Origin of the sequence: Streptomyces sp. NBC_00390 (assembly GCF_036057275.1) — a bacterium.
In the GTDB taxonomy this organism is placed as follows: Bacteria; Actinomycetota; Actinomycetes; order Streptomycetales; family Streptomycetaceae; genus Streptomyces.
In genome coordinates this window covers 1,894,345-2,125,030 of sequence record NZ_CP107945.1, presented here as the reverse complement: position 1 = coordinate 2,125,030, position 230,686 = coordinate 1,894,345, and the positions used below count along the sequence as shown (strand labels likewise).

Sequence of the window (230,686 nt, the reverse complement as noted above, 5' to 3'; positions counted from 1 at the left end):
GGTGATCCGCGAGGTCGTCTTCGGCAAGGTCGTTCCTTCGCGCTGGAACGAACTGATCGAAGAGATCATGGGTGTGGTGGAGCTCAACAACCACATGACGGCGGCATTCCCGCTGGAGCAGATGTCGCGCTTTTCGAACTGGGTGATCAAGTCGATACCGAGCACCGGCCTGGCCCCCTTCCTGAAGCACCGGCGCCGCGCGGACGAACTGCTCTTCGAGGCCTTCAACGAGCGTCGGGCGATCGGCCAGCTCGGCGACGACCTGCTGTCGATGATGCTCAACATCGAAGTCGACGGCCGCAAGCTGACCGATGTGGAACTGCGCGACGAAATCATGACGTTGTTCCTCGCGGGTACGGAGACGACTGTGTCGTCCGTCGCATGGGCGCTCGAGTACCTGAGCCGGTTCCCCGTCGAACTCGAGCGTCTGCGGGACGAGATCGACGCGGGCGAGACCGATGACTACCTCGAGGCGGTCTGCTACGAGGTGCTGCGCCTCCGCCCGCCGCTGCCACTGCTCATGCCCCGTGAGGTGATGGCCCCGATCCAGATCGGCGGCGTGTACTACGAGCCCGGCGACATCGTGTGGGCGAGTGCGCATCTGCTGAGCACTGATCCGCACAACTTCGAGGAGCCCAAGGCGTTTCGCCCCGAGCGGTATCTCAACGTCAAGCTGGATCTGAGCGCCTGGGCCCCGTTCGGAGGCAACATCACCCGTTGCCCCGGCGACAAGATCGCGATCGACGAGATGAAGAGCGTGCTGCGCGTCGTCCTCACTCACTTTGATCTGCACCGGCCCGACAAGACGCCGGAGCGGGTGCACCACCGGGGAATCCTCATCAAGCCTGAGCACGGTGCTCGCATGGCGCTCCGAGCCCGCACCAGGAAGGCTGTCGCTGTATGAGGATTCCGAACGACATGTATACCGCCCGGCCCTGGCGTATCCATGAGTTCACACAGGACTTCACACTCGAGGACGTGTGGGCACTGCCGACGCCGGGCGGGCCGGACGATCTGCCGCGACTGGTGAAGCAGTTCACTTCGGACGACGACTCAGAGATGTCCGCTGCCGTGCTTCGCGTCCTGTTCGCGATTCGCTGGAAGCTCGGTGCGCTGTTCCGCCTGGACCGATCCGAAGACGGCGTCGGCAAACGAGTGGCGTCGCTGCGTGACCGGTTGCCGGACGATCTGCGCGACGGGCCACGCGGACCCGACTTCGCGGTGGTCCCACTCCGTTCCATCTATCAGGCCGAGACGGAGTGGGCGGCCGAAATGGCCAACAAGACCGTGCACGTGGTGATGCACATCGGTTGGGTACCGGACGGGTCCGGCGGCTATCGCGGCGAGATGGCCGCGTTGGTGCGACCCAACGGATGGTTCGGGAAGGCCTATATGGCCGGAATCACGCCGTTCCGGCGCACATTGGTGGTTCCCTCTCTCGTTCGCGGGATCGGCCGCAACTGGTCGAAGTACGCCTGATGTCACCCGGATTCGACGGCTCGGCGACAGACAGACGTCGCCGAGTTCGTAGAGATGCTCCGGACCGTCGCCGACAGCCCGTCTTCGATGCGGCGCACACCAACGAGCAGGTGGACTCCGCGGTCTTCACCAGCCGCCGAGTCCATATGTGCTTCCGAAAGAAGGACAAGACATGCGCAACCTGGTGACCGGGGCCAGCGGATTCCTGGGAAGCCATCTCGTGGAGGGTCTTCTCGCCGCCGGCGAGAACGTGACGGCCCTGGTACGCAGGTCCAGCGACCGCAGCCACCTCGACCGCCTAGGGGTCGACGTCGTGGAGGCCGACCTCCTGGACCGCAGTTCGCTCACGCGCTGCCTCGAGGGTTTCGACCGCGTATTCCACTGTGCCGCACTGGTCAAGGACTGGGGCACCTGGGACGAGTTCCGAGCCGCCAACGTGACCAGCCTGCAGAATCTGCTGGAGGCCAGTAGTGCGGCGGGTGTGGGCCTGTTCGTGCACGTCAGCTCGACAGACGTCTACGGCCACCCCGATCGCCCCGTCGACGAGAGCGCGCCGCTGCGTCGGCGTGGATTCCTCTACGGCGACACCAAGATCGAGGCCGAGGAACTGCTGTGGCAGTTCGTCGACAAGCACGATCTGCCCACCGTCGTGGTGCGGCCGGCCAGCCTGTACGGACCGCGTTCGCGCACCTTCGTGGATGACGCGCTGGAGCTGCTGCGCCAAGGTGTCCCCATGCTCCCGGCAGACCGTTCGGCGGGGCTCACCGAGGTCACGAACGCCGTGGACGCGATTCTGCTCGTCGCGTCCGACGCGCGGAGCGTGGGCCGGGCATTCAACATCACCGATGATTCAACGGTCAGCTGGCAGACCTACTTCGAGCGCCTGGCCGAGATCGCAGGCCTGCCGCAGCCGCGCTTCGTCCGGATTCCCCGCCGTGTCGCGTACACGGCCGCATGGGCGATCGAGGCCACCTATCGCGGGCTCCGTCTTCGATCGAGTCCGCCGCTGACCAGGCTGGCGGTGGACATATTGACGACAGAGCAGGGCTTCTCCAGCGAAAGGCTCCGATCCGAGTTCGGGTACCGCCCGCGGATCGGCTTCGAAGAGGGAATGCGGAAGCTGGGCGAAGAGCTGCGAGGACGACGGACCCCGACCGGCACCGGGGGATAGCGGCGCGGCGGAACACCACCCCGACAGCGCCCGCGACCGGTTCCGTACGGCTCCGGCAGGCATTCGCTCCGGCCGCGGCCCAGCCGGGGCCGGAGGTCGCACAGTCGCTCCACGATTCCGGCGAGGCATGCCGGAATCGTGGAGCCGATGAGCAACCGGAAGCCGGTGAACCCCTACTCGGCCGCCGCACGTCGGGTGGTCGACCTCGTCATCGCACACATCGAGACCGTCATGGGAGGAACCGTCATCGACGCACCGCATGCGGCACGCGAGTCCGAGTCCGGGCTGCGCATGGAGCCGGTCCATGGACCGGACGCGCTCGCGGGGTGGGAGCCGACCGACAAGCCGGGCGAGCCCGGCACCAGCCTCTTCACGCGGGGTGCCCACCCGTCGACGCACACCGGGCGGCCGTGGACGATGCGCCAGTACGCCGGTCTCGGCACGGCCGTCGGGTCCGACGCCCGGTACAAGCAGCTGATCGCGAACGGTACGACGGGTCTGCCGGCGGCCTTCGACCTGCCGACCCGGATGGGCCACCACAGCGCCGCCCCTACTCGCAGAGCCTGCCGACCCGCGCAACTCGCACCAGACAGAGGACCAGTGAAGGACGTATGAGCCGGGGAAACCTGCTGGCCATCAGCGACCTCCATGTCAATCACGCGGAGAACCGCAAGATCGTGGAGGAGCTACGACCGATATCCGATGAGGACTGGCTGATCGTCGCAGGCGACGTGGGTGAGTTCTCCCACGACATCGCCTGGGCGCTCACTGCCTTGAGTGACAGGTTCGCCCAGGTCATCTGGGCCCCTGGCAATCACGAACTGTGGACACCCCCGGATGACCCCCTGCAACTGCGCGGGCGGCAACGGTACGAGCATCTCGTGGAACTGTGCAGAAGCCTCGGCATCCTCACTCCCGAGGACCCGTATGCCCTGTGGGACGGGCCGGGCGGGCCGGTCACAGTGGCGCCGCTGTTCGTTCTCTACGACTACACCTTCCGGGCTCCGGGCACCGACACCAAGGAAGAGTCCCTGGCCGTTGCCCACAGCCGGGGCGTCGTCTGCACCGACGAGTACCTCCTGCACCCCGACCCCTACCCCAGCCGAGAGGCCTGGTGCGATGCGAGAGTCGTGGAGACCGAGCAACGTCTGTCGGCATGCGACCCGGCGTTGCCGACCGTGCTCATCAACCACTATCCACTCGTCCGCGAGCCCACCCACGTTCTGAGACACCCCGAATTCGCGCAGTGGTGCGGCACCGTGCGCACTGCGGAATGGCACCGCCGCTTCCGGGCACACACCGTCGTCTACGGGCATCTGCACATCCCGCGCACGACCTGGCACGACGGGGTGAGGTTCGAGGAAGTCTCCGTCGGCTACCCACGTGAATGGCATCGTCCCGGCCACCCCGCCGTAGGGTTGCGCCGCATTCTCCCGCAAGAGCCCGCACCCGGGGGGCGGCACTCATGATCGAACGCATCCTCCCGAGCCATGTCGCCGTCTCGGAGGCCTTCCGCGACCCGCTGGGAACGGTCCTCTTCCCGGCGGAGCGCCGACTCATCGAGAAGTCGGTGGAATCCCGGAAGCGCGAGTTCACCACCGCCCGACGGTGCGCCCGCGAGGCCCTCGGCAAGCTCGGCCTGCCGCCCCGGCCCATCCTTCCCAACCACCACGGCGCCCCTCAGTGGCCCGAGGGAGTCGTCGGCAGCATCACCCACTGCGCCGGGTACCGCGCAGCGGCACTCGCCCGCACCACCGATGTGATGCTGCTGGGCATCGACGCCGAGCCGAACTTGCCGCTGCCGGAGGGAATCCTGGAGTCCATCGCACTGCCCGAAGAACAGCGGAGGATACGCAGAATGCGTCGTGCCGCGCCCGAAGTCCACTGGGATCGCCTGCTGTTCGGCATGAAGGAATGCGTCTACAAGAGCTGGTACCCGTACACGGGACAGCGCCTGGAGTTCGAAGACGCCGACATCTCCTTCGACGTCGGCGTCACCACGTTCACCGCGCAGCTCCGTCTGCCGCACCACCCCCCACGCAGGCCACCGACCGACCGCCTCGAAGGCAGGTGGCTGGCCCACAAGGGTCTGCTGATCACCGCTATTTCCCTCATGACAACGAGCTCGTGCAAGGTTGGCGACGGCGTGTCGAGTGCGGCGGCTCCGCCCGGTGTGCACATTCGCTGATCGGTCACGAGGCACGGTCCGTGCGTACCGCGGCGGGTCGGCGCAGCATCGAGCGGGTCACCGCGGCGAATGCGGGGTGGTCGTGCAGGCCGTCGAAGACGGTGCCGAGGAAGTCGTCGATCAGACGCTGTCGTTCGTCCTCGGAGAGCCTGGCCAGTTTGTGCATGAGATCCAACTCCTCGGGGTCGGAGCCACGTCGGGCCACCGCTGTCAGTACCGCGCGTCGCACACGCAGGGTGCGGATCTGCACCTCCAGGGCTTCGGCGTGCGCTGCGGCGAGCTGAGGGAGCGAGATCTCCCGGTCCACGACCTTCCGGATCGTGGGGAGGCCGAGACCCAGGTCGCGCAGGGTGCGCACGAGGTCCAGGCGTGCGACGGCGTCGATGCCGTAGCGGCGGTAGCCGGCCGGGCTGCGCTCGGTCGGCGGCACGATGCCGGAATCGGAGTAGAACCGGATGACCTTGACCGTCAGGCCGGTCCGCCGGGCCAGGTCACCGATCGAGTACAGCGCGTCGCCGTCGTTCATGCCCCCACCCTCGCGTCTCCTCCTACGGGAGACTCAAGCAGGTCCGCTGAGCCTGCGCGGCACGGTCGGGCACGGCGATGTGACCTTCGGGAACGCCGCCCTTGCCCGCCTCGTGCCCGCTTGCTCACAGTGTTACGCCGAGGGGACGGGGGGACCTGTCCCCAGCCGATCTGCCCGCCCGCAATGGCACGGGCACGGGCGCGGCCCTGCTGCTTCCAGTGCGGTGGAGATCGCAAACGGGCCCCGCCCCAAACGCACGGCATATGCGCAGCGTGCTGCGGCTCCACCTGACAGATGCCGAATCCTGCTGATCCTCACAGTGGCGGTCCGGCGGGTGTGTGACGAGCGTTACTGCCCATGATCGGCCGAGGTCACATCTCCGTAATGGGCGTTTCGTACTGTCGAGGGCACGTTCGATCAACAGAGAGGCCATCCGGTGCCCCCACAGGACTCGTCGACGGCCGCCTCCCAGGTGCGGACGGTCTGCTCGTACTGCGGTGTGGGCTGCGGCATGGTCCTCGACATCGCCTCCGGCCCCGACGGCCGTCGCAAGGTCCTCAAGGCATCGGGCGACAAGGCCCACCCCGCCAACTTCGGCAGGCTCTGCACCAAGGGTGCGACGACGGCCGACATGCTCGCCGCCCCGGGCCGCATGACCACCGCACTGACGCGTCCCGAGCGAGGGGCCGAGCCGGTGTCCGCCGGTGTGGACGAGGTGATCACGCGGACGGCCGGGCGGCTGCGGGCGATCATCGACGAGCACGGCCCGGACGCTGTCGCGTTCTACGTTTCCGGGCAGATGAGCCTGGAGGCCCAGTACCTGGCCAACAAGCTGGCCAAGGGCTTTGTCCGCACCAATCAGATCGAGTCCAACTCCCGTCTGTGCATGGCGAGCGCGGGCACCGGCTACAAGCTCTCCCTCGGCGCCGACGGCCCGCCCGGTTCCTACCAGGACTTCGAACACGCGGATGTCTTCTTCGTCATCGGCTCCAACATGGCGGACTGCCACCCGATCCTGTTCCTGCGGCTGATGGAACGGGTGAAGGCGGGGGCCAAGCTGATCGTCGTCGACCCGCGGCGCAGCGCCACCGCCGACAAGGCCGACCTCTTCCTGCAGATCAAGCCGGGGACCGACCTGGCTCTGCTCAACGGCCTGCTGCACCTGCTGGTGGAGAACGGCGACACGGACGCCGGCTTCATCGCGGAGCGCACCGAGGGCTGGGAGGCGATGCCGGAGTTCCTTGCGGACTACCCGCCCGCAAAGGTCGCCGAGATCACCGGCATCCCGGAGGCGGACATCCGCCGGGCGGCGCAGCTGATCGGCGCGGCGGGGGAGTGGATGAGCTGCTGGACCATGGGGCTCAACCAGTCCACCCACGGCACCTGGAACACCAATGCCCTGATCAATCTGCACCTGGCCACCGGCGCGATATGCCGCCCTGGCAGCGGTCCGTTCTCCCTCACCGGTCAGCCCAACGCCATGGGCGGCCGCGAGATGGGCTACATGGGCCCCGGACTGCCCGGTCAGCGGTCGGTGCTGGTGGACGAGGACCGCGCCTTCGTGGAGGAGTTGTGGGACCTCGAGCCCGGCACGGTGCGCAAGGACGGATCGGGCAAGGGCACCGTCGAGATGTTCCAGCGGATGGCGGACGGCGAGATCAAAGCCTGCTGGATCATCTGCACCAACCCGGTCGCCTCGGTCGCCAACCGCAGGACGGTCATCGAGGGTCTGGAAGCGGCCGAACTCGTCATCACGCAGGACGTTTTCACCGACACCGAGACCAACGCCTACGCCGACGTCATGCTGCCGGGCGCCCTGTGGACCGAGACCGAGGGCGTACTGATCAACAGCGAACGCAACCTCACCCTCGCCCAGCCGGCCGTGGACCCGCCGGGGGAGGCGCTCGCGGACTGGCGGATCATCGCGCGTATCGCCTGCGAGATGGGATACGCCGATGCCTTCTCCTACACCGGCGCCGAGGAGATCTTCGAGGAGATCAAGCGCGCCGCGAACCCGAAGACCGGCTACGACCTGCGGGGCGTGACGTACGAGCGGCTGCGCGCCACTCCCGTCCAGTGGCCCGCCGCGACCACCGATGGCCCGGACCGCAACCCGATCCGCTATCTGGGCGAGGACGGCAACGGCCCGGTGTTCCCGACGGCAGGCGGACGGGCCGTCTTCTTCGCCCGCCCGCACATCCCGGCCGCGGAAATGCCCGACGAGGACTACCCGTTCGTCCTCAACACCGGGCGGCTCCAGCACCAGTGGCACACCCTCACCAAGACCGGAAAGGTCGCCAGGCTCAACAAGCTCGACCCGGCGCCGTTCGTCGAACTGCATCCGCAGGACGCCGAAAAGCTGGGGATCGGGGAGGGCGATTCGGTCGAGATCGCATCCCGGCGCGGCCGCGCCGTGCTGCCGGCCGTTCTGACGGACCGGGTGCGGCAGGGCTGCTGCTTCGCACCGTTCCACTGGAACGACCTGTTCGGGGAGTACCTGAGCATCAACGCGGTGACCAGCGATGCAGTCGACCCGATCTCCTTCCAGCCTGAGTTGAAGGTGTGCGCGGTGACGCTGGCCAAGGTGGCCACTCCGGTGGTCGTGGCTCAGGCGCCCGTCGCCGCGTCCGGCGAGGTGCCGGCCGCGATGGTGCCGACCGCCGTCCAGCCCGGCGCGGCCTCGGTCCTCGGGCTGGAGGGCGCGCCACCGCCCGTGCTCTTTGAGCACGAGCGCCAGTACCTGGTCGGCTTCCTGGCCGGACTGGAATCAGGCGCGCCCGGCGTTCCCGTGCTGCCGGCCGGTGCGCCTTTCCGTGAGGAGCACGCGCGGTGGGTGAACGGCGTGCTCGCCGGCATGTACTCGCGTGCCCCGCAGAGCCCGGAGGAAGCGACGACGCAGGCCACTCCTCAGGGCCGTGAGGTGGTCGTCCTGTGGGCCTCGCAGACGGGCAATGCCGAGGAGTTCGCCGCGGCCACCGCCGACCGGCTCACCGCAACCGGCCACCGCGCCGAGCTCGTCGGCATGGACGACACCGACCCGCGCGCCCTCCCTCCCGCTGCCGACCTCCTGTTGATCACCAGCACGTTCGGTGACGGCGACGCACCCGACAACGGATCGGGGTTCTGGAACGCCCTGACCGCTGCGGACATCCCGCGCATGGACGGCAGGCGGTACGCGGTCCTGGCCTTCGGGGACTCCTCGTACGACGACTTCTGCGGCCATGGACGTCGCCTGGACCAGCGTCTGGACGAGCTGGGGGCCGTACGCCTGGCCCCCCGCACCGACTGCGAACCGGACTACGAGCTCCCTGCCCACGCGTGGCTCGACCACGTCCTCAGCAACCTCACCGCACTACCGACGACCGGGTCGGCCCCCGCACCGGCCGCCGCCCCTGTCCGCAGCGCCAGGCCGGCCCCCGCCGCCGCGCGGCTCACCGGCAACCGGCTCCTCAGCCTCCCCGGCGCGGGCAAGGAGGTCCGGCGGTTCACCTTCGACACCAGCGACAGCGGGACTCCGCTCGCCTACGAGGTCGGCGACGCCCTCGGCGTGCATCCCGTCAACTGCCCCGATCTCGTGACCGAATGGCTCGCCGTCACCGGTCTCGACCCGGCCGCCGCTGTCGACGTCGCCGGCGTCGGCGAGGTCCCCCTCACCGACGCCTTGCACCGGCACCTGGACATCACCAAGCTCACCCCGGCGCTGCTGGGCTTCATCACCGAGCGCACCGGCGACCGCGACCTGAAGAAGATGCTGCGCCCCGACAACAAGGGCGAACTCGCCCGGTGGTCCTGGGGCCGTCAGGCCGTGGACGTCGTCGCCGAGCACCCCGTCCGCGCCACCCCGAACGAGTGGGCCGGTGTCCTCAAGCGCCTGCAGCCCCGCCTGTACTCGATATCGTCCAGCCCGCTCACGGACCCGCACCAGGTGTCGCTGACGGTCTCCGTCGTCCGGTACGAGAATGTCCACGGCCGCCTCCGCAAGGGCGTGTGCTCGCCGTTCCTCGCCGATGCCGTCGACGGCGCCACGGTGCCGGTCCTCGTCCAGCGCTCCCCGCACTTCCGGCCCCCGGCGGACCCCGACACACCGATGGTGATGGTCGGCCCCGGGACCGGAGTGGCACCCTTCATCGGCTTCCTCGAGGAACGCCGAGCCCGTGGCCACCGAGCCCCCGGCTGGCTCTTCTTCGGCGAACAGCACCGCGCCACCGACTTCTACTACCAGGACGAGCTGACCGCCTTCCTCGCCGATGGCACCCTCACCCGCCTCGACACCGCCTTCTCCCGCGACCAGCGCGCCAAGATCTACGTTCAGGACCGGATGCGCGAACACGGTCCCCTGCTCTGGTCGTGGCTCCAGGACGGCGCACACTTCTACGTCTGCGGCGATGCCGCGCGGATGGCCAAGGACGTCGACCAGGCGCTGCGGGACATCGCAGTCGCACACGGCGGCCTCGACGAGGACGGAGCGGTTCTCTACGTCAAGCAGCTGGCCGCCGACAAGCGGTATGTCCGCGACGTCTATTGAGGCGCATCCGGTTCCAGGGCGCCCTGGTCATCGTCCGCCCGGTTCGTCCGCGGCGGCATCGGTTCAGAGGGCCACGACGGCTGCTTCGGTCGCTTTGACGCTGGTCCAGACGGGAGTTCCGTCGGCGAGGCCGAGTTCGGCGGCGGCCTGCGGGGTGATCTCGGCGACGAGGTCCGGCGCGTGCTCGGAGGTGATCAGGACACGTAGCCGGCTCCCGCTGGTGGTGATCTCCCGTACGGCGCCGGGCCACACATTGCGAGGGCTGCCGCTGGGCCTGTCGCGGTGAACGGCGACGGCTTCCGGAGCGATGATCGCGAGGGCGTCGGAGCCGACCGGGAGAGGGTCCGCGACGACGAGTGTGCCGCCGCCGGTGAGCTGGATGCCTTCGGCGGTGGCGGTGCCGGGCCAGGCGTTGCGGCCGAGCATGCGGGCGACCCACGGGGAGCGCGGGTGGCGGGTCACCTCGGTGGGCGGGGCGTCCTGAACGGCGCGTCCGTCGTCGAGTACGAGGACCCGGTCGGCGAGCGCGACGGCTTCGACGGGGTCGTGAGTGACGATCAGGCAGACGCCGCCGAAGCCGTCGAGATGACGGCGGAGGGTGTGGCGGACGTGGGCTCGGGTGGTCTGGTCGAGGGCGGCGAGCGGTTCGTCCAGGAGGAGGAGCCGGGGGCGGGCGGCCAGCGCCCGGGCGAGCGCAACACGCTGGGCCTGTCCGCCGGAGAGCTGAGCCGGTCTGCGATGGGCGAGATGGCCGACGCCGAGCCGGTCGAGCCATTCCTGGGCGCTGCGGCGGGCCTCGGCGCGGGGGACGCCGTGGGCGTGCAGTCCGTACGCGGTGTTGGCGAGGGCGCTCATGTGCGGGAAGAGGGCACCGTCCTGCGGGACCCAGGCCACGCCCCTGCGGTGCGGTGGAAGGCCGGTGACATCGTGATCGCTGAGCCGGAGTTCGGCGTGGGCGCGTGGGGTGAGGCCGAGCAGTGCGCGCAACAGGGTGGTCTTCCCTGCCCCGTTGGGGCCGACGACGGCGATGGTGGTGCGGGGTTCGGCGTCCAGGGTGAGCCGGTTGAAGCCGGTGACCTCGGCGTGCAGGGACCAGAGCTCTTGCGGTGCCGAGTGCTGGGTGGCGTCGGGCTCGGGAACGGGTGCCGGGACCGCCTCGTCCACCGGGGGCCCGGGTACATGCGCGCGGGCGGCGGGCGTGCCGGCCCAGCGGCCGCGCAGCGCGACGAGCACCAGCATCGCGATGGCGAGCAGCAGCAGAGAGACCGATGTCGCGGCCTCCGGCTCGTCCTGGAGCAGCAGATACACCTGCAGCGGCAGCGTCTGGGTGGTGCCGGGGAGGTTGCCCGCGAAGGTGATGGTGGCGCCGAACTCGCCCAGCGCCCGCGCCCAGGTCAGGGCCGCTCCCGCGATGAGGCCGGGGGCGACCATCGGCATCGTGACGGTGAAGAACACCCGCACCGGTGAGGCCCCGAGGGAGGCGGCGGTCTCCTCGTATCGTGGACGGAGCCCGCCCAGCGCGCCTTCGAGGCTGATGACGAGGAACGGCATGGCGACGAAGGCCGCAGCGAGGACCGCGCCCGAGGTGTGGAACGGCAGGGTGATGCCGAAGGTGTTCTCCAGCCAGGGCCCGAGCAGCCCGCGGCGGCCGAACGCGAGGAGCAGCGCGACACCGCCGACGGTCGGTGGCAGCACCATGGGCAGCAGGACGAGGGAGCGCACGAACGCCTTGCCGGGGAACGGGACTCGGGCCAGCAGCCACGCCAGCGGTACGCCCAGGACCAGGGACAGAGCGAGAGCCCAGAACGAGACCAGCAGCGAGAGCTTCAGCGCCTCGGTCGTTCCCGGGCCGGTCAGATGGCTGCCGAGTTCCGGCCACTGGGTCCGTACGAGGATCCCGACAAGGGGGAGCAGCAGGAAGGCGACGGCCAGCAGCGCGGGGATCGCCAGGGTGACCGGGGTGCGGGGGCCCGGTGCGCGACTGCGGATTCGTTTCATCGGGAATACCTGGGGGCTCGGGGTGACGGATGAGCGAGGGGGGCTGTCGGTTCCCCCGGAACGGACAACCCCCTCACGGCAGTCGCCGGGGCTACGGCTTCTGGAAGCCCGCGTCCTGGAGGATCTTCTGTGCCTCGGGCGTGGACAGCCACGCGACGAACGCGGCGGCGGCCTCGGCGTTCTCGGACTGCTTCAGTGTGGCGGCCGGGTATGCGGCGACGGCGTTCTGCGCGTCGGGGACCTCGACGGCGTCGACCTTGTCGGGGGCCGTTTCGGCGTCCGTCCTGTAGACGAGACCCGCGTCGGCCTCGCCGAGCTCGACCTTGCTGAGCACGGCCCGGACGTTCGGCTCCTGCGAGACGGGCTCCACCGTGATCTTCTGGGCGTCGAGGATCTTCTTGCTGTACTTGCCGGCCGGCACCTCGGGGGCGGCGAGGACGACCTTCAGCTTCGTGTCCGCGAGGTCCTTGAGTGCGTCGACCTTGTGCGGGTTGCCCTCGACGGTCGCGATGACGAGGCGGTTCTTCGCGATGACGGTCGGGGTGCCGGTGTCCGCCTTCACGCCGTCCATGCTCTTGGTGTCGGCGGTGACCAGGGCGTCGGCCGGGGCGCCCTGCTTCACCTGGGCGACCAGCTCCTGCGACCCCGCGAAGGAGAACGTGATCTTCGTCCCCGGGTTCTTCTTCTCGTACGCCGCGCCGGCGGTCTTGAACACGTCGGTCAGTGAAGAGGCTGCCAGCACAGTCAAGTTGGCCTTGGGAGTGCCTGTGGCGGACTCGGTGGCCTTCGCGCTGCCGGTGTCCTTCTCGGAGCCGTCGTTGCCGCATGCAGTGAGCGGAACGAGGAGTGCAGCGGCCAGTACAGCAGCGGCGGCGCGGTGTCTGGTGAAAGTGAGGGACATGAGCGTGGAACTCCCCGGGGGGCATGGTCGGCCGGTGCCGTCCGAGCGGATGGTGATGAGCCGCGCCGGTGACGGGCGACGCCGCTTGGTTGCGCGAGGGTCAGGTGCGATCGATGTGCACGCTGGTCGACTTCACGCGGGCGGTGGCCTGCATGCCGACCTCCAGACCCAGTTCCTCGACGGCCTCCCGGGTCAGGAGTGAGACGAGCCGGTGCGGACCTGCCTGGATCTCGACCTGCGCGGCGACGTCGCCGAGCTTCACGGCGGTGACGATGCCGGGGAAGGCGTTGCGGGCCGAGGTGCAGGAGGAGTCGTCCTCGCCACTGCCGCTCTGGGCGACCTCGATGGAGAAGGCGGCCAGATCGCGGCCGTCGATGAGACGGCGGCCGCTGTCGTCGCGATGGGTTGCGACCCGGCCGGCGTCCGCCCAGCGGCGCGCGGTGTCGGGACTGACGCCGAGCAGACGTGCCGCCTGTCCGATGGTGTAGGACTGCATGTGCGACACCGTATGGCGTTTCTCCTCACATTTGCAATTGATCAGTCGATTCTCCATGGCAGGTGCTATGGCGATTGGAGGAACGGGCAATTGCGCCGCGGAGGGCCCCCTGTCTTGCGATCGGGTACAAGCGCAGGTCTCCTCTGGTTCGCCGGCCGGGCACCGAGACGGCGTGTTGCTTGCGATGCGTCGCCGAACGGTTGCGAAGGGTGTGGGTAGAGTGCGGAAGGCGCTGCAGGATGTAACCGGCATTCCGTCCAGTAATCGAGGCGTTTCTTCATGGGCCTGAGTATTCGCAACCAGTTCCCCGGCACCGTCACATCGGTCACCTCGGGCGAGGCCATGGCGACCGTCAAGGTGCGCCTCGACGGGGGGCAGGACATCACGGCCGCCGTGACCGCCGAGGCCGTCAAGGAGCTGGGACTCGCCGAGGGGTCCGCCGTACGCGCCCTCGTCAAGGCCACCGAAGTGGCTCTGGCCACTGGCCACGTCGCAGGGCTGAGCATCCGCAATCAGATCCCCGGAACGGTGAGCGACGTGGCGGAGGGCCGCGCGATGGCGAGCGTCAAGGTCGACGTCGAGGGCGGCGGGCTCACCGCGGTGATCACCAAGGACGCCGTCGCCGACCTCGGTCTCGCCTCGGGGTCCTCGGTCGTCGCGCTGGTCAAGTCCACCGAGATCGCGCTCGCCAACGTCTGACCCCGCGGCGGAACCCCTCCGTCGCGATCATGGGATGACTCCGTGTGCGCCCTGAGCCGGGCCTTCGGCTCAGGCCGAGGACGCGGCGGTCAAGGCCACATCAACTGCCTGCCCCGGACGCCCTCGTGAAGCGTGTGGATGAGACGCAGGTCTGCCGGCTCGTGCGGAGTTCACGGGAGGTCGATGTGGACGTTCGTCGACTTGACCCGCGCCGTGACGGTGACTCCGACCTCGATGCCGAGTTCCTCGACGGACTCTCGTGTGACCAGTGAGACCAGCCGGTGAGGACCGGACTGGATCTCCACCTGGGCGGCCACATCGTCGACGCGTACGGCGGTCACGATCCCGGCGAACGAATTGCGTACGGAGGTGGCCACGCCCTCCGGTACCGGATGCATGCCCGCGGCCCGCTCCTGCGCGAACGCCGCCAGGCCCACCCCGTCGATCACGCGGTTCCCCGAGCCGTCCCGGTCCATACGCAGCCGACCGCTGTCCGCCCACCGGCGAACGGTCTCGGAACTCACACCCAGCAGCTCTGCTGCCTGCCCAATGCTGTACGACGGCACACCCGCACTCTAGGCCAGTGCCTGGCAGCGGCCGCCGAGGCGGCCTCACCCCCTACCGGCCGGCGACGGAGTGATCGGCCTGCCCAGAGCTGTGCGCGAGGCAGCTGACCCGCTTCGGTACCGCGCTGGAGCCGGGCGCCACCGGCGGCGTGGACATCGTGCGACGGCACGGCGAGGGACGGTGCTCGGGAACCTTCGGGTGCAGGCCACGCAAAGGGCCGCAGATGGCTGCGGTCACGTGCTGCCGCGGCGGACGCCGGGCCCGGACAACCCCGGGGCGAAGTGCGCCTGTTCAGTCGATGACGGCGGTGGCTTCGATCTCGACCAGGTGGTCGGGTACGTCCAGTGCCGCGACGCCCAGCAGCGTGGCGGGCGGGACCGGGGTGACCCCCAGTTTCGCGGCTGCCCGGGTGACGCCCTTCATGAGCAGGGGCATCTTGTCGGGGGTCCAGTCGACGACGTGGACGGTCAGTTTCGCCACGTCGTCGAAGGAAGCGCCGGCCGCGGCCAGGGCGGTGCCGATGTTGAGGTAGCACTGCTCGACCTGAGCGGCGAGGTCGCCTTCGCCGACCGTGACACCGTCGACGTCGCAGGCGACCTGCCCGGCGATGAAGACCAGCTTCGACCCGGTCGCGATCGACACCTGCCGGTAGGCGTCGATTTCCGGCAATCCGTTGGGGTTCACCAGGGTGATGGCCATTGCTGCCTGCCTCCATTGCTGTGAGAGTCGCTCTCTTGCAGTTACTCGGAAACCGTAGGAGAGTGACCGCTGACATGGAAGAACGCACTTTTCGGTGACTGGGGAACCTGATGGTGACCAAGCAGTTCAGCAGCTCGCCCGAGGGCGCGGACCTGAGGCGTGCGGACTCTCTGGGGCGGGAGATCTTCTCGGACATCGCCAACAAGTGGGCGCTCCTGATCATCGAGTCTCTCGGTGAACGCACCCTGCGCTTCAGCGAGTTGCGGAACGAGATCGACGGCGTCAGCCACAAGATGCTGACCCAGAACCTGCGCATGCTGGAGCGCAACGGTCTGGTCGAGCGGACGGTGCACCCCGTCGTGCCGCCGCGGGTCGAGTACACCCTCACCGAGCCGGGCCAGGCCCTGCGGGTGACGATCGACGGACTGTGCGACTGGACCCACCAGTACCTCGGTCACATCGAGGCCTCCCGCCACCGCTTCGACGCCTGACGGGCTGAGGGCTCGCTTGCCGTCCAGCCGCGAAGGAACGCACTCGCAGGGCCCCCAAGGCTCGCGGGGCGGCCCACACGCCGACCCCGAGGCCCGCGGTCGTGATGACGCCGATGGCGAGGCCCGCGGTCGTGATGACGCCGATGGCGAGGCCCGCGTCCCCCGCGATCCCGGCAGTCACGCACACGGCGACGACCACTCCGAGGCAGCCGAACACGAACCACTTGAGGCCGCGCATGAACTTCTCGCGCCGGGAAGGGATGAAGGTGCGCAGGATGACGAGGGCGGAGCCGTCGATCTCCTCGGTCCGCTCGGGCAACAGCGCGTTCACGGCGTCGGCGAAGACGGTGGCGTCGGCCTCGCTCACGTCCTCTATCCGGTGGACGGACGGCGTGGCGCCGGCCAGAGCCCTCACCTCGACGGACCGTCCCTCGGCACGGACCCGGGCGATGGCCGCGGTGGGGATCGGCAACCTGGCGAACACCCGGGACGGGCTCGACACCATCATCACCGCGCCTGCCACCACCCTGCAGACCGGCCGCCCCTGCCCCTGATGAGCGCGAGGGAACGGTGACGGACCGGCCCTCGGGACCGGCCAGGTACAGCGTCCGGACCTCGATCAGGTCCTCAGGCTCCCGCTCCTTCCGTCCCCGGCTCCATCCGGCCGTCATGACCGGACCGGCGTGACCGAGCACGGCCTCGCCTTCGATGCCCGCCGGCGTGACGACATCAGTTGCATTCCGACAGGCTCTTGTCGGCGCAGCAGCCTCGGCCACCGCCAAGGTTTGCGTACGTACCCGGGGACATGTCTCTGCGTCTCGACAATTGTGTCCATGGGTGGCCATGGCCGCCGTCGGCCATAAAGGGCCTACTCTCGATGGGCGTTATCTGACAAAGTCGTACCTGAACTGACGCGGGACCACGTCAAATGAACCGAACCGTACGACCTTGCGCAAGCGCGCTCAGAGCCAATGGATGGGGTCAAGGACAGCGCTTTCCCTGCAATTCCCATTGACTCTGCCGACCGGCGAGGCGACGTGTTTCATCGGCACCATGCCGGAACCGGTGCTGCGAGCAACGTCGAAGGGTACTTACGTCGCCCCTCTTTTTCCTGTTGAGCCTCCTTGATGCGACGGTCTCCACAGGAGGGCCCGGACCGCTCCTACACGACTTGAAAGCGAAACAGTGCCGGACATTGATATCACGCTGACAGAGCCGACTCCAGATGTGACCAAGCTGATTGATGACTGGCTGGGAAGCTACATAACCAAGCCCCATGCAGAACTGGGGCGCAGTGGTGCTGTGTGTCCGTTCGTCGAGCCATCCCGGAGAGCCGGCTGTCTCGTGCTGTACACGGCAGAATGGCGGCCGGAGTTCGGCCTCTCACACATGATGCGAATTGTCGAAAACGCAGTCGAGTCCTTCGCCACCCACGAGTGGGGATCGAAGAACCCCAACCTGCACTCCCTCGTGGTAGCGGTGCCGGATCTGCCGCGCGAGGCCTACTGGTTGATCGACAAGGCGCATGAGCTCACCAAGGACCGTGTCGTGGCCAGCGGTTGCATGCTGGGGCAGTTCCACCCGACCTGCGAAGAGCCGGCAGCACGCAACAGCGGGTTCCCCGTCAACAGGTCGCCCGTGCCGTTGTTCGCCGTACGGAACATGGCTCTGCACGACATCCTCTTCCTGCACGCCGACGATTTCTGGTTCGCAGAATACGAGCGTCGCCATGGACGGCATTACGAGAAGCCGGACCGCCTCGACCCTGATTTCGTCAAACTGTTCGAATCCGCCCGTGCCCGACTGGCGGGGGACCTCGAACCGGTGCACTGACCCGCTGAGCATCTGCCGAATCCGATGACTTCGCAAGCGTCCACCAGAGCCTGGCCTTTGGAGAAATGAAGACCAACATGGAGCAGCCGAGTTCCTGTCCAGTGCTGCAGCACGGCAGTGAGGGCGCACCCCCCTACGTCACTTACGCCCACATGGACAGACTGCACGAATTGCAGCAACCTCGATCCGATTCACCACGGGAATTGACGTTCCTGCTCATAAGCCATGTCAAGGAACTGCTGTTCCGCGCTGTGCTCGTGGAGGTTGACCAGGCTCGTGAACAGCTTCGCGAGAGCCAGGTCGACCAGGCGTGCGAGAGTCTCTCGCGTGCCGTGCGTGCCCAGCGGCTCCTGGTGAACGTATGGGACACGATGACGGCGCTGTCCCCGGATGAATTCCTTGCTTTCCGCGACATCCTCGGTGAGGCATCAGGCACTCAGTCCTTCATGTACCGGGCACTGGAATTCACGCTCGGCAACAAGGACCCTCGGACCGTGGCTCAGTGTTCCGGCTACATGGACCTCTATCCAGAACTCACGAAGGCGTTCCGCGCCCCGAGTCTCTACGACGAAGCGCTGAGCCTGCTGGTGCGCCTGGGAGCCACGATTCCGCGAGACGTCTACGAGCGTGCGCCCGGTGCGCCGTACACGCCCAGCACGGACGTGGAACAGGCATGGCTCGCCGTCTACAAGGAGCCGGGTCGCTGGCGACAGGCCCATCGGCTCGCGGAGATGCTGACCGAGGTGTCGTACCAGTTCTCCCACTGGCGCGCGACCCATCTCCTCGTGGTGGAACGCATGCTCGGCAGCAAGCCCGGAACGGGCGGCACAACGGGCCTGGACTGGCTTCGTTCGGTGAACGAGCACCGCTTCTTTCCCGAACTGTGGGCTGTCCGCACACTCCTGTGACTCCCCATCCCATCGACTCAGACTGGAGGGCTGGTCGTGACTGCCGCCCCTACCCTGACCATGCGCGGGCTGGTGCCCATCCTGTTCGGGCACGCCGCGTTTCAGCAACTCAATGCCGCATGCGAGCTCGGGCTCTTCGAATATCTGCACAGCGCGCCGGGGGCCCCGGCGGACTCCGTTGCGGCGGGTACCGGACTGAGCACGCGCTCCGCTCAGGTGCTGCTGCTGGGGACGACCTCGCTGGGCCTCACGACAAAGGGCCCTGACGGCTACCGGAACTGCGAGATCGTGGAGGAGGCGTTCCGTGAAGGCAGTTGGCAGGTGCTCAGGGACATCGTGGAGTTCCAGGCCCGGATCGCCTACCTGCCGGCCATGGACTATGCAGAGTCGCTGCGCACGGGCGAGAACATCGGTGTGCGCCACTTCCCGGGCGACACGCAGGACCTCTACACCCGTCTGGCCAACACCGAAGGTCTCGAGCAGCTGTTCTACCGGTGCATGAACTCCTGGTCCACTCTGTCGAATCCGGTGCTGCTCGACGGCGTGGACTACTCACAGGTCCGGCGGGTGCTCGATGTCGGTGGTGGGGACGCGGTCAACGCGATTGCCCTCGCATCGGCCCACGAGCATCTGCGCATCACCGTCCTCGACCGACCCGGTGCGCTTGAAGTCGCCAAGGACAAGATCGCCCGGAGCGGTCTGGCCGACCGCATCGACACCCATTCCGCGGACCTGTTCGACGATGCCTACCCGACCGGCTACGACTGCATTCTGTTCGCGCACCAGCTGGTGATCTGGACTCCGGAGCAGAACAAGGCCCTGCTCGGCAAGGCGTTCGACGCCATGGCCGACGGAGCCCGTGTGCTCATCTTCAACGCCTTCTCCGACGACGACGGCACCGGCCCGCTGTACGCCGGACTGGACAGCGTCTACTTCGCCACGCTGCCTTTCCGCGGCAGCACCCTCTACCCGTGGCAGCACTACGAGGAGTGGCTGCGGCACTGCGGGTTCTCCAAGATCAACAGGGTCACGATCAACTCCTGGACACCCCATGGAGTCATCGAGGCCTACAAGAGCTGAGGCAAGAGGCAGCGGTGCTGTGTTCGGACAAGGCCGGTCCGAGCACAGCACCGTCCGCCTCCCGTCAGGTGATCAGCGTAGGTGTCTGGAACCGGGAGTCGTGGTGTTCACCGGAGAGCACGACGTCGCGCAGCGTCGTCACCGCCTGATGGACGTCGGCATGGGAGATGTACAGCGCGTTGTAGCCGAAGCGCAGCATGTTCGGGGGCCGCACGTCCCCGATGACCCTTCTGGCGATCAGGGCCCTCATGAGTGCGTGGGCTTCCGGGTGAGCCAGTGTCACCTGGCTCCCCCGCAGGCCGGGTTCCCTCGGAGTCACCAGGTCGAAGCCCAAGGACACAAGGTGTTGGTCGACGCACTCGATGAAGAAGTCGCCGAGCGAGAGGCTCTTGGCGCGCACATCGGCCATCTCGACGCCGTCGAAAGCCTCCAAGGCCGCTTCGAGAGCGAGAAGAGACAGCACATGGGGCGTACCGATCCTGGTCCGCGAGATACCGGGCGCCGGCTCGAAGTCCCGCTCCATAAGGAAGGGACGGGCGTGGCCGTGCCAACCGGTGAGCGGCGGCTCGAAGGTTCCGTGATGAGTCCGCGCCACGTATATGAACGCGGGGGAGCCAGGGCCTCCGGACAGGTACTTGTACGTACAGCCCACGGCGATGTCGACACCCTGTTCGTCGAGCTCGACAGGCAGCGCGCCCGCGGCATGACACAGGTCCCACACCACCACCGCGCCCGCCGCGTGAGCGGCGGCGGTGACATCGGCTGCGTCCCACAACCGTCCGGTGCGGAAGTCCACCGCCCCGTAGGAGACGACGGCCACGCGCTCGCCGTGTTCCCGAAGGAAGTCGTGCACGTCCGGCACCGGTACAGCGATGACATCCAGCCCGCACAGGCCGGCCGCCGACTGCGCAAGGTAACGGTTGGTCGGAAAGTGGTCGGGATCCGTGACCAACAGCGTGCGCCCCGGTCGTAGCCGCGCAGCTCCCACCAAGGCGTTGAACGTCTGGACGGAGGTCGACTCACCCACCGTGATCTGCCCGGGCGCAGCACCGAGCAAGCGGCCGATGCGGTCGCCGATCCGCAGCGGTGCGCCCCACCAGTCGTCCTCGGTCCATGCCGCAATCAGGTGATTGCCCCACTGGTCGCGAACCGCCTTCTCCAACGTCGCCGGTACGCGGCTGGAGAGTGCACCCAGAGAGTTCCCGTCCAAATAGATGGTCCCATCCGGAAGCAGAAACTTTTCTCGCCGCGAATACAGAGGATCTGCCATGTCAAGATTCTTGGCATCCCTCATGGTGGGCATGGAGCACCTCTTTCGAGTCGAAGAATCGTCGGGAGTTTAACGCTGTAATAACGCCCTGCGGGAACGCGGGGTCTTTTTCGAAGTCTGGAGAACGAGATGCTTGTCTATGGTGAAATGACCCAGAAGGAACTCGACCGGGAGTACTCGCCGAGTTCTTGCGCACCAGAATTTACCGCACATCTTACGCGTTATGCGACGGACAGCGACCGGGCCAGGGAAATCCTGGACCACCAGCTTGACGTCCGCTACGGGCCAGGTGCGGCGGAGTTGCTGGACTTTTATCCTCCGCGACGTCCCCAGTCCCCGCTCTTCGTTTTCGTACATGGTGGTCACTGGCAAGAGATGAGCAAGGAGGACTCCGCGTTCCCTGCCAGGGACCTGGTGGAGCAGGGTGCGGGATTCATCGCCGTCGGCTACGGACTCGCACCGGAACACGGCATCGGTTCAATGGTCGCGTCGGTACGCCGGGCCCTGCGGTGGACAGGGTCCCATGCCGCAGACCTGGGGACCCGCCCCGACCTCATTTTCGCAGGCGGCAGTTCCGCGGGAGCGCACCTTGTGGCGATGGCGCTGTGTGCCGGCACGGAGGATCCGTGCGACGTCGCCGGGGCAGTGCTCCTCAGCGGCGTCTACGACCTCGAGCCGGTGCGGTTGAGCTACGTCAACGACAAGGTGCGCATGGATGGATCCGTGGCGACCGCCTACAGCCCCATCCGGCACCTCCCTCTCGCGACGCCGAAGGCCATCGTCGCGCGGGGGGCCGCTGAGACGGCCGAATACGCCAGGCAGCACGTCGACTTCGTGAACGAGTTGAGTCGCCACGGCCTGCAGCCCGTCGACCTGCGAGTGGCTGGACGTGACCACTTCGACCTGCCGTTCGACCTCGCGTGCCGCGGTACCGCGCTGGGCGATGCCGTGCTGACCCACATGGGTCTGTGAACACGTACACGGCCTCGTGACTGGCCCAAAGCGGCCATGGCCCCACCCAGTCATCCTTGCGACTTGTATCGGCTCCCCGTTTTCACCGCTCCTGCTAACGTGATTTCAGTTGATGAGCTGTTCAAAGGTGGGGTCGAACATTACCTCCTTGAGGCGCAGGGTAGTCGTGTCTTCGATTATCAAAGGATGAATGAGATGAACCTCGCCCGCGAGGTGTTCGGTATTCGCATTGCACCCTGGTCGGCAGATTCTTCAGGGAAATCGGCGACTCCGATGCCGGAGAATGTGGATATATCGTGGTACGGCGGATCGCGGATCCCTTCGGCAGATCCAGGAAGTGAAGCCGTGGTGCAGGCGCTTTCTGGGCTGATGTTCGTAAATGGCGCAGAAACCGGCCGGCCTCGCCGTTTCGGTCTGGATGTGGCGTCCGCTGCAAGCGGTCTGCTCGCGGGTCACGGTGCTTTGGCGGCCGAGATCGGCCGTTCTCGTGGAATAGGCATCGAGACGGTACGGACGTCCGTGCTTCAGGCGGCAACACTTCTCGCCGGCCAGTACATCGGTGAGGCAACGTCAGAAGAGAGCTGGGCGCCGTCGATACGCGGCAATGGTTCGCCGCCGCCGTTCGCCAGCGCGGACGGTCGGCCATTCGAAATCGATACGTTCGATCCCGAGCGGTGGGCCGGCTTCTGGCGGAGCCTGGGCGTGGACGACGCTCTTCTGGGCCGGTCGTGGACCATCTTTCAGTATCGATACGTCAAGGGGCACTGCGTACTTCCTGCCGGCCTGCACATCGCAGCGTCGTCCGCACGGTGGTCTCAAGTGCTCGCGGCAGCTGACGAGTTCCGAGTGAGTCTGTCGCCGTTGCGGACCTATGCGGAGATGTCTGCCGAACCTGGTTGGTCGGCCGGTCATCCCGTGCTGACGCCGTTGGCCGGACATGGCCGGGGCCCTTCTGCTCCGGAACATGCGAGCCGGGCAGGTGATTCAAAGCCCCTGCCACTGAGCGGTATTCGTGTCGTGGAGGCCACTACCCGCGTCCAGGGTCCGCTGGCCGGCCTCTTGCTCCGCATGCTCGGTGCCGAGGTCACCTGGATCGAACCGCCGCAGGGGGACATCGGCGGCATGGGCGCCTACTACCACCGCGGTAAGGCACGAGTGCCTGTCAACGTCGCGCGCCCGGAAGGCCGTGACCAACTACGCGACATGATCGCGGAATCCGATGTGTTCCTCCACAACTGGCGCCCCGGTAAGGCCGAGGAGTGGGGGCTCAGCGCGGAAGAACTGGCGGGCATCCGGCCGGGACTGGTTTTCGCCGAAGCGTCCGGGTGGGCCCCTCTGGCCGACCGGGACCATGTGCTCGGTACAGAGTTCATGGTCCAGGCCTACACGGGGTTGGCCGACACGAACACGCCCGTACTCGAACGGCCGCGAACGACCCGGGTGTTGCTCTGCGACATCTTCGGTGCCCTGGTGGCCTGTGAAGGAGTCCTGGCAGGCCTCCTTCAGCGAGAGCGCCGGGATCACGGTTGGAAGTCCGAGACCTCGCTGCTGTGCGGCTCGATGGCCCTGCAGTCCCAGGTCACATCCGATCACGGCTCGTCGCGGCGAACAGACGGGCGTCCGGAATGGCACCTCCTGGACGAGCCGCTGGAAACCGCCGACGGCTACCTGGCGATCACCGTCGCCGATGGTGCTGCCCGCCGGAGCCTGGGCGAAGCGCTGGGGATGCCGCTTCACGACGAGAGCGACAAGGCACTGGCGGAGCGGTTGCGTGAGGCTCCGGCAGCGCACTGGGAGAAGGCACTGGCCGAGGCCGGTGTTCCCGCTGCCGAGGTCCGCTGTGATGTGGATGCGCTGGTTCATGACGAACGTCTTGCCCCGCTGTTCGAGCCCTTCGAGGGCGGCGGGCAAGCACCGGTAGCGCCGTGGGTGTTCGAGTGACCGACGTCAGTCGGTGACTGAGTCACATCGATATCGAGGAACAACCTGTGAACGAACTGATTGCGACACTGCACGCCGCATGCAAGGAGCGGCCCGACCAGGCTGCCCTCACCTTCCGGGGACAGTCCCTGACCTACGGTGAGCTCTGGAATCGTGTCGAGCGGATGGCGGAGGCCTATCGGACGCTCGGGATCCAGGCCGAGGACCGTGTGGTCTGCCAGCTCCCCAATTCCCCGGAATACCTGATATCCATGATGGCCGCGTGGATATCGGGGATCGCGTTCGTCGGTGTCGACCACGATCTGACCGGACCCGAACTGGTGTCGCTGGTCGACCGCACCGACGCTGTCGCCCTGCTGTACCAGCCTCGGGCCGGGGCCGAGGACGCCATGGAGCCGTTGCACGCGGTGCGTGAGGCGTTTCCGAAGATTCACGCGATCGTGCACGGCACCGATGAGCCGGTGGGAACGCAATTCGACGACCTGCTGGACGGCACCGCCGCCCCGCGGGAGACGGACCGCGACTACACCCGCATCGACGATCTCGGGATCGCGCTGCTGCTGATGACTTCCGGCACGACCGGCCGGCCGAAGCTGGTGGTCGAGACCTACCGGGCACTCTGGTCCAAGACCGCGGCCTTCCTGGAGGCGATGCAGCCCGACAGCGACGACGTATGGCTGCTCTATCCGCCGATGGCCCACGGCTTCGGCTTGAAGATGACACTGATGGCACTGGCCAGTGGCGGCCGCCTGGTCGTCATGGACAGGTTCTCGCCGAGCGGCGCGTTGGATCTGGTGACGGCCGAAAAGGTCACGGTGCTTCCCGGGACCCCGGCCCATCTCCGGATGATGCTCGACCGACTGGACGGCGAGCGCCATGACGTGTCCTCGCTGGGGTGGGCGGTCTCGGCCGCATCGCCGCTGCCCGCGGCGCTGTTGGAGCAGGTGTACACCGTTCTCGGTGTCGAGATGCTGTTCATCTACGGCTGCTCGGAGGGCTTCTACACCTTCACCACCGACCGCGCGGACATCGAGGCCGGTTCGGTCGGCCGTCGGCCGATGGACGGGCCGGAGGGTACTCCGGCCGACGGACACGCTGAGATCGTCGCGCTCGACGGTACGGGAGCCGTGGCCGGCGGCGTGCTCGGCGAGATCGTGTACCGCGCGAAGGTCCCGGTGCGTTACTGGGGGCAGGAGAGTGTGGCTGTCGACGGGTGGTACCACACCGGTGACCTCGGGATCATCGATGACGAGGGCCGGCTGCACGTACGCGGCCGGACGAAGGAGCTCGTCAACCGGGGTGGTCTGAAGGTTTCGTGCGTCGAGGTCGAGACGGCGCTGGGGGCGTTGCCGGCCGTGGCCGACGCCGCGATCTTCCCGGTCCCCGACGAGGTGCTCGGTGAGGCGATCGGCGCCTGTGTGGTTCCGGCCGATCCCGACGACCCGATCGATCTGGAGGGACTGAAGTCCGGCCTGCGCCATTCACTTGCGCGGCACAAGATGCCGGACCGGCTGTGGATCGTGGACGCCGTCCCGCGGACGAAGATCGGCAAGATCGACCGGGCAGCCCTCTCCTCGGCAGTGGCGTCATGACTGTGCAAACCGATCTTTCCCCCGCACTGCGACGCGCGACCGAGCTGCTCGCCGTACGGGGGATCGACCCGGTCGTCCAGGACGGCTACCTCGACACCCTCCGGCCTCGACCCGACGGCATCGCCGGCGCGGACAGCAAAGGAATCCAGGCGCTCTGGGCCTCCAAGGCCGGCGCGGGTCTCTATCGATTCGCCCAGGCGCTGATTCGGGGGGTACTGAGGGGGTCCCGGACTCCGGCCGAGTGGCTGGTGCTGCCGTCCGAGGGCGTGATCCTCGATGTCGGGTCGGGGCTCGGGCATGTCACCCATGTCCTGGCGGAAAGAGCCGGACCGGACGTCGTCGTGCTGGGCGCGGACATCTCCGCGCCGATGCTGGCCCGTGCGGCCAAGGCATGCACCGATCCTCGGGTCGGATTCCTGCTGGCCGACGCCGGCCGGTTGCCCTTCGACGACGGCTGCGTCGACGGCGTGGCCTCGACCGCTGTGCTGCAGCTGGTCCCGGACCGCGCTGCCGCGCTCGCGGAGATGGTCCGCGTGCTGCGGCCCGGCGGCGTCCTCACCGTGATGATCCCCAGCACCAAGCACGGTCCGGCAAAGCTCATGTCGGCGCTGCCGGGCGGTGGAGCCCATTACTTCGACGACGACGAACTCCCCGGCATGTTTGCCGCGAACGGGCTCACGGACGTCGAAGTCCGTCAGAAGGGCTCGTTCCAGTGGGTTCGCGGCCGCAAGAACTGAGCGTCCGCAGGAGTACGAGCTCGCTGACGCCCTGACGGGACCCGCATCCGGTACCGGCGGCACGGCCGGCGCCGAATGGCTGGGCAGGATCACCGATCACCGTTCTCCCCGGAACTGTGGACTTCAAGAACAACGAAGCAACGGAGGCACAATGGCGCGCAATCACCGTCTGCTCTACGACGAGCTGATGGCAGCGCGGCGGGACGCGGAGCCGTGGATCGTCGATCATCAGCCGATCGCAGTGGCGGTGCAGGACGACGAGATCGCCCCGAGCGCCATTGCCGATGCGGCGGCACGGGCGGCGACGCTGCTCGAGTCCGAAGGTGTCGGCGTCGGCGACCGATGCGTGTTGTGGCTCGACTCCGTTGTGGACGTGCTGGTGCTGATCTCCGGTCTGTCCGCGGTGGGCGCGGTGCCGATCCTGATCAGCCCGACTCTGGACGCCGAGACCGTCGGGGAGATGCTGGCACCGACCACAGGCGTCGACCGGGTGATCACCACGACCGCCCGTGTCGCGCAGTATGCCGCTGTCGGGGACGGCCGGCGGGTCGACGACTGGTCGGTGCTGACCGAGCGGATGGCGACCGTGTCTCCCCGTACGACCCCTGCCGTGGAGCTGCCGGACACGGCACCGTACGTGGTCACGCACACGTCGGGAACGACCGGCGTGCCGAAGCTCGTCCAGTACACGAGAGCGGTGATCGACTACCACGGCCATCTGCGTGCGCTGGGGCACCGCGTGTTCCGTATGAAGGGCTACGCCGTCTTCGCCCTGTCGCCCTCTCACGGCGCCACGGTTGTCGCCCTGTTGTTCTCGCTGCGACGGAACTCTCCGCTGATTCTGCTGGCGGCCACGGACCCGGCGACGGTCAGCCGAATCGTCCAGCAGCGGCGCCCTACGTTTCTGGAGACGGTTCCGAACACGTACATGCTGTGGGAGGACCTGGCCGACGCGGGCGTGTTCCGATCTGTCAGATGGTTCTACGCCACGTTCGATGTGCTGCATCCGGCCACGGTCCAGCGCTTCCTGCGTGGCAGCGGCCGAAAGTTCGCTCTCTTCTTCGAGCTGTACGGCCAGTCGGAGTTGGGCGCCATATCGGCTCGCACACATCTCAAGGGGATCGGCGGGAGCAGCAAGCAGCACGAGCTCGGCCGCAGGATGAAGGGCCACCCCGTGGGCCGAGGAGTTCCCGGTGTCACGAAGATCCGGATCGTCGATGCCGACGGAGCCCAGGTACCCGCAGGTACGCCCGGGCGCATTCAGGTGCGCACCAAGGCGCTCTTCTCCACCTACATCAACCGACCTGAGGCCGCGCGTGCCGGCCGTAGCGAAGGCGGCTGGTGGGACACCGGTGACTGGGGTGAGAAGGACCGGTTCGGCCGGCTCACGCTGATCGATCGCCAAGTGGACCGTGTGAGTACGGTACCGAGCTCGATCGCCGTGGAAGACCTGTTGCTGGAACGGATGCCGTGGCTGCTCGAGGTCGTCGTGCTCGAGCAGCACGGCCGGATCGTGCCGGTAGCGGCGGTCCGGGAGGGTGGGTTCGACGCAGACGCGTGGCGGGAAGCGGTTGTGGATCTGCCGGGATTCGACTCGCCCGTAGTGGTTGATTTCGCGAGTCTGCCGAAGACAGCGACGGGGAAGATCCGTCGCTCGGTGCTTGCTGCCCGCATCGCCGAAGGTTCCGGATCTCCTGCAAGCCCGAAGTGAGTGGTGTAGTGACTGTCTCTGCCGAAACAGCGAACTCTGCCCGGCCGGCGCCGAAATGGACGGCCTATGTGCAGCTCGGAAAGCTGCGTGTCTACCATCGGTTGTACCACTGGATCGTTCTTCTGGCGCTGCTGTACTCCGATTCGGTGTCCCTGCACGGTGCGACGACTGCGCTGCTGCTGGTTCCGTTGCTGTTGCTGTCGATTCAGAGTTCGGCATGCGCCATGGACGACATCATGGGCTTCCGGGACGGTTGCGACATAGCGAACTACGGTGCGGCCGACTATCCGGACATGATTCGCAAGCCCTTGGTCGCGGGCGTGCTGTCGGTGCGGCAGGCGCTCGCGTTCGTCGTCACCGTCGTCACTGTCGCCACCATCGCCGTCGTCACCACGGCGCTGTCGTTGGGAGTCGATGTCCTGCCGGCGCTGGCGATATGGGCAGTCGTGATCGGCATTGCGCTGCAGTACTCCGGCGGGCTGAAGTTCAGTTACGTTCCCGGCGGGCTGGAGCTTTTCATCTCCGGCCTCACCGTCGTCGTCACGATCATCCCGTATCTGATGATCGCGCACACCGTGACCAGCACCGTGGTCCTGATCGGGCTGCTCACCGGCAGTTGGTTCCTGATGCCGGTCTCGTACGGCAACATGGCCGACCGCGTCGGAGACGGGGCTGCCAACCGCCGGACTCTCGCGGTGGTGTTGAGTCCGCGGAACTTCCAGGGTGCCATCTGGATCCTGTACGGCTACAGCATCGTGCTCACGGTGCTCCTGTTCACGGTGGGCGACCTGCACCCGTTGACCGCGCTGCTGCTGCTGCCGGTCGTCGTGATGCAGGCAGTGCAGCACTACCAGGGCATCGTCAAAGGCCACGTTCGGAAGGCCATGAAATTCGGTTTCCGGTGCATCGATGTCGGGATGCTCGGTTTGACCGCGGCGATTCTCCTGTCGTGAGGGGACGCGGCCGGCATCCGCAACCGGTGCCGGCCGCAGGCGCGGTAGCGGCGTGATCAGGTGCCCCTGGGATGGAGATCTGCACTGTGACGACAATCAACGAACGACAGGCCGCGCGCAGCGCTCCCACCGCGCCGGGCGGCCTGCCGTTGCTCGGCCACGCGCTGCGCCTCGCACGGCGCCCGCACCACTTCCTGTCGACGTTGTCGGCGCTCGGGCCCTTGGTGCGAATCAGGATCGGCGGGTACGTCGCGTACGTCGTGACCGAGCCCGCACTGATACGCAAGGCCTTCGTCACACACTCCGATCAGGGTGTCCTGGTCGAGCGCACCAGGGCGCTGACAGGTGACGGCGTGATCGTCCTGCAGGGACAGAAGCACCGGCAGGAACGCCGGCTGATCGCACCCGCATTCGCCAAGGCCCGCATCGCGCAGTACGCGTCGGTCATGGCACGGCACGGGGCGGAGTGCTCGCGCTCCTGGCGGGACGGCCGGCAGATCCTGCTCAACGAGGAGATGCACGAGCTGGCGGTGCGGACCATGGCGGGGACGCTGTTCCAGGGCACGCTCGGCACTGAGACCGCCCGGCACATTCACCGGTTGCTGCCGCCGGTGATGACGCTGCTCGTGCAGCGAGGCACCCGTCCTGCCTGGACCGACCGGCTGCCGCTGCCCGGCAATCGCCGGTTCGAGGTCCTGCTCGCCGAGTTGAAAGCCGTGACTCGCAAGATCATCACAAGTCGGCGAGCCGAGCTGGCCGCCGATCCCGAGCACGATCCGGGGGACCTGCTGGGTGCTCTGCTGCAGGCCCGTGACGACGAGTCAGGCGCCATGCTCAGCGACACTCAGGTCCACGACGAACTGCTGAACTTCCTCGTCGCCGGCACCCAGGCGGCGGCGGCCACTCTCGCCTGGATCTTCCATGAACTCGCCGCCAACCCGGATGTGGAGGCGGCGCTGCATGCCGAGCTCGACACGGTGCTCACCGAGGGACGACCGGCCGAGTTCGCTGATCTGGAGCGGCTCGATGTCACGAAGCGCGTGGTGTCGGAGTCCCTGCGGAAGTACTCGCCGTGGTTGACACTTCGGCAGATCACCGAGCCCACCACCATCGGTGACGTTCAGATCCCCGGTGGCGTGGTGCTTTTCGCCTGCCCCATCGCAGTGCACCGCGATCCGAAGTTCCACCCCGATCCGATGCGGTTCGACCCGGACCGGTGGCTGCCGGAGAACAGGGCACGCATGTCCAACGACACCTACATGCCCTTCGGCATGGGAGCGCGTCAGTGCCCGGGAAACGTCTTCGCGCTCACACAGGTCACGCTGCAGATCGCGACCATCGCCGCGCGCTGGCGATTCCGGGCGATGCCCGGCAGCAAGGTCGAGGAGGTTGCGATCGGCGCGTTCGTCCAGCCGACGCGCATGCCGATGCGGGTCGAGGCACGGCTCTGACGGCCGGGTGCCGTCTTCCTGAGCCGACCGATCTGCAGACAGCAGAGAATCGAAAGAGGAGACATGATTGACCGTCTGGCCGGATTCTCCATCCGTGCCCCGAAAGTCGTACTGGCGCTCGCCGGTCTGGCCTTCGTCCTGTGCGGTGTGCTCGGATCGAAGGTCTCCGACCGGCTGTTGGCCGGCGGGTTCCTGGATCCTGGTGCGGAATCCTCCCGAGCTGCGAACGTACTGGCCGACGAATTCGGTCTGTCCGGAGCACAGTTCATCCTCGCCGTCGAATCAGCGCAGGGCACGACGGATGCGCGGACCACGGCCCGGGCCAAGGCCATCGTCGCCGGGCTGCGGCAGGACGAGCGCGTGGAGACGGTCGCCTCGCCGTGGACCCCACCGCAGGGCGGTGCGCACCTGATCAGCAGCGACGGCCACGTCGGACTCGTCGTCGCCACGCTGAAGGGCGACGACAATGCCGCGCAGAAGACCGCCAAGGACCTGTCCGACCGGTACACCGGCGAAGCCGACGGGGCCACCGTCACCGCTGGCGGACAGGCCATGGCCTTCTCGGAGATAGGCACGATCTCGGCGCGTGACCTCGCCGTGGCCGAGTCGATCGCGATCGTGTTGACGTTCCTCCTGCTGGTCCGGTTCCTGCGAAGCTGGGTGGCGGCCGCGATCCCGCTCGTGGTCGGAATCACCGCCATCGTCGGTACCACCGCGGTGTTGTATCTGCTGACGCTGGTGACCGACCTGTCGGTGTTCGCGATGAACATCGCCACCGGGCTCGGCCTGGCGCTGGCGATCGACTACTCGTTGCTCGTCATCGGACGGTTCCGCGAGGAGATCGCCGAGGGCCGGGGACAGCACGAGGCGATCGCGGTCGCGCTGCGGCGCGGTGGGCGGGCGGTTGTGTACTCCGGTCTCGTCGTCGGTATCGCGTTGATCGGCATGACGTTCTTCCCCATCTACTTCCTGAAGTCGATCGGGTACGCCGGCGTGGCTGTGGTCGCCCTGTCGATCGTGCTGGCCTTGACCGTGGTTCCCGCGCTGCTGAGCCTTTTCGGCACCCGGATCAACCGGAAGCCGCTGCGTGAGGCGGGTACGGTCGAATCCTCGTGGCTCTACAGGGTGGCAGTGGCGGTGCAGCGCCGACCGGTGGTGTTCGCCCTGCCCGTGCTCGCCCTGCTGCTGGTGTCCGTGGCACCGGTCCTCGGTCTGCGGCTCGGCCTCCCCGACGACCGCGTTCTCCCGGTGAGCGCGCAGTCGCACCAGGTGGGCGACAAGATACGGAACGGATTCGACGAAAACGTCGCGGGCGCCGTACGCATCGTCGTGGAGGACATAGGCGATCCGGACGAGGTCGAGTCCTACGCCGAGGCCCTGTCGCGGGTCGAGTCCGTGAAATCCGTTGTTGCCCCGGCTGGTTCGTACATCGGCGGACAGCGGGTGGGTCCGGGCGAGCCTGCAGCGATGAAGGCGAGGGTGGCGTACCTGACGGTGCAGACTCCGCTGAACCCGTATTCCTCGGAGGCGGCACGGCAGTTGGACGCGTTGCGGACGGTTTCCGCCCCGGGGCACATCCTGTTGGACGGTCTGGGGCCGCAGACCCGCGACACCGCCGAGAGCATCGCCCGGGGTATACCCAAGGCGCTGGCCTGGATCGCCGCCACCACGTTCGTGCTCTTGCTGCTGCTCACCGGCAGTGTGGTGATGCCTTTGAAAGCCCTTGTTCTCAATACGCTTTCGCTGACCGCGAGCTTCGGGGCGATGGTCTGGATCTTCCAGGACGGTCATCTCGGCGCTCTCGGCACGACGAGTACCGGCTACACCGTCGCAACGGTTCCGGTGCTGTTGTTCTGCATCGCGTTCGGGCTCTCCATGGACTACGAGGTGTTCCTGCTCGCCCGGTTCAGCGAGGAGTGGGAGAAGTCCGGACGCACCAGAGCCGACAACGACACTGCGGTCGCAGTCGGTCTGGCACGGTCGGGCCGGGTGGTGACGGCAGCCGCGGTGATGATGGCCGTCGTATTCGCAGGCATCGCCACCAGCGGCGTCTCCCTCATGCGGATGCTCGGTCTCGGACTGACGCTGGCCGTTCTGGTGGACGCAACTCTGGTGCGTGTCGTCCTTGTGCCGGCGTTCATGCGCATCGCCGGAACGTGGAACTGGTGGTCTCCGCGTCCGGCACGTCCTGGACTCGAGCGAGTTCGTCTACGGGAGTGAAGCCGTCGGCCGGCTGTTCAGCCGCGTTGACCGGCGCGCGAACCGGTCAACTGAGGAGACCTAAACGGGTGGCGACCATGCCGGCTTCGAATCTGGTACTGACGCCGAGTCGTCGCATCAGCATCGCGGTCGTCCTTCGAAGCGTCCTGGGTGAGATCTGCAGCTCTCGTGCGATGGCGGTATCGGGTCGGCCACTCGCCCAGAGACGCAACACCGTCAGCTGGTCCTTCGGCAGCTCGGGTGTACGGGGCCGGCTCACATCGGCCTCGGGATGCCCAGAGCTGCAGATCTCCAACTGCGGTTGTGCGGTGCTGTCGCTCGCGGCGTTCCAGCAGAACTCGAAGACACGACGCAGACATCCGACAAGATTCGGATTCGTGACCAGGAGCATCTTTTCGGTCGTCCCGTCGACGTCTGTCGAGACGAATGACAGTGTGTTGTCAACTATGGTCGCCTGGAAAGGGATCAGGGGCGACGTGCGTACTTGGCAGCCCAGTGATTCGAGCTGTCGAAAGCGGGAACGGATCCGCAGACTGCTGTGCAGATGCTGCTGAATACATCGGACCGTTGTCCCGCGTTCCCGGGCGCGCTGAAGGCGTTCCATCTCGCGGTTTGTCTCGTCCGACGATCCAAATGCGGGCCTCAACAGCATGATCTCTTCTGCGGGCAGCTCGACGATGCTGTCCTGGATTTCTGCTATCCGATCGGCATCCTTCACGATCTCCAGTTCTGACGCCCGGTGCAGTGGAGGCCACATGCACGACGCCAGCGCAGCAACCTGCTTCTGGAGTGATTGTGCATGTTCCGCGCATGATGCTATAGACTGCTCCTGCAGCTCGATCAGCTGGAGCAGTTGTCTCATCGGCTCATTGATCTCAGTCGTTGCACGCAATTCGCGCTTTGCGTGAGTCATATCCCCCCCGGTATCTTCACGTGGAAGCGATTGGTTCAACAGCAATGCGGTTCAAGGCCAGTTCCGCGGCTGTTCGACTGCGGTGGCGGCCCGTCGACAGCGGATGGCTGTGATCGTCAGGCTGCCGGGTGTGGACTCCGGGACCGAGCCTCGTCATGAGAGCTGAGGCTCTTGCTCGCGGCGGAGGTGCCACGGTCGCTCTCATTGACCGCTCTGGTTGAGCAGGTGAGCTCCCGGTGCACGAAGTTGATGGCCCGCGCACCGAAGTTGCAACAGCAGCCGCCTGAGTGACAACCTGTCACACCGTCACCTCGGCTGTACATCAGGTTTCCCCGTGATCATGCTCACGCCACCGAAGCGGGCTCGGGCTCCGTCCGCTCGTTGCGTATGCAACGGAGGCTGAGGTGTAATCGGAGCCGCTGGTCGTGGATGAGGCAACCGGTTCCCAGGCGCCCGGGCAGGCGGCTTGACGGCCCGTCGATTCCGGGCGGGCTGCTCGGGCGTTCGGTGTGGTCGTGAGCATGATGCGGGCCCGGCTGTCGCGTCGGGTGGGCGCCGGGGTCCACGGCTCCGGTGGGATGGTGCTGGTCGAGCCGTCCGTGTCCGAGGGGCGTGTCCCTTGGTCAACACGTCCGTACCCATTGGCTGATTTCGACCAACTCTGGTCAAGTGCAACCAACCTGCTCGCTGCCACGCGATCGGCTCGTCACCACGCGTGGCAGCAGCGTGAGTTCGGCAGCCGTCACTTCTCGGCTGCCGTCACGCCTTTCGTTCCACGAGGAACCGCATCAGTGACAGCAGGTCATTGACTGCCCGGACATCCGCTCCCACTTGTTCGAGGCACTCCTGAGCTGCCTGGCACAGACGGGTTGACTCCGCCTCGGCCCATTCCCTCCCGCCGGCCTCCTCGATCCACTGCGTTGCATCAGTGACCTCTTCACTCGTGAGAGGTGCGGCACTGCTGTAGAGGGTGGACAAGCTGCGCGACGCATCGGTTCCTGCCTCCAGCGCGGCGACGACAGGGAGGCTCTTCTTTCGCGATGCGACATCGGCCCCGACAGGCTTACCGGTCACGCTGGGGTCTCCCCACACGCCGAGAATGTCATCGACCAACTGGAACAGCATTCCCAGATGACCACCGAATGCGCGCATGACAGCCGCGACGTCGGCACCGGCGCCGGCCGCGACCGCGCCGAGCTCACAAGCACCGGCGATCAGCGCGCCGGTCTTGCCCGTCACCATTGCCTTGGTCTCGGCGAGAGTCACCTCGGCGCGGTTCTCGAACGCGAGGTCCATCGCCTGCCCGACGCAAAGGTCAAGGACGGTCTGAGCCAGGATCCCGACCGATCGGCCTGAGGTGTCACGGCCCGAGGACGCGAGCAGCCGGTATGCGTTGGCGACGAGCAGATCGCCTGTCAGCACGGCCTTCGGGGTCCCGAACAAGGACCACGCTGTCGCCCGGTGACGGCGGACCAGGCCCTTGTCCATGACATCGTCGTGAAGGAGGGAGAAGTCATGGACCAACTCGACCGCCACAGCCGCAGGGATGGCGGACTCCACCGCGGTCTCGCCGCCTATCGCGCGAGCACAGGCGATGGCAAGGGTCGGCCTGACGTATTTTCCGGTTTCCTTGCACTGCCGGCCGTTCGCATCCCACCATCCGATGTGGTAGCCGGCTATGTGTCCGGTCTCTTGCGGCAAGGCGGCAATGGTGGATCGGTGCAGGGGAGAGATCAGCTCACGCGCCTCGGCCATCATCTCCAGCGCGTCGCGGTGTATGGAAATGCTGTTCACGTTGATCTCTCATCCCTACGTGGGTGTGAATTGCCTTGTTTGCCGAGGAGTTCAGGGGAGAATGAGGCGGTTCAGGGCTACCAGGGCGACATACTGTGCCGAACATGGCTTCCGCAGTGGGAAAATGACCCCACCTGCGAACGCGATATCCGGCCCGTCGATCCAGGGGAACCTGGACTTCGGTGCTCTCGTGATAGCCGTGCGACGGTAGGAAACGGTATCAGCGGCAATTTGCGGCGGCAAGACAACTGCTGTTCAGGCTATGGGGGATCGCTGCCGATGCGGGCCGTGGCCGCAAGAGGTCAGACATATTCCAATGCGCACTGGAAGTTGCATTGTCGTGCGGTTACTGACCTTCGAAGCGTGGTGTCGGCAGGGGCTGACTGAGACGGAGCGCTTCATCTGGCGGGTGAGCACGTCAGTTGGCGGGACTCAGTGGCTCAGCCGGTGGGCAGCCGATCCTTCTCCAACCACCGCGCAATGGCAATCGGTGTCGACATCGGGGCGGGGCTCACGGCGTCCGGTAGGTGCGATCGCACGGCGGAGGAGGCACCGGACGTGCAACCGTTCGGGATCGTCAAGAGTCTAGCGACCGAAGGGCTGTTCTCCTGGAAGACACCGTCCGTTTGCCCGCGTCCCGACAGAGGTTCTCTCCATGCCGATGCCCCCGCACAACCGTCGCGCCTCCCGTGCGGCTGTCGCCGCCCTCGGCGCTGCCGGCCTGATCGCGCTGGTCGCGGATCCCGCCGCCTTCGCCGATGAAACCGCACCCGAATTGGTCATTGGAGGCATCGAGCCGATCGACAGCGTGAAACCGGGGAGCAGCTTCGATCTGCCGGTCACTGTGGCGAACAAGGGCACCGGGGCCGCCGAGAAGGTGTGGGTCTCCTACTCCGTCACCCGGGGACTCGACTTCGCGGAGGTTCCCTCCAACTGCCTGGCACAGCAGGTCCCGTCCTACGACGAGATGCCCGAGAGGTGGATCGTGGTGTGCGCGTTCGACCAGGCGATGCAGCCGGGCGTCGTCTACACGCCCGAGAAGCCTCTCCGTGTCAAGGCACTGGACCGCGCGCTCAACGACGAGCTGCGCGTGCGGGTCGGGGACGTCGATCCTGGGGCGGACGAGAACGGCACTCCGCCGGTGGCGGGAACCGCACCGGCGGTGAAACTGGTCGAGGGACAGGCCGGGTCCGAGGGGTCCGCGCGATTTGTCGATGTGTCCGTCACCTCCGTCAACACGGCCGACTACCAGGTGACGGGTGCCGCGTTGAAGGGGAGCGTCGGTGACACGGTGACGATGAAGGTGAAGTTCACCAACGCCGGGCCCGCCTGGGTTCTGACCAAGGAGGGGGACCGGCTCGTCAGGGTCCTGATCACGCCTCCCGCCGGAACGTCGGTCGTCAAGCCCCACGGGTTCTGCGAGGCCAAGGGTGAGGCGTACGCCTGCGGCACCAGTCAGCGGTCGGTCAATGAGGGCGGCCGAGAGACCTACACCTTCGAGCTGAAGATCGACAAGCGGGTGGCGGGCGCCAAGGGCTCGGTCGCGCTGAGCACCGAAGCGCGGCCGTTCGACCCCAACAAGGCCAACGACAAGGCCGACATCACGCTGGACGTCACGGGTGGGGGGTCGACCGGCTCGACGGGCAGCTCGACCAATGGCTCGGACGGCTCGGCCGGCGGGTCGTCGTCGACCGGCGACGACGGGACGACGACGAACGGCGGCAACCTGGCAGAGACCGGCTCCTCGACGCTGCCGATCACGGGCGCGGCTGCCGCGGCGGTGGTCACGGGTGCGGGCACGCTCCTCATCGTGCGCCGCCGCCGGGCCCAGAGCCTGAGCTGACGACCGTCCGACGCGAGCTGTGGTACCCGCCCCGGGCCTCTGGTCCAGGACCTCCGCGCTGTCTTGATCGGTGGCGCCTCAGACGGTTCCGGGGTGCCGAGCCGGCTTGTTCAAGTCCGGGCACATCACCGCCAGGCGCGGTCATCGCGCACGACCTGCGGGTCGTTGTCCGGTCGGTGCAGCGCTGGCGCAAGGCCTGGTCCCAGGGCGGGCCGAGAACCTTGGTCTCCAAGGGACCGGCGTGCTTGCCGCTGCTCGGTGACGAGCTGTTCGCTGTGCTGGAGCAGGAACTGGTCAAGGGGGCCATGGCGCACGGCTGGCCGGACCAGACCCTGGACCCTGGCACGGATCAAGACCTGACGACATCACGCATTCAAGTTCAGTGGATTCCCTTGCCGATGGTCAGCGATGGTGTGGCTTGGCGCGTGGCCGACGCGCCGCATCGACGGGGCCACGGCGTCAACGATGTGCTGTCGTCTCTATAGTTCTCCATGCCACGGCAGGCAGGTCCGGTTGAGGGGCGGGTTGGTGCAGCGGGAGGTTCTCCGGGCGTTTCGGTTCGCCCTGGACCCGACCCAGGATCAGGCCGAGGCGTTCACGCGGCATGCGGGGTCGGCCCGTTGGGCGTTCAACCACGCGCTGGGGATGAAGGCGGCCGCGTATCGGCAGTGGCGGCGCGAAGTTCAAGAACTGGTCGGGCAGGGTGTGCCGGAGGCGGAAGCCCGCAAGAGGACACGGGTTCCTGTGCCGACGAAGCCGGAGATCCAGAAGCACCTGAACCGTATCAAGGGCGACTCCCGGCTCGGCGGTCTGCCCAAGGGCGTTCTGGGACCGGAGCGGCCGTGTCCGTGGTGGCACGAGGTCAGCACCTACGCGCTCCAGTCGGCGTTCGTCGATGCCGACCGGGCGTGGCAGAACTGGCTCGACTCGCTGCGCGGGGCGCGGGCCGGACGTCCGGTCGGCTTTCCGCGGTTCAAGAAGAAGGGCCGTTCGCGGGAGGCGTTCCGGCTGCATCACAACGTGAAGCAGCCGGTGATCCGGCTGGCCTCCTACAGAAGGCTGCGCATGCCGGTACTGGGGGAGGTGCGACTGCACGAGTCGGCCAAGCGCCTGGCCCGGCTGGTCGACCGGGGCCAGGCTGTGGTGCAGTCGGTGACCGTGACCCGGGGCGGGCACCGCTGGTACGCGTCGGTGCTGTGCAAGGTGACCACCGAGCTGCCCGAGCGGCCCACCCGGCGCCAGCGCGAGCAGGGCCGCGTCGGTGTCGACCTGGGCGTCGGCCACCTGGCCGTCCTCTCCCGGCCCCTCGAACCCCCCGACGCGGCTTCGGCGTTCGTGGCCAGGCCCTGTCACCTGCGGAAGGCTGAGCACCGCTTGGCCAAGGCCCAGCGGACTCTGTCGCGCACCCAGAGAGGATCGGCGCGCCGGGGGAGAGCCCGGCGCCGTGCGGCCCGGCTGCGCCACGATGTCGTGACCCGCCGCAGCACCGTGCTGCACACCATGACCAAGCAGCTCGCCACCCGCTTTGCCGAGATCGCCGTCGAGGACCTCGACATCGCCGGGAGGACCCACGCCGACCGCGAAGAGCCCGGCCACCGGATGAAGCGGAAAGCCGGCACAGTCCGGGCCGTCGTCGATGCGTCACCCGGTGAACTGCGCCGCCAACTCATGTACAAGACCACCTGGTACGGCTCCACCTTCGCGGTCCTCGATCGCGGGTGGCCTTCCAGGAGGACCTGCTCCGCCTGCGGATGGCAAGACCCACGCCTCACGCTCGCGGACAGGACGTTCCACTGCGACAACTGCACGCTGACGGTCGACCGGGACGTGAACGCCGCCCGGAACATCGCCCGGCATGCCGTCACCATCGCCGATCACCCTGTCGCTCCTGGTAGAGGAGAGACACAAAACGCCCGCAGAGCATCCCTAGGACCAACCGGCCCCCGGGCCGGACGGCAGGAGGCGACGAAGCGGGAAGACACCGGCCCCCCGGCGGGGACGGTGCCACCTCAGCGGAGTGATCCGTTGACGCTCTTCACTCCCATCCGACCCGATCACCAAGCGCCAGGCAGGTATGGACCTGCCGGTCAATAGGTGTTCGGGCGCGTGACGAGCGACCGTTACCGCTGATACGTCCCTGCGGCCCCTGGAGCACCTTCCGATCCCGCTCCAGCGCCCCCCGTCGGAACCTTCTGCGCCCTGCTCGGCCGTCGGCGACAGCGGGGCTGCTCTCTCGCCCGACGACGGGCGAGGGCGGCACGAACGCCGCAGCCACCCGCCGCACAGACCCCGCGTCCCTTCCGGCCTGTGCCCGCGCCAGGCGCCCGTACGGTGCGGCCGTAGGGGCCCTTGACTGCCGAGCAAGGACACCACCGGCGCAGTGGGCTCCGGTGCGGGCGGGAACGACGACAGCCGGTGCCCCCTGCCTTCGGGCACCGGCTGTCGTGCTTGCGGTCTACCGCTACTTCACCGGCTCGGCCTGCGGCTCCGCGACGGTCTCGCTGTCACTCTCCTCGACGGGGGTCTTGACGGAGTCGAGGAGGAGTTGGGCGACGTCGACGACCTGGACGGTTTCCTTGGCCTGGCCGTCGTTCTTCTTGCCGTTGACGGAGTCGGTGAGCATGACGAGGCAGAAGGGGCAGGCGGTGGAGACGATGTCGGGGTTGAGGGAGAGGGCTTCGTCGACGCGTTCGTTGTTGATGCGCTTGCCGATCCGCTCTTCCATCCACATGCGGGCGCCGCCGGCGCCGCAGCAGAAGCCGCGTTCCTTGTGGCGGTGCATCTCCTGCTGGCGCAGGCCCGGGACGGCGGACATGATCTCGCGCGGGGGTGTGTAGACCTTGTTGTGGCGGCCCAGGTAGCAGGGGTCGTGGTAGGTGATCAGGCCGTCGACGGGGGTGACGGGGACGAGTTTGCCCTCGTCGATGAGGTGCTGCAGCAGCTGGGTGTGGTGGATGACCTCGAACTCGCCGCCCAGCTGGGGGTACTCGTTCGCGATCGTGTTGAAGCAGTGCGGGCAGGTCGCGACGATCTTCTTGGCCGACTTCGGCTTCTTCGTCGCGGGGTCCTCGTCGTCCTCGCCGAAGGCCATGTTGAGCATGGCGACGTTCTCCTGGCCGAGCTGCTGGAACAGCGGTTCGTTGCCCAGGCGGCGCGGTGAGTCACCGGTGCACTTCTCCTCGCCGCCCATGATGGCGAACTTCACGCCCGCCATGTGCAGCAGTTCCGCGAAGGCCTTGGTGGTCTTCTTCGCGCGGTCCTCCAGGGCGCCGGCGCAGCCGACCCAGTAGAGGTAGTCGACCTCGGTGAGGTCCTCGACGTCCTTGCCGACGATCGGGACCTCGAAGTCGACCTCCTTGGTCCACTCCACGCGCTGCTTCTTGGCCAGGCCCCAGGGGTTGCCCTTCTTCTCCAGGTTCTTGAGCATCGTGCCCGCCTCCGACGGGAACGAGGACTCGATCATCACCTGGTAGCGGCGCATGTCGACGATGTGGTCGATGTGCTCGATGTCGACCGGGCACTGCTCCACGCAGGCACCGCAGGTGGTGCAGGACCACAGCACGTCCGGGTCGATGACGCCGTTCTCCTCGACGGTGCCGATCAGCGGGCGTTCGGCCTGGGCCAGCGCGGCGGCGGGGACGTCCTTCAGCTGCTCCGGGGAGGCCTTCTCCTCGCCCTCCATGGTCTTGCCGCCGCCGGCCAGCAGGTAGGGGGCCTTGGCATGGGCGTGGTCGCGCAGCGACATGATCAGGAGTTTGGGGGACAGCGGCTTGCCGGTGTTCCAGGCGGGGCACTGCGACTGGCAGCGGCCGCACTCGGTGCAGGTGGAGAAGTCGAGGATGCCCTTCCAGGAGAACTGCTCGACCTGGGAGACGCCGTAGACGTCGTCCTCGCCCGGGTCCTCGAAGTCGATCGGCTTGCCACCGGTCGTCATCGGCTGCAGCGCGCCGAGCGCGGTCGCGCCGTCCGCGTTGCGCTTGAACCAGATGTTCGGGAAGCCGAGGAAGCGGTGCCAGGCCACACCCATGTTCGTGTTCAGCGAGACCGTGATCATCCAGATGAAGGAGGCCGCGATCTTGATCAAGGCGGTGAGGTAGACCAGGTTCTGGAGCGTGGAGACGCTCAGTCCCTTGAAGGCCAGCACCAGCGGGTACGACGCGAAGTACGCGGCCTCGTAACCCTCGACGTGGTGGAGTGCGCCCTCGAGGCCTCGAAGGGTCATGATCGCGAGACCGATGGTGAGGATGACGTACTCGACGAAGTACGCCTGCCCGGCCTTCGAGCCGGCGAAGCGCGACTTGCGGCCCGCACGCGACGGCAGGTTCAGCAGCCGGATCGCGATCAGGGTGAGGATGCCCAGGGTCATCGTCGTGCCGAACCACTCGACCACCAGCTCCCACGGCAGCCAGCCGCCGATGACCGGGAGCATCCAGTCGGCCTGGAAGAGCTGCCCGAAGGCGTTGGCGAGGGTGAGGGTGAGGCTGAAGAAGGCGACGGCGACGAACCAGTGGGCGACGCCCACGATGCCCCAGCGGTTCATACGGGTGTGGCCGAGGAACTCCCTGACCACGGTGACCGTCCGCGCGACGGGATCGTTGGTCCGCCATCCGGCGGGGACCGGCTGGCCGAGCTTCACGAAGTGGTAGATCTGCGCGATGGCTCGGCCGAACAGTGCGACACCGACCACGGCCAGCACCAGCGACACAATGATCGCGGTGAGTTGCATGAGGGGCTCCTCGGGCCTGCGAGAGCGGGGATTGCGAGAGCGGGGATGGCGAGATTACCCGCGGGTAATTTAGTCACTCACATTACCTAGGATCGCAGGCTCGTTGAAGACACGTGGCCGGTGATCTGTGTCGCTGAGGCAACCCTGGCCTGGCCCCTGTCGGCCCGGCATCGCATCTTGCGGTCGCAGTACATCAGAACACGGCCCACCTTGGTGCGTGGCGGTCGTCGTACCCGCCCGCACGGGCCGCTGCCGGGTACCTGTTCGCCGTCAGAAGGGAACGCCACCCGCCGGGTTCGTCCCGTCCGCCCGGAAGGCGAAGGCGAAGGCACCGGCGTGCCTGTCCGGTACGGCCACATCGCCGAGAACCCGGCCCCGTGGTCCGGTCCGGGCAGTGGCCCCGTGCCGACATGGTCAAGACGGGGGTCACGCGAGAGGCAGGTACCGATCCCCTTGAGGTATGCCTCCTTGCGCGCCCATGCGCGGGCGAAGGCCTGCGACTTGGTGTGCTCCGACTCCAGAGACAGCTCCGCCGCTTCCGCCGGATGCAGGGAGGCCACGTGCCGTGCAACGGCCTCTGGCCGCGGCGTTCGCTCCGCAGCCCGCGAAGGCGACATTGCCGCACGGCTGTTGGGTCGCCGGGAGCTGACGCAGCAACGGGCCGGGGCGGCGCCGACCCCAGCCACCGCGGGCGTACTTGTCCCGGCCCACTCCAACGCCCGGCAGCCTGCCTGATCCGGTCGGTCGGCGACAGCTGGTCGATGCCGAGCAGCAGGTCCTCGCGGTGCAGCGGTTCCACATGGAGATTCCCCTGGTGGACCCGGTCGGATGTGGGCGAAGGACGGGAAGGACAGGCACAGGAAAGGAGGGGAGGACGTGGCCGAGGTGAGGAACGAGAGGAGGCGGGCGGCAGCGGGGGCAGGTCCGGCGGGTCGGTGACCGCCGTCGTACCGGCCCCCGCTGCCTCACCGGGAAGCGGACTGTGCCGCTCCGCTCACTCCGAGGGCTTGCGGTACGCCTTGACCACGGCGGCGTAGCTGTTCCTGGCGTGGCCCTGGTTGATGACCCGCTCCATCAATGCCTGGGAGTACTTGGGGAGTTCGGAGTCGACACCGAGCGCCTCGCTCTCGTGCACGAGGTGCTTGAGCGCCTCCAGGTGCGTCTCCAGCGTGGCGTCGTTGGCCGGGAACCTGCCGTCGCCGGCGTCGATCTGCGCCGCGTAGTCGGCCGTGAAGGTCTTGATGGCCTCCAGCCACATGTGCGCCCACGGCAGGAACTGCTGGGCGCCGACGTTGGCCGTCTCCACGATGGCGACACCGTGCAGGAAGCTGTTGAGCGTGCCCCACATCAGGCCGAGCAGCGACACGTCGTACAGCGCCGGCATGCCGTGGTCGGTGCCGAGGTACGTGGTGCCACCGCCCAGCAGCTTGAGCGTGGACTCGTACTTCTTGAAGACGCCCTCCGTGCCGGCGTAGAACACCACGGAGGTGTCGGAGCCGATGCCGGGCGGCGTGATCATGATCGCGCCGTCGAGGTACTCCGCGCCCTGTTGGTCCGCCCACACCGCGGTCTTGCGGCCCTGGTCGGACGAGCCGCTCGTCAGGTTCACGAGAACCTTGCCCCGCAGGCCCTCGCCCAGCGGGCCGATCACGTCGTGCACGGTGTCGTACGTCGACAGGCACACCACCACCAGCTCACCGGCGGCCACCGCCTCGGCGGGCGTCGCGGCGAGCACCGCCCCCTCCGAGACGAGCTGCTCGGCCTTCTGGGCCGAACGATTCCACACGGTCGTCGTGTGACCGGCCTTCAGGAACGCGGCGGCGAGCGCCCGTCCCATGAGACCGAGGCCGATGACCGTCACCGGGGTGCGGTTGTCGCCCATGAATGATCCTCCAGTGCATTTGTTCTGCGGGGGTGAAAGCGGCAAGGAGTGCCGCGGCTTCGGAGTGAGGATGGAAATGGCAGAGGAAAGGGGAATACGTGTTCAGCGGGTCGCGCATGCGGGCGCCGCGGCCTGGAGGGAGACGGTGCCCAGGGCTCCTCCTCGGTCGTGGGGCTGGTTCTGCCGAACGAGAGGACGCACTCGGCCAGCACTCTCAAGGCACCTGGAACAGTACTGAAAGCGAGGCGGAAAAGAGTAAGAGAGTGTCCACTGCGCGGTCATGGGAAATGTCGGATCCCGGGCGCCTCCAATTACCGTTCAATTACCGGAAAATGACTTTGGAGCGGGTCGTCTCCGTTGTGACAACGTCCATTCCATGACTCTTTCCTGGCCCGACCTCGTACGCGCCGCAGCCGAAGAAAGCACCGCAGTTCTCGAGAAGGGAGCCGATCAGAACTGGGCCCGCAGGGCCGGGGATCTCGACTGGAGCGGCCGCGAGACGCTGTCGTACATCGCCCTGGGTGTGGTGGGGTACGCGGGGCTGCTCATCGCCCGGCCGACCGACCGCTACATCACCCTGTTCTCCTCGATCGATTCCCACGCCCCGGTGCCCGCCGCCCTGGAGGGCATCCGGGGTCTTCCATGCGCCGTCGGCCAGGGCTCCCACTGTGTCCGAAGCCGCTTCGGGTTTGCTTCGGGCTCGCTTCGGAACCCTCTGTCACCGCTGATCGGAAGGGCTGTGACCTGCGCGAATCAGCCACTGCTCGGCGGTTGGCCCGGGTTACTGTGAGGCCATGCAATTCGGGGTGCTGGGACCGCTGGAGGTGTGGACGGCCGAGGGACGGCAGGTGCGGGTTCCCGAGCTGAAGGTCCGCACGCTCCTCGCGGACCTGCTCGTGCACCACGCGCACGTGGTCTCCACGGGGCGGCTCATCGAAGACCTGTGGGGCGGCTCCACCTTCACCGCCCGGCCGACCTCGTCGCTCCAGGCCAAGGTCTCCCAGCTGCGCCGGGCCCTGGAGAACGCAGAACCCGGTGCCCGCTCACTCGTCGTCCACCGCGCACCCGGCTACCTGCTCGACGTGCCCGCCGACGCCCTCGACGCGGGCCGGTTCCGGGCCCTGGTCGCCGAGGCGCGGTCCTGCGACATACCCCGCAGGCGCGCGTCCCTGTTCGCGGAGTCGCTGTCGCTGTGGCGCGGGCCCGCCTTCGCGGACTTCGCCGACCAGCCGTTCGCCCGCGCCGCCGCCGCGAGCCTCGAGGAGGAGCGGCTGTGCGTGGTGGAGGAGCACGCCGACGCCCGGCTCGCCCTCGGCGAGCACGGCGTACTCCTCGGTGAACTCGCCGCCCTCGTCGACCGGTTCCCGCTCCGCGAGGGGCTGCGCATCGCGCAGATGCGGGCCCTGTACCAGGCGGGCCGCCCTTCCGACGCCCTCGACAGCTACGCGGAACTGCGCCGGCGCCTCGACGAGGAACTGGGCCTGACACCGGGCCCGGCCCTTGTCGAGCTCCAGCGGGCCATCCTCCGCCACGACACCGGCCTCGCCCGGCTGGAGCCCCCCGCCCGCACCGCCACCGTCGCCCGAGCCCGCACCAACCTGTCGGCCCCGGCCGGCACCCTCGTCGGGCGCGGCGAAGCCGTGAGCCGGGTGCGTACGCTGCTGGCCCAGCGGCGCCTGGTCACGCTCACCGGCCCCGGCGGCGTCGGCAAGACCCGCATGGCGATGGCGACGGCCGACGGCCTGGAGAGCGAATTCCAGGGCGGGACCTGGCTGGTGGAGCTGGCCGGTGTCTACGACGCCGGGGGCCCGGTGGGGCCGGAGGTGCTCGCCGACCTGGTGCTCGCCGTGATCGGGGTCCGGGAGAGCGTGTACGACGACCGGGCGGACGACCCGGTCCGGCGGCTGGCCGGTGTACTCGCCCCCCAGCGCGTCCTCCTGGTCCTGGACAACTGCGAGCACGTACTCGACGCCGTGGTGCGGCTCGTGGGCCCCCTGCTCGACAGTGCACCCGGCCTGCACATACTGACGACCAGTCAGGAAACTTTACGGGTCGGCCGCGAAGCCGTCTGGCCGGTCCCGCCGCTGGCCCTGCCGCAGCCGGGCCGGGACGACCTCGAAACACTGCGCGGGTCCAGCGCCGTGCAGCTCTTCGTCGACCGGGCCGCGGCGACCGACCCGAAGTTCGTCCTCGACGCCACCACCGCACCGCTGATCGCCGAGATGTGCCGCCGCCTGGACGGCCTCCCGCTCGCACTGGAGCTCGCGGCCACCCGGGTCCGGGCCCTGGGAGTACGGGAGTTGTGCGACCGGCTCGACGACCGCTTCCGGGTACTGACCGGCGGCTACCGCGATGCGCCCCGGCGTCACCGCACCCTCCAGGCCACCATCGACTGGAGCTGGAGCCTCCTGGACGTCCGGGAACAGACCGTGCTGCGCCGGCTCACCGTGTTCGCCGAGGGGTGCGGCGTGGAGGCCGCCGAGGACGTGTGCGCGGGCGACGACGTGGCGGGGGACGACGTGCTCGACATACTCGCCGGGCTCGTGGACCGCTCGCTGGCGCTGCGGGTCGACAGCCCGGCCGGTGCCCGCTACCGCCTGCTCGAATCCGTCGCCGTGTACGGCCGGCAGAAGCTGCGAGAATCCGGCGAGGCAGGCGAGATCGCCGCCCGCCGGCTGCGCCACTTCACCGAACTGGTCGAGCGGGCCCGTCCCCATCTGTACGGGCGCGACCAGTGCCGGTGGCTGCGCCGGCTCGACGCGGAGTCCGCCAACTTCCAGCGCGTCCAGGAGGAGGCCCGCCGCACCGGAGCGGCGTACCCCGCCGTGCGGCTCGCCAACGCGCTCAGCTGGTACCGCTTCCTGCGCGGGCGGCTCGGCGAGGGGCGCAAGGCGCTGGCCGACGCGCTGAGCACCCCGGGCCAGGTCCCGCCCGCCGAACTGGCCGAGGCCCGGGCGTGGCACGCCGGCTTCGCGCTCCTGCTGGGCGAGCAGGGGCGGGACACCCACCACGCCGGGCACGACGTTCCCCGCGCGGGCCGGTACGGCGAATGCCCCGAGGAGCACCAGGGGGAGCGGACGGTGGGCAGGGCCCGCGCCGAGTGGTTCCTCGGGTTCGCCCAGTGGAGTGTGGGCGCGCTGTCCGCGGGCGAGACGAGCGTGCAGCGGGCGCTGCGCGACTTCCGTGTCCTGGGCGACGCCTGGGGCACCGCCGCCGCACTCAGCAGCCGCGCGGCGCTGGCACTGGGCCGGGGCGACCTGGAGGCGATGCATGGCAACGCGCTCGAGGCGCACGACCACTTCGTGGAACTCGGCGAGGACTGGGGGAAGCTGAAGGCGAACGAGACCCTCAGCGTCCTCGCCGAGATCAACGGCGACTACGGCCGGGCCGCCCAGCTCCATCGCGAGGGCCTTCGTATCGCCGAGAGCCTGGAGCTCTGGTCGGAGGTCTCCCGCAAGATGTCCGGACTTGGCAGGATCGCCCTCCTGACGGACCGGTACCGGGAGGCGGAGGACTTCCACACCCGCGCCCTGCGGTTCGCCGTCGAGCAGGGGAACCAGCCTGCCGAGCAGTTCGCGGCGGTCGGCCTCGCCCTCGGCAAGCGGCGCGAGGGGCGGTTCGAGGACGCGGAGAACCTGCTGCGCCCCTGGCTGGCCTGGAACCGCAGCCGCAACGACGCTCCCGGCCTTGCCCTGGTCCTGGCCGAGCTCGGCTTCATCGCCGAGCAGCGCGGCGACGGCCGACTGGCCCGGACCTTGCACCTGGACGGCCTCGCCGCGGCCCGCGCCTCCGGCGACCCGCGTTCGGTAGCCCTCGCGCTGGAGGGCCTCGCGGGGGCCTGCTCCCTCACCGGCGACCCCGCCACGGCGGCCCGCCTGCTGGGCACGGCCGTTGCCACCCGGGCCCGCTCGGGCGCTCCGCAGCCCCTCGCCGAGCGTGGTGACGTGGAGCGGATCTCCGCGCGGCTGCGGAGCTGTCTCGGAGCCGAGGCGTACGAAGAGGCGTTCGCGGACGGCGAGCGGCTGGACCACACCGACGCCGTCATCGAACCGCAGCCGCGCCCGGACGCCCCGTGAGCCTTGAGGGTCACGCGTTCCCGCCCGGCGGAGCCGTTGCCCCCGCGAGTGCAAGGGGTGTCGGTCGTGGTCGACGACATGGGCGGCTCCACGTGCACGCGCCGCGTCCCCGGCGCGTGGTGGAAGCGTCGAACCGGCCGGCAGGGCGAAGGCCCTGGCGGTCAGCCCCGTCATGATCTACGGGGTGCTCGGCCTGCTGGGCGTGTGGACCGCCCTGTACGGCAAGCGCTCGCAGGCCGAGGGCGAGCGCAGGGAGGCCGAGGCCATCGCCGCCGGGGCGGCAGCCGCCGACCCCGCGACTCGGCAGGATGAAAGCAGGTCACACGGGCCCAGGTGAGCCTCACAACTCACCCGACCCGTGCGGCCCTTCTCACGGCACAGGCCGATCACGGCCACCGCCACTCCCGAGGCCGCTACGGCAGTGCCGGCCAGACCAGCGCCTGGGCGACGATGACGTGCTCACCGTTGAAAGTGACGGCGGGGCCTTCGTGCAATTCGTAGCCGAGGTCGATCGCTTCGCTCACACGACGGCAGAACGCGGCGTCATCAGGCCCGGTCAGGACTCGGTAGACAGGCAAGCCGTCCGGTGGTGTGCTCATGAGGAAAAGAATCCCAGACCCGTCCGCCGACCGAGCCGCCGGGCCGCACGGCCGTCCCGCACTCTCTCGCTCCCGAGGCCGTCAGGACATGGCGGCCTCGAGAACTGCCGTGCGTGCAGCAGTACGTCGGCCTCGGTCGTCCAGCGGCGATCGCGCGAGCGCCCCGGCCGGCGCCTCACTGTCCGTCAGGAGAGCGATCAGCGCGAGGCGGGCGCGGGCCACGCGTGAGCGGACCGTGCCGACGGGACAGCCCATGGCCCTGGCCGCATCGGCATAGGGCAGCCCGAGGAGCTGGGTGAGGACGAACGCTTCCCGGCGTTCCGCCGGGATCGTCGCCAGGAGCTCGGCGAGGGCGATCCCGTCCTCGAAGCCCGGGACTCCGCGTGGCTGGGTCTCTTCGGCGGCTGTCTGCCAGTCGTCCCTCTCCGACAGCCTTGGCCGGGCGGCTGCGTGGCGGAGGCTGTCCACCACCGTGCGCCGTGCGATGGACAGCAGCCAGGTACGCGCGGAGGAGCGGCCCTCGAACCGGTGCAGGCTGCCGAGGGCCCGGAGAAACGTCTCCTGTGCGAGATCGTCGGCGGCTTGCGGGTCGGCGCTCAGATAGGCCACGTAACGCCAGATGTCGCGGTGCAGGGCGCGGACGAAGCGGTCCACGGCCTGCGGGTCACCGCCCCGCGCGGCGAGTGCCAGTCGGGTCACCGCTTCGTCGGCACCGTGCGTATGCCGCGACGTCTTGCGGGCAGCGGTGGAGTCGTGTGGGGGCAGGGCAGGTGTCATCGCCTGATGTCCTTCGGGGAATCGGGATCCGGCGCCGCACCGATGGGCGGGGGCCGGTGAGTCGTACGGCCTGGCGCGTGGCGCGGCCGATGCCCGAGGCGCGTGGCGGAAGTCGTCACGCGTTCGGGGAACCAGCTGTCAGACGACAGCGGTCCCCGCAGGCGGACCCCGCGAAGTGATGGCGTGAACGAGCAGGAACTGCCGCAACACGCGGGCCCGGTGGGCGCGGCGGTCGCGGATGCGTGGACGGTGGGCGGGCGCGGGCAGGCGGAGAAGCAACCGCACAGGGGCGAGAAGCCATCCCGCGAACGCGCGCAGCACCCGGAAAGCGGCCTGCTCCCCGTACGCGAGCCAGACGCCGCACAGCAATGCGGCCAGCAGGTGGGCGGCCAGCATCCCGACCGGGGACATGCCGGCCATACCGTGTCCGGCGAGCGTGGCCGTGCCGTCCGCCATCGCGGCCATGGAGTGGTGGGTGTGATCGCCCCCGCCCGGCATCAGCGTGCCCGCGCTGCCCGGCGATGCGTGGTGCAGGTGTCTGCCGAGGCCCGCGTCCGACGCGACGCGCAGGGCCTCGAAAGGTGGAAGGAGGGCGGACTTCGCTCCGCACAGCAGGTATTGGGCCCACTGCTGAGCGAAGGAGGAGCTCTCAGGCAGCGACGGGCGCACCGTCGCCTGGGCCAGCGAGAATCCGCAGTGCAGTACGGCCTGGACCGCGACCGAGGCCGATGTGACGACGAGGATTCCGCGTTCTTGGCCGGCGAGGGCCCAGGCCGTCGCGCCGGTACCGGCGAACGCCGCGGCCATCGCCCACCACGGCACAGTCGTTCCCGACATGAGGATGTGACCGAGGGCTGCGAGCAGCACGCAGGTGGCCGCGAACGTCGCAGCCCGTAACGCTCGACAACATCGGCCCGGGGTCATGGCGCTCTCATCCTCGCACCCCGCCCTCGTGGCCGGCACGGACCGGTACGGAATTTTCCGGCCGCGTCGTCGTCCGTCCCCGAGATGTGGCGCACGCCACAAGTGGCCTCCGGAACCCGGTAGTTGGCGGACCCGACTCCTGACATGGTTCTCAGGGTGCCGCGCCGCGGCGCGGAAGGGAGACACAGTGGGGGCGGTAGGCACATCGGCACCGGCAACCGGTCCGGAAAGGCAGGCAGAGCGACGGCTGACGGCTCTGCTCACCTGTGCCATGGCCTTCTCGATGCTGCAGTTGTTCCTGCTCGGCGCGCTCGGCCCGCGGCTGGTCGACGAACTGGGTATCTCTCCCACCGTGCTCGGCCTGACGACGACGATCGGCTTCGGGACCGCGGCGGTGCTCTCTCCCACCGGCGGGCGGCTGGTGGACCGGATCGGCCCGCGGCGCGCACTCGTCGTTCTGCTGATGGTCTCCGCCCTCGCACTGGCGCTGATCGGTGCCGCACCCGGTGCCCCACTGCTGCTGGCCGCGGTCGCGCTGGGCGGCCTGCCCCAGGCGCTCGCCAATCCCGCGACCAACAAGGCCATTCTGGCGTCGGTTCCGCCCGACCGGCGCGGCGCGGTGACCGGAATGAAACAGTCGGGGGTCCAGCTGGGCGCCTTCGCGGCCGGGCTGCCGCTCGCCGCGCTGGCGGGCGGGCTCGGCTGGCGCGGCGCCGTGTGGACCGCCGCCGCCTCGGCAGTGTTCACGGGGCTCTGGACGCTGCGCGCCCTTCCGTCCGACCCTCCGCCGCCCTCGGCAGGCCCGCGCACGTCGCTCGTACCGCGCGGCCTCGTGGCGTGGCTGGCGGTCTTCTCGCTGCTGCTGGGCAGCGGCATCGCCTCGGTCAACACCTATCTCGCCCTGTTCGGCGCACAGAAGCTCGGCATGGGACCCACCGCGGCCGCTGCCCTGGTGGCCGTGCTCGGCGTGGCGGGGATCGCCGGCCGGGTGGGCTGGTCGAAGGCGGCCGGACCCGGGCGCGCGGAGTGGCTGCCCGGATGGCTCGCGGCCGGATCGGTGATGGCGGCCGGTCTTCTTGCGGCCGCCCTGTACGCAGCCCCACTGGCGTGGGTCGCGGCTGTCGCCGTCGGAGTGTTCGCCGTCTCCGGCAACGCGGTTTCCATGGTGCTGGTCATGCAGCGCGCCGCACCCGGCCGCGCGGGACAGGACTCGGCACTGGTCGCCGCAGGGTTCTTCGCCGGATTCGCGGTCGGGCCGCCGCTGTTCGGGCTGCTCGCGGAGAGGGGCCGTTACGGAGCCGGCTGGCTGCTGGTGGCGGCCGAGTTCGCGGCCGCCTGCGCCGTCGCGGTGGCCTGGGCCGTACGCGACCGGCGGGAACGAACCGGAGCAGCGGCGTGACTCCGAAGGACTGGGCCGGCCGTGCCCTGGCGTCCGTACTCGACCGGGCTGCCGTGACCAGGACCGACGTCGGAACGCGCTTCCCCCTGTACGCGGACCCCGGCAGCGGCCGGTGGACCACGACCGGCCGCGGCTCGTGGACCGGGGGGTTCTGGGCCGGGCTGCTCTGGCTGCGGGCGCGGTACACCGGTGCCGAGGCCGACCGGGCGGCCGCGTCGGAGTGCACGGCGCGCCTCGCGCCGTGGGCGGATGCCGATACGGTCACGCGGGGCCTGATCCTCTGGTACGGCACCGCCCTGGCGTTCGGGGACGGTGAGGCCACCGCACTTCGCTCACGGGCGGCCCAGGCATGTCTGGGGGCCATGGATCCCGGACTCGGTCTGATTCCCTGGGGATCGGCGCTGGGTGGTCCACGGCTGCTGGCGCGTGCGGACGGCGTGCCCGGCATGGTCCCGCTGCTCGCTGCCGCAGGACCCGAAGGAGCCGCAGCGGCCGGGGCCCATCTGCAACGGCACCTCGATCTGTGCCTCGGTGACGACGGGCCCCGGCCCGCCTGGCGCTTCGACGCCGAGACGGGCTGGCACCCCTGCGAGGACCCGCCGCCGGGCTGGAGCCGGGGGAGGGCGTGGTTGCTCCTGGCCGTCGCCGACGCCTTGCACCGGACGCCCGGACCGCCGCCGCACGGGCTCGTCCGCGCGGCCGAACGGCTGCTGTCCGAGGCGACGTTGCCGTCCGACCCCCTCGTGCCGTTCGCCGACCGTTCCCGTCCCGAGGGGCCCCTCGACACCTCGGCCGCCGCGATCACGGCCGTTGCCCTGCTGAAACTCGCGCGCACACCGGGCTCCACGGCACGGGCGTGCTCCTGCCGGGCCGTTGCCGTCCTGAACCGTCTGGTCGAGGCGCATCTCTCGCCGCCCACAGCGGACGGGCCTGCCGCACACCGTCCCGCCGGCATGCTGCTCGACGGCTGTTACGACACCGCCAAGGCCACCGCGGTGCGCCACGAGCTGATCTGGGGCGACTTCTTCCTGGCCCTTGGTCTGGCCGCGCTCACCGGCCTGGTCGACATCACTCAGGTGTAGCGCTCCTCGCGTAGCCGCGCAGTACCCGTCGCGCGACGGACGTGATGTGCAGCTCGTCCGGTCCGTCGAGGATGCGGGCGGCCCGGCCGGTGCGGAACAGCGCGGGCAGCGCGGTGTCCGGCCCGAGGCCGGCGGCTCCGTGGACCTGGATCGCCGCGTCCGCGACCTGCTGCAGCATGCGGGCCGCCGCGACCTTGGCCAGGCCCACCTCGATGTGTGCGTCCCGCCCCGCGTCGATGAGCGCGACGGCTTCGTGGACGAGCGGACGGGTGGTGCGCAGGGCGAGCAGTGCGTCGAAGACATGCTGCTGGACGAGCTGGTGGGAGGCGAGCGGTCCTCGGGAGCCGCTCCGGGAGACGGCTCGCTCGCACATCAGGTCGAAGGCCCGCCGCCCTTGGCCGAGCCAGCGCAGGCAGCGCAGGGCACGGCCCCACTGCAGCCGTTCTCCGGCGATGGAGAGGGCCTGGCCGCGCTCGCCGACAAGGTGGCCGGCCGGCACGCTGACCTGGTCGAGTTCGACCTCCCACTGACCGGTCGCGCCCAGGACGGGCAGCTCGCGCACCACGCGGAAGCCGGGGGAGTCGGTGGGCACCAGGAGGAGGGACAGTCCCTCCCGGTCGCCGGCGCTCCCGTCGGTGCGGGCCAGGACGGTGATGAGGTCGGCGTTCGCGGCTCCGGAGGTGAACCACTTGCGCCCGGTGACGCTCCAGCTTCCGTCCCCCAGCTGCCTGGCATGTGTTCTTGTCAGGAACGGGTCGGTGCCGGGAACGTGGGGCTCGGTCATCGCGTAGCAGGACCGTATCTCCCCGGCCACCAGCCGCTTCAGATACCGCTCACGGACCCCCGCTCCGGCGTGCCGCGCCAGCATCGACACGTCCAGCAGGGGAGCGGAGCCCAGAGCCGCCGGCCCGTGGTCGCTTGCCCCCTCGGCCTCGGCCAGTCCGGCGTACTCGCTCAGGGTGAGCCCGTGGCCCCCCAGTTCCGCCGGCAGAGGCAGTGCCCACAGCCCCGCCGCCCTGGCCTGGCTCCGCAGTTCGTCCAATGCGGACATGGCGTCGGCCCCGCCGGCGTCCAGTACCGGTTCGCGCGGGATCACGCGGCCGCGGACGAACTCCTCGACCTGCTCCCGCAACTCCGGTCGGCTGCATCCGGGTCGGGGCTGGGACGACTCTTCGCCGACTCGACTTGTCACTGCTCTCCTTCGGTTGGCCGGGAACTCGTGGGAACGCCTGTCCGACTGACTTCTACGTGGAACTGGTCGGGTGCGAACGCTCCGGAGTTCCCACGTTCCGAACGACCCCGGGGCGACGGCCACCGCCGTGTCGCCAGGAGAGGAGAGGCATGGCGTCACCAGTCACCACGCAGACGGTTCAGCCACTCGACACACTGCGCTTCGACACATCCGGACCACCGGAGATCACGAGTGTGCTCTCCGGGCATCTGCGTCTTCTCGGGGCACAGGCGGCCGACACCGCCCCCGGCGCCAGGCCGGCCGGCCACACCGTGCTGAGCGGCGGAGACTTCGCGCCGGCCGAGGCCCGTACGACGTGGGCGAGCCGGGGGACGGGCATCGACGACGAAGCCACCGTGCAGGCGGCCACCGGCATCATGGCCGTACACGGGCGACGCGACGGTGAACCGCGTGGCCTGGCCGCCGACTTCACGGCCGCGGCCACCGCCGTCCTGACGGTGCAGGGGCTCCTCGCCGCCTTACTGGGCCAGGCGCGCGGCTGCTCCCCGGCCCAGGTCACCACCCGGGCCGACCGGGCCGGACTGCTGGCCGTGTCCCAGTACATGGCCGCTGCGGGAGCGGACGAGGGCGAGGCGGCCGAACTCGCGCCCGGCGGGCCGCCCTTCGTCTCGGCCGACGGGATTCTCTTCGAACTGGAGACCCTGGACGCGGGAGTGTGGGCCGCCTTCTGGCGTGCCCTTCAGGCACCGGCGGATGCGGTACGCGCCGGCTGGCGGCCGTTCCAGTTCCGCTACGCGACGGCCTGCGCCCCCTTCCCGCAGGCGCTCCACACCACGGCACAGGCGCACCCCCTGCACCGGATCCGGCAGGCCGCCTCCGTCTCGGGGGCCGAGGTCTGCGTCCTGCGCACGCTCGCCGAAAGAGCCGCGGAACACGACGGCGCGGCACCCTGGGCCCTGGACGTCATGGGACCCGGCCGTATGCCCCGCACGCCCGTCCCCGGCCCCGTCCTCGGACGGCCCCTTGCGGGCCTGACCGTGCTGGAGGCAGGGCGCCGTATCCAGGCCCCGCTGGCCGCGCACCTTCTGGGCCTGCTCGGCGCCGACGTGATCCGTATCGAACCGCCGGGCGGCGACCCTCTGCGCGGCATGCCGCCCGCCTGCTCGGGGATCTCCGCCCGCTGGCTCGCGCTCAACCGGGGCAAGCAGGCCGTCGAGGTCGACATCAAGGCCGAAGCGGACCGCCGCCGCCTGCGGGAGATGGCCGCGGAGGCCGATGTGTTCCTGCACAACTGGGCTCCGGGCAAAGCCGCGGAACTCGGCCTGGACGCCGACGACTTCGCCTGCGTCAACCCCGCGCTGGTGTACGCCTGCACCAGCGGCTGGGCAGGACGGCTCGCAGACGCTCCCATGGGGACCGACTTCGTGGTCCAGGCCCGCACCGGTGTCGGCGAGGCCGTGCGCCCCGAGGACGAGAAGCCGGCTCCCTCCCTGATGACCCTGCTCGATGTGTTCGGCGGCCTGCTCGGCGCAGAGGCGGTCCTGGCCGGGCTGCTCCTGCGGGAGCGCATCGGCCACGGCGTACGGGTGGACTCCTCCCTGCTCGGCGCGGCCGACGTGCTGACCGCACCCGCCCTGCGCCGGGCGGTCCGCGGTGACCACCCGAGACGCCCGGCCGGGTTCCGCCGTCCGCTGCCCACGGCGGACGGCTGGGTCGCCCCGCGCGACGACTGCGCCGCGGCCGCGGCCGCGCACGACCTGCGCGCTCTGCCCACGGACGACGCCCTGCACCTGCTGCACACCCACGGTCTGACCGCGACCCGCGTCACCACCGACCTGTCCGACCTGCATCACGACCCGCGTTTCACCGGCTCGATCAGCCGCGATGCGCACGGCGCCCCCGTCGTCCCCGACCCCTGGAGCTTCGCGTGACCGTCGAACTGCACGACCTGCTGCCCGCCGAACTCCGCCGATCCTGGGTGATCGACGGCACCTGTCCCGACCTCGACCTCTACAGCCTGTTCCGCGCCCGCCAGGTCGCGGACCTGCACCGTACGGCCGTTCTCGACGCCAAGGGCAAACTCTGTTACACGGCTCTGGACCGCAAGGTGCGAAGTCTCGCCTCCGGGCTCAGAGAGCTCGGCATACGACCGGGCGACGTGGTCGGCGTCCAGCTCCCCAACAACCGCAACGCCGTCATCGCCGATCTGGCGCTCGCCGCCCTCGGCGCGATCGCCCTGCCGTTTCCCGTCGGCCGGGGCAGCCTGGAGGCCGAGTGCCTGCTGCGCCGCGCCGAAGCCGTCGCCGCGATCGCCGCCGTCGAATACCGGGGTTCCCACCACGCCGCCGACCTGCACACCGTGTCCGCGACGCTGCCCGCCCTGCGGCACGTCATCGCGGCGGGACCGGGAACCGCTCCTGAAGGAACGGTTCCGCTCTCGCAGCTGCTGCGCTCCGACCCGAGCGGCTTCGTGCCCGCCCGGCCCGACCCCGACAGCGCCGCCCGCATCCTGGTGTCGTCGGGTTCGGAGGCCGAGCCGAAGATGGTCGCGTACTCCCACAACGCGCTCGCGGGCGGACGCGGCAACTTTCTCGCCTCCCTCCTCCCCGACAAGACCCCGCCGCGCTGTCTGTTCCTCGTACCGCTCGCCTCCGCCTTCGGTTCCAACGGCACATCGGTCACCCTCGCCCGGCACGGCGGGACACTCGTCCTGCTCGACCACTTCACGCCGGCCGCCGCCGTCGAGGCGATACGGCAGCACGAGCCCACGCACATCCTGGGCGTGCCCACCATGGTGCGGATGATGCTCGACCGGCTCGAGGACACCGGGGAGAAGCTGCCCGCCCCGACGGCGCTGGTCCTGGGCGGAGCCCCGCTCGACGAGACCACCGCGGCCGCCGCCGCGGAAGCGTTCGGCTGCCCGGTCGTCAACCTCTACGGCTCCGCCGACGGGGTCAACTGCCACACCGGACTGGACAGCACCACCCCGCCCACCGACGGCGTCGGCGTGGTCGCCGGCCGCCCCGACCCGCGGGTGGCCGAGATCCGCATCACCGGCCCGGAATCCCGGGCCGAGGTGACGGACGGCAGCATCGGCGAGATCATCGCGCGCGGACCGATGACACCCATGTGCTACGTGGGTGCCCCCGAACTCGACGGCCGCTACCGCACGTCCGACGGCTGGGTACGGACGGGCGACCTCGGCTTCCTCGACGAGGACGGCCTCCTGCACGTCGTCGGCCGGCTCAAGGACGTCGTCATCCGGGGCGGCGCCAATATCAGCCCCGCCGAGGTGGAGCGGGAGATCGGCGCACACCCGCTGGTCCGGGACGTCGTATGCGTCGGCGTACCCGACGAGCTGATGGGGGAGCGGCTGGCGGCCTGCGTGGTGCCACGCTCCGACGGCGCCCCCACCCTCGACTCGCTCCGCGAACACCTCACCCTGCGCGGACTGGAGCGCCGCAAGCACCCCGAACACCTGCTGGTCGTGGACGAACTCCCGCTGACCCCGGCGGGCAAGCCCGACCGGGCCGCTCTGTCTGAGCGCCTCACCGGGGGCGAGCCGCCACGGGACAGTGCGGCTGCACCGCTCGCCCAGGCCGACTGAGGGCCGGCGGCCCGGAGGCCCATCCTCCGGGCCGCCGGCGGTGCCTGGACGGACTGCGGGCGCGAACACTGCGTGATGCCTGAGCACCTCGGTGCAGCACGGGCTGCGGAAGAGCGGCCAGAACGGTTTTCCAGAGCGTCACACCTGCACAGCCGGCCCACGGATCCACGAATTGCAAAATTCTGCAATTCAATACATGCTGTGTTTGCTGTGTTCGCAGGTAGCCGCGGGCACAGCACCAGCCGATGCCCCGCCCGTGGGGCGATGAGGGGTCTGTGAGTCCGTGCCGGTTCCGCTGTATCAGGCCAAGGCCGAGTTCTTCCGGATGCTGGGGCATCCGGTGCGCATACGCGTCCTGGAGCTGCTGCAGAGCGGTCCGATGCCGGTACGGGATCTGCTGGCGGCGATCGAGATCGAGCCGTCGGCGCTGTCGCAGCAGCTGGCGGTCCTGCGCCGCTCCGGGATCGTGACCTCCACACGGGAAGGTTCGACCGTGGTGTACGCGCTCGCAGGCGGGGACGTGGCGGATCTGATGCGTGCCGCGCGACGGATCCTGACCGAGATGCTGGCTGGGCAGAACGAGCTGCTGGCCGAGCTGCGGGATGCCGAGGTCACAGCCAGGTGAGCATCATTCTTTCCCCGGCTTTGGGCCGGGTGCGTTCTCTGCTGCCCGCCCGCGCCGACCTGAGAGCCATGGGCCATCAGCCGCGCCGCAACCTGCTGGCGGGCCTGACCGTGGCGATCGTGGCGCTGCCGCTCGCGCTCGGTTTCGGGGTGTCCTCCGGGCTCGGAGCGGAGGCGGGGCTTGTGACCGCGGTGGTCGCCGGGGCGCTCGCTGCGCTGTTCGGCGGCTCGAACCTGCAGGTCTCCGGTCCCACCGGCGCCATGACCGTGGTGCTGGTACCCATCGTCGCCCAGTACGGACCGGGCGGGGTCCTGACCGTCGGGCTGCTGGCCGGGCTCATCCTGATCGGCCTCGCGCTGCTGAGGGCAGGCCGGTACATGCGCTATGTCCCGGCCCCGGTGGTGGAGGGCTTCACGCTCGGTATCGCCTGCGTGATCGCCCTGCAGCAGGTCCCGAACGCGCTCGGGGTCGCCAAGCCCGAGGGCGAGCGGGTCCTGGTGGTGGCCTGGCGGGCAGTCGAGGAGTTCGTCAAGGCGCCGAACTGGACCGCCGTCGCGCTCGCGGCCGCGGTCGCCGCGGTCATGCTGGCCGGTGCGCGATGGCGGCCAACGATCCCGTTCTCCATCGTCGCGGTGATCGCCGCCACGCTCGCCGCCCAGCTGTTCGCCTTCGACGACGCGGCTCCGATCGGAGACCTGCCCACCGGGCTGCCGGCCCCCTCCCTCGCCTTCCTGGACCTGGCCGCGCTCGGTTCGCTGCTCGCCCCGGCGATCGCGGTCGCGGCGCTCGCGGCGCTGGAATCGCTGTTGTCGGCCACGGTCGCGGACGGCATGACGGTCGGTCAGCAGCACGATCCGGACAAGGAGCTGTTCGGGCAGGGCATCGCGAACCTGGCCGCGCCGCTGTTCGGTGGCGTCCCGGCGACGGCCGCGATCGCCCGTACCGCGGTCAACGTCCGCACCGGTGCCTCCTCCCGCCTGGCGTCCCTGACCCATGCTGCCGTCCTGGCCGTCATCGTCTTCGCCGCCGCCCCGCTCGTGTCGAGGATTCCGCTCGCCGCGCTCGCCGGTGTCCTGCTGGCCACCGCGATCCGCATGGTCGAGGTCGGAGCCCTGCGCGCGATGGCCAGGGCCACCCGCTCGGATGCGCTCGTCCTCGTGCTCACCGCCGTGGCCACACTCGCCCTCAACCTCGTCTACGCGGTAATCATCGGCCTGGTGGTGGCCGGCGCCCTGGCCCTGCGCGCGGTGGCGCAGCAGGCCCGCATGGACCAGGTCGACTTCCGCGCCGACCTGCCCGGCGAACACAGCGACGAGGAACACGCCCTGCTGGCCGAGCACATCGTCGCCTACCGCATCGACGGCCCGCTGTTCTTCGCCGCTGCGCACCGCTTCCTGCTCGAACTGTCCGACGTCGCGGACGTCCGCGTGGTGATCCTGCGCATGTCCCGCATCACCACCGTGGATGCCACCGGCGCGCTCGTCCTCAAGGACGCGATCGACAAGCTCGGCCGGCGCGGGATCGCGGTGATGATGTCCGGCATACGGCCCGCCCAGCGCCAGGCCCTCACCTCCGTCGGCCTCCTGGAGCCGCTGCGCCGCCAGGGCCGCGAGTACGCCACCACCCCGGAGGCGATCGCCGCAGCCCGCGTCCACCTTCAGGGCAGCGGAGTCATCCCCGCCGTCCCGTCCCAGCCACGTCGTTCCGCGGTCCAGGAGGTTGCGAAATGACCGCCCCCACCTCCCACCGCCAGATGATCGAGGTCGCCGGCACCGAAGCCCTGTGGCTGCTGGAAGGCGCGCAACAGGGTCGCCTCATCCACGTCCAGCGCGGCAGCACGTTGGTGCGGCCGGCCGTCCACGTCTTCGAGTACGGCCGCCTCATCGTCCGCGCGCCCGTCCAGGCCACCGCACTGGAGGGCCGAATCGCTCTCACATACGAGACGGACGAGATCCGCACACCGAGCGGCACCGGATGGATGGTGACGGCCACCGGCCTGGCCGAGCACCTCACCGACCCCGATGAGGCCGCCCACTACCGCCGCACCCTGACCGGCTGGGGCCACGGCCCGCACGACAGCCTCATACGCATCCACCCCCAGACAGTGACCGGCTTCCGCCTCACCCACAGCACCGCCGCCCAGGCTCCCGGGCACACTCGGCAGAGGCAGGGCAAAGCGTGATGCAGCCTTCCGACCTGCCGCACCGTCACGTGCTGACCGCGCCCACCGTGCCGGCCTCCGTGCGCCCGGCCCGCCAGACCGCCGAGATGACGTTCGCCTCATGGGGCATCCACGCCGCCCACCCCACCATGGGGCCCGCGCTGCTGATCCTCAGTGAGCTGGTCACCGACAGCGTCCGGCACGCCGCCGCCCTCTCCCCGAGTCTGACCGTCACGTTGGCCGCCGGCGACGACACGCCGGCCTTCGCCGTGCACGACCGCCACCCCTACCACCCCGGCATCGTCACCGCAGCCGGCGGCAGCGGCGGACTGGCCACCATCGCCGAGGTCACGGCCGGCATCGGCGGCACCTGTGTCCTGCGGCAGGACGCCGACGGCGGCGGCAAGAGCGTGTGGACCACCCTCCCCCTGGGACGAACGAAAGAGCAGCGATGACCATCGAGTGGCGCTACACCACCCACGAGAACCTCGGCGTCCTCTCCCTCGCCGGGTTCCTCGGCGCCGACGCCGTGCACCGCTTCTCCGGCGCCGTCCACTGGGTCCTGGCGCGAGGCACCGGGCCGGTCATCCTCGACCTCACCGAACTTCGGGGCTGGTCCGTCGGCGGACAGCTCGCCGTCGCCCAGGCATCCCGTGAGCTCACCGCCGAAGGACGGAGCCTGGAACTGGCCGCCATCCCCGCCGACGGCTCCCTCGTCCCCGACACCACCCATCCGCCGATCCCCGTCCACACCGACCTGCCCACCGCACTCGCCGCCCACCGGCACGCAGGGGAACAGGTCAGGGAATGGTGCAGCGACGACTGGCCCGGCCCGCAGAACACCGCCGTTCACGGCTGCAGCTGAAAGCAACACCCGCACACAGACAGACAGGCAGGCAAGGACACAGCGATGAGCGACACCGTGGTGAAGGACAGCAACGGAACCCCGCTGCAGGACGGCGACTCCGTCACACTGACCAAGGACCTCAAGGTCAAGGGCACATCGGAAACCCTCAAGCGTGGAACGCTGGTGAAGAACATCCGGCTCACCAGCAACGCCGAAGAGGTCGAGTGCAACACGAAGAAGGTCAAGGGCCTGGTCCTCAAGACCCGGTTCCTCAAGAAAGCCTGACCTCGCGACCGGTGCTCCCGCCGGGCGGCGGCAGCACCCGGCCCGTTCAGTCGCCGAGCAGACGCAGGTCCGGGCGCATCCGCCGGCCCAGGGCCGAGGCACTGTGCTCGGGCGGGATGTTCCGCTCAGCGGCCAGTCGCAAGAGTTGCCGGGTCCGCTCGTCCAAGCGCTGCGTCAAACGCTCGTGCAGCAAGCGCGCGGGGTTCTCCTTCAGGGGCAGCCCCCGTACTGCCGCCCCGTCCAACACCCTGTCGCCCCTGTCGTCAAACCGCTGCAGCAGACGGCCGTGCAGCATCAATGCATCCAGCACGTCCTGATCGCTCAGCCGTTCCGGCGCTCCGGCACTGGACGCGACGACGGCGGTCACCAGGTCCGCCGTCCCGCATGGCACACTGTCCTCGACCCGGTCGGGGATCACGTCACCGAACCGCTCCACCAGCCGGCGCACGGCCGCCAACTGCGCTGACGCACGCGCTTCACCGCCCACGGGGCCCACAGCGTCACCTTCGCTCCCCTGCTCCCCTTCGCCCATCGCCACTCCCGCCGCGGGACGCTTCTGCTGATCAGCACACACCCTCGCGAGACGGACGTCAGGCGGATTCGCAAGGTCGGACTACCGCCGCCGATCGTCACATCCGACAGGCGACAAGAGCTGCATTGCCGTGACCAGCGGCGTGCCTCACGGACGGACCGGGCAGCTGGGCGCCGGCTGCCCGGCCCTCGGGGCTGTAGCCGACCGATGTGTCACTTCTGCGCGTGTTCGCCCACGTAGAACAGGAGCCAGACGAAACCGGCGAACAAGTGGGTGGCGAAGACGTACACGAAGACGCGCAGCATCACACCGCGCTCCTTCCACTTCTCCAGGTCCTGCTCTTCGCGCTTTGCTCTGCGCGCCACGTCATCCCTCACAGTCATCCCAGTCAAGCGGCTTCTGAAGAACACGAAGCCAGAGCATCACGAGCAGCAGCGCATGGCCTCGTCGGCCTGTGCCCCTGCTCCCTGCGGCACATGCCGGCCGGCCTTCATCAGGAGGCTTCCTTCTCCGCCAGACGCAGCTCGGCCAGAAGTTCCTGCTGGCCGGTCAGCAGCACGGACAGGATGCGGCGGGCGGCTGCGAGCAGCTCGGCAACATCCCCGCCCGCCAGTTCGTAGACGACCGTCGAACTCTCCCGGGTTGCCCGGACGATGCCCGAGCGGCGCAGCACTGCCAACTGCTGTGAAAGGCTCGAGGGCTCGATGTCGATCGCGGTCAGCAGGTCCCGTACCGGCATCGGCCCGTCCTGCAACAACTCGAGAACCCGGATGCGCACCGGGTGCCCCAGCATCCGGAAGAACTCGGCCTTCGCCTGATACAGCGGAACCGGAGCCGCAGTCATCCCTCACGCACCCCGTCCTCCAGTGCCACCCCATGCTTGCGAGCTACCCGCAACGCGTCCTCCAGCTCATCAGCCGCAAGCGACACCTCGTAGACGTCATCCGCCTCGGAAGCAGCCTGCAGCCGAGCCCGAGCCTGATGAACCCGCTCCCGAGCCGCCTCAGCGAAACCGCCCACCGCCACGCTCCATCACCTGTGGAATTGAAGAACTTTTCACATTGTAAACCCCGATCGGCCGACAGCGGCGTCCCTGACAAGAGCGGGAGAACGTCGCGTTTGAGGTCCCGCGCGGGTGCGCTCGCGCGGGCGTGGAGCATGCACGTACCAGCGCGGGGCCCGGCAGCATTCGGTGTCAGTGGCTCCGCGTACGGTCTGCGCATGGTTGATCAGAGCTCCCCCTTGCCGTCCATACACGCCTTCGCGACCTGGGCGCCCGTGCTGCGCCTCCTGCGGGCCGGCGACGCGGAGAGGCATGCCGCCCCGTCAGCCCGCGTGGCGGGGCGCATCGGCCGAGGCAGCTGGAGTCTGGCCCTGCAGCGACGGCTGCCGCCGCCCGGTCGAGCCGCCCGGACCGAGGACATGCAGGACGAGCTCGACGCGGTGAAGCGGGTACAGAGCGCGCTCACGGACGCCGGCGTCGACGACATCTCGTTCACAGCCGAGATCTCACCGACCGGGAAGACCACGCTCCACCTGCTCGGGCCCAGTCCCGCCGTGGAGCCCGGCATCGGCAACCCGCACCCTGGGGCGATCATCCTGGTCCAGGGCTCCCTTCCTGAGCCCTGGCACCGCCTCCCCGATCCGGTCCCCGGCGCGGTGCAGGCCCCTTCGTCGGATCCGGAGTTGCTGGAGCGGACGCTCCGCGCGCGGTTGCCCGGCGCCATCGGCGCGACGGAGGACGAGATCGCCGCCGCCGAAGCGCGCCTCGGCATCACGCTGCCCGACGAGCTCAAGGTTCTTTACCGGGTGACGCGGGCACGGTGGGAGGACTGGGGCGACGACTACGAGGCAGCGCAAAGTGCCTCCGCGGCGGTCGGCTGCGAGCTGTTCGCGTTGGACGGCCTGTACGTCGCCGACGCGTCGTCCCGCCACTGTCGCTGGGAGTTCGCGGCGATGGAGGCGGTCGTCACCCCGCCCGACGCCGCGGTGCAGGGCCTGGTCGGCTCCCCCGGCTGGATCGTCTTCGGGGACAACGGCGGTGGCGACCGGATCGCGGTCGACCTGACACCGGGCCCGCGCGGTCACACCGGGCAGATCATCATGCTCGACCACGAACAGAACATCGGCGCCGAACTCCTGGCCGACTCCCTCACCGACCTGGTCCTGAACCGGGTAAGGGAAGAACGTCACCGTCGCAGGGATCAGCCACCGGTCGTGGCCAGGGTGAACATCGCAAGCCTGAAGAGCGTCCAGGCCGCCGCCCACCCCGGCCTGGAAGTCCTGTCCATCGGTGTGTGGGACGGTGCGCCGCTCAGCCTGGCCCCCGTCACCGGACTGCCCCGCCTGCGCACCCTTACCGCCTACCCCGGCACGCTCGCCGATCCTCTGGAGATCGCCGGGCTCACCGGACTGGAGTTCCTGGAGCTCGGCCCGGAGGAATGGCGCGTCCTCCTCGATGCCGGAGCCGTCCCGCGCAGCCTGTCGGCCGCCGCCATCGAGGTGCACGGCAACCAGGACCCCCTGCCCATCGTCGCCATCGCCAACGAACTCCTGGCCCTCTGGGACCGTCCCCGGATCATCCAGACCGTCGTTGAAGGCAACCTCGGTCCCGTGGCGTAGCCGGCGGGGCAAACGACGGGTGCAGTTGACGGTACCGCGCCTCCTGTTTCACGAGACTTCGAACGATGGCCAAACTCGCAGCAGCGCGCTACACCCCAGCCGCCGCGACCTGACCACCGCAGACTTGTGTTCGCCCCTGGGCCGGCTCCGGCGGGGAGCGGCCCAGGGGCGCCGCGGCGCCCGCCGTGGCGTCGCACGGTCAGGAGGCGTTCATGGCCTTCTTCAGTTCGGCGGCCGCGTTGCGGTAGACCGGCAGGAGGTCGAGGTCGTCGCCCGGATAGTTGACGATCTTCACCTGCTTCGCGCCGGTGTCGGGCAGGACCGTTCCGGTCGACATGTGGGCGTTGTCCAGGACCAGGGCGGGCTTCTTCTCGGAGAGCTCCGCGAGCTGGGCGGGGGTGACCGGCTCGGGGCCGTAGGTGCCGACCGTGGTGGCGCCCGCGAGCTTCGCCGACCAGGCGGTGAAGACCTGCGCGACGACGTTCGGGCTCCTGCCGCCGGGCCATGAGGCCTTCAGCTCCTTGGACAGCGTCGCGTACTCGGCGTCGAAAGTGGTCTTCCATTTCGCCGCGGCGTCCTCGGTGCCGAACAGCTTGGCGAGCTTGGCGACCTCCGCGTTCACCTTGTCGGCGTCGTTGTCGAGGTTCACCTCGACCAGTTCGGCCTTGGAGCCGGCCGCCTCCTTGATCTTCGCGGCGTACGGCTCGAAGGGCGCGTACAGCACGAAGTCGGCCTCGGCGACGGCCGCCAGGTCGGAGGGCTTCGGGTCGTAGTCGGGGGCGTGGTGCACGGACTGGGGCACGATGACCTTGACGTCCTCGGCGCCGGCGGCCTTGGCGAAGGCGCCTTCCCAGGTGGTGGTCACGACCACCACGGGCTTCTCCTTCTTCGCATCGGAGCCGGTCTTGGCCGATGTGCCGCTGTCGTCGCCGCAGCCTGCGGTCAGCAGGAGCACCCCGCTCAGTGCGAGGAGGGAGGTGATACGGACGCGGGTGCGCGCCATGAGCTGTTTCTCCGTTCGGGTATGAGATGGACGGCGAGGACGACCGCCCCCGCCGTCAGGACGAGGACCGGGCCCGGCGGCCAGTCCAGCCAGAGCGCCATGAGGAACCCCGTCAGATTGACGACGACGCCGATGCCGACCGCCCACACGGCGATCGATTTCAGTGAAGTGCCCAGCCGGCGCGCCGCGAGTGCGGGCAGCAGGGTGAGGGCATCGACCAGCAGCGCGCCGGTCAGTTTGATCGCTCCCGCCACCGCCACCGCGACCAGGACCAGGAGGACAACGGTCAGACCGCGGACCGGTACGCCTGAGCAGTGCGCCAGCTCACGGTCGTAGAGCAGCAGCCCGACCTCCCGGCGGCGCCACCAGAACAGGCCGGGTACGACGACGGCAAGCGTCCCGAGGACGATCAGGTCCGCGGTGCCCACGGCCAGGATCGAGCCCCACAACAGGGCGAACGCGCCCGAGGCGTTGACGCCCGAGACCGCGAGGACGAGCAGGGCGGCGGCTATGGCCAGGCTCATCAGCAGGCCCATCGCGCCGGACAGCCCGTCCGGGGTGCGGGCCAGCGGGGCCACGCCCGCTCCGGACAGGGCGCAGGCCACGAGTGCGCAGAGCATGGGGTCCAGGCCGGTCAGCAGGCCGACGGCGATCCCCAGCAGAGCGACATGCATCATCGCGAAGCGCACCGGCATGATGTCGAGACCGACGATCACGACGCCGATCACCGGCAGCCCGATCGCCGCGAGCAGCAGGGCGAACCCCGCCCGCTGGACGGGCACCAGCTGCAGGAGCGCGCCCACGTCGGCGGCGGCCAGGGTCACCTGACCTCCCGCAGCCGCCCGGCGGCCATCTCCAGTACCCGGTCGCAGCGCTCGGCGAGCGTCCGGTCGTGCGTCACCACGACGAGGGTGACGGGCAGCGAGGTGAGGACATCTGCCGCTTCCTCCTGGCCGGAGAAGTCGAGTGCGGCGGTGGGCTCGTCGGCGAGCAGTACTCCGGCTCCTGCGGCGACGCAGCCGATCGCCCTTGCGAGATACATCCGCTGCAACTGCCCTCCGGACAGGGTGTGCAGCGCCCGCCGGGTCAGGTTGCCCACTCCCAGTCGTTCCGCCGCCTCGCCGGCCTCGGCCGACGCGGCGCTGCTGGCCAGCAACTCGTCGCCCAGGAGCGGGAACCTGCCCACCGCCGGTTTCTGCGGAATCCAGGCGCAGGCCCGCCGTCGCCACGCCCGGTCGCCCGCCGTGCGGGTGTCACGGCCGCCGACCAGGATGGAGCCCGTCACCTGCCGGTGCAGACCGAGGACGGCACGGAGCAGGGTGGTCTTTCCGGAGCCGTTCGTGCCGGTGAGGGCCACACGCTCACCGGCCGCGATCTCCAGATCCACGTCGGCCACGGCGTCGACCCGGCCGTGACGGCAGGCGACCCCCCGCATGCGCACATCCAGCCCACCCATCACACGCCTCTCTGCGGTCTGACCTGGTGCGGGCGCAGTGGATCACTGCCCTCCCACACGGCAGTAGTCGGGTGGCGGGCGTGCGGAGTTCCCGCGTGGCCGGCGGGATTTTCCGTACGCGCCCGTACGGCCTGTCACCTCATGCGAACGGCGTGCCGGACCGAGCTGTGCCGCGCCGTGTTCGCCGGCGTTCACCAGCGCTCACCGGCGTCCGTCACGCCGCCGCGACGACGTCGTACCCGGCCTCCACGATGGCCTCGCGAATGCGGGCGTCGTCGAGCGAAGGACCGCTGACTGTCACCGCGTTCGCGGCCACATCGACGTCGATCCTGCTCACACCGGCGACTTGACCGACCTCCTTCCTGATGTGGTCGGCGCAGTGACCGCAGGTCATGCCCGTGACGTGGTAGCGCTGTTCCGTCATGCTCTCGTCTCCTCGGTAGTGCCGTCTCTTTCATGTAGTCGTATGCGAAGCCCGTCCGGTGCCCGTGCAGACGGGTGAATCGGAGGCATCGGAAGGACACGGGCCCATGGCGTGCTTCACGGAGCGGCGCTCCCGGCGCATGCGGGCGATCTCGAACGGGCATTCCCAGGGCGTCCGGACCGTGGCAGACCGCTCCACGGGCGGACGTGCACGGAAAGGTGAGTGTGATGACCGACGTCAATTCCCTCGAACCTGTGGCGACCTTCTGCGGAAACTGCAGTTGCGGCTGCCCTCAACTGTTCGTCGACGAGAGCGCGCCGGCCGAGCGCAGGATCGTGATCACCGATGACTTCGGCCAGCAGGTGCGCATGAGCGCCGACCAGTTCGGCTCCCTTGTGGCGGAGGCAAAGGCCGGCACGCTGGACGCCATCGCCCTCGCCTGAGAACGGCCGAACGGTCTGCCCGGCCCGGCAGCGTGCTCAGCTGCCGGGCCGGACCACCACGACCGCCGTGTCGACGGCGCCGCTGTGCCGGAAACGGAGAGTGAAGGGCACGCTCTCGCCCAGCCGGCGGTGGAGCCCGCTCCTCAGCGTCACCGCCACCTCCAGGCTGTTCGAGGACATCACGAGTGTGCCGCCCGCAGGAATGCCGGCCGAGGTCACCACATTCGCCGAATCGCCACCGCCCGAGCTGACATGCCGGGTCAGCACGGCCTTGTCGGCGAGCGGGGACGTGACCGAGAGCAACTGGTCGGCAGAGCGGGCCGTTCCTCCGACCACCTGTGAACGGGGCGAGGTGGCCGCTGCCGCGCTGATCTGCTCCTGGGCAGGGATCAGCAGCAGGCGGTCACCTCTCCAGGACGAGCGCGAGGCCCTGCCCGACGCCGATGCACAGTGTGGCGAGGCCGGTGCCGGAACCGGCGGCGGCGAGCTGGTGGGCGACGGCGCCCGTGAGGCGGGCGCCGGACGCGCCGAGCGGGTGGCCGATGGCGATGGCCCCGCCGCGCGGGTTGACGACGGCCGGGTCGAGACCGGGCCACTGGCTCAGGCAGGCCAGCGCCTGCGCGGCGAAGGCCTCGTTCAGCTCGACGGTCCGCAGATCGCCGAACTCGCGGCCCGCCTTCTTCAGGGCGCGGCGGGCGGCCTCGACCGGGCCGGCCCCGAAGTACTGAGGCTCGATGCCGGTGACGGCCGAGGCGCCGATACGGGCGAGCGGTTCGCGGCCGGTGGCGCGCAGGCCGTCCTCGTCCACGAGCAGGAGCGCTGCCGCGCCGTCGTTGAGCGGGGAGGAGTTGCCCGCCGTGACGGTGCCGTCTTTGCGGAACACGGGCTTCAGCTTGGCCAGTGCCTCCACCGACGTGCTGTCGCGGATGCACTCGTCGCGGGCCAGGTCCACCCCGTCGACCGGGACGACCTCCCCGTCGTACAGGCCCTGGGCCCAGGCGCGGGCGGCGTTGTGGTGGCTGGCGAGGGCGAAGGCGTCCTGGGCCTCACGGCCGATGCCGTGACGGTCGGCGAGCAGTTCGGCACCCTCGCCGAGACCGACGGTCCACTCCTCGGGCATGCGCGGATTGACCATGCGCCAGCCGAGGGTCGTGGAGTACATCTGCTGGTGGCCCGCGGGGAAGCCGCGTTCGGGCTTCTGCACCACCCAGGGCGCCCGGCTCATCGACTCGACCCCGCCCGCGACGGCGATCGACGCGTCGCCGACGGCGACGGCGCGGGCGGCCTGGATGACGGCCTCCATGCCCGATCCGCAGAGCCGGTTCACCGTGGTGCCGGGGACGGTCACGGGCAGGCCCGCGAGCAGCACGGCCATGCGGGCCACATCGCGGTTGTCCTCGCCCGCGCCGTTGGCGTTGCCGAAGAAGACGTCGTCGATACGGGCCGGGTCGAGGTCCGGCGTACGGGAGACAAGGGCGCCCACAACTGCCGCGGCGAGATCGTCGGGCCGCACGCCGGACAGCGCGCCGCCGAACTTGCCGATGGGGGTGCGCACGGCGTCCACCACGTACACATCGCGCAGACGGTCGGTCATGGCAGCTCAGCTCCTCGTTCTCGCGTACGTCGTCGGGCGGGACGCCGGGCGCGCAGACCTGCATGGTTCCAGGATGCCGAAGCCGCCCACGGCGCGGGCCGCGTGATCCGGGGTCGAACCGGGTTCATGGACGGATCGCCCCGAGTTTGCGTGCGCCCGGCATGCATGTCAACGGCTCGCCTGCCCCCGAGGCCCGACGCCAGGGTGCTTGGGCTGTCCTTCTCCTTGCGTAGGCCGTGGAGCCGGCATCCGTCCATGAGGCAGGGGAAGGGTGAGCCCGGTTCGCTTCAGCTCGCGGAAGGGATGACATTAGTGTGTGCCGCACAGTATCGTGTCACCTGTGTCCCTAGAAGAACTGACCCTTAACCAGGCTCAGGAGCTGCGTCGCGGGACGGTCGTTCTGGCCTGCCTGGCGCTGCTCGAAAAGCCGCAGTACGGGTATGCGCTGCTTGAGACTCTCAACGACGCCGGGGTCACGGTCGACGGCAACACGCTCTATCCGTTGCTGCGCCGGCTGGAGAAGCAGGGCCTGCTCACGAGCGAATGGAACACCGACGAGTCCCGGCCACGGAAGTTCTACCGGGTCAGTCCCGACGGCTCCCGGGTGCGCACCGGCCTGGTGCGCGAGTGGCAGGACCTCGTCGCCTCGATCTCACGACTCACCAAGGAGAACGGATGAGCACGAGCACGCTCACCGAGCGCTACGTGCACGAGGTTGTCCGGCGGCTCCCGGCCGACCAGCGCGACGACATCGCCGAGGAGCTGCGCGCCACGATCGCCGACACCGTCGAAGGGCGAAACCCCGCCGACCCGAAGGCGGTGGAGCGCGAGGTGCTCAGCGAGATGGGTGACCCGGTCCGGTACGCCGCTCGCTATGCGGACCGGCCGCTCGTCCTGATCGGGCCCGACCTGTATCCGTCCTACATCCGCCTGCTGGTGACCCTGCTGGCCACCGTGCTGCCGGCGATCACCATCGGTCTGATGCTGCTGGAGGTCATGGACACCGATGACCTCGGTGCGGCCATCGGCACCGGCATCGGCACCCTGCTGACGGTCGGCTCCCAGATGATCGCCGTGGTCACCGTGCTGTTCGCCGTGGCCGAGCGGCGGCTGCGCCACAACAAGGGCTCGGCCGCCGGCCCGGCCGCCTGGACCCCCGACGACCTGCCCGAGGTCCGGCAGGCGGACAGGGGCGGCGCCACGGCGGCCGTCGCCGCGGCGGTGTGGGACGCACTGCTGATCGGGCTGATCGTCTGGCAGCACACCGCGAAGCCCTACCGGGCGGACGGCGCCCGCGGGAACGGCGGGCCGATCGAGGTGCTCGACCCGGGCCTGTGGTCGGGATGGATCTGGCCGGTCCTCGCCGGGCTCGCCGGTCTTGTGGCGGTCGAACTGGGCCGGGTGGCCGCGCGAGGCTGGACCGTACGGCTGGCCGCTTGGTACGCCCTCGCCCAGGCGACGTTCACGCTGTCGCTGGCGTGGGTCCTTCACCAGCAGATGTTCTTCAACCCGGCCTTCCTGGCGGATGTCAAGACGCTCTGGACCACACCGGGGCCGGTCTACAACGGCGCGGCGCTGATCGTGCTCGTCATGGGTGCCAGTGCGGTGGTCAAGACCTTCCGCGCGGCGCGTGGCTGAGGGCGATTCAGACAGAGGGGGCTGTCCGGCTCACCGCCGGACAGCCCCCTTCGAGTCGGTCTCCGTGGTGGTTCTCAGGCGAGCAGGGAATCCCTGATCCGGTTCCGGTCGACCTTGCCGGTGGACGTCCTGGGCAGTGGGACGTCCACCGTCTCGATCACGCCGGGAACGGCCGCGCGCACCGTGCGCTCCGCGCAGTACTGCCGCAGGGCAAGTACCCCCACGGAGCCGGCCTCGGCCAGGCGTATCCGGGCGTGCAGACGATGCCCGGCCGGCGGGTCGGGGAGCGCGACGACAGCGGCCTCGACGACTGCCGGGTGCTCCAGCAGGATGCTCTCCACGCTCTGCGTGCTGACCTGGAAGCCCCGCACCTTCACCAGGAAATCGGTGCGTCCGAGCACGCTCAGCGAACCGTCGTCGTGCCTGGTCGCGATGTCGCCGCTGCGGTAGTAGACCAGACCGGGGATGCCGTCCGGGTGCGTGCCGAACTTCTCGCCGCTCGGTACGTTCGCGTAACCCGGGGTCTGGAAAGGGGTGTTGACGAGCAGCTCGCCCTGACCGGGACCGGGCAGCGCACGCCCGTCCTCGCCGGTGATCAGCCAGCTCACGCCGGGCAGCGGCCTGCCGATCGGCAGCGGGGCGCTCACCGGCCGGGTGCGATCCACCTCGTGCAGAAAGCTGTTGTTGGTCTCCGTGCAACCGTAGTTGTTGTACCAGCGGGCCTGCGGGAAGACCGTGGACAGCCCGGCCAGCACCCGTGCGGGCATGCTGTCGCCGGCGAAGATGATGCGCTCGGGTGCCTCCAGAGGCTGACCTGCGGCGGTCGCCTCCACGAGGAGCTGGAACAGCAGCGGCACGCCCTGGATCACGGACACGCGGTGGTCGGCGACCAGGTCGTGCAGATAGCCCGGCACGGCACCCCGGTCGGGGTCGGCCAGGACGACGGTGCCGCCGTACGCCAGGGTGGTCCACACGTCCAGCAGGCACAGATCGAAGTTGAGGGGCGCGTAGTTGAGAACAGTGGTGCCCGCCGTGATCGCGAAGGTCTGCGACGCCCACCGGGCGAACCGGGTGACCGCGCCGGACGTCAGCGGAACGATCTTGGGGAGGCCGGTCGAGCCCGATGTGGTGAGCATGAAGCCGACGTCGTCGTCGTCGACGGGAACCGGCGGCGGGGGCTCCTCGCATCCCCCGGGAGCCGCGGCCGGGTCCACCGCCCGGTCGACGAGCGGGCCGTCGGTGAGACCGAGGACGACCGCACAACCCGCCTGCTGGTACAGCTCCTTCAAAGGCGTGTCGGGCAGTTCGTGGGACGGCAGCAGGAAACGGCGGCCGGCCATCAGGGTGCCCAGCACCAAGGCCACCGCCTCCGGTGACTTCCGCACGCGCAGGCCCACCGGGCGGCAGGGGTCCGCAGCGGCGGCCTCCACCTGGGCGCGGGCCCGGCAGGCCATGGCGTGGAGCTCGCCGTAGCTGACCGCCCGGTCCTCCCAGACGAGCGCGGGCGCGGACGGCCGGGCGGCCGCACACCCCGCGAACGCCGTCGCGAGCGAGCGGCTCATACGTGTCCCTCCCCGGCCGCCGCACGCGCGGCGGTGGTCGCGATGGTGCGCACCGAGCGGAAGTTCCTGCTGGTCAGCTCCCGGTCGGGCAGAGCGATGCGGTACCGCTCCTCCAGCCATGCCGCGATGTGCAGGACGGCGAGGCTGTCGATCACGGCGGTGGCCAGCAGGTCGTACTCCGCGTCGAGTTCGGCGGCGTCGACACCGGGCAGGAACCGCTCGACGACGAAGCGGGCGATGTCATCCTCACCAACGGCCGGCGCCGTCGCCGGCGCGGCGTGGGGCTCGACGGGCATGCTGCTTCCCTTCCACGGGTCCGTTCCAAAGGGTTCGTTCCACAGGTTCATGACGTGCTCACACTTCGATGAGCGTGCAGAACCAGTGCATGCCCGGTGCCGCCACACCCACGAGTGCCACGAGATCCCCCAGCGCCAGCTCGCCGCGCTCTATGTGCCGCCACAGACACACCAGCTGGTCGGCGGCGCCCATGTGCCCGAGCGTGCGGGCCAGTTCGGCGTTGGTGCGCCCGAGGGGTATGCCCATCGCGTCGGCGGCCTCGTGGATGGCCTGCCGGCTGTCGTTGAGATGGATGATGCGGGTGAGCTGGCTCCGGTTTCTTCCGGCACGTGCGAGAGCCTCGTCGACCACGTCCGCGAGCCGCCCGTTGACCTCCTTCATGAACCCCTCGAAGCGTTCGGGGTCCCGGCCGAAATGGCGGTAGACCGCGACCATCGGGTCCGTGTCCAGGTTGCTCCGGCCCGCGGGCGGTACGGGGGCGGCACGGCCGCCGAACTCGATGCGGAACAGGTCCGCGTACTCCGGGTTGGTGAAGCGTGCGGAGGAGAGCCGGCGCAGGCGTGGGTGGCCGCGCCGGAGGACGACCGCGACCGCGCCGTCACTGGCCACGGAACCGTTGAAGACCATCCGGTTGGTGTGCGTCTCGCTGAGCACATTGACCAGGGCCACCAGCACGGTGCCGGTGCCGGCCGAGAGCGCCATCGCGCCGGCCGCATGGTCGAGCGCCACCGACCAGGCGGCGCACGACTGGGTGACGAGCACCGTGGGAGTGCCGTGCGCGCCCAGTGCCCTGGCCACGGCCGCCGATGAATCCCAGCCCAGGTACTCCGGGACGTCGGAATGACCGACGATGATCAGATCCACGTCGGCGATGTCGAGGTCCGCGTTCTCCAGGGCTTCGCGGGCCGCTTCGGCAGCGAGGCCGGTCGCGGTGACGCCGTGGGCCGCACGGTGGTACGTGTCGTACCCCAGTCCGCTGACGACCTCGGGATCGGGTACGTACTCGCCGGCCGTTGCGGCCACGCCCCGTCGTTCACCGAAGGCCATGCCGGTCGTGACGATGCCCATCTCCGCCGAGGGGGCCGCGTGTTGCTGCACGGCCGGGGCGAAAGAGGCGGAGGAGGAGGGCGGAACGAGATCTTTCATGGGCTTCCTCATGTGGGCCGCGGTGTGGCCGCGGTCAGCTCACGTGGCCTTCGACGGGTGGGTGAGGAGGTCGTCGTCCGGCCGGACCGTGTCCGGCGGGCTCGCGTCCTCCGTACGGGCGGGTCCGGGAAGCTGCTGGGCGGCCGACGGCGGGGTCGGCAGTTCCTGCACCTCGGCCAGGGGGGTGTCCAGGATGCGGAGTTGCCGCCGGGCCAGGTGAAGTGCGAGGGCCAGCAGGGCCATGGCGCCGGCCAGGATCAGGACGGCCCGCTCCACCCCTGCGGCGTCCGCGAGAATGCCCGCCGCCAGCGGACCGACCCACTGCACACCCTGGAAGAGGAACTGGCCCGTTGCGGCGACCCGGCCCAGATACGCGTCCGGGACCAGCCGGACCTCGTACGACTCGGTGACGACGTTCATCGGCACCATGCTGGTCATGCCGACCATCATGACCAGACCGATCTGCCACGGCCGGGGGACCAGCGCCACGACGGCGAAGGACGCCACGAACATCCATGCGGAGAGCAGAAGAACGCGCCGTGCACCGAGCTTCTGCATCAGCCATGGTCCGGCGACGGCTCCGACGACGCCGCCGGCGACCGCGAGCGAGGACGCGACACCGACCGCTGTGGGCCCGCCGCCGCGGTGGGCCACCAGCACGATGAAGAGCAGGGTGAAACCCTGCGCCACGGTGTTGAGCAGAGCTCCCCAGACGATCGTGAACCTGAGGTAGTCGCTGCGCCTGATGATGCGCAGGCCGTCGCCCATGTCCGCGATCAGGCTGGGCCGGTGTTCGGCGTCGGTGTGCCGGTCCGGCCCGAGCGGCCGCCGGATCAGCAGCGAGCTCAGGCTGATGAAGAGGAAGGAGACCGCGTCGAAGAGGAACGGGACCCAGCGGGCCATGGAGTACAGCAGACCGCCGAGAGGGGCGCCGACCAGCTGGGCGACCATGTCGCGGCCCATGATCTGTGCCGTCGCGTTGGGGACCTGCTCCTTGGGGACGATCCGGCGCAGCACCGTCATCGACACACTGGAGCTCAGCCCGGCCGCGAGCCCGCCGGCCAGGGCCAGCGCGTCGAGTACGAGGACCGACGGATCGCCGCGGAACACCAGCAGGGCGACGACGCCCATCGACAGCGCCTCGACCAGCGGAGCGAGAAACAGGATGGCGCGGCGCGACACACGGTCCGCCAGCGCTCCACCCACCGCGAGTGTCCCGAGTTTGCCGAGCATGTGCAGGACGGTGATGGTGCCCGCCTGCGCCGCCGACCCGGTCTCGTGGAGCATCAGCAGCGGAAAGGCCAGCAGCGACACGGTGGTGCCGAGCGTGGACAGACCGTTCCCGGACCACCAGTACAGGTAGTCGCGATCGCGCCAGAGCGACGGGTGTTCCGCCGGAGCGTTCTCCGTCTCGTCGGGACGTGACTGCGCCATCGCCATCCGCCCCCTGTCCGTTCGGGATCCGCTCGTCCGGGCATGTGCCGCGGACCTGGCAAGCATGCTGGTCGATGCCTCACAGGCCGGGCCAGGCAGCGCACCGGCAACTCATGGGGGGAAAGTTGCCGCTCGCTCCGGAGCCCGGATGCGGGTGGACGGTGTTGCCACGGGGTGGGCGTCCTCGCTGCCCGGCCGTCAGATCCAGCCGCGCTTGGCGGCCTGGTATCCCGCCTCGAAGCGGCTGGTGGCCCCGAGCCTGACGCAGAGGTCCGCGACGATCCTGCGCACCGTGCGCAGCGAGACGCCGAGGCGCCTGCGGATGACGTCGTCGTTCAGGCCCCGGGCGAGGAGCCGCAGCAGTTCCTTCTCCCGCGGGCTGAGTCCGCTCTCGTCGGGCTGGGTGGCCGTGCCGAGCGGGACGGCGCTCTCCCACACGCCCTCGAAGAGGGCCGTCAGCGCTTCGAGCGCGCCGGGCGTCGAGACCTGCATGACGCTGCGCCAGGGGTCGGCCGGGTCCGCGGGCAGGAGCGCCCTCGACCGGTCGACGACGAGCATGTGGACGGGCAGTGACGGCACCGTCCGCACCGGGCTGCCCAGAGCGCCGCTCCAGGCGGCCCCGAGCGATACTCCGGCGTCGCAGCGGATGCTGTCCGTGGAGATCGTGCGGGTCGAGACGCCGCGGCTGCGGATCTTCCACTCCAGCGCCTGAACGGTCTCCAGCCAGCTGCCGGACGGGGCGCCGCCCGGGACGAAGGCGAGCCACTCGGTGTCGACCGTGTCGGCGAGTTCCCGGAGCCGACCGGCCACGGCCTCATGACCGGCCACGTACTCGCTTGTGGGCTCCCCGCCGCCGGGATGGACGTCGGCGTACCGGTCGATCAGAGCCATGACCGCGACCCGGTCCTCCTCGAACGCCCTCAGCCGGGCCTCGATCCCGCACATCTGCTGGAGCAGGAGGGCCTTGAGCCCGAGGCGCGGATCCACCAGCTCCCCGAGTCCGCTGCCGAACGGGCGGAGCAGGTCCAGCTTCTCCAGCCGCTCGAGGGCCGTGCGCACCTCGTCCTCGGACAGTCCGAGTTGTCGCGCCAGGTCGGCTTTGCTCTGGTGTGGGCCGACAACGAGCCGCTCGTACACTGCGTCAGTAAGGCTGTCGAATCCTAGCCTTTCCAACATTGAGTCACGCCCCCGGATTTCCCATTGCTCCCTTGCAACGTGTGCACCATCTTCACATGAGGCACGCTGTCGGCACAGGTGCTCTCTCACGGAGCGCACACCCACAACGGGCAGTCCACGGCGAGGAGTTCACGAGTGATCGCCGATCTGGTGCCCGACGGGGTCCATGCCTGTGAGGCGTTCGGCGACGCCGGGCCGGAGTCGGTGGTTGAGCTGTTTCCCGCCGAAGAAGCCGTGGTGGCCGGGGGGTTCGACGAGAGGCGGAGGGAGTTCACGACGGTTCGGGGCTGTGCCCGCACGGCGCTGGCCCGGTTGGGGGAGATCCCTGAGCCGCTCGTGCCCGGCCCCATGGGTGCCCCGGGGTGGCCGGCCGGGGTCGTGGGCAGCATGACCCACTGCCGGGGTTACCGCGCGGCCGCCGTCGCGCACGCCGCCGACTTCGCCGCCATCGGTATCGACGCGGAGCCCCAGGAACCGCTTCCCGGCGTCGTGGCGGCGCGTGCCGTTACGGACGCCGAACGCCGCCTGCTCCGGCAGGACTTCCCAGCGGCTGCGGAGCTGCCGCTCGACCGCCTGGTCTTCTGTGCCAAGGAAGCTTCCTACAAGGCGTTCTCCGCCTGGCTGGGAACCCGTTTCGGCTTCCGGGACTTCACGGTACGGCTGCGCGCCGACGGCACGTTCCGGTGCGTTCCCCCGAGCGTCGCGATGCCGCGTGCTCCCCGGTGCGCGGAAGGCTTCCCGGGCCGCTGGGCCGCCCGTTCCGGATTGGTGCTGACCGTGGTGGTCCTCGCGGCGCACGGTGATGCGGAATTCTGAAATGTCCTTCTACGTGAGTATCAGGTGAGTTGGCAGCAAGCGGTCATACGGCTCTTACCTGCCAAGTTCACGGCTCCCACTCGCACGTGTAGTCGAGTAGGGTCCGGTTCTGGCCACGAAGACACACTCCGGGGGAATTTCTCGTGTCGAACGAGGTGATCTGATGCCATGCGGACCTGTGTTCGTGTTTCGTCCGTGTGGGTGACTACTTCAGATCCTTGATCACATGTGAGCGGGGGGAGCCGGATGCCGTCGTGTCGGCGGTGGAGGCGGGCGGCGAGCGGGCGGGCGGCTCGGTCCGCAGTACTGACTCCTCGTCATATACCCGCAGTCGTACGGCTTTCACGCGTACGGGGCGACTCACTCGCCTGTGACCTGTGGTGGCGTGCCACGCCAAGGCGTCTTTGTCGGCTGCCCCGCAGCGGACCGGCTCGTCAAAGGGACGGTGGACGCCGATGTGCGCGCACCGTACGGGATGTGCCGGGACCGCACACGTCTCATGTCATAAAGGGGGATTCTTTCAATGGTGATGCCCAGTGAGTTTATTTCCTTCGACAGAACTGACATTCATCAGCTGCGCGACTTCCTGCTCAACCAGCGCAGAGTCTCCGGCTGGACGCAGGAGGAGCTTTCCGAGCGCTCCGGCGTCAGCGTACGGACGATCCGCAATCTGGAGACCGGCTCCAACACCAATCCCCGGCGGGCTTCCGTGGCGCTGCTGCTGACGGCCCTGGGAGCCGCGCCCGCCTCGCTCTCCGAGCCGGCGCCCTGGGAGAGCAGCGGCTGGACGGTGCTGCCCGAGCAGCGACCGGAAGCGCAGCGCAGTCGCACGGCGACCCTTTCACCCTGGCACGGTCCCCGGCCGCTCCGTGATCCACTGGTGGGCCGGCAGGCCGACATGCGCCACATCCTCAGCTCCGCGCAGCGCAGCCGGCTGATCATCCTGACCGGCCCCGGCGGTGTGGGCAAGACCCGGCTGGCCCTGGCGGCGGCCTCTCGGCTGCGGCCGTTGTTCCGGGACGGCGTCGCCGTGGTCGAGCTGCGTGACTGCCCGCCCGAACATCTCGACACCGCCCGCACGCGCGCCGAGTTGACGCGCGTCACACAGGATCTGATCGGCGAGGCGGCTCCCTCTCGCGGCGGCGCGCAGAGCGGCCGGCGACTGCTCGTCCTGGACGGCGCCGAACATGTCGCGCAGCAGACCGCCCGTATCGCGCGGCAACTGCTCGACGAGCATCCAGGGCTTCATCTGATGGTCACCTCCCGCCGCGCCCTGGCCGCCGGCGCATCCGAGACGTGGGAGGTCGAGCCGTTGTGGGTGGACGGCCAGGAAGGCCGTGACATGACGGTTCCCAGTGCGGTGGAACTCCTGCTGCGCAGGGTGCAGGCCAGTCTGCCGACCCTGGACCTCGCCCACCACCTGCCGCAGGTCACCACGTTGTGCCGGCTCCTCGACGGCGTACCGCTGGCCATCGAGATCGCCGCACAGCGGCTCAGATCGCTGCCGCTGACCTCGCTGCTCCATGAGGAGACTCTCTTCCACCTGCTCGACCAGGCCGACACGGGAGGTCTGAGCGCACACCGCACGCTGTCGGACAGCGTGCGGTGGAGCTACGACCTTCTGCCGGTGCCGCATCGCGAACTGCTGTGCGATCTCGTCGCGTTGCCGAACGGCTTCTCGCTGGACGACGTGCTGACCGCGCAGCCGAGCCGCCGCTCGGGGATGGTGCGGGTCGCCCATCTGCTGGCGGAGCTTGTGGACGCCTCGCTCGTGCAGACCAACCGGGAACGGCAGTACACGTACCGCATCCACGAGCTGGTTCGGCATGTCGTGACGCACGCCGAACGGTCCACGGACACCGGGTCCGTGCGGTCCCCGGAGTCCGACTGCCAGGGGCTCGTGGCCGCGGGCCGTGCCGGGTAGCCCGCCGCCCGTCCGGGGGCGGCGGGCTGTCCGGCTCAGCCTTCCGCCACCCCGGCGGCTGCCTTGACGGCCTGGAGCGAGAAGTACTCCGGGCCGTCAAGGCTCGACAGCATCAGCTCCTCCAGCCACGGGAACAGGCTCTCGTCCAGCTCGGCCGTGGTCTCGAGCCGCCCCAGCAGCCTCTGCAGGACGAGCACCAGCCATCCGGTGCCCCCGGCCGATGCCCGCTCCTGTTCGAAGGAGTACAGCCAGGTGTAGAGGCACGAGGCCGCCGCGTGGTGGACGCAGTGCTCGGTGGCCCGGTCCTGTCCCTCGGCCGTCGCGGCATCGAGCGAACCGGCGGCGATCGGCAGGTAGAACGCCGTACGGCGGGCGGAGAGTTCGCCGAGGACCTTGAGGAGGGCGCCGGCCACGGGGGCGGGAAGCTCACGCTCCGCGATCATGCGGGCCTGGGCCACGGCCGGTTCCCAGCCGCGGGTGATCTCGTCCTCACTGGCGTTGGTCAGCCGCAGTGCCCTGCCCGAGGGCTGCCAGACCGGGGCCTCCTCGGACCAGTCGAAGAGCTGGCGCAGAACAGCGTCCCCGCCGGGGGCCGGCCGGTCGGCCACCCGGGCCACGGCGGGCAGCTGCGAGGCGATGCTGTGGAGGTTGACGTGCGTGGTCCCCTCGAAGATGCTCGCGATCGCATGGTCGCGCTGGAGCTTCTGGAAGGCACCCGAGGCCACACCCTCGCGAAGATAGCTGCGCGCGCCCAGGACCCGTGCGGCCTCCTGGGTGACCTCCTCACCGAGCGTCGGCACGAGGTACTTGACCACGGAGGACCACAGGCTGAGCCGGGACGGGGCGACCGAGAGCGAGCGTGCCACCGGCATTGCCGTGCACTCGGCGATCAGCAGGTCGAGGTACGACCGCACCAAGTGCCGCCGGATGACGGGGATGCGGTAGATCTCCTGCCCGTACAGCACTCGCTCCTGCGCGTGGCGCAGGGCGATGCGCAGCACCGAGTCCATGGTGCCGATCGACAGTGCGCCGATCGCCGTGCGCGTGATCTGGAGCACCTGCAGGATCCCGGCCAGACCCGTGCCGGGGCGGCCGACCAGCGCACCGGCGGGCACCCTGGTTCCCCGGAAGGTGAGGCCGCTGAGGTCGTGACCGCGCAGACCCACCGTCCTGACGAAGGGATGGTTGTCCCAACTCCCCTCCTTCAGAGCTTGCTTGTCGAGCAGCAGCAGCGACGACCCGATGCCCTCGACGGCCGCGTAGACGGTCACGAAACGGCCCCGGGTGGCATTGCCGACAGGCCACTTCTCCCCGGTGAGGACGAATCCGTCCCCGTCCGGCACCGCTCTCGTCTCGTTGGTCCCCAGGTCGCTGCCGTGGTCCGGCTCGGACACCGCGAAGCACGCGAGGTCACCGTCGAGCATGCCCCGTGCGACGCGCGCCCGCTGCTCCTCGTCGCCCCACAGCCACACCGGGTTGACGCCGAGGAGCGCCGATCCGAACATCACGGAGACCGTCAGATTGCGGCGCGCGAGCGAACGGGTCAGCAGGACGAGCTGTTCCAGGTTCCGCAGCCCGCCGCCGAACGCCTCGGGCACCAGATACTGCGCGAACCCCCACGACCGGATGAGGTCGACCGCCCCCGGAGGCAGGGCGCCGCTCTCCTCGTGCTCGACCGTCTCGGACCAGCTGAACGGACCGCTGGGTGCGTCCGGGTCGCCGAGCGTCCGCTCGAGGTCGGCGGCCAGTGCGTACGAAGGGCGGTCGAATGCCTGGCGGGTCATGCCGCGGGGTCGTCGACGCCGTAGCGGGCGAAGAGCGCGGCGACGTCCTCGTCGGCGGGGAGCTGCGCCCGGCCCTCCGCCACCTCGGTGTTGACGAACCCGATCACGTCGCTGACGCGCTCCAGCTTCATGGCCTCCTCGGGGGTCAGCGACCGCAGGCCGTACAGATCCTCGAGGTTGTAACCGAGTTCGGCGAGGACGAGGGAGTGGAAGCCGAGATCGCCGACGAGGCGGTGGTCCGGATCGGCCTGGTCGACCTTGCGCGGCGAGATCAGCCGGACCATACCGCACACCACACGGGAGACGGCCTCGGCGCCGATGGCGGCAGGAGTGTGAGTCATGCCGCCGAAGCTAGGCCGGAGCCGCACACCGGTCCCAGGCAATGAGCCCGGCAAACACACGGCAACTCGGCCGCCCCAGGGTGCGCTTCCGCCCAAGCTGCCGCCGGGCTGCCTGGCAGGGGAGGGAGGCAGCGGTGAGGCTGGTGGACATGAGCGCCATCGATGCCGTCACACCGGACAGAGGCTGGATCAGCGCCCGGTTCACCGTCGGGCAGCCTCGGCTCAGGCTCCTGTGCCTGTCGCACTCCGGGGGAAGCGCGGCGGCCTTCAACGCCTGGCGGCCGTACGTGCCCGAGGGCAGAGCAGCGGCAGGGCGCTGTTGCCTCCGAGGTCCGCGGCCATGATCGTGGGTGCGCCGATCAATGCGGTGGCCGCGAGGCCCATCAGAGCTGTGGTGAGGCAGAAGGAGACGACGACGCCGATCGTATGGCGCACCGTTCGGCGCGCGGTTGCCGCGTCGGGTGCGGTGCTCAGTTGCATGGCAACGTGCGGCAGGCACGCCGCTCCCAGCACGATGGTGATCATCAGGCCGATGAAGTCGAGCGTGCCCTCCAATTCGCCGCTGTTTGCGTAGCGGAGGCCGGGACTCGTATAGCCGGTGGGCCGGCCGCTGCCTGTGCGGCGGCGTCGATCAGTACAGCGGCGTTCCAGTGGAGACGAGGGAGCAGCACCGCTGCCCGTCAGGGCCGCGCCGGCGGCGTCCGGTGCGCATGTGGGCAGCCGGCCATGCCCTGGGTCTTCCTCGCGATGTGGAAGGCGCCGGTGTCCGGCACCATGTGGATCTGCCGGCGCGGGGCGACGGCACGGTCGAGCATCGCGAGGAAGCGGACGGACGTCGCCGCGTCGATGCGGATGCGACGGCCGCACACCCGGTGGGCCTCAGGTCGCAGTCCGTCCTACGCCAACGGCCTCAACCGTTCCTAAAGACTGAGCATGAGTTGCACAGGCTCAGCCGGACGCTCCGAACGGTGTTGAGCGTCCTGGTCCCCCGCGTTCGCGCCGCATCCGGTGCCAGCAGATCGTGTACGTGGTCCGGGGAACCAACGCTGTGCGGTACTAGGCCCGTTCCGGGGTGAGGGTGACCGGCAGAGCCGACATGCCGCTCAGGAAGTTCGAGTACACGTACTGCGGTGGGCCCGCGCGCCCGGCCACGGCGACCAGGTCCCGCAGGCTCTCCAGCAAGGCCGACAGCTCGGCCCGCGCCAGGAACGCGCCGAGGCAGAAGTGCGGGCCGTGCGCGAACGACAGGTGCCGGTTGGGCGTGCGGGACAGGTCGAAGTCGTCCGGCCGGTCGAAGACCCGCTCGTCGCGGTTGCCGGACGCCAGCCAGGTGACGACGATGTCGCCGGCCTCGATGAACTGGTCACCGAAGAACACGTCCTCGGTCGCGGTCCTGCCGCTGTGCAGGGCCGGGGTGGTCCAGCGCAGAACCTCCTCGACCGCCGAAGCCGTGCTCACCCGGCCCGACTTGAGCGCCTGCCACTGGTCCTCGTGCCGCATCAGCGCGTGCAGACCGCCGACCATGGCGAAGCGGGTCGTCTCATGACCGCCCATGATGATGCTGTAGCAGTTGAAGACGATCTCCTCGTGGGTCAGCGGCCGGCCGTCGATCTCCTTGGTCACCAGGAGGCTGACCACGTCGTCGTACGGCTTGGCGCGCCGTTGCTCGGCCAGTTCCGAGAAGTAGAGCAGCAGGCCGTTCCGTGACGACCAGGTCGCCTCCTCGTCGGGGACGCCGTCCACCGAGCCCAGCGCCGACGAGGTGAGGTCGATGATGTGCTTCCGGTCCGAGGCCGGTACGCCGAGCAGGTCGCAGATCGCGGCGAGCGGGATGTGCGCGGCCACGTCGGCGGCGAAATCCACCTCTCCCCGCTCCACCGCCTCCTCGACCAGCCGGCGGGTGCCGCGCCGCACGCTCTCGACCACGACGTCGAGGGAGCGCGGCGAGAACGGCTTCAGCAGGGCGCTGCGCAGCGCCTTGTGCGGTCGGCCGTCCGTGACGGCCAGCATCTGCCCAGCCGCCGAGTCGCCACCCGTCAGCAGGGTGTCGAGCACATTGCCGCGCTCCGAGGTGAAGGTCTCGCCGTCGCCCAGCACCGAGACGATGTCGGCATGGCCGCTCACCACCCAGAACCCGGGGCCGCGCCCGGTCCCGGGCTGCCAGTGCACCGGTGCCTGGGCGCGCAGCCGGTGCCACAGCGGCCCCAGGTCGTGGCGGGCGTGCAACAGCGGATCGGCGAGATCCAGGGTGTCGAGCGGGCCCGGGGCGAGAGGTGGGCGGGTCTCCATGGTCGTTCCTCGAGCTCGGTGACGGGATACGGGGCCGGCGCGCTCAGCTCAGCGGTTCGACGGGGCCGGGGAAGAACGCGGTGGTGGCCCCTGCGGTCTCGGCCCCGTCCACCACGAACTGCTGGCCCGAGACGAACGATGCCTGCGGGGACGCCAGGAAGTGGAAGACGTCCGCGATCTCCTCGGGAAGGGCGTGCCGGCGGGCCGGGATGCGCTCGTTGACCTCGTCGAGCATCGCGTCGGTGTACTCCGCGCGCTGCATGGGTGTCAGGACGGCGCCGGGCGCGACGCAGGCGGTCCTGATCAGCGGGCTCAGCTCGACGGCGAAGGTCTGGCAGAGCGAGGCCACGCCCGCCTTGCTGGCGTTGTAGTCCGCGTAGAGCGGGTAACCGCGCGAGCCGTTGACGGACGCCGTCGCCAGCAGGACGCCCTCGCCCTGGCGCAGCATGTGCGGCGTGGCGTGGCGCCACAGGGCAAGAACGCCCATCAGGTTGACGTCCAGGGTGCGCCGCGCATCGGCCTCGGTGAGGTCGAGGATGCCGTGCCGGACGCTGATGCCGGCGTTCGCGATGACGACGTCGATACGGCCGCGCTCGGCGTGCACCCGGTCGACCGCGTCGCGGACACCGGACCAGTCGGCGACGTCCAGCCCGATCCACCGGACCTCACCCCCGCCGTCGCGCGGGCCGTCCACCGTGCCCGGCGCCGGCGGCTGGATGTCGAGGTTGACCACATGGTCGCCGCAGCGGGCGAACCGTTCGGCGGTGGCGTGGCCGATACCGCTGGACGCGCCGGACACGATGACTGTGCGCATGGGGTGGTGCTGCCTTTCTGCCGGGATGCCGCGGACGGTTCAGACGATGACGCGGTGGTGGCCGAGGGCGTAGCCGCTGATGTTGCGCCGCAGGTTGCGGCTGACGGTGAGCTTCTTGAGCCAGCGGTCGGTCCCGTCGTACCGCGGGACGAAGGGACGGCGGCCGTGCACGGCGCGGTAGTTGTCCACGACCAGCATCGAGCCGGGGCCCACCGCGATGTCCCGCTGCACGCGCTGCAGCTCGTCCATGAGCCGGTCGAGCGCCGTCTCGGCCTCGGTGTCACCGGGGCGCACATGCATGAAGGGACGGTCGATGCGCAGATACGGGTTGAACCGGTCGCCGAACAGGACGGCGGTCGGCACGGGCCGGTCCACCATGCCGTACAGCTTCGCCAGCGCGGGATGGCCGGGGGCGTGCGCCTCCAGCTGCCGGATGTGCTCGGTGTCCGGCAGGATGTGGAACCGGTCCTCGGCGAGCACCGCACGGTCCTGGTCGCTGAGGCGCACATCGCGTACGGAGGCGACGATGGTCGGCACCCGGTCGGGGTTGCGCAGGCCGAACAGCAGCAGATAGTCGCAGCGGTTGGGGTGGAAGCCGTCCTCGGTGTGGAACTCCAGCAGACTCGTGCTGCCGTAGCCGCTCTGGCGTGTCTCGTCGCCGGGGATCGGCAGGACGTTCTGGATGATGCGGCCCTCCTGGAGGGTCGCCCAGCCGAACGGGTCGCCCAGCACCGTCCCGCACATCGCAAGCCACAGCTCCTGCTCCGTGGCCGCCGTGCTGCCGATGGCATCGCGCCAGTGCTCCGGCGTGGGACCGAGCCGCTCGTCGTCCACCGGGAAGCCGTGCACCAGGCAGGCGGCTCGGCCCTCGGTCCTGCGGTAGGAGAGGAGGAAGCCGCGCAGGCCCGCGGGCAGCAGTTCGTCGGCCGCGTGGTCCCGGTCGTAGAACTCCGGCAGGCCGGGCGCCCCGTGGGTGTCGGCGAGCTTCGACGCGGCGGCCCGCAGCCCGGCGACCTCATCGGCGTCGAGGTGGTACTCGAAGGGGGTCTCGCGGCTGTCGGGCCCCCGGTCGGCCGCGCCCGGGCGGGCGGCGTCAACAGCGGGGTAGGTGCTTGTCATGTCGGGTCGTCCTCACCAGGTCGTGACCGCTCGGGTCGTCCGTCGTTCGGTCCTGTGCGGCCCGCGCACTGCTGCCGGGCCGCGTGGCGGTGCCTCACCGGACCGGCCGAGCAGGGTCCCGGCCGTACTGGTCCAGCGGTCGTGCGTTCGGTGCCAGGGGGCACCTGCCGGCGGAAGCCGGGCGCTCAGTCCCGCTCCTGCCAGTCCTCGGCGAACTCGTCGAGTTCGTGCTGAGACAGGGTGATCAGCGGCTCCTCCGGTCCGGCCGCATCGGCGTCCGGCCCCGGGGCAAGGTCCTTCACCGCGGCGGCGAGCGCCGCGACGGTCTTGTGGGTGAACACGTCACGCGGGGCCATGTCCAGGCCCTCCGCATGGGCGAGCGTGACGAGCTTGATCGAGCCGATCGAGTCGCCGCCGAGGTCGAAGAAGCTGTCGTCGATACCGACCCGCTCCGCGCCGAGGGCCTTCGCGAACAGCGCGCACAGCCGCTCCTCGCGCGGGGTGCGCGGTGCCCGGCTGTCGTGGGTGCCGGAGAAGTCCGGTGCGGGCAGGGCACCTCGGTCGAGCTTGCCGCTCGGCGTGACCGGCAGCCGGTCGAGGACGACCACGGCCGCGGGCACCATGTACTCCGGCAGGGCGTCGGCGACCCGCCGGCGCAGGATCTCCGGCTCGGGCCGGGGGCCGGCGGCCACCGCTGCGTACGCCACCAGCTGCCGCACGCCCGGCCGGCCCTCGCGGACGACCACGACCGCCTGGGCGACCGAGGGGTCGTCGGCCAGCACCGCCTCGATCTCGCCCGGCTCGATCCGGAAGCCGCGCACCTTGACCTGCTCGTCCGCGCGGCCCAGGTACTCCAGGGTGCCCTGCGGTGTGCGCCGCGCGACGTCGCCGGTGCGGTACATGCGCGCTCCGGCCGGACCGAACGGGTCCGCCACGAAGCGCTCCGCGGTGAGTCCCGCCCGGTGCAGATAGCCGCGCGCGAGGCCGTCCCCCGCCAGGTACAGCTCGCCGGACGCTCCTGCCGGTACCGGCTGCAGGGCGCCGTCCAGCAGGTACACACGGGCCCCCACGACCGGGTCACCGAGCTCAGGCACGGTCCGGCCCGACAGCGGGCGGCTCATCGTCGCCATGACGGTCGCCTCGGTCGGACCGTAGGCGTTGACCATGCGGCGTCCCGCCGACCAGCGTTCGACCAGGTCGGGCGGGCAGGCCTCGCCGCCCACGACGAGGGTGACGCCGGCGGGCAGTCCGTCCTCGGGCATCACGGCGAGCGAGGACGGCGGGAGCAACAGGGTGGTCACGCCGTGCCGTGCCACAGTGGCTGCCAGGGCCGGCCCCGGCAGCAGCTGGTCGGCGGCAGCGGTGACCGCGCTCGCCCCGGTCAGCAGAGCGGTCGCCAGCTCCCACACCGAGGCGTCGAAGCTCGGCGAGGCGAACAGCAGCACCCGCTCGTCCGTGCGCAGGGCGAGCCCGGCCCGCTGCTGGGCGATCAGGGCCGCGATGCCGAGGTGCGGCACCAGTACGCCCTTGGGACGGCCGGTCGATCCGGACGTGTAGATCACGTACGCGGTGTTCCCGGGCCTGAGCGGCGCCACCCGGTCGGCGTCGGTCAGATCCTCGCCGGACAGGGAGGCGGTCAACTCGGCTGCCTCGCGCAGCAGATGTGATGGACCGGCGCCGGCCGGGCCGGGGCCGTCCAGGCACAGGGTCCGCCCGGCGCCTGCCTCGGCCATCGGCTTCGCCGCCTCGCGGGTCGTGAGGACGAGGGCGGGCTTCGCATCGTCCATGACATGACGGAGCCGTTCCGGCGGATACCCGAGGTCCAGCGGCAGATAGGCGGCACCGGACTTGAGGACGGCCAGGACCGCGAGGACGGACCGGGCCGACCTGGGGAGCGCGACCGCGACGATGTCCTCGGCGCCGACGCCTTGCGCCGCCAATGCCCGGGCCAGCTTGTTGGCCTGGGTGTTGAGGTCGCCGTAGGTCAGGGCCAGCGTGCCGTCGTACACCGCGACGGCATCGGGCCGAGCCCGTACCTGCTCCTCGAAGAGCGCGGGGAAGGTGGTGGGTGCAACGGCGGGCGACAGGCCGCCGGCGGCGTCGAGCAGCTGCCCGCGCTCCTCGGCCGTCAGCAGGTCGATCCGGCCCAGCGGCACGGCCGGGTCCGCCACGAAGCCGTCGAGCACCTTGCGCACCCGGGTGAGCAGGGCCGCACAGGCCTCGGCGGTGAAGAGGTCGCCGCGGTAGCTGAGTTCCAGACTCAGCCGCTCGCCCGGCGCCACGACCAGGCTGAGCGGATAGTGGGAGGCACCGGGCACGGGCTCGTCGTCGACGGAGATCCGCAGGCCCGGGACCTGCTCCTGAATCGCCTCCCCGTCGACCGGCGTGTTCTCGAACCCGATGACGGTGTCGAACAGTTCGCCCAGTCCCAGGACCCGCTGCACCTCGGTGAGACCCAGATGCTGGGACGGGACCAGCTCGGCCTGCTGGACCTGGAGGCCGGCCAGAACACGGTCCAGCGGCCGCGCCGGGTCGAGCCGCACCCGCACCGGCACGGTGTTCATGAGCAGGCCGACGATCTCCTCGGAGCCCGCCAGCTCCGGCGGACGCCCGGCGGTGGTCGCGCCGAACACGATGTCGTCGCGGCCCAGCAACTGGCCCAGCGCCACCGCCCAGGCACCCTGCAGCAGGGTGTTGAGCGTCAGGCCCGCGCGGCGTGCCGCGGCGGTCAGCGCGGTGGTCTCCTCGGCGCCGAGGACCGCGGTCACCAGATGGGGCACGGTCGCCGTGGCGGCCTCGGCATCCGGAGCGACGAGGGTCGGCTCGTCGAATCCGGCCAGCGCCTCGCGCCAGACCTGCGCCGCGCGCTCGTCGTCCTGGCTGCCGAGCCAGCGCAGGAAGTCGGCGAACTGCGCCGGTTCAGGGCCCCCGTCGCTGCCGCCGCGGGCGTAGAGGGCGAACACGTCACGGAAGAACAGCGGCAGCGACCAGCCGTCCAGCAGCCCATGATGGTGCGACACGAGCAGCAGGTGGTCGTCGTCCGCGAGCCGGACCAGAGTGACCCGCAGCAGCGGCGGCTTCTCGAGGTCGAAGCGCCGCAGGCGCTCGTCGCCCGTCAGTTCCGCGAGCCGCAGCCGGCGGTCCTCATCGCCCAGTTCCGAGAGGTCGACCTCCCGCCACGGCACCCTCACTTCCTCGTGCACCACCTGGATCGGACGGCCCGAGCCCAGGAGCGTGAAGGAGACACGCAGCGCGGCATGACGGGCCACGGCACCGTCGACGGCCTTGCGCAGCACGGCAGGTGAGAGCGCGCCCTCGAGCCGCAGCGGCGCCTGGGCCGTGTAGACGTCGACGCCGTCGGCGGCCAGCATCGCGTGGAAGTGCATGCCCTGCTGCAGTGGCGTCAGTGGCAGCACATCGGCGATCCGGTGCCCGAGCGCGGCGAGTTCCGCCTGCTCGGCGTCGCTGAGGGTGATCAGCGGCCCCGCGATCACGGCCGTACCGTCCGGACCCTGCGTGTCGCCCTGCGCTGTCCTGTCCTTGGCGACGGGGGCGAGTTCGGCGATGGTCTTGTGGACGAAGATGTCTTTGGCGGTGATGGCGAGTCCGGCGCGGTGGGCGCGGGCTGCGAGTTGCATGGCGATGATGGAGTCGCCGCCGAGGTCGAAGAAGCTGTCGTCGGTGCCGATGCGTGGGTGGCCGAGTACGTCGGTGAACACCTCGTGCAGGGTTCGTTCGCGTTCGGTTGCGGGGGCGCGGTACCGGGTGGTGGTGTGGAACTGGGGGGCGGGCAGGGCGCGTCGGTCGATCTTGCCGTTGGGGGTGAGGGGGAAGGCGTCGATCACGGTGACGACGGCAGGGACCATGTACGCGGGCAGACGCCGTGCCACGAACTCGCGCAGCGCGCCGGGCTGCACCTGGGCGCCGGGTGCGGGAAGGACGTATCCGGCGATCCGCTGCACACCCGCGCTGTCGGCGGACACCGCCGCCACCGCCTGGCCCACCGAGGGATCCGCCGCAAGGGCCGCTTCGATCTCGCCGAGTTCGATGCGGTGGCCCCGTATCTTGACCTGGAAGTCCGATCGTCCGCAGTACTCCACGACACCGTCCGGCCGGCGGCGCCCCAGGTCGCCCGTGCGGTACATGCGGGCGCCCGCGGGGCCGAACACGTCGGCCACGAACCGCTCCGCCGTCAGGCCAGGGCGATCCAGATAGCCGCGGGCGACGCCGTCACCGGCGATGTACAGCTCGCCGACCGTCCCGGCCGGCACGGGCCGCAGGAACCCGTCGAGCACATACACCCGGGAGTTGTCGGCGGGGACGCCGATGGCGGGCCGGGTGGAGCCGTCGCCGTGCCAGAGCATCGCGTCCACCGTGCACTCGGCCGGGCCGTACAGGTTGTACACCGACAGGCCCGGCACGGCGTGCAGTTCGCTCCACAGGTCCTCTGCGACCTCCTCGCCGCCGAGTGCGAGAACCGTCACCCGGTGCCGCTGCCCCGACGCCTCGAACATGCCTGCCAGCAGCATCTGGCGTGCGACGGACGGCGTGGTGTCGATGACGTCGATCGCCGCGCCCACCGCGTGCTCGACGAGTGCCAGGGAGTCCTTGCGGACGGTGTCGTCGACGATGTGCAGTTCGTGCCCTGCCACCATCCACAGCAGCTGGCTCCAGGAGGCGTCGAAGCCGAGCGAGTTGGTCAGCGCCGCACGCAGCGGCCGGCCGCCCGCCCTCGCCCGCTCCGGTTCGAAGAAGTTCGCCCGGTGGCTGTGGAACATGTTGACCAGGTTCCGGTGCTCGACGGCGACCCCCTTGGGGCGGCCGGTGGAGCCGGAGGTGTAGATCACATAGGCCAGATGGGAGGGGAGCAGCGGGCCGGTGCGGTCGTCGTCGTCGAGGTCCGTCATGTCCTTGGGAAGTGAGGTCCCGGGCTCTGCGGCGTCGTCGACCAGCAGCGTCCGCACGGACCCGGGTACGGCGTGCGCGGTCGCGCCGGCGGTCAGGACGACGGCCGGCCGAGCCTCCGCGCAGACCGCCGCGATCCGCTCCACAGGGTGGTCGGTGTCGATCGGAAGGTACCCGGCACCCGACTTGAGGACCGCCAGGATCGCCACCACGGCGTCGGTGGTACGGGGCAGGGCGACGCCGACGAGACGGCCCGGGCCCGCCCCGTCGGCGACGAGCAGCCGGGCGAGCCGGTTGGCGCGGGCGTTCAGCTGCTCGAAGGTCAGACGGGTCGTGCCGTCGGTGACGGCGATCGCGTCGGGTGTCGCGCGGACCTGCGCCTCGAACACCTTGGGCAGGGCCTGGGCGGTGTGCCGCACCGCCTTGCCGCTCGACGCCCGCAGGATCTCCACGCGTTCCTCCTGTGAGCACAGCGGCAGCTGCCCCGCAGGCAGTTCGGGCCGGCCGGCGATGTCCCGGAGCAGGCCGCACAGGTGGTCCAGCACGTCGGCCGCCGCCTCGGCGGTGCAGACGTCCTCGCGGTAGTTGAGTTCGAAGCGGAGCCGGTCGCCGGGGTGGACGGCCAGGCTCAGCGGATAGTGGGTGCCTTCGAACGCCTCCTCGACGGCGTCCCGCAGGATGCCGACGGTGAGGCCGGGGACCGCCGAGCCCCGGACGGCCTGCTCGACGGGGACGTTCTCGAAGGCGACGGTGGTGTCGAAGAGTTCGCTGACACCGACGGCGCGATGGATGTCGGCGAGACCGAGATAGTCGTGCCGGGTCAGAGCCGACTGCTCGTGCTGGATGCGTGCCAGCAGCTCGGCCACCGGCTCGGCAGGGTCGACCCGGACCCGGGCGGGCACCGTGTTCATCATCAGGCCCACCATGCGGTCGCTCTCAGGGAGCTCCGGCGGGCGTCCCGCGACGGTGTTGCCGTAGACGACGTCCTGCCGTCCGGTCAGCACCGTCAGCAGCAGCGCCCACGCGCCCTGGACCATGGTGTTGGTGGTGAGTTCGCGTGAGCGGGCCGCGGCGGTCAGCTGTGCCGTGTCGGTCTCGGACAGTTCCGCGACGACCCGCTGCTGGCCGCGGTCGGACGAGCCGGTGCCCGCCGCGTCCGCCACCAGTGTCGCGCCGTCGACACCGGACAGTGCGGCCCGCCAGGCCCGCTCGGCCTCGCCGCGGTCCTGGGCCGAGAGCCAGCCGAGGTATTCCTGGAACGACGCGGCCGGTTCCAGCTGATCCGCCGTGCCGCCGTCCCGGTAGATACGGAACAGGTCGGCGAGGACCAGGGGCAGCGACCAGCCGTCCAGGAGGATGTGGTGGTTGGTGAGCACGAGCACGTGCCGGTCGGGTGCGAGCCGCACCAGCATGAACCTCAGCAGCGGCGGCCTGGCCATGTCGAAGCGCCGGGAGCGGTCCTCGGCCAGCAGCCGGGCGAGTCGCACCCGGCGTTCGTCGGCGCCGAAGCCGGAGAGGTCGATCTCCTCCCACCGCGGCTCGACCGCCCGGGCGACGGCCTGGACGGCCTCACCGGAACGGCGCCGCAGGAACCCGGCTCGCAGGCTCGCATGCCGGGCGGGCAGCGCGACGCACGAGCGGCGCAGCAGATCGGTGTCGAGCGCCCCCACAAGCTCCAGGGGCGTCTGCACGGTGTAGAAGTCGACATGCTCGCCATCGACATCTCCCTCGTCGAAGAGGGCGTGGAAGAGGATGCCCTGCTGCAACGGCGAGAGCGGCAGAACCGCTTCCAGGGATGTCTGTCTCACAGTGATGTCTCCCACTGGGCTTCCAGCTCGTCGAGTTCGTCGGCGTCGATCCGCACCAGGTCCTCAGCGCGGGGCGTTCCGGCTTCCGGGTCGATGTCTTCGGCGACGGGGGCGAGTTCGGCGATGGTCTTGTGGACGAAGATGTCTTTGGCGGTGATGGCGAGTCCGGCGCGGTGGGCGCGGGCTGCGAGTTGCATGGCGATGATGGAGTCGCCGCCGAGGTCGAAGAAGCTGTCGTCGGTGCCGATGCGTGGGTGGCCGAGTACGTCGGTGAACACCTCGTGCAGGGTTCGTTCGCGTTCGGTTGCGGGGGCGCGGTACCGGGTGGTGGTGTGGAACTGGGGGGCGGGCAGGGCGCGTCGGTCGATCTTGCCGTTGGGGGTGAGGGGGAAGGCGTCGATCACGGTGACGACGGCAGGGACCATGTACGCGGGCAGACGCCGTGCCACGAACTCGCGCAGCGCGGCCGCGTCGGGCCGGTGGGCCGGTGCCTCGCCGGTGTGCGCAGGGACGGGGACGACGTACCCGGCCAACTGCCTGTTCCCCGGCCGGTCCTCACGGACCGTCACGACGCCCGCGCCGACGCCGGGAGCCTGCGCGAGGACGTCCTCGACCTCGCCCAGCTCGATCCGGAAGCCCCGCACCTTGACCTGGCCGTCGGCACGCCCCAGGTAGACCAGCTCACCGCCCGCCGTCCACCGGGCCACGTCACCCGTCCGGTACATCCGCGCACCGGGCGCGCCGAAGGGGTCGGCGACGAACCGCTCGGCGGTGACCCCGGGGCGGCCGAGGTAGCCGCGGGCGAGCCCGTCGCCGCTCAGGTACACCTCGCCCGCCACCCCGGGCGCCACGGGCCGCAGTGCCGTGTCGAGCAGCCGGAGCCGGCTGCCGGGGACCGCGTACCCCATGGGCGGTACGGTCCGGCCGGACAGCGGTCCGGTCTGCGTGGCGACGACCGTCGCCTCGGTGGGACCGTAGGCGTTGACCATGTGCCGCCCCGGGGACCAGCGCGCGACCAGCTCCGGCGAGCAGGCCTCGGCACCGACGACCAGATTGATGCCCTCCGGCAGGCCGTCCGGCGGCATGGCCGCCAGCGCCGAGGGCGCCAGCAGCAGGCAGCTGACGCCGAGTTCGGACACCAACTCCGCGAGCGGCGGTCCGGGCATGAGCCGTTCGGCCGGGGCGACGACCGCGGCGGCGCCGGTGAGCAGCGCCGTGCACAGCTCCCACACCGATGCGTCGAAGCTCGGTGACGCGAACTGCAGCACGCGGGTGTCCGGCGTCAGGCGGAGCAGGTCCGTCTGATGCCGCAGCAGCGCGGCAAGGCCGGTGTGCGTGACGACGACCCCCTTGGGGCGGCCGGTCGAACCGGAGGTGTAGATGACGTACGCCGGATGTCCGTGCCGCAGTGGGGCGAGGCGATCGCTGTCGTCGAGGTCGGTGCCGGGCAGCCCCGGCAGGGGAGAGGCGGTGTGGCTGTCCGCGTCGTCCAGGTACAGCCGCGGGACGTCCGGTGCGGACGCCGGGTCGTCGGCCCCGCGGGTCGTGAGCAGGAGCAGGGGGCGGGTGTCGTCGAGCATGCCGGTGACCCGGGCCCGTGGGTAGTCGAGATCGACCGGCAGGTAGGCCGCGCCCGACTTCATCACCGCGATCACGGCCGTCAGCGCGGCGATGCCTCGGGGCAGGGCGACGGCCACCAGCCGTTCGGGCGCTGCGCCCCGTTCGACCAGCACCCTGGCCAGGCGGTTGGCCCGGGCGTTGAGCTCGGCGTAGTCGAGGCGCCCGGCGGGGGAGAGCACCGCGCAGGCGTGCGGCGTCCGCCGGACCTGCTCCTCGAACAGGTCGGGGAAGGTCCGCGCGGCAAGAGGCTGCCCCGGCTCCGGCATCCGGCCGGCGGCGAGCACCTGCGCACGTTCGGCCTGCGTCACCACATCCACGCGGGCGAGCGGGAGCTCCGGCGGGGCGGCGAGGAAGCGGGTGAGGAAGTCGGTGAACCTGCGCTGGTGCGTGGCCAGTTCCTCGGCGCTGTAGCGGTCGGGATTGGCTTCGAAGTCGACGCGCGCGTCCCGGCCGTCCGGGCCGGGGTGGCAGGTGATGTTGAGATCGGTCACCGGTCCGCCGGACAGGGTGGTCAGCACCGCCTGGCGTCCGGTGAACGCGGTCTCGGAGCCCGTCGGCATGATGTTCACGAGCACGCCGAACATCTGCTCGTCCGTACCGAGGAGCCGCAGGTCCCGCCGGAGCTCGTCGTACGGGTAGCGCTGGTGCGTGAGGAGTTCGCCGAGCCGGCGCGCCACCTGCCGGACCAGCTCCGTGCGGCCCGCCGCCGCGGTGACGGTCAGCCGTAGCGGGAGCGTGTTGGACAGCATGCCGGGCACGTTCCGGGACCGTGCGCCGAGGCGTGCGGTGACCGGGACGCCGATGGTCAGGTCCTCGGCCCCGGTCATCCCGTGCAGATATGCGGCGACCGCCGCCAGCATCGCCACCGTCCACGGGACGCGGGCGTCCCGTCCCGCGGTGTGCAGTGCCTGAAGTTCGCTCCGTGACAGCGTCGTTGTGGCGCGGAGCGCCGGGCCCGTGGAGCTCGTCGGCACCCCCGGAGCCAGGCTGGCGGCGTCGGGCCGGTCCGCGAAGGTCCGGGTCCAGTACGCCTGGTCCGCGGTGTAGTCCTGCGACGCGCGGTAGTCCGCCTCGTCCGCCTGGAGACCCTGGAGGGGGCCCAGCGGCTCGCCCCCCGGCTCCGTCCCCGCGGCCAGGGCCTCGTAGACCGTGGCGATCCTGCGGGAGTGCAGCACCGAGCCGAAGCCGTCGGAGAGGATGTGGTGGCTGCGCTGGTACCAGAGCCAGTGGCCGGCACCCACGCGCATCAGCACATGCGCGGACAGTTCGTCCTTCAGCAGGTCGAGCGGGGTGGCGCGGTCCTGGTCCACGAGCGCCCAGGCCGCGGCGAAGGGATCCGGCTCGCCGCTGAGGTCGATCTCCCGCCAGGTCGAGCAGCCCGGGGCGACCGGGCGCTGGAAGACGCCGTCCGGCAGCTCCACCAGCTCGACGTCGAAGCTTCCGCTCTCCCCCTCGGCCCGGCGGATCGCGCGCTGCAACAGCTCCCCGTCCACCGGACCCCGGATCTCCATGACGGCCACGGTGTTGTAGGCCGGGTTGTCGGGAGCGAGCCGCTGGGCGTGGAAGACCCCCCGCTGTGCGGCCGTCAGCGGAAGCAGGCCGTTCTCGGCGTAGCGTGATGTCGTCAAGTTCGTAACCGCTCTCGTGCACTACGACGGATCGGGAGCTGGAACCCGGTCGATGCTGCAACGCCCGCGCGACAGGTGACCAGGCAACCGACCGGCAATCGGTGTTGCTGGTCGAAATGCCGCCTGACAGGCCCGAGTTACCGGCGAGCTGCCTGGCGCCGGGCACATGCCGCCCAGAGGCTGGCACCGGGCCGGGCACTCCGGCCGCCCGTGCGCGCACCGGCCGTGCCGTGACATGCCGGAGAGGACGAGGACGTTGGCAATCCCGGACCGGGGCCTGCTCGACTGGCTGGACGAGGCGTCCGCCGAGCGTGGCCTGTACTACGCGAACCGCGACGACGGCTGGGACTTCTGGTCCTATCGTGACCTGGCCGACCTGGTGCTGAGGACGGCCGCAGCGCTGCGGACGGGCGGTGTCGGGCAGGGCGATGTGGTGGCGCTGGTGCAGCGCTCGAGCCCGGGCTTCGCCGCGGGGTTCTTCGGCGCGCTGGCCGCCGGCGCGACACCGTGCTCCATCGCCCCGCCGTTCGCCTTCCAGCGGGCCGACGAGTACGGGAAGCACGCCGGCCATCTGCTCGGGACCGTCCGCCCCCGGGCCGTCGTCTGCGACGACGAGTCCCTGGAACGGATCCGCAAGATCGCCGCCGAGGCCGGGCTCGACGAGCCGGTGACCTTCGACGAACTCATCGCAGGTGCCCGGCCGTTGGAGCGGCCGATGCCGCTGCCCGAGACCGCGCTGCTGCAGTTCACCTCGGGATCGAGCGGCTTCTCGCGCGGGGTGGAGATATCGGCCGACGCTCTGCGGACCAACCTCACCGGGATGCGCCGCTGGCTGGGCTGCAAACCCGAGCTGCCCGCCATCAGCTGGCTGCCGGTCCACCACGACATGGGTCTGGTCGGCTTCCTCCTGAACGTCGTCGTCACCGGCTTCGACGGATGGATGATGCAGCCGGACGACTTCATCCGCTCGCCGCTGAGGTATCTGCGCTGCATCAACGACCAGGGCGTCGCCATGACGGCCATGCCCAACTTCGGCCTGTCGTACATCCTGCGCCGGGTCAGGCCCGCCGACCTGGAGGGCCTGCGCTTCGACTCGGTCCGGTGCGTGATCATCGGCGCCGAGCGGGTCGACCCGCAGGTGCTGCGTGACTTCCACGCGCTGCTCGGACCGCACGGCCTCGACCGTGGTGCCCTGCTCCCCGCGTACGGCAGTGCGGAGGCGACCCTCGCGGTGACCGGGCTGCCGCCCGGCGAAGGCTGGGCGACGCGGGAGCCGGACGACGGCGACGCCGCGTCCCTCGCGGGAACGGCGGTGGTCGGCTGCGGCCGTCCGCTGGAGGGCAGGACGGTGACGATCGTGTCCGAGGACGGCGAGGTGCTGCCGGACGGTCAGGTCGGCGAGATCGTCGTCAGCGGGGTGTCGATAGCGAGCGGATACGTCGGCGACACCGGCTCCGCCTCCGGGACCAGCCTCGGCGGTCAGGGGCTGCGGACCGGTGACGCGGGGTTCCGGTGCGACGGACAGCTGTTCGTGATCGGCCGGCTCGGTGACGGACTCAAGGTGAGCGGGAAGATGGTGTTCGCCGAGAGCCTGGAGACCCTGATGCACCAACGGGGGGTTCCCGAACGCCGCGTCGCGGTGCTCCTCGGGGTCCGCGACGGCGTGCCGACGGGGGTGGCCGTCTTCGCGGGAGTCCAGCCCGGCTGGCGGGAGATCGCCCACGAGGTGCTGTCCGAGTGGCTGGGCGACGCCGAACTGCTGGCCGTCGAGGTGCCCAGGGGCGGCATCGCGGTGACCTCGAGCGGAAAGCCCAGGCGCCGGGTCATCTGGAAGGCGGTGTGCGCCGGCTGGTTCTCCGAGGCGACACGGCCGCTGACCGCGGACTGACCATCACTGAGCTGTACGACCCCTGCCCGGCGCGGACGGCGCGCCGGGCAGCGGCGCGAGCGGCGGCGTCATCCGCGGGCGGCGCACCCGTGCCGGCGGCAGCGGGTGGTGGCGTTGCGCGCGGAATCGGCCTGCGCCGGGTGGCGTGTACGTGCAGTGGCACGTCCCCCACCCACGCTGCTCGCTTCGGGCGGCATGTGCGCCGGGGAGTCGCTCGAGAGCTCATGGATGTCAGCCATGGCAACAACGCTAAGGTGAGGAGGAGTTGACCATGAACGGGGAGAGATTTCTGTGCGAGTCGGGTACCGAACTGTCATGTGCCTGACCCTCGCGGTCGTTCTGAGCGGCCTCGGAGGGTGTTCCGGCGGCTCTTCCGGGGCGGGCGGCAAGGGTCCGGTGGCAGGCCCGGAGGTCGGTGCGAAGGCGTACGATCCTCCACTGAAGTTCGGCAAAGGCGTGAAGCTGGCGCACGACGAGGACGTCAAGACCTGGGGGTTCTCACTGCTGGGTGTCAAGGCCTACGTGCGGACCGACAAGGGCCTCGATGCCTACGACACCAGGACCGGACGCAAGCTCTGGTCGTCCGCCCTCAACCGGAAGAACCGCTACACCGGTACCGCGGGAGTCCCGGAGGACAACCGGCACATCCCCCCGGTGTTCGTGCAGCAGGGCAAGCGTACGGAAGCTCTCTTCGCGTTCTCCGATTACACGGAGGGCTCGGGCACAAGCGTCGGCCGGACCGATGTCCATCTGCGCGCTGTGGACACGGACAGCGGCAAGGTGTCCTGGACGACCCGGTTGCCGGCGCCGACCGGCATGGGCATCAGCGACATGGAGCCGACCGTCGTCGGTGCGGAGAACGGAACCGCGGTCGTCGCAGTCTTTGCCTACCCGGACGACTCAAAGGACAGCGACAGCGCTGTCACCTACGCCGTTGACCTGGGCACTCATCAGGTGACGTGGAAGCAGGAGGGCTTCGCGGCCCACGCGGTCGACAGCGGCACCGTTGTCGGTGCACAGGTTCGCGACAGGGTGACGTTCGGGACCCTGGGCGGCTGGCACGCAGAGGAGGGCGACCTCGCACTCACAGGCCGATCAATCGCCGACGGGACTGTGCGCTGGAAGAATGAGGGCCACTCGTCCTTGGAGGTCAATCGCGTCGGAGGCGGCTTGTTCGCTTCGGAATCCGCGTTGCACGACGCCCGCACGGGCGAGGCCGTGGCCGGGGTCAACGGCGCCTATCTGACGTGCTACTACGACCAGCAGTCGGTGGTCGTGTGCGCCGGCGACGAGACAGTGCAGGGGGTGGACACCAGCAGCCGCAAGGTGCTGTGGACCATCTCCGAGGACGACACTTCTCGTAAGATGCCGACAATTCAGGCCGCTTGGCACGGTGCCATCTATGCCAATGCCGCCCCCGACTACGTCGTCCTCGATGCCAAGACGGGGAAGGACCGCACGACCTTCGACGGCCCGCATCTGTTTCTGGTCGACGAGTACGCCGGAATGGACCGTGACATGGTCGCCTATCCGGCCACTGGCTGAGTACCAGGGTCACGTGCGCTCACCTACGGGGCCGACCCATGCATCGTCGACACCCGGGCCTCGCTGAAGCGCAGGGTGCGTTCACCGAGGCCTCGGCAGTCAGGGCTGCGGACCGGTGACGCGGGTTCCAGCGCGGCGGCCGGCTGTTCGTGATCGGTCGGCACTCACGCGCCCTGCGTGCCGTACCAGCGCCACTCGGTGAGTTGTGGGCGATCGGGCAGGGCGGTGCGTCCGGTCGCCCACAGCAGGGTCTCCCAGACGTCACCGTCAATGGCGACATGGGGAAAGTGCCTCAGCTGGAGCATCCGCCGTTCCACGGCTGCCCGCACGGCTACGGGGCGCGGACACCACCCTCATCCCACGGACATGGTCCCCGGGCGCACCAGATTCTCCGCGAGCAGCAGTTCCTTCACCTTGTCCGACAACATGTCCAACTGCCGCAGCACATGGATCACCTGCTGGAAAAGCATCTGCCGGTAAGTGGCCATCATCGGGTTCGTGCGGGCGAAGTGCAGCCCCGTGGCCACGTCCAGTTCCATCCGCTCCCAGACCTCGCGGAGCATGAAGCGGCGTGACATCAGCCGGATCGACTCCAGCAGGAAGTCCTCGCGCTCCCGCCGCTCGGCCGAGGTCACCTGCTGGTACATGCCGGTGAGCGAGGTGACGCCGAAGGCGATGTGCCGGGCCTCGTCGCTCGCGACCATCCTGGTGATCTGCCGGATCACGGGGTCGCCGAAGCCGCTGCTCGCCAGCCTCAGCCCGGTGATCGCCAAACCCTCGACGACCACCTGCATGCCCAGGTACACGATGTCCCATCTGGACTCCGACAGCAGATCGTGCAGAAGCGTCCGGAGCCCGGGATTGATCGGGTAGACGGTGCCCAGCTTCTCGTCGACGTAGCGCGCGAAGGCCTCCACATGGCGCGCCTCGTCCGCGACCTGGGAGGCGGCGTAGGTCTTGGCCTCCATGTCGGGGACGGTCTCGACCAGTCGGGCCGTGGTCACCAGCGCGCCCTGCTCACCGTGCAGGAACTGGCTGCACATCCAGGCCTGGTACTCCCAGCGGAACTGGGTGAGCAGTTCGCGCGGCACCGGGCTGCCCTCGCCCACGACGAAGGACGCGAGCCGCGCGCCGTTCTCCTCCGACAGTTCGGCCCCGAACTGGACGTCGTGGTCCCAGTCGATGTCGGTGGTGGCGTTCCACTGCGAAGCTTTGTTCTTCTCGTAGAGGCTCCACACCCGGCTGTCACGTTTCCCGTAGTTCCAGTTCAGGCAGGCCCGGAAGATCGCGTCGACCTCCATCAGGTCGGCCGTGACGGCATCCAGGGTGAAGAACGTCGCATCGACTGCCTCGTCAGGAACAGCGGTCATCGGAAGGCGATCCCCTCGGGCGCAGAAGCAGGCATGACTTTCGGTCACCATCCTTGGCGCGCGAGGAGACCACGCTCCAGGCAGGTGCGGGGCAACTCGGCGGCAGCCCGGTTGCCGGTCCCCGTGCCTGGTCCCCTCGCCGCCTCCGATCCACGATGAGCCGCGCGGGCCACCGCCCCGGACGAACGCCGGCCGACGAAAGGAGCGGGATGCGAACCCATGCCGCCGCACGACCCTCCCCCCTCGCGAACACTCCGACGCGTGGTGTGGACAGTCCGTGGATCGTCGGCCGGGTGACCGCGCCCAGCCCTCGCCTGCGGTTGATCTGCCTGCCGCAGGCGGGCGGCAGCGCGCGGTCGTTCGCCCCCTGGCGGCTCACTCCGCCGGAGGGCATCGAACTCGCGACGGTGGAGCTGCCCGGCCGTGGTGTGCGTGGTGCGGAGCCCCTGCCGGACACCCTCGAAGAACTGGCCGATGCCGTGATCGACGGCATCGCGGACGAGTTCGACCTGCCGTACGCACTCTTCGGCCACAGCTTCGGCGCTCTCCTCGGCTACGAGATCGCTCTGCGCATCGGCCGGCGTGGCATGGCCCCGCCCCGCGCCCTGCTCGTCTCCGCCTGCCGGGCGCCGCACACCCCGGTGCGCAAGCGGATCACGGACCGGGACGACCAGGGGCTGCTCGACTGGCTGGAGGGGTTCGGCGGATTTCCCCCCGAACTGCGGCAGTATCCCGCCTACTTGCGGTACGCCGTGCGTACGGTCCGCTACGACCTCTCGCTCGCCGAGCAGTACCGCAGCCCCGGACCGGCCCCGGTCGACTGCCCTCTGCACGTCCTCGGCGGCGCCGAGGATCCGCTGGTGGACGGGGCGCAGTTGGAGTGCTGGCGCGAGTGCGCCTCGGCCGGGTTCACCCTGCAGGTCCTTCCCGGCGGGCACGACTACCTCTTCACCGGTGCTCCGGCCGCGCTCGGCGCCGTCACGGCGGCGCTTCGATGACCGGCCGGGCGGTCGCCGGAGGCGGGGCAGCGATGCCACCGGGCAGGGGCCGGAGCTGATCCGCGCACCGGCAACACGGCCCGGCCACAGCACCGCCTGAGGGCAGGGAAACTGCCGGTCGGCTGCCTGGCCCGCGTGGGCGGCCGGACGAAATCATCACTGAAGTGGCCGAAACCGGTCACCACACCTCCCAATGACCAGCCGCCGCTCCCGCGCGCCGCTGACTGCTCCCGGGGATGACCTGACAGTGAACGAAGTGACACAGTCGCCCATCGAGTCCGCGCTGCCCCTCACGCCGTTGCAGGAGGGCATGTTCTTCCACGCGCTGTACGACTCCGAGGCCGCGGACGTCTACACCATCCAGGCCGCCTTCGAGCTGTTCGGCGACGTCTCGGCACCGGCACTGCGGGCGGCCTGCGTTGCCACGCTCGCGCGTCACAGTGTCCTTCGGGCCGGCTTCCGCCAGCGCGCGAACGGACAGTCGGTGCAACTGGTCCGGCGCACCGTGAAGATGCCGTGGACGGAGCTCGACCTCTCCGCGGATCCCGAGAGCGTACGCCGGAAGAAGCTGCTGGCCTTCCTCGAGGAGGAGCGGCTGCGCCGCTTCGACATGGCGGCACCCCCGCTCATGCGCTTCGCACTGATCCGGCTTGCGGAGAGCCAGTACGCGTTCGTCCTGACCTACCATCACATCCTGCTGGACGGCTGGTCCTTGCCCCTGGTGCTGGAGGATCTGTTCACGCTGTACGGCCGCGAGGTGGGCGGGGACATCCCCGGTGCGGGCAGCGGTGTCGAACTCGCCCCGGCCGCGCACTTCTCCGACTTCCTTCGGTGGCTCTCCCGGCAGGACCGCCCCGCCGCCGAACAGGCCTGGCGGGAGGCGCTCCAGGGCTTGGAGGAGCCGACGCTCGTCGCTCCCGGAGCCCCCGCCGGCGGCGCCGGGACGATGCCCGGCATGACGTATGTGACACTCCCGCCGGACACGACCGAGGCCCTGACGGCGACCGCCCGGAAATACGGTCTCACCCTCAACACGGTGGTGCAGGGCATCTGGTCGCTGCTGCTCTCGGTGCTGACCGGACGGGAGGACGTGGTGTTCGGCCAGACGGTGCACGGCCGCCCGCCGCAGCTGCCCGGCGCCGGCTCCGTGGTCGGCCTGCTGATGAACACGGTCCCGGTGCGGGTACGGCTCGACCCTGCGGAGTCGATGGCCGCCCTGTTCGCCCGGATCCAGGACGAGCAGCTGGCGCTCAGTCCGCACCAGCACCTCGGGCTGACCGAGGTGCGTCGCCTGACCGGGCTGGACACGCTCTTCGACACCTCGACCAACTTCGGGGACGCGCCCTTCGGCTGGGAATCCGTACAGGACTGCGTGCCAGGTCTGCGGATCGCTCCGCTCACCGAGGACCCGCTGGTCATGGACACGGTCACGGACATGGACCCGGACACGGCCGGCCGGCAGGAGGCCACCGGCTCCACCCACTATCCGCTGAGCGTCGTCGCCGTTCCCGGATCCCGGCTGCGTCTCCAGCTCAGCTACCACAAGGACCTGTTCGACACCACGCGCCTGGAACTGGTCCGCATCCGCCTGCGGTTGCTGCTCGACACCTTCGTCGAGGCCCCCGCGACCCCCGTCGCGCACATCCCTCTGCTGACCGGCGAGGAGCGGGACCAGGTGCTGGAGCGGTGGGGCCGCCATCCCGGGGCGCAGGCGGACCCCGTCTCCGAACGCCCGTCGGCGACGCCGGCCCAGCGGTTCGAGTCCCAGGCACGCGAGACCCCCGACGCGCCGGCCGTGACCGATGCCGAGCGCACCCTCAGCTACCGCCGGCTCGACGAGGCCGCCAACCGGACGGCACGCCTTCTGCTGAAGCGAGGTGTGCGGCCGGGTGACTTCGTCGCCGTGGCGCTGCCGCGCAGTACCGACCTGATCGTGGCCTTGCTGGGAACTCTGAAGGCAGGGGCCGCGTATCTGCCGGTCGACCTCGGGTACCCGCCGGAACGCATCTCGTTCATGATGGCCGACGCCGCCCCGGCCGCCGTCATCTGCTCCGACACCGGCCATCCGGCGCTCGCCGGACACCCGTCGGTGGTCGCGATCGGCGATCCGGCCGTCCAGGCCGAGCTGGCAGCGCTGCCGGAGCACGCGGTGGACGACGCCGAGCGCGGTGCGCCGGTACGGCTCGCCGACGCTGCCTATGTCATCTACACCTCGGGCTCGACCGGCCGCCCCAAGGGCGTCGCGGTGGAGCACCGCACGGTCGACAACTACCTCGCCTTCGCCCGCGCGGCCTACCCGGGCCTCGCCGAACAGGCCCTGGTGCACTCCCCGCTCTCCTTCGACCTCACCGTCACCGGGATTTTCGGGCCGCTGACGTCGGGCGGTCTGGTACGCCTCGTCGACCTGGACGACTTCGACGCCCCGGCCGGGGCGGGACGCGCGCCCGCGTTCGTCAAGGCCACGCCCAGCCACCTGCCCGTACTGGTCGCGTCCGACGCGTGGTACTCGCCCACGAGCGAACTCGTCCTGGGTGGCGAGCAGTTGACCGGAGAGGCGCTGGCCGAGTGGCGGGCTCGCCATCCGGGCGTGACGGTCGTGAACGAGTACGGCCCCACAGAGGCGACCGTGGGCTGCATGGAGTACCGCCTGGAGCCCGGGCACCCCTCGCCGCAGGGCGCGGTGCCGATCGGCCGGCCCGTCCCCGGCGCCCGGGTCTATGTCCTGGACGGCTGCCTGCGCCCGGTCCCCGCAGGCGTCCCGGGCGAGCTGTACGTCGGCGGTGACGTACTCGCCCGTGGCTATGTCGGGCGGCCGGGACTCTCGGCGACCCGCTTCGTCGCCGACCCCTTCGGCACGCCGGGTGCCCGGATGTACCGCACCGGCGACATCGCCTGGTGGCAGCCCGACGGCACCATGGTCTACGGGGGCCGGGCCGACGACCAGGTCAAGGTCCGTGGGTTCCGGATCGAGCTGGGCGAGATCGAGACCGTGGTCGGGGCCGACCCCGCGGTCGCGCAGGCCGCCGCGGCGGTGCGGGCGGACCGGCGAGGAGTGCCGCGTCTGGTGGCGTACATCGTGGCGGCGGCCGGCAAGGAGGCCGAACTCGCCACCCTGGGGGAGCGCGTGGCGTCCGTGCTGCCCCCGTACATGGTCCCCTCCGGGTTCGTCACGCTGCCCACCCTGCCGCTGACCCCCAACGGCAAGGTCGACCGTGCCGCGCTCCCCGCCCTGCCCGCCACGGACCCGGCGGACCCGGCGGGCTCGGCGGAAGCGGCAGCGCGGTGGCAGGAGGAGCGCGCCGTGGACGCCGCCCGGCAGAGCGCCGGCGCGGCGGGGGGCGTGGAGGCTGTTCTCGCCGGGCTGTTCGGGCAGGTGCTGGGTGTCGAGGGTGTCGGGGCGGGAGATGACTTCTTCGCGCTGGGTGGTGATTCGATCACGGTGATCCAGTTGGTGGCGCGGGCGCGTGAGGCGGGTCTGCGGCTCACTCCGAAGCTGGTCTTCACGCATCGCACGGCCACCGCTCTCGCCTCGTCCCTCGAGCAGCGGAGCACGCCGGAAACGGCCCAGCAGCAGCGGCCGGCTCCCCCCACCGCCCGCGAGCAGGCGGTCACCTCCGGCGCGGCGGGGGGCGTGGAGGCTGTTCTCGCCGGGCTGTTCGGGCAGGTGCTGGGTGTCGAGGGTGTCGGGGCGGGAGATGACTTCTTCGCGCTGGGTGGTGATTCGATCACGGTGATCCAGTTGGTGGCGCGGGCGCGTGAGGCGGGTCTGCGGCTCACTCCGAAGCTGGTCTTCACGCATCGCACGGCCACCGCTCTCGCCTCGTCCCTCGAGCAGCGGAGCACGCCGGAAACGGCCCGGGCCGACGACTCCCGCGCCCGGGAACAGGCCTCCGTCGTCGTCCCCGCCACGCCGATCATGCAGTGGCTCCGGGAGCGCGGCGGCACGGCCGACGCGTTCCACCAGTCGACCCTGCTCCGCGTGCCGCCCGGCCTCGGCACCGATCGGCTGGCCGTCGCCGTACGGGCCGTCGTGGAGCGTCACCAGTCGCTGCACGCACGCCTCCAGGACAACGGCTCCCTCGCCGTGGACCCGGTGGACCCGGGCGCGCCGCAGGACGCGGTTCGGCGCGTCGACGTGTCCGGCCTCCCCTCCGGCTCCGTCCGCCGCACGATCTCCGCATGCGCCGGCGAGGACGCCGACGCGCTCGCGCCGCGCGACGGCGTGATGCTGCGGGTCACCTGGTTCGACGCGGGCGAGGGCGGGCAGGGGCGGCTGCTCGTCACCGTTCACCACCTGGCCGTCGACGCCGTCTCCTGGCACATCCTGCTGACCGATCTGTACTCGGCCTGGCACAGCGCCGCGCCCGGTGCCGCCCCGCTGCTGCCGGCCCCCGTACCGCTCCCGCTGCGGGAGTGGAGCGAGAGGCTGCACGCCGAGGCGAGAACCCCCGCCGTGCTGGGGGAACTCCCCTTCTGGCACCGGGTCCTGGACACGGGCGGTGTCACCGTCACCGAAGCCCGGCTCTCGCCGTCGAACGACATCTTCGCGACGGCCGGTGAACTGCGCCTCACGCTCCCCGCGGACCTGACCGCCGCGCTGCTCACCACGGTGCCGGCCACCTTCGGCACCCGCACCGACGAAGTACTGCTCACCGGCCTGGCGCTCGCCGTCGCCGCCTGGCGGCGCGCCGAGGCCGGCCGCGGCACCGCCGTGCTGATCGACGTCGAGGGGCACGGCCGCGAGCAGATCGCCGAGGACGTCGACCTGTCGGGCACCGTCGGCTGGCTCACCACGCTGTATCCGGTGCGGATCGACCCCGGGCCCGTGGACTGGGCCGCGGACGGCGATCCGGCGGACCCGCGCCTCGGCGACGCCCTGCGCCGGGTCACCGCCCAGGTCCGGAGGATCCCCCGGCGCGGTATCGGCTTCGGCCTGCTGCGCCATCTGAACCCGGACACCGCCGCAGAGCTGTCGGCCTACCCGGACCCGCAGATCGGCTTCAACTACCTCGGCAGGAACGCCGATGCGGAAGAAGGCGACTGGAGCGTGGCACCCGAGTCCGACGCGCTGCCCGTCGGGGCCGACCCGCGGATGCCGATGGCGCACGTCATCGAGCTGAACGCCGCGGTCGACGAGGGCCCGGCAGGCCCGCAGCTGGTCGCCCACTGGCATTGGGCCCGCCGCCTGTTGTCCGAGGAGGAGATCGGCGACCTGGCCGAGCTCTGGTTCGCGGCACTGCGCACACTCGTGGCCCACGGGACGAGCGCGGCGGCGCTCGTCCGGCGGCAGGCCCCCGGCCTCCAGCAGGAGGCCGGGGAGGTCGACGAGGACGAGCTCACCCGCCTCGGCGAGCGGGCAGGCACACCGGTCGCACAGGTCCTGCCGCTGACGCCGATGCAGGAGGGGCTGCTCTTCCACGCCCGGTACGACAGCCGTGACCTCGACGTCTACAACGTGCAGATCGCCCTCGAGGTGCAGGGTCAGCTCGACGCCGAGCGCTTCCGTGAGGCCTGCGACGCCCTGCTGCGGCGCCATCCGATGCTGCGCGCGGGATTTGTGCAGCGGCGGTCGGGGGAGCCCGTGCAGGTCATCCCGGAGCAGGTCCGGATGGGCTGGCACGCCCACGACCTGACCGGTCTCGACCCGCAGGAACAAGCCGCGCGGCTGGAGACACTGCTCGACGCCGACCGGCGTCGGCGCTTCGACCCGGCACGGCCGCCGCTGATGCGCTGCACCCTCATCACGCTGGCCGAGGACCGCCAGAAACTGGTGCTGAGCATGCACCACCTCATCGTGGACGGCTGGACCACCTCGCTGCTCCTGCGCGACCTGCTCGCGCTCTTCGACCAGGGCGGCGACGAGAGCGGTCTGCCGGATCCCGGTCACTACCCCGACCATCTGCGGTGGCTTGCCGCACAGGACCGCGACGAGGCGCGCCTGGCCTGGAGCGACGCTCTGGCCGGCCTGAAGGAGCCCACCCTGGTCTGCCCGGACCAGGACATCGCGCGGATACGTGCCCTTCCCGAACGCATCGTCGTCGAGCTCTCCGAACCGGACACCTCCGCGCTGCTCGATGTCTCCCGCCGGCACGGTGTCACGCTCAACACGCTGCTCCGGGTGGCATGGGCGCTGTGCCTGCACCGTCGCAGCGGGCAGCGGGACATCACCTTCGGCGCCACGGTCTCCGGCAGAGAGGCCGAACTCCCGGGCGTCGAGGAAATGGTGGGGCTGTTCATCAACACCGTGCCGGTGCGGGTGCGCTTCGAGGCGGCCGAGCCGGTGGCCGCCCTGCTCCAACGGGTGCAGGGCGAGCATGCCGCACTCCTCCCGTACCACTACCTCGCCCTGGCCGACGTCCAGCGGGCGGCGGGAGTGGGCACGCTGTTCGACAGCTGCGTCGTCGTCGAGAACTATCCGACCGCCGAGGAACTCCCGGGCGCTCCCGACGACGGCCTGCACCTGGTGGGAGTCGCCGGACACGACGCGTACCACTACCCGCTGAAGCTGATGGCCGCGCCCGGCCGGCAGCTGCACCTCGAAGTCAGCCACCGCCCCGACCTCTTCGACGCCGAGTCCGCGCAGCAGATCGCCGCGCACCTGCGGGAGTTCCTGGTGGAGCTTCCGGGGGCCCTGACGGTCCCGACCGAGCGCTTCCTGACCCGCGTACCGACACCGGCCGTGGGGGCCGCGCAGCACCGGCTGAGCGAACTGATGGCCGAGGTGCTGGGACTCGACCGTGTCGGGGCGGACGAGGACGTGTTCGGCCTCGGCTGCGACTCGCTGACGGCCCTGCGTCTGGCGGGCCGGATCGAGGCGGAACTGGGGCGGACCGTCGATGTCGCGACCGTCTTCCGCTGCCGTACCGCACGGGCCCTCGACGCCGCACTCGGCTGAACGACACCGGCCCGTGCACCGAAGCCGCACCGAACCTGCTCCGACCCGACAGCCGGCGGACACCCGGTCCCTAGACAGGAAGAGATGGAGCCATGACCAACCCCTTCGAGAACGAGGACGGCACATTCCACGTGCTCGTCAACGAGGAGCGTCAGCACTGCCTGTGGCCGGCGTTCGTCCTGGTGCCGCGCGGCTGGGACGTCATCGTGGCCGAGACCGACCGGCAGAGCTGCCTCGACTACATCGAGACGAACTGGACCGACATGCGTCCCGCAAGCCTGGCCGACTCGACCGACGCCGCATAACCCCTCATCCTCACAGACAGGTGACCCCGCACATGCAGACCAGCCCTGTGGTCGTCAATTCCTGGAACGAGTGGGACCCGCTCCAAGAGATGGTGGTCGGCTCCGCCGACAACGCCTGCTTCGAGCCGACCGAGCCGGGCAGCCGGCCCTCGATACGCAACGCCCCCGGCACGTCGTTCCCGACCGGTCCGAAGTCCAAGAAGGTCATCGATCTGGCCAACGAGGAACTCGCGGGCCTCGCGGCCCTGCTGGAGTCCCAGGGGGTCACGGTGCGCCGCCCCGAACCGCACGACTTCTCCACCCCGGTCCAAACCCCCGGCTTCGAGGTCGAGAACCAGTACTGCGCCGTCTGCCCGCGCGACGTGATGATCACCATGGGCAACGAGATCATCGAGGCCACCATGTCGCGCCGGGCCCGGTACTTCGAGTACCAGCCCTACCGCAAGCTGGTGTACGAGTACTGGAACGCCGACCCCCGCGTCGGGTGGACGACCGCGCCCAAGCCGTCGATGACCGACGGCATGTACCGCGAGGAGTTCTGGGAGTGGCCGCTGGAGCAGCGGCACGCGCAGATGCATTCCTTCGAGTTCTGCATCAACCAGGACGAAGTGATCTTCGACGCCGCCGACATGAGCCGGCTGGGCCGCGACATCCTGGTCCAGGAGTCGATGACCACCAACCGTGCGGGCATCCAGTGGCTGAAGCGGCATCTGGAACCGCGCGGATTCCGTGTCCACACGGTGCACTTCCCGCTGGACTTCTTCCCCTCGCACATCGACTGCACCTTCGTGCCGGTGCGTCCCGGCCTGATCCTCACCAACCCGGACCGCCCGCTGCGCGAAGGTGAGGAGAAGATGTTCCTCGCCAACGACTGGGAGCTGATCGACGTCCCGCAGCCCGTCCTGGGCAATGACGAGATGCCGCTGTACTGCCAGTCCTCCAAGTGGCTCTCGATGAACGTGCTGAGCATCTCGCCGACCAAGGTCATCTGCGAGGAGCAGGAGAAGCCCCTCCAGGACCTGCTCACCAAGCTCGACTTCGAGGTCTTCACCGTCCCGTTCCGCAACGTGTTCGAGTACGGGGGCTCTCTCCACTGCGCCACCTGGGACGTGCGACGCGAGGGCACGCGGGAGGACTACTTCCCGACCCTCACGTACCAGCCCGTGTTCTGACACACCTCAGCGATGCGCGCGAGGAGCGCCCCGGAGCCAGGCTCGAACCGGCACGGGGCGCTCCTGTGACGTCGGAGGTCAGACCTGGGCGGCGTACGAGACGAAGTTCGTCCAAGAAGTGGGGGAGAGTGCGAGCTGAGGGCCCCGCTCGACCTTGGAGTCCCGGACGTGGATCGTCTCGGGGGTCGTCGCCACCTCGATGCAGTCATCGCCAGAGCTGCCGCTGTAGCTGCTCTTGAACCAGGCCAGTTCTGTGGTGCTCATGCTGCTCCTCGCATCCGCCGCAACAGGCTCAGGGAGTCTTCCAAGGAGAGAGCCTGTGACCGCATCCTGGCATACCGCATTTGGAGCATGCTGACCACTTTCGGGTCGGAGATGAACTGGCCGCTCTCCTGACCTTCGCAGTAGCCGTACCACTTGTTGTCGGGCGTCTCCAACAGCCTCATGGGGCCGTCGATGCCCGCGTGGCTGCCGCGCGCATGCGGCATGACCTGCACTTCGATGTTCCTCAGTTCCGCAAGTCCGAGGAGGTGGTCCAAGAGCTCTGCCTGGGCAGCCTTCCCACCTGTCTCACGCGTGAGCACGTGCTCCTCGACGATGAAGCTGTACGCCGTGTTGGGCCGGTCCCGCAAAAGCCGCTGCCGGTCCGTCCGTGCCGCCAGCCGGGCCTCGATCTGATCGTCCCCCAGTGGCGGGAGGCGCTCGGAGAACAGCGTCCGCGCGTACGCCTCCGTCTGCAACAGCCCCGGCACCAACCGGCACTCGTACGTGTAGAGGTTGACCGCTTCCGCCTCCAGCTGTGCCCACTGCCGGAACCAGCTCGCCAGCCCCGGCCGGCGTGACAGATGCCGTGCCGCACCCCGCAGTGTGCCGAACGCGTCCAGTACCTCCTCCGCCCGGTCCACGAAGTCCGCCGGAGGAAACCTGCGCCCCTGTTCGATCGATGCGACCGTCGGCACCGAGTACCGAACCCGGGGCGCGAACTGCTCCTGCGTCAGCCGCGCCCGCTTTCTGAACGCCTTGACGACCTCCCCGAACGCCTTCAAGCTGTCCGAGCTTTCCGGTTCCGCCCCGCCGCCGCCCGTACCCTCCGCCGCGCCCATCTCGCCCGCCATCATGCCGGCCACCTCCACGTACGGTACGTAACCCACCCATCGTCACGCTTCGTTACGCGTACCGTCCACCCTTCGCACCCGTACGCTGACGCAGCGTACGGGTTTCGGTGCTGGTGAACTGGCATATTTCCAGGCCAGATTGGCCGTCATGACGACCCCCGCCACACCGACAACCTCCGACGTCGGCCAATCGCCCGTCACCGTATGTGTGTTCACCCAGCGCTTCAGCTCCACCCCGCGCGGCGCCCGCCTCGCCCGCCACCTCGCCGTCCATCAGCTCGACCGCTGGGGCGTCCCGCAGGGCAGCGACCTCTCCGGCACTGCGGCTCTGCTGGTCGCGGAGTTGGCTGCCAACGCCGTGACGCACGGCCGCGTGCCCGGCCGGGACTTCGAGCTCACGCTGACCCGCGTTCCCGGCGCGGTCCTCAGGATCGAGGTCTCCGACACCCGTGGCGAGAAGCAACCCCCCGCTCCGGGCCGTCTGTCCCCGCCCGCTCCCGGGGAGACCTCCGGTCGAGGTCTGCTCCTGGTGGAGGCACTGGCCGACCGGTGGTGTGTGCTCGACCGCGTACCCGTCGGCAAGACCGTCCGAGCCGAACTCGATCTGCCACGGCGCCCGTAGCGGGGACAACGTCGGGCTATGCGCCCGCGCCTCAAGCAATGGCGCGGCATGCAGGCCCACAGGAGACGGCCCCGTTTCGTTGCTCAAGGCCGCCAACGGGGGGCCTGGTCGTCAGGGGTGTCCGGGCCGGCGAAGTGGAAGGGGACCGAGAGATGGGTGGCCAGGGCTCTGCCCGCCCTGTCGGCGGCTGCCGCAGACGGGTGCAGCGTGCCGCGATCCTCGTCTCCGAGGTGCCGCACGGCCGCGTCCCGGTAGATGGTGGCCAGCCGGTGCTCGTCGGCGGGGTCGGCGGTGACGGCCAGCAGGTCCACGAACCAGTCGTGGACCGTGTCGCCGTCCCAGACTGCCTCGATCGCCACGACGCGGCCGGGGGCGCCGGCAGCACGGGCGGCCAAGGACTCCAGGTCGAGTGGGCAGTCGGGGGTGCGGGCGATCCTGTCGCCGTGGTGGAGGTAACGGTCGTAGACGACAAGTTGGGCGTCGATGAGCCCCAGACCGTGGGCGCGGCCGGTCTCGTAGACGATGCGGATGGCCTGCATGCGGGCGTCCTGGAGGACGTACCCGTCGACCTGTTCGCGGATACCGGCAGGCAGCAGCTCCCACCAGTCGGCCGTGGCGACGTCGGTCATCCAGAGTCTCCCCGTCTCCCGTGCGGCCCTGACGACAGAGACCGCCGAGCGCCACTGTACGCACGGCGTCCCAGCCGTCCGCAGCGCGCCTTCGCACCCGAGGGCCGGCGCGACGAGTCCTTTCCGCACGAGCGATCGCGCCGCCCGCTCCTATCCTGGTAAGGGGTCGGTGCTGATCAGGAGTGCGTGAAGGAAGTCGCGATGGCTGATCGGAGCAGCGGCGACGAACGGGCGATCGACCAGGCCCGGGCAGCCGCCGGCCGGGAGGCGTGGGCGGAGGCGTACGCACTCCTGCGCGACGTGGACGCCGATCACCTCGGCCCCGACGATCTCGCCGTGCTGGCGGACGCGGCCTGGTGGAACAGCAAGGTCGAGGAATCGGTCGAGGCGCGGACCAGGGCCTACTCCGGCTATGCGGCGGCGGGCGCCGACCGGCAGGCCGGATTCACCGCGTGGATGCTCCACTACGAGTACCAGCTGGCCGGGCGGACGGCGGCAGCCGCCGGGTGGCTCGGGCGGGCTCGGCGGCACCTCGCGGACGAGCCCGAATGCGTGGAGCAGTGCTATCTCGCCTGGGTCGAGGCGGAGGAGGCACAGCGGCGCGGTGCGTTCGGCGAGGCCATGAGCTGTGCCGGCCGGATGGCCGGCATCGCACGGCGCTGCGGCAGCGCGGATCTCGCCGCGATGAGCACCGAGGCACAGGCGAGCGTGCTGCTGGCCGAGGGCCGGGTGGCCGCCGGGCTCGCCCTGCTCGACGACGCCATGTGCTCGGCCATGGCGGGGGAGCTCAGCCCGCTCTTCACCGGCTGGCTCTACTGCCTCGGCCTCCAGCAGTGCATGGCCTGCGCAGACCTGGAACGGGCCGTCGAGTGGACCGACGCCGCCATGGCCTGGTGCGCCTCGATGCCGGCGGAGAACAACTACCGGGGTCTGTGCCGAGTCCACCAGGTCGAGGTGCTCGAGCTCTGCGGTGACTGGCCCCGGGCCGAGACCGCAGCCGCGCTGAGCGTCCCCGAGCTGCTGCCCTACGAGGCCCGGGTCGCCGCGGAGGCGATCTATCTGACCGCCGGCATCCAGCGGCGGCGCGGCGACCTGGCCGCGGCCGAGGCCTCGTACGCGCGGGCCCACGAGCTCGGCCGCGACCCGCAGCCCGGCCTTGCCCTGCTGCGCCTGGCTCAGGGCAAGGCGGAGTCCGCCGCCGCCGCGCTCCGGCTCGCGGTGGCGGGCCGGGACGGCGGCACACGGGTCGGCCGCTGCCGGCTGCTCGCCGCGCAGGTCGAGGTCTCGCTCGCGCTCGGAGAGCTCGACCAGGCCCGCACGGCCGCTGAGGAGCTGGAGTCGATCGCACGCGAGTGGCAGCAGCGGTGCGAGTCCGGGACCACGGTGCTGCACGCGACGGCCGCCGCGGCCCGTGGGGCGGTCGCCTTCGCGGAGAAGGAGCCGGAACGCGCCCTGCCTCTGCTGCACCGGGCGCTGGCGCTCTGGCTGGAGCTGGGGGTGCCGTACGAGGCCGCGCAGGTACGGATGACACTCGCCGCCGCGGACCGGGCCGCCGGGGACGCCGAAGGGGCGCGGCTGGAGCTTCAGGCGGCACGGGCGGTCTTCGAACGCCTCGGCGCGGCCCCGGACGCGCGAAGGGCCGCCGCCCTGCTCAGTGACGTGCGTCACCGTCTGCCGGGCGAGCTCACCCAGCGTGAGGCCGAGGTGCTGCGTCTTGTGGCAGCCGGCCGGACCAACCGGTCCATCGCCTCCGAGCTGGTGATCAGCGAGCACACCGTCGCCCGCCATCTGAACAACATCTTCGCGAAGCTCGACGTGCCCTCCAGGGCGGCCGCCACCGCCTACGCGTACACCCACGGCCTGGCGTGAGCGCATAGGCGGTTCTGCCCATGCGTGCCGCGGCGCAATGGGCGGTTACGGCGATGAGCGCCACCCGGCCCCGGGATTACAACGGTGCTGAGGGAAAGGCGGTGGCGGCCATGACCACCTTCACACCGGCACTCGACGACACACAGGCGCAGCAGCTCCGGGAAGCTGTACACGGCGACGTGCTCCGGCCCGGCGACGCGGGCTACGAGCAGGCCCGCAAGGTCTACAACGCGGTGCACGACAGGCGGCCGGCGATCATCGTCCGGGCCGCTGACACGGCCGACATCGTCGCCGCCGTCGACTTCGCCCGCGAGCGGGATCTGCGGCTGGCGGTGCGCGGCGGCAGCCACAGTGTCGCCGGGTACGGCACCTGCGACGACGGCCTGGTGCTCGACCTCGGGGGCATGCGCGGCATCCGGGTCGATCCCGGGGCGCGCACCGCTCGGGCCGAGGGCGGCTGCACCTGGGCGGATCTCAACCACGCCACGCACGCCTTCGGCCTGGCGACCACGGGTGGTGTCGTCTCCACCACCGGAATCGGCGGTCTGACCACCGGGGGCGGCATGGGTCATCTGGCCCGGAGATGCGGTCTGGCCTGCGACAATGTGCTCTCGGCGGATGTGGTCACGGCCGATGGATCATTCCGGACCTGTACGCCGGAGCACGAGGCGGACCTGCTGTGGGCGCTGCGGGGCGGAGGCGGCAACTTCGGGGTCGTCGCATCGTTCGAGTACCGGCTGCATCCTGTGGCCGACATCCTCGGCGGGCCGACGTTCTATCCCCTGGACGCCGACGTGATGCGGGGGTACCGCGAGCTGATCGCTGACTCCGGGGACGAGCTCGGCGCGCTGCTCGTCGTGGGACTCGGGCCGGCGCTGCCCTTCCTGCCCGAGCGGTGGCACGGGCGGCCCCTGTGCGCAGTCGTGACCTGCTGGAGCGGCCCCCGGGACCAGGACGACCGCATCCGTGCACGGCTCGCCGGTCTCGGACCGGTCGTGGGGCGGCACCTCGATCGGATGCCTTATCCGGTGATCAACACTCTCTTCGACGAGCTGCTGCCGGCGGGCCTCTTCCACTACTGGAAGGGCACCTTCAGCCACGGTCTGCCCGACGGGGCGCTCGACGCGCATGTCGAGTACGGCGCCACCACCCCCACGATCCAGAGCACGACGGTGATCTTCCCCATCGACGGTGCCTGCCACCGGGTGGGGCCCGAGGAGACCGCCTTCGCCTACCGGGACGCCGGCTTCTCGACGGCTCTCAGCCCGACCCTGCTGACGCGCGCCGACTGCGACGCCGCCACCGGCTGGGCCCGCGACTACGCCGCCGCCCTCCGGCCGTACTCCATGGCCGGCGGCTATGTGAACTTCATGGACCAGGACGACCAGGACCGGGTGCGGACCAACTACCGGCAGAACTACGACCGCCTGGTGGCACTCAAGCGGCGCTACGACCCCGGCAACCTCTTCCGCCTGAACCACAACATCGCACCCTGAGCAGCCCTCCGACGCCGCCCCTGAGGCTCTGAACTGCACCGTTCCCGATCATGAGGGAGAACGCGGCATGTGGGGTGATTAGTCCGAATTTCTATAGAGGTGTCTCTATAGCGACAAGTTACCCCGCTTGTCGCTTTCTGATGCGCCGTCACGGCGACGACTGTTCCTGTTGTTGTGAGTGATATGGGTCACGAGTGCAGAGATGTGCAGTTTTGTCCCTCGGTTCATTTCCCTTCCAGGGGTGGCAAGTTGAGCAGTACTGCCAGGAATTGATCACGCATTTCCCATGATCGGATTCATTGGGCGGATTGTGGTGTGAATTTCGGGCTTGTTCCATCCGATGGGCCTCGCCTACGGTCACCTCAATCCGGACGGACCGCCGAATCCTGCCGCTGTCCGGAACCGCACCCACTCACGGACGTAGGCAGGAGCGGGGGACCCAGGTAAGCGCCGATCCGGCATCCGGAACGGCTCGGGGTGAAGTCGCACTCCCCGTGCGACCGGGCATCTCCAGCCCGAACCCGACAGCTCACCTCGCAGGCGACGGAGAGGAATTCGTCATGCCTGCAAAGGGTAAGCACCGCCGTCCCAAGTCCAGCCCCCTCACTCGCAGTTTCGTCGCCGCGGGTACCGGCGGTGCCGCACTCGCCCTCCCGATGCTGGGAGCGACCTCCGCCGGCGCGGCGCAGCCGACGACGGCCGTGGCCGCCGAACAGGCCGTGGCACCGACCGTCGCCGTCGCCACGAAGGTGGCCGCTGAGAAGATCAGGCCCGTCACCTATTCCGTGGTGCCCGGCGACTCCCTTTACAAGATCGCGGGCCAGCATTCGCTGAGCGGCGGCTGGAAGCAGCTGTACAAGGACAACCGCGAGGCCGTCGGCGACAACCCCTCGCTCATTCACCCGGGCCTCAAGCTGACGGTCGGCGCGAAGGCAAAGACCAAGGCAAAGGCAGAGGCAAAGGCGGAGACGCCGGCCCCCGCCGAGAAGCGGCCTTCCTCGTCCGACCGTGCCGACCGTTCCGAGCGCTCCAGCGCACCGGCCGCCGAGAGCGGCGCTGCCACGCAGTCCGCGCCGGAGTCGGCCCCGCAGGCCGCCCCGGTGTACACCAACGACCTCGACGGCTGGATCAGGGAGTCGCTGGACATCATGGGCCGGGAGGGCATTCCGGGCACCTACGAGGGCATCCACCGCAACGTCATGCGCGAGTCCTCCGGCAACCCGCAGGCCATGAACAACTGGGACTCCAACGCCGCGGCCGGAACGCCCTCCAAGGGACTCCTCCAGGTCATCGACCCGACCTTCGCCGCCTACCACGTCCCGGGCACCGCGATGGACCCCTTCGACCCCGTCGCCAACATCACGGCCGCGTGCAACTACGCCGCCGACAAGTACGGTTCGATCGACAACGTGAACGGTCCCTACTGACCCGACAGCTCTGCGATGCCCGGGGTTCGGCGGAGCCCCGGGCATTGTGCTGCCCTGACAGCCGGAGTGCGGCGGGCCGACATCGGGCCGGAGCCCGACGGTGGCCGAGTCCTCCGGCCTCCCGGCGCCTTTCGGACCGACACCCTGCCACGACCTTGACGACCCGGTCCTGGCCGCCAACCACCAAGGTCGCCCGCTCTGGCCGGCCCCGGGGCCGTCAGTCATCGCCCCCATGGAAACCCCCCACTCCCAGGAACCGCCAACGGCCCCTGCCGTGACCAGCCCGGGGACCGTCGGGCCGCCAACGGCCCGGCCCTGGCCGGCCCCAGGGCCGTCAGTCATTGCCCCCATGGAAACCCCCCACTCGGAGCAACCGTCAACGGCCCCTGCCGTGACCAGCCCCGGGGCCGTGAGGGCCCGTTCTGTCCAAGTCCACTTCTGGCCTGTCCCTTTGCGGACACCGCATTACCCCGAACTGCCCCTCCGCAGCTGGCAGTATCGAGTCAATAGCAATTCACCGCGCTGCCCGGCGCGGTGTGATTGAGGGGGAGAAACACATGCCACGTCGTATTCACCGTGCCGTGGTCGCGGCATTCACGAGTGCGCTGATCGCAGGCGGTGCCGGAACGGTCTTAGCCGCCAAGTCCGCAGGTCATGACGGTAAATGGGATGCGTCTCATCCGGTTTCCGGGGGCGTTCTCAGTGACACCGGATGGGACGCCTCCGTTCCGGTTGGCGGCGCAAAGGGCGAGGACACGGGCTGGGACTGAAACACCCCACGTTTCGGCGTAATTGAGCCATCGGCCCGGGCAGGTTCCGGCCCGGGCCGTGCGACGGAAACTGTGAGAGGGGCGGGATGGCGGCGGAGTCGCTGCGGCCGGCGGGAAGTGATCAGAACCATCACGGAATGGATCCCCGGGAAACGATGCGCGTCCTCCCGGGATTCCTGCAGCATCGGCTGACATTGTTCACCGGAAAACCGATCGAGGGCCAGAACTCGCCGGGCTGGACGGCCGGTTACCACCTGATCGCCGCCACGACCGCCATGGTGACGGGCAGCGCGCTGTCCACCATCGCCTGGATTCTCGGCAGTTGGTGGCTGCTCGTCCTGCCGGCCGGATGGGCCGTCACCCTGCACGGCATGCGCAATCTGCGCATGATGATCTTTCACCAGTGTTCGCACCGCAACATGTACCGCCGCCGCACGACGGACATCGCCATCGGCCGCGCGGTCTCCTCGATCCTGGTGATCCAGAATTTCGAGCGCTACAGCCGTGAGCATGTGGCCGATCACCATGCCGCGCACCACATGACGCTCCGCGACCCCACCGTGCAGGCCTTCCTGATCAGCCTCGGCCTGCGACCGGGCATGACGCGGGAGGCGATGTGGTGGCGGGTGCTGGGCAAGCTGTTCTCGCCGCTGTTCCACCTCCAGTTCGCGCTCGCGCGGGTACGGTCGTTCTGGAGCGCCTCGGCGGTGGCCGAAAAGGCCACCGCCACCGTGCTGTACGGCGGATCGGCCGCCCTCACCCTGGTGACCGGCACCTGGCCGGTGTTCCTCGTGGTGTGGTGCGTACCGCTGATCCCGCTCTTCCAGATGAGCAACACCCTGCGGCTCTGCGTGAAGCACACCTTCCCGCCCGCCGGGACCGAAGTGCGCCGTGGCCGTGCGTACTTCGCGAGCCTGACCAATGCCATCTTCATCGGCGAGGCCGCCCCGACGGGGCAAGGTGCCGGGGCCTGGTGCCGCTGGGTCGCGCGGATGCTGTTCGTGCACGCGCCCGCCCGCTATCTGGTGCTCACCGGTGACACCGTCGTGCACGACTACCACCACCGCTATCCCTCCAGCCGGGAGTGGTACGACTACCTCTTCGCCCGGCAGCGTGATCTCGACTCGGGGCACCGCGGCTGGCCCGGCTACGAGCACGTCTGGGGCCTCGTCCCCGCCATCAACCGGGTCTTCGACTCGATCGCCGCCGCGGACCCCGAGGAGTACGACGCCGGGCGCATCGCCTCGGTGAGCAAGCGGGAACTCTTCGCCGCGTTCGACGACTGACGGGCCCGGCAGCCGCCCGCCCGGCACCAGCCATCAGGACGGATCACATGACGGAGCAGCCGTTGCGCCAGCACGACCTCGATCAGTACGGGCCGGACCACCGCCCACGGTCCGTCATCCTCGGTGTCGCGGCCAGCGACGCACATGCCGTGGCCAACCATCTCATCGCCCATGCCCTGCGCAGTCTCGGCTTCGAGGTGATCAACCTGGGGACGTGCACCCCGGTGAGCGAGTTCGCCGCCGCCTGCGCGCAGCACCCCGAGGCCGAGGCGGTGATCATCGGAAGCCTCAACGGCCATGCCCTGGAGGACCTGCGGGACCTGCCCGCGGCCAGGGAGTCCGGCGCCATCGTGTGCCCCGTCGTACTCGGCGGCAATCTGTCGGTCGGCAGCCACAAGGAGGCTGCCGCACTCGACCGGCTCTACGCCCTCGGAGTGGACCGGATCCTCGAGGACCCCTCCGAACTCCCCGCAGTCCTGGACCAGTTGCGTGACGAGCGCGCCGCCGGGGCCGCTGCCCGGTCGCGCGCCGCCGCATCATGACGGAGGGGGCCCCGCTGCCGTCGCTCGCGGATTCGGTCGGCTACATCCGTTCGCTGGGCAAACCGACGGCTGCCGATGTGCTGGCCCGGGCCCGGGCGTCGGGCCGGGTGGCCGTGCAGCCGCGCTGCGGGGTCGGCGCCCACGACGCGATGCGCGAGCTGCTCCTGGAGCTGGCCGCACAGGGCGCCCCCGATCTGCTCACGGTCACCATCGACTCGCACACCCGGCTCGGACGGTTCGAGCGGGCCCTCAGGCTCGCCCATCTCAGCCCGCGCGAACTCAACGGCTACCCGCTGGTGGCGCACGGCTGGCAGCGCGGCCGGGAGCTCAACGAGGCCGTTGCCGCCCCGCTGCAGATCCGGCACGGCTCCCCGGACGCCCGGCTGATGTTCGAGGTCGCCGTGGCGTCCGGCATCACGTCCTTCGAAGGCGGCGGGATCTCGTACAACCTGCCCTACTCCAAGGACGTGCCGCTCGCCGATTCGCTGGCCGCGTGGGATGCGGTGGACCGGCGCTGCGGCGAGCTGGCGGAGCTCGGGGTCACCGTGGACCGGGAGCTGTTCGGCACGCTCACCGCGGTGCTGGTGCCGCCCTCGGTCAGTCTCGCCGTCAGCGTGCTGGAGGCGCATTTCGCGGCCCGCGCCGGGGTGCGGTGCATCTCGGTGGCGTATCCCCAGGGCGGGCATCTCGCCCAGGACGTCGCCGCGCTGCGGGCGATCCCCCTGCTGGCGCGCCGCTATCTGCCGTCCGGGACCGAAGTGCACGCCGTGCTGCACGAGTTCATGGGCGTCTTCCCCAAGGAGAGGGGCAACGCCGAGGACCTGATCCTGTACGGGGCGCTGGCCGCCCGGCTCGGCGGCGCCTCCAAGCTGCTCACCAAGACGTATCAGGAGGCGTACGGGATCCCGGACGCGGCCGCGAACGCCGCGGGCATCCGGCTCGCGCAGCGCGCCAACTCCCCGCTGCTGGGCTTCGTCGCACCCGACGAGGAGGCGGCCGCCGAGGAACTGGACGGGATCCTCACCGAGGTGGCGGAGATCGTGGAGCCCGTACTCGAACGGCCCGACACGCGCACCGCGGTGGTCGACGCCTTCGCCGACGGCCGTCTCGACATCCCGTTCAGCGCCAGCAGGCACGCCCGGTCCGAGGTGATCCCGCGGCGGGACGCCACCGGAGCGATCCGCTATCTGTCGGCCGGCCGGCTGCCGTTGTCCGCCCGGAGCCTGCGACGCCATGGTGAGCTGCTGCGCGCCGTGCCGGGCGCGGAGCCCCGGATCGGTTCGCTGCTCGCCGAACTCACCGCGGACATCAACTACTTTCCGCTGCTGTTCGGGGAGACTGTGGGCAAGACGAGCGACAAGCCTGAGGGAGGACCCCGTGAAAGCCGTCCGAGTACACCGGCCGGGAGGACCCGAACAGCTCGCGACCGAGGAGTCGGCGCAGCCAGTGCCTGAGCCCGGTCAGGTCCTGGTGCGCAACGAGGCGGTGGGCGTCAATTTCATCGACGTGTACTACCGAGACGGCACGTACCCCAGCGAACTTCCCTTCATCCCCGGTCAGGAGGCGGCCGGCACGGTCGTGGCCGCCGGCGGCAACGTCACCGGCTTCGCGCCCGGAGACACGGTGGCGTACGCGACCCATCGCGGCGCCTACACGCAGTTGGCGACGGTGCCCGAGGCCGGGCTGGTCCCGGTGCCCCAGGGGGTGACGGCGCGGGACGCCGCCGCCGTACTGCTGCAGGGGCTGGCCGCCCACTATCTGACCCATGACACGTACCCCGTGGCCGCGGGGGACACGGTCGTGGTGCTGGCCGCGGCGGGCGGACTGGGCACGCTGCTCGTGCAGTTGGCCGCACACCGCGGGGCGACGGTCATCGCGGTGGTGTCCAGTGCGGAGAAGGAGAAGGTGGCGCTGGAGGCGGGCGCCCGGCACACGCTGCGTTACGAGGGGTTCGGCCCCCGGGTGCGCGAACTCACCGGCGGTGCGGGGGCGAACGTCGTCTACGACTCGGTGGGCGCGGTCACCTTCGGGGACAGCCTGACCGCTCTCGGCCGGCGCGGGATGCTGGTGCTCTGCGGCGCGTCCAGCGGTCCGGTGCCGCCGCTCGACACGGGGCTGCTGCGTTCCGGCGGTTCGCTGTACGTGACGCGGCCGACGCTCGGCGACCATGTGGCGGGCAGCCAGGAGCTGCGCGCCCGGTCGGCGGAGGTCTTCGCGCTGCTTGCCGCAGGTGCGATCCGGCCGCTCGTCTCGTGCGAACTGCCGCTGGAGCAGGCGGCCGAGGCGCACCGGATGCTGGCGGACCGGGCCACCACCGGGAAGCTGTTGCTGCTCCCCTGAGGGTGGCGGGCGCCCGGAGCGCCGCGTACGAGGGTGGCCGCCGGCACCGCCGGCGGCCACCGGTGTGTCCGGGCCGCGCCCGGTTCAGCCGTGGCGCCGGCTGTGGCGCTGCTCAGCGTCACGGGTTGGGGTCCGGTTTGACCATGCCGAGCGAGGTGGCTCGCACTCCGGCCTGGAACCGGCTGGTGGCGCCGAGTTCGTCCATGATGCCCGCCATGTAGCGGCGGCAGGTCCGGGTGGCCATACCCAGCTTGCGGGCAATGACGTCGTCCTTCAGACCGGTGGCCATCAGACGCAGGATGGAGGCCTTGATCTCCTCCGAGGTGCTGGCGTAGTCGACGTCACGCGGGTCGTACGGGCTGGCGGACTGCCACATCTTGTCGTGCATGCGCCACAGATGACCGACGATGGTCTCGTCGGTCACGATCGCGGCGCCCGGCGGCCGGCCGCCCACCCGTTCCTGCGGGACAAAGGCCAGCGACCGGTCGAATATGATCAGCCGCTCGTAAATCTCCTCGGCCGTGCGCACCTCGGCGCCGAGTTCGGTGACCTTGCGGGTGTAGGTGCGGGTGGCGAGGTTCGCCCGCACGGTGTGCTGGTAGAGGATGCGCATGGTCACACCGCGCTTGAGCATCGTCGTGTCCCGCGCGATCGCCTCGTTGAGCGCCTCGGGGCTGCGCCCGCCGCCCGGCTGGACCGTGAACGCCTCGGAGGTGCAGGCGCGGGTGGCCGCGGCCAGTTCGCGCCGTACCACCGCCGGGTCCTCGACCAGCCGCACACTCTGGGACGCCTGCGGCAGATGCCGGTGGGCACGGTAGACCGGAGCGAGGGCCCGCATCTGGCGGTGGATGCGGGCCAGTTGCTCCCGTCGCTCGATGATGCCGGCCTCCAGATGGGCGGAGAGCTCGGCCTCCGCGATCTCGGGGCTGGCGGGGACCGTCGCACTGCCGTCCTCGCCGCAGATGAGCAGGCGCAGGTCGGTGAGCACGGTCCGGATGCGCAGCACCTCGGCCTCGCCTAAAGCGAGTTGCTCGGCGACATCGCTGTCATCGAAGACACCCTGGCGTACGGCGTGGTCGTACGCCGCCACGCAGGTGCTGTCCAGTTCGGGGGCGTTTGGTCTGTTTGATGTCGCCATACGTCCGTTCCGTCCGAGTCCACTAGTGGACTGGCCATCTTAGGACAGCGCTATGACACAAGGATTTCTTTTGTTGCCGTCCCGGCGGTGGCAGGATTGCTTGTGGGCCCGCGAAATGTCGTCGAGTAATCCGGAATTGGAAGGAAGACGGCACAGGTATGCGCGAACTTGAGATATCCGGCCGGCGAATCGCAGATGACACCGAGGCTTATGTCATCGCGGAGATCGGTCACAACCACGAAGGCAGCCTGGAAAAAGCGGAAGAGCTGTTCCGGCAGGCTGCGGCCGCCGGTGCGGCGGCCGCGAAGCTGCAGAAGCGTGACAACAAGACGTTGTTCACACGGGAGATGTACAACCAGCCGTACACCGGCCGTAACAGCTACGGCGCCACCTACGGTGAACATCGCGAATTCCTGGAGTTCGGGCGCGACGAGTACCGGCACCTGGCCGAACTGGCCAAGGGGTTGGGCATCGATTTCCTCTCCACCGCCTTCGACATGCCGTCGGTGGATTTCCTGATGGACATTGATCTGCCGGCGATCAAGATCGCCTCGGCGGATCTCACCAACACCCCTCTCCTCGCCTACGCGGCCAAGACCGGCAAGACGCTGGTCGTCAGCACCGGCGGCGCGACGATGGACGAGGTCCGGCGGGCGGTGGACACCGTCCTGCCGATCAACGACCGGCTGGCGCTGCTCCAGTGCACCGCCGTCTACCCGGCCGGTCCCGACGACCTGAACCTGTCGGTGATCGAGACCTACCGGCAGGAGTTCCCGGACGTGGTGATCGGATTCTCCGGCCACGACCTGGGCAACGAAGCGAGCTGTCTGGCGTACACGGTGGGCGCCCGGGTGATCGAGAAGCACTTCACGCTCGACCAGACCCGCCCGGGCAGCGACCACCACTTCTCGCTCGATCCGCAGCTGCTGGCCGACCTGACCGAGTCGCTGGACCGCACGCGCCGGACGCTGGGCTCGCCGCAGAAGGTGTGCAGCGAGCGTGAGGCACCGGCCGTGCGCAAGATGGGCAAGAAACTGGTCGCGGTACGCGATCTGCCGGCCGGTCACACGGTCACCGTCGAGGACGTCATCGCCCGCTCCCCGGGCGACGGCATGAAGCCGTACCGGCTCGACGAGGTGCTGGGCCGCGCGCTGCGCGAGCCGCTCCCGGCAGACGGCGCCTTCGCCCCGGAACTGCTCGATCCCGTCCCTGCCGCCGCCGGCGCGGGACAGGCGGGCTGACCCTGTGGTGTCCGACCTGACCGGCAGAGTCGCCGTGGTCACCGGAGTGGGCGGAAAGCTCGGCCGGGTGTGGACCAGGGCTCTGCTCCAGGCGGGTGCCGACGTCTTCGGGCTCGACCGGGTCGAGCCCGAGGACGGGGCGCTCAAGCAGTACGCCGAGGATGCCCAGGGCGGGGGTGCCGGCCGGTTCGCCTTCCAGTACGGCGACGTCACCGACCGCAGCAGCCTGCAGCACGCCCTGGACGACTGCCTCACCCGGCTGGGCCCGCCCGCCGTCCTCGTCAACAACGCCGGCATCGACCAGCCGCCGTCCGCGCAGTCGGGCAGCTGGCTCTTCGAGGACATCCCCGAGGAGCTCTCCAGCGCCGTCCTCGACGTGAACGCGGCCGGGGTGCTGCGTACCTGCCAGGTGTTCGGCACCGAGATGGCCCGGCGCCGGCGGGGCTCGGTGATCAACGTCGGTTCGCTGTACGGGACCGTCGCACCGGACCCGCGCTTCTACGACCACATCGAGCTGGACCCGCCGTTCCTCAAACCGCCCGCCTACGGCATGTCCAAGGCCGGGGTCGCCGCACTGACGCGCTATCTGGCCACCCTCTGGGGACCGTCCGGTGTCCGCGTCAACACCCTCTCGCCCGGCGGGGTGCTGGGCGGACAGGACCCGCAGTTCCGGGAGAAGTTCACCGCCCGGGTTCCCCTGCGGCGCATGGCGACCGAGGACGACCTCGTCGGACCGCTGCTGTTCCTCGCCTCCGACATGAGCCGCTATGTCACCGGGACCGAACTCGTCGTCGACGGCGGATTCGTGTGCTGGTGACCACCCACGACCTACGGAGTCAGCCATGACCACCACCCTGCACTGGGTGCCGGCGGCCGAGTTCGCCCGGGTACGCGAGCAGATCCCCGACCCGTACGACCGGGCGCGAGCCGTGAGCACGCTCAGCCGGATCAACACCCTCTACATGATCATGCGGGCCGGATCCGGCCATCTGGGCTCCAGCTTCAGCGCAGCCGACATCGTCACCCATCTTCATCTGAGCGAGATGCGACGGCCGTTCGATGACGACGGCGACGTCTACTTCTCCTCCAAGGGGCACGACGCGCCCGGCCTGTACGCCGCGCTCATCGGCCTCGGTGCGCTCGACGAGGAGCTGGTGCACGCACTGCGCCGGATCGACGGGCTGCCGGGCCACCCCGATGTGCACACCCCGCACATGCCGTTCAACACCGGCTCGCTCGGCATGGGCATCTCCAAGGCCAAGGGCCTGATCCTCGCCGACCGGCTGCACGGCCGCGCCCGACGGGTCTACGTGCTGACCGGCGACGGCGAGTTGCAGGAGGGGCAGAACTGGGAGGCGCTCGCCGGGGCCGTGCGGCACGGCATGCGCGAGCTCACCGTCATCGTCGACCACAACAAGATCCAGTCCGACACCTGGGTCGCCGATGTCAGCGATCTCGGCGACCTGGAGGCCAAGTTCCGCGCCTTCGGCTGGGGAGCGCTGCGCTGCGACGGCAACGACCCGATGGAGCTGGAGGCCGTCTTCCGTAAACGCGCCGAGAGCTTCCCCGACGGACCGGCCGTGATCATCGCCGACACCGTCAAGGGCGCCGGCTGCGACACCTTCGCGGCCACCACCTCCCTCCGCGAGGGCGAGTGGATGTACCGCTTCCACAGCGGCGCCCCCTCCGCCGACGACCACCGCTCCGCCTACGCCGAACTCGCGGCGGCTGCGGCAGAGTTGCTGGAGAGGCACGGCCTGGGCGAGCTGCGCACCGAGGAAGTGGCCCCGGCCCCCGCACCGGCCGTCGACGTGGCACCGAAGCGACTGCCGCAGGTCTACGGCGAGGCCTTGGTGGAGCTCGCCCGCCGCGACGCGCGGGTGGTCGCACTCGACGCCGACCTGGTCCTGGACACCGGGCTCATTCCGTTCTCCGAGCAGTTCCCGGACCGGTTCTTCGAATTCGGGATCGCGGAGCAGGACATGGTGTCCGCGGCCGGCGGCCTCGCCGCGGGCGGCCGGCTGCCCTTCGTCCACTCCTTCTCCTGCTTCCTGCACTCCCGACCCAACGAGCAGATCTACAACAACGCCACCGAGGGACGCCGGATCGTCTACACGGGCTCGCTCGCGGGACTGCTGCCCGCCGCCCCCGGCCACTCCCACCAAGCGGTGCGGGACATCAGCGCGCTGGGCGCCGTACCAGGTCTGCTGGTCCTGGAACCCGCCAACGCGGCCGGGGTCCGCGCCGCCGTGGAGTTCTGCGCCGCTGCCGCCGAGAGCGTGTATCTGCGGCTGGTCTCCGCGCCCGTGCGCAGCGAGGTGGACGCCCTGCCCGCGGCGCCGCTGCGCGTCGGACACGGCCGGGTGGTGCGCGAGGGAGGAGGTGCCGTCGCCATCGGCTCGGGCCCCGTCGTCCTCGCGCAGCTGCTCTACGCGGCCGAGTCGCTGGCCGCCGAAGGTATCGAGCTGACGGTGGTGGAACTGCCCTGGCTGAACCGGGCGGACCCCCAGTGGCTGGCCCAACTGGTCGCGCGCGCCACAACACTGACCGTGGTCGAGAACCACTACACGCAGGGCGGGCAGGCCGACACCGTCGCCCGGGCCCTGCTGGAACTGGGTCTCGACACCGCACCCCGCTTCCACGGGATCGGTCTCACCGAGGTGCCCCGGTGCGGCACCGAGCCGGAGGCCCTGGCCGCACACGGCCTGGACGCTGCCGCGCTCGCCGACGCCCTGCGCGCTGCCGTCACCCGCTGAGCTCTGCCGAGCCCGAATCCCGCCGAGCCCTGCTGAACAGGAGTACGTACTGATGGAAACGGTCTACAACGACCTCACGCGACCGCCCCAGGAGATCGTGGACGCGTTCCGCGAGGTCCTCAAGGAGTACAGCCCCAGCTGTCTGGTGACCGACGCCCGCCGCCGCGTCGGCGCGATCGGCGGCTTCTCGACCGTGCGCCACACGCACAAGGTCGTCGGCCCCGCCCTCACCGTGAACCTGTCCATCGACGACCTCGTCGACTGCATGCCGGTGCTCGCCCGCGCCGAGCCCGGCGACGTCATCGTCGTGGCCTGTCACGGCACCCCGCTGACCGCCATGTGGGGCGGGCTGATGTCCACCCTCTCCCTCAAGGCGGGGATCGCCGCGGGCATCGTCGACGGCGCCGTGCGGGACGTCGACGAGATCCGCGACCTGGACTTCCCGCTCTGGTACAGGTCCACGGTGCCGCGGCCCTCGCCGACCGCCGTGCACGACCGCACCGAGCCCGTCCAGGTCAACGTGCCCGTCGTGGTGGGCGGTCAGGTCATCAACCCCGGCGACATCCTCGTCGCGGACGAGAACGGCATCGCCGTCGTCCCGCCCGTCCTCGCCCAGGACGTGCTGGAAGGCACCCGGCTCAACATCGGCAAGGAACGCACCATCCGGGAGAAGATCTCCTCCGGAGCGACCGTGCTGGAGCTGCTCGAAGAGTTCGGTCACCTGTGATGAGCGGACCGACCCGGCTGTATCTCACCGGGGCGGACGGCATGCTCGGCACCGCCCTCACCGCCGCACTGGCCGCCGACGACGCGGCCGGCGGCTGGCAGGTCCGGGGCGTCTCGCTCAAGGACCACGACATCGCGGACGCGGCGGCGGTCGCCCGCTCGATCGACGCCTTCCGGCCCGATGTCGTCGTCCACACCGCGGCCCACGCCGTCGTCGACGACTGCGAGCGGGACCCGGCGATGGCGCTGCGCGTCAACGTCGCGGGCGTACGCAATGTCGTCGACGCCTGCCGCCGCACCGGCGCCCGGCTGGTCCACATCTCCAGCGACTACGTCTTCGACGGGGCCACCCCGCCCGAGGGCGGCTACCGGGAGACCGATCTGCCCAGCCCGCTGAGCGTGTACGGGCTGACCAAGCTGGCCGGCGAGCGCATCTGCGCTCTGCTGGACGACCGGGCCCTGTCCGTCCGCACCTCATGGCTGTTCGGCGGGGCGGACGAGCGGGTCGACGTGGTGCTGGCCGCGCTGCGCCAGGGCGTCACCGGAGAACCGGCCGCCCTGGTCGCGGACCAGTACAGCCTGCCCACGTACACCGTGGACCTGGCCCGGGCCCTGGTCTTCCTGCTCACCCGCCCCGAGCCGGTCAGCGGCACGATCCACGTCGCCAACGCGGGCAGGGCGAGCTGGTACGACGTCGGCCTCGCCCTGCGTGAACTCCGTCCCGACCTGCCCGAACCCAAGCCGCTGACCATGGCGGAGTGCGGTTTCGTCGGCGGCCGGCCGCGCGACTCGTCGCTGTCCACCGCCCGGTCGGCAGCCCTGGGCCTGACCCTGCCGCACTGGCGGGACGCGTTGGAACGGTTCTGCGCGCAGCAGTGAGTACGTGTCCCTGCCTGCATGGCCCGTCGCCGGGCCGGACCCTGCCGCAGGGGCGGCACGTCCGGGAGCGCCACTGCGCGCGCCCGAGCAGGAGCATCCACGCCATGGGCGAGTGAGCCGAAGGGGCGCGGCGGCGTCGAGAGGGAGGACGCGCGCAGGTCCCGAGGAACGAGGGACCGAGCACGATCGACCGTCGACGCCGTCTTGGGCGCCCCGGAGGCGAGCCGAGCCACAAGGAATAGGAGTACACGTGCAGCGATCCACCTGGCGCACCTGGTCGGGCACGGTCGGCTGCGCTCCCGCGCAGCTCCTCCGCCCCACCGGCGAGGACGAGATCGTCCAGGCGGTGCGCGCCGCCGCCGGCAGCGGACTGACCGTGCGGGCGGCCGGCACCGGCCATTCGTTCAACCGTCTGGCGACCACACCGGGCGTGCTGCTCGACCTGACCTCGTACACCGGGGTCGTCGCCGTCGACCGCGCGGCCGGTGAGGTCACCGTCCGCGCCGGCACGCGGATCGGCACCCTGTGCGAGACGCTCGACCGGCAGGGACTCGCCCTGGAGAACATCGGCACCCTCGCCGACCAGACGGTTGCGGGTGCCCTGTCCACCGGCAACCACGGCACCGGCCTGGCGCATCAGCCGCTGTCCGGGCAGGTCACCCGGGTCCGCCTCGCGACCGCCGACGGCGAGGTGCGCGACATCGGCCCGGGCGACGACCCGGACCTGTGGGCGAGCGTACGCACCGCGCTGGGCACGCTCGGCGTGCTCACCACCGTCACCCTGCGCTGCGTACCCCAGTTCAACCTCCGGCACCAGCTGCGCTCCGAGCCCCTGGACGCGCTGCTGGAGCGCTTCACCGACTGGGCGGGACAGAGCGAGCACCCTAGCCTCAACTGGCTGCCCTGGACCGACCAGGTCAGCCTCCGCTCCGTCGACCGCACCGACGAACCGCCCACGCCGCGCGCCCCGTTGCGTCGCTACGCCACCACCCTGGACGAGGTGCGGTGCGGGCTGACCGGTCAGGCCGGCCGGGCCGGCGGCGCGTCCACCGTGCCCTGGCTGACCCGCCATCTCGGCGGCCTGTGGCCCGACGCGCCGTACACCGACGCCAGTCACCGGGTCTTCACCTTCCCGCAGCCGGTGAAGTTCCTGGCGATGGAGCACGCGCTGCCGCTCGGCCGCACGGCCGAGGCGCTGCGGGCCCTGCGGCCCGTGCTGCGCAGGCTCGGCGCCTACTCGCCGTACTCGGTCCTCGTACGGGTCGGCGCGGGCGACGATCTGCCGCTCAGCCCGGCCTACGGACGCGCCACGGGCTATCTCAACCTCACCGTTCCGCGCACCGCCGGCCAGATCGAGATCCTGCGCGCGGCCGAACATGTGCTGCGCGAGTTCGAGGCACGTCCGCACTGGGGCAAGGCGCACACGGCCACCGCCGAAGTGCTCGCTCCGCGCTACCCGCGCTGGAAGGACTTCCAGCGCATCCGCGCCCTGCTCGACCCGGCCGGGGTGTTCTCCAACGAGTACGCGGACAACGTCCTCGGGCCGGTGACGGCCGTGGCACCCGCCGGGGCCGCCCGATGACGGCAACGGCCGCACCGGACGCCCTCCTGTTCGACTTCGACGGGCTCATCTGCGACACCGAACGCTGCGGACACCTCGCCTGGCAGGAGATCTACGCCGAGTGCGGACTCCGGTTCCCGGACCAGCTGTGGCGCTCCATGGTGGGCCGCGCCGACGGCGAGGCACTGGCCGCCGGCCGTCTCGCGGAGCTGATCGGCGGCGCGGACGTGCCCGCCCTGGTGGCGCGGCGAAAGGAGCGCAAGGGGCGGCTGTGCCGCAGCGAGCCGCTACGGCCCGGCGTGCGTGAACTGCTCGACACCGCCGGGGGCATGGGAGTGCCGGCCGCCGTCGTCTCCAGCGCACCGCACGCATGGGTGGCACCGCATCTGGACCGGCTCGGTGTGCGCAACCGCTTCGCGTTCCTGGTGACCGGAGACCTCGCCGAGCGCCACAAGCCGCACCCGGACCTGTACGAGCTGGCCCTGCGCCGTCTCGGCCACCCCGGCGCCGCCGTGGTCGCCTTCGAGGACTCGGCGATCGGCGTGCGCGCGGCCAAGGCCGCCGGACTGCGCTGCGTCGCCGTGCCCAACGGCGCCGGAAACCCGGGCGAGCTGGCACACGCCGATGTCGTACTGCCCTCCCTGACCCACTACGACCTCCTGGCGGACGGAGTCCGCACCGAAGGGACCCCCGCCCTATGACCACCGCAGCCGCACTCGAGACCCTGGCCAGCCCCGGCACCGCGAACCCCGAGTGGATCTGGCGCTCGGGCGCGCTCGTGCCCTGGGACGAGGCCGCCGTCCACGTCAACGCCGTCGGCCATGCCTCCGTCGCCGCCGTCTTCGAGGGCATCAAGGCCTATCTCGCCGCCGACGGACAGCGGCTGCTGGTCTTCCGGCTCGACGACCACCTGCGCCGGCTCACCGACTCCGCACGGCTGTGCCGGCTCACCCTGCCCCACACGGCGCAGGAACTCCACCGGGCCGTGATGGAGCTGCTCACCGCCAACGACTACCGGCAGGACGCCTATCTGCGGCCCTGGGCCTTCCCGGGCGGCATCATCCGGGAGCAGATGGTCCCGGCCGACGCGCTGTGCGAAGTGATCGTCGACTCCTGGCCGTTCCGCAGCGCACTCGACACGGAGCGCGGCTGCCGGGCCGCCGTCAGCTCCTGGCTGCGGGTCGGGGAGTCCTCGATGCCGCCGCGCGCCAAGGCGTTCTCGAACTACCACAACGGCCGGCTCGCCATGATGGAGGCCCGCGAGAACGGCCATGACTGGCCGGTCATGCTGAACGAACGGCACAAGGTCAGCGAGGGCGCGGGCGCCTGCCTCGCGCTCGTACGCGACGGCGTCGTCGCCACCCCCTCGCTCAGCAGCGGCGTCCTGCCCGGCATCACCCGGGACACCGCGCTCGCCCTGCTGCGTACCCAAGGCGTACCGGTCGAGGAACGCGAGGTGGACCGCAGCGAGCTCTGCCTCGCCGACGAGATCTTCTTCATGGGCACGGCCTGGGAGATCCTTCCCGTCACGACCATCGACGGGCTGCGGGTCGCCGACGGGACCCCCGGACCGGTGACCCGCCGGCTCTCCGAGGCCTACGGCCGGCTGATGCGCGGCGAGGACGACCGCTTCCCTCAGTGGATCACGGAGGTCCCGCTCTCATGAAGGCGGTCCTGGTACGGGAGTTCGGCGCCCCGGACGTCCTGCGCGCCGAAGAGGCGGCGGACCCACGCCCGGGCCCCGGGGACGTTCTCGTCGCGGTCGAGGCGGCGGGCGTCAACTTCATCGACGTCTACCGGCGTTCGGGGGTCTATCCCGGGCCACTGCCCTTCGTCCCGGGCGCCGAGGCCGCGGGAGTCGTCGTCGCCGTCGGGCCCGCGACGGACACCGGCCCCGGCCCGCACCGGATCGGCGACCGGGTCGCCTGGGCCAACCAGCCCGGCGGCTACGCCGAACTCGCGGTGATCCCCGCCCACCGGGCCGTCGCCGTGCCGGACACGATGCCCTGCACCACGGCGGCCGCCGTGATCCTGCAGGGGATGACCGCGCACTACCTCACCCACGACACCTACCAGGTGCGGCCGGGTGACACGGTGCTCGTGCACGCCGCCGCCGGGGGCATGGGGCTGCTGCTCAGCCAGCTCGTACGGCTGCGGGGCGGCCGGGTCATCGGCACGGTGTCGACCGCCGAGAAGGAGAAGGCCGCCCGCGCGGCGGGAGCGTGGCAGGTCCTGCGGCACGGTCAGGACGACATCGCCGCCGCCGTAAGGGAGTTGACCGACGGCGAAGGAGTGGCTGCGGTCTACGACGGGGTCGGCGCTCCCACCTTCGACGCGAGCCTGGACTCGCTGCGCCCCCGTGGCACCCTCGCGGTCTTCGGGCAGTCAGGGGGACGGGTACCGCCGGTGGATCTGCAGCGGCTCAACGCCGCCGGGTCGGTGTTCGTCACCCGGCCGAATCTCGACCACCACATCGCCACAGCTGGTGAACTGACCCATCGAGCCGCCGCCGTGTTCGGCCTCGTCGCGGGCGGCCGGCTCGACGTCCACATCGGCGGCAGTTTCCCCCTGGAGCGGGCTGCACAGGCCCACCAGGCCCTGGAGGGCCGCGTGTCCACCGGGAAGCTGTTGCTCACCACCGGCACCACGAACGGAGACACCTCATGAGCGACAATCCCGCCACTTTCAGCATCGGCGGCGACCTGACAGTCAGCCGCCTGGGCTTCGGGGCGATGCGGCTCACCGGCGAGCTCAACTGGGGCCTGCCCGCGGACCCGCAGGGCGCCCTCGAGGTCGCCCGCCGCGCGGTCGAGCTGGGTGTCGACTTCATCGACACCGCCGACGCGTACGGTCCGGGCACCAACGAGAAGCAGCTCGCCGAGGCGCTCCACCCCTACCGGGACGGCCTGGTCATCGCCACCAAGGCGGGCCAGAGCCGGCCCTCGCCGCAGGAGTGGAAGCCGCTCGGCCGCCCCGAGTACCTGCGCCAGCAGTGCGAACTGAGCCTGCGGCGGCTGCGGGTCGAATGCATCGACCTCTACCAGCTGCACCGCATCGACCCGCAGGTACCGGCCGCCGACCAGTTCGGCGCGCTCGCCCAGCTGCAGAAGGAGGGCAAGGTCCGCCACCTCGGACTCTCCGAGGTCACCGTCGCGCAGATCGAAGAGGCACAGGCCTACTTCGACGTGGTCAGCGTGCAGAACCTGTTCAACCTCACCAACCGTTCGCACGAGGCCGTCCTCGACCACTGCACGCGGGAGAACATCGCCTTCATCCCGTGGCTGCCCATCGCGCGCGGCGAGCACGCCGGTCCCGGCAGTCCCGTCGCCGGCGTCGCCGAGGAGCTCGGCGCCACGCCCGCCCAGGTGGCACTCGCCTGGCTGCTGCGCCGCTCTCCCGTGGTGATCCCGATCCCGGGCACCTCCTCCGTCGCCCATCTGGAGGAGAACGTGCGCGCCAGGGACATCGAGCTCACCGACGACCAGTTCGCGCGTCTGTCCATGCTGGCCTGACCGGAAGGCAGAAGACCACCGCCATGAGCATCCTCGTACTCCACAAGAAGAACCTCAGCCGCCGGCGCCATCTGGCCCGTGCCCAGGAATACGCCCGTGAGCACGGGCAGCGGCTGCTGCTCGTGATGAAGGACCCCGAGTGGGAGGCGGAGTACGTCGACCGGGTCGTCATCGCGGACACCAGCAGCATCGAAGAGACGCTGGCGGCGGTGAAGGCCCTCGCGGCCGAGGAGAGCGAGCCGTTCTCGGCGGTGGTCACCTTCGCCGAGGCCCCCGTGCCCTCGGCCGCCCGCGTCGCGGCGGAGTTCGGCCTGCCGTCGGTGAGCGAGCGCACCGCGCGGCTGGCCCGCGACAAGTGGGTGATGCGCGAGGCGTTCGCCGCGGGCGGGGTGCCGCAGCCTCGCTACGGAATCGCGCACTCCCTCGACGAGGCCCGCGAGATCGCCCGGCACACCGGCTTCCCGCTGGTGATGAAGCCGGTCCTGGGCACCGGCAGCATGTTCGTGCGCAGCGTCGACGACGAGGACGAGCTCGCCGAGCACTTCGACTTCTTCCTCAAGGGCGCCTGGGACGGCTTCACCTACGACCCCCTGCACAGCTCCGCGCACGCCGAGTACGAAGGCGGGCTGCTGCTGGAGGAGTTCGTGCCCGGCGCCGAGATCTGTGTCGAGTCCCTCGTCCACGACGGCACCACCCGCACGCTCGCCATCCACGACAAGCCGCTGCCCACCGGCCCCACCTTCGAAGAGGTCTACGCGTGCACGCCGACGCGGCTCCCCGAGGCGACCGTGCGCGCGGTCGAGGAGGCCACCGTCGCCGTCCATGCCGCCCTCGGCATCACCACCGGCGCCACCCATGTGGAGTTCCGGCTGCGCGGCGACGCCGAACCAGTGGTGCTGGAGGCCGCGGCCCGGATGGGCGGCGGGCCCATATACCGCTCCGTACTGCTCTCCACCGGCGTCGACATGGTCGAGGCGATCCTGGACCTCGCGAGCGGCCGGGCACCCCGCATCGAACCCAAGGAGCGGGCCACCCCGGTCGGCTTCTGGAACATCTTCCCCGACAAGGCGGGCACCTTCACCGGCACCGTCGGCCTCGACGAGGTCCGCGCCGACCCGCGCGTCGACGAGGTGCAGATCTACAAGACCCCCGGCGACCATCTGCTCGTACCTCCGCAGACCTTCCAGGGCCACGGCCATCTGATCTTCACGGTGGACACCGCGGGCGAACTCGACCCGGCCTTCCGGGAGATGACCGCCACTCTTCGACTGGAGACCTCGTGACCAGCACCAGGCGCCGTGTAGCCGTCGTCGGCGGACACTCCCACTCGGTGATGTCCGCGAAGGAGCTCGGCCTCGACGTCGTGCTGGTCCATGTGCCCGGCATGTACGAGGAGATGCTGCACTCCTACTGCGAGCGCATCGTCCACGCCGACCTGTCCGACGCGGACTCCCTGCTGGACGTGCTGCGCCCGCTGCACGCCGAACGCCCCTTCGAGCGGGTCCTCACCACCAGCGAGGCCGGGGCCGTGCCCACCGCCGTCGTCGTCGAGGAGCTCGGCCTGCCGGGCAACAGCGTCGCCGCCGTGCGGTCCCTGTACGACAAGGTCCTCACCCGCGAGGCACTGGGGCGGGCGGGGGTCAGCCCGGTCCGGTACCAGGTCGTCGACAGCGCCGACTCCCTCATCGCCTTCCTGGACGCCATCGGCGGGCGGATCGTCGTCAAACCCGTCGACGGCACGGCCAGCGCCGATGTGCACATCCTCGACGACAAGGAGGCGGCCACGGCCGCCTGGGAGGCGCTGAGTGCCGCCGGCTACCGGCGGGCGCTCGCCGAGGAGTTCCTCGACGGCCCGGTCATCAGCGTCGAGACGTTCTCCTCCGGCGGCCGGCACCTTCCCGTCGCCCTGATGACCTCGGTGCTGGACGAGTTCCTCGTGGAGATGGAGCACTCCATCCCCGGCGCGTACGGCGCGGAGTGGACGGCGGAGCTGCACGCCCAGACCGTCGCCCTGCTGGACGAGGTCGGGCTGCAGGAAGGCCCCACCCACACCGAGTTCATCCTCACCGAGGACGGCCCGCGCATGCTCGAGTCGCACAGCCGCATGGGCGGTGGCGGCACACCCTCCATACTGCGCCGCGCCTACGGACTGGACTTCTCCCGCCTGTTCCTGTCCGTCCCGCTCGGGATCGAGGAACTGCCCGAGCGGGCACCCCAGGCCACCGGCGCCGGACACATCCGCTTCTTCGCCCCCGAGCCGGGAGTGATCACCGGCTTCGACGGCATCGAGCGGCTGAAAGCGGACGGTGTCGAGGTGCGGCAGGGACCCGTCGGTGCCAAGCTGCCCGGAGTGCCGGGGCTGGTGGAGCTCTCCGGCGCCGCCACGGGGGTGATGCTGCAGATGAACGTCGGCGACACCGTGCCCGCGATCCGGGCCGGCTGGGACCGGGCCATGGGGTACGTCATCGCCACCGGCGAGGACACCCCGGCCGCCGCGCGCCGCTGCGCCGAGGTCGACGCCGTCCTGCGGTTCCACACCACTGCGGCCGCGGAAGGGGCGCGGGAGACCCGATGACGACACCGAGGAAGACCGGCGGCACGGACGCGGCGGCTGCCGGTGACGAGACCACCGTCCCGATCCTGCGCGACCACGACTTCCGGATGCTGTTCGCGGCAGCCGTGGTCAGCAAGGTCGGCACCCACATCGGCTACATCGCCCTGCCCCTGGTGGCCATCGAGGCCCTCGACGCCTCCCCGGGACAGGTCGGTCTGCTGGGCATGCTGTCCACTGTCGCCTTCCTCCTCATCGGGCTGCCGGCCGGCGCCTGGGTGGACCGGATGCGATACCGCCGGGTCATGATCGTCACCGATCTGGTGCGGACCGCGCTGCTGGCCTCCGTACCCGTCGCGGCCTGGCTGGACATGCTGAGCATCGGACAGCTCTACGCGGTGGTGCTGCTCTCGGGCTGCGCCACCGTGTTCTTCGACGTGGGCGCCCAGAGCTATCTGCCCCACCTCGTCGGCCGCGACCGGCTGATCCAGGCCAATGCCCAGCTCAACGGCTGGGACGCGGCGCTCCAGGTCGGCGGCAGGGGCGGCGGCGGCTTCCTGGTGGGGGCACTCACCGCGCCGGTCGCGGTGCTCGCCAACGCGTTCGGCTTCCTGTGGTCCGCGTTCTGCCTCACCCGGATCCGCAGGCCCGAGGAGAAGCCCCGGCAGGTGCGGGGGAACCTGGCCGCGGAGGTCGGCGAGGGCGTCCGGTTCGTATTCGGCCATGTCGTGCTGCGGCCGGTCGCGCTGGCCGGGGCCTGCACCAACCTCTCCGTCTTCGCCATCACCACGATGATCCCCGTGCTGTTCCGCGACGAGTTGAAGCTGTCGGTATGGACCATCGGCCTCTTCCTGTCCGTCGGCGGCGTCGGCGTCTTCCTCGGCGCGTTCGCCGCCCGCCAGGTGGGCGAGCGGCTGGGCGCCGGCCGGGCCCCCTGGGTGCTCGGCCTGTCCACCGCGCCGTTCGCCCTGGCCGTTCCGCTCGTCGTGGACCGCGGCGCCTGGCTCTGGGTGACGGCCGTCTGCTGGCTGCTGGTCACCGTCCGCATGGGCGTGGACAACGTCCTGATGGTCAGCTTCCGTCAGCGCGTCACCCCGGACGAACTGCTCGGCCGGATGAACGCCACCATGCGCTTCCTGTTCACCGGTGCCCTGGCGGTCGGCGCCGCGCTCGCCGCGGTCATCGGTGAGTACGTATCCGTCCGGGCGGCCCTGTGGACCGGAGCCGTCGGCCTGGCGATCGCCTGGCTGCCGGTGTTCCTCTCCCCGCTGCGCACGATGCGCGAACTGCCCTCCGCCTAGGCCCTGTCCGGGCGATCTTGTCGGGCCTGCGACGCTCCCCCAGAGCTTCTCCCCAGGACTCCGTCCGGGGGACCCCCAGGAGGTACCCCCAGCTACGGCACCTCGCTGTGTTGTCGGAGTCACCCAAGTACGTCCAGTACGAGGGCGACCCTCCGCCTTGCGATGTGTCCCCTCGGCCCTGGCGGGCCTGGGGAGGCCCCATGCCTCGGCCCTGGTGGGCCTGGGGAGGCCCCATGCCTCGGCCCTGGCGGGCCTGGGGAGGCCCCATGCATTTGACGCCGCAGGCTGATCCTCGAAGATCGCCCGGACAGGGCCTAGTGCCCTGACCGGGCGGACGGGCCCGGGCCCATCGCTTCCTGCCCGGCCGTCCGCCCCTCACACCTGCCGAACCGGCCACCGTGCCGGCACCGTACGCGCCCGAATCGGGGGACCCATGTCAGACCATGTCACCGAGGCCTACAACCAGCAGTGCCTCGACGGGAACACCGGGCTGCTCAACGCCATGGCCCGAGCCGAATTCCCGCCGTTGTTCCACGTGTCCTGCGGTCACCGGCTGCTTCCCCGACCGTTCTTCATAGACGAGGGCCCGATGCGTGCCTTCGCCGACGACATACGGTCGGTCTTCGACCTGCTCACCCAGCTGCCGGACCGCCTCTTCGACGGCGACCTGGGCGCCTACTGCACGGCACTCGGCATACCCGGCCGGCAGGCCGCCCTCATGCGCCGGTTCGCGGGCGGCGATCCCGTCCCGTACGGCCGTGCCGACATCTACCACGACGGCACCTCCTTCAAGCTGCTGGAGTTCAACGTCGGCAGCGAACTCGGGGGTGCCGACCGGGCCGAGATCCAGCGGGCCCTGCTCGGCGTCCCGGAGTTCCGGTCGTTCGCCGAGGCGCACCGGCTCAGCTATGTGCACACCGGCGAGCGGATCGCCGCCGCCCTGCGCGCCGCCGCCGCGCCGCTGACCGGCGGCGCCGACCCGGTCGTGGCACTCGTCGAGGGGGACGGGGGCCTTGCCCCGTACCTCCATCTGGTGCACTCCTTCCAGGAGATGATGCAGCGCCTCGGGATCGATCTGCGGATCGGCGAGGTGGGCGGGATCCGGGAGAAGGACGGCCGACTGCTGCTCGACGGCACCCCCGTCGATGTGGTGCTGCGGTACTTCTCCGCCGCGCAGACCGTCCGCACACCCGGCGGTGAGGAGGCCGTCGAGCCGATCCTGCGCGCCCACGAGGAGGGCCGGGTGGTGCTGTTCACCACCTTCCAGTCCTCACTCTTCGCCAACAAGGGCTGCCTCGCGCTGCTCTCCGACGAACGCGGCCGCGGTGCCTTCACCGCGGCGGAGGTGGAGCTGATCGACCGGGTGCTGCCCTGGACCCGGGAGCTGACGCCCGCACTCGTCGAGCACTGCCGTCAGAACCGCGAGCGGCTGATCGTCAAACCCCGTGCGGACTTCGCCGGTTCGGGCATCCACGTCGGCTGGGAGCTGTCCGACCGCGACTGGGCGACGGTTCTCCAGGAGAGCGCCGGCGGCGGCTTCATCGCCCAGGAACGCGTTGTACCGCGGCGCGAGCCCGTGGTCTCGCCCGACACCGGTCGCACCGAGGACTGGATGGCGGCCTGGGACGTGTTCCTGACGCCGGACGGATACGCGGGCTCGCACATCCGCGCCCTGCCGTACGGAGCGGGCGCGGTGGTCGGTATGGGCGCCAACCCCGCCTGCCGGACCACCGGTCCGTTCCTCGTGCCGGCCTGAACGCCCGCTCGCCGGGCTGCACATAGCGCCCGGCACCCGCAAGGCGGGGACACGGGCAGACCGGTCACGTCCCCGTCTCGGCCGGCCCGTCCGGGTCGAGCAGACCCGAAGTCGCCAGCAGATATCCGAGTTGGGCCCGGCTGCTGCTCCCGAGCCGCTGGGACACCTTGCGGATGTGCTCGGCCACACTGCGCCTGCTCATCCCCAGCCGGCGGGCGATGGAGTCGTCCGTCTCGCCGGAGACCACGGCCAGCAGGATCGCCCGCTGGACGTCGGAGGTGACGGTGGGCGACGAGCGCATCGACGGGCTGTCGGCGTGCACCGGGATGGAACGCGCCCAGGCGTTGTCGAAGAACTGGGCCAGCAGCCGGACCAGCGCCGGGTGCCTCACCTGGAGCGCGGCGACGCTGCGTTCCTCGGACACCGGGATGAAGGCGACCCTGCGGTCACAGATGATCATCCGCTCGAACACCTCGCTCAGCGTCCGCACTTCGGCGCCCGCGTCGGTGATCTGCTCGATGTAGGACATCGTCGCCTGGTGCGAGCGCACGGTGTGCTGGTAGATGGTCTGCTGGCGCACCCCGCGCCCCAGCAGCCGCAGGTCCCTCTCCAGCGCCTCGCCGAGCGCATGCGGCGGGCGTCCACCGCCCGGCTGCGCGGTCAGCAGCTCCGTCCGGCAGGCGGCCACGGCCGCGGCGAGGGACCTGTTGATGAGTTCCCCGCCGGTGAGCAGGGTGAGCGGAGGCTCTTCCTGCCGGCGGGTCTCGGTGTAGATCTCCGTGAACGCCGACAGCGCCGCTCTGGCGGCATGCAGCTCTTTCTGCCGCCCGGCGATCGCTTCCTCCAGCGGGCCGAGCACGGCGAAGGCCGCCGCGTCGGGCGGGACCACCATGGCCAGTTCCGGCGAGCCCGGGCAATCGGTGACAAGTCTCAGTCTCCACAGGCAGGCAGGCACCTCTGACCGCGGCAGGGTCTTGGTGGAGAGAGCCGCGCGATAACGGTGGAGCGCGGTGGCGCACGGTCCGTCCGGCCGCGAACTGTCGCAATTGCACGTCATGTTGGTGGATTGCTCGGGGTTCACAACTGTGCAGATTACATTTGTGCATTCTTCGGCTCTGGGGTGTGGCGGTTCCGGCGGCAAACATGAGGTGAGCGGGAAGACCTCGCCGGGCAAGCGTCGAGAAGGGGAACCATGCGTCAGCCGAACCGAGTCACAGCCACGGCGCGGGGCACCTGCGTTCCGGCCGAATCGCGATCGTGACACAGCTCTGGCGCTACCGCCTGCTGATCTCCGGGTACGCGGTTTCCTCGTACGGCACCTTCCTGAACCTGGTGGCGCTGAACCTGTTCGTGTACGAGACCACGGGCAGCGCACTGGCCATGGGAATCTTCATGGCGGTCCGGCTCGCCGCCGGATTCGTGGCCGGACTCGCCGCTGGTTCGCTGCTGGCAAGGGTCGCGGTGAAACCACTGATGTTCTGGACCAATATCGCCCAGGCCGCGGTCATGCTGTTGCTGGTGCTTGCCCCCGAAAAGCTGGGCACGGCGGTCCTGTTCACCGTCTCCGCCGTGGTGGGCGCCTGCAGCACCCTGTTCATGGTCGCCCTGCGCAGCTCCATTCCGGACCTGGTGGGGACCGAGCGGCGCAGCTGGGCCAACTCGCTGATGGTCGGCGCGCGTTCGCTCGCGATGGTCGCCGGATTCGCCTCGGCCGGCGTCGTGGTGCCGCTGCTCGGTTTCACCGAGGCCTTCCTGACGGACGCGGCCAGCTTCCTGCTGTGCGCCGTGACGGTCCTGTGGCTGCCCGCGGCGATGGCCCGGCGCACGCAGCAGGCACCTGCCGCGGCACGGCAGACGGCCGGCACCACGGACGCGGCACCCGGCCGCCAGCGGCTGCCGGTCGCGCTGATGTCACTGACGGCGGCGCCGATGCTGGGACTGATGGTGGGTCTGCGTGGCATCGACGCCCTGGGGTCCTCGTCCCACAACGCGGCGCTGCCGGTGTACTCCAGCGCGCTCGATCCCGGTGACCCGGCCGCGTTCGTCAGCCGGTTCTGGCTGTTCTGGGCCATCGGGAACGTGCTGGCGCAGCAGGTGATCCAGCGGTACGTCACACGCAGCGGGCGCTCGGTCGGCGCGTTCGGCTTCGGCCTGGGCACGGTCGCCATGTCCTCGGCCTTCATCCTCGGCTTCGCCGGACTCCCTATGGCGGCCACGATCGTGATCGCGGTGGCGGCCGGTGCGGCCGACGGACTCACCGAGGTCTCCTACACCTCACACCTGCAGACCCTGCCGGAGGCCCTGCGCGGGCATGCGTTCGGCATCTCGGCGACCGTCGAGAACCTCGGATTCGGAGTCGGTACGCTCCTCGTCGCCGCCGCGCTCACCATGGCATCGCCGTTCGCCGTCGTCGCCTGGTCGCACGGCCTCGCCATCGCCGTCGCGGTCGTGTACCTGTTCAGGCTGGCGGGCCGCCGACGTACGGAGACGGAACGGGACGGGAAGGAAGCTGATGCCGGACAACCGCATGGCGGTCATCGGGATGGCGCTGAGGTTTCCGGGGGCTGACACACCCGAGGAGTACTGGGCGGACATCCGGGCCGGCGTCTCGCACGTACGGTCGTTCACGGAGGCGGAACTGGCCGCTTCCGGTCTCCCGCCCGAGGTGCACCGCTCCCCGGACTTCGTCGGCGCGTCCGCGAGGCTTCCAGGCATCGACGGCTTCGACGCCGCGTTCTTCGGCATGAGCGGCCGTGAGGCCACGGTGACCGACCCGCAGCAGCGGCTCCTCCTCGAGTGCACCCACCATGCACTGGAGGACGCCGGGTACGCGCAGCCCGACCCCACGGTCCGGATCGGTGTCCACGCCAGCACCGGCTACCGCCTGTACTCGCTGCACAGCTATCTGACCGCCCAGCTCTCCGGCGAGAGCACGGACGACTGGGTGGCGGCCAAACAGCTGCAAGTAGGGAACTACGCCGACTTCACCGCCGGCCGGGCCGCGTTCGCACTCGGTCTGACCGGACCCGCCGTCAACGTGGCGACCGCCTGCTCCAGTGCGCTTGTCTCCGTGCATCTCGCCTGCCAGGCACTGCGGTACGGGGACGCAGACCTGATGGTGGTCGGGTCCTCCGCGCTCCATCTGCCGCAGGTCACCGGGCACCGCCACGTCAAGGGGTCGACGATCTCGCGGACCGGCGCGGTCCGGGCCTTCGACGCGGCGGCCGACGGCACCGTCGGCGGCAACGGAGTGGCGGCGCTCGTACTCAAGCCGCTGGAGCGGGCCCGAGCCGACGGCGACACGGTGCACGCCGTGATCCTCGGCTCGGCGGTCACCCATGACGGCGCGGGCAAAGGCGGGTTCGCGGCGCCGGGCCTCGGCGGACAGCGGGACGCGGTGCTCGGCGCGCTGCGCGCGGCCGGTGTGCCCGCGGACTCGATCGGCTATCTGGAGGCGCACGGCACGGGGACGCCGAAGGGGGACCCCATCGAGTTCGCCGCACTGACGCAGGCATTCCGCCGCTCCACGGCCCGGACCGGCTTCTGCGCCGTCGGCTCCACCAAACCGGCCATCGGCCATCTCGACAGCTGTGCCGGCCTCGCCGGTCTCATCAAGGCCGTCCTCGTCCTGCGCCACGGCGAGATACCGCCCCTGGTCAACCTGTCCCGGCCCCATCCCGCGCTCAATGTCGACAGCAGTCCCTTCGTCCTCCCGGACCGGCTGTTCCCCTGGCCGGCCGCCCGGACGGGACCCCGCAGGGCCGGTGTGCACTCCATCGGCATGGGAGGCACCAATGCGCATGTGATCGTGGAGGAGGCGCCGACCCCCGCACCGCGCCCCGCCGCGCCCGCGCGGACGCTTCCCGCACTGCTTCCGCTGTCCGCCCAGAGCCCGAAGGCCCTTGCGGAGTACGCCCGTTCGTACCGCGACCATCTGCTCCGCCACCCCGGCACCGCCCCCGCCGATCTGCTTGCCACCACGGCGCTCGGCCGGCGCCGGCTGAGCCACCGGCTCGTCGTCACCGCCGCTCCCGCCGACCTGGCCGCCGCGCTCGGCACCTACCTGGAGGAGGCTGCCCGGTGCCGTGCCGACACCGTCCCGCCGGGTGCGCCGTACGCCGTAGGCACGGTGCCGGAAGGCCGTAACGCGGGCCCGCGCACGGCCTTCGTCTTCAGCGGGCAGGGCAGCGGCGTGCCCGGTACGGCCGCGGAGCTCGCCGCGCGCTTCCCCGTCGTGGCCGGGACCCTGGAGGAGTGCGCCGAGATCCACCGCGACGAGACCGGCGCCCGGACCTTCCTCGAACGGCTGCGGACGGCCGAGGAACCCGGCCCGTGGGACACGGAGTTCGCGCAACCCGCGATCTTCGCCCTCCAGGTGGCCCAGGTACGGCTGTGGCGGCACCTCGGCGTGGAGCCGTCGATGGTCGCCGGTCACAGTGTCGGCGAGTACGCGGCCCTGTACGCGGCGGGCGCCCTCACCCTCGAGGACGGACTGCGGCTGCTGTGCAGGCGGGGCCGGCTGATGCAGGAGCACACCGCACCCGGCGGCATGATCGCCGTCTTCGCGTCCGAGGAACGGGTGCGGCGGCTGCTGCGGGACGTACCGGGGCTCGAAGTGGCCGTCGTGAACGGCCCCGATCACCACGTCGTGGCGGGTGCTCCCGAGCCGGTGGCGGCGGCCCGGGCCTGGCTGGCCGACCACGGCGAGACGGCTCAACTCCTGCCGGTCGAACGGGCCTTTCACACCGCGCTGCTCGATCCCGTCCTCGGCGACCTGCGCGACGCCGTCGGCAAGGCCGGCCTGCGGCCCACGCACACGGCCTTCGTGAGCGCACTGGACGGTGCGGTCCGGCCCGCCGGCTGGCTGCCCGACCCGGACTACCTCGTCCGGCAGGCCCGGCGGACGGCGGACTTCCACGCGGTGCTGCGGACCCTCGACCCGGCGTCGGCGGCCGGCGCCGGGATTCTGCTGGAGATCGGTCCGGACGCGCAGCTGACCGGGCTGGCGCGCCGGGTGCTTCCCGCCTCCGTGGCCGTGCCCACCCAGCGGCCCGCCGCCGTGCTCGACACCTGCTGGGCGGCCGTGGCCCGCCTCTGGTGCGCGGGTGCCGACATCGAGTGGGCCGCCCTGCTGGACGGCTGCGGCGGCCGCCGGATCCCGTTGCCCACCTATCCGTTCCAGCACCAGTCGTACTGGACCGGTCCACGACCCGACGTGTTCAACCGCACCACGGAGGACGGCATGACCGAACAGGACGGCATGACCGAACAGGCCGGCGGGACCGAGCAGGCCGGCGGGACCGAGCGGGCCCGTGTGCCCGAACAGCCGGTCCTGCACGAACAGGCGTTGCTGGAGCGGGTGCTCGAACTGACTGCAGATCAACTCGGCTGGACACCGGACGAGATCGGGGCCGAGCAGTCGTTCGTCGCCCTCGGTGCGGACTCCCTCCAGCTGATCGGTCTGCTGCGCAGGCTGGAGCGGGAGTTCGGGGTGGAGCTCGCCCTGCGGGAAGTGCTGGAGGAGGCGGCCACACCCCTGCTGACAGCACGCCTGATCGGGTCACGGAAGGCGGCTGCCCCTGCGCCCGAGCCGCCGGGGCACTGTGCGGCGGCCGGATCTTCGGGCAGTGCCGACGAGCCGGCGGCCGTCTCCGGTTCCGGGGGCTGGGCCACCCGGGCCGAGGTCGAGGAACTCGCCGGTCAGATACGCCGGTTGGCCGAGGTACAGACGCAGATGCTGGCCCAGCTCTCCGAAGCGGTCACTCTGCTGACCGACGGCCGCGGACCGGCCGGCCGATGAGCGCGTCCGACATCGCCGCCGAGGCGACGGCCAGGGCGGCCGAGGCGTCCTCACGGCTGACCGAGCAACTGGCCGAGGCAAGGCGGCTCCGCGCCGCCACACCCGTGTCCGGCGCCGCCGAGGTGCACGGTCCACATGTCACCCTCCCCGCGGAGTCCGGCATGGCAGGCGACGGCGCCGACGCCGCGCAGCGCGCCCACACCGAGGATCTGATCCGCCGCTACACCGCACGCACCCGCACCTCCAAGGAGCTCGTCCAACGGCACCGTCCGGTGCTCGCCGACAGCCGTGCCGTGGTGGGCTTCCGCCGAGGCACCAAGGAAATGCTGTATCCGCTCGCCGCCCGCTCAGCGCGCGGAGCCCGGCTCACCGACGTGGACGGCAACGACTACACCGACATCACCATGGGGTTCGGCGCCCTGCTCTTCGGCCATGAACCCGAGTTCGTGACGGAGGCGGTCCGCCGCCACCTCGCCGGCGGCCTGCGCCTCGGCCCGCGCTCCACCGAGACCGGCGAGGCGGCGGAGCTGCTGGCCGGCCTGACCGGCCTGGAACGCGTCGCCTTCGCGGGTTCCGGAACCGAGGCGAACTCCGCGGCGGTCCGGCTGGCCCGCGCCGCCACCGGCCGCGACCGCATCGTCATGTTCCGCGGCTCCTACCACGGCCATGCCGACTCCGTGCTGGGCCGCCCGGGACCGGACGGCGCACCGGCGATCCCGGTCTCCCGTGGCATTCCCGACAGCGCCGTCGCCGAGCTGATCGTCCTCGAGTACGGCAGCCAGGAGAGCCTGGAGACCATCGACGCACTCGCCGACCGTGTCGCCGCCGTGCTCGTCGAACCGGTCCAGTGCCGCAACCCGGGTCTGCGACCGGTCGCGTTCCTGCGGGCGCTGCGCGACCTCACCACCCGGCGCGGCATCGTGCTCCTCTTCGACGAGATGCTCACCGGACTGCGCCCGCACCCGCGGGGCGCCCAGCACCACTACGGAGTGGTGCCCGATCTCGCCACCTACGGCAAGGCACTGGGCAGCGGCTTCCCGATCGGCGCCATCGCCGGGCGGGCGGACATCCTCGACGGGATCGACGGCGGAAGCTGGCAGTACGGCGACGACAGCCGGCCGCTGCACGAGACCACGTTCTTCGGCGGTACGTACATCCAGCACCCCGTGTCGATGGCCGCGGCCAGAGCGGTGCTGACCCATCTCACGGAGCAGGGACCGGGCCTCCAGGAGGGGCTGAACGCGCGCACCGGCGCGCTCGCGGACGAGCTGAACCGCTTCTTCCAGGACGAGGAATTCCCGCTGGAAGCCGCCCACTTCGGCTCGATGTTCCGCTTCACCCACCGTGCGGACATGGAGCTGCTCTACTACCACCTGCTCCTGCGGGGCATCTATGTGTGGGAGTGGCGCAGCTTCTACCTCTCCACCGCGCACACCGACTCCGACATCGAGCGGATCGGCGATGCCGTCAAGGACTCACTGCGCGAGCTGCGCGGCGCCGGCTTCTTCCCCGCCACGCGCAGGAGCGGGCAGGCGGCCGGACCCGGGCGGCGCGGGCCCGACGCCCCCGACTTCGGTGTCTACTTCTTCGGCGACTACCCCGAAACGGCGCAGGGCGGCGCCGCGGGGGAGCGGCCGGAGGACGACAAGTACGGCCCACTCGTCGAAACCGCGCGCTTCGCCGACTCCCGGGGCTTCAGCACGCTCTGGCTGCCCGAACGCCACTTCCACACCTTCGGCGGCCTGTTCCCCAACCCTGCCGTCCTCGCTTCCGCGCTCGCCCGGGAGACCAGCCGCATCCGGCTGAACGCCGGCTCCGTGGTCCTCCCGCTGCACGATCCGGTCCGGGTCGCCGAGGAGTGGTCGATGGCGGACAACCTCTCCGGCGGCCGGGTCGGGCTGGGCTGCGCCACGGGCTGGCACGAGGGTGACTTCGTGTTCCACCCGGACCGCTTCGAGCGACGCAAGGAGATCGCCTTCGACCACCTGGACGAGGTGCGGCGGCTGTGGCGCGGCGAATCGGTACGCCGGCGCACCGGGGAAGGCCGGGAGAGCGATGTACGTATCCAGCCCCGGCCGGTGCAGGACATGCCACCGATGTTCCTCGCCACGTCCGGGCGGCGCGCCTCGTACACCGAGGCCGCCACGCGCGATCTCGGCATCGTCACCAACCTCATGAACCAGAGCGTGGACGAACTCGCCGAGAACATCAGGCATTACCGCCGGGTGCGGGCCGAGCACGGACTCGACCCCGAGACCGGCCGGGTCACGGTGCTGCTCCACACCTACCTCGCCGAGGAGCATGCGGCGGCGCGGGCCGACGCGCTGGAGCCGATGAGCCGCTATCTGCGGTCCTCGCTGCAGATGCGCTCCGCCGCCACGGCCTTCGGCAGCAGCCCGCAGGACGTGGCGACGGCGAGCGAGGACGACCTGGACTATCTGTTCCGGCGGGCGTACGACCGCTACTGCGACCAGCGGGCACTGATCGGCACGCCCGACAGCTGTGCCGGGCTGGTCGACGCGCTGCACGCGGCGGGCGTCGACGAGATCGCGGCCCTGGTCGACTTCGGCATGTCGCCGCAGCAACTGCGGGCCGGCCTGGAACAACTGGACATCCTGCGCCGCCGCTACCACGGGCCCACAGCAAACCCGCCCACCGGCACCGCCTCCGCCCCCGGCCGTCCGGAGCCGGCGGACGGCTTCCGTGGGGCAGGAGCCGCCGGGACTGTGACGACACCCGGTGCGGGAGGCGTCCCGCTCACCGCCGCGCCCCCGGCTGCGCCGGGCCTGCCCGACACGGCGGGCGCCGCCGGTCCCGAGCGCGCGGTGCGCGCCACCGCCGCGCAGCGGCGGCTCTGGCTGGCCGCGCGGCTCATCGGGAACCCGGCCGCGTACAACGAGATCCAGTCCGTCCGGCTGCGCGGTCCGCTCGACATCCCCGCCCTGCGGGCCGCCGTCGACGGGCTCGTGGCCCGGCATCCCGTGCTCCACACGGTGTTCCGCACCGGGGACGGCGCCGAACCGCTGCTCCAGGTCGTACGACCAGGTCTGCGCAGCCCGCTGCGCGTCACCGACGCCCGGGGGCGGGACGCCGAGGACGTCCTTGCCGCAGCACACCGCGAAGAGACCGAGCGGCCCTACGACCTCGCCGAGGGGCCGCTGTTCACGCCCCGGCTGATCCGGCTCGCCGACGACGACCAGGTGCTGCTCCTCGGCATGCACCACATCGTGACCGACGCGCACTCCGCCGGGATCGTCGCCGACGATCTGCAGGAGCTCTACCGGGCCGCGGCCGAACAGCGCGAGCCCGTGTTCACCCGCCCGGCAGGTGAGCCGGGCGGGGATCCCGGACCGGGCGGGACCGGCAGTGATCTCGCCTGGTGGCGTGAGCACATCGGTGACAAGCCGCCGGTGCTGGCCCTGCCCACCGACCGGCCCCGCCGGCGTACGGTCGCGGGCCGGGGCGGTGCGGTCGCCGTACGGCTCGGACGGGAGCGCACCGCACGGCTGCAGGAGTGGAGCGGCCGCCAAGGCGTCACCCTTTTCGCGACCCTGCTCACCGCATGGCAGATCGTGCTGCGCAAACGGTCGGGGCAGGACGAGTTCATCGTCGGCACCACCTTCGGCCGCCGGACCGAACGCACCCGCGACTGCGTGGGCTTTGAGGTCGCCCTGCTGCCCCTGCGCACCTCGCTGGCGGACTCCACCCCTCTGACCGAGGCGGTACGGGCCACCAGGAACACCCTGCTCGACGCCGCCGAGCGCCAGTACGTCGACCTCGACGCCCTGCTGACCGGCATCCACCCGGACCCGGGCAACCCGCGCCCGCTGATCACCGTGTCGGCGGACCTCGACACCGAGCCCCTGACCCGGCTCGACCTGCCGGGGCTCGCGGCCGGACCGGTCGGCGTCGGCACGGCGTCGGCCCCGCTGGAACTGGCGCTCATGGCCACCCGGACCGCCGACGGACTCGCCCTGCGCGTGCGGTACGACGCGGATCTCTTCGACGCCGGGACCGTACGCGGACTGCTCGACCAGCTGGAGCAGGTGCTGGCCGCCCTGGGCGGCGCAGCCACCGGGCGGGTCGGCGAACTCTTGGCCGGGCCGGCCGGCGGCGGCAGCCCGCCGGTGGCCCAGGCCCTGCGGGAGGCCTGGGAGTCCGTGCTCGGCGTCGCGTGTTTCCCCGAGGACGCCAACTTCTTCGATCTCGGCGGCAATTCGATCAGCGCCATCCGCCTCGTCAACCGCGTGCGCGACACGCTGGACGTCGACTTCCCGCTCGCGGACTTCTTCGCCGATGCGACGCTGCGCGCCATGGCCGCCCGGCTGGGCGCCGACGAGCCCGCCGCGAGCCCGAGCCCGAGCCCGAGGGTTCAGGGGGAGCTGTGACGGGGACCAGCGACATCGACGCGCTCCTGACCAGGCTGGCCGCCTGCGACGTGAAGCTCAGCGCCGCTCCGGGCGGCATCCTGCGTTATGACGCGCCCCGGTCCGTGCTCACCGAAGAACTGCTCGATGAACTACGCCTGCGCAAGGACGAGTTGCTCGCCAGACTCGGCGGCGGCGACGGCGGACGTGACAGCGGCCCCAGCAGCCACGGACCGTACCGGGTGACCGACCGCACCCTGGTCAGCGATCAGCAGGCCAGGCTCATCGCCGGCCATCACTCCGTACCCCACCCCGAGGTGTGGAACATCCCGACCAGGGTCGGCTTCACCGGCACGCTGGACGTGGACGCGCTCCGGGCGGCGCTCGGCGACCTGATCGGGAGGCACCACGCCCTGCACACCCGCTTCGCGCAGGACGCCGACGGCGCATGGTGGCAGGAAGTGGTCGCCCCGCCCCCGCTCCGGCTGCCCCTCGACGACCTCACCGTTCTCGCCGCACCCGAACGCGGCCCGCGGTCCGACGCGTTGTGCCGTCAGGCGGCCCGGCACCGTTTCGAGCTGTCCGAGCCGGTCCTGCCGCACCTGCGGCTGATCCGGGTCGAACAGGACCAGTGGGTCCTGATGTTCGTCCTGCACCACATCTGTGCCGACGGCTGGTCCCTGTCGGTGCTCCTCGCGGAGCTCGCCGCGCTCTACACCGCGGCGGCCGCCGGCACCCCCCGTCCGCCGGCCGCTCCCACCGCCCAGGCGACGGACTTCGCCCGTGCTGCCCGGGCCCGGCACGACCCGGCGACCGAGGCCCGCCGGGCCGCGTACTTCGCCGACTATCTGGACGGCGTACCGCCGCGTACCGACATCCCCACCGACCGTCCCCGCCCCGGCAGGCTCAGCGGCCGAGGCGGCACGATCCGCGGCTCCCTGTCCGGCGAACAGCGGGCCGAGGTCGAGAAGTTCGCCGCCGGGCTGCACACGACACCGTTCGCCGTCGCCGCCTCCGCCCTCGGCGTCTTCCTGACGCGGCTGTCCGGGGAGGGCGACCACCTCATCGGTGTGCCCTACGCCAACCGCGAGGGCGCCGCCTTCGAGACGCTCGTCGCGATGACGTCCACGACCATCATGGTGCGGCTCCGGTTGGACCCGGACGAGACCTGCGCCGCCCTGGCCGTCCGTACCGGGGCCGGAGCACTGGAGGCCATGGCCCATGTGCTGCCGACCGCACGCATCATGCAGGCGATGCGCGACGCCGGGGCACGCGACGTGCCCGACCGGGTCCCCCACATCCTCGCCTTCCAGAACTCGGTCGACACCGACATCGACATACCCGGTCTCCGCGTGGACGTCGAGGACCTCGCACCGCCGCTGGCCCGGGCCGAACTGTGCTTCGGACTGGCGCCGCGCCGCGAACGCGCACTGGGGTACCGGACCTTCCTCGAGTACTCGGCCGACCTGTGGGACCAGGAGACGGCAGCGCGGCTCCTCGCCTCCTACACCGCCCTGCTGGGCGAGTTCTGTTCCCGCCCCGACGCCCGGGTCGGTTCCCTGTTGCAGTCCTCTGGAAAGGCGGACACCCCATGATCCCGAGCCCTCACCGGACGCACGGCGACGACCTCATCTCGTTCATCCGGGCCGGCACCTCGCCATACCACGCCGTGGCCGAGGCGGCGCGGCGACTGGAGAAGGCCGGATTCCGGGCGCTGAGCGAAACCGACACATGGGCCGATGAGACGGGCGGGTGTTACGTCACCCGCGGCGGAACCCTGATCGCCTGGTACGTCCCACCGGGCGCGGCGGCCCACACGCCGTTCCGGATCGTCGGCGCCCACACCGACTCCCCGAACCTGCGGGTCAAGCCCGCGCCCGACACCAGCTCCGTCGGATGGCGGCAGATCGGCGTGGAGATCTACGGGGGCGTGCCGCTCAACAGCTGGCTCGACCGCGACCTCGGGATCTCGGGCCGTCTCGCCCTGCGCGACGGGACCAGCCGTCTGGTGTGTGTCGACGAGCCGCTGCTGCGCGTGCCGCAGCTGGCCATCCACCTCGACCGGACGCTCAACGAGGGGCTCTCGCTGGACCGGCAGCGGCACACGTCTCCCATCTGGGGGCTGGGCGGCACCGAGCAGGGCGCCCTGCTGAGCCGGGTGGCCGACGAGGCCGACGTGGACTTCTACGAGGTGCTCGGCTGGGACCTGATGCTGCACGACGTACAGCCGCCCGGCTATCTCGGGGCCCGCCAGGAGTTCCTGGTCTCCGCCCGCCTGGACAACCTCGTCTCGGTCCACGCCGGCGTGACCGCGCTGGCCAGTGCCGTGGACCGCGATCCCGCTCCCATTCCGGTTCTCGCCGCCTTCGACCACGAGGAGGTCGGCAGCGGGTCGGAGACCGGCGCACAGAGCGCGCTGCTGGAGCGGGTCCTGTGGCGCTCGGTGGCCTCCCGCGGCGGCACGCAGGAGGAGTGGCACCGGGCCGTGGCGGGTTCCTTCGTGGTCTCCTCCGACATGACGCACGCGGTCCACCCGAACTATCCGGAGCGACACGACCCGGACCACCGGCCGCTGCCCAACGGAGGACCCGTGGTCAAGGTCAACGTCAACCAGCGCTACGCCACCGACGGCCGGGGCCTCGCCGTGTTCGCCGCCGCGTGCGAACAGGCAGGCACCCCCTGGCAGTCGTTCGTCTCCAACAACGCGATGCCCTGCGGCACGTCCATCGGCCCCCTGATGGCCACGCGGATGGGCATCCCGACCGTCGACGTCGGCGTACCAGGGCTGTCGATGCACTCCACACGAGAGCTGTGCGGCACGGAGGACCCCTGGCTGCTGGCCCGCACACTTGTCGAGTTCGTCACCGCCGACCCGGTGGTCTGATGTCATGAACAAGGGCCGGGCCGGCGTGCCGGCACGGCCCGTCCGGGGCCGCCGCGGCAACCGGCCCCGGCCTTGGGACCTTTCGAGCGAAGCGAGAAACGATGCCCGATCAGCCATGGACCGTCGTGGTGCGGCCCGCGCGCGGCGCGGCCCGGCGCCGGGTCGTCGCCGTGCCCCACGCAGGCGCCGGGCCGAACGCTCTGCTCCCGGTGCTGCGACGGCTGCCCGACACCGTCGAGGTCGTCGGAGTGATCCTGCCGGGCCGGGAACGCCGGTTCGGTGAGAGCTTCGCCGCACTCCCCGACGACCCCGAGGGCGTGGTCGACGCCGTGGTCGGGGAACTGCGCGAGCTGCCACCGCTGCCCACGGTCCACTTCGGGCACAGCATGGGCGCCGTACTCGCGACGGCGATTGCCCTGGCCGCGCCGGAGCTGTGCCAGGGGCTCGTGCTGAGCGCCCGGCCTACCGCCGGGCCGCCCGCCGGGGTGGCCGGTGACTGGTCCGAGACCGATCTGCTCGACATCGTCAGGCGGGGCGGCGGCACGCCCGTGGAACTGCTCGACGACCCGTTCGTCCGGGAACACCTTCTGGGCGTGCTGCGGTGCGATCTGACGCTGGGGCGGCGGCTCGCCGATCGCAACGCCGGGCGCAGCGTGCCCGTGGCCGTGACCACGCTGGCGGGCCGGGACGACGTGCTCGTGCCTGCGGCCGAACGCGCCCACGGCGCCGGGCCCTACGCCGCCGGTGTACGGGAACGGCTGTTTCCGGGCGGCCACTTCTATCTGCTGGACGAGACCAACCGGGACGCCGTGGCCGCCGAGATCACCGCGGCCTTCCCGCCCCCGGACCGGGACAGCGCCCTTGCCGCGGACCGGACCCGGACCGTCCTGGTCCTCGTGCCCTTCGCGGGCGCCGGAGCGTCGTTCTTCAAACCCTGGCAGGCGCACGCACCCCAGGGCATCCAGGTGCTGCCGGTGCAGCTGCCGGGGCGCGAGGAGCGCTTCACCGAGCCCGCGTACACCGACGCGGCCGCTGCCGCCGACGAGGTGTACGCCCGGCTGTCCGGCGAACTGCGCGGGGGTGCCCGGGTCGCCGTGTTCGGCCACAGCATGGGCGCCGTACTCGGTTTCGAACTCGCTCACCGGCTGGAGGCGGACGCCGGCGTGCGCTTCGAGCGCCTGGTCGTCAGCGGTGCGCCGGGGCCCTGGACCGGCCGCACCGAGCACGCGCACGCGCTGTCGGACGACGACTTCCTGGCCCGGGTACGCGTGTTCGCCGGTTATGCGCACCCGGCCCTCGAGAACGCGGAGATGCGCGAACTGCTGCTGCCCACACTGCGGGCCGACGTCCGGCTGCACGAGACGTACGCGCCTTCCACCGACCGCCTCCTGTCGGTTCCGGTGACCTCCCTCCGCGGGCGCGACGACGAACTCGTCAGCGCTTTCCAGGCCGCGCAGTGGTCGGTTGCGACGACCGGCAAGCTGACGACGCCCGAGCTCCCCGGCGGTCACATGTACCTCACGGAGAACGCGGCGACGGTGCTCGAACTGATCGCGGCGGAACTCGGCACCGGCCGGGAAGCGGAACCGCGGTGACCGTGACCGGAAGACTGTCCGGCAAGACAGCGCTGATCACCGGGGCGGCGCGGGGCCTGGGACGCGCCTGCGCGGTCGCCTTCGCCCGCGAGGGCGCGGACCTGATGCTCCTGGACGTGGCGGCGGACCTGCCCGGCGTGCCCTATCCGCTGGGTTCCGCGAGCCAGCTCGCGTACACCGCCGCACTCTGCCGCGACGAGGGCGCGTCCGTGCAGACACGTCAGGTCGACGTGCGCGACCTGGCCCAGGTCGAGGCGGCGACGGACGACTGCGTGGCCCGCTTCGGCCGGCTCGACGTACTCGTCAACAACGCGGGAATCGCCGCCCCGTCGGGCAAGGCCGCGCACGAGATCGAGGAGCACGAGTGGCAGCTCATGCTCGACGTGGACCTCTCCGGCGCCTGGCGCACCATCCGCGCCGCGGGCGGCCGGATGGCCGCACAGGGATCCGGCAGCATCGTCAACGTCGCCTCCACCGCAGGGCTCGTCGGCTACCGCCACTTCGCCGGCTATGTCGCCGCCAAACACGGCCTGATCGGCCTGACCAAGGCCGTCGCGCTCGACTACGCACCGCGCAAGGTACGGGTCAACGCCCTGTGCCCGGGATCGGTCCGGGACGATCCGCAGGTGGAGGGCCGGATGCTCGCCGAGATCGCCCGTTCCCTGGACGTTCCCGTTGCCGAGCACGAGGAGACCTTTGTGCAGGCCCAGCCGATGAACGCCCTGATCGAGGCGGAGGATGTCGCCGCAGCGGCCCTCTGGCTGGCCTCGGACGAGTCCCGGCAGGTGACCGGAAGCGTACTGACCATCGACGGCGGCTTCACCGTCCGCTGACTCCGGAGACCGATCAGTGCCACTTTCCGCCGCCCCCGTTGCCCCGGCCGCCCTTTCCCGGCTCCTTCCGGCGGACACCCCGCAGGCCGCCCTGTGCCACGCGCTGGCGGTGCGCCTGACGGACGAGGCCGACGAGGTGGCCCGGCGTGTGCGTGACTTCGGGGACGCGCCGCACCGTTGGTGGCCGGACCGGGCCACGGGGCGCATCGTCCTGTGGAGCGAGAGGGTGCCCGCGGCCGCCGGCAGCGTGTTGGCGGGCCGCAGGCTGCGGGCCGAGATGCGCCGCCCGGCGAGCGGCCCCGGCCCGCTGCTCCGGGCCGTCCTGCTGCGCTACGCCGACGGGCCCGCCGATCTGGTCCTGGTCGCCCACCGCGCCGTCGCGGACGTCCCCTCGCTGCGGCTGATCGCCGAGGTCCTGCTGGGACGGATCGACGCCGACGATGTCACCGTCGCCCCGCCGGCCGGCCCGGCTCCCATTCCGCCGGCCGGCTTGTGTCCCGGCCCGCGTGCGGGCGGCAGCGCCCGGATCGCGTGGACGACCGGGGAGCGGAAGGCCCGGGGGCACACCGGGGTGGTGAGCGTGGCGCTCTCGGTGGCGCCCCCAGCCGTGCTCGTCGCGGCCGCCGCCCTGGTCCTCGGACGCCACGAGAACCGGGAGACCGTGGGGATCGGCGTGCTGGCGTCACCTTCCGACCGCCCGGAGCACCTGCTCGGCGCGCTGGACACGGCCCGCCTCCGCACGGTGGATCTCGCTCACGCAGGCACCGCAGGGGACCTTGTGGCGTCGGTACAAGCCGGGGCTACGGGCACCCCCGATGCCCCGGCGGACGCTCCGGTGGTCGGCGTGCTCGAGTCCGGGGCCGCCGACGGCCACGGCACACACCAACTCCCGTGCCAGCAAGCGCCGTTCCCGCTGACGCTCACGGTGCGCGATGCCCCGGACGGCTCCCGGACCCTGGAGGTGCATCATCAGCTGCACCACATCGAGGCCTCTGCGGCGCGGTCGTTCGCCCGCCATGTCGCGCGGGTCCACCGCCGGTTGGCGAACGACCAGGACCTCCCGCTGACCGACATCGAGCTGCTGGACGCCGACGAGGCGGCGCGCCGGCTCGGACTCGACGCGCCGGAGCGGGACGCTCCCCACCGGCCACGGCGGATCGACACCGCTTTCGACGAGCAGGCCGCGCGCAGTCCCGACTCCGTGGCGATCAGCCACGAAGCGAGCTCGCTGACCTACGCGGAGCTGAAGGAGCGGGCGGAACGGATCGCCGCCGGACTGCGCGCCGCCGGCGTACGGCCGGGGGAGCGTGTCGGCATCTGCCTGGAGAGGTCCGCCGATCTGGTGGCCACCATGCTCGGGGTGCTGAAGGCCGACGCCGTGTACGTGCCGATGGATCCGGCGTATCCGGCCGAGCGTCTCGTGCGGACGGCGCACGACGCGGGGCTGCGGGTGACGGTGACGGACGCCGGTTTCCCCGCCGGTGCTCACATCCGCACGCCGAGCCCCGGCGAACTTGTCGCCCTGGCCGCTCGGTCGGTGGAATCCGGGCAGGCCCCGCCGCCTGAGCGGAGCCCGCAGGAGGCCGCGTACATCATCTACACCTCCGGCTCCACCGGCCGCCCCAAGGGCTGTGTGGTGCCGCACGCCAATGTCGCGGCCCTGCTGGACGCCACCCGGGACGACTTCGGGCTGGGCCCCGGTGACACCTGGACGCTCTTCCACTCCAGTGCCTTCGACTTCTCCGTCTGGGAGATCTGGGGTGCGCTGCTGACCGGGGCGCGGCTCGTCGTCGTCCCCTACTGGGTCTCCCGCTCGCCCGACGAGTTCCATGACCTGCTGGTGCGCGAGCGCGTGAGTGTGCTCAACCAGACCCCCTCGGCGTTCGGCCAGCTGATGGAGGCCGACCGGCGACGGCCCGGGCCCGACCTTGTCCTGCGCCTGGTGGTGTTCGGCGGAGAGCCGCTCGACACGCGGGCTCTGCTCGGGTGGTTCGACCGCTACCCGGAGGACCGGTGCCGGCTGGTGAACATGTTCGGTATCACCGAGACGACCGTCCATGTGACGGCGCAGACGGTCACCCGCCGCGAGGCGATGACCGGGTCACGCTCGGTGGGACGCCCGCTGCCCGGCTGGTACGTGTATGTGCTCGACGGACGGCGCCGTCCGGTGCCGGCAGGCGTGGCGGGGGAGATCTGGGTCGGCGGGGCGGGCGTGGCCCTGGAGTACCTGGGCCGTCCCGACCTGACCGCCGAGCGGTTCGTCGCCGATCCCCACCGGGGCGGCCGGCTGTACCGCAGCGGCGACCTCGGCAGACTCCTGCCCGACGGGACGCTGGAGCATCTGGGCCGGCTGGACCGGCAGGTCAAGGTGCGCGGCTTCCGGATCGAGCTCGACGAGATCCGCGCCGTACTGCTGGACGACCCTGCCGTCCTGGCGGCCGCGGTGGTGCTGGGCGGTGGTCCGCGCGGCGACGCGGCAGCGGTCCGTATCGACGCCTATGCCGTACTCGACGGCGGAGCGGACACCGAGGCGGTACGGCGACGGGCCGCGCGACTGCTCCCCGACCACATGATGCCCACCACGCTGACCGCGATCCCCGAACTCCCGCTCACCGCCAACGGCAAGCTCGACCCGGCGCGACTCCCCGAGCCCGCCGTACCGGCCGCGACCCGCGTCGCCACCCCGGCGGACCCCGCCCCCGCCCGCCGGCCCGGACCGGAAGCGGCCGACGCGGACCGGCTGACCGCCGCCCTGATCGAGGTCTGGGAGACGGTGCTGGGCGTTCCCGTCGGCCCCGACGACAACTTCTTCGACCTGGGCGGGAATTCGCTCCACGCGGTCCGGGTCGGCGCGACCATGCGTGAACGCGGACTCCCGGCGCTCACCCTGCGCCGGCTGTATCTGACGCCGACCGTCCGGGCCCTGAGCGAAATCCTCCGGGCGCCGGACGGCTGAGCCCCCGTCCTCACTCACCCGTCCGCGGCACGCGTCCGGGTGATGACGGGCACATCAGGACGGCAGGACCGGCAGCAGCCCCAGCTGTTCGAGGAAGTCCAGCTGGTTGAAATAGACGCGGTAGTTGACGATCAGCCCGTCCTGGACCGTGGCGAAGTCGCAGCCGCGGATCCTGATGACGTTGCCGGTCGGCGGCAGCAGCTCTCCGGAGGACAGCTGGAGCGGCCCGGTGTTCCTGCCGCCGAAGATCCCTTCGTCGATCGCCGTGTTGCCCGACTCGTAGGCGGCCACCCGCTCGTAGGTGGTCTCCGACACCGCGTCCGTCATCTGGCGCCAGTACTCGACGATGTTGTCGCGTCCGGTGATCTCCCCGGCGTCCGGTGTGACGGCGACGGCGTCCTGCGCGAACAGTGCGGCGATGGCCTTGAGGTCCGGTGTCGGGGCCAGGGCCTCGGTGAGCCGGTCCATGACCTCACGTGCCTGTCCCATGATCCACCTCCTGGCCCAGGAACAGGGTGGTCCTCCCTGATTTTCCCACAGGGGTGAAGGTGTCAGCCGAGCGCCTTGAGGAGCTCGGCCGCCACGGGAGCGGACGATGCCGGGTTCTGGCCGGTCACCAGATTGCGGTCGACGACCACGTGCGCCGTCCACGGCTCGGCCTCCTGGAAGTCGGCGCCGAGCTCCACGAGGCGGTCCTGGAGCAGCCACTTCGCCTTGTCGGCGAAGCCGGCCTGGCTCTCCTCGGCGTTCGTGAAGCCGGTGAGCCGATAGCCCGCGAAGGGCGAGCCGCCGTCGGCGTTCCGTGCGGCCAGCAGCGCGGCCGGTCCGTGGCAGACCACGGCGAGCGGCTTGCCGGACGCGAGGACGGCCGTCAGCAGCTCACCCGAGCCGGCGTGGACCGCCAGATCCTGCATCGGGCCGTGTCCGCCGGGGTAGAAGACGGCGTCGTACTCCGCCGGATCGACGTCCTCCAGCCTGATCGGCCGCTTCAGTTCGGTGATCGCCTCAAGCGCGTTCCTGGCCTTCTCGGCGCCGTCGTGGCCGCCGTGGACCGCCGGGTCCAGGCTCGCCTCGTCCACCGTCGGTACGACGCCGCCCGGGGTGGCGACCACGATCGTGTGGCCGGCCGCTTTCAGCGCCTCGGCGGGCGTGACGGCCTCCTCGGCCCAGAATCCGGTGGGGTGCTCGGTGCCGTCCGCCAGCGTCCAGGAGTCGGCGCCGGTCAGGACGAAAAGGATGTTTGCCATGTGCTCGACGGTAGACCGCCCGTCGGCGGACATCCAATAGGAAGCCCGCTGTCTGCCATAGAAGATCCAATGGGTTGCCTACACTGCTCGTATGGAACAAAAGGATTCCGATGGGTCGGCCGTAGCGCCCCGCCCGGGCGCGGCAGCGCCCGTGGACCTGAATCTGCTGCGCACCTTCCTCGCCGTGTACCGCTCCGGATCCTTCACGGCCGCCGCACATCTGGTGGGTCTGTCCCAGCCGACGGTGACCACCCAGATGCGTGCCCTGGAGCGAGCGCTGGGCCGTGAGCTGTTCGAGCGGCTGCCCCGGGGAGTCGCCCCCGCGCCGTTCGCCGACGAGCTCGCCGCCCGGATCGGCACACCGCTCGACGACCTGGCCGCCGTCACCGGACAGGGAGGCTTCCACGAGGAGGGGCCCGCCGAACCCGTGCATCTCGCCGGGCCGGCCGAGCTGCTGTGCGTACGCGCCCTTCCCGCGCTCGCCCCCCTGGTCGCGGACGGCGTACGACTGCGCGTGACCACCGGGCTGACCGACCCGCTCCTCGACGAGCTGCGCTCCGGCCGCCACGACCTGCTCATCTCCACCCACCGGCCGCGCGGGCGGGCGCTGACGGCCGTACCGATGACCGACGAGGAGTTCGTGCTCGTGGCCGCGCCGGTGTGGGCGGAGCGGATCGGGGGAGCGGACGGACCCGCCGCCGACATGCCGGCGGCCCTCCACGGCGTTCCCCTGATCAGCTACGCCGAGGATCTGCCCATCGCCCGCCGCTACTGGCGGCACGTCTTCGGCAAACGCCTCGGCAGCCACGCCGCCGTCACCGTCCCCGACCTCCGCGGTGTGCTCACCGCGGCCGTCGCGGGCGCCGGCTGGACCGTGCTGCCGCGCTATCTGTGCCTGGACGAACTCGCCTCCGGCGCGCTGGTCCTGCTCCATGACCCCGAGGACCCGCCGATCAACACCGGCTACCTCGTCCAGCGCCCCGGCTCCGCCGGCAACCCGCATGTCGCCCGCGTCCGCGACCACCTCCTCCAGGCCGCGCGCACCTGGTAGCGCGGGGGCGTGAGGACTGATGCGCTGCCGCGCGTGTGCGCCGGGAGTCCCGGATGTCCGTCATGCCACCGACGCTCCGGATGCCACCATGGTCCGACGCGGCCTCAGAGGCAGACGACAAGATGGCCGCGATGCGGCGACTGGACACGGCCTTCGGACTGAACGGCACCGGCGGCCCGGCCGTACTGATCGCCGGCACCGACACCGGGACCGCCGTCCGTGCGGCCCGGCCGTCACCCGCCGTCTGGGCAGGAAGGGACAATCTGTGACACTGTCATCCTCGACCGACCGACTGGCTTCGCTGCGCGCGGATCTCGAGCGGCGCAACCCCGCGGAGCCGGAATTCCATCAGGCAGCACGGGAAGTGCTGGAGAGCCTGGCACCGGTGTTCGCGGCGCGTCCCGAGTACGCGCAGCCAGGGCTCATCGAGCGGATCTGCGAACCAGAGCGGCAGATCATCTTCCGGGTGCCCTGGCAGGACGATCGCGGTGACGTGCACGTCAACCGGGGATTCAGGGTCGAGTTCAACAGCGCGCTCGGCCCGTACAAGGGCGGCCTGCGCTTCCACCCATCGGTGAATCTGGGGGTCGTGAAGTTTCTCGGCTTCGAGCAGATCTTCAAGAACGCCCTCACCGGACTGGGTATCGGAGGCGGCAAGGGCGGCAGCGACTTCGATCCCCGCGGCCGGTCGGACGCCGAAGTCATGCGCTTCTGCCAGTCGTTCATGACCGAGCTGCACCGGCACATCGGCGAGCACACCGATGTCCCCGCCGGTGACATCGGCGTCGGCGGCCGCGAGATCGGCTATCTCTTCGGCCAGTACCGTCGCATCACCAACCGCTGGGAGGCGGGTGTCCTCACCGGCAAGGGCCAGGCATGGGGCGGCTCGGCGATCCGCACCCAGGCCACCGGCTACGGCAGTGTGCTGTTCGCCGCCGAGATGCTCCGAGGCCGCGGCGAGGACCTCCAGGGCCAGACGGCCGTGGTCTCCGGCTCCGGCAATGTCGCCATCTACACCATCGAGATGCTCGGCCGCCGCGGCGCCCACCCGCTGACGTGCTCCGACTCCGAGGGCTATGTCGTGGACGAGAAGGGCATCGACCTCGAACTGCTCAAGCAGGTCAAGGAAGTCGAGCGCGCACGCATCAGCGAGTACGCGCAACGCCGTGGCGCCTCCGCCCAGTACGTGCGCGGCGGCCGTGTATGGGACGTGGCCGCGGACCTCGCGTTCCCGTCGGCGACCCAGAACGAACTCCACGAGCGGGACGCGCTCGCCCTTGTGCGCAACGGGGTCAAAGCCGTCGCCGAGGGCGCGAACATGCCGACGACCCCGGAAGCGGTGCGCACGCTGCAGGACGCGGGGGTGGCGTTCGGCCCGGGCAAGGCCGCCAACGCCGGCGGCGTCGCCGTCAGCGCTCTGGAGATGCGCCAGAACGCCGCCAGGGACTCCTGGACCCCCGAGCGCGTCGAGGCCGAACTGACCGGGATCATGGGCGACATCCACCGCATCTGCCACGAGACGGCGGAGCACTACGGGGTGCCCGGGGACTATGTGACCGGGGCCAATATCGCGGGGTTCGAGCGGGTCGCCGACGCGATGCTCGCGCAAGGGCTGATCTGACCGGCTGATCCGGCGGGCTGTTCGGCCAAGGGGATCAGGGCCTCGTCGGACAAGGCGGGCCCCGTGCCGCGCGGGCGTCCGCGCGGCACGGGGAGATCACCCAGCGGCCGCGATCACACGGCGGACCGTGAGCGGCAGCACGCTCGCGGCCCGCGCGTGCCGGACCCTACGCCGAGGCGCTGTTACGGCGCTTGAACCACAGCGCGCCGCCCGCGCCCAGGACGGCCACGGCAGCGATCACGCCGAGGATGACACCCGTGGTGCCGCTGTCGCTCTCCTTGCCGGCCTTCGCCGGCTGCGACGCGGATGACGCAGGAGACTTCGCGGGCGCGCTCCCGTCCGAGGACGGCTTGCCGTCCGTGGCCGGGCTTGTGCTCGGGCTCGGCGCGATCGGCTTCGCGCCGCGCGCGGCCGGCTCCAGCTTCAGCAGCGGTGCCGGATTCTCCACCTGCTCACCGTCGCCCGGCACCTCGATCCACCGCGCGACCTCCCCGTCGCCGTATGTCTCGACGGTCTTGAACGCCAGGGACGTCGCATCCGGCAACTGCCGTACGACGACGCTGTACTCGGCGTCCGTACCGGTCCGGAGCGTGGTGCCGCCCACCGTGTAACCCTCCGAAGTGGGTGTCAGCTTCCATCCCTTCGGGGCGTCCTTGAGTGTGACCGCGTCCGGTGCGATGCCTTCGGGCAGGACGATCCGCAGCTCCTTGATGCCGGCGGTGTCCGACTCGGCCTCGGAGGTGAAGGTCAGGGTGACGTTCTCGGCGAGCGCACGGGCGTCGGAGGCGGTCACTTCGGCGTGCGCGGCCGCGGTCGTCGCCCCGGCGACGACGGTGACCATCGCGGCGGCGGTGACCAGCCCGAGGCGGCGGACGGAACGGGAGATGCGTGATGTGTTCATGTGTGCGGGCTCTTTCGGATGCGGCGCTGATCGGCGCGTGACGAGGGGGACGGCGATGGAACACCCCGCCCCCGGTGGCCCCCTGCGCACCACGACATGAACAAGCCGCGCCCGGAGCGGGACAGGGCGACGGGCGGCGGGCATCGGCACGGCAGGCCGGCCCGTCCGGTCGGCAGGCCACAGCGACAGCCGCCCCGCCGCGGCGGCCAGTGCGGCGGCGGCGGCCTCGACCCATCGCCCCGCGGCATGCGGCAGTTCGGACAGCCGCCGGTCGGCGCGCTGCATCAGCACGGCGACGGACACGGCCGCCACGACATGCGCCACGAGCATCAGCGAGACGCTGTGGTGGGTCGCGTACTCCTGGCCCGCAGCACCATGGGCCCGGTGCTCCGGCGCTGCACTCGCCCCGGAACTCACGGACAGACCGCGGTGCAGCACCAGTTGTGCGGCGAGCGTCGCCGCCAGCACCGGGGCCGGCCGACGGGCACGCCCTGCACCCGGCAGGGCGGCGAGGAACACCAGGACACCCGCCCCCAGCAGCCGCGGCCACAGCACGGGGTCCTTCGATCCCAGATGATGGCCCACCGCGGCCAGCACCGTACTGATCACCGCGAAGAGCCCAGCCCGCAGCCACCGCTCGGCCTGTCCGCCGTCGGCGGGGCAGCGGCTCACGGAGGGTGCACAGGAGTGGGTGGTCGCGGTCATGCCGCGCCCATCATCCACGTCCTCGCCGCCCCGCACCGCCACATCCCGGCAATACGTATCCGCAGGCCCGGGGACTCAAGGCGTCCCCGAGCGGGGTCACGCCGTTTCGCGTCGGCCCTCGTCGCGGGTTCACCCCCGCCGCTGAGGGACCTGGTCGTTGCCGCGGCCGCTGTGGAGCGGGTGCCGAGCAGGAGACGGGCCGCTCCGCCCACGCGGTGCGTCCCCCTGGCGTAGGCTTGCCGCGCAGCTGGTTCGCCCCTGTCCTCCAGGCAGGAGCGTCGCAAGAGGGAACCCGGTGGGAATCCGGGACTGCCCCGCAGCGGTATGTGGGAACGAACGCCGTCATACGCACTGGATCCGTCGTACGGGTCCGGGAAGCGACGGCCAGTAGGTGCCTCGCCCGACATGAGGCGCGCCCATGAGTCCGAAGACCTGCCACTGCCCGTGTGCGACGACGTGCACGGAGATCTCGGTGACCTCGTGGGCGGGTCGGCGGTACGGGTGGCACGGCTGCCCCGTTCCTTCGCGCGCCCTTATGGGGCCCGGGGTCGTCCCACGACTCGCGAAGGAGAGTTCCGTGACCAGTTCCGTGATCAGTTCCGTGACATCCACCGTGTACGGCCACCCCCGGCAGGGCCCGAACCGGGAGCTCAAGAAGGCCGTCGAAGGCTATTGGAAGGGCCGGGTCTCGGCGCAGGACCTGCACCGCACCGCCGCCCGGCTGCGCGGCGCCAACTTGCAGCAGCTCGCCGACGCCGGCCTCCACGAGGTCCCGACCGGCGACTTCTCGTACTACGACCATGTCCTGGACACCAGTGTGATGGTCGGCGCGATCCCGGTCCGCCATCGCGCTGCCGTCCAACAGGACGCGCTGGACGGGTACTTCGCCATGGCCCGCGGCGCCCAGGACGTGCTGCCGCTCGAGATGACCAAGTGGTTCGACACCAACTACCACTACCTCGTTCCCGAACTCGGGCCGTACACCGTCTTCCGCGCCGACGCCGGCAAGCAGGTCGGCGAGTTCACCGAGGCACGCGCCCTGGGCCTGATCGCCCGGCCCGTGCTCCTCGGGCCCGTGACGTATCTGCTGCTGGCCAAGCCCGCGCCGGGAGTCGCTCCCGACTTCGAACCTCTCACGCTGCTTGACCGGCTGCTGCCCGTGTACGCACAGGTGCTCGCCGAACTGTGCGCAGCCGGCGCGGAGTGGGTGCAGCTCGACGAGCCCGCTCTCGTGCAGGACCGCACCCCGGCCGAGCTGAACGCGGCCGCCCGCGCCTACCGCGATCTGGGCGCGCTCATGGAGCGGCCGAAGCTGCTCGTCGCCTCGTACTTCGACCGGCTGGGCGAGGCCCTTCCCGTCCTCGCGAAGGCACCCGTCGACGGGCTGGCCATGGACTTCACGGGGCCCGCCGCGGGCAACCTCGAAGACCTCGCGGCGGTCGGCGGGCTGCCCGGCAAGCGGCTGGTCGCGGGCGTCGTCGACGGACGCAACATCTGGATCAACGACTTCGAGAAGTCACTGGCCACACTCGGCACCCTGCTCGCTCTCGCCGACCGGGTCGACGTCTCCGCCTCCTGCTCTCTGCTGCACGTGCCGCTCGACGTCACCACGGAACGGGACATCGACCCGCAAATCGCCCGCTGGCTCGCCTTCGCCCGCCAGAAGACCACCGAGACCGTCATCCTTGCCCGCGGGCTCGCTCGGGGCACGGACGCCATTGCCGCGGAACTCGCCGCCAACCGTGCCGCCTTGGCTTCCCGCGCCGCCTCGGCACTCACCCACGACCCCGCCGTACGGGCCCGAACGGCCGCGGTCACCGGCACGGACGCCCGCCGCCCGCAGCCGTACCCGGAGCGGGCCGTGGCGCAGCGCACCCACCTCGGTCTGCCGCTGTTGCCGACGACCACCATCGGCTCCTTCCCGCAGACCGGCGAGCTGCGCGCCGCACGGGCGGAGTTGCGGGCCGGCCGGATCGGGCAGGATGCGTACGAGGGGCGCATCGAGGCGGAGGTCCGCGAGGTGATCGCCTTCCAGGAGAAGGCCGGCATCGACGTCCTGGTGCACGGCGAGCCCGAACGCAACGACATGGTCCAGTACTTCGCCGAGCAGCTCACCGGCTACCTCGCCACCCGGCACGGCTGGGTCCAGTCGTACGGCACCCGCTACGTCCGCCCGCCGATCCTCGCCGGTGACATCTCCCGCCCCGAGCCGATGACCCTGCGCTGGACGCGCTACGCCCAGTCGCTCACCGACCGCCCGGTCAAGGGCATGCTCACCGGCCCGGTCACGATGCTCGCCTGGTCCTTCGTCCGCGACGACCAGCCGCTCGGTGAGACCGCCCGCCAGGTCGCGCTGGCTCTGAGGGACGAGGTGAACGATCTCGAGGAGGCCGGTACATCGGTGATCCAGGTGGACGAGCCCGCCCTGCGCGAGACCCTGCCGCTGCGCAGCTCCGGCCGCGCCGCGTACCTGGCGTGGGCGACGGAGGCGTTCCGCCTGACCACCAGTGGCGTGCGTCCTGGGACCCAGATCCACACCCACATGTGCTACGCCGAGTTCGGCGACATCCTCCGGGCCATCGACGACCTCGACGCCGACGTCATCAGCCTGGAGGCAGCCCGTTCCCATATGCAGGTCGCCGGCGAACTGGCCACGGCGGGATACCCCCGCGAGGTCGGCCCCGGCGTGTACGACATCCACTCCCCGCGCGTCCCCGGTGTGGACGAGGCAGCCGACCTCCTGCACAAGGGCCTCCTGGCGATCCCGGCCGAGCGGTTGTGGGTGAACCCGGACTGCGGCCTGAAGACCCGCGGCTGGCCGGAGACCAGGCAGTCGCTGGAGAACCTGGTCGCGGCGGCACGCAGGGTGCGCACGGAGGTGGACGCGGCGGGGGCATGACCCGCTCGTCGGCTGCCGGCCGGAGCGGGTGCGCGCGTCACGGGCCCAGGTCATTGCGACCCGGGGCCCTGAACTGCGGCGCGAGCAGGCGGAGTCGGAGAGTCCGTGGCGCGCGTGGGCGTCGGCCTGCGGGGACGGCGACGACCAGGCCGCAGGCGTGACCGGCGGGCCGACGGAGCACTCGCCGGCTGCGGCGTACGGGAGCCGCGTGGGGACCGCGTGCGGCGCTCCGGGTCCTGGCCTGTGGGCCCGTGGTCCCCCGGTCCAGGGGACCACGGACGCGGGTCGGCATCATCGCGGAGGCGCCCGCCGTGAGCACTCGCCCCGGGGCAGTCGCAGGCGCCGGCACCCGCGGGAGGGGAGGGCCCGGCGCCCGCGCGCCCCCGGCGCGTCACTCGCCCCGGGGCAGAGGCACCCCCTGCCCAGCGCCCCGCGAGGCTGGGAGCGCTCCCGGTCCCAGCGGATTCAACGGGGCGTCAACTGCCCTCGATCACTCCATGGTTCACGCCGTACCGCGCCGGATCAGTTCCGTCCGCAGCACCACATTGCGCCACGCCGCCCCCGGGTCGGCCATCTGCTCGATCAGGACACCCGCCATCGTCCGGCCCATCTCCTCGACCGGCTGACGGACCGTCGTGAGCTGGGGATCGGTGTGCTGGGCGAGTGGTGAGTCGTCGAACCCGATGACCGCCACATCGTCCGGCACCCGGCGTCCCGCCGCGCGCAGCGCGTGCAGCGCGCCCGCGGCCATCACGTCGGAGGCCGCGAAGACCGCGTCCAGGTCACCGTGGCGGCGCAGGAGTTCCGTCATGGCGTGGCGGCCGCTCTCCTCGGTGAAGTCGCCGCCGGCGGCCCACGAGGGGTCGAAGTCCGGGCAGGAGGTGCGCACCTCCTCCTCGTAGCCGCGCAGCCGGCACCGGGCCACGTACATGTCGCCGGGGCCGGTGATCGTGACGATCTTGCGGCGCCCGATCGCGGACAGGTGCCGCACCGCGAGCCGCGCGCCGCCCGCGTTGTCGGAGTCGACGTAGGAGACCGTCTCGTCGCCGCGGCGGCGGCCGTTGAGGACGGTCGGCATGTCCATCTCGGAGAGCAGGTCGGGCAGCGGGTCGCTGCGGTGCACCGAGACCAGCAGTACGCCGTCGATGCGCCTTGCCCTGGCGTACTGCAGGAACCGGGTGCGCTCCCGCTCCGACCGCACCAAGGTCAGCAGGAGCTGTAGTTCGGTGTCGGCGAGCCCGATGCCGACACCATGGATGATCTCGGAGAAGTACGGCTCGGTGAAGAAGCGCTTCTCGGTCTCGGGGACCACCAGCGCCACCGCGTCGGTACGGCTGCCGGCAAGCGCGCGGGCGGCATGGTTGGGTACGTAGCCCAGCTCGGCGATGGCCTGCTCGACGGCGTGGCGCGTGGAGTCCCGCACCCCCGGCGACTTGTTGATCACCCGTGACACGGTGCCTCGCCCGACGCCGGCCAGTGCGGCCACCTGCTCGAGCGTGGGCTGGCTCGGGCGCCCCCGTGCTGCCATGCGTGACCTCCGTTGAGGGATGGTGCCGTCCTGCCGATTCTCTCCGCAACGACGCGCTCGGGGGAGTCGGGAGCGCTCCCATTATCAGGTGGCGCGCTCCGGCTTGTCGAGGAGCGGCCGCAGGGACGCCGCGCGTCGTCAACTGCCCTTGCGTACTGGAAAGTAGGGTTGCGGGCATGGGGGTAACCAAGGCAATGATCACCGTCAGGTCGTTCGACCGCCCGGCGGAGTGGGCCCTGTTCGACCCGAAGACCGGCGAACTCGGCCCGCGGCAGCGCGGCGACACGGCGGACGGGGCCGGTGTCTACGGTGAGCCGGCCGGGGTGCTGGTGGTGCTCTACCGGGAGCGGGGAGTCCTGCGGCTGCGCCTGGGAAAGCAGGACTTCGTCGCCGACGGCGAACTCGAGGTCCACTACATGCGGGAGGGCGGCCGCCGCGTGCTGACCGTCGGCGGCACGACCCTCGGGTACGCGGCACCCGACTCCGCCGCCGACGCGGCCGAGGACCCCATGCTGCCCTTCCTGGAGGGCGAGCGCTCCGACCTGGGGCTGTTCGTGGTCGATGTGCTCGGCGACCCGGCCCGTATGCACACCATCTACCGCCCGGACAGGACCTAGTGTCCCGAGTCTTAGGAAAGCTGTAGAAGTATGCTTGGCTCATGGCGCGCATGGGTCGGCCGACGGTCGAAGTGGTCCTGACGGATGACGAGCGTGAGACGTTGCTACGCTGGTCACGGCGGGCGACGTCAGCGCAGGCTCTGGCCTTGCGCTGCCGGATCGTCCTCGCGTGCGCTGACGGGTTGTCGAACACTGCGGTGGGCGCGGACCTCGGGATCCACCCGACCACGGTGGCCGCATGGCGGAAGCGGTTCGCGGCCAACCGACTGGAGGGCCTGGCCGACGAGAAGCGGCCGGGCCCGGCGCGCACGGTGACCGACGAGCAGGTCGAGGACGTGATCGTGCGGACCCTGGAGGCGACGCCGAAGGGCGCCACGCACTGGTCCACGCGCGAGATGGCGAAGCAGAGCGGGCTGAGCCAGTCGACGGTCTCACGGATCTGGCGCACCTTCGGCCTCAAGCCGCACCAGGTCGACACTTTCAAGCTGAGCAAGGACCCACAGTTCGTCGAGAAGGTCCGCGATGTTGTGGGCCTATACCTCGATCCGCCCGAGCGCGCCATCGTGCTCTGCGTCGACGAGAAATCGCAAATCCAGGCGCTGGACCGCTCGGCCCCGGTGCTGCCGATGATGCCCGGCATGCCCGAACGCCGCACCCACGACTACCTGCGCGGAGGCGTCACCACCTTGTTCGCGGCGCTCAACACCGCCACCGGCGAGGTCATCGGCTCCCCGCACCGCCGCCACCGCGCCGCCGAGTTCAAGAAGTTCCTCGCCAAGCTCGACAAGGAGGTCCCCGCCGAGCTCGACGTCCACCTGATCTGCGACAACTACGCCACCCACAAGACCCCCGCCATCCAGAAATGGCTGCTCGCGCACCCGCGCTTCCACATGCACTTCACGCCCACCAGTTCGTCCTGGCAAGCAATCAAGTAGAGCGCTGGTTCGGGCTGTTGACGGACAAGCAGATACGGCGCGGCGTCCACAAGAACGTACAAGCGCTGGAGAAGGACATCCGCGACTGGATCGCCCACTGGAACGAAGACCCCAAGCCGTTCACCTGGACCAAATCCGCCGACGAGATCTTCGAACGCCTCGCCGCCTACCTGAACCGCCTGCCGAACCCCAAAGCCTAGATATGTGGTGCTCCTAAGACTCGGGACACTAGGCCGTCTCTTCCTGCGGGAGCGCCACGAGCAGCTCCCGCAGGTCCATCGGCATGACGGCGATCTCCATGCTCCCGCCGCCCTCGTACGCGCACGCGACGATCCGCGACCCGGGGTTGATGGAGATCCCCTCCTTCACGGACGGGGCCCGCACGCCGGTGGCGCGGCCGCCCGGCAGCGGCAGGGGCTCGCCCCGCGCCGGGACCCAGCGGGCCGCGCCCTCGCCCTGGTCCGCGTACAGCCGGCCCGCCCGCCAGCGCCCCTCACCTGCGGGCCGGCGCGCCATGCCGGGGATCCCGGCCACGGGCCCGGCGGCCACCCGCGCGAGGTGCTTGCGCCGCAGGAGCCACCCGGCTCCCGCGGCGCCGAGGACGACCACCACGATCTCGATCACGTTCACCGGACCCATTCAAACAGGCCGGTCCGCCGGCCGGTGACGCGGCCAGGCGGACGTTCCGATGATCCGAAAAACACCCGGGCCTTTCCCTGGTGCATTGGAGCGAACTCCTCCTCAAAGCCCGAGCCGCGATATTCGACCCGACATTCCCTGTGCTGATCCTTGTCCGTCACATCCGCCTTGATCGTGAAAGGTGCATGTTCGTGATTCGTCGAGGAACGAACGGGCCGAACCACGGAAAGCGGCGACTGCGCGCCCTTTCCGCACTGAGTGCGGTGGGAATCGTCGCAGGACTCGCTGCCGGCCTGCTGGCGTCACCAGCCGGTGCCGCCCCGGCCCCCGCGCCGGCTGTCGCGCAGCAGCCGCACAAGGAGAAGGGCGTTGACTGCGACGGGAAGGTCTACGCCTCGTTCGGCAACCTCGCGGACCAGCTCTACACCGCCGACAGAGGGGCCGGAACGTACCAGTTCACGGCGCTGGGCAGCCCGCCGCCGTTCCTCTACAACGCCATCGGCGTGAACCCGCGCGACCGCTTCCTCTACGGGACCACGTTCGGCAACGCGAACAACGACCTGGTCCGCTTCGACCGCAATGGCGACTTCACCAACCTCGGTCCCATTTCCGGCCTGCCGGAAGCCCTCTACATCTCGGGCACGTTCGACGACAAGGGCAACTACTACATCCTGGCGGACGATACGCCGACGATCTACAAGGTAGACGTAAAGTCCCGCTCGGTCACGGGCTCCATCGACGTTCCGGAGCTGTCGGACCCGGAACTCGACATCTTCGACATCGCGTTCCGCGACGGATTCCTGTGGGGCTCGACCGACGACGGCGCCATCGCGCGCATCCGCGTCTCCAACGGGGACATCGACTTCTTCCCCGGTGTCCTTCCGGGCGGTTCGGACTTCGGCGGCGTCTTCGTCTACGGCAACGGCGATCTCGGATTCTTCCGGAATTCAAACGGAGAGCTCTTCCGGGTGCACGTGAAGAACGCGACCTCCGCCGACCCCGAGTTCACCATCCTGTCGACGCAGGACCAGGTCCCTGACCAGGAGCTGGTGAACCTCGACGCCACCTCCTGCTTCCTCGACTCCAAGGCCGACCTCGCGGTGCACAAGCGAGCCCCCAGGGAAGTCACGTCGGGCGGCGGGATCACCTACCGCATCACGGTGAAGAACGTGAGCAAGGACGAGAGGGAGAAGGGCAAGGACAAGGACAAGGACAAGCACAGGGGTAAGGGCACGGGCGACTCCTCCGGCTGGTCCCTGACCGACGACCTCCCGGCGGAGCTCCAGTCGCCCTCCACCTCGACCGAAGGGTGCGAGATCGCCGACGGCCTCCTCTCCTGCACGGGTGGTCCGCTGGAGAAGGGCGACAAGGTCGAGATCGAGGTGACCGGCACCGCGGCCTCCGTCCTGGAGCCCACCACCGTGGAGAACACCGCCACGGTCTACGGCGACGACAAGGACCCGCACAAGCAGAACGACAAGGACACCGCGTCCACCCTCATCACGCCGGGGGACAGCGCCCGGTAGTGCGGTGACATGCGGCTCGCCACGGTCCTGAGTCCTTGATCCGTCGTTTTTCAGTGCATGGGACGTCCTGGGCCGAAGCTGGCCGAGTTGGTGTTGTCGGATCACGAGCGGCAGGTGCTCGGCTCGTGGGTGCGGGGTCAATCGACTCCACAGGCTCTGGCGTTGAGAGCGCGGATTGTGTTGGCGTGCGCGGAGGTGGAGCCGGATGGGCTGCCCCGGTCGGCAAGCGCGGTGGCCGGTGCGGTGGGGGTCACGACCGAGACGGTCTCCAAGTGGCGGGCCCGGTTTGTCAAGGACCGACTGGACGGGCTCGGAGACGCGCCCCGGCCGGGCCGGGTCCGCACGGTCACCGACGAACAGGTCGCCGAGCTGGTGAGAGCCACCTTGGAGACCAAGCCGAAGAACGCCACGCACTGGTCGACCCGGTCGATGGCCGAGCGGGTCGGCTTGTCGCAGTCGACGGTCTCCCGGGTCTGGCGGGCATTCGGCCTGCAGCCGCACCGGGCTGAGACGTTCAAGCTGTCCACCGACCCGTTCTTCGTGGACAAGGTCCACGACGTGGTCGGCCTCTACCTCGACCCACCCGAGCGGGCCCTGGTGTTATGCGTGGATGAGAAGTCGCAGATTCAGGGCCCTGGACCGGTCCCAGCCGGTGCTGCCGATGATGCCCGGAGTGCCCGAGCGCGCCAGCCATGACTACCTGCGCTCGGGCACCACCACCCTCTTCGCGGCCCTGGACATGGCCAGCGGGAGGGTCATCGGCTCGCTCCACCGCCGCCACCGCGCCGCCGAGTTCAAGAAGTTCCTCGCCAAACTCGACCGCGAGGTCCCCGCCGGCCTGGACGTACATCTGATCTGCGACAACTACGCCACCCACAAGACCGAGGCGATCAAGAAGTGGCTGCTGGCCCACCCCCGCTTCCAGCTGCACTTCACACCAACCGGCTCGTCCTGGCTGAACATGGTGGAGCGGTGGTTCGCCGAACTGACGGCCAAGAAGCTCCGCCGGGGCGTCCACCGCTCTGTCCAGGCACTGGAACGCGACATCCGCGCCTGGGTCGCAGACTGGAACAACAACCCCCGTCCCTACGTCTGGACCAAGACTGCTGACCAGATCCTCGAAGCCCTCGCCGCATACTGCCGACGGATCAAGGACTCAGGACACTAGTGCTGGATTCTTCAAGGGGTGTACACGTATCGGCCGTTGTGTACGGGTTGGTGGTGCTGGTCGTCCCCATGTCCCAGACCGAGCTAGGGAGTTGAACCGGGATATTGCGAGGCGGGCGCCACCTGGCGCTCCACCACGGTGCTGCGGAAAGCCGGCTGACACCAGCGGCTGTGTCACCCTCCGGCCGAGGCCCGGGACCGCCGCGGGCAACCGCACCGTCCAGACCGTCACCCGGGCCTACGCCCCGCACTCCGGGCGGGTGTGGTTGTCGCGTGCCGTCCCGGACGACGACTCCCGGCTCGCCCCACCCAGCTGTCGGCCGCCGACCGGGCCGGATTCCTGAAGGGGCTCCAGGCCCTGTCCGCGCTGCCGGAACTGATGTCGCGGAAGCCTGGAGGGGACTCACCGCGATCCTCGTCCAAACCCGACGCCGACCGAAGGGCCTAGACCCGCTCGCAGGCGGCGCGCAGGCCCGGCCGGTCGATGAACTCGGTGTGCGTGCCCACCGAGCCGCAGGCGAAAGCCCCGGAGACGGAACCGGCCAGCACGCACTCCTCGATCTCACGCCCCTGGAACAGCGTGTGCAGGAAGGCGGTGACGAAGGCGTCCCCCGCGCCGTTGGTGTCGACCACGGGGCGCTCGGGGCGCACCGCGGGGAAGTGGCGCACCTGCCGCTCGCCGCGCACCAGCACATGGCAGCCGTCGGCTCCGTCGGTGGCCACCACCAGCCGTGCCCGGCCCTCGTCGAGGATCGCGTGCAGCACCTCGTCGAGCCGGTCGTGGATCGCGGCGGCGCTCAGGAAGACGTAGTCGGACGCCAGGGCGTAGGTGCGGTGGTGCGGATTGCGGCCGTCCCAGTCGTGCAGATCGGTGGAGCTGGTCACGCCGAGCCGGTGGATGTCCTCATACATGTCCCGGTTGTGGCCGACGATCGAGAGATGGACGTGGCGGGCGCGTTCCAGGTACGGGAGGTAGAAGTCGCGCGGCAGCCGTAGATCGGCCGGGTGGCGGCCGTCGTAGAACGAGAAACGGCGGCCTTCGCGGTCGACGAGATTGACTCCGCGCGGGGTGCCGTGCGGCGAGACGACATGGCTGAAGTCGAGGCCGCCGGCGGCGTACGCGGCCAGCACCGTCCGGCCCTGCGGATCGTCGCCGAGGAAGTCGATGAACTTGGTGGTCAGGCCCAGCGCATGGCAGCCCAGCGCGACACCGTTCCCGGTGTGGCCCACGTAGTCGTGCACCGGCGGTACGAACACCGAGTCGCCCGGCGGCAGGTGAAGCGCCTCGACCCGGACGATCGTGTCCACTCCGGCGCCGCCGACCACCAGCATGTCGTAGCCCGGATCGCTCACGTCAGACGCCTCGCTCCGCGACGGCTGCGCGCCTGGCGCCGGAGGCGGTCGATCCGCGCACCACGAGCTCCGGCATGAAGACGAACTCGCTGTGCGGGGCCGGCGTACCGCCGATCTCCTCGAGCAGCGCACGCACCGCCGCCTGTCCCATCGCCTGCACCGGCTGGCGGATGGTGGTCAGCGGGGGATCGGTGAACGCTATGAGGGGCGAGTCGTCGAAGCCGACCACCGAGATGTCCTTGGGGACGTTCAGCCCCTGCTGCCGGGCGGCCCGGATCGCGCCCAGCGCCATCATGTCGCTGGCGCACACGATCGCCGTGCAACCCCGGGCGATCAGCGCGGTCGCGGCGGCCTGACCGCCCTCCAGGGAGTACAGCGAGTGCTGGATCAGCGCCACGGACTCCTCCGGAGCGAGTCCCAGCTTCTCCTTCATGGCGAGCTGGAAGCCCTCGATCTTGCGGAGCACCGGCACGAACCGCCGGGGGCCGAGTGCCAGACCGATCCGGGTGTGGCCGAGCGAGACCAGATGCGTGACGGCCAGCTGCATCGCCGCCCGGTCGTCGGGCGAGACGAAAGGAGCCTGGACGTGCTCGGAGAATCCGTTGACAAGAACAAAGGGGACGCCCTGGCCGCGCAGCTGGTCGTAGCGCTGCATGTCCGCGGTGGTGTCGGCGTGCAGACCGGAGACGAAGAGGATCCCGGAGACACCGCGGTCCACCAGCATCTCGGTGAGCTCGTCCTCGGTCGATCCGCCGGGCGTCTGGGTGGCGAGCACCGGCGTGTAGCCCTGGCGTGTCAGTGCCTGACCGATCACCTGGGCGAAGGCGGGGAAGATCGGGTTGTCCAGCTCCGGCGTTATCAGGCCGATCAGACCGGCGCTGCGGCGGCGCAGGCGGACGGGCCGCTCGTAACCGAGGACGTCGAGCGCGGCAAGGACGGATTCGCGGGTGCCCGCGGCCACCCCGGGCTTGCCGTTGAGTACGCGGCTCACCGTGGCTTCACTGACCCCCGCCTGGGCTGCGATGTCGGAGAGCCGCGCGGTCATGGGAGTGGACTGTACCTGTCGCATGTCAGCTTGCCCACCGAGTGCGGAAATCTGCCCCTTGCCGCGGCATCGGCGGCCTCAGCAGCGTGGATGGTGTGCGCGGCATGAATCGACCCCTTTCGGACGGCCAGGACACGAACGTAACAGGCTTGCAAACTCTTGCGGAAGGCTTGCGGGGGGTGCGGAGGGCGACGCAGTCTGGGGAAGGCGCAGGTGTCAAGCGATTCATCGGCAACTCTCCGGACACACGGATGTAACGATCAATCGACCTTGCAGAAAATTGCCGCAAGGTCTTTCGGATAGTTTTCAGCCCTGTTACGTTCCTCGACGACTCGGCGCCGCGATGGAGCGGTCCCCTCGTTGAAGGAGTACACATGCGACGTGGCATAGCGGCCACCGCGCTGACCGCGACCCTCGCGCTTGCGGTCACGGCTTGCGGCGGCGACGGCGACAGCGGTTCCAAGGGCACAGCCGGCCCCGTCACCATCACTTGGTGGGACACCTCCAATGCCACGAACGAGGCACCCAACTACAAGGCCCTGATCTCCGAGTTCGAGAAGGCGAACAAGGACATCAAGGTCACGTACGTCAACGTCCCGTTCGACCAGGCCCAGAACAAGTTCCAGACCGCGGCCGGCAGCAAGGGCGCGCCCGACGTGATCCGCGCCGACGTCGGCTGGACGGCCAACTGGGCGAAGTCGCAGTTCCTGGCGCCGCTGGACGGCACCGACGCGCTGAAGAACTCCGAGGACATCACCCCGGCCCTGCTCAAGCAGGCCCAGTACGAGGGCAAGACCTACGGTGCGCCGATCGTCACCGACTCGCTCGCGCTGATGTGGAACAAGGAGCTCCTGAAGAAGGCCGGCTTCGACAAGGCCCCCACCACCTGGGACGAGCTGAAGAAGGTCTCCAAGGCCGTCGCCGCGAAGACCGACGCGGACGGCTTCTGGATGAACAAGGCCGGCTACTACCAGATGCCGTTCCTGTACGGCGAGGGCACCGACCTGATCGACTCCGAGGGCAAGAAGATCACGGTCAACTCGCCCGAGGCCGTCAAGGCCATCGAGACCAGCAAGAGCCTGCTGAAGGCCCCGGGTGTCGCCAAGCTCGACGTCTCCGCCGACTCCTACGCCCACATGCAGGACGCCTTCACGACCGGCAAGGTCGCGATGATCGTCCAGGGTCCCTGGGAGCTCACCAACATCTACAAGGGCGCTGCGTTCAAGGACGCCGCGAACCTGGGCCTCGCCACCGTCCCGGGCGGCTCCGCCGGCAAGGGCGCCCCGATCGGCGGCCACAACCTGTCCGTCTACGCCGGCTCCGACGCCGCGCACCAGAAGGCCGCGCAGAAGTTCGTCGGCTTCATGACCTCCGGTGAGACCCAGGCGAAGATCGCGCTGAAGAACAGCACGCTGCCGACCCGCACCTCCGCGTACACCGCCGAGGTCAAGGCGCTGCCCGGCTTCGCCGACATGCAGACGGTCCTCGCCGAGGGTGGCAAGGCCCGTGGCTCGGACCCGAGCTACAGCTCCCTGTACACCGACTTCGAGACCCACGTGACCAAGGTCCTCCAGGGCAAGGTCGGCGTGCAGAAGGGTCTTGACGACGCTGCGGCGGCCTACAAGAAGCTGCTGAAGGACTACTCCTGACCTCACGGCCGGCCCGCCCCGCCTGACCCGGGGCGGGCCGGCCGTGCAGCCGTATCCCCACCGACCACCGACCACCGACGAGATCTGCCGAGAAGGTGCCGAAGATGACCGTCGCCGTAGAGGGTGCTGCCCCCAAGGGCGGGCGTGGTGACGCCCCGCGCCCCGGGCTCTTCGCCCGTATGAAGCTCTCCTACGAGAAGCACTGGTACGCCTGGGCCATGGTGGCGCCGGTCGTCATCGTCCTGGGCATCCTGGTGCTGTATCCGCTCATCCGCGGCGTCTATCTGTCGATGACCGACGCCGACAGCCTCAACGTGGGCCGGACGATCGGCGTCAACAAGATCCCGGACTCGTTCTCGTTCGTCGGTGCGGACAACTACACGGAGATCCTCTCGGGCTCCGACGGCCAGTTCTGGCCCCACTTCACCTGGACGATCGTGTGGACGATCGTCTGTGTCGCGTTCCACTACGGCATCGGGCTCGGGCTCGCGATGCTGCTCAACCGCAAGCTGCGCGGCCGCACGTTCTACCGTCTCGTGCTGATCCTGCCGTGGGCCGTGCCCACCTTCGTCACCGTCTTCTCCTGGCGGCTGATACTCGCCGACGAGGGCGGAATCCTGAACACCGCACTCGGCTGGCTCCACCTGCCCCAGCCCGGCTGGCTCAGCGACGTCTTCTGGCAGCGCACCTCCGCGATCATGGTCAATGTCTGGGTCGGTGTGCCCTTCATGATGGTCTCGCTGCTCGGCGGACTGCAGTCGATCAACACCGATCTGTACGAGGCCGCCGAGATGGACGGCACGACCCCGTGGCAGCGATTCCGCCATGTCACGCTGCCGGGCCTGCGCTCGGTCAGCTCCACCGTGATCCTGCTCGGCGTCATCTGGACGTTCAACCAGTTCGTGGTCATCTTCCTGCTGTTCGGCGCGACCGGTGCACCCGAGGCACAGATCCTCGTCACCTGGGCGTACCGGCTCGGCTTCGGCCAGGATCCGCGCGACTACGCCGGATCGGCCGCCTACGGCGTGATCATCCTGTCGATGCTCATCGTCTTCGCCTCCTTCTACCGGCGCTGGCTCGCCCGCAACGAGCAGACCGCCGCCTGACACACGAAAGGACGCCTCCGACATGAGCATCACGACCGAACGTCCCGCGGCGGCACCTGCGACGAAGACCTCACGTCCCGCGGGGCGCGGCCGCTCCCGCCCGCGCGGACGGCGCAGCTTCGGCGCCTCGCTCGCGATCCACGCCACCCTGCTCGTGGCGAGCTTCATCGCCTTCTTCCCGGTGGGCTGGATCGCCTGGATCTCGCTCGGCCCGGACAAGACGGACTTCCTCCACCCCGATCAGATCGCCGGCAAGGTCAGCCTCGAGAACTACTCGGCCGTCCTGGGCGACACCGAGTTCCTCCAGTGGTTCGTGAACTCGCTGATCGTGGCCCTCGGCACCTGCCTGCTGGGCGTGTTCATCGCCGCCAGCGCCGGCTACGCCGTCTCCCGGATGCGCTTCCCCGGCCACCGCCAGCTGATGTGGACCTTCCTGGTCACCCAGATGTTCCCGGTCGCCATCCTGCTGGTCCCGCTCTACAAGATCGTGGCCGACCTCGGGCTGCTGGACACCTACGGCGCGCTCATCCTCGTGTACTGCACCACGGCCGTCCCCTACTCGGCCTGGCTGCTCAAGGGCTACTTCGACACCATCCCGCACGAGATCGACGAGGCGGGCCGGGTCGACGGGCTCACCCCGTTCGGCACCTTCTACCGGCTGATCCTGCCGCTCGCCCGCCCAGGTCTGGCGGTGGCCGCCTTCTACACCTTCCTCACCGCCTGGGGCGAGGTCGCCTACGCATCGGTGTTCATGCTCAGCGAGGGCAAGTACACCCTGTCCATCGGCCTCACCACCTTCGTCAGCCAGTACGACACCCAGTGGGACCTGATGGCCGCGACCGCGGTGCTCATCGCCCTGCCCGCCTCGCTGGTCTTCTATCTCGTCCAGCGTCACCTGGTCACCGGCCTCACCGCCGGTGCGGCGAAGTCCTGACGCGCACCCCCACCGTTCCCGTCCGCCATCTCGTACTCAGGGAAGACATGACCCAGCACCTCGCTGCCCCCACGCACACACTCGACAGCACCCGTCCGGGCTGGTGGCGCGACGCGGTGATCTACCAGGTCTATCCGCGCAGCTTCGCCGACGGGAACGGCGACGGCATGGGCGATCTCGACGGTGTGCGCAGCCGGCTGCCCTACCTGAAGGGCCTTGGCGTCGACGCCGTGTGGCTCAGCCCCTTCTATGCCTCCCCGCAGGCCGACGCGGGTTACGACGTCGCCGACTACCGTGCCATCGACCCGATGTTCGGCACCCTTCTCGACGCGGACGCACTGATCCGCGACGCCCATGAACTGGGCCTGCGCATCATCGTAGACCTGGTCCCGAACCACTCCTCCGACCAGCACGAGTGGTTCAAGCGCGCACTCACCGAGGGCCCCGGCTCCGCGCTGCGCGACCGCTACCACTTCCGCCCCGGCAAGGGCGCGGACGGCGAGCTCCCGCCCAACGACTGGGAGTCCATCTTCGGCGGCCCCGCCTGGACCCGTACCCAGAACCCGGACGGCACCCCCGGCGACTGGTACCTGCACCTGTTCGCGCCCGAGCAGCCCGACTTCAACTGGGACCACCCGGCCGTCGCAGACGAGTTCCGCTCGATCCTGCGCTTCTGGCTGGACATGGGCGTCGACGGCTTCCGTGTCGATGTCGCCCATGGCCTGGTGAAGGCCGAAGGACTGCCCGACATCGGAGGCGGCGACCAGCTGAAGCTGCTCGGGAACAACGTCATGCCGTTCTTCGACCAGGACGGCGTGCACGAGATCTACCGCGCCTGGCGCAAGATCCTCGACGAGTACCCGGGGGACCGGATCGCCGTCGCCGAGGCGTGGACGCCGACCGTGGAGCGCACCGCGAACTACGTACGCCCCGACGAGCTGCACCAGGCCTTCAACTTCCAGTACCTGGGCACCGCCTGGGACGCCGCCGAGCTGCGCTCGGTCATCGACCTCTCGCTCGCCGCGATGCGCCCGGTCGGCGCTCCCGCCACCTGGGTGCTGTCCAACCACGACGTCACCCGGCACGCGACCCGGTTCGCCAACCCGCCCGGTCTGGGCACCCAGATCCGCGACGCCGGCGACCGTGAACTCGGTCTGCGCCGGGCCCGTGCGGCCACCCTGCTGATGCTGGCGCTGCCCGGCTCCGCGTATCTCTACCAGGGCGAGGAGCTCGGCCTGCCGGACGTCACGGACCTGCCCGACGAGGTGCGCCAGGACCCGTCGTTCTTCCGCGCGGCCGGCCAGGACGGCTTCCGCGACGGCTGCCGGGTGCCGATCCCGTGGACCGTCGAGGGATCCTCGTACGGGTTCGGCAGCGGTGGCAGCTGGCTGCCGCAGCCGGACACCTGGGGCGGGCTCAGCGTCGAGGCCCAGACCGGCGACCCGGACTCGACCCTGGAGCTGTACCGCAGCGCACTCGCCGTGCGCCGCGAGCAGCCGGGGCTCGGCGAGGGCGACGCCGTGGCCTGGCTGGAGGCCCCCGAGGGTGTGCTCGCCTTCCGCCGCGAGGGCTTCGTGTGCACCGTCAACACCACCGGCAGGCCGGTCACCCTGCCCGCCTACGGGCGGCCGCTGCTGGCCAGCTCCGCAGTCGTCGTGGACGGCGACCGGACGGAGCTGCCCGCGGACACCACGGTGTGGTGGGCGGTGTGACCGTTCCGCTGCCGCGGGGTGCCGACAACGGCACCCCGCGGCTTTCGGACATCGCGGCCCAGGCCGCTGTCAGCGAGGCGACCGTCAGCCGGGTGCTCAATGGCAAAGCCGGCGTGGCGTCCCCGACCAGGCAGCGGGTGCTGGCCGCGCTCGACGTGCTCGGCTACGAGCGGCCGGTGCGCCTGAAGCGCCGCAGCGCCGGGCTGGTGGGTCTGGTCATTCCCGAGCTCACCAACCCGATCTTTCCGGCGTTCGCGCAGGTCATCGAGCAGGTGCTGGCGGGCCACGGCTATACGCCGGTCCTGTGCACCCAGATGCCGGGCGGTGCCACCGAGGACGAACTGGTCGAGCAGCTCGAGGAGCGCGGTGTCACAGGCATCGTGTTCCTCTCCGGGCTGCACGCCGACACCTCGGCCGACGCGTCGCGGTACGTCGCACTGTCCTCCCGGGGCGTCCCGTTCGTCCTGATCAACGGCTTCAACGAAGCGATCGACGCGCCCTTCGTGTCGCCCGACGACAGGTCGGCCGCGCGCATGGCCGTCACCCATCTCGCCGAGCTGGGGCACCAGCGCATCGGTCTCGCCATCGGGCCGACCCGGTATGTGCCGTCCCGGCGCAAGGCCGAGGGGTTCGTGGAAGCCCTGCACGCGGTGCTCGGCATGCCGCCGGACGAGGCCGGAACCCTCATCCAGCGGACGCTGTTCTCCGTCGAGGGCGGGCAGGCGGCGGCCGGCCTGCTCATGGACCAGGGCTGCACCGCGATCGTGTGTGCCAGCGACATGATGGCGCTGGGTGCGATACGAGCCGTGCGCTCGCGGGGACTCGAAGTGCCGGGGGACGTGTCCGTGGTCGGGTTCGACGACTCGCCGCTCATCGCCTTCACCGATCCGCCGCTCACCACGGTGCGCCAGCCGGTCAAGGCGATGGCGACGGCCGCGGTGAACGCGCTGATCGAGGAGATCGAGGGAAACCCGGTGCATCGCACGGAGTTCGTCTTCCAGCCCGAGCTGGTCGTCCGCGGTTCCACGGGCCAGCCGCACGGTCGGCGCGGCTGACCGGAAGGATGCCCGGGGCCTGCCCTGTTGAGGGCGGCGGGGTGTGAACTGGCCCCGGGCTCCCGGCTGGGCCGCGTTCCGGCGACCTGTGACCGGCCCGGCCGGCCGGGCGCGTAGGGCCCGGCGTTGCCGGGTCCCCCGGTCGGCCGGACCGGAGTCGAGCTGAACGTAACACCCCTGCAATGACTTGCGAAAGAGTTTGCGGTCACGAAACGGCCATGTTCCCCGCTTGTCACCGGAGTCTGCCCAAAGGGTTGACCTGCGCGCGACAGAACCGTACGGTCACGACCGCAATCAGTTTCAGACTTCTTGCAGCAAGAATCGTCAAAGGCCTTGCGGACATGGCGCGTTGTCGTACGAGGCTTCCCCCCTCGCATCCGCACCTCCCCAGAGCAGGAGGAATCATGGCCCGCAGAACCGTGGCCGCTGCACTCGCCACCGTGGCGGGAGCCGCTGTGGCCGTCACGGCGCCCGCCCCGGCCCAGGCCACGCCGCCCGGCGACAAGGACGTCACCGCCGTGATGTTCGAGTGGAAGTTCGCCTCCGTCGCCAAGGCCTGCACCGACCAGCTCGGCCCCGCCGGTTACGGCTTCGTCCAGGTCTCGCCGCCCCAGGAGCACATCCAGGGCTCGCAGTGGTGGACCTCGTACCAGCCCGTCAGCTACCGGATCGCGGGCAGGCTCGGCGACCGCACCGCCTTCCAGAACATGGTCGGCACCTGCCACGCGGCAGGCGTCAAGGTCGTCGTCGACACGGTCATCAACCACATGGCCGCAGGCTCCGGGACGGGAACCGGCGGCTCCTCGTACACCAAGTACGGCTACCCCGGCCTGTACTCGTCGCCGGACCTGGACGACTGCACCGCCCAGATCACCAACTACCAGGACCGGGCCAACGTCCAGAACTGCGAGCTGGTGGGGCTCGCCGACCTCGACACCGGCGAGGAGTACGTCCGCACCAAGATCGCCGGCTATATGAACGACCTGCTCACCCTCGGCGTCGACGGCTTCCGCATCGACGCCGCGAAGCACATGCCCGCCGCCGACCTCGCCGCCATCAAGGCGAAGCTCACCGACACGGGCGTGTACTGGAAGCAGGAAGCCATCCACGGCGACGGCGAGGCCGTCTCCCCGAGCGAGTACCTGGGCAACGGCGACGTCCAGGAGTTCCGCTACGCCCGCGACCTCAAGCGCGTCTTCAACAGTGAGAACCTCGCCTACCTGAAGAACTTCGGCGAGGGCTGGGGCTACATGTCCTCCGGCAGGTCGGCGGTCTTCGTCGACAACCACGACACCGAGCGCGGCGGCGACACCCTCAACTACAAGGACGGCGCCAACTACACGCTGGCGAACGTCTTCATGCTGGCCTGGCCGTACGGTTCGCCCGACGTCCACTCCGGCTACGAGTGGTCCGACAAGGACGCGGGACCGCCGAACGGCGGCAGTGTGAACGCCTGTTACAGCGACGGCTGGAAATGCCAGCACGCCTGGCGCGAGATCTCCTCGATGGTCGCCTTCCGGAACGTGGCGCGCGGTCAGGCCGTCACGAACTGGTGGGACAACGGCGGGGACCGGATCGCCTTCGGACGCGGCGCCAAGGCGTACGTCGCCATCAACCACGAGAGCTCGTCGCTCAGCCGTACGTTCCAGACCTCGCTGCCGGCCGGCACGTACTGCGACGTGCAGAGCGGCAACCCGGTGACGGTGAACGGCTCCGGCCAGTTCACGGCCACCCTCGGCGCCGACACCGCACTCGCCCTGCACGTCGGCGCCACGAGCTGCAGCGGCGGCGGCAACCCCGCACCCGCCTCCGGCGCGTCCTTCAACGTCAACGCCACCACCGTCGTCGGCGAGAACATCTACGTCACCGGCAACCAGTCCGCACTCGGCAACTGGAACACCGGCAGCGCGCTCAAGCTGGACCCGGCGGCCTACCCGGTCTGGAAACTCGACGTGAGCCTGCCCGCGGGCACCTCGTTCGAGTACAAGTACCTCCGCAAGAACGCCTCGGGCAACGTCACCTGGGAGAGCGGCGCCAACCGCACCGCCACCGTCCCCGCCTCGGGCAAGGTCACGCTGAACGACACCTGGCGCAACTGACCCCTGCCTTCCGCAGCATCCGCCGCCCCGCCCCCGGTACCAGGGGCGCGGGGCGGCACACCCCTCTCCGTCACCCTCCTCGAGGAGAACTCCGTCTTGATACGCCCCCGCCCACGTCTGCGCTCGGCAGCGGCCGCCCTCGCGGCCGCCACGGTCGCGGCGCTCATCTCCGCCCTTCCGGCGGCGGCCGAGCCGAAGCCGCCCGCGCCGCCGTCGGACCGGTCGCTCGCCGACCGGCCCGCGCGTCACGATCTGACCCGCGAGCAGTTCTACTTCGTCCTGCCGGACCGTTTCGCCAACGGCGACCCGAAGAACGACCGCGGCGGGCTGACCGGCACCCGTCTCGCCACCGGTTACGACCCCACAGACAAGGGCTTCTACCAGGGCGGCGACCTCAAGGGACTCACCGAGAAGCTCGACTACATCAAGGGGCTCGGCACCACCGCCATCTGGATGGCGCCGATCTTCAAGAACCAGCCCGTGCAGGGCGAGGGCAAGGATGCCTCGGCCGCCTACCACGGTTACTGGATCACCGACTTCACCCAGGTCGACCCGCACTTCGGCACCAACGCCGACCTCGAGAAGCTCATCGACAAGGCCCACGCCAAGGGCATGAAGGTCTTCTTCGACGTCATCACCAACCACACCGCCGATGTCGTCGACTACAAGGAGAAGTCGTACGGCTATCTGTCCAAGGGCGCCTTCCCCTATCTCACCAAGGACGGCGTGCCCTTCGACGACAGCGACTACGCCGACGGCAGCCGGCCCTTCCCGAAGACGGACCGCGACTCCTTCCCGCGTACGCCCGTCGTCCCCGCCGAGAAGAAGGACCTCAAGGTCCCCTCCTGGCTCAACGACCCCACGATGTACCACAACCGGGGCGACTCGACCTTCGCCGGCGAGTCCTCCGCGCACGGTGACTTCGTCGGTCTCGACGACCTGTGGACCGAGCGTCCCGAGGTCGTCGAGGGCATGGAGAAGATCTACCGGCGCTGGGTGCGCGACTTCGACATCGACGGCTTCCGCATCGACACCGTCAAGCATGTCAACACCGAGTTCTGGACCCAGTGGGCCACCGCACTCGACGACTACGCCTCCGACCGCGGCCGCGACGACTTCTTCATGTTCGGCGAGGTCTACTCGGCCGACCCGGCCATCACCGCGCCGTATGTGACCGAGGGCCGCCTCGACGCCACGCTGGACTTCCCCTTCCAGGACGCCGCGCGGAACTACGCCTCGCAGGGCGGCTCGGCGGCCAAGCTCTCGAACCTGTTCGCGCAGGACTACCGCTACACGACCGACAAGGCCAACGCCTACGAGTCGGTGCCCTTCCTCGGCAACCACGACATGGGCCGCTTCGGCACCTTCCTCAGGCAGGACAACGCGAAGGCCGACGACGCGGAGCTGATCAAGCGCTACCGGCTCGCCAACGAGCTCATGTTCCTGACCCGCGGAAACCCGGTCGTCTACTACGGCGACGAGCAGGGCTTCACCGGTGCGGGCGGCGACAAGGACGCCCGCCAGACCCTGTTCGTCTCCAGGACCGCCGACTACCTCGACGACGACCAGCTCGGCACCGAGCGCACGCACGCCTCGGACGCATACGACGCCAAGCACCCGCTGTACCGGCAGATCGCCGAGCTCTCCGCGCTCACCAAGACCCACCCGGCGCTGCGTGACGGCATCCAGACCGAGCGCTACGCGGCCGACGGCCAGGGCGTGTACGCCTATTCCCGCATCGACGCGAAGTCGAAGACCGAGTATGTCGTCGCAGTGAACAACGCGACCGAGCCGAAGACCGTCGAGATCCCGACCGGCTCCGCGGCCATGGACTTCCGCTCGCTCTACGGCGGTTCCGCCACCGTCACCAGCGGATCCGACAAGAAGATCACGGTCACCGTCCCGGCGCTGTCCTCGCTCGTCCTCAAGGCGGCCGGCCCGCTCGCGGCCCCCGCCGCCAAGCCCGCCCTCACGCTCAAGGCCCCGGCCGCAGGCGCCACCGGCACCGTGGAGATCAGCGCGGACGTCGACGGCGGACAGCTGAACCGCGTCGTCTTCGCCGCCCAGGTCGGCAACGCCAAGTGGCAGGTGCTCGGCTCGGCCGACCATGCCCCCTACAAGGTCACCCACCGTGTCTCCGACCGGGTTCCCGCCGGAACCGCCCTGCGGTACAAGGCTGTTGTCATCGACAGCGCCGGCCGCACGGCGAGCGCCACCGCCGCCACCACCAGTGGTGCGCCCGCCGTGGAGCAGCCGCCGACCGCCGTCCAGCGCGACTACGCCGTCGTCCACTACAAGCGCGCCGACGGGGACTTCGCCGACTGGGGCCTGTACACCTGGGGCGACATCGCCGAGGGCGAAGGCACCACCTGGCCCGCGGGAAAGCCGTTCACCGGCCGTGACGCCTACGGCGCCTTCGCGTACGTCAAGCTCAAGCCCGGTGCCTCCTCCGTCGGCTTCATCGCCGTCAGCAAGGACGGGGTGAAGGACGTCGACGCCGACCGGGCGATCGATCTCACCAAGACCGGCGAGATCTGGATCGAGCAGGGCAAGCCGGAGGTGCGGAACACCGCGCCGGAGGGGGCCTACCCGCCCCAGGACACCGCTAAGGCGATCCTGCACTACAAGCGTGCCGACGGCGATTACAGCGGCTGGGGCCTCCACACCTGGACCGGCGCCGCGAACCCGACCGACTGGTCCAAGCCCCTCGAGCCCGTCCGCACCGACGCGTACGGCGCGGTCTACGAGGTACCGCTCGCCGCCGGAGCCACCTCGCTCAGCTACATCCTGCACAAGGGCGACGAGAAGGACCTTCCCGCCGACCAGTCGCTCGACCTCAAGGCCAACGGCCACGAGGTGTGGCTGCTCGCCGGCCAGGAGAAGTACCTGCTGCCGCAGCCCAAGGGCGGCGGCGCGGCCCTGGACCTCACCAAGTCCCACGCCGTGTGGATCGATGCCGACACCGTCGCCTGGAAGGGCAGCGACGCCGCCGCCTCCACCCAGCTCCTCTACTCCCGCGACGGCTCGATCGCCGTCAAGGACGGAGCCCTGACGGGCGATGCCCACTGGCTCCGCCTGAACAAGTCGGAACTCACCGCAGCGCAGAAGGCGAAGTTCCCGCATCTGAAGGCGTACCCCGCCTACACCGTCGACCCGCGCGACCGGGACAGGGTCCGCGAAGCACTCAAGGGCCAGCTCGTCGCCGCACAGCGGTCCGCCACCGGAGCCGTGCTCAGCGCCACCGGTGTGCAGATCGCCGGAGTCCTCGACGACCTGTACGCGGCGAAGGCGACCAAGGCGTCCCTCGGCACGACCTTCGACCGCAAGGGTGTGCCCACCCTGCGGCTGTGGGCGCCGACGGCCCAGCAGGTCACCCTCGAACTCGACGGCAAGGCCGTCGCCATGCACCGCGACAGCGCGAGCGGCGTCTGGTCGGTCACCGGCAACAAGTCCTGGAAGGGCAGGACCTACCGCTACGCGGTCAAGGTATGGGCGCCCAGCGTCCAGCAACTGGTCACCAACAAGGTCACCGACCCCTACTCGGTGGCGCTGACCGCCGACTCCAGGCAGAGCATCATCGCCGACCTGCGCGACAAGTCCCTTGCCCCGTCGGGCTGGTCGACGCTGAAGAAGCCCGCCGCCGTGCCGCTGCGGGACGCACAGATCCAGGAGCTGCACATCCGCGACTTCTCGATCGCGGACCCGACGGCCTCCGACAAGGGCACGTACCTGGCCTTCGCCCACAAGGACAGCAAGGGCACGAAGCACCTGCGCGCCCTGGCCGACGCGGGCACCTCGTACGTCCATCTGCTGCCGGCCTTCGACATCGGCACCATCCCCGAGAAGAAGTCCGACCAGCAGCAGCCCGACTGTGACCTGAAGGTCTATGCCCCCGACTCCGACGAGCAGCAGGCGTGCGTCGCCAAGGCCGCGGCCAAGGACGCGTTCAACTGGGGTTACGACCCGTACCACTACACCGTTCCGGAGGGGTCCTATGCCACCGACCCGGACGGGACCGAGCGCACGGTCGAGTTCCGCCGGATGGTCCAGGCGCTGAACCAGGACGGGCTGCGGACCGTCATGGACGTCGTCTACAACCACACCGTCGCCAGCGGCCAGGCGGAGAAGTCCGTACTGGACAAGGTCGTGCCCGGTTACTACCAGCGGCTGCTCGCCGACGGCACGGTCGCGACCTCCACCTGCTGCGCCAACACCGCTCCCGAGAACGCGATGATGGGCAAGCTCGTCGTCGACTCGGTCGTCACCTGGGCCCGTGACTACAAGGTCGACGGCTTCCGCTTCGACCTGATGGGCCATCATCCGAAGGCCAACATGCTCGCGGTGCGCGCCGCACTCGACGAGCTCACGCCCGAACGCGACGGCGTGGACGGCAAGAAGATCATCCTGTACGGCGAGGGCTGGAACTTCGGCGAGATCGCCGACGACGCCCGCTTCGTCCAGGCCACCCAGAAGAACATGGCCGGCACGGGCATCGCGACCTTCTCCGACCGGGCGCGGGACGCGGTGCGCGGCGGCGGCCCGTTCGACGAGGACCCGGGCGTGCAGGGCTTCGCCTCCGGTCTGTACACCGACCCCAACTCCTCGGCGGCGAACGGCACCCGGGAGGAGCAGAAGGCCCGGCTCCTGCACTACCAGGACCTGATCAAGGTGGGCCTGTCCGGCAACCTGGCCTCGTACTCCTTCACCGACACCAGCGGCCGCACCGTCAAGGGCTCCGAGGTCGACTACAACGGCGCGCCGGCCGGCTATGCCGCCGTCCCCGGCGACGCGCTCGCATACGCGGACGCGCACGACAACGAATCGCTGTACGACGCCCTCGCCTTCAAGCTCCCCGCGGACACCTCGCCCGCGGACCGGGCGAGGATGCAGGTTCTCGCGATGGGCACGGCGGCCCTGTCCCAGGGACCCGCGCTCTCCCAGGCGGGCACGGATCTGCTGCGTTCCAAGTCGCTGGACCGCAATTCCTACGACAGCGGCGACTGGTTCAACGCGATCCACTGGGACTGCAAGGACGGCAACGGCTTCGGCCGCGGCCTGCCGCCGGAGGCCGACAACAAGTCCAAGTGGGGGTTCGCGAAGCCGCTGCTGGCCGCGCCGTCGCTCACGGTGGGCTGCACGCAGATCGGCGCGGCGTCCGCCGCCTACCGGGATCTGCTCACGATCCGCTCGACGGAGCAGGCCTTCAGCCTGGACTCCGCCGACCAGGTCCGCTCCGCCCTCTCCTTCCCGCTCTCGGGCAAGGACGAGACCCCGGGCGTGATCACCATGCGACTCGGTGATCTGGTGGTCGTGTTCAACGCCACCCCCGAGGAGCAGACGCAGCGGATCGCCGAAGTCGCCGACAAGGCGTACCGGCTCCACCCCGTGCAGCGTTCGGGCGCGGACGAGATCACCCGGACGTCCTCGTACGAAAGGAGCTCGGGGACCTTCACGGTCCCGGCACGCACGGTCGCCGTCTTCGAGCGCGGCTGACGTCCACTATTCATCGCCCCCTCACCCGTGTCGTTGTTGGGCCGAACGGGTGAGGGGCGCGAGGATGGGGATATGAGTAGGTACGAAAGGTATGACGTCACCGACGAGCAGTGGGAAGGCCTGGCCCAGGTCGTGCCGCTGCGCGGACGCAACGAGTGGCCGTCGCGGGTCGATCACCGCACCGTCCCGCAGGACTACGCCGCCGCCGAGCAGCGCCGGTTCGTCGTGCTGAGGGTGCAGGTCTTCGCCGATGCGCGCGAGGTCGCCGAGTACCTCGTCCAACGCATTCCGGTGCTGTTGGATCTGACCGGCGCCGACACGGAAGTCGCCAAGCGGATCCTGGACTTCAGCAGCGGAGTCGTCTTCGGGCTGGGCAGCGCCATGCACCGGGTGGACCGCAATGTCTTCCTGCTCGCGCCGGACGGCACCGAGGTCGAGGGCATCGAGGCCGCAGCCGTCCCCCATTCGTAGGAAGGCCCTGACGGCGGAACGGTTCGGCGTGTTCCGGGCTGCGTAGCGTCCCCGTCATGGACGCGAACCCCTCCGCCGGCGGCCCGCAGGCCGCCCGTCCCACCGTCACCGAACTGCGGCTCGCCGCCTTCCGGGCACACCGGCAGGCGTCCTACCGCCTCGGCCCGCTGACGCTCTTCGCGGGTGCGAGCGGCAGCGGCAAGTCGAGCGTGCTGCAGGCGTACGAGGCCCTGACACGGCTCGGAGCCGGGGAGGAACTGGCCGCGGCCTTCCCGGACCCGGCCGGGTGCGTCCCGGAAGGGGCCGGCGCCGACCCGCAGGGGCGGCGCGGATTCCGGCTCGGCTGCACCGTCGAGGGTCCGGCCGGCACCGTACGGCTCGATCTCGCGGTGCAGGCCGAGCCGGAGCTGCGCGTCGTCGGTGAACGGCTGACCGGCGACGGCCGGACTCTGCTGAGCACCGCACTGCGCGACCCCGGGCGCACCACCGTGCAGGCGGCCTGGCACACCGCCGGATCCGCCGGAGTCACGCGCGCACCGCTGCCCGACGACCGGCTCGGCACGGCCCTGCTGCCGCTGCGGGTGGCGGGCAGGACACAGGAGCAGTTGCATGTGATCGCCGCCGCCGAGCAGGTGGTGCTGGCGCTGCGGTCCGCCTTCGCCTGCGACCCGCAGCCGCACCGGATGCGCAGACCGGTGGCCCCCGGCGCGGGCCGGCTGCGCCGCGGCTGCGACAACCTCGCGGAGGTGCTGCACCGCACCCGGAGCGAGTGCGCGAAACGGCATGCGCGGCTGGCGGCCGCGGCGCGCGGGGGCTGCATGGGCGAAGTGGCGGATCTGGTCGTGGAGGAGCTCGCGGACGGTACGGTGCAGGCACTGCTCAGCCGGGGCGGCGGGCGGACGGCCACTCCCGTCGGGCGGCTCGGCGAAGGGGAGTTGAGGTATCTGGGCCTCGCGCTGGTGCTGCTCACCGGGCCGGGCGTGCTGGCGATGGACCAGGTCGCCGAGGTGCCGCCCGCGTATCAGTCGCTCACGGTGCTCGCCGACGGTCTCGACCGCTGCCTTGACGCGGCGCAGCGGCGTGAACTGGTCTCCCTGGCCGCGGAGATGTGCGCACGTGGGCACATCCGGCTGGTGGGGACGCTCGCCGATGCGACGTTTGCGCGCGGGATCCGTGGCGTGACAGTGGTAGACCTGGGGCCATGACGGAGGACGAGGGACCGGGCGACGGTGTACCTGATGTGGCGCGGCTGCAGCGCCGGCTGGCCGAGTTCGCGGCGGCACGGCACTGGGAGCCGTACCACACGCCCAAGAATCTCGCGGTGGCGCTGAGCGTCGAGGCTTCCGAACTGGTGGAGATCTTCCAGTGGTTGACGCCCGAGCAATCGGCGCGGGTGATGGAGAAGGAGAGCACGGCGCACCGGGTGCGCGACGAAGTCGCGGATGTGCTGGCGTACCTCCTCCAGTTCTGCGAAGTGCTGGGGATCGATGCGCTGACGGCGCTCTCCGAGAAGATCGACCGGAACGAACTGCGCTTTCCGGCGAAGTGACGCTGAGGTGACGGCAGGCCGCTCTGCCGGTGCCGCCACGGAGTGTTGTCACTCTATGGAGTTGCCGGGTTATCCACAACGGCTGTGCTGTCCACAGATTTCGGAATTCCTCTGGCGTTTCGGCTCAAGCGGCTTCACTCTGGGTAATGAACTGAGTGGGCAGAAAGTCGTACGAACGGGGGTGCGTACATGGACGCGGAACGGCTCGTCACGCTCAGCCGTGACGCTCTGGCACACAGCCGAGAGGTGCCGGACATCGTGGCGGAGGCATGGCAGGCCCAGGCGCTTGCCCAGGCGATCGGCAGCAGCCTCGCCCTGAGCGGGCCGCAGTGGCTCAGAGGAGAGGCGCGGGCGCTGAGCGAGATCGGCGGCCGGGCCTGCGGGGTGCTCGACCACCCCATGGTGCGCAGCGGCGGCGTGCGGGCCGCGCAGCTGACCCAGGTGACCGACGCCCATGCCGCGTTGACCGCGCTGCACGTGCTGCTGGGGGAAGTGGGGATGGCGCTGGTCGGGGTCGCCTGCGCCACCGACGACGAGGCGCTGTACTGGCAGTGCATCGAGGCCATAGACGCGGCCGACGAGTCGAGCGACCGGGTGCGCGGCATGATGCGCCGGCTCGCGGCGCACCAGCTGGACCGGCCTCCTGACATCGTGCGCGGCAGAGCCGGCCCCGAACGGCCGGTCGCCGAGATGGACCAGGCCGCCGGCACCTGACGGTCAGCTCCGCCGGGCATCCGACGGTGCAGGATGGATGCATGGATCTTCGAATCTTCACCGAGCCCCAGCAAGGGGCGAGCTACGAGACCCTGCTGACCGTTGCCAAGGCCACCGAGGATCTCGGCTTCGACGCGTTCTTCCGCTCCGACCATTACCTGAGCATGGGCTCGTCCGACGGGCTGCCCGGCCCGACGGACGCCTGGATCACCCTGGCCGGGCTGGCGCGCGAGACCAAGCGCATCCGCCTCGGCACCCTGATGACCGCGGGGACGTTCCGGTTCCCGGGTGTGCTGGCCATCCAGGTCGCCCAGGTCGACCGGATGTCGGGCGGCCGCGTCGAACTGGGCCTCGGCGCAGGCTGGTTCGCCGACGAGCACCGGGCCTACGGCATCCCCTTCCCCGCGGAGAGGTTCGGACGCCTGGAGGAGCAGCTCGCGATCGTCACCGGACTGTGGGCCACGGAGGCGGGCAAGACCTTCTCGTACAAGGGGCAGCACTATCAGCTGACCGACTCACCCGCACTGCCCAAGCCCGCCCAGGCCAAGGTGCCCGTGCTGATCGGCGGCCACGGGGCCAGGCGCACTCCCCGCCTTGCCGCGCAGTACGCCGACGAGTTCAACATTCCGTTCGCGTCGATCGAGGACAGCGAGCGTCAGTTCGGCCGGGTCCGCGCCGCCACCCAGGCCACCGGACGGGCCGCCGACGAACTGGTGTACTCCAACGCGCTGGTGGTGTGCGTGGGCAAGGACGATGCCGAGGTGGCGCGCCGGGCCGCTGCCATCGGCCGTGATGTGGACGAACTGAAGACCAACGGCCTGGCGGGATCACCGGCCGAAGTCGTCGACAAGATCGGCCGCTATGCGGCGATCGGGTCGTCCCGGATCTACCTTCAGGTCCTCGACCTCGGCGATCTCGACCATCTGGAACTGATCTCGTCCCAGGTCCAGTCCCAACTGGGCTGACCGGCCGGCACGAGGAGCACCCGTGGAACCCGTCCGTACACTCGCCGCCGCGCTCGCCGACGGCGTCCTGCTGCTCGACGGCGGCCTGTCCAACCAGTTGGAGGCGCAGGGCTGTGACCTGTCCGACGCGCTCTGGTCGGCGCGCCTGCTCGCCGACGATCCGGAGCAGATCGAGGCCGCGCACACGGCGTACGCACGTGCCGGCGCACAGGTGCTCATCACCTCGAGTTACCAGGCGACCTTCGAGGGCTTCGAGCGACGGGGCATCTCCGGGGAGCGCGCCGCGGCACTGCTGCGCCGCAGCGTCTCGCTGGCCCGCAGCGCGGCCGCCGCCGCGCCGCACGAGGTGTGGGTCGCCGCATCGGTCGGGCCGTACGGCGCGATGCTCGCGGACGGCAGTGAGTACCGAGGGCGGTACGGGCTGAGCGTGCGGGAGCTGGAGCGCTTCCACCAGCCGCGGATCGAGGCCCTGGCTGCGGCGGAGCCGGACGTGCTGGCCCTGGAGACCGTGCCGGACACGGACGAGGCCGAGGCGCTGCTGCGGGCGGCCGACGGGTGCGGCGTGCCCGTCTGGCTCTCGTACACCGTCGCGGGCGGCCGTACCCGGGCCGGTCAGGAGCTGGCCGAGGCGTTCGCCCTGGCCACCGGCCGGTCAGAGGTGATCGCGGTCGGCGTGAACTGCTGCGAGCCGGCCGAGGCGGCCTCGGCGGTGGGCCTCGCGGCAGCGGTGACGGGCAAGCCGGCCGTCGTGTACCCCAACAGCGGAGAGCAGTGGGACCCCGCCGCCCGCAGCTGGCGCGGCGGGTCGCTGTACGACCCGGCCCTCGTGCGCGACTGGCAGGCGGCCGGGGCCCGGCTGGTCGGCGGCTGCTGCCGGGTGGGCCCGGACCGGATCACCCAGCTGGCGCGGCTGCTCGGCAGGAACTGACGCGGGCGGCCGGCCCGGCAGCCGCCCCACTGCGGAGCGCGCGAAAACCCCTGGTCGGAGGAGCCGTACCGGACGATACTCGGACGCGTGTTCCTGACGATCAGCACGACCGGTACCCCGGAGCGTCCCGCGACCGACCTCGGCTTTCTGCTGCACAAGCATCCCGACAAGGCGCAGACGTTCTCCACCTCGCACGGCACGGCGCATGTCTTCTACCCGGAGGCGTCCGTCGAGCGCTGCACCGCCGCACTGCTGCTGGAGGTGGATCCGGTGGCGCTGGTGCGGCGCGGCAAGGGCAAGGGCCGGGGCGGCGCGCCCGACGCGGCGCTCGCGCAATACGTGAACGACCGCCCGTACGCGGCGTCGTCGCTGCTGTCCGTCGCGCTGAGCACGGTGTTCAAGAGCGCTCTGCGCGGCGTGTGCGCCGCGCTGCCCGGGCGGGCCGAGGCGCCGCTCGCACTGCGCGTCGAAGTGCCCGCACTGCCCGCGCGCGGCGGGGCCGAACTGGTGCGGAAGCTGTTCGGACCGCTGGGCTGGTCCTCGGTCGAGGCGCAGCCGGTGGCACTCGACGACCGGTTCCCCGAGTGGGGCGACTCCCGCTATGTCCAGTTGGTGCTCGAAGGCGAGCTGCGCCTCGCCGACGCGCTGCGTCAGCTCTACGTACTGCTGCCGGTGCTCGACGACGCCAAGCACTACTGGGTGGCCACCGACGAGGTCGACAAGCTGTTGCGGGCGGGTGAGGGCTGGCTCGCCGACCACCCCGAGCAGAAGCTGATCACCAGCCGCTATCTCTCGCGCCGCTGGGGACTGACCCGGCAGGCGATGGAGCGCCTCGAGCTGGTGCGCCTCGCCGAGTCCGACGACCTCGAGGTCGAGGACGTGGACAACGCCGTGGACGAGACCACGGACACCGAGGAGCGCCCCGTCCCGCTCGCCGAACAGCGCCGCGATGCGATCCTCGAAGCGCTGCGTGCCGCCGGCGCGAGCCGGGTCCTCGACCTGGGCTGCGGCCAGGGCCAGTTGGTGCAGGCTCTCCTCAAGGACGTCCGCTTCACCGAGATCGTCGGAGTCGATGTCTCGGTGCGGGCGCTGACCATCGCCGGACGCCGCCTCAAGCTGGACCGCCTCGGCGAGCGCCAGGCCGCCCGCGTGCAACTGCTCCAGGGCTCGCTCACCTACACCGACAAGCGGCTGGCCGGATATGACGCCGCCGTCCTCAGCGAGGTCATCGAGCACCTCGACCTGCCGAGGCTGCCCGCTCTCGAGTACGCGGTGTTCGGCTCCGCCCGGCCGCGGACGGTGCTCGTGACGACCCCGAACGTGGAGTACAACGTCCGCTGGGAGACGCTGCCCGCCGGGCACGTGCGCCACGGCGACCACCGGTTCGAGTGGACGCGCGAGGAGTTCCGCGGCTGGGCCGGAGCGGTTGCCCAGCGGCACGGCTACGAGGTGCGCTTCGTGCCCGTGGGCCCCGACGACCCCGAGGTCGGCCCGCCCACCCAGATGGCCGTGTTCGAGAAGACGGACACAACGGACGCACCGAACAGGACCCAGAAGGAGGCGAAGGCCGCATGACCACCGACCCCACCCCCGGCGCCGCAGGCACCGCACCCGCCGGCCGCCGGCTCCCGGTGACCGACCTGTCCCTCGTCGTCCTCGTCGGCGCCAGCGGATCCGGCAAGTCCACCTTCGCCCGCAAGCACTTCAAGTCCACCGAGGTCATCTCCTCCGACTTCTGCCGCGGGCTCGTCGCCGACGACGAGAACGACCAGAGCGCGAGCGGCGACGCCTTCGACGTCCTGCACCACATCGCCGGCAAGCGGCTCGCCGCCGGCCGGCTGACGGTCGTCGACGCCACCAACGTGCAGTCCGAGAGCCGCCGCCGGCTGATCCAGCTCGCGCGGCAGCACGACGTCCTGCCCATCGCGATCGTGCTCGACGTGCCCGAGGAGGTCTGCCTCGCACGCAACGCCGCCCGCCCCGACCGCGCCGACATGCCGCGCCATGTTGTCCAGCGGCACCGGCGCGAACTGCGCCGCTCGCTGAGGGGACTGGAGCGCGAGGGCTTCCGCAAGGTGCACATCCTGCACAGCGTCGAGGAGGCCGACAGCGCCGAGATCGTCCTCGAACGGCGCTACAACGACCTGCGCCACCTCACCGGCCCGTTCGACATCATCGGCGACATCCACGGCTGCAGCTCCGAACTGGAGACCCTGCTCGCCAAGCTGGGCTACGTCGACGCGGCGCACCCCGAGGGACGCACCGCCGTCTTCGTCGGCGACCTCGTGGACCGGGGGCCCGACAGCCCCGGAGTGCTGCGCCGCGTGATGGCCATGGTCGCGGCGGGCAACGCCCTGTGCGTGCCCGGCAACCACGAGAACAAGCTCGGCCGATACCTCAAGGGCCGCAACGTCCAGCACACCCACGGCCTCGCCGAGACCATCGAACAGCTCGAGAGGGAGGACGAGAGGGACCCCGCCTTCCGCGAGCAGGTACGGGAGTTCATCGACGGACTCGTCAGCCACTACGTCCTCGACGAGGGCAAGCTGGTCGTCTGCCACGCCGGACTTCCCGAGAAGTACCACGGCCGCACCTCCGGCCGGGTCCGCTCGCACGCGCTGTACGGCGACACCACCGGTGAGACCGACGAGTTCGGTCTGCCGGTGCGCTACCCGTGGGCCGAGGACTACCGGGGCCGTGCCGCGGTCGTCTACGGCCACACCCCGGTGCCCGACACCTCGTGGATCAACAACACCATCTGCCTCGACACCGGTGCCGTCTTCGGCGGCAGGATGACCGCGCTGCGCTGGCCGGAGCGCGAACTGGTCGACGTACCGGCCGAGAAGGTCTGGTACGAACCGGCCAAGCCGCTGGTGACCGAGGCGCCGGGCAGCCGCGAGGGGCGCCCGCTGGATCTCGCCGACGTACACGGCAAGCGCGTCGTGGAGACCCGGCACATGGCCCGTATCGGTGTGCGCGAGGAGAACGCCGCAGCGGCGCTCGAGGTCATGAGCCGCTTCGCGGTCGACCCGCGGCTGCTGACGTATCTGCCGCCGACGATGGCCCCGACCGCCACCTCGCGTCGGGAGGGCTATCTCGAGCACCCGGCCGAGGCCTTCGCCCAGTACCGGGCCGACGGCATCGCGCAGGTCGTCTGCGAGGAGAAGCACATGGGTTCGCGGGCGGTGGCGCTGGTGTGCCGCGACGCGGACGCGGCACGGCGGAGGTTCGGTTGCGGGGGTACCTCCGACGCCGAAGGCAGTGGCGGAGGGCCCACGGGCGCGCTGCACACCCGCACCGGACGGCCGTTCTTCGACGACTGCGAGGTCACCGAGGAGATCCTCGGCAGGCTCCGTACGGCGATCACAGCCGCGGGCCTGTGGGACGAGCTGGACACCGACTGGCTGCTCCTGGACGCCGAGTTGATGCCCTGGTCGCTGAAGGCCTCCGGTCTGCTGCGCTCGCAGTACGCGGCGGTCGGCGCCGCCTCCGGCGCGGTACTGCCCGGTGCGACGGCCGCCCTGGAGGCCGCGGTCGGGCGCGGGGTCGCGGTCGAGGGACTGCTCGCCCGGCAGCGGGAGCGGGCCGACGACGCGGCCGCGTTCACCGAGGCGTACCGGCGCTACTGCTGGACGACCGACGGCCTCGAGGGGGTGCGGCTGGCACCGTTCCAGATCCTCGCCTCCGAGGGCCGCTCGCTGGCCGCGGTGCCGCACGACGAACAGCTCGCCTGGCTGGACCGGCTCGTGGAGCACGACCCGACGGGTCTGCTCCAGGTCACCCGCCGGATGATCGTCGACACCGGCGACGAGGCTTCCGTGGCGGCGGGTGTCGACTGGTGGCTGGAGATGACCGGGTGCGGCGGCGAAGGCATGGTCGTCAAGCCGCTCCAGGCGCTTGCCCGGGACGGGAAGGGACGGCTCGTACAGCCGGGGATCAAGGTCCGCGGCCGCGAGTACCTGCGGATCATCTACGGCCCCGAGTACACCCGCCCCGAGAACCTGGAGAGACTGCGCGGGCGGTTCCTGAACCACAAGCGCTCGCTCGCGCTGCGCGAGTACGCCCTGGGTCTGGAGGCCCTGGACCGGCTGGCCGGCTCGGAGCCGCTGTGGCGCGTCCATGAGGCGGTCTTCGCGGTGCTGGCCCTGGAGTCGGAGCCGGTCGACCCGCGGCTCTGACCGCGCGTGGGCGGCCGCCGACTCCACCGGCACGGTTGCGGGACGTACGGACAGTGCTTCCCGCAGCCGCCGACGCCATCGAGCGGATCACCCGCGAGCGGGCCCGGGACGAGCCGGAAGCGGTTCGCAGCGGTAGAGCCGTTCGCCGGGTGAACCGGCGTTCGGCCGGTGAGGATGGGGGTATGGGATTCCATGTCGACTCCGAGACCGGGCGTCTGCGCCAGGTCATCCTCCACCGTCCCGATCTGGAGCTGAAGCGGCTCACTCCGAGGAACAAGGACGCACTGCTCTTCGACGATGTGCTCTGGGTGCGCCGTGCCCGGCAGGAGCACGACGGATTCGCGGACGTGCTGCGCGACCGCGGCGTGGTGGTGCATCTGTTCGGCGATCTGCTGCGTGAGTCGCTGGAGATCGAGGAGGCCAGAAAACTGGTCCTGGACCGGGTCTTCGACGAGAAGGAGTACGGGCCGCTCGCCACCGACCACCTCCGGGTCGCGTTCGACGAACTGCCCACGCCCGAACTGGTCGAGGCGCTGGTCGGCGGGATGACCAAGCGCGAGTTCCTAGCGGGTCACACCGAGCCGACGTCCGTCCGCTTCCACGCGATGGACCTGGACGACTTCCTCCTCCAGCCGCTGCCCAACCACCTGTTCACCCGTGACACCTCCGCTTGGATCTACGACGGTGTCTCCATCAACGCGATGCGCTGGCCGGCCCGGCAGCGCGAGACCGTCCACTTCGAGGCGATCTACAAGCACCATCCGCACTTCGCCGGACCGGATGCGGGCACCTTCCACCACTGGTCGGAGGGCCAGGACGACTACCCCTCCACCATCGAGGGCGGCGATGTGCTCGTCATCGGCAATGGGGCGGTGCTGATCGGGATGAGCGAGCGCACCACGCCGCAGGCCGTGGAGATGCTGGCGCGCGGCCTGTTCGCGGCCGGTTCGGCGCGCACGATCGTGGCCCTGGACATGCCCAAGCGGCGGGCCTTCATGCACCTGGACACCGTGATGACGATGGTCGACGCGGACACCTTCACCCAGTACGCGGGGCTCGGCATGCTCCGCTCGTACACCATCGAACCGGCCGACGGCCGGCAGGGGCTGAAGGTCAGCGACCATCCGGCGGAGCACATGCACAGCGCGATCGCGGCGGCGCTGGGACTGCAGGAGATCCGGGTGCTGACGGCGACGCAGGACGTGCACTCGGCGGAGCGCGAGCAGTGGGACGACGGCTGCAACGTGCTCGCCGTCGAGCCCGGTGTCGTCGTCGCGTACGAGCGCAATGTCACCACCAACACGCATCTGCGCAAGCAGGGCATCGAGGTGATCGAGATCCCCGGCAGCGAACTGGGGCGGGGCAGGGGCGGCCCGCGCTGTATGAGCTGCCCGGTCGAGCGCGAGGCCGTTTAGACCCGGGCCGGATCCCGGGACCTGTGCCTGCCGTGTCCCACAGTGCGGGAAGGTGCTGTATAGCGATGCATACTCTCGTATATAGTTCCACGGTACCCGCAGCAGCGACCCAGGAGCAGCCACCATGGCGATACACCTCGAAGGCCGGCACTTCCTCAAGGAGCTGGACTTCACCGCCGAGGAGTTCCGCGGCCTGATCGATCTGGCCGCGGAGCTCAAGGCGGCCAAGCGGGCGGGTGCCGAGGTGCAGCGGCTGCGCGGCAAGAACATCGCGCTGATCTTCGAGAAGCCCTCGACCCGTACGCGCTGCTCCTTCGAGGTGGCGGCCGCCGATCAGGGTGCGTCCACGACCTATATCGACCCGGCCGGGGCGCACATCGGCACCAAGGAGTCCGCCAAGGACAGCGCCCGGGTGCTGGGCCGCCTGTTCGACGCCATCGAGTTCCGGGGCGACGGCCAGGATGTCGTCGAGGAGCTCGCGGCGTACGCGGGGGTGCCCGTCTACAACGGCCTGACCAACGACTGGCACCCCACCCAGATGCTCGCCGATGTGCTGACCATGACAGAGCACTGCGACAAGCCCCTGGAGCGGATCACCTTCGCCTACCTCGGCGACGCCCGCTTCAACATGGGCAACTCCTACCTGGTCACCGGAGCGCTGCTGGGCATGGACGTCCGTATCGTCGCGCCCCGCTCGTACTGGCCGGCCGAGGAGACCGTCGCCCGTGCCCGGCAGGCCGCCGAGGTGAGCGGTGCCCGGATCACGCTGACCGAGGACGTCGCCGAGGGGGTGCGGGGAGCGGACTTCGTCGCCACCGATGTCTGGGTGTCGATGGGGGAGCCCAAGGAGGTCTGGGGCGAGCGCATCAAGGTCCTCGGCCCCTACGCCGTGACCATGGATGTCCTGCGCGCCACGGGCAATGCGCAGGTGAAGTTCATGCACTGCCTCCCCGCCTTCCACGACCTGGGCACCACGGTCGCCCGCGGGATCCACGAGACGCACGGCCTCGCGGAGCTCGAGGTCACCGACGAGGTCTTCGAGTCGGCGCACTCCGTCGTCTTCGACCAGGCGGAGAACCGGATGCACACGATCAAGGCCGTCATGGTGGCCACGCTCGCCGGCGGCACGACGGGGGCGGATGCCTCCGGCGCATAGTGGTGCCGCCGCCTGACCATGCGCCTCCGTGCCCCCCGGTCCGCCGCCGCATCCGGTGCGGGGGCGCACCGGCGCGGCCCGCCTGCGGTCGCGTCAGGGCCGTGCCGGTACGGACGGGACGGATCGCCGGGCCGGGTCCCGCTGCTGCCGGGACCTCTGCCGTATCGCGGCGGACGTTCAGGGCGCGCGTATAGCGCACTCGTGACGGCAGTCACGTAAGGGTGATAGCTTCGGAGGACAGGCAGAAGCCGGGCCGGCCCCGGCCGGCAGACCGCCCGCCGAAGGAGGCCACACTCCATGAGCCCCTTTACCGGTTCCGCAGCGCGCACCGAGAACTGGCGCCATCTGCGGCTGACCAGGCACGAGGGTGTCGCGACCGTCACCCTCGCCCGCCCCGAGAAGCTCAACGCGCTCACCTTCGGCGCCTACGCCGACCTGCGCGACCTCCTCGCCGAGCTGGCCCGGGAGCGTTCCGTACGCGCGCTGGTGCTCGCCGGCGAGGGCCGCGGCTTCTGCTCCGGCGGTGATGTCGACGAGATCATCGGCGCGACGCTCTCCATGGACACCGCCCAGCTGCTCGACTTCAACCGCATGACGGGTCAGGTCGTCCGGGCGATCCGGGAGTGCCCCTTCCCGGTGATCGCCGCGGTGCACGGCGTCGCCGCCGGAGCGGGCGCGGTGCTCGCGCTCGCCGCGGACTTCCGGGTCGCGGACCCGTCCGCCAAGTTCGCCTTCCTGTTCACCAAGGTGGGCCTGTCCGGCGGAGACATGGGCGCGGCCTACCTGCTGCCGCGGGTCGTCGGACTCGGCCATGCCACGCGGCTGCTGATGCTGGGCGAGGCCGTCCGCGCACCCGAGGCGGAGCGGATCGGTCTGATCAGCGAGCTCACCGACGAGGGTCAGGCGGATGTGCGGGCAGGCGAACTGGCCCGTCGGCTCGCTGACGGTCCGGCCCTGGCCCATGCGCAGACCAAGGCCCTGCTCACCGCCGAGCTCGACATGCCGCTCGCCGCGTCGGTCGAACTGGACGCCGCGACCCAGGCGCTGCTGATGAACGGCGCTGACTACGCCGAGTTCCACGCCGCCTTCACCGAGAAGCGCCCGCCCAAATGGCAGGGGCGATAGCCATGTCCGCTTCCCTGCGCGTCGCCGTCATCGGCGGCGGACCCGGCGGGCTGTACGCGGCCGCGCTGCTCAAGCGGCTCGGCCCCGACCGAGACATCACCGTCTGGGAGCGCAATGCCCCCGACGACACCTTCGGCTTCGGCGTCGTCCTCTCCGACGAGACCCTCGGCGGCATCGAGCACGCCGACCCGGTCGTCCACCAGGCACTTCAGGCCGAGTTCGTACGGTGGGACGACATCGACATCGTCCACCGCGGCCGCACCCTCACCTCCGGCGGCCACGGCTTCGCCGCACTGGGCCGCCGCAGGCTCCTTCAGATCCTGCACGAGCGCTGCGAAGGACTGGGCGTACGGCTCCGCTTCCGCTCCGAGGCCCTGCCCGCCGCCGAACTCGCCGCCACGCACGACCTCGTCATCGCCGCCGACGGTGTGCACAGCGCCACCCGGGACGCCCACGCCGACGCCTTCGTGCCCCGCATCACCGCGCATCGGTGCCGCTACATCTGGCTCGCTGCCGACTTCGCCTTCGACTCCTTCCGGTTCGAGATCGCCGAGACCGAGTACGGCGTGATGCAGCTGCACGGCTACCCCTACTCCCGGGACGCCTCCACCGTCATCGTCGAGATGCGCGAAGAGGTCTGGCGAGCCGCCGGCTTCGACCAGCTCGACGAGGCGGAGTCCACCGTCCGCTGCGCCAAGATCTTCGCCGACGCACTCGACGGCCGCCCCCTGCGCGGCAACACCTCCGCCTGGACCGCGTTCCGCACCGTCGTCAACGACCGCTGGTCGCACGGCAATACGGTGCTGCTCGGCGACGCCGCCCACACCGCGCACTTCTCCATCGGCTCCGGAACCAAACTCGCCGTCGAGGACGCTCTCGCCCTCGCCGCCTGCGTCGAGGAGCAGCCCGATCTGTCCGCCGCCCTCGCGGCGTACGAGAACGAGCGCCGACCGGTCGTCGAGTCGACCCAGCGGGCGGCCGCGGCCAGCCTGCGCTGGTTCGAGGAGCTCGGCACCTATGTCGACCAGCAGCCCCGCCAGTTCGCCTTCAACCTGCTCACCCGCAGCCGCCGGGTCACCCATGACAATCTGCGGCTGCGTGACGCCGCCTTCACCGGCTCCGTCGAGAAGGACTTCGGCTGCCCGCCCGGCACCCCGCCGATGTTCACCCCCTTCCGGCTGCGCTCCCTCACCCTGCGCAACCGGGTCGTCGTCTCACCCATGGACATGTACGTCGCCGATGACGGGCTTCCCGGCGACTTCCACCTCGTCCATCTCGGCGCCCGTGCGCTGGGCGGAGCCGGCCTGGTGATGACCGAGATGGTGTGCGTCAGCCCCGAAGGCCGCATCACCCCCGGCTGCACCGGGCTCTGGACCCAGGAGCAGGGCGACGCCTGGCGCCGTGTCACGGACTTCGTGCACCTCGGCGCGCCGGGCACCGCGATCGGAGTCCAGCTCGGCCACTCCGGCCGCAAGGGCTCCACCAAGCTCATGTGGGAAGGCATCGACCAGCCGCTGGACCAGGACAACTGGGCCCTGGCCGCCGCATCCCCGCTTCCCTACCGCGCCGGTGTCAACCAGATCCCGCACGCACTGGACCGCACCGGACTCACCGAGATCCGCGAGCAGTTCACCGGCGCGGCCCGGCGCGCCGCGAGCAGCGGCTTCGACCTGCTCGAACTCCACTGCGCCCACGGCTACTTGCTCTCCGGGTTCCTCTCCCCGCTGACCAACCGGCGCACCGACGCCTACGGAGGTCCGCTGGAGAACCGGCTCCGGTTCCCCCTCGAGGTCTTCGACGCGGTGCGGGCCGTCTGGCCGGACGAGCGGCCCATGACGGTCCGTATCTCCGCCACCGACTGGGCGGACGGCGGCACCACCGCGGACGACGCCGTCGCCATCGCCCGCGCCTTCGCGGCGCACGGCGCCGACGCCATCGACGTCTCCACCGGCCAGGTCGTCCCGGAGGAACAGCCCGAGTACGGCCGCTCCTACCAGACCCCGTACGCCGACCGGATCCGCAACGAGGTGAACGTCCCGGTCATCGCGGTTGGCGCGATCTCCTCCTGGGACGACGTGAACTCACTGCTGCTGGCCGGCCGAGCCGACCTCTGCGCCCTGGCCAGACCCCATCTCTACGACCCGCACTGGACGCTGCACGCGGCGGCCGAGCAGGGCTACACGGGGCCGGGGGCGCCCTGGCCGCTGCCGTACCGGGCGGGCAGCCGCACACCACCGACCGGCCGCACGGACGCACCGAAACCACGGCTCACGCTCACCTCACGCTGACCGCCTGTTTCCGAACTCTGGCCATGGGAGGACGAATCCGTGAGCGCCGAGAGCGATTGCGAGTGGCAGGGGCAGGTGGCTCATGAGCGGGCTGCGGGGTTGCCGATCACGCCGATGCGGATACCCAGCCAGGGATAGACGTGGGCGTAGAACACGTTGTCCTGTGGCTGGAGTCCGACGGCGGACGGCCACATCTGGAAGGCGGGCGCGTTGGACACTCCGCCGTGCAGCCGCCGCCACACCCGCCCGGCGTCGGGTCCGGCCGGGGGCGGGGTGATCGTGTCGGTCCACTCGACGGCGTTGCCGCCCTGGTCGAGCGTGCCCCACGGAGAGGTGGTCCGCGCCTGGCCGACCGTCGCGAGGCTGCCCTCGTAGACGCCGGCGTAGGTGATCGGGTCCAGCCCGATCGGGTTGGCGGTGTCGCAGACGCTGGGCGGCACCTGCCCCGGGCACCAGCTCGGGGCGGGCAGGCCGGAGGCGTGGTATGAGGCGAGGGGCTGGGTCGCCGCGTTGGTGACGTCGCCGGTCACGGGGTTGAGCACGGTGGGGGAGGGGGCTGTCGCGGCGCCGTCGCCGAAGACGCCCGGGTTGGTCGGGTACTTCCAGTAGGAGTACGTGCCGCCGCCGCTCGGGTCGTAGTAGGCGGCCTTGATCCACTCGTTCTGGCTCGGGACGACGAAGCCGGAGTCGCTGGTGCGGGTCGCGTTCCGCCGGGTGAGGTCGTACACCCCGCGCTCGGTCCGCGGCGACAGCCGGACCTTGTAGGTGACGTAGGCGAAGCGGCCCTCGGTGCGGGTCTCCTTGGACAGGATCCGGCCGTTGTCGAGCGAGTTGGCCAGGCGCGCCGCTTCCAGGAAGTTCGCGAAGCCGTAGGGCTTGTCCGTCCACTGCGGGTAGGCCACCGAGTAGTGGCGGCCCCTGCGGGCGTCCGCGTCGAAGTCGACCTGGCCGTACTTGGGCCAGGCCGAGGAACCTTCGGTGTCCTCGTAGAGGGCGAGCCGGTCGCGGCCCTCGGGGTCGACCGTGTTCAGGAACGCAACCCACTGGCCGACGGTGATTTCGAGCTGCCCGATCTCGTAGGGGTGGTCGACGCCGCCGACCGTCAGGCAGCCGCGCGACCCCTCGGGGGCGTCGGCGCACGACGCGTAGACGGCGTCGGTGAAGGGGACGACGGCCACCGGCGGATTGCCGGGGGCGCCGACCCGGGCGGTCGTCAGCGTGATGACCTCACCCGGTCGCGAGCGATCGTCGCCGCTCGCGGCGGTGTGGCCCGCGACCGGCGCCGCGAGCAGCGCGGTCAGTCCGCATGCGGCGACGACGGCCGTCACGAGGCGAGTGCGGCTCGACACGACGTTCATTGGACTTCCCCGTCCGGCCGGTGATCTCAGCGCTGACCGGCGTCACATGAGAAGACGTACGGGTATGGACGGGCACAGAACGGCACGACACGGTCGGTCGACTCACCTGATTGCGTCTGCCGGCATGACGTACACCCGCGCCCCGCCCAGTAGGCCATGGTGCCGGGGCGCAACTGCTGCCCCAGGTCCCCGTACCGCCCGCCACAGCACGACATTCGCGGCCACCCGCCATACCGGCTGCAACGCCTCGGCCGTCTCCTCGCTCAATCGCCCCCGCCACCCAACACGAACTTCGCCCCCGCGTCCCGCAGCCTCTCGTGCAGTCGCGCGAACACCGCCGCCGACCGTCCTCCGGGCCAGCCCTGCGGCAGCAGCTCCGCCGGCAGGCCCGGGTCCGCGTACGGCAGCCGCCGCCACGAGTCCAGGGCCGGCAGATAGTCCTGGTAGGCGTCTGCGGGCGGAGTGTCGTCCCGCGCGTCCCACGCGCGCAGCACCGGCTCGTGCAGAGCCAGGAACTCCTCGTGCAGCTCGGCGATCGCCCCCAGGTCCCACCAGCGCGCCACCGCCTCGGCCGTCGCCGCGAAGCCGAGATGCTCCCCGCGGAACAGGTCCACGTACGCATCGAGCTGAAGGCGCCGCAGCGTGTGCCGCGTCTCCTCGTAGAGCCTCGCCGGCGCGATCCACACCCCCGGCGCCGCCGAACCGAAGCCGAGGCGCACGAGCCGTGAACGCAGCAGATGGCGCTTGTGGCGCTCGGCCTCCGGTACGGAGAAGACGGCGAGGACCCAGCCGTCGGACAGCTGCGGCGCGGGGCGGGCGTAGATCCGCCGGTCGCCGTCGTCGAGGAGCTGGCGCGCGTCGGCCGACAGTGCGTAGCCGGCCGCCCCGTCCTCGGTGCGCTCGGGGATCAGCAGACCGCGGCGCTTGAGCCGGGACACCGACGAGCGCACCGACGGCGCGTCGACGCCGAGCACCCCGAGCAGCCGGATGAGTTCGGCCACGGGCAGGGAACCCGGCCGTTCGCGTCCGTACGCGCCGTACAGGGTGACGATCAGGGAGCGGGGGGTGTGCTGCTCGGCCACGTGATCACTCTATGGCCCGCAGCCGGTAGCGCTGCAGCTTGCCGGTCGCCGTGCGCGGAAGGGCGTCCAGGAAGACGATCTCGCGCGGGCACTTGAACGGCGTCAGCCGCTGCTTCACCCAGTCGGTGAGCGCCTGCGCGGTGTCGTCGCCCGGCCCCCTCCCGCCGCGCAGCACCACATACGCGACCACGATCTGCCCGCGCAGCTCGTCGGGGCGCCCCACCACGGCGGCCTCCGCGACCTCCGGGTGGTGCAGCAGAGCGTCCTCCACCTCGGGTCCGGCGATGTTGTACCCGGCCGAGATGATCATGTCGTCGGCGCGGGCGACATACCGGAACCAGCCGTCCGGCTCGCGCACATAGGTGTCGCCGGTGCGGTTCCAGCCGTCCCGTACGTACTGCGACTGGCGCGGGTCGGCCAGATAGCGGCAGCCCACCGGGCCGCGCACGGCCAGCAGCCCCGGTTCCCCGTCCGGCACGGGACGGCCCTCCTCGTCCACCACGCGCGCCTCCCACCCCGGCACGGGAACCCCGGTCGTGCCCGGTCTGATCGCCTCGTCCGCCGCCGAGATGAAGATGTGCAGCAGCTCGGTCGCGCCGATGCCGTTGATGATGCGCAGCCCGGTCCGCTCCTGCCAGGCCTCCCAGGTGGCCGCGGGCAGATTCTCGCCGGCCGACACGCAGCGCCGCAGTGAGCCGGTGTCGTGCCCGTCGAGCTTGTCCAGCATCACCCGGTACGCGGTCGGTGCGGTGAACAGGACCGACACCCGGTGCTTGGCGACCGCCTCCAGCAGCTGTGCGGGACCGGCCTGCTCCAGCAGCAGGGCGGACGCCCCGGCCCGCATCGGGAAGATCACCAGACCGCCGAGCCCGAAGGTGAAGCCCAGCGGCGGGCTGCCCGCGAACACATCGTCCGGCTCGGGCCGCAGGACCTGCTCCGAGAAGGTGTCCGCCACCGCCAGGACATCGCGGTGGAAGTGCATGCACCCCTTGGGGCGGCCTGTGGTGCCCGAGGTGAAGGCGATCAGCGCGACATCGTCGGCGGCCGTCGCCACCGGCTCGTACGGCTCCTCGGGCCGCGCCGAGGCCAGTCGCAGCAGATCGTCGGGACCGTCGCCTCCGTAGGCGGTGATCCGCAGGCCCGGCACCTCGGCCTTGGCCAGGTCGTCGAGGGACCGGATGTCGCACAGGGCGTGGCTGACCGCGGCGATTTCGCAGACCGTGGCGAGCTCCTTGGCCCGCTGTTGCGCCAGGACCGTGACCGCCACCGCTCCCGTCCTCATCACGGCGAGCCAGCAGGCGGCCAGATGGGGGGTGCTCGGGCCGCGCAGCAGCACCCGGTTGCCGGGTACCACCCCGAGCTCGGAGGTCAGGACATGTGCGATCCGGTCGACCTGATGGCGCAGTTCTCCGTACGTCCAGACCTCGCCGCCCCCGGTACGGAAGACGGGCCGGTCCGCGCCGAAGCGCTCGATCGTCCGGTCCAGCAGCTCCGCCCCGCAGTTCAGGCGCTGTGGATAGATCAGCGCCGGCAGGCCGAAGACGAGATCGGGCCACTGCCCGGCAGGCGGCAAGTGGTCGCGCGGAAAGGTGTCGAGGTGGGCCGAGGGTGACAGCTCCATGGTTCGCCCCCTTCTCGTGGTGGGGTCGCGCATCGAGCGTATCGTTAAGGTGACGACAGTCAATGGTCCGCGATACGGTGCTTTCCGGGGAGGCTGTCCGCGGTGCCGCCGCGAGGCCCCGGAACCCCGGCCGTCGGAAGTGGGGGCTCGAATGCCCGTATTCTCACTCGATCCGGAACAGACCGCATGGGGTGCGCAGCTGCGCACCGCGGCCCACGAGCGACTGCGGCCGCTCGCCGAGAAAGGGGAACCGGGACGGGTCAACCGGCCCCTGGTCGCCGCCCTTGCCGAACTGGGCCTGCTGGAACGCCTCTTCACCGCAGGTGCGCTGGAACTGTGCCTGCTGCGCGAGTCCCTGGCCTACAGCTGCACGGAGGCCGAGACCGCGCTGGCCCTGCAGGGACTCGGCAGCTACGCGCTGGTCCACTCGGGTACGCTCGCACAGCGCGAGCGCTGGCTCCCCGAGGTGACCGCGGGGCGTGCCGTCGCCGCCTTCGCACTGTCCGAGCCGGACGCGGGATCGGACGCCGCGGCCCTGGATCTCAAGGCCGTGCCGGACGGCGCCGGCTGGCGGCTGAGCGGGGAGAAGCGCTGGATCTCCAACGCCCCCGAGGCCGACTTCTACACCGTCTTCGCCCGCACGACCGACGGGGCGGGCGCCCGGGGCGTCACCGCGTTCCTCGTCCCCGCCGACCGTCCGGGCCTGGACGGCACCGCCCTCGAGATGCTCTCCCCGCACCCGATCGGCGCACTGACCTTCACCGATGTGCCGGTCAGCGCGGACGATGTGCTCGGGGAGGTGGACCGCGGCTTCCGCGTCGCCATGAACACCCTCAACCGCTTCCGCCCCAGCGTCGGCGCGTTCGCCGTCGGCATGGCCCAGGCCGCCCTGGACGCCACTCTCCACCACACCGCCACCCGGCACGCCTTCGGCGGCCCCCTCAAGGACCTCCAGTCGGTCGCCCACAAGGTCGCCGAGATGGCCACCCGCACGGAGGCCGCGCGGCTGCTGGTGTACGCGGCGGCCTGCGCGTACGACGACGGCGCCGCCGATGTGCCGCAGCGCTCCGCGATGGCGAAACTCCTCGCCACCGAGACCGCGCAGTACGTCGTCGACGCCGCCGTCCAGCTGCACGGTGCCCGCGCCCTCCAGCGCGGACACCTCCTGGAACACCTCTACCGTGAGGTACGGGCACCCCGGATCTACGAGGGCGCCACCGAGGTCCAGCGCACGATCATCGCCAAGGAGCTGTACGCCGGAGCGCTTCCCGCCGGGGAGCCGTACGCCGAGGAGACGTCCCGATGAGCCTGCAGCGCCACAATCCGGCCGAGCTCTCACCCCCCACCGGCTTCTCCCACGCCGTCACCGCCAGCGGCTCCCGGATGGTGTTCCTGGCCGGCCAGACCGCACTGGACACCGACGGAAAGGTCGTCGGTGCTGCGCTGCCCGAACAGTTCGAGGCGGCGCTCACCAATCTCCTCACCGCGCTCGCCGCGGCGGGCGGCACCCCGCACGACCTGGCCCGCGTCACCATCTACGCCACCGACGTGGCCGACTACCGTGCGCACGTGAGCGAACTGGGCCGCATCTGGCGGCGGTTGGCGGGGCGCGACTACCCGGCGATGGCGGTGATCGGGGTGGTGCGGCTCTGGGACGATCAGTGTCTGGTCGAGGTGGACGGGGTGGCCGTGCTGCCCTGAGGGGCGGTAGGCGTGTCCTTGTCCCTTCCTTGTCCTAGTCGGCCGGGCTCTCGTCGGCGGTGCGCCCCCGGTCGTCGACCGGATCCGAGCCGTCGGCCGGGAGCACTTGCGTGCGGTCCTTGTACGGCGTGAGCTCCTTCGCTCGCTCGTTGACCTCCCGGTCCACGTGCATCTGCCAGCGCGGGCTGGTCACGACCGCGCGCAGCTCGTCGAGGCTGAAAGGCGGCTGCGAGCCGATGACCGGCCCGTCCTCGATGTCCACGCCGTTGGTGGTGCCCACGGAGATCCGGGTGCCGTCGGTCCGCAGCAGATCCGCGTGCCGTCGCAGCAGCAGCCCCGACCGGTCCTCGTACAGCATCAGCACCGAGCCGTCGGCGAGCTCGGTGACCCCGCAGGCGGTCATCGTGCCCTCCGGCTCGCGCTGCCCGCAGGAGTAGAACCCCTGGAGATCCCCGCCTTGCACGGCCAGGCTCCGGCCGAAGCCGGGCTGGAAGTTGACCTGCACCTCGGAGCCGGCGAGCCAGCCGTCGGCGCTCAGCCTGCCGAAGGTGCCGCTCCCAGGGGCAATCGCGGGTGCGCTCTGCCCCTCGTAGTCGGACGTCCCGCCCTTCCCCGGCAGCAGTTCTTTCAGAATCTGCACGGTCGCCCGGCCGGACAGCCACTCCTTGCCGGCCGACGGCGCGACGGGCCTCGGACGCCCGCTGAAGTCCGGGACCGTGACCTCGCCCGGACCCCCGTCCGGCGCGCTCGGCAGGGTGGAGGTGACCTCACCGGCATAGGTCGGCAGATAGGCACCGAACACCGACGTCCCCAGCACCGCACCGGTGACCGCGAAGACGGCTGCACCCGCGGCGAGCCGGCGCCGTACGCGCAGCTGCCGCCCTGTGCGCGTCGCCCTCTCGACCAGGGTGTGCGTCTGTGGCCGCACCCCGCCGACCGCGTCGTCCATGGCCCTGCTCAGTTCCTGCTCGTCCATCATCGTCAAGTTCCGCCCCTCCTCAGACCGTGGTGAGTGACTCGCGCTCGTCACCGAGCAGTTCACGAAGCCGTGCCAGTGCGCTCATGCTGCGGTTGCGCACCGTGCCCGCCTGCAGGCCCAGTTCGGCCGCGGTCTGTTCCACGCTGCGGTCCTCCCAGTAGCGCAGTACCAGCACCGCGCGGTCCTTGGGAGGCAGCTGGGCGAGCGCCGACAGCAGCGCGACGCGCAGCTCCGGATCGCCTCGGTCGCCGTACGCGCTGTCCGGGACCGTCTGCACGGGCTGCTCCGAGCTGCGCCGCAGCCGTCGCTGCGACAGATGGATGCGCACCAGGACCTTGCGGACGTACGCGTCCTGGCGGTCCGCGCGCCGCACCCGCCCCCAGGAGGCGAACGCCTTGCCCAGCGCCGTCTGCACCAGATCCTCGGCCTGATGCCAGTCGCCGCCGGTCAGCAGCAGTGCGGTCCGGAAGAGCCGCGCGCTGCGCGTACGCGCGAATTCCTGGAACTCCTCAAACCGGGTGTCTCCGGCCACTCCTGCCCTCCCTCACCAGCCGCGCTGTCGCGGACTGCTCACCCCCAAGACGCTGCGGCGGCACGACTCTGTCACTCCCAAGTCAGTGGCAGCGCGCCGGTGACGGGGCATAACATCGTTATCCTTCGAGGGGGGCCACTGTGCCGGAGATCGAACTCACCGCAGGGACCATCCAGTACGAGGACACCGGGGGACCGGGCCCGGTCGTCGTCCTGCTGCACGGTCTGGTGCACGACGCGACGGTCTGGCGCAAGGTCGTCGCCGATCTCCGCAGCGACCACCGCTGCATCACACCGACCCTGCCGTACGGCTCCCACCGCACGCCCATGCGCCCGGACGTCCCGCTGACACCCGACTCCGTCATCGAGCTGATCGCCGAGTTCCTGGACCGGCTGGACCTGCGGGAGGTGACGCTCGTGGAGAGCGACTGCGGCCGGGCGCAGACGGTTGCCGCCGCTCACCCCGAACGCCTGGCCAGGCTGGTGCTCATCTCCTGCGAGGCGTTCGACAACTACCCGCCGGGCGCACCGGGCAAGATGATCTCGCTCCTCTGCAGGGTGCCGGGCGGTGTGTTCCTGATGGCGCGGGTCCTCGGCCTTCGCGCACTGCGCAGGTTCCCCGTCGGCCTCGGCGCGCTGACCAAGCGCCCGGTGCCCACCGAGATCACCGACGGCTGGCTGCGCCCGCTGCAGACGGACAAGGCCATCAGATACGACTTCAAGCGCTACAACACGAGCGTCCGCAGGACCGAACTGCTCGAAGCGGCCGAGGCGCTGCCGTCGTTCGACCGGCCCGCCCTCGTGGTGTGGGCGACCGAGGACCGCATGATGCCCCGCGAGCACGGCCGGCGGCTCGCCGAACTGCTGCCGCAGGGACGGTTGCTGGAGATCGAGGACAGCTGCACCCTGATCGCCGAGGACCAGCCGGAACAACTGTCGGCGGCACTGCGCGCATTCGTCGCGGAGAAGACGGCCGACGGCGCTTGATCGACTGGTGGCGGGGACACCAGGGGCTTAGCGTCGAAAGGGTGGCGGGTACCGTCTCCTGACCCGCCACAAGGTCGCGATGCGCCATGACGAGCCCCAAGCCGACAGCCCCCGTGCAGACCGCCGCTCCGGACCAGGGCGGCGGACACGGGATCGCCCTTCTCGTCATCGCCTCCTGCCAGTTGATGGTGGTCCTCGACGCCACCATCGTGAACATCGCACTGCCGCACATCCAAAGCGCTTTGCACTTCTCCACCACCGGCCTGGCCTGGGTCGTCAGCGCCTACACGCTCACCTTCGGCGGTCTGCTCCTGCTCGGCGGCCGTGCCGGTGACATCCTCGGCAGACGGCGCGTGTTCATCTCCGGCGTGCTGCTCTTCGCCCTCGCCTCCCTGCTCGGCGGATTCGCGCAGGACTCCGGCCAGCTCCTGGCCGCGCGCGCCCTGCAGGGCGCCGGCGGCGCCATCGCCTCGCCGACCGCACTCGCGCTGATCACCACCACTTTCGCCGAAGGCCCCGGGCGAAACCGGGCGTTCGGTGTGTTCGCGGCCGTTTCCGCCGGAGGTGGCGCGATCGGTCTGCTGGTCGGGGGCATCCTCGTCGAATGGCTCGACTGGCGGTGGGTGCTGTTCGTCAACGTCCCCATCGGTGTGCTCATCGCGATCGTCACGCCTCGGGTCATCGGCGAGTCCGAGCGCCATTCCGGCCACTTCGATCTCGCCGGTGCGGTGACCTCCACACTCGGCATGGTCTCGCTGGTCTACGGATTCATCCGGGCCGCGCAGGAGGGCTGGCGCGACGGGCTCACCCTGGCTTCGTTCGGCGCGGCGGTCGTACTGCTCTCCCTCTTCTTCCAGATCGAGCGGCGCTCCACACAGCCGATCACGCCGCTGCACATGTTCGCCGACCGTAACCGCGCAGGCACCTACGGCATCATGCTCAGCCTCGCCGCCGCGCTTTTCGGCATGTTCTTCTTCCTCACGCTCTTCGTGCAGGACGTGCTCGGCTTCAGTCCGTTGCAGGCCGGCCTGGCCTTTCTGCCGGTCAGCGCCGTCATCGCGGTGGGTGCGGGCCTGGCCTCCCAACTGCTGCCCAGGTACGGTCCGAAGCCGTTCATGGTCACCGGCGCCGTGCTGGCCGCGGCCGGGCTGTCCTGGCTGACCCTCACCGACGTCCACTCGACATATCTGGGCAGCATTCTCGGCCCGATGCTCATCTTCAGCCTCGGCATGGGCATGGAGTTCGTCTCACTGACCCTGATGGCGGTCTCCGGGGTGGCGTCCCACGAGAGCGGCGCTGCCACCGGTCTGCTCAACACCACTCAGCAGGTGGGCGGTTCGCTCGGACTGTCCATCCTGGTCACGGTCTTCGGCACGGCCAGCCGCAACGAGGCGAAGGAGCAGGTACCGGCTTTCCTCGCGCAGGCGACCCCGGTCGAGCGACTGCACTTCCACCGCACCGGTCAGCTGCCGGCGCCGTGGAGCGACGAGGTGCTGACCTCGGGAGCCTCCGCGGCCTTCGTCATGGCCGCCGTCTTCACCGCCATCGCCGCGGTCATCGCGGTCGTCGCCATCCAGGTGAGGCCGTCCGACATCGAACGCCTCAAAGGCCGCGTCACCCCCGGTCCCTGACGAGGGCCCTGGACAGGGCGAAGGCCCCGCTTCCCCAGGGAAGTGGGGCCCTCGCGGAGCGCGAGGGATCAGCTGAGGGAATCAGCTCATGGGGCCGGGGGCGGTGCGCCTGCCCCCGCCGGTCCGTGCGCTCGTGGCCATGGCCAGGCCGCAGAGCAGTGCGACCAGGCCGACGATGATGTTGTTGACCACGGTGCCGGTCGTGGCGACATTGCCGGCGACGACCCATGGCGAAATGATCGTCCATACGCCTATGGCGCACGCGGCCCATGCCATCGCATGGGTGCGTTCGTATGCGGAACCGAAGCCGCCCATGCACAGGGCATAGGCGAGACCGGTGATCAGGTTGCACACGGCCAGGTTGGTCAGGTCGCTGAATCCGGCGATCCATGGCGAGGCCGCCAGGTAGAGCCCCGTCAGCAGGGCGAGGGTCTCAACGGCCTGGGCGCGAGGGGTGGTGGTCACCCGCTCGAAGCGGGTACGCATCTCGGCCAGGTCCGGGTGCTGGGAAATGTCTGCGTGGGTGGTCATGGTGGGCCGCCTCCCGTCAGCAGCCTTATCTGTCCTTTATGTCCATGGAACCCCCGTCCCGGCGGCCGGTCAATGGGCAGTCCCGGACCGGATCACCACCCGGACGCAGGCCCGCCGAGGCCCGTCCTCCCCGGGACCGGCGCCGTACGAAATCGATCGGGGTCCGCGGCGGTGAGGTCGAAGATCGCCGGTTCTCTACAACCATTCGCCGAGCCCACCCGTCGGACCAGGTATCCGAGAGTCAACTTCCAATGAACGGGACGGTGTTCAAGAGATGTCACCACGCAGTCGGCACCGGTGGTCCGCCGCCGTGACAGCGACCGCAGCTGCTCTTCTGGGCGCCGTACTCGTCGGCACTCCCGCCCACGCGGACCCGCAAGGCATCCTTGCCGCGCAGGACGGCCCCGTCCTGAACTTCACCGTCGTCCGGGACGAGATCGGCCTTCCCCAGCCTGCCGACCTGACCGACCCGCCGCAGATCAGCTGGGGCCTCGCGGGCGACCCTGACGGCGGCACCGCCGAAGACGTGGTCGTCAAGATCGACGTATCCGGCATCTCCTCCTTCACCGATGTCAGCGACCGTGACTGCAAGGCCGACGTGTGTGCCTGGCCCGCCAAGGACATCGCAGCGGACGGCTTCCACGGCGGGCTCCTCGAGATGAACGCCAAGCCGAACGCTCCGCTCGGTACGACGGGCAAGGCCCGGCTCTTCGCCACGTCCTCCAACGCGACCGTCGCCGACACCACAGTGACGGTGACCGTCGGCGCGGTGGGCCTGGTCGTCAACAGGATCCCCCAGACGGACACCGCAGAGCCCGGGGCCCCTCTCGACGCCCCGATCACGATCGCCAACACCGGATCGCTGACGGCTCTGGGGGTGGACCTGCGGCTCGCAGCCACCCAGGGCCTCGGCTTCGCGCAGCGGTTCTCCAACTGCACCTACGGCACGACCGACGACGTCGCCAGTGCGGCCGGGCAGACGCTGGACAGCGCGGTGTGCCACATCAGCACTCCGGTCGAACCGGGCAAGCGCTACCGGCTGTCCGCTCCGATGGTCCTCGACGTCAAGAAGACTGCGCTCTTCGAGTTCCTGGACTACACCGCGACGCCCACCGGCGCCGGCGTGCCGGCGACCGCGGACAAGGCGCGCGGCAGCGGGCCCGTGCTCTCGCTGGTGCCGGACGGCGGCGCGCCTCCGACGCCGGCGACGGATCATGCGCAGTGGATCATCAATGCGGTCAACGCCGCGGATTTCGCCGTCACCGGCGACACTGCCACCGCCGGCCCCGGCGACAGCGTCACGCTCACGGCGAAGGTCCGCAACAACGGTCCCGCATCCTTCAACCTCCTCACGTCCGACGACCACCCCGGGCTGCTGGTCGACATCCCGAAGGGCACCACCGCGGTGAAGATCCCGAAGGGCTGTGGACCCTGGACGGGAGGGGGAATGAGCGAACCCCGGCCGGGCGCCCCGCAGTACCTCTGCGCGATCGACTCGCCGTTCAATGCGGGCAAGGCCGTGACTCTTGAGTTCACGATGAAGGTCGGCAAGGACGCACCGGCCACGACCAGCGGTGATCTGCGCACCCTTTCCGTCAACGGTGGTGAGCTGAAGGTCGACACCAACAAGGCGAACAACAAGGCCCTGTTCACGGTGGATGTGAAGGCCTCCTCGGAGAGCACCGGCGGCTCGACCGGCGGGGACGGCAACCAGCCGGAGCCCCAGACCACAACGCCGTCCAACGCGTCCTCGGACAACGGGGGCGCCCTGGCCGAGACCGGCAACGGCGGCACACTGACGATCGCCTGGACAAGCGCGGCGGCGCTCGCCGCGGGAGGCCTGCTGACCGCCGCAGTCCGCCGACGCAGGACCCGCACCGGAGCCTGACCGCTCCTCTGCGGGGGTTGTGCGCTGCGCGGTACCGCGCGTTGACCGACCGCATCCTGGGCCGCCTCCCCCGAGGCGGCCCAGGAACGGTGCGAAGGCAGGTCCTCGAGCTGCGTTGCGTCAGACGCCGCGGAAATGACGAGGCAGGTTTCTGACCTCTACGCTCCTCAACGACAGCCCCTCCCACCTGCGGCGGGACTGTCGTTGACTGTTGTCGTCGGCCAGCCTTGAGCTACGTTCCACGGCCCCAGGACGGCCCGGGCCGGCCGTGCTGTGCAGTGGGCAGGCGCTTAGAAGGCACGCTGATCGACTATCGCACCTGTGACGTCACAGGGCCGCTTCTGCGTACTCGACCGCTTCCTGTCCACGGATAGTCCACGGGCGCTGATGCCTACCCGCGGGTGCCGGACCGGGGCTGCGGGGGTGGGGTCGGGCGGAGGCGGGTGCCTCGACGGGTGCCGGGATCTTGACCAGGGAGACCGTGGGCGGCAGTGGCCGGAACGGGGTCGGCTCGGCAGATCATGTGGTGCAAGTTCACCCTGGTGGACGGAGCGGGCCACCAGTACGCGTGCGCGCGTGACGCCGACGCGCCGGGCGCCGGTTCCCGGCCAAACGGTTTTTCGTTACATGAGGTGCCTTTGGTGATGGCTTGGACTTAACGGTGCATTTCGGATGTCAGCATCAACGAGTCCGACCCAGGCAGGCGCATCAGGCACCTGCCGTGAAAGGAGCACGGAATGCGCGTTTCCCGTTTTGCCGCCGCGCTGGGCGTCGCGGCCGCCGTCCTGCTGGGCGGCGCCACTGGCGCCAGCGCCGCCACCGCGCCTTCGGTGGTATCTCAAGCCACGTACGACCGTGGTCACGACCACCGTGGGGACCGTGACGGCCGCTGGGGCAACGACCGTGGGGACCGTGACGGCCGCTGGGGCAACGACCGTGGGGACCGTGACGGCCGCTGGGGCCACCACCGTGGGGACCGTGACGGCCGCTGGGGCCACCACCGTGGGGACCGTGACGGCCGCTGGGGCCACCACCGTGGGGACCGTGACGGCCGCTGGGGCCACCACCGTGGGGACCGTGACGGCCGCTGGGGCCACCACCGCGGGGACCACCGGCACCACCACGGTCACCACTGGGGTCACGACCGCTACGACCACCGCTGACCTCCTTTGGGGTGCCCTTTCGCTGTTGGGGAGGGCACCCCTTCCGCGTCCTCCGTATACCTTCGGCCGCATGACTGACGAGATCTTCGGACACCTGCGGCTGGCCGAGATCTACGATCCGCTCGATTCCGACCGCGGCGATCTGGATCCGCACATTGGTGTCGTCGGCCGACGGCCCCCAGACGGCCCAGGACGGAGAAAAGGCTTCCTGACCTGCGGCTACCTCAGATGTCGCGGAAGATCTCGATCTGCGCGCCCACCGAGTTCAGCCGCTCCGCAAGATCCTCGTAGCCCCGGTTGATCACGTACACATTGCGCAGCACCGACGTGCCCTCCGCCGCCATCATCGCCAGCAGGACCACCACCGCGGGGCGCAGTGCCGGCGGGCACATCATCTCGGCCGCGCGCCAGCGGGTCGGGCCCTCGACCAGGACGCGGTGCGGGTCCAGCAGTTGGAGACGGCCGCCGAGGCGGTTGAGGTCCGTCAGGTAGATCGCCCGGTTGTCGTAGACCCAGTCGTGGATCAGCGACTTGCCCTGGGCAACGGCCGCGATCGCCGCGAAGAACGGCACGTTGTCGATGTTGAGTCCGGGGAACGGCATCGGATGGATCTTGTCGATGGGCGCCTCCAGCTTGGAGGGCCGTACGGTCAGGTCCACCAGCCTCGTCCGGCCGTTGTCCGCCGCGTACTCGCCGGTGCGGTCGTGGTCGAGACCCATCTCCTCCAGCACCGCGAGCTCGATCTCCAGGAACTCGATCGGCACCCGGCGGATCGTCAGCTCCGACTCCGTGACGACCGCCGCGGCGATCAGGCTCATCGCCTCGACCGGGTCCTCGGAGGGCGAGTAGTCGACGTCCACGTCGATGTTCGGCACGCCGTGCACGGTGAGCGTCGTCGTCCCCACGCCCTCGATCCGCACGCCCAGGGCCTCCAGGAAGAAGCACAGGTCCTGGACCATGTAGTTGGAGGAGGCGTTGCGGATGACGGTTATGCCGTCGTGCCGTGCGGCGGCCAGCAGCGCGTTCTCGGTCACCGTGTCGCCGCGCTCGGTCAGCACGATCGGCCGGTCGGGGGAGGCGGTACGGTCCACCCGGGCGTGGTAGATGCCCTCGGTCGCGGTGATGTCCAGCCCGAAGCGGCGCAGCGCGATCATATGGGGCTCGATGGTCCGGGTCCCCAGGTCGCAACCGCCCGCGTACGGCAGCCGGAAGCTCTCCATCCGGTGCAGCAGCGGGCCGAGGAACATGATGATCGACCGGGTCCGGCGCGCGGCCGCGACGTCCATGGCGTTCATGTCCAGCTCGGCGGGCGGCACGATTTCCAGGTCCACGCCGTCGTTGATCCACCGGGTGCGCACACCGATGGAGTTGAGCACCTCGAGCAGCCGGTACACCTCTTCGATCCGGGCGACCCGGCGCAACACCGTGCGGCCTCTGTTCAGGAGCGAGCCGCACAGCAGGGCCACACACGCGTTCTTGCTCGTCTTGACGTCGATGGCACCGGACAGCCGGCGGCCGCCGACCACCCGCAGATGCATGGGGCCCGCGTAGCCGAGCGAGACGATTTCGCTGTCGAGCGCTTCACCGATGCGCGCGATCATCTCAAGGCTGATGTTCTGGTTGCCGCGCTCCACGCGATTGACCGCGCTCTGACTGGTACCGAGAGCGTCGGCGAGCTGCGTCTGTGTCATGCCACGATGCTGGCGAGCGTCACGGATGAGCTTGCCGATACGTACGAGGTAATCGTCGACCATGCGTCGGAGATTATCTCAGATATGAGATGGGCTCGCGTGGGGATAGGCCATCAGAGTGAAAGACCGTGCGCAGTGGCATGTCGCGGTTCGTAGAGCGGGAGTTCGGCCCCGCTCGGCATCCGTACCGAGGCCAGCACACCCCAGCCCTGGTCGCTCGGTGGACGCGAAATCTCCACATTCTGTTCGGCGAGTCGGGACAAAGTGCCCTCGAGGTCGTCGCACATCAGATAGAACTCGTGCTTCGTGTCGCCGGTCGTCGGGTGCACGGCGACCTCTGCCGGCGGCAGTTTGAAGATGAGCCAGCCGCCTCCGGCGTCGACGTGCGGGAACCCGAGCACGTCCTTGACGAACGCCCGGTCCGCGTCGGCGTCCGTGGTGTAAAGGATCACATGCGCGCCACTGAACATGCTTCGATGCTCGGCCCGCGCCGCTGTCACGGCAATCGCGGTGCCGTCGCACGCGCCGGGGCGGCTGCGCTCCGCTTGGGCATCCGGCGACGCTCCGCACCGGCCCCCGGAAGCGCAGAGCGATGCAGGCGCCGTCGCAGTGGCACACCGTGAGCCCGACCGCCAGGGCGACGACCGCACCTTCGGCCATACGGGTGTGTCCGGCCTCCTCCGGTGCCGTGGCCGGGCCGCCGGCGGATGCGGATGACCGCGGCTCAGTGGTTCGCTCCGGCGCCGCGGCTGTCAGCGGGAGCGGTGAGGCCGTCGTGAGCTCCGGCCCCGGAGCGAGCGCCGGCGGTGTGCGCACAGACCTGGCCGGGCACCCGCCGGCCTGTGCCGTCGTCGACGCACGGAACGCCCGCCGGAGGAATGAGCAACCGCGCCGGATCCGGCGTACTGAGGGTGGAGGCGAACCCAGCCATGAAGCCTCTCCGTACCGGAGGTACCTCACCCGTGACCACGACCGAAGCAGCCTCGACTCGCGGTGACGACCGTGAGGCGGACGCGGCGCACGGTTGGCAGTTCAACTCGTCCCTCGTGCTGACCATGGTGCTGGTCCTGGTGGTCGGGCTGCAGGGGCCGATCCGGCGGGCGTTGGCCGCGCCGGTCATGCAGAGCTGGATGACCGTGTTCGTCGCGGTGGTCGTCCAGGCATTGCCCTTCCTCGTCCTCGGCGTGCTGCTGTCGGCGATCATCGCGGTGTTCGTCCCGCCGTCGTTCTTCGCCCGCGCGCTACCGAGCCGGCCCTCCCTGGCGGTGCCGGTGGCCGGGATGGCCGGGGCGGTCCTGCCGGGCTGCGAGTGCGCTTCCGTGCCGGTGGCCGGGGCGCTTGTACGCCGGGGTGTCACCCCCGCCGCGGCGCTGGCGTTCCTGCTGTCCGCCCCGGCGATCAACCCGATCGTGCTGGCCGCCACCGCTGTTGCGTTTCCCGGCAACCCGCAGATGGTCCTCGCCCGGTTCGTGGCGAGTCTGCTCGTGGCGTGCGCGATGGGCTGGTTGTGGCAACGGCTGGGCCGCACCGACTGGATGCGCCCACCGGACCGTCCGTCGCTCGGCGGCCTCGGCAAGGGGGCGGCGTTCTGGGGATCGGTACGGCACGACGTGGTGCACGCCGGCGGCTTCCTTGTCGTCGGCGCGATGGCCGCGGCCACGCTCAAGACCGTGGTACCGGCCGGCTGGCTGCACGCCGCAGCCAATGATCCGCTGGTGTCGATCCTCGCCCTGGCCTTCCTCGCGGTGGTGTTGTCGATCTGTTCCGAGGCCGACGCGTTCGTGGCCGCCTCCCTGTCGCAGTTCTCCCTGACCGCCCGGCTGGCCTTCCTCGTCGTCGGACCGATGATCGACCTGAAACTGTTCGCCATGCAGGCCGCCACCTTCGGCCGGGGCTTCGCGCTGCGGTTCGCCCCCGCCACCTTCACCCTGGCCGTCCTGGTGTCGGCCCTTGTCGGGGCGGTCCTGCTGTGAACCGCCAGGCGCAAGCAGTCGTGTTGTTCCTCATCGGCGGGGCGGTGCTGCGCGCCGGCCTCACCGACCTCTACCTGCGCTACGTCAAGGCCGGGCTGCGCCCGTTGCTGCTCGTGGCCGGCGTGGTCCTGATCGTCGCCGCCATCGCCACGGTCTGGTACGAACTGCGACGGCCGCGCACGGACCACGAGAGCCGGCCCGAGCGTGAACTCCACGACGAGCACGGCCATGCCCACCGCGAACCACGGATCTCCTGGCTCCTCGTCCTGCCCCTGTTCGCCCTCATCCTGGTCGCCCCACCCGCACTGGGCTCCTACAGCGCCCTGCGCACCGGCACGGCCCTGCAAGAACCCCTGGCCTTCCCCGCCCTACCCGCCGACGACCCCCTCCGGCTCGGCGTCGTCGACTACGCGGGCCGCGCCGCTTACGACCACGGACACTCCCTCGGCGACCGGAGGATCAAGATCACCGGCTTCATCACCCTCGACCGCGGCGGCGCGCCCTACCTCACCCGCATGGTTCTCAACTGCTGTGCCGCCGACGCTCAGCCGGTCAAGGTCGGCCTGTCCGGAGAGGTTCCGCCCGTCCTGCAACCCGACACCTGGGTCGAAGTCACCGGCACGTACACCGGCAAACAGACCAAAGACCCCGTCAACGACGGCGTCATCCCCTTCATCGACATCAGCCGGGCCAGACCGGTCCCTGCCCCGGCCGACCAGTACGAAGACTGACGAGGCCGAGTGCGCCGTCGGATCCGTAGCGACTGCACCGGGTGGGGATCGCCCCACCTCTGGTCCCCTCGGCGTGCGCCGGCTTGCCTCGGCGATCCGGGATGCGCAGCAGGGCCGCGATGCCGGTCACGTAATTCTTGCGGACATCCGCGGCTCCACGCGGCTGGCTGCGGAGCCGGTCGACGCTCTGCGCCGACAGGCTGTGACCGACACGGCCGTCCCCGGGCCTGCCGGCTCCGCCGTGCTGACCGGCCATCGTGTCGAGCCGCTGATCTGCGACGACTTCGTCGGATGAGACAAACGCCCAGTCGCCTGCGTTCCAGGGGACGACGACTGGGTCGGATAAGAACGGACAGGGGGCGTCCGGGCATGACCCTGTAGCGGTCATGTACTAGAGTTATCTCGACATCGAGATATCTGCCGAAGGCGTACCGCAAGCCGCCACTCGGTAAGGGTTACCTAACTAAGCCTTACCTTAGCGGATCGGCGAGGAGCCGGGGCGGCAGCATTGAGGTAGTACGCGCACATTGATGAAGGAGACTGTCGTGTCGGCGAACAGCTTCGACGCCCGCAGCACGCTGCGCGTGGGCGACGAGTCTTACGAGATCTTCAAGCTGGACAAGGTCGAGGGCTCCGCGCGCCTCCCTTACAGCCTGAAGGTGCTGCTGGAGAACCTGCTCCGCACCGAGGACGGCGCGAACATCACCGCCGACCACATCCGGGCGCTCGGCAACTGGGACTCCCAGGCGCAGCCCAGCCAGGAGATCCAGTTCACGCCGGCCCGCGTGATCATGCAGGACTTCACCGGCGTTCCCTGTGTCGTGGACCTCGCCACCATGCGTGAGGCCGTGAAGGAGCTCGGCGGCGACCCGGCGAAGATCAACCCGCTGGCCCCGGCCGAGCTGGTCATCGACCACTCCGTCATTGCCGACAAGTTCGGCACCAACGACGCCTTCGCGCAGAACGTGGAGCTCGAGTACGGCCGCAACAAGGAGCGCTACCAGTTCCTGCGCTGGGGCCAGACCGCGTTCGACGAGTTCAAGGTCGTTCCGCCCGGCACCGGCATCGTCCACCAGGTGAACATCGAGCACCTGGCCCGCACCGTCATGGTCCGGGGTGGCCAGGCGTACCCCGACACCCTCGTCGGCACCGACTCCCACACCACCATGGTCAACGGCCTCGGTGTGCTCGGCTGGGGCGTCGGCGGCATCGAGGCCGAGGCCGCGATGCTCGGCCAGCCCGTCTCGATGCTCATCCCGCGCGTCGTCGGCTTCAAGCTCACCGGCGAGCTGCCCACCGGCACCACCGCCACCGACCTCGTCCTCACGATCACCGAGATGCTGCGCAAGCACGGCGTCGTCGGCAAGTTCGTCGAGTTCTACGGCGAGGGCGTCTCCGCCACCTCGCTCGCCAACCGCGCGACCATCGGCAACATGTCGCCGGAGTTCGGCTCCACCGCCGCGATCTTCCCGATCGACGGCGAGACCCTGAACTACCTGAAGCTGACCGGCCGCTCCGAGCAGCAGGTCGCGCTCGTCGAGGCGTACGCCAAGGAGCAGGGCCTCTGGCTCGACCCGGCGGCTGAGCCCGACTTCTCCGAGAAGCTCGAGCTGGACCTGTCCACGGTCGTCCCGTCGATCGCCGGCCCGAAGCGCCCGCAGGACCGCATCGTCCTCGCCAACGCCGCCGAGCAGTTCACGCAGGACGTGCGCAACTACGTCGACGAGGACGACGAGGCGGGCAAGGAGTCCTTCCCGGCCTCCGACGCCCCCGCCGAGCACAACGGCGTCCCGACCCGCCCGACGCTGGTCACCGCCCCCGACGGCTCGACCTACGAGATCGACCACGGCGCCGTCACCGTCGCCGCGATCACCTCCTGCACCAACACCTCGAACCCGTACGTCATGGTCGCCGCCGCGCTGGTGGCCAAGAAGGCGGTCGAGAAGGGCCTGACCCGCAAGCCGTGGGTCAAGACCACGCTCGCCCCGGGCTCCAAGGTCGTCACCGACTACTTCGACAAGGCGGGTCTGACCCCCTACCTCGACAAGGTCGGCTTCAACCTGGTCGGTTACGGCTGCACCACCTGCATCGGCAACTCCGGCCCGCTGCCGGAGGAGGTCTCCAAGGCCGTCAACGACCACGACCTGGCCGTCACCTCGGTGCTCTCCGGCAACCGCAACTTCGAGGGCCGGATCAACCCCGACGTCAAGATGAACTACCTGGCGTCCCCGCCGCTGGTCGTCGCGTACGCCATCGCGGGCTCCATGAAGGTGGACATCACCCGCGAGGCGCTCGGCATCGACACCGAGGGCAACCCGGTCTACCTGAAGGACATCTGGCCTTCCGAGGCCGAGGTCAACGACGTCGTGGCCAACGCCATCGGCGAGGACATGTTCAACAAGTCCTACCAGGACGTCTTCGCGGGCGACGCCCAGTGGCAGGCCCTGCCGATCCCGACCGGCAACACCTTCGAGTGGGACCCGCAGTCCACCTATGTGCGCAAGCCCCCGTACTTCGAGGGCATGACGATGGAGACCACCCCGGTCACCGACATCGCCGGTGCGCGCGTGCTCGCCAAGCTGGGCGACTCGGTCACCACCGACCACATCTCCCCGGCCGGTGCGATCAAGGCCGACACCCCGGCCGGCCAGTACCTCACCGAGCACGGTGTGGAGCGTCGTGACTTCAACAGCTACGGCTCGCGCCGAGGCAACCACGAGGTCATGATCCGCGGCACGTTCGCCAACATCCGCCTGCGCAACCAGATCGCGCCGGGCACCGAGGGCGGCTACACGCGCGACTTCACCCAGGCGGACGGCCCGGTCTCCTTCATCTACGACGCGTCGCAGAACTACCAGGCCGCCGGCACCCCGCTGGTGATCCTGGCGGGCAAGGAGTACGGCTCCGGCTCGTCCCGTGACTGGGCGGCCAAGGGCACCGCGCTCCTCGGCGTCAAGGCCGTCGTCGCCGAGTCGTACGAGCGCATCCACCGCTCGAACCTCATCGGCATGGGCGTCCTGCCGCTGCAGTTCCCGGAGGGCGCGTCCGCCGAGTCCCTCGGTCTGACCGGCGAGGAGACCTTCTCCATCACCGGTGTCACCGAGCTGAACGACGGCACCACGCCGCGTACGGTCAAGGTCGCCACCGACACCGGTGTGGAGTTCGACGCGGTCGTCCGCATCGACACCCCTGGTGAGGCGGACTACTACCGCAACGGCGGCATCATGCAGTACGTGCTGCGCAACCTGATCCGCGGCTGAGCGGTCGGGCAACCGGCAACAGGACGGGCCGCGCTCCTTCGAGGAGCGCGGCCCGTCCGCAGCTGTGCGGGTCGGCGACGAGGTCGCCGACCCGCACGTCTCGCGTTCATGTGCTCCTGAAGCGCATCGGCGCCGCCTGCCGCCGGATCGGCTCCGGGTTCGGCGGCGCGTAGGGCTTGGAGAAGAGGGCCAGCACCCCGGGGTGGACGGCGGTGAGTGGGATCTGGTCGTTCTCCGACGCAGCCTCGCGCAGCCGTTCGTCGGCGGCCAGCCGTTCGGTGCTGACGTAGAGGTAGGCGTTCTGCGCGTACCAGGGCTCGATCTCCGGGTCCGCCCACAGACGGCTGCGCAGGCAGTCGACGAGCTGGTGACCCTGCCGCTCGAACCGGGCCCGCCAGTAGGGCGGCCACTGCTCGTTGCGGTGGTCGCTGCCCGTCTGACCGGGGATGGCGGCGGAGAACAGCACGCACTCGGAGAGGGCGCACAGATTGGCGATGAAAGAGTCGGCGCGGTCGGCGTCGAGGTGCTCCGCCGCTTCCAGGGACATGGCGAGACCGAACCGGCTGCCGGGCCCGTCGGGGCGCAGTTCCTCGACGTCCAGGGGCTGCGAGAGGTCGTGGGACAGGAAGCTGTCGAACGGGATGTGCAAGGTCTCCTCGATGACCCACGGGCCGTCCACCCCGAGGACCGTGTCGGCTCCGAGCCGCAGTGCGGTGGCGAGCCAGGCGCCGGTACCGCAGCCGAGGTCGACAACGCTGGATGGCTGGACAAGATCGAGGACGACGGGGAGGACGCGTTCGGCGGAGCGCATCGAACCGTCCTGCTGACTTGCGTAGAACCATGCGCCGAAGGCGTCGTTTTGAGGCATGGCGGGAGAGTTTCACAGCGGGTGGCGCGGGCGGACGAGGCACGCACGGCCGCCGCCGAGGTCGGATAATCGCCTGGCCCGGTGGGCGGGCCGTGCGGACGGCCCTCGCATGACCTATGCGGCAGAGGCCGTTTCACGGCACAGATACCGGTCCCAGGTCCGGGCCTTGCGATATGGCCCGCCCCGTCGCAGTCGTACTGCGGTGAGCGGCCGGGGCCGCAGGCGCGGGACGTGATCGTACGGGCCAAGGCGGAGGGCGCCGCGCCTTGGCGGCCGCCGGCATTCCGTACGCGAGCGAGGCGGCCGGCCGCACCGCGCGACGGTGCGGTCGATGTCCCGGCCGTGGACGGCAGCCGTACGGGGGGCTCGACGTGGCAGAGCCTGGTCCGGGGCACGGGATCGATCGAGACCGACCATCTCAACGGGGAGATGGTGCTGCTCGGACGGCAGCAGGGGGTGCCCACCCCGGTGAACGAGGTGCTGCACAGCGCGCCGCGGGCGAGAGCGCACGCGAGCGGCGGGAGCCGGGGCGGCTCACCGCCGCGCAGCTCGCCGCGCGCGGACACCGGCGGGCCGGCCGTGGACAGCCGACACAGCGTGCGGGCGGGAGGGCCCGGTGCCATGGCCCTCCCGCCCGTCCTGTCCGGACCGCTCAGGAGATCAGTTCGATCTCCGCGAGCGTCGCCTCACCTGTGAACACGAGCCGGTAGCGCTGGTAAGAGCCGGGCCTGTCCACCGTGAAGACCCTGGTCTGCCGGTCCCAGGCGAACGACTCGCCCGAACGCCGGTCCAGGTCGGTCCACTCCTCGCCGTCGGCGGAACCCTGCAACACCCAGCCGGTCGGGGCCTTGTCCTTGGCCGACGAGGTGAGCGTGTACTGCACGGCCCGCGTCGCCTGCTTCAGCGGCAGTTCCACCGACCCGACCGGTGCGGAGGTGCCGGAGGAGTTGTCGAACAGCGCGCCGTCACCCGTGATCACGTCGTGCCGCGGCGTGGGCGCCTTGTCGTCCTGGGTGATGGAGACCGGTGCGGCGTTCTTCCCCGTGCCCCAGGCCGACGGCTTCGGCCCCATCGCGAACTCCAGCGTGCCGCCCTTGGCGATCCGGCTGTGCGGCAGCGCCGTGGACGTCCATGGCTTGCCGTCCACCTTCAGGCCCTGCACGTAGACGTTCTTCGCGCTGTTCTTCGGGGCCTTGACGACGAGGTCGCGGCCGTTCTCCAGGTGCACGGTCGCCTTGGTGAACAGGGGTGAACCGATCGCGTACTCGCCGCTGCCCATCACCAGCGGGTAGAAGCCGAGCGCGGAGAAGAGGTACCAGGCCGACTGCTCGCCGTTGTCCTCGTCACCGTGGTAACCCTGCCCGATCTCGCTGCCGGTGTAGAGGCGGGAGAGCACCTCGCGCACCTTCTGCTGCGTCTTCCACGGCTGCGAGGCCGCGTTGTACATGTAGGTGGCGTGATGGGCGACCTGGTTGGAGTGCCCGTACATACCCATCCGCACATCGCGCGCCTCGGTCATCTCATGGATGACGGAGCCGTACGAGCCGACGAACTCCGGGGAGGCCGTCTCGGGCGTGGAGAAGTAGGTGTCGAGCTTCTCGCCGAGACCGGAGCGGCCGCCGTACAGATTCGCCAGACCGCGGCTGTCCTGCGGAGCGGTGAAGGCGTATCCCCAGCCGTTGGTCTCGGTGTAGTCGTAGCCCCACACCCGCGGGTCGAACGCGCCGCTCTCGACCCGCCAGTCGCCCTTGAGGTTGCGGCCCTGGAAGAAGCCGGCCTTCGTGTCGAAGAGGGTGACGTAGTTACGGGCCCGCTCGAGGAAGTACCGCGACTCCTCCTTGTAGCGGTCCTTCCCGGTCTTCGCGTAGAGCGCCTGGCCCATCTTCGCCAGCCCGTAGTCGTTGAGGTAACCCTCCAGCGACCAGGACAGACCCTCGTGCGTCTCGGTGGAGGCGTAGCCGAGGAACGGAGAGGTCTCCATGCCCTTGCGGCCGACGCCCGGGGACGGGGGCACCACGGTCGCGTTCTTCAGCGCCGCCTCGTATGCCGCCTCGGCGTCGAACTTCACGCCCTTGACATAGGCGTCGGCGAAGGCCACGTCCGAGCTGGTACCGGTCATCAGATCGGCATAGCCGGGCGAGGACCAGCGCGAGATCCAGCCGCCGTCCTTGTACTGCTGGACGAAGCCGTCCACCAGCTCGCCCGCCTTCTTCGGAGTGAGGAAGGAGTACGCGGGCCAGGTCGTGCGGTACGTGTCCCAGAAGCCGTTGTTGACGTACACCTTGCCGTCGACGATCTTCGCGCCGGTACGGGTCGGAGTGTCGGGACCGGTCATCGGCGAGAACGGGCTCGCGTACTGGTGCTTCGGGCTTGCCTTGGTGCCGGTGTTCTCGAAGCCGGAGTTCGGGTACAGGTACAGCCGGTACAGGCTGGAGTAGAGCGTGGTGAGCTGGTCGCGGGTCGCGCCCTCGACCTCCACCTTGCCCAGCAGACCGTCCCAGGCCTCCTGCGCCTTGCCGCGCACCCGCTCGAAGCGGGTGCCCGCCGGGATCTCGTCGGCCAGGTTCTTCTTCGCCTGGTCGACGCTGATGAGCGAGGTGGCGATACGCAGATTGACGGTGCGGTCCTCGCCTGCGTCGAAGCGGAGCCGGCCGGTGACGCCTTCGGACGCCGAGTCGGTCACCGGCGCGTCGAAGACGCCGTACACGAACAGCCGGGTGGCGCCCGTGGACAGACCGCTCTTGACGTCCGAGAAGGCGGTGAAGGAGCGGGTGTCCGGGTCGAGGGTGAGCCCGGCCTCCTTCGTGACGTTGTCGAGGATGACGCTCGCGTCGCCCGCGGGATAGGTGAAGCGCATCATCGCCGCGTGGTCGGCCGGAGCCATCTCGGCCTTGACCCCGTTCTCGAACGTCACGCCGTAGTAGTGCGGGCGGGCCGTCTCGTTCTCGTGACGGAAGGGCAGGGCCCGGGCCGTGCGCGAGGTGTCCGGAGTGCCGGCCGCCGCCGACGGCATCACCTGGAAGGTCTGCCGGTCGCCCATCCACGGGCTCGGCTCATGGCTGGTGCTGAAGGCCTGCACGGCCGGCAGATTGTCCGCGTTGTTGCCGCGGGAGTACTCGTACAGCCAGCTGCGTGACCCGGCATTGGTCACCGGCGTCCAGAAGTTGAAGCCGTGCGGGACGGCGGTGGCGGGGAAGTTGTTGCCGCGGGAGAACGAGCCGCTGGAGTTGGTGCCACGGGTCGTCGAGGCGTAGTCCGAGAGGTGGGCGAGCCGCTTCTCGGGAGCCTTGGGCGCGAGGGTGATGTCGTCGACCCAGCCCTGGAACTTCGCCGGGCCCTTGGGGGAGTCGTACGCCACCAGCACCCGGTCGACGGTCTTGCCGGCCGCGACCGTGCCGATGCCGGCCGCGACGCTGTTCCACTGATTGACGTACAACCGCTTCGCGGCGCCCTGTCCGGTGGGGGTCAGCAGGCCGCCGTGCGAGTCGACCGCGCGAAGATCACTCAGATAGGTGCCGTCGGTGAAGGCGAGGTCCACCGACACGTTGGTGGCCGGGTAGTTCAGATCGGTTTCGGCCATTGAGGGGAAGATCTTGTACGACAGTTCGGTGTCACGGCGCACCGTGACATCGATGTCGAAGATCTTGTTGTACGAATATGCCCGGCCGTCGGCCTTGTGCGTGCCGGCGTACTTCAGCGCCCGCGTGCCGGTGAACCCGGCATTGGCCTTGGCGGTGGGGGAGCCGCCGGGGCCGCGGTCGACCTGGCTGCGCATGTCGTCGGGGACCGGGGTGCTGGTGTCGCCGTTGGAGAACTGGACGTCGGCCAACTGGGTGGCGTCGGACGCCCCGTTGTTCCTGGTGATCTCCAGCCGGTAGTGCCCGTACGCCTGCACCTCGGACGGAGCGCCGATGTCGAAGGTCCTGGTCTGGAAGCGCTCGGCGAATGTCTCGCCGGTGCGCGAGTCCAGCACCACCCACTCCTTGCCGTCGACCGAGCCCTTGAGCGTCCAGTCCCTGGGGTCGCGGGAGGCGAAGTCATTGGCGGACGTGAGGGCGTAGGTGGCCACCTTGACCGGTGCGTCGGTGTCGAACTCGATCCAGGCGGTGGGCCGGAACCCCAGCCATTTGCTGCTCGGCAGCAGATCGACGAGGTTCTCCTTCGTCTCGCCCCCGCCGGCGTTCTCGTCGCTGGCGCGCAGTTCGGTCACCCTGTCGGTGACATTGCCCGGTATTCCGCTGGAGAAGCCGCCATCGACACCCGACGACCGCTTCCTGCCGTCGGTGCCGACATCAACGGTATTGCGCCAGTCCGGCTGGGGTTCGTCCGATTCGAAGGATGACCTGAATTCCAGGCCGGCGACCGGGGATTGTCCGGACTGCGGGGGCAGTGCGACAGCGGCCGAGGGGGTCGTCAACACGAGCAGAGAAGCGGTCACCGCCAGGGTGACCGCGTGAAAGTTTCTCCGCCGGGCTCTGGTTCTGGGCTGCATCCCGGTCTTTCCTCCAGGGGAAGGTCGCCATGGACAACGTTGTCATCGCTGAAGTGCAGCCACCAGTACGGGGGCAAGTGACATACGGTGTCAAGAGTGTTGACGGAGCGAGGCGGTCCGTTTCGGCCCATCCGCGAAGAATGCTGTGGTCATAAGGGTGCGCAAAGTGCTCATGTATCCGCGAGGTCTCAACTCGGGAAAGACTGCCGTCCAACCTTGTTTTCGATCTTGCCCAGTTGACGTGAAGTGGACTATACCTGTCGGCGTCCGGATAGCTGTTCCAACTGGCAAGGGCACTGGGGGCGACGGGCGTGCGCAGCGTGCGCATCGCCGATCGCGCCAGACTCCGTTGCCCGCCGGCAGCCGTGCACGACCCGAGCTTCACTGAGTTTCCCCCCGGGAATACACAGCAACTGACCGCGGTGGCGGGGCCCTTCGCCTGAGGCGACCAAGAACGGGCGACCGGTACACCGCCTGAGTCCTGGAGA

The 230,686-nt window shown here is 70.3% G+C and carries 176 protein-coding genes, 6 pseudogenes and 2 riboswitches (1 of these 184 cut by a window edge); of the genes and pseudogenes, 118 read left to right on the top strand and 64 right to left on the bottom strand.

The genetic code is table 11. The features are described 5' to 3' along the window. The 6 genes and pseudogenes from OHS70_RS08840 to OHS70_RS08815 form a co-directional block, all read left to right on the top strand. Positions 1-904, top strand: partial view of a cytochrome P450 gene (locus OHS70_RS08840; RefSeq protein ID WP_328395439.1) — the 3' portion only. 398 nt of this gene lie to the left of the window's left edge; 904 of the gene's 1,302 nt are visible here — the last part of the coding sequence; the start codon falls outside the window, past its left edge; the stop codon is at positions 902-904. Continuing rightward, entirely contained in the window at positions 901-1,479 is a 579-nt protein-coding gene (locus tag OHS70_RS08835; protein ID WP_328395437.1) for a DUF2867 domain-containing protein, read from the top strand. The genes OHS70_RS08840 and OHS70_RS08835 overlap by 4 nt, the downstream gene beginning before the upstream one ends. 172 nt (positions 1,480-1,651) lie before the next feature. After that, on the top strand, positions 1,652-2,650 hold the full coding sequence (locus tag OHS70_RS08830; RefSeq protein ID WP_328395435.1) for an NAD-dependent epimerase/dehydratase family protein: 999 nt from the start codon (positions 1,652-1,654) through the stop codon (positions 2,648-2,650). 231 nt (positions 2,651-2,881) lie between these two features. Beyond that, positions 2,882-3,202, top strand: a pseudogene (locus tag OHS70_RS08825) (methylmalonyl-CoA mutase family protein); the annotation flags it as partial. 59 nt (positions 3,203-3,261) lie between these two features. Beyond that, positions 3,262-4,119: a metallophosphoesterase family protein gene (locus tag OHS70_RS08820; RefSeq protein ID WP_328395433.1), complete on the top strand. Its 858-nt coding sequence runs from the start codon at positions 3,262-3,264 to the stop codon at positions 4,117-4,119. Further along, positions 4,116-4,838, top strand: coding sequence for a 4'-phosphopantetheinyl transferase family protein (locus OHS70_RS08815; protein WP_328395431.1), 723 nt, complete (start codon positions 4,116-4,118; stop codon positions 4,836-4,838). Before OHS70_RS08820 ends, OHS70_RS08815 begins: the two co-directional genes overlap by 4 nt. Before the next feature lie 46 nt (positions 4,839-4,884). Here OHS70_RS08815 and OHS70_RS08810 read toward each other — a convergent pair. Then, positions 4,885-5,364 (bottom strand): annotated as a pseudogene (locus OHS70_RS08810) (MerR family transcriptional regulator); the annotation flags it as partial. A gap of 511 nt (positions 5,365-5,875) precedes the next feature. Between OHS70_RS08810 and OHS70_RS08805 the strand changes: the two are divergent. Beyond that, complete coding sequence (locus OHS70_RS08805; protein ID WP_443062738.1) at positions 5,876-9,889, top strand: molybdopterin-dependent oxidoreductase; 4,014 nt, start codon at positions 5,876-5,878, stop codon at positions 9,887-9,889. 63 nt (positions 9,890-9,952) lie between these two features. Here OHS70_RS08805 and OHS70_RS08800 read toward each other — a convergent pair whose 3' ends face one another. The 3 genes from OHS70_RS08800 to OHS70_RS08790 all read right to left on the bottom strand — a co-directional run bounded on the left by OHS70_RS08800 (position 9,953) and on the right by OHS70_RS08790 (position 13,284). Then, the gene (locus OHS70_RS08800) at positions 9,953-11,887 is read right to left on the bottom strand and encodes an ABC transporter permease (RefSeq protein ID WP_328395429.1); all 1,935 of its coding nucleotides are present in this window, start codon (positions 11,885-11,887) and stop codon (positions 9,953-9,955) included. A 91-nt stretch (positions 11,888-11,978) separates the two neighbouring features. Continuing rightward, positions 11,979-12,788: a molybdate ABC transporter substrate-binding protein gene (gene modA, locus OHS70_RS08795; protein ID WP_328395427.1), complete on the bottom strand. Its 810-nt coding sequence runs from the start codon at positions 12,786-12,788 to the stop codon at positions 11,979-11,981. A 100-nt stretch (positions 12,789-12,888) separates the two neighbouring features. Then, on the bottom strand, positions 12,889-13,284 hold the full coding sequence (locus OHS70_RS08790; RefSeq protein WP_328395425.1) for a TOBE domain-containing protein: 396 nt from the start codon (positions 13,282-13,284) through the stop codon (positions 12,889-12,891). Between the two features lie 279 nt (positions 13,285-13,563). On the opposite strand from OHS70_RS08790, the gene OHS70_RS08785 reads away from it, so the two are divergent. Further along, a complete protein-coding gene (locus tag OHS70_RS08785) occupies positions 13,564-13,983 on the top strand; it encodes a TOBE domain-containing protein (RefSeq protein ID WP_328395423.1) in 420 nt (139 codons plus the stop codon). A gap of 170 nt (positions 13,984-14,153) precedes the next feature. Here OHS70_RS08785 and OHS70_RS08780 read toward each other — a convergent pair whose 3' ends face one another. Together OHS70_RS08780 and OHS70_RS08775 are read right to left on the bottom strand one after the other, a co-directional pair. Further along, positions 14,154-14,549, bottom strand: coding sequence for a TOBE domain-containing protein (locus OHS70_RS08780; RefSeq protein WP_328395421.1), 396 nt, complete (start codon positions 14,547-14,549; stop codon positions 14,154-14,156). Positions 14,550-14,841: 292 nt separating this feature from the next. Next, positions 14,842-15,249 carry a RidA family protein gene (locus tag OHS70_RS08775; RefSeq protein WP_328395419.1) on the bottom strand — a complete coding sequence of 136 codons (408 nt, stop codon included), beginning with the start codon at positions 15,247-15,249 and terminating at the stop codon, positions 14,842-14,844. Positions 15,250-15,359: 110 nt separating this feature from the next. Between OHS70_RS08775 and OHS70_RS08770 the strand changes: the two genes are divergently transcribed. From OHS70_RS08770 to OHS70_RS08750, 5 genes are all read left to right on the top strand, one after another. Next, on the top strand, positions 15,360-15,740 hold the full coding sequence (locus OHS70_RS08770) for a winged helix-turn-helix transcriptional regulator (RefSeq protein ID WP_328395415.1): 381 nt from the start codon (positions 15,360-15,362) through the stop codon (positions 15,738-15,740). A 275-nt stretch (positions 15,741-16,015) separates the two neighbouring features. Beyond that, entirely contained in the window at positions 16,016-16,294 is a 279-nt protein-coding gene (locus OHS70_RS08765) for a hypothetical protein (protein WP_328395413.1), read from the top strand. A 673-nt stretch (positions 16,295-16,967) separates the two neighbouring features. Beyond that, positions 16,968-17,573 carry a DUF6875 domain-containing protein gene (locus OHS70_RS08760; RefSeq protein WP_328395411.1) on the top strand — a complete coding sequence of 202 codons (606 nt, stop codon included), beginning with the start codon at positions 16,968-16,970 and terminating at the stop codon, positions 17,571-17,573. A 65-nt stretch (positions 17,574-17,638) separates the two neighbouring features. Further along, a complete protein-coding gene (locus OHS70_RS08755) occupies positions 17,639-18,481 on the top strand; it encodes a tryptophan 2,3-dioxygenase (RefSeq protein ID WP_328395409.1) in 843 nt (280 codons plus the stop codon). Between the two features lie 36 nt (positions 18,482-18,517). After that, positions 18,518-19,561, top strand: a complete 1,044-nt coding sequence (locus OHS70_RS08750) for a methyltransferase (protein WP_328395407.1) — start codon at positions 18,518-18,520, stop codon at positions 19,559-19,561. 64 nt (positions 19,562-19,625) lie between these two features. Here OHS70_RS08750 and kynU read toward each other — a convergent pair whose 3' ends face one another. Then, positions 19,626-20,864, bottom strand: a complete 1,239-nt coding sequence (gene kynU / locus OHS70_RS08745) for a kynureninase (protein WP_328395405.1) — start codon at positions 20,862-20,864, stop codon at positions 19,626-19,628. Positions 20,865-20,960: 96 nt separating this feature from the next. On the opposite strand from kynU, the gene OHS70_RS08740 reads away from it, so the two are divergent. The 8 genes from OHS70_RS08740 to OHS70_RS08705 all read left to right on the top strand — a co-directional run bounded on the left by OHS70_RS08740 (position 20,961) and on the right by OHS70_RS08705 (position 32,408). Beyond that, entirely contained in the window at positions 20,961-21,803 is an 843-nt protein-coding gene (locus tag OHS70_RS08740; protein ID WP_328395403.1) for an alpha/beta hydrolase, read from the top strand. 99 nt (positions 21,804-21,902) lie between these two features. Next, positions 21,903-23,744 (top strand): CoA transferase, encoded by a 1,842-nt coding sequence (locus OHS70_RS08735; RefSeq protein ID WP_328395401.1) that lies wholly within the window; start codon positions 21,903-21,905, stop codon positions 23,742-23,744. Between the two features lie 47 nt (positions 23,745-23,791). Beyond that, entirely contained in the window at positions 23,792-25,336 is a 1,545-nt protein-coding gene (locus OHS70_RS08730; RefSeq protein ID WP_328395399.1) for a class I adenylate-forming enzyme family protein, read from the top strand. Next, entirely contained in the window at positions 25,333-26,073 is a 741-nt protein-coding gene (locus tag OHS70_RS08725) for a methyltransferase domain-containing protein (RefSeq protein WP_328395397.1), read from the top strand. The genes OHS70_RS08730 and OHS70_RS08725 overlap by 4 nt, the downstream gene beginning before the upstream one ends. Before the next feature lie 151 nt (positions 26,074-26,224). Beyond that, positions 26,225-27,784 carry a class I adenylate-forming enzyme family protein gene (locus tag OHS70_RS08720; RefSeq protein WP_328395395.1) on the top strand — a complete coding sequence of 520 codons (1,560 nt, stop codon included), beginning with the start codon at positions 26,225-26,227 and terminating at the stop codon, positions 27,782-27,784. An 8-nt stretch (positions 27,785-27,792) separates the two neighbouring features. After that, positions 27,793-28,737 (top strand): UbiA family prenyltransferase, encoded by a 945-nt coding sequence (locus OHS70_RS08715; protein ID WP_328395393.1) that lies wholly within the window; start codon positions 27,793-27,795, stop codon positions 28,735-28,737. Between the two features lie 86 nt (positions 28,738-28,823). Next, positions 28,824-30,188 (top strand): cytochrome P450, encoded by a 1,365-nt coding sequence (locus OHS70_RS08710; protein WP_328395390.1) that lies wholly within the window; start codon positions 28,824-28,826, stop codon positions 30,186-30,188. 63 nt (positions 30,189-30,251) lie between these two features. Then, positions 30,252-32,408, top strand: coding sequence for an MMPL family transporter (locus OHS70_RS08705; RefSeq protein WP_328395388.1), 2,157 nt, complete (start codon positions 30,252-30,254; stop codon positions 32,406-32,408). Between the two features lie 46 nt (positions 32,409-32,454). On the opposite strand, the gene OHS70_RS08700 is transcribed toward OHS70_RS08705, so the two are convergent. Both OHS70_RS08700 and OHS70_RS08695 read right to left on the bottom strand, forming a co-directional pair. Next, positions 32,455-33,321, bottom strand: coding sequence for a helix-turn-helix transcriptional regulator (locus OHS70_RS08700; protein ID WP_328395386.1), 867 nt, complete (start codon positions 33,319-33,321; stop codon positions 32,455-32,457). 759 nt (positions 33,322-34,080) lie between these two features. After that, positions 34,081-35,115, bottom strand: a complete 1,035-nt coding sequence (locus tag OHS70_RS08695) for a polyprenyl synthetase family protein (protein WP_328395384.1) — start codon at positions 35,113-35,115, stop codon at positions 34,081-34,083. Positions 35,116-35,770: 655 nt separating this feature from the next. On the opposite strand from OHS70_RS08695, the gene OHS70_RS08690 reads away from it, so the two are divergent. The 3 genes and pseudogenes from OHS70_RS08690 to OHS70_RS08680 all read left to right on the top strand — a co-directional run bounded on the left by OHS70_RS08690 (position 35,771) and on the right by OHS70_RS08680 (position 39,052). After that, positions 35,771-36,958: a hypothetical protein gene (locus tag OHS70_RS08690; RefSeq protein WP_328395382.1), complete on the top strand. Its 1,188-nt coding sequence runs from the start codon at positions 35,771-35,773 to the stop codon at positions 36,956-36,958. 137 nt (positions 36,959-37,095) lie between these two features. Then, a pseudogene (locus OHS70_RS39020) lies at positions 37,096-37,315 on the top strand (IS630 family transposase); the annotation flags it as partial. 171 nt (positions 37,316-37,486) lie between these two features. Then, on the top strand, positions 37,487-39,052 hold the full coding sequence (locus OHS70_RS08680) for an RNA-guided endonuclease TnpB family protein (protein WP_328395378.1): 1,566 nt from the start codon (positions 37,487-37,489) through the stop codon (positions 39,050-39,052). 367 nt (positions 39,053-39,419) lie between these two features. Here the strand turns inward: OHS70_RS08680 and OHS70_RS08675 are convergent, their stop codons facing one another. The 3 genes from OHS70_RS08675 to OHS70_RS08665 all read right to left on the bottom strand — a co-directional run bounded on the left by OHS70_RS08675 (position 39,420) and on the right by OHS70_RS08665 (position 43,566). Next, entirely contained in the window at positions 39,420-41,684 is a 2,265-nt protein-coding gene (locus OHS70_RS08675) for a (Fe-S)-binding protein (RefSeq protein WP_328395376.1), read from the bottom strand. Positions 41,685-41,770: 86 nt separating this feature from the next. Continuing rightward, positions 41,771-42,301, bottom strand: a complete 531-nt coding sequence (locus OHS70_RS08670) for a 4'-phosphopantetheinyl transferase superfamily protein (protein WP_328395374.1) — start codon at positions 42,299-42,301, stop codon at positions 41,771-41,773. 377 nt (positions 42,302-42,678) lie between these two features. Continuing rightward, positions 42,679-43,566: an NAD(P)-dependent oxidoreductase gene (locus OHS70_RS08665; RefSeq protein ID WP_328395372.1), complete on the bottom strand. Its 888-nt coding sequence runs from the start codon at positions 43,564-43,566 to the stop codon at positions 42,679-42,681. Positions 43,567-43,942: 376 nt separating this feature from the next. On the opposite strand from OHS70_RS08665, the gene OHS70_RS08660 reads away from it, so the two are divergent. From OHS70_RS08660 to OHS70_RS08650, 3 genes are all read left to right on the top strand, one after another. Then, positions 43,943-44,356, top strand: coding sequence for a hypothetical protein (locus OHS70_RS08660; protein WP_328395370.1), 414 nt, complete (start codon positions 43,943-43,945; stop codon positions 44,354-44,356). 4 nt (positions 44,357-44,360) lie between these two features. Beyond that, positions 44,361-47,642 (top strand): BTAD domain-containing putative transcriptional regulator, encoded by a 3,282-nt coding sequence (locus OHS70_RS08655; protein WP_328395368.1) that lies wholly within the window; start codon positions 44,361-44,363, stop codon positions 47,640-47,642. A gap of 172 nt (positions 47,643-47,814) precedes the next feature. Then, positions 47,815-47,979, top strand: coding sequence for a hypothetical protein (locus OHS70_RS08650; RefSeq protein ID WP_328395366.1), 165 nt, complete (start codon positions 47,815-47,817; stop codon positions 47,977-47,979). Positions 47,980-48,055: 76 nt separating this feature from the next. Here OHS70_RS08650 and OHS70_RS08645 read toward each other — a convergent pair whose 3' ends face one another. The 3 genes from OHS70_RS08645 to OHS70_RS08635 form a co-directional block, all read right to left on the bottom strand. Further along, on the bottom strand, positions 48,056-48,241 hold the full coding sequence (locus OHS70_RS08645) for a DUF1737 domain-containing protein (protein ID WP_328395364.1): 186 nt from the start codon (positions 48,239-48,241) through the stop codon (positions 48,056-48,058). An 81-nt stretch (positions 48,242-48,322) separates the two neighbouring features. After that, entirely contained in the window at positions 48,323-49,018 is a 696-nt protein-coding gene (locus OHS70_RS08640; RefSeq protein WP_328395362.1) for a sigma-70 family RNA polymerase sigma factor, read from the bottom strand. Positions 49,019-49,156: 138 nt separating this feature from the next. Continuing rightward, positions 49,157-49,855, bottom strand: coding sequence for a hypothetical protein (locus OHS70_RS08635; protein ID WP_328395360.1), 699 nt, complete (start codon positions 49,853-49,855; stop codon positions 49,157-49,159). A gap of 358 nt (positions 49,856-50,213) precedes the next feature. Here OHS70_RS08635 and OHS70_RS08630 point away from each other — a divergent pair, with 358 nt between their 5' ends. Continuing rightward, on the top strand, positions 50,214-51,341 hold the full coding sequence (locus OHS70_RS08630; protein WP_328395358.1) for an MFS transporter: 1,128 nt from the start codon (positions 50,214-50,216) through the stop codon (positions 51,339-51,341). Beyond that, the gene (locus OHS70_RS08625) at positions 51,338-52,423 is read left to right on the top strand and encodes a sugar ABC transporter permease (RefSeq protein ID WP_328395356.1); all 1,086 of its coding nucleotides are present in this window, start codon (positions 51,338-51,340) and stop codon (positions 52,421-52,423) included. The genes OHS70_RS08630 and OHS70_RS08625 overlap by 4 nt, the downstream gene beginning before the upstream one ends. Here the strand turns inward: OHS70_RS08625 and OHS70_RS08620 are convergent. Further along, on the bottom strand, positions 52,410-53,615 hold the full coding sequence (locus tag OHS70_RS08620) for an acyl-CoA dehydrogenase family protein (protein ID WP_328395354.1): 1,206 nt from the start codon (positions 53,613-53,615) through the stop codon (positions 52,410-52,412). The two genes, OHS70_RS08625 and OHS70_RS08620, sit on opposite strands and share 14 nt — an antisense overlap. Positions 53,616-53,764: 149 nt before the next feature. Between OHS70_RS08620 and OHS70_RS08615 the strand changes: the two genes are divergently transcribed. From OHS70_RS08615 to OHS70_RS08580, 8 genes are all read left to right on the top strand, one after another. Next, on the top strand, positions 53,765-55,546 hold the full coding sequence (locus tag OHS70_RS08615) for a CoA transferase (RefSeq protein ID WP_328395352.1): 1,782 nt from the start codon (positions 53,765-53,767) through the stop codon (positions 55,544-55,546). Further along, positions 55,543-57,222, top strand: a complete 1,680-nt coding sequence (locus OHS70_RS08610; protein ID WP_328395350.1) for a class I adenylate-forming enzyme family protein — start codon at positions 55,543-55,545, stop codon at positions 57,220-57,222. The genes OHS70_RS08615 and OHS70_RS08610 overlap by 4 nt, the downstream gene beginning before the upstream one ends. A 283-nt stretch (positions 57,223-57,505) precedes the next feature. Then, positions 57,506-57,847, top strand: a complete 342-nt coding sequence (locus tag OHS70_RS08605; RefSeq protein ID WP_328395348.1) for an ArsR/SmtB family transcription factor — start codon at positions 57,506-57,508, stop codon at positions 57,845-57,847. A gap of 68 nt (positions 57,848-57,915) precedes the next feature. Then, positions 57,916-59,577: a SulP family inorganic anion transporter gene (locus OHS70_RS08600; protein ID WP_328405492.1), complete on the top strand. Its 1,662-nt coding sequence runs from the start codon at positions 57,916-57,918 to the stop codon at positions 59,575-59,577. Beyond that, the gene (locus OHS70_RS08595) at positions 59,574-60,029 is read left to right on the top strand and encodes a pyridoxamine 5'-phosphate oxidase family protein (protein WP_328395346.1); all 456 of its coding nucleotides are present in this window, start codon (positions 59,574-59,576) and stop codon (positions 60,027-60,029) included. The genes OHS70_RS08600 and OHS70_RS08595 overlap by 4 nt, the downstream gene beginning before the upstream one ends. After that, on the top strand, positions 60,029-60,463 hold the full coding sequence (locus OHS70_RS08590; protein ID WP_328395344.1) for an ATP-binding protein: 435 nt from the start codon (positions 60,029-60,031) through the stop codon (positions 60,461-60,463). Before OHS70_RS08595 ends, OHS70_RS08590 begins: the two co-directional genes overlap by 1 nt. Continuing rightward, entirely contained in the window at positions 60,460-60,873 is a 414-nt protein-coding gene (locus OHS70_RS08585) for an STAS domain-containing protein (RefSeq protein ID WP_328395342.1), read from the top strand. The genes OHS70_RS08590 and OHS70_RS08585 overlap by 4 nt, the downstream gene beginning before the upstream one ends. Positions 60,874-60,918: 45 nt before the next feature. After that, positions 60,919-61,140 carry an alkylphosphonate utilization protein gene (locus OHS70_RS08580; protein ID WP_328395340.1) on the top strand — a complete coding sequence of 74 codons (222 nt, stop codon included), beginning with the start codon at positions 60,919-60,921 and terminating at the stop codon, positions 61,138-61,140. Positions 61,141-61,186: 46 nt separating this feature from the next. On the opposite strand, the gene OHS70_RS08575 is transcribed toward OHS70_RS08580, so the two are convergent. The 3 genes from OHS70_RS08575 to OHS70_RS08565 form a co-directional block, all read right to left on the bottom strand. Next, positions 61,187-61,672 carry a hypothetical protein gene (locus OHS70_RS08575; RefSeq protein WP_328395338.1) on the bottom strand — a complete coding sequence of 162 codons (486 nt, stop codon included), beginning with the start codon at positions 61,670-61,672 and terminating at the stop codon, positions 61,187-61,189. Between the two features lie 212 nt (positions 61,673-61,884). Then, positions 61,885-62,037, bottom strand: coding sequence for a DUF6126 family protein (locus OHS70_RS08570; RefSeq protein WP_443062579.1), 153 nt, complete (start codon positions 62,035-62,037; stop codon positions 61,885-61,887). A gap of 128 nt (positions 62,038-62,165) precedes the next feature. Beyond that, a complete protein-coding gene (locus OHS70_RS08565) occupies positions 62,166-62,516 on the bottom strand; it encodes an ArsR/SmtB family transcription factor (RefSeq protein WP_328395334.1) in 351 nt (116 codons plus the stop codon). 377 nt (positions 62,517-62,893) lie between these two features. Between OHS70_RS08565 and OHS70_RS08560 the strand changes: the two genes are divergently transcribed. After that, on the top strand, positions 62,894-64,294 hold the full coding sequence (locus tag OHS70_RS08560; protein ID WP_328395332.1) for an SMI1/KNR4 family protein: 1,401 nt from the start codon (positions 62,894-62,896) through the stop codon (positions 64,292-64,294). A gap of 199 nt (positions 64,295-64,493) precedes the next feature. Here the strand turns inward: OHS70_RS08560 and OHS70_RS08555 are convergent, their stop codons facing one another. The 4 genes from OHS70_RS08555 to OHS70_RS08540 all read right to left on the bottom strand — a co-directional run bounded on the left by OHS70_RS08555 (position 64,494) and on the right by OHS70_RS08540 (position 67,177). Further along, a complete protein-coding gene (locus tag OHS70_RS08555) occupies positions 64,494-65,297 on the bottom strand; it encodes a metal ABC transporter solute-binding protein, Zn/Mn family (protein WP_328395330.1) in 804 nt (267 codons plus the stop codon). Further along, positions 65,255-66,121 (bottom strand): metal ABC transporter permease, encoded by an 867-nt coding sequence (locus OHS70_RS08550; RefSeq protein WP_328395328.1) that lies wholly within the window; start codon positions 66,119-66,121, stop codon positions 65,255-65,257. Before OHS70_RS08550 ends, OHS70_RS08555 begins: the two co-directional genes overlap by 43 nt. Then, positions 66,118-66,753, bottom strand: a complete 636-nt coding sequence (locus OHS70_RS08545) for an ABC transporter ATP-binding protein (RefSeq protein ID WP_328395326.1) — start codon at positions 66,751-66,753, stop codon at positions 66,118-66,120. Before OHS70_RS08545 ends, OHS70_RS08550 begins: the two co-directional genes overlap by 4 nt. Positions 66,754-66,967: 214 nt before the next feature. Further along, entirely contained in the window at positions 66,968-67,177 is a 210-nt protein-coding gene (locus OHS70_RS08540) for a heavy-metal-associated domain-containing protein (protein ID WP_328395324.1), read from the bottom strand. Positions 67,178-67,404: 227 nt separating this feature from the next. On the opposite strand from OHS70_RS08540, the gene OHS70_RS08535 reads away from it, so the two are divergent. Beyond that, the gene (locus tag OHS70_RS08535) at positions 67,405-67,620 is read left to right on the top strand and encodes a hypothetical protein (RefSeq protein ID WP_328395322.1); all 216 of its coding nucleotides are present in this window, start codon (positions 67,405-67,407) and stop codon (positions 67,618-67,620) included. A gap of 36 nt (positions 67,621-67,656) precedes the next feature. On the opposite strand, the gene OHS70_RS08530 is transcribed toward OHS70_RS08535, so the two are convergent. Beyond that, positions 67,657-67,956, bottom strand: a complete 300-nt coding sequence (locus OHS70_RS08530; RefSeq protein WP_328395320.1) for a copper chaperone PCu(A)C — start codon at positions 67,954-67,956, stop codon at positions 67,657-67,659. A 67-nt stretch (positions 67,957-68,023) separates the two neighbouring features. Continuing rightward, the gene (locus OHS70_RS08525; protein ID WP_328395318.1) at positions 68,024-69,214 is read right to left on the bottom strand and encodes a thiolase family protein; all 1,191 of its coding nucleotides are present in this window, start codon (positions 69,212-69,214) and stop codon (positions 68,024-68,026) included. 340 nt (positions 69,215-69,554) lie between these two features. On the opposite strand from OHS70_RS08525, the gene OHS70_RS08520 reads away from it, so the two are divergent. Continuing rightward, positions 69,555-69,893 (top strand): PadR family transcriptional regulator, encoded by a 339-nt coding sequence (locus OHS70_RS08520; RefSeq protein ID WP_328395316.1) that lies wholly within the window; start codon positions 69,555-69,557, stop codon positions 69,891-69,893. Next, entirely contained in the window at positions 69,890-70,852 is a 963-nt protein-coding gene (locus OHS70_RS08515) for an HAAS signaling domain-containing protein (protein WP_328395314.1), read from the top strand. The genes OHS70_RS08520 and OHS70_RS08515 overlap by 4 nt, the downstream gene beginning before the upstream one ends. A 74-nt stretch (positions 70,853-70,926) precedes the next feature. Here OHS70_RS08515 and OHS70_RS08510 read toward each other — a convergent pair whose 3' ends face one another. The 5 genes from OHS70_RS08510 to OHS70_RS08490 form a co-directional block, all read right to left on the bottom strand. Further along, on the bottom strand, positions 70,927-72,414 hold the full coding sequence (locus OHS70_RS08510) for an AMP-binding protein (RefSeq protein ID WP_328395312.1): 1,488 nt from the start codon (positions 72,412-72,414) through the stop codon (positions 70,927-70,929). After that, complete coding sequence (locus tag OHS70_RS08505; protein ID WP_328395310.1) at positions 72,411-72,710, bottom strand: acyl carrier protein; 300 nt, start codon at positions 72,708-72,710, stop codon at positions 72,411-72,413. The genes OHS70_RS08510 and OHS70_RS08505 overlap by 4 nt, the downstream gene beginning before the upstream one ends. A gap of 58 nt (positions 72,711-72,768) precedes the next feature. Next, entirely contained in the window at positions 72,769-73,857 is a 1,089-nt protein-coding gene (locus OHS70_RS08500; RefSeq protein ID WP_328395308.1) for a 3-oxoacyl-[acyl-carrier-protein] synthase III C-terminal domain-containing protein, read from the bottom strand. A gap of 39 nt (positions 73,858-73,896) precedes the next feature. After that, the gene (locus OHS70_RS08495) at positions 73,897-75,291 is read right to left on the bottom strand and encodes an MFS transporter (RefSeq protein ID WP_328395306.1); all 1,395 of its coding nucleotides are present in this window, start codon (positions 75,289-75,291) and stop codon (positions 73,897-73,899) included. A 198-nt stretch (positions 75,292-75,489) separates the two neighbouring features. Beyond that, entirely contained in the window at positions 75,490-76,428 is a 939-nt protein-coding gene (locus tag OHS70_RS08490) for a helix-turn-helix transcriptional regulator (protein ID WP_328395304.1), read from the bottom strand. Between the two features lie 174 nt (positions 76,429-76,602). Between OHS70_RS08490 and OHS70_RS08485 the strand changes: the two genes are divergently transcribed. Next, positions 76,603-77,283 (top strand): 4'-phosphopantetheinyl transferase family protein, encoded by a 681-nt coding sequence (locus OHS70_RS08485; RefSeq protein WP_328395302.1) that lies wholly within the window; start codon positions 76,603-76,605, stop codon positions 77,281-77,283. A 205-nt stretch (positions 77,284-77,488) separates the two neighbouring features. Here the strand turns inward: OHS70_RS08485 and OHS70_RS08480 are convergent, their stop codons facing one another. Beyond that, a complete protein-coding gene (locus OHS70_RS08480; RefSeq protein ID WP_328395300.1) occupies positions 77,489-77,647 on the bottom strand; it encodes a hypothetical protein in 159 nt (52 codons plus the stop codon). A 159-nt stretch (positions 77,648-77,806) separates the two neighbouring features. Between OHS70_RS08480 and OHS70_RS08475 the strand changes: the two genes are divergently transcribed. Next, positions 77,807-79,207 carry a helix-turn-helix domain-containing protein gene (locus OHS70_RS08475; protein ID WP_328395298.1) on the top strand — a complete coding sequence of 467 codons (1,401 nt, stop codon included), beginning with the start codon at positions 77,807-77,809 and terminating at the stop codon, positions 79,205-79,207. Between the two features lie 35 nt (positions 79,208-79,242). Here the strand turns inward: OHS70_RS08475 and OHS70_RS08470 are convergent, their stop codons facing one another. From OHS70_RS08470 to OHS70_RS08430, 9 genes are all read right to left on the bottom strand, one after another. Further along, on the bottom strand, positions 79,243-80,991 hold the full coding sequence (locus OHS70_RS08470; protein WP_328395296.1) for an acyl-CoA dehydrogenase family protein: 1,749 nt from the start codon (positions 80,989-80,991) through the stop codon (positions 79,243-79,245). Next, complete coding sequence (locus tag OHS70_RS08465) at positions 80,988-81,332, bottom strand: acyl carrier protein (protein ID WP_328395294.1); 345 nt, start codon at positions 81,330-81,332, stop codon at positions 80,988-80,990. The genes OHS70_RS08470 and OHS70_RS08465 overlap by 4 nt, the downstream gene beginning before the upstream one ends. Positions 81,333-81,599: 267 nt before the next feature. After that, entirely contained in the window at positions 81,600-81,887 is a 288-nt protein-coding gene (locus tag OHS70_RS08460) for a sodium:solute symporter family transporter (RefSeq protein WP_328395292.1), read from the bottom strand. A gap of 125 nt (positions 81,888-82,012) precedes the next feature. Continuing rightward, entirely contained in the window at positions 82,013-82,201 is a 189-nt protein-coding gene (locus OHS70_RS08455) for a hypothetical protein (RefSeq protein ID WP_328395290.1), read from the bottom strand. A gap of 187 nt (positions 82,202-82,388) precedes the next feature. Then, positions 82,389-83,621: a cytochrome P450 gene (locus OHS70_RS08450; RefSeq protein ID WP_328395288.1), complete on the bottom strand. Its 1,233-nt coding sequence runs from the start codon at positions 83,619-83,621 to the stop codon at positions 82,389-82,391. Positions 83,622-83,664: 43 nt separating this feature from the next. Then, positions 83,665-84,435, bottom strand: coding sequence for an SDR family NAD(P)-dependent oxidoreductase (locus OHS70_RS08445; RefSeq protein ID WP_328395286.1), 771 nt, complete (start codon positions 84,433-84,435; stop codon positions 83,665-83,667). Positions 84,436-84,474: 39 nt separating this feature from the next. Beyond that, a complete protein-coding gene (gene gntD / locus OHS70_RS08440) occupies positions 84,475-85,554 on the bottom strand; it encodes a guanitoxin biosynthesis L-enduracididine beta-hydroxylase GntD (protein ID WP_328395284.1) in 1,080 nt (359 codons plus the stop codon). A gap of 185 nt (positions 85,555-85,739) precedes the next feature. Further along, a complete protein-coding gene (locus OHS70_RS08435) occupies positions 85,740-92,267 on the bottom strand; it encodes a non-ribosomal peptide synthetase (protein WP_328395282.1) in 6,528 nt (2,175 codons plus the stop codon). Beyond that, positions 92,264-95,515 carry an amino acid adenylation domain-containing protein gene (locus tag OHS70_RS08430; protein ID WP_328395280.1) on the bottom strand — a complete coding sequence of 1,084 codons (3,252 nt, stop codon included), beginning with the start codon at positions 95,513-95,515 and terminating at the stop codon, positions 92,264-92,266. Before OHS70_RS08430 ends, OHS70_RS08435 begins: the two co-directional genes overlap by 4 nt. Positions 95,516-95,771: 256 nt before the next feature. Between OHS70_RS08430 and OHS70_RS08425 the strand changes: the two genes are divergently transcribed. Further along, positions 95,772-97,403, top strand: a complete 1,632-nt coding sequence (locus tag OHS70_RS08425) for an AMP-binding protein (protein WP_328395278.1) — start codon at positions 95,772-95,774, stop codon at positions 97,401-97,403. Positions 97,404-97,718: 315 nt separating this feature from the next. Beyond that, the gene (locus OHS70_RS08420) at positions 97,719-98,948 is read left to right on the top strand and encodes an outer membrane protein assembly factor BamB family protein (protein ID WP_328395276.1); all 1,230 of its coding nucleotides are present in this window, start codon (positions 97,719-97,721) and stop codon (positions 98,946-98,948) included. Between the two features lie 164 nt (positions 98,949-99,112). On the opposite strand, the gene OHS70_RS08415 is transcribed toward OHS70_RS08420, so the two are convergent. Continuing rightward, the gene (locus OHS70_RS08415; RefSeq protein ID WP_328395274.1) at positions 99,113-99,253 is read right to left on the bottom strand and encodes a hypothetical protein; all 141 of its coding nucleotides are present in this window, start codon (positions 99,251-99,253) and stop codon (positions 99,113-99,115) included. 48 nt (positions 99,254-99,301) lie between these two features. Next, the gene (locus OHS70_RS08410) at positions 99,302-100,318 is read right to left on the bottom strand and encodes a diiron oxygenase (RefSeq protein ID WP_328395272.1); all 1,017 of its coding nucleotides are present in this window, start codon (positions 100,316-100,318) and stop codon (positions 99,302-99,304) included. A 209-nt stretch (positions 100,319-100,527) separates the two neighbouring features. On the opposite strand from OHS70_RS08410, the gene OHS70_RS08405 reads away from it, so the two are divergent. The 4 genes from OHS70_RS08405 to OHS70_RS08390 all read left to right on the top strand — a co-directional run bounded on the left by OHS70_RS08405 (position 100,528) and on the right by OHS70_RS08390 (position 109,688). Beyond that, positions 100,528-101,316 carry a thioesterase II family protein gene (locus tag OHS70_RS08405; protein ID WP_328395270.1) on the top strand — a complete coding sequence of 263 codons (789 nt, stop codon included), beginning with the start codon at positions 100,528-100,530 and terminating at the stop codon, positions 101,314-101,316. A gap of 247 nt (positions 101,317-101,563) precedes the next feature. Continuing rightward, complete coding sequence (locus OHS70_RS08400; protein ID WP_328395268.1) at positions 101,564-108,211, top strand: non-ribosomal peptide synthetase; 6,648 nt, start codon at positions 101,564-101,566, stop codon at positions 108,209-108,211. A gap of 92 nt (positions 108,212-108,303) precedes the next feature. Then, positions 108,304-108,516 (top strand): MbtH family protein, encoded by a 213-nt coding sequence (locus tag OHS70_RS08395; RefSeq protein ID WP_328395266.1) that lies wholly within the window; start codon positions 108,304-108,306, stop codon positions 108,514-108,516. Between the two features lie 32 nt (positions 108,517-108,548). Next, entirely contained in the window at positions 108,549-109,688 is a 1,140-nt protein-coding gene (locus tag OHS70_RS08390; protein WP_328395264.1) for a glycine amidinotransferase, read from the top strand. Positions 109,689-109,766: 78 nt separating this feature from the next. Here the strand turns inward: OHS70_RS08390 and OHS70_RS08385 are convergent, their stop codons facing one another. Together OHS70_RS08385 and OHS70_RS08380 are read right to left on the bottom strand one after the other, a co-directional pair. After that, positions 109,767-109,952, bottom strand: a complete 186-nt coding sequence (locus OHS70_RS08385; RefSeq protein ID WP_328395262.1) for a DUF397 domain-containing protein — start codon at positions 109,950-109,952, stop codon at positions 109,767-109,769. After that, a complete protein-coding gene (locus OHS70_RS08380; RefSeq protein ID WP_443062737.1) occupies positions 109,949-110,806 on the bottom strand; it encodes a helix-turn-helix domain-containing protein in 858 nt (285 codons plus the stop codon). The genes OHS70_RS08385 and OHS70_RS08380 overlap by 4 nt, the downstream gene beginning before the upstream one ends. A 145-nt stretch (positions 110,807-110,951) precedes the next feature. On the opposite strand from OHS70_RS08380, the gene OHS70_RS08375 reads away from it, so the two are divergent. Then, entirely contained in the window at positions 110,952-111,425 is a 474-nt protein-coding gene (locus OHS70_RS08375; protein WP_328395260.1) for an ATP-binding protein, read from the top strand. Positions 111,426-111,508: 83 nt separating this feature from the next. Here OHS70_RS08375 and OHS70_RS08370 read toward each other — a convergent pair whose 3' ends face one another. Further along, complete coding sequence (locus tag OHS70_RS08370; RefSeq protein ID WP_328395258.1) at positions 111,509-112,054, bottom strand: hypothetical protein; 546 nt, start codon at positions 112,052-112,054, stop codon at positions 111,509-111,511. A gap of 201 nt (positions 112,055-112,255) precedes the next feature. Here OHS70_RS08370 and OHS70_RS08365 point away from each other — a divergent pair, with 201 nt between their 5' ends. From OHS70_RS08365 to OHS70_RS08335, 7 genes are all read left to right on the top strand, one after another. After that, positions 112,256-113,923: a helix-turn-helix transcriptional regulator gene (locus tag OHS70_RS08365; RefSeq protein WP_328395256.1), complete on the top strand. Its 1,668-nt coding sequence runs from the start codon at positions 112,256-112,258 to the stop codon at positions 113,921-113,923. A 110-nt stretch (positions 113,924-114,033) separates the two neighbouring features. Next, positions 114,034-115,419, top strand: a complete 1,386-nt coding sequence (locus OHS70_RS08360; RefSeq protein WP_328395254.1) for an FAD-binding oxidoreductase — start codon at positions 114,034-114,036, stop codon at positions 115,417-115,419. Between the two features lie 395 nt (positions 115,420-115,814). Then, positions 115,815-115,975: riboswitch (cyclic di-AMP (ydaO/yuaA leader) on the top strand. Positions 115,976-115,979: 4 nt separating this feature from the next. Then, positions 115,980-116,846, top strand: coding sequence for a transglycosylase SLT domain-containing protein (locus tag OHS70_RS08355; RefSeq protein ID WP_328395252.1), 867 nt, complete (start codon positions 115,980-115,982; stop codon positions 116,844-116,846). Between the two features lie 907 nt (positions 116,847-117,753). Next, complete coding sequence (locus OHS70_RS08350; protein ID WP_328395250.1) at positions 117,754-118,902, top strand: stearoyl-CoA 9-desaturase; 1,149 nt, start codon at positions 117,754-117,756, stop codon at positions 118,900-118,902. Between the two features lie 47 nt (positions 118,903-118,949). Further along, a complete protein-coding gene (locus tag OHS70_RS08345; RefSeq protein ID WP_328395248.1) occupies positions 118,950-119,444 on the top strand; it encodes a cobalamin-dependent protein in 495 nt (164 codons plus the stop codon). Then, positions 119,441-120,898 (top strand): methylaspartate mutase, encoded by a 1,458-nt coding sequence (locus OHS70_RS08340; RefSeq protein WP_328395246.1) that lies wholly within the window; start codon positions 119,441-119,443, stop codon positions 120,896-120,898. Before OHS70_RS08345 ends, OHS70_RS08340 begins: the two co-directional genes overlap by 4 nt. Further along, positions 120,891-121,784, top strand: a complete 894-nt coding sequence (locus tag OHS70_RS08335) for a quinone oxidoreductase family protein (protein ID WP_328395244.1) — start codon at positions 120,891-120,893, stop codon at positions 121,782-121,784. The genes OHS70_RS08340 and OHS70_RS08335 overlap by 8 nt, the downstream gene beginning before the upstream one ends. A gap of 118 nt (positions 121,785-121,902) precedes the next feature. Here the strand turns inward: OHS70_RS08335 and OHS70_RS08330 are convergent, their stop codons facing one another. Then, on the bottom strand, positions 121,903-122,922 hold the full coding sequence (locus OHS70_RS08330; RefSeq protein WP_328395242.1) for a LuxR C-terminal-related transcriptional regulator: 1,020 nt from the start codon (positions 122,920-122,922) through the stop codon (positions 121,903-121,905). A gap of 158 nt (positions 122,923-123,080) precedes the next feature. Here OHS70_RS08330 and OHS70_RS08325 point away from each other — a divergent pair, with 158 nt between their 5' ends. The 14 genes from OHS70_RS08325 to OHS70_RS08260 all read left to right on the top strand — a co-directional run bounded on the left by OHS70_RS08325 (position 123,081) and on the right by OHS70_RS08260 (position 139,205). Beyond that, positions 123,081-124,163, top strand: coding sequence for an N-acetylneuraminate synthase family protein (locus tag OHS70_RS08325; protein ID WP_328395240.1), 1,083 nt, complete (start codon positions 123,081-123,083; stop codon positions 124,161-124,163). 7 nt (positions 124,164-124,170) lie between these two features. Then, positions 124,171-124,980, top strand: coding sequence for an SDR family oxidoreductase (locus tag OHS70_RS08320; RefSeq protein ID WP_328395238.1), 810 nt, complete (start codon positions 124,171-124,173; stop codon positions 124,978-124,980). Between the two features lie 25 nt (positions 124,981-125,005). Beyond that, entirely contained in the window at positions 125,006-126,919 is a 1,914-nt protein-coding gene (locus tag OHS70_RS08315) for a transketolase C-terminal domain-containing protein (RefSeq protein WP_328395236.1), read from the top strand. Between the two features lie 52 nt (positions 126,920-126,971). After that, positions 126,972-127,646, top strand: a complete 675-nt coding sequence (locus OHS70_RS08310) for an RraA family protein (RefSeq protein ID WP_328395234.1) — start codon at positions 126,972-126,974, stop codon at positions 127,644-127,646. Further along, positions 127,646-128,524 carry a dTDP-4-dehydrorhamnose reductase gene (gene rfbD / locus OHS70_RS08305; protein WP_328395232.1) on the top strand — a complete coding sequence of 293 codons (879 nt, stop codon included), beginning with the start codon at positions 127,646-127,648 and terminating at the stop codon, positions 128,522-128,524. The genes OHS70_RS08310 and rfbD overlap by 1 nt, the downstream gene beginning before the upstream one ends. 250 nt (positions 128,525-128,774) lie before the next feature. Next, entirely contained in the window at positions 128,775-130,106 is a 1,332-nt protein-coding gene (locus OHS70_RS08300; protein ID WP_328395230.1) for a D-arabinono-1,4-lactone oxidase, read from the top strand. After that, positions 130,103-130,786, top strand: coding sequence for an HAD family hydrolase (locus OHS70_RS08295; RefSeq protein ID WP_328395227.1), 684 nt, complete (start codon positions 130,103-130,105; stop codon positions 130,784-130,786). Before OHS70_RS08300 ends, OHS70_RS08295 begins: the two co-directional genes overlap by 4 nt. After that, positions 130,783-131,751 (top strand): branched-chain-amino-acid transaminase, encoded by a 969-nt coding sequence (gene ilvE / locus OHS70_RS08290; protein ID WP_328395225.1) that lies wholly within the window; start codon positions 130,783-130,785, stop codon positions 131,749-131,751. Before OHS70_RS08295 ends, ilvE begins: the two co-directional genes overlap by 4 nt. Continuing rightward, positions 131,748-132,752, top strand: a complete 1,005-nt coding sequence (locus OHS70_RS08285) for a quinone oxidoreductase family protein (RefSeq protein ID WP_328395223.1) — start codon at positions 131,748-131,750, stop codon at positions 132,750-132,752. The genes ilvE and OHS70_RS08285 overlap by 4 nt, the downstream gene beginning before the upstream one ends. Continuing rightward, positions 132,749-133,597: an aldo/keto reductase gene (locus tag OHS70_RS08280; RefSeq protein WP_328395221.1), complete on the top strand. Its 849-nt coding sequence runs from the start codon at positions 132,749-132,751 to the stop codon at positions 133,595-133,597. Before OHS70_RS08285 ends, OHS70_RS08280 begins: the two co-directional genes overlap by 4 nt. Before the next feature lie 23 nt (positions 133,598-133,620). Beyond that, positions 133,621-134,880 carry an ATP-grasp domain-containing protein gene (locus tag OHS70_RS08275; RefSeq protein WP_328395219.1) on the top strand — a complete coding sequence of 420 codons (1,260 nt, stop codon included), beginning with the start codon at positions 133,621-133,623 and terminating at the stop codon, positions 134,878-134,880. After that, entirely contained in the window at positions 134,877-136,172 is a 1,296-nt protein-coding gene (locus OHS70_RS08270; protein WP_328395217.1) for an ATP-grasp domain-containing protein, read from the top strand. The genes OHS70_RS08275 and OHS70_RS08270 overlap by 4 nt, the downstream gene beginning before the upstream one ends. Beyond that, positions 136,169-137,449, top strand: coding sequence for an MFS transporter (locus OHS70_RS08265; protein WP_328395215.1), 1,281 nt, complete (start codon positions 136,169-136,171; stop codon positions 137,447-137,449). The genes OHS70_RS08270 and OHS70_RS08265 overlap by 4 nt, the downstream gene beginning before the upstream one ends. 433 nt (positions 137,450-137,882) lie before the next feature. After that, positions 137,883-139,205 (top strand): hypothetical protein, encoded by a 1,323-nt coding sequence (locus tag OHS70_RS08260; protein ID WP_328395213.1) that lies wholly within the window; start codon positions 137,883-137,885, stop codon positions 139,203-139,205. 64 nt (positions 139,206-139,269) lie between these two features. On the opposite strand, the gene OHS70_RS08255 is transcribed toward OHS70_RS08260, so the two are convergent. After that, positions 139,270-140,097 (bottom strand): LuxR C-terminal-related transcriptional regulator, encoded by an 828-nt coding sequence (locus tag OHS70_RS08255; protein WP_328395211.1) that lies wholly within the window; start codon positions 140,095-140,097, stop codon positions 139,270-139,272. 395 nt (positions 140,098-140,492) lie between these two features. Here OHS70_RS08255 and OHS70_RS08250 point away from each other — a divergent pair, with 395 nt between their 5' ends. From OHS70_RS08250 to OHS70_RS08210, 9 genes and pseudogenes are all read left to right on the top strand, one after another. After that, the gene (locus tag OHS70_RS08250) at positions 140,493-141,773 is read left to right on the top strand and encodes an MFS transporter (RefSeq protein ID WP_443062736.1); all 1,281 of its coding nucleotides are present in this window, start codon (positions 140,493-140,495) and stop codon (positions 141,771-141,773) included. After that, a complete protein-coding gene (locus tag OHS70_RS08245; RefSeq protein ID WP_328395207.1) occupies positions 141,718-145,005 on the top strand; it encodes a type I polyketide synthase in 3,288 nt (1,095 codons plus the stop codon). The genes OHS70_RS08250 and OHS70_RS08245 overlap by 56 nt, the downstream gene beginning before the upstream one ends. After that, positions 145,002-149,393, top strand: coding sequence for a MupA/Atu3671 family FMN-dependent luciferase-like monooxygenase (locus OHS70_RS08240; protein WP_328395205.1), 4,392 nt, complete (start codon positions 145,002-145,004; stop codon positions 149,391-149,393). Before OHS70_RS08245 ends, OHS70_RS08240 begins: the two co-directional genes overlap by 4 nt. Next, positions 149,390-150,967, top strand: coding sequence for a condensation domain-containing protein (locus OHS70_RS08235; protein ID WP_328395203.1), 1,578 nt, complete (start codon positions 149,390-149,392; stop codon positions 150,965-150,967). Before OHS70_RS08240 ends, OHS70_RS08235 begins: the two co-directional genes overlap by 4 nt. Then, positions 150,964-152,256, top strand: coding sequence for a M18 family aminopeptidase (locus OHS70_RS08230; RefSeq protein ID WP_328395201.1), 1,293 nt, complete (start codon positions 150,964-150,966; stop codon positions 152,254-152,256). Before OHS70_RS08235 ends, OHS70_RS08230 begins: the two co-directional genes overlap by 4 nt. A gap of 101 nt (positions 152,257-152,357) precedes the next feature. Beyond that, positions 152,358-153,074, top strand: a pseudogene (locus OHS70_RS08225) (thioesterase II family protein); the annotation flags it as partial. A gap of 3 nt (positions 153,075-153,077) precedes the next feature. Next, positions 153,078-153,851 (top strand): thioesterase II family protein, encoded by a 774-nt coding sequence (locus OHS70_RS08220; RefSeq protein WP_443062735.1) that lies wholly within the window; start codon positions 153,078-153,080, stop codon positions 153,849-153,851. A gap of 2 nt (positions 153,852-153,853) precedes the next feature. Beyond that, positions 153,854-154,684 (top strand): mycofactocin-coupled SDR family oxidoreductase, encoded by an 831-nt coding sequence (locus tag OHS70_RS08215; protein WP_328395199.1) that lies wholly within the window; start codon positions 153,854-153,856, stop codon positions 154,682-154,684. Positions 154,685-154,700: 16 nt separating this feature from the next. Further along, a complete protein-coding gene (locus tag OHS70_RS08210; protein ID WP_328395197.1) occupies positions 154,701-157,640 on the top strand; it encodes an amino acid adenylation domain-containing protein in 2,940 nt (979 codons plus the stop codon). A gap of 54 nt (positions 157,641-157,694) precedes the next feature. Here the strand turns inward: OHS70_RS08210 and OHS70_RS08205 are convergent, their stop codons facing one another. Both OHS70_RS08205 and OHS70_RS08200 read right to left on the bottom strand, forming a co-directional pair. Next, positions 157,695-158,129, bottom strand: coding sequence for an ester cyclase (locus OHS70_RS08205; protein ID WP_328395195.1), 435 nt, complete (start codon positions 158,127-158,129; stop codon positions 157,695-157,697). Positions 158,130-158,191: 62 nt separating this feature from the next. Then, entirely contained in the window at positions 158,192-158,887 is a 696-nt protein-coding gene (locus OHS70_RS08200; RefSeq protein WP_328395193.1) for a type 1 glutamine amidotransferase domain-containing protein, read from the bottom strand. Between the two features lie 91 nt (positions 158,888-158,978). Here OHS70_RS08200 and OHS70_RS08195 point away from each other — a divergent pair, with 91 nt between their 5' ends. The 3 genes from OHS70_RS08195 to gdhA are packed head-to-tail and all read left to right on the top strand — an operon-like array spanning position 158,979 to position 161,559. Further along, positions 158,979-159,938: a LysR family transcriptional regulator gene (locus OHS70_RS08195; protein ID WP_328395191.1), complete on the top strand. Its 960-nt coding sequence runs from the start codon at positions 158,979-158,981 to the stop codon at positions 159,936-159,938. A 53-nt stretch (positions 159,939-159,991) separates the two neighbouring features. Continuing rightward, a complete protein-coding gene (locus tag OHS70_RS08190; RefSeq protein ID WP_328395189.1) occupies positions 159,992-160,207 on the top strand; it encodes a hypothetical protein in 216 nt (71 codons plus the stop codon). Further along, positions 160,204-161,559 (top strand): NADP-specific glutamate dehydrogenase, encoded by a 1,356-nt coding sequence (gene gdhA / locus OHS70_RS08185; protein ID WP_328395187.1) that lies wholly within the window; start codon positions 160,204-160,206, stop codon positions 161,557-161,559. Before OHS70_RS08190 ends, gdhA begins: the two co-directional genes overlap by 4 nt. A 166-nt stretch (positions 161,560-161,725) precedes the next feature. Here the strand turns inward: gdhA and OHS70_RS08180 are convergent, their stop codons facing one another. After that, complete coding sequence (locus OHS70_RS08180; RefSeq protein ID WP_328395185.1) at positions 161,726-163,165, bottom strand: DUF1775 domain-containing protein; 1,440 nt, start codon at positions 163,163-163,165, stop codon at positions 161,726-161,728. Positions 163,166-163,396: 231 nt separating this feature from the next. After that, positions 163,397-163,618, top strand: a riboswitch (cobalamin riboswitch). A 124-nt stretch (positions 163,619-163,742) separates the two neighbouring features. Between OHS70_RS08180 and metE the strand changes: the two genes are divergently transcribed. Continuing rightward, positions 163,743-166,064, top strand: coding sequence for a 5-methyltetrahydropteroyltriglutamate--homocysteine S-methyltransferase (gene metE, locus OHS70_RS08175; RefSeq protein ID WP_328395183.1), 2,322 nt, complete (start codon positions 163,743-163,745; stop codon positions 166,062-166,064). Between the two features lie 502 nt (positions 166,065-166,566). Here metE and OHS70_RS08170 read toward each other — a convergent pair. Continuing rightward, positions 166,567-167,592, bottom strand: a complete 1,026-nt coding sequence (locus OHS70_RS08170; protein ID WP_328395181.1) for a LacI family DNA-binding transcriptional regulator — start codon at positions 167,590-167,592, stop codon at positions 166,567-166,569. A gap of 176 nt (positions 167,593-167,768) precedes the next feature. Between OHS70_RS08170 and OHS70_RS08165 the strand changes: the two genes are divergently transcribed. Together OHS70_RS08165 and OHS70_RS08160 are read left to right on the top strand one after the other, a co-directional pair. Beyond that, entirely contained in the window at positions 167,769-168,209 is a 441-nt protein-coding gene (locus OHS70_RS08165) for a hypothetical protein (RefSeq protein WP_328395179.1), read from the top strand. Between the two features lie 41 nt (positions 168,210-168,250). After that, positions 168,251-169,344, top strand: a pseudogene (locus tag OHS70_RS08160) (IS630 family transposase). 28 nt (positions 169,345-169,372) lie between these two features. On the opposite strand, the gene OHS70_RS08155 reads toward OHS70_RS08160, so the two are convergent. Then, entirely contained in the window at positions 169,373-169,774 is a 402-nt protein-coding gene (locus OHS70_RS08155; protein WP_328395177.1) for a hypothetical protein, read from the bottom strand. Between the two features lie 200 nt (positions 169,775-169,974). Between OHS70_RS08155 and OHS70_RS08150 the strand changes: the two genes are divergently transcribed. Together OHS70_RS08150 and OHS70_RS08145 are read left to right on the top strand one after the other, a co-directional pair. Further along, positions 169,975-171,309, top strand: a complete 1,335-nt coding sequence (locus OHS70_RS08150; RefSeq protein WP_328395175.1) for a DUF11 domain-containing protein — start codon at positions 169,975-169,977, stop codon at positions 171,307-171,309. Positions 171,310-171,366: 57 nt separating this feature from the next. Then, positions 171,367-172,477, top strand: a pseudogene (locus OHS70_RS08145) (IS630 family transposase). A 443-nt stretch (positions 172,478-172,920) separates the two neighbouring features. Here OHS70_RS08145 and OHS70_RS08140 read toward each other — a convergent pair. Together OHS70_RS08140 and OHS70_RS08135 are read right to left on the bottom strand one after the other, a co-directional pair. Continuing rightward, positions 172,921-173,808 (bottom strand): carbohydrate kinase family protein, encoded by an 888-nt coding sequence (locus OHS70_RS08140; RefSeq protein ID WP_328405486.1) that lies wholly within the window; start codon positions 173,806-173,808, stop codon positions 172,921-172,923. Positions 173,809-173,830: 22 nt separating this feature from the next. Further along, positions 173,831-174,874, bottom strand: a complete 1,044-nt coding sequence (locus OHS70_RS08135) for a LacI family DNA-binding transcriptional regulator (RefSeq protein WP_328395173.1) — start codon at positions 174,872-174,874, stop codon at positions 173,831-173,833. A gap of 374 nt (positions 174,875-175,248) precedes the next feature. On the opposite strand from OHS70_RS08135, the gene OHS70_RS08130 reads away from it, so the two are divergent. The 19 genes from OHS70_RS08130 to OHS70_RS08040 all read left to right on the top strand — a co-directional run bounded on the left by OHS70_RS08130 (position 175,249) and on the right by OHS70_RS08040 (position 203,711). Continuing rightward, entirely contained in the window at positions 175,249-176,523 is a 1,275-nt protein-coding gene (locus OHS70_RS08130) for an extracellular solute-binding protein (RefSeq protein ID WP_328395171.1), read from the top strand. Positions 176,524-176,627: 104 nt separating this feature from the next. Further along, positions 176,628-177,629, top strand: coding sequence for a carbohydrate ABC transporter permease (locus OHS70_RS08125; protein ID WP_328395169.1), 1,002 nt, complete (start codon positions 176,628-176,630; stop codon positions 177,627-177,629). Between the two features lie 22 nt (positions 177,630-177,651). Beyond that, positions 177,652-178,563, top strand: a complete 912-nt coding sequence (locus tag OHS70_RS08120; RefSeq protein WP_328395167.1) for a sugar ABC transporter permease — start codon at positions 177,652-177,654, stop codon at positions 178,561-178,563. A gap of 47 nt (positions 178,564-178,610) precedes the next feature. After that, positions 178,611-180,275, top strand: a complete 1,665-nt coding sequence (locus OHS70_RS08115; protein ID WP_328395165.1) for a glycoside hydrolase family 13 protein — start codon at positions 178,611-178,613, stop codon at positions 180,273-180,275. Beyond that, on the top strand, positions 180,263-181,330 hold the full coding sequence (locus tag OHS70_RS08110; RefSeq protein ID WP_328395163.1) for a LacI family DNA-binding transcriptional regulator: 1,068 nt from the start codon (positions 180,263-180,265) through the stop codon (positions 181,328-181,330). Before OHS70_RS08115 ends, OHS70_RS08110 begins: the two co-directional genes overlap by 13 nt. Positions 181,331-181,734: 404 nt before the next feature. Beyond that, entirely contained in the window at positions 181,735-183,429 is a 1,695-nt protein-coding gene (locus OHS70_RS08105; RefSeq protein WP_328395161.1) for a carbohydrate-binding module family 20 domain-containing protein, read from the top strand. Positions 183,430-183,525: 96 nt separating this feature from the next. Then, complete coding sequence (gene pulA / locus OHS70_RS08100; RefSeq protein WP_328395159.1) at positions 183,526-188,922, top strand: pullulanase-type alpha-1,6-glucosidase; 5,397 nt, start codon at positions 183,526-183,528, stop codon at positions 188,920-188,922. Positions 188,923-188,994: 72 nt separating this feature from the next. After that, positions 188,995-189,393: a cell division protein SepF gene (locus OHS70_RS08095; protein WP_328395157.1), complete on the top strand. Its 399-nt coding sequence runs from the start codon at positions 188,995-188,997 to the stop codon at positions 189,391-189,393. A 56-nt stretch (positions 189,394-189,449) separates the two neighbouring features. Then, the gene (locus OHS70_RS08090) at positions 189,450-190,598 is read left to right on the top strand and encodes an AAA family ATPase (protein ID WP_328395155.1); all 1,149 of its coding nucleotides are present in this window, start codon (positions 189,450-189,452) and stop codon (positions 190,596-190,598) included. After that, entirely contained in the window at positions 190,595-190,942 is a 348-nt protein-coding gene (locus OHS70_RS08085) for a nucleotide pyrophosphohydrolase (RefSeq protein WP_328395153.1), read from the top strand. The genes OHS70_RS08090 and OHS70_RS08085 overlap by 4 nt, the downstream gene beginning before the upstream one ends. Positions 190,943-191,131: 189 nt before the next feature. Further along, positions 191,132-191,656: a DUF6099 family protein gene (locus OHS70_RS08080; RefSeq protein WP_328395151.1), complete on the top strand. Its 525-nt coding sequence runs from the start codon at positions 191,132-191,134 to the stop codon at positions 191,654-191,656. Between the two features lie 41 nt (positions 191,657-191,697). After that, positions 191,698-192,621, top strand: a complete 924-nt coding sequence (locus tag OHS70_RS08075) for an LLM class F420-dependent oxidoreductase (protein WP_328395149.1) — start codon at positions 191,698-191,700, stop codon at positions 192,619-192,621. 22 nt (positions 192,622-192,643) lie between these two features. Further along, positions 192,644-193,549: a homocysteine S-methyltransferase gene (gene mmuM / locus OHS70_RS08070; protein ID WP_328395147.1), complete on the top strand. Its 906-nt coding sequence runs from the start codon at positions 192,644-192,646 to the stop codon at positions 193,547-193,549. An 87-nt stretch (positions 193,550-193,636) separates the two neighbouring features. Beyond that, entirely contained in the window at positions 193,637-195,124 is a 1,488-nt protein-coding gene (locus OHS70_RS08065; RefSeq protein ID WP_328395145.1) for a 3' terminal RNA ribose 2'-O-methyltransferase Hen1, read from the top strand. After that, entirely contained in the window at positions 195,121-197,727 is a 2,607-nt protein-coding gene (locus OHS70_RS08060) for a polynucleotide kinase-phosphatase (protein WP_328395143.1), read from the top strand. Before OHS70_RS08065 ends, OHS70_RS08060 begins: the two co-directional genes overlap by 4 nt. A 182-nt stretch (positions 197,728-197,909) precedes the next feature. Continuing rightward, positions 197,910-199,142, top strand: coding sequence for an arginine deiminase (locus tag OHS70_RS08055; RefSeq protein ID WP_328395141.1), 1,233 nt, complete (start codon positions 197,910-197,912; stop codon positions 199,140-199,142). A 124-nt stretch (positions 199,143-199,266) separates the two neighbouring features. Then, a complete protein-coding gene (argF, locus tag OHS70_RS08050; protein ID WP_328395139.1) occupies positions 199,267-200,298 on the top strand; it encodes an ornithine carbamoyltransferase in 1,032 nt (343 codons plus the stop codon). A gap of 297 nt (positions 200,299-200,595) precedes the next feature. After that, positions 200,596-201,423 carry an enoyl-CoA hydratase family protein gene (locus OHS70_RS08045; protein ID WP_328395137.1) on the top strand — a complete coding sequence of 276 codons (828 nt, stop codon included), beginning with the start codon at positions 200,596-200,598 and terminating at the stop codon, positions 201,421-201,423. Beyond that, positions 201,408-203,711 (top strand): bifunctional salicylyl-CoA 5-hydroxylase/oxidoreductase, encoded by a 2,304-nt coding sequence (locus OHS70_RS08040; RefSeq protein ID WP_328395135.1) that lies wholly within the window; start codon positions 201,408-201,410, stop codon positions 203,709-203,711. Before OHS70_RS08045 ends, OHS70_RS08040 begins: the two co-directional genes overlap by 16 nt. A gap of 80 nt (positions 203,712-203,791) precedes the next feature. Here the strand turns inward: OHS70_RS08040 and OHS70_RS08035 are convergent, their stop codons facing one another. From OHS70_RS08035 to OHS70_RS08025, 3 genes are all read right to left on the bottom strand, one after another. Continuing rightward, entirely contained in the window at positions 203,792-205,069 is a 1,278-nt protein-coding gene (locus tag OHS70_RS08035; RefSeq protein ID WP_328395133.1) for a hypothetical protein, read from the bottom strand. A gap of 263 nt (positions 205,070-205,332) precedes the next feature. Continuing rightward, on the bottom strand, positions 205,333-206,151 hold the full coding sequence (locus OHS70_RS08030) for a PaaX family transcriptional regulator (RefSeq protein ID WP_328395131.1): 819 nt from the start codon (positions 206,149-206,151) through the stop codon (positions 205,333-205,335). A gap of 4 nt (positions 206,152-206,155) precedes the next feature. Next, positions 206,156-207,772, bottom strand: a complete 1,617-nt coding sequence (locus OHS70_RS08025; RefSeq protein WP_328395129.1) for an AMP-binding protein — start codon at positions 207,770-207,772, stop codon at positions 206,156-206,158. Positions 207,773-207,923: 151 nt separating this feature from the next. Between OHS70_RS08025 and OHS70_RS08020 the strand changes: the two genes are divergently transcribed. Both OHS70_RS08020 and OHS70_RS08015 read left to right on the top strand, forming a co-directional pair. After that, positions 207,924-209,078 (top strand): acyl-CoA dehydrogenase family protein, encoded by a 1,155-nt coding sequence (locus tag OHS70_RS08020; RefSeq protein ID WP_328395127.1) that lies wholly within the window; start codon positions 207,924-207,926, stop codon positions 209,076-209,078. Next, entirely contained in the window at positions 209,075-209,473 is a 399-nt protein-coding gene (locus OHS70_RS08015; protein ID WP_328395125.1) for a RidA family protein, read from the top strand. The genes OHS70_RS08020 and OHS70_RS08015 overlap by 4 nt, the downstream gene beginning before the upstream one ends. Positions 209,474-209,507: 34 nt before the next feature. Here OHS70_RS08015 and OHS70_RS08010 read toward each other — a convergent pair whose 3' ends face one another. After that, positions 209,508-210,458, bottom strand: coding sequence for a hypothetical protein (locus OHS70_RS08010; protein ID WP_328395123.1), 951 nt, complete (start codon positions 210,456-210,458; stop codon positions 209,508-209,510). A 13-nt stretch (positions 210,459-210,471) separates the two neighbouring features. Further along, complete coding sequence (locus tag OHS70_RS08005) at positions 210,472-210,984, bottom strand: SigE family RNA polymerase sigma factor (protein ID WP_328395121.1); 513 nt, start codon at positions 210,982-210,984, stop codon at positions 210,472-210,474. Between the two features lie 140 nt (positions 210,985-211,124). Here OHS70_RS08005 and OHS70_RS08000 point away from each other — a divergent pair, with 140 nt between their 5' ends. Further along, on the top strand, positions 211,125-211,970 hold the full coding sequence (locus tag OHS70_RS08000; protein ID WP_328395119.1) for an alpha/beta fold hydrolase: 846 nt from the start codon (positions 211,125-211,127) through the stop codon (positions 211,968-211,970). A gap of 152 nt (positions 211,971-212,122) precedes the next feature. Next, on the top strand, positions 212,123-213,601 hold the full coding sequence (locus OHS70_RS07995; RefSeq protein ID WP_328405484.1) for an MFS transporter: 1,479 nt from the start codon (positions 212,123-212,125) through the stop codon (positions 213,599-213,601). An 81-nt stretch (positions 213,602-213,682) separates the two neighbouring features. Here the strand turns inward: OHS70_RS07995 and OHS70_RS07990 are convergent, their stop codons facing one another. Next, positions 213,683-214,132: an SPW repeat protein gene (locus tag OHS70_RS07990; RefSeq protein WP_328395117.1), complete on the bottom strand. Its 450-nt coding sequence runs from the start codon at positions 214,130-214,132 to the stop codon at positions 213,683-213,685. A 310-nt stretch (positions 214,133-214,442) separates the two neighbouring features. Here OHS70_RS07990 and OHS70_RS07985 point away from each other — a divergent pair, with 310 nt between their 5' ends. Continuing rightward, on the top strand, positions 214,443-216,020 hold the full coding sequence (locus tag OHS70_RS07985) for a hypothetical protein (RefSeq protein ID WP_328395115.1): 1,578 nt from the start codon (positions 214,443-214,445) through the stop codon (positions 216,018-216,020). A gap of 737 nt (positions 216,021-216,757) precedes the next feature. Next, entirely contained in the window at positions 216,758-217,183 is a 426-nt protein-coding gene (locus tag OHS70_RS07980; protein ID WP_328395113.1) for a hypothetical protein, read from the top strand. A 224-nt stretch (positions 217,184-217,407) separates the two neighbouring features. Here OHS70_RS07980 and OHS70_RS07970 read toward each other — a convergent pair whose 3' ends face one another. Both OHS70_RS07970 and OHS70_RS07965 read right to left on the bottom strand, forming a co-directional pair. Next, positions 217,408-218,937: a helix-turn-helix domain-containing protein gene (locus OHS70_RS07970; RefSeq protein WP_328395111.1), complete on the bottom strand. Its 1,530-nt coding sequence runs from the start codon at positions 218,935-218,937 to the stop codon at positions 217,408-217,410. 50 nt (positions 218,938-218,987) lie between these two features. Next, positions 218,988-219,344 carry a VOC family protein gene (locus OHS70_RS07965; RefSeq protein ID WP_328395109.1) on the bottom strand — a complete coding sequence of 119 codons (357 nt, stop codon included), beginning with the start codon at positions 219,342-219,344 and terminating at the stop codon, positions 218,988-218,990. A 492-nt stretch (positions 219,345-219,836) separates the two neighbouring features. Here OHS70_RS07965 and OHS70_RS07960 point away from each other — a divergent pair, with 492 nt between their 5' ends. The 4 genes from OHS70_RS07960 to acnA all read left to right on the top strand — a co-directional run bounded on the left by OHS70_RS07960 (position 219,837) and on the right by acnA (position 224,838). Further along, positions 219,837-220,847 (top strand): permease, encoded by a 1,011-nt coding sequence (locus OHS70_RS07960; RefSeq protein ID WP_328395107.1) that lies wholly within the window; start codon positions 219,837-219,839, stop codon positions 220,845-220,847. Beyond that, a complete protein-coding gene (locus tag OHS70_RS07955; RefSeq protein WP_328395105.1) occupies positions 220,844-221,578 on the top strand; it encodes a TIGR03943 family putative permease subunit in 735 nt (244 codons plus the stop codon). The genes OHS70_RS07960 and OHS70_RS07955 overlap by 4 nt, the downstream gene beginning before the upstream one ends. 73 nt (positions 221,579-221,651) lie before the next feature. Then, positions 221,652-221,873: a hypothetical protein gene (locus OHS70_RS07950; protein ID WP_328395103.1), complete on the top strand. Its 222-nt coding sequence runs from the start codon at positions 221,652-221,654 to the stop codon at positions 221,871-221,873. Positions 221,874-222,123: 250 nt separating this feature from the next. Then, a complete protein-coding gene (gene acnA, locus OHS70_RS07945; RefSeq protein ID WP_328395101.1) occupies positions 222,124-224,838 on the top strand; it encodes an aconitate hydratase AcnA in 2,715 nt (904 codons plus the stop codon). Between the two features lie 106 nt (positions 224,839-224,944). Here acnA and OHS70_RS07940 read toward each other — a convergent pair whose 3' ends face one another. Continuing rightward, on the bottom strand, positions 224,945-225,706 hold the full coding sequence (locus OHS70_RS07940; protein ID WP_328395099.1) for a methyltransferase domain-containing protein: 762 nt from the start codon (positions 225,704-225,706) through the stop codon (positions 224,945-224,947). 81 nt (positions 225,707-225,787) lie between these two features. Here OHS70_RS07940 and OHS70_RS07935 point away from each other — a divergent pair, with 81 nt between their 5' ends. Continuing rightward, complete coding sequence (locus OHS70_RS07935; protein ID WP_328395097.1) at positions 225,788-226,402, top strand: ketopantoate reductase family protein; 615 nt, start codon at positions 225,788-225,790, stop codon at positions 226,400-226,402. Here the strand turns inward: OHS70_RS07935 and OHS70_RS07930 are convergent. Beyond that, positions 226,359-230,198 carry a GH92 family glycosyl hydrolase gene (locus OHS70_RS07930; protein WP_328395095.1) on the bottom strand — a complete coding sequence of 1,280 codons (3,840 nt, stop codon included), beginning with the start codon at positions 230,196-230,198 and terminating at the stop codon, positions 226,359-226,361. The genes OHS70_RS07935 and OHS70_RS07930 overlap by 44 nt on opposite strands. Positions 230,199-230,686: the final 488 nt, after the last annotated feature.

Bases quoted from the DNA above. Each gene is read 5' to 3' on its own strand.
- OHS70_RS08835 (WP_328395437.1), top strand. From the start codon at position 901: ATGAGGATTCCGAACGACATGTATACCGCCCGGCCCTGGCGTATCCAT.
- OHS70_RS08830 (WP_328395435.1), top strand. From the start codon at position 1,652: ATGCGCAACCTGGTGACCGGGGCCAGCGGATTCCTGGGAAGCCATCTC.
- OHS70_RS08820 (WP_328395433.1), top strand. From the start codon at position 3,262: ATGAGCCGGGGAAACCTGCTGGCCATCAGCGACCTCCATGTCAATCAC.
- OHS70_RS08815 (WP_328395431.1), top strand. From the start codon at position 4,116: ATGATCGAACGCATCCTCCCGAGCCATGTCGCCGTCTCGGAGGCCTTC.
- OHS70_RS08805 (WP_443062738.1), top strand. From the start codon at position 5,876: ATGGTCCTCGACATCGCCTCCGGCCCCGACGGCCGTCGCAAGGTCCTC.
- OHS70_RS08800 (WP_328395429.1), bottom strand. From the start codon at position 11,887: ATGAAACGAATCCGCAGTCGCGCACCGGGCCCCCGCACCCCGGTCACC.
- modA (WP_328395427.1), bottom strand. From the start codon at position 12,788: ATGTCCCTCACTTTCACCAGACACCGCGCCGCCGCTGCTGTACTGGCC.
- OHS70_RS08790 (WP_328395425.1), bottom strand. From the start codon at position 13,284: ATGCAGTCCTACACCATCGGACAGGCGGCACGTCTGCTCGGCGTCAGT.
- OHS70_RS08785 (WP_328395423.1), top strand. From the start codon at position 13,564: ATGGGCCTGAGTATTCGCAACCAGTTCCCCGGCACCGTCACATCGGTC.
- OHS70_RS08775 (WP_328395419.1), bottom strand. From the start codon at position 15,249: ATGGCCATCACCCTGGTGAACCCCAACGGATTGCCGGAAATCGACGCC.
- OHS70_RS08770 (WP_328395415.1), top strand. From the start codon at position 15,360: ATGGTGACCAAGCAGTTCAGCAGCTCGCCCGAGGGCGCGGACCTGAGG.
- OHS70_RS08765 (WP_328395413.1), top strand. From the start codon at position 16,016: ATGACGAGGGCGGAGCCGTCGATCTCCTCGGTCCGCTCGGGCAACAGC.
- OHS70_RS08755 (WP_328395409.1), top strand. From the start codon at position 17,639: ATGAAGACCAACATGGAGCAGCCGAGTTCCTGTCCAGTGCTGCAGCAC.
- kynU (WP_328395405.1), bottom strand. From the start codon at position 20,864: ATGCCCACCATGAGGGATGCCAAGAATCTTGACATGGCAGATCCTCTG.
- OHS70_RS08740 (WP_328395403.1), top strand. From the start codon at position 20,961: ATGCTTGTCTATGGTGAAATGACCCAGAAGGAACTCGACCGGGAGTAC.
- OHS70_RS08725 (WP_328395397.1), top strand. From the start codon at position 25,333: ATGACTGTGCAAACCGATCTTTCCCCCGCACTGCGACGCGCGACCGAG.
- OHS70_RS08720 (WP_328395395.1), top strand. From the start codon at position 26,225: ATGGCGCGCAATCACCGTCTGCTCTACGACGAGCTGATGGCAGCGCGG.
- OHS70_RS08705 (WP_328395388.1), top strand. From the start codon at position 30,252: ATGATTGACCGTCTGGCCGGATTCTCCATCCGTGCCCCGAAAGTCGTA.
- OHS70_RS08700 (WP_328395386.1), bottom strand. From the start codon at position 33,321: ATGACTCACGCAAAGCGCGAATTGCGTGCAACGACTGAGATCAATGAG.
- OHS70_RS08690 (WP_328395382.1), top strand. From the start codon at position 35,771: ATGCCGATGCCCCCGCACAACCGTCGCGCCTCCCGTGCGGCTGTCGCC.
- OHS70_RS08675 (WP_328395376.1), bottom strand. From the start codon at position 41,684: ATGCAACTCACCGCGATCATTGTGTCGCTGGTGCTGGCCGTGGTCGGT.
- OHS70_RS08670 (WP_328395374.1), bottom strand. From the start codon at position 42,301: ATGTCGCCTTCGCGGGCTGCGGAGCGAACGCCGCGGCCAGAGGCCGTT.
- OHS70_RS08665 (WP_328395372.1), bottom strand. From the start codon at position 43,566: ATGGGCGACAACCGCACCCCGGTGACGGTCATCGGCCTCGGTCTCATG.
- OHS70_RS08660 (WP_328395370.1), top strand. From the start codon at position 43,943: ATGACTCTTTCCTGGCCCGACCTCGTACGCGCCGCAGCCGAAGAAAGC.
- OHS70_RS08655 (WP_328395368.1), top strand. From the start codon at position 44,361: ATGCAATTCGGGGTGCTGGGACCGCTGGAGGTGTGGACGGCCGAGGGA.
- OHS70_RS08650 (WP_328395366.1), top strand. From the start codon at position 47,815: ATGATCTACGGGGTGCTCGGCCTGCTGGGCGTGTGGACCGCCCTGTAC.
- OHS70_RS08645 (WP_328395364.1), bottom strand. From the start codon at position 48,241: ATGAGCACACCACCGGACGGCTTGCCTGTCTACCGAGTCCTGACCGGG.
- OHS70_RS08640 (WP_328395362.1), bottom strand. From the start codon at position 49,018: ATGACACCTGCCCTGCCCCCACACGACTCCACCGCTGCCCGCAAGACG.
- OHS70_RS08635 (WP_328395360.1), bottom strand. From the start codon at position 49,855: ATGTCGGGAACGACTGTGCCGTGGTGGGCGATGGCCGCGGCGTTCGCC.
- OHS70_RS08630 (WP_328395358.1), top strand. From the start codon at position 50,214: ATGGCCTTCTCGATGCTGCAGTTGTTCCTGCTCGGCGCGCTCGGCCCG.
- OHS70_RS08615 (WP_328395352.1), top strand. From the start codon at position 53,765: ATGGCGTCACCAGTCACCACGCAGACGGTTCAGCCACTCGACACACTG.
- OHS70_RS08600 (WP_328405492.1), top strand. From the start codon at position 57,916: ATGGGCCATCAGCCGCGCCGCAACCTGCTGGCGGGCCTGACCGTGGCG.
- OHS70_RS08595 (WP_328395346.1), top strand. From the start codon at position 59,574: ATGACCGCCCCCACCTCCCACCGCCAGATGATCGAGGTCGCCGGCACC.
- OHS70_RS08590 (WP_328395344.1), top strand. From the start codon at position 60,029: ATGCAGCCTTCCGACCTGCCGCACCGTCACGTGCTGACCGCGCCCACC.
- OHS70_RS08585 (WP_328395342.1), top strand. From the start codon at position 60,460: ATGACCATCGAGTGGCGCTACACCACCCACGAGAACCTCGGCGTCCTC.
- OHS70_RS08580 (WP_328395340.1), top strand. From the start codon at position 60,919: ATGAGCGACACCGTGGTGAAGGACAGCAACGGAACCCCGCTGCAGGAC.
- OHS70_RS08575 (WP_328395338.1), bottom strand. From the start codon at position 61,672: ATGGGCGAAGGGGAGCAGGGGAGCGAAGGTGACGCTGTGGGCCCCGTG.
- OHS70_RS08565 (WP_328395334.1), bottom strand. From the start codon at position 62,516: ATGACTGCGGCTCCGGTTCCGCTGTATCAGGCGAAGGCCGAGTTCTTC.
- OHS70_RS08560 (WP_328395332.1), top strand. From the start codon at position 62,894: ATGGTTGATCAGAGCTCCCCCTTGCCGTCCATACACGCCTTCGCGACC.
- OHS70_RS08555 (WP_328395330.1), bottom strand. From the start codon at position 65,297: ATGGCGCGCACCCGCGTCCGTATCACCTCCCTCCTCGCACTGAGCGGG.
- OHS70_RS08545 (WP_328395326.1), bottom strand. From the start codon at position 66,753: ATGGGTGGGCTGGATGTGCGCATGCGGGGGGTCGCCTGCCGTCACGGC.
- OHS70_RS08540 (WP_328395324.1), bottom strand. From the start codon at position 67,177: ATGACGGAACAGCGCTACCACGTCACGGGCATGACCTGCGGTCACTGC.
- OHS70_RS08535 (WP_328395322.1), top strand. From the start codon at position 67,405: ATGACCGACGTCAATTCCCTCGAACCTGTGGCGACCTTCTGCGGAAAC.
- OHS70_RS08525 (WP_328395318.1), bottom strand. From the start codon at position 69,214: ATGACCGACCGTCTGCGCGATGTGTACGTGGTGGACGCCGTGCGCACC.
- OHS70_RS08515 (WP_328395314.1), top strand. From the start codon at position 69,890: ATGAGCACGAGCACGCTCACCGAGCGCTACGTGCACGAGGTTGTCCGG.
- OHS70_RS08510 (WP_328395312.1), bottom strand. From the start codon at position 72,414: ATGAGCCGCTCGCTCGCGACGGCGTTCGCGGGGTGTGCGGCCGCCCGG.
- OHS70_RS08505 (WP_328395310.1), bottom strand. From the start codon at position 72,710: ATGCCCGTCGAGCCCCACGCCGCGCCGGCGACGGCGCCGGCCGTTGGT.
- OHS70_RS08500 (WP_328395308.1), bottom strand. From the start codon at position 73,857: ATGAAAGATCTCGTTCCGCCCTCCTCCTCCGCCTCTTTCGCCCCGGCC.
- OHS70_RS08495 (WP_328395306.1), bottom strand. From the start codon at position 75,291: ATGGCGCAGTCACGTCCCGACGAGACGGAGAACGCTCCGGCGGAACAC.
- OHS70_RS08475 (WP_328395298.1), top strand. From the start codon at position 77,807: ATGGTGATGCCCAGTGAGTTTATTTCCTTCGACAGAACTGACATTCAT.
- OHS70_RS08470 (WP_328395296.1), bottom strand. From the start codon at position 80,991: ATGACCCGCCAGGCATTCGACCGCCCTTCGTACGCACTGGCCGCCGAC.
- OHS70_RS08465 (WP_328395294.1), bottom strand. From the start codon at position 81,332: ATGACTCACACTCCTGCCGCCATCGGCGCCGAGGCCGTCTCCCGTGTG.
- OHS70_RS08450 (WP_328395288.1), bottom strand. From the start codon at position 83,621: ATGGAGACCCGCCCACCTCTCGCCCCGGGCCCGCTCGACACCCTGGAT.
- OHS70_RS08445 (WP_328395286.1), bottom strand. From the start codon at position 84,435: ATGCGCACAGTCATCGTGTCCGGCGCGTCCAGCGGTATCGGCCACGCC.
- gntD (WP_328395284.1), bottom strand. From the start codon at position 85,554: ATGACAAGCACCTACCCCGCTGTTGACGCCGCCCGCCCGGGCGCGGCC.
- OHS70_RS08420 (WP_328395276.1), top strand. From the start codon at position 97,719: ATGTGCCTGACCCTCGCGGTCGTTCTGAGCGGCCTCGGAGGGTGTTCC.
- OHS70_RS08415 (WP_328395274.1), bottom strand. From the start codon at position 99,253: ATGCTCCAGCTGAGGCACTTTCCCCATGTCGCCATTGACGGTGACGTC.
- OHS70_RS08410 (WP_328395272.1), bottom strand. From the start codon at position 100,318: ATGACCGCTGTTCCTGACGAGGCAGTCGATGCGACGTTCTTCACCCTG.
- OHS70_RS08405 (WP_328395270.1), top strand. From the start codon at position 100,528: ATGCGAACCCATGCCGCCGCACGACCCTCCCCCCTCGCGAACACTCCG.
- OHS70_RS08395 (WP_328395266.1), top strand. From the start codon at position 108,304: ATGACCAACCCCTTCGAGAACGAGGACGGCACATTCCACGTGCTCGTC.
- OHS70_RS08390 (WP_328395264.1), top strand. From the start codon at position 108,549: ATGCAGACCAGCCCTGTGGTCGTCAATTCCTGGAACGAGTGGGACCCG.
- OHS70_RS08385 (WP_328395262.1), bottom strand. From the start codon at position 109,952: ATGAGCACCACAGAACTGGCCTGGTTCAAGAGCAGCTACAGCGGCAGC.
- OHS70_RS08380 (WP_443062737.1), bottom strand. From the start codon at position 110,806: ATGATGGCGGGCGAGATGGGCGCGGCGGAGGGTACGGGCGGCGGCGGG.
- OHS70_RS08375 (WP_328395260.1), top strand. From the start codon at position 110,952: ATGACGACCCCCGCCACACCGACAACCTCCGACGTCGGCCAATCGCCC.
- OHS70_RS08370 (WP_328395258.1), bottom strand. From the start codon at position 112,054: ATGACCGACGTCGCCACGGCCGACTGGTGGGAGCTGCTGCCTGCCGGT.
- OHS70_RS08365 (WP_328395256.1), top strand. From the start codon at position 112,256: ATGGCTGATCGGAGCAGCGGCGACGAACGGGCGATCGACCAGGCCCGG.
- OHS70_RS08360 (WP_328395254.1), top strand. From the start codon at position 114,034: ATGACCACCTTCACACCGGCACTCGACGACACACAGGCGCAGCAGCTC.
- OHS70_RS08355 (WP_328395252.1), top strand. From the start codon at position 115,980: ATGCCTGCAAAGGGTAAGCACCGCCGTCCCAAGTCCAGCCCCCTCACT.
- OHS70_RS08350 (WP_328395250.1), top strand. From the start codon at position 117,754: ATGGATCCCCGGGAAACGATGCGCGTCCTCCCGGGATTCCTGCAGCAT.
- OHS70_RS08345 (WP_328395248.1), top strand. From the start codon at position 118,950: ATGACGGAGCAGCCGTTGCGCCAGCACGACCTCGATCAGTACGGGCCG.
- OHS70_RS08340 (WP_328395246.1), top strand. From the start codon at position 119,441: ATGACGGAGGGGGCCCCGCTGCCGTCGCTCGCGGATTCGGTCGGCTAC.
- OHS70_RS08330 (WP_328395242.1), bottom strand. From the start codon at position 122,922: ATGGCGACATCAAACAGACCAAACGCCCCCGAACTGGACAGCACCTGC.
- OHS70_RS08325 (WP_328395240.1), top strand. From the start codon at position 123,081: ATGCGCGAACTTGAGATATCCGGCCGGCGAATCGCAGATGACACCGAG.
- OHS70_RS08315 (WP_328395236.1), top strand. From the start codon at position 125,006: ATGACCACCACCCTGCACTGGGTGCCGGCGGCCGAGTTCGCCCGGGTA.
- OHS70_RS08310 (WP_328395234.1), top strand. From the start codon at position 126,972: ATGGAAACGGTCTACAACGACCTCACGCGACCGCCCCAGGAGATCGTG.
- rfbD (WP_328395232.1), top strand. From the start codon at position 127,646: ATGAGCGGACCGACCCGGCTGTATCTCACCGGGGCGGACGGCATGCTC.
- OHS70_RS08295 (WP_328395227.1), top strand. From the start codon at position 130,103: ATGACGGCAACGGCCGCACCGGACGCCCTCCTGTTCGACTTCGACGGG.
- ilvE (WP_328395225.1), top strand. From the start codon at position 130,783: ATGACCACCGCAGCCGCACTCGAGACCCTGGCCAGCCCCGGCACCGCG.
- OHS70_RS08285 (WP_328395223.1), top strand. From the start codon at position 131,748: ATGAAGGCGGTCCTGGTACGGGAGTTCGGCGCCCCGGACGTCCTGCGC.
- OHS70_RS08280 (WP_328395221.1), top strand. From the start codon at position 132,749: ATGAGCGACAATCCCGCCACTTTCAGCATCGGCGGCGACCTGACAGTC.
- OHS70_RS08275 (WP_328395219.1), top strand. From the start codon at position 133,621: ATGAGCATCCTCGTACTCCACAAGAAGAACCTCAGCCGCCGGCGCCAT.
- OHS70_RS08265 (WP_328395215.1), top strand. From the start codon at position 136,169: ATGACGACACCGAGGAAGACCGGCGGCACGGACGCGGCGGCTGCCGGT.
- OHS70_RS08260 (WP_328395213.1), top strand. From the start codon at position 137,883: ATGTCAGACCATGTCACCGAGGCCTACAACCAGCAGTGCCTCGACGGG.
- OHS70_RS08255 (WP_328395211.1), bottom strand. From the start codon at position 140,097: ATGGTGGTCCCGCCCGACGCGGCGGCCTTCGCCGTGCTCGGCCCGCTG.
- OHS70_RS08245 (WP_328395207.1), top strand. From the start codon at position 141,718: ATGCCGGACAACCGCATGGCGGTCATCGGGATGGCGCTGAGGTTTCCG.
- OHS70_RS08240 (WP_328395205.1), top strand. From the start codon at position 145,002: ATGAGCGCGTCCGACATCGCCGCCGAGGCGACGGCCAGGGCGGCCGAG.
- OHS70_RS08230 (WP_328395201.1), top strand. From the start codon at position 150,964: ATGATCCCGAGCCCTCACCGGACGCACGGCGACGACCTCATCTCGTTC.
- OHS70_RS08205 (WP_328395195.1), bottom strand. From the start codon at position 158,129: ATGGGACAGGCACGTGAGGTCATGGACCGGCTCACCGAGGCCCTGGCC.
- OHS70_RS08200 (WP_328395193.1), bottom strand. From the start codon at position 158,887: ATGGCAAACATCCTTTTCGTCCTGACCGGCGCCGACTCCTGGACGCTG.
- OHS70_RS08195 (WP_328395191.1), top strand. From the start codon at position 158,979: ATGGAACAAAAGGATTCCGATGGGTCGGCCGTAGCGCCCCGCCCGGGC.
- OHS70_RS08190 (WP_328395189.1), top strand. From the start codon at position 159,992: ATGTCCGTCATGCCACCGACGCTCCGGATGCCACCATGGTCCGACGCG.
- OHS70_RS08180 (WP_328395185.1), bottom strand. From the start codon at position 163,165: ATGACCGCGACCACCCACTCCTGTGCACCCTCCGTGAGCCGCTGCCCC.
- OHS70_RS08170 (WP_328395181.1), bottom strand. From the start codon at position 167,592: ATGGCAGCACGGGGGCGCCCGAGCCAGCCCACGCTCGAGCAGGTGGCC.
- OHS70_RS08165 (WP_328395179.1), top strand. From the start codon at position 167,769: ATGGGGGTAACCAAGGCAATGATCACCGTCAGGTCGTTCGACCGCCCG.
- OHS70_RS08140 (WP_328405486.1), bottom strand. From the start codon at position 173,808: ATGCTGGTGGTCGGCGGCGCCGGAGTGGACACGATCGTCCGGGTCGAG.
- OHS70_RS08135 (WP_328395173.1), bottom strand. From the start codon at position 174,874: ATGACCGCGCGGCTCTCCGACATCGCAGCCCAGGCGGGGGTCAGTGAA.
- OHS70_RS08130 (WP_328395171.1), top strand. From the start codon at position 175,249: ATGCGACGTGGCATAGCGGCCACCGCGCTGACCGCGACCCTCGCGCTT.
- OHS70_RS08125 (WP_328395169.1), top strand. From the start codon at position 176,628: ATGACCGTCGCCGTAGAGGGTGCTGCCCCCAAGGGCGGGCGTGGTGAC.
- OHS70_RS08120 (WP_328395167.1), top strand. From the start codon at position 177,652: ATGAGCATCACGACCGAACGTCCCGCGGCGGCACCTGCGACGAAGACC.
- OHS70_RS08115 (WP_328395165.1), top strand. From the start codon at position 178,611: ATGACCCAGCACCTCGCTGCCCCCACGCACACACTCGACAGCACCCGT.
- OHS70_RS08105 (WP_328395161.1), top strand. From the start codon at position 181,735: ATGGCCCGCAGAACCGTGGCCGCTGCACTCGCCACCGTGGCGGGAGCC.
- OHS70_RS08095 (WP_328395157.1), top strand. From the start codon at position 188,995: ATGAGTAGGTACGAAAGGTATGACGTCACCGACGAGCAGTGGGAAGGC.
- OHS70_RS08090 (WP_328395155.1), top strand. From the start codon at position 189,450: ATGGACGCGAACCCCTCCGCCGGCGGCCCGCAGGCCGCCCGTCCCACC.
- OHS70_RS08085 (WP_328395153.1), top strand. From the start codon at position 190,595: ATGACGGAGGACGAGGGACCGGGCGACGGTGTACCTGATGTGGCGCGG.
- OHS70_RS08080 (WP_328395151.1), top strand. From the start codon at position 191,132: ATGGACGCGGAACGGCTCGTCACGCTCAGCCGTGACGCTCTGGCACAC.
- OHS70_RS08075 (WP_328395149.1), top strand. From the start codon at position 191,698: ATGGATCTTCGAATCTTCACCGAGCCCCAGCAAGGGGCGAGCTACGAG.
- OHS70_RS08060 (WP_328395143.1), top strand. From the start codon at position 195,121: ATGACCACCGACCCCACCCCCGGCGCCGCAGGCACCGCACCCGCCGGC.
- OHS70_RS08055 (WP_328395141.1), top strand. From the start codon at position 197,910: ATGGGATTCCATGTCGACTCCGAGACCGGGCGTCTGCGCCAGGTCATC.
- argF (WP_328395139.1), top strand. From the start codon at position 199,267: ATGGCGATACACCTCGAAGGCCGGCACTTCCTCAAGGAGCTGGACTTC.
- OHS70_RS08045 (WP_328395137.1), top strand. From the start codon at position 200,596: ATGAGCCCCTTTACCGGTTCCGCAGCGCGCACCGAGAACTGGCGCCAT.
- OHS70_RS08040 (WP_328395135.1), top strand. From the start codon at position 201,408: ATGGCAGGGGCGATAGCCATGTCCGCTTCCCTGCGCGTCGCCGTCATC.
- OHS70_RS08035 (WP_328395133.1), bottom strand. From the start codon at position 205,069: ATGAACGTCGTGTCGAGCCGCACTCGCCTCGTGACGGCCGTCGTCGCC.
- OHS70_RS08025 (WP_328395129.1), bottom strand. From the start codon at position 207,772: ATGGAGCTGTCACCCTCGGCCCACCTCGACACCTTTCCGCGCGACCAC.
- OHS70_RS08020 (WP_328395127.1), top strand. From the start codon at position 207,924: ATGCCCGTATTCTCACTCGATCCGGAACAGACCGCATGGGGTGCGCAG.
- OHS70_RS08015 (WP_328395125.1), top strand. From the start codon at position 209,075: ATGAGCCTGCAGCGCCACAATCCGGCCGAGCTCTCACCCCCCACCGGC.
- OHS70_RS07990 (WP_328395117.1), bottom strand. From the start codon at position 214,132: ATGACCACCCACGCAGACATTTCCCAGCACCCGGACCTGGCCGAGATG.
- OHS70_RS07980 (WP_328395113.1), top strand. From the start codon at position 216,758: ATGCGCGTTTCCCGTTTTGCCGCCGCGCTGGGCGTCGCGGCCGCCGTC.
- OHS70_RS07970 (WP_328395111.1), bottom strand. From the start codon at position 218,937: ATGGTCGACGATTACCTCGTACGTATCGGCAAGCTCATCCGTGACGCT.
- OHS70_RS07965 (WP_328395109.1), bottom strand. From the start codon at position 219,344: ATGTTCAGTGGCGCGCATGTGATCCTTTACACCACGGACGCCGACGCG.
- OHS70_RS07940 (WP_328395099.1), bottom strand. From the start codon at position 225,706: ATGCCTCAAAACGACGCCTTCGGCGCATGGTTCTACGCAAGTCAGCAG.
- OHS70_RS07930 (WP_328395095.1), bottom strand. From the start codon at position 230,198: ATGCAGCCCAGAACCAGAGCCCGGCGGAGAAACTTTCACGCGGTCACC.